The sequence below is a fragment of the Cyclobacterium plantarum genome (assembly GCF_011290685.1).
In the GTDB taxonomy this organism is placed as follows: Bacteria; Bacteroidota; Bacteroidia; order Cytophagales; family Cyclobacteriaceae; genus Cyclobacterium; species Cyclobacterium plantarum.
The window spans coordinates 57672-288357 of record NZ_JAANYN010000006.1; the positions used below are offsets into that span (position 1 = coordinate 57672).

Consider the following 230686-nt stretch of genomic DNA (forward strand, 5'->3'; position numbering starts at 1 on the left):
AATCGTCTCGTACCTCCATAGCATTAAATTTTTCTTAAAAATAAGCATTTTTTCTTGTGATACAAGAATTTTTGTTATTTTCTTGATCAACATATGCTAAAGAGTAAATCTTACTCCCCTGTCAGAACAGTTTTCAGCAACTCAAAATCCCCATCAATATCCTTCGGTGCGGTCAAACCCAAAATTGAACAAAGTAAGGGATAAACATGAATGTTCTGAAAAGGAGGAATGGTAAAGCCTTTCTTTATCGCCGGGCCATTGGCATAAAAAATACCATGCAGGTCCTGAAATTCCGGGCTGTACCCATGTTCTCCAAAACATCCGTCTGAAACATGGCAGGACGGTTTTGGTAAGTGACCATGCCCTTGGTAGTAGCCAGGTAATAGCCAAGTTCGGGCATGATCAGGATATCCCCTTTCCGGTTTTTGAATTTCTCCGGATCTTTATAATAAGTTTGTTCCTGTACCTTCACCGCCGAGAAAGGTCCTTCCTGTGCGTTTATTTTTTGAAACACAGCATCGATTTCCGAAGGTTTTTCCAGATATAGATGTGCCAGGGCACCGTTATTTACCAGCCTGGCATTGATACCTTCTGTGATATGGTCCAGGTTCAATAAGTTTTCCTGCGGCACATTGGTCATTCCATGGTCGGAAACAATGACTATATTAATATCCAAATCAAAACTTTTTAATCCCTCAAACAGGGCTCCCAATTGATGGTCCAGCCGATCAATCCTTTCTTTTAATTTTTCATCATTATCGGGGCCATACCGGTGACCCACATCATCCATGTCTGAAAAATACAGGGTAATCAGTCTGGGCCGTTCTGCTTCCGGAAGCTGTAGCCAGTCAAAAACCTTGGAAATCCGGGTAAGATTAGGAACACTTGCATCAAAGGCATAATAATAACTGGGCCTGATTCCCTTAACCGGAGCTTCGGAGCCCACAAAGAAATAGCTGGCTGCCTTTATCCCATTTTGTTCTGCCAACACCCAGATAGGCGTACCCCCATACCAATAACCGTCCCCTACGATATCTCGGTTTACCATACTGTAAACCTGGTCTTTTTCGGGTTCATAAAAAGAATTGTCCACCAAACCGTGGTTTTCGGGAAGCATACCAGTGGCAATGGTGTAATGGTTGGGAAAAGTCTTGGTGGGAAAGGAAGGAATCATGGCATCTGCGGCAGTCCCCGCCTCGATGAATTGGGTCAGGTTTTTCGGCTTAAAGCGATCGGTGTAATCGTACCGGTAGCCGTCAAGGGAAATTAATATCAGATAGGGTTCCTTTTCCTGAGCAAAAAGCCAGTTAGTAGAAAATACCAGCAATAGGCAAATACAGCAGCCGGAAAATAATGGTTTCATGCTTCGTAAAATTCAATCGGCAAGCCATCGGGGTCAGCAATATGGTGGACTTTGTTGATTTTGATCATGGATTCATACCCTTGTCCATCTTCTGAATAATTTGTCTTAACAAGTCGTTTTGTTCTCTTTTGAGGGTAAAGTACCTGTTGACCCAGGTAAAAATAAAGTAAATCCCTGTGGCAATTACAGCCAGGTAAAATATGCCGTAAGCAATTATTGGGAAAATCATATTGAACAGTTTAATGAAGCATCAATTAACAATGGCAAAATAAAGAATTTTTATTTAACTAAAGACTTTTCATTTGGCAAAAATCTGCTTAGGGTCCTGAAAAGCTTTAAATTCCAGGGCATTGCCACTGGGATCCAGAAAAAACATAGTAGCCTGCTCGCCTACTTCCCCTTTGAACCGGATATAAGGCTCAATAATAAATTTGACTTGGTGATTTTTTAGCCTGGCTGCCAGATCGTGCCAATCTTCCCATTCCAAAACCACGCCAAAATGCCGAACCGGGACCTTTTGTCCATCCACCTGGTTGGCTTCGGCAAGGGCCAATTCTTCCAGTTTCACATGGGCGGATAGCTGGTGTCCGAAAAAGTTAAAATCTATCCACTTTTCGGAGCTTCTACCTATTTCACATCCAAGCAAATCCTGGTAGAACGTTCTGGTTTCCTCAATGTCCCTGATCGGAAAAGCAAGGTGAAAAGGTTGCATGGCCTGCATATATTTCAAGATTCAAAATTATATCAAATTAAAGCAAAAAGCATGAAGACCTGAGGCCTTCATGCTATATTTTTATCCAATCTCAATCAATATCCCGGATTCTGTACCAGATTTGGGTTGATATCGATTTCAGATTGTGGAAAGGGAAACAAATAATGCTTGGATGGATCAAATTGCCGCTGTATACCAGACCCCGGTTCCACCAGGGTGGGAATGTACTCCTCGGCATACCTCCACCTTTTGATATCCCTGTACCGCATGCCCTCAAAGGCGAATTCCACCCTTCTTTCGTTTCGGATCCGCTCCCGCATTTCATCCTGGGACAAGCCTTCAGGTAGGGATGGCATTGCCACCCCCGGACGGGTTCTGATGGCATTCACCGCATCATAAACTGCCTGAGTAGGTCCATTCAATTCATTGGTGGCTTCGGCAAAATTCAATAGAACCTCTGCATAGCGGATCAAAACCCAATCCTGTTCACTCTTGGTGGAGTAATCAATAGGCAGAGTTTCCACATTGCCTCCCTTGGCCGGCATCAATCCGGTCATGGAAACTCCATTGTAAGCAAATTCCACCACTTCACCTGACTCTTTGACCGCAGGATCATTAAAATCCCGCATTGTCTTGCCCAAACGTGGATCCCTGTTTTCTTTCCAGTTATCCGGATCATACAAGGGCGATTCAGAAATGGGTAAACCATCGATGCATTCAAAAGCATCTCTCAATTCGGCCCTGGGGTTCCAAATGCCATGCCAGAGAATCCTGATATCCTGATTACTAAAATTATCGGGATTTAAATACTTTGTGGAAAACATAATTTCCGGATTGTTACTCTGCCCTTCAGCCAAAAACATGTTTTGCCAATCTTCTGTATAAAGGCCAAACTGCCCGTCTGACATTACCTGGGAAGCCGCTTGTGCAGCAGCAGTCCAATCGGATTCAAATAGGTGTACACGGCTCTTCAGGGCCATGGCAGAACCTCTTACAGCGTGCCCGCTGGAGCTGTAATCAGTATTGGGTAGGCTGGCGATGGCCACATCTAAATCTGCCAACACCTGATCGATCACCTGATCCCTGGAGCTTTGGGCCACCTTTGCCTCATCAGCAGATACAGTGGAAGTATAAAGCGGCACTCCTCCGTAAAAATCCGCCAGGGTAAAATAGAAGAAAGCACGTAAAAAGAGCACTTCCCCTTTGTATCGGGTAATTCTTTCCGCGGGCATGTCTACCCTGTCAATGTTCTCCAAGAAATAATTACAGGTAGCTATTCCCTGGTAACAATGGTTGTAAACATTGGCGAGAAGCCCTCCTGAAACCGCTTCCATAATACCCATAGCAAAGGTTCCGGTAGAGGCTGCACCCAAGCTCTGCCCTCCTTCATTCGCATCACCCGCCATGATGGCCAGGGAATAGACCCCTTCATGGTTAAAGGTATTGGTATTTAGCCTGGAATATACTCCCGCCAGGGCCAGATCAGCATCCTTCTGTGAGGTCCAGAAGGTAGGGCCTGAAATTTGGGTTGTAGGGTTTCTTTCCAGGAAATCCGTACAGGATACTGCCGACAAGACCAGCAATCCTATTAGCATATGGTGAATATATGATACTTTTAAATATTTCATCTTGGTAACTGTTTAATGATTTAAAGAGAAACTTTCAGGCCCAAAGTGTAACTGGTAATCTGTGGATAAGCCTGAAACCAGTTGGTATTGGCTCTTTCGGGATCTGATCCCGGCCAGTCCGTGATGGTGAATAAATTGTCGCCAGACATATAAACCCTGGAAAACCTGAGCCCTAATTTTTCATTTAAACGATCAGGCAAATTGTATCCTATCGCCAGGTTTTTCAACCTCAGATAAGATGCATCCAGTAACCAATAGGAGTTTCGGGTACCTGTCACAGGGGCATAGCCGGAAATATACATGGCGGGGTGTTCATTGGTAGACCCCTCCCCGGTCCACATGTTTTCGATAAAATCCAACGGAGGAGGAGAGCCTTGAATGTATGGCACCAGGCCCCATGACAAACCCTGGGTGCTTTGTTTGTAGCCTTCCAGGCCTTGAAAAAAGGCATTTACATCAAAATTCCTCCAGGAAAGGTTGATTGTACTTCCATAGTGAAACCGGGGATAGGCCCCATCCATTACTACCCGGTCATCAGCATTGATCATATTGTCTCCATTTTGATCCACAAATTTCAAGTCGCCGGGTTTGGGGTTAAATTGGTGCTGAGGACTATTCGCGATTTCTTCCTCATTTTGGAAAATACCATCCCATTCAACCATAAAATGAGAATTAAAAGGAAGCCCCTCCTGAATGGTGAAATTGCCGTAAACCGGGGAAAGGATCCGCAAAACTTCATTTCTGAAGGTGGAGAAATTGACGCTGACATTATAGCCAAATTCCCCAAATCGTTTCATGGATCCCAATTCCAGCTCGATACCGGTGTTTCTCATCTTGCCATAATTCACAGTGGGCGGGGAAAGTCCCACACTGGCCGGAATTGGTACATTGTACAGGATATCATCCGTCACCTTATCAAACCAATCGAAGGTAACATTGATCAAGCCCTCTTTCAAAGAAAGATCGAACCCAATGTCAGCCATGGTGGTGGTTTCCCATCTCAAATTTGGATCTACCAGGCGGTTTACAAGTGCCCCGGGTTGGGCCGTATTAAATGGATAAGAAGTGGTGGTCAAAACTTCCTGAAAAGGATATAAGCCAACATTCTGATTGCCCAATTGCCCCCAGGATCCCCTGATTTTAAACTCATCTATCCAAGAATTTAGTTGCAAAAATTGCTCTTGAGAGACCCTCCATCCCGCAGAGACCGAAGGAAATACTCCCCAACGGTTATCCGGAGAAATCCTGGAGGTTCCATCGTAACGAATATTGGCCTCTACCAGGTATTTCTCCTTATAATCGTACATGGCGCGTCCAAACAAGGACATGATGGCCCATTCCTGCAAATATCCCCCGGTGGTTTGGTCCAGCGGTGCTCCCGCATCCAATTCCATCAATGTATTGGTAGGGAAATGTACCCTGGAACCCCTAAGCTGCCGGTTGGAACTGTATTCCTGATTGTAGCCGGCCAAAATATTGACATTGTGGGTTTCATTGAAAAGCCTTCGGTAATTCAAAGTGGAATAAAAGGTGGTCCATAAACCGGTATTCCAGGTTTCCCTGACGCCCAATTGCCAGGTAGAATTATTGTGGGCATAGGAGCCATCCTTGAAAAAATAATTGTCCACCGGGGTTTCATGGTTTTTCAGTGCCCGGTTGTCATAAGACACTGCTCCTTTGGTATACCAGGTGAGGTGTTCCGTTGGTTTGATCTCCACATAAAACTGAGGCAATACATTGTAATTGATATCTGTTTGAATGCCACTGGCATCCTGCGCATCCGGGTTCCTAACGGTCCATTCGCCGATATTTGAACTGTACCTTGCCACGTAACCGGTAGATCCGTCGGGCAGGGTCATGGTAGGAGTATAATTGGGACCTGCTCCATAAATGGCCAGAATCTGGTAATCTATATCGCCATTGTCCCAATTACTTCTTTGTATGTCTTTATTAACCAGTTGAATATCACCGCCTACCGTTATCCAATCGTTAATTTTGGAATCGACGGTTAACCTTGCATTGTATTTTTTGAATTCATACAAGCTGGTCAGACCCGGTTGATCAAAATAGCCCAGGGACAGCCCAATGCTCGTTTTCTCCGTACCACCACTTACCCGTATTGATTGCATATTGGCCACCGCTGTGTTGAAAGAATGATCTATCCAGTCAAAATTGGGATAATTAATGGGATCATTTGGGTTATTTCTGAAAGCATCAATCTCCTCCTGGCTGAAATAGGGTGCCTGGCCTCCGGCTCTTTGTCTTCCCTGATTCCAGTACATCATGTAATCGGCAGAATTGCTGAGTAACCTGGGTAAGCGTGTTGGCTGATGCACCTGCACATTACTGTGTATATCAATGGTAAGAGCTCCTTCACTACCCCTCTTGGTAGTAATCAGGATGACTCCATTGGCAGCCCTGGCACCATAGATAGCACTTGATGCTGCATCTTTCAAAACAGAGACCGATTCCACATCATTGGGATCCAAATTGGTCATGTCACCGGCAATACCATTGATTAGCACAAGTGGTTCACTTCCGGCAGAGCTAAAAGTACCTAAACCTCTGATTCGTAAGGTATTATTTTCACTACCGGGTTTTCCGGAATGAGAGGAAACCTGCAATCCAGCTACTTTTCCTTGCAGAAGTCCGGCCACATTGGTCAATGGTCGTTTGATGATTTCATCCGCACCAACCGTAGCCACAGAACCCGTCATATTGGCCTTCTTCTGGGTACCGTAGCCTACCACGACCACTTCGTCCAGGGAAGCCATGTCTTCTTCCAATACCACATTGATGGTACTTTGGTTGCCTACCTGTATCGTTTGGGAAGTAAAACCAATAAAGGAAAATACCAGATTGGCATTATCCGGGACGGTTAGGGAATACTTGCCATCCAGGTTGGTGACAGTTCCCCTATTGGTGCCCAGCACCGTAACGGTAACCCCCGGCAAGGGTACCTCATTGGTATCAGTGACAGTGCCTGAAACTGCAATGTCCATATTCACATCTATTTCCGAAGGAATTGCCGCATGGGCACTCAAGCATCCAATAAAAAATAATTGGAGCAGCAGTACCAAAGGCAGCGTTTTTAACAAGTTATCAAATCGCCTGAATACAATTGTTTCCATGATTTTTGTGGGTTTAGGTTGATGTTAATTTTTGAAATGCAAACGAATGCCCCAAGGGCTGACTTAAACTGAAAACACCGAAGAAAATACCACAGGCATCCTTCCTTTCAATCGAAAGTCATCTGATTTTTTTGGAACAATAAAGCGGGCAGTGGGAATACGAAGCTGTTGGTCTTTTATAAATCCCAGCTAAATAGGCTTGATCAGCATTAATTTAATTTCGTCCAATCAATATAAAAAATATTTAACACAATGTATAATCAATAATTTAATTATTTATAATGAACTTAAACTATAATACAGAATTAAATATGTTACTTTGTGCCTAATAAAAAATAACATATTTAATTATTAATATTATTTTGTTATTTTAAATATAAAATACCAAAAATTATATATTAACCGTTTATAAAAATATTTTTTTACCTGATAAAAGAATGTACTGTATATAATTTTTTACTACCAATTGTTTCCTGACATTGGCTTGTGCCACAGCCTGCGCATTAATTAATCAGATAGTTTTAATCAACCCATACCGGACCCCTCAACATTGCACTTTAAAAAAAAGCTTCCTTACCCATAAAAATCTTTTTTTAATGTTTATATTATTAACCTATTAATGTTAATTAAATAAACAAAATGCACCTCAACTGCCACAGTCATTACAGTTTCAAGTATGGTACCCTCTCCGTGGAAGCCCTTGTAGCGGAAGCGATAAAGCACAAACTCGATGCCCTGGCCCTGACCGACATCAACAGCACTTCCGGGGTCTTCCCCTTTATCCGGGAAGCTCAAAAAAACGGGATCCACCCCGTAATCGGCATCGACTTCCGCAATGGCGTCAAACAGCAGTACATCGGGCTGGCACAAAATCAGGAAGGCTTCTATGAGCTGAACCTCCACCTCTCCCATCACCTGGTTCACAAACAACCTTTTCCCGACAGGTCCCCGGCCATGAACCATTCCTTCATCATTTACCCCTTTTCAGAAGTGCTTTTTTCCCTCCGTGAAAACGAGTACATCGGGTTGCACCCCTCTCAGCTGAAGCGGCTGCCCTACAGCCCCTGGGCAAAGCAAAAAGATCGGCTGGTCCTTTTGCAGCCGGCTACCTTTGCCGGAAAAACCGACTTCAACGCCCACCGCCTGCTTCGCTGCATGGATAGCAATACCCTGCTGAGCAAATTACCGCTTTCAGAACAGGGAGCCCCATCTGATCGGTTTTACGGCTATACCGAAATGGTGGCCCGCAGCGAGGGCCACAGCTACCTGATCTACAATACCCAAAAACTGCTGGAACAATGCCAGTTTTCCTTCTATTTCCAGGCCGTAAAAAACAGGCGGGATATCCTGGGCTCAGACTGGGAGGACTTTGACTACCTGCGGCAGGAAACTTTTAAGGGTGCCCTGTTGCGCTATGGCAGCCTGGACGAAACCAAAGAAAAGCGCATCCTGAAGGAACTGGAAATGATCCAGCAAAAAGGCTTTGTCTCCTACTTCCTGATCAACTATGACATTGTCAACTACGCCCGAAAAAAAAACTTCTTCTATGTGGGCCGGGGCAGCGGGGCCAACAGCATCGTGGCCTACAGCCTGTGCATCACGGATGTGGACCCCATCGAGCTGGACCTGTATTTTGAGCGTTTTATCAACCTGTACCGGGAAAATCCCCCAGACTTCGACCTGGACTTCTCCTGGAAAGACCGGGATGAAATGACCGGCTATATTTTTAAAAAATACAACCGCCCCGAAAGTGAGCATGTCTGCCTGCTGGCCACTTTCAATACCTTTCAGTACAATTCTGTCCTTCGGGAATTGGGAAAAGTCTTTGGCCTGCCCAAATCTGAAATCGAATCGTTGATTTACCATGGAGACAAGCTAGGGAGCAGCAACTATAGACCTGATCAGTACGGAAAGCTGATCTACCGCTACAGTCAGGTGATCCGGGACATGCCCTCTCACCTCAGCATCCATGCCGGAGGGGTGCTGATCGCCCACAAACCCATCCATTATTATACAGCAACAGCACTGCCACCTAAAGGCTTCCCCATTTCCCATTTCGACATGCATGTGGCGGAAGACATAGGCCTGCACAAGCTTGATATTCTCAGCCAAAGGGGCCTGGGGCATATCAAAAGTACCCTGGAAATCATCCATCAAAACCAGGGCAAGGAAGTGGATATCCGCCAGATAGCCACTTTCAAAAAAGATCCCAAAATCAAACAACACCTGCGTGAGGGACGTACCGTTGGTGCCTTCTATGTGGAATCACCGGCCATGCGCATGTTGCTGGCCAAAATGAAAGCCGACGAATACCTGGAACTGGTAGCTGCCAGTTCCATCATCCGCCCCGGTGTGGCCCGCTCCGGCATGATGCGGGAGTACATCCTGCGGCATGTAAATCCTGCCAGAAGGGAAATGGCCCATCCCGTACTCCGGGACATCATGCCAGAAACCTATGGCATCATGGTATACCAGGAGGATGTGATCAAGGTGGCCCATTACTTTGCCGGTCTTTCCCTGAGCGAGGCCGATGTGTTGCGGCGGGGCATGAGCGGCAAGTCCCGATCCAAAGATGAATTCCAACGGGTAAAGGACAGCTTCTTTGCCAACTGCCGGGAAAAGGGCCGTGACCCAAAGGTTACGGGAGAGGTCTGGCACCAGATCGAGAGCTTTGCCGGCTATTCCTTTGCCAAGGGCCATTCCGCTTCCTTTGCCGTAGAAAGCTACCAAAGCCTGTACCTCAAAGCCCATTATCCCCTGGAATTTATGGTGGGCGTTATCAATAATTTCGGTGGCTTTTACCACACCGAATTCTATATTCACGAACTCCGCATGAACGGTGCCGAGATACAGGCCCCGCACATCAATGAAAGCGAAAACCTCAGCTGTATCCGGGGCAAAACTGTGTACCTGGGCTTTGTGCACATGAAGTTCCTGCAAAAAGAAAGTGTGGTCAAAATCCTGCAGGAACGGCAACAGAGAGGGCTGTATACCAGCCTGTTGGACTTTGTCTCCAGGGTGGACATTAGTCTGGAACAATTGCTGATCCTGGTGCGGATAGGCTGCTTCCGCTTCACCGGCAAAAGCAAGCAGGAAACCCTCTGGGAGGCCCATTTTATCCTGCACCGCAAAAAGACTCCTGCGGTCGGCAGCCAGCGGCTGTTTGCACAAGCCGGATTCCGGGAGCTAAAGCCACCTGTGCTGGAGGCTGCGGATATAAGGCAGGAAATCATCGACCAGCTGGAGATCCTGGAATTCCCCCTGAACTCCCCTTTTCTATTGGTAAAGGAACAGCAGGTCTGTGGCATTGCAGCAAGGGAAATGGCGCAATTTCTGGGCAGGCGGGTGCAGCTGGTCGGCTACCTGGTCACCGTCAAATACACCCGGACGGTAAAGGGGGAAGTGATGAACTTTGGCACCTTTATCGACCGGGAGGGCCACTGGATTGATACGGTGCATTTCCCTCCGGTGGTCAAAAAAACACCTTTCAAGGGCCGCGGCATCTACCTGATCAAGGGAAAGGTAACGGAGGAATTTGGCTTCTACAGCCTGGAAGTCAGCAGCTGTGAGCGGATGGCCTACTGGAATGCGGATGATTGATTTTGTGGGACATAAATCACAAACCTTTCCTCTATCCATCTTTCGGTAGGATCGAAACTTCCCTGAAACAAATCAATCCTGCTTAAATTGGTGTAAAACGAATTTATTAATAAATTGGTGGTTATATTGTCTGATTATGAAAAAACCGTTTGTGGGCCAGGCAAAATGTTAACCTGTTAGATCAGGAGCCTGAATTTTTCACCATCTATCAGGTAGCGTTGGTCTCTCAGTAAATATCATTACCTGGCAGTATATTAGACGATGATTGATAGTTAGGGTGAAATCTCAATACTTATAACCGGGATTCAACCCTATACCTTATTTAACTATTCTCAAATATTGCTAACTGTCAAGTTCGCGTCGCTAACTCTTGCGCCTGCACCCATTACCAAACCAATGTTACCTTACCTTTAAACCGGAATTTTATATCCCGTCTCTGTCCAGCTGAATTGATCTCTTTGTTACATGATATCAATTCCACAAAAAGTACTTACTTTTAGAGGAACCATTTGAGTTTGATATGAAATATTATCCATTCTTTTTCATTTTTTCAGTGATGCACGCTCCATGGCCCGGTTTGGCCTGATGATACTGGCAAAGGGAATGTGGGGAAGCGAGGAAATCGTCAGCGATAAGGCCTACCTTCAAGCCATGCTGACACCATCTCAGGAGCTGAACGAAAGCTACGGCTACCTTTGGTGGCTCAACGGAATGGATAGTTTTATGGTCCCCGGGATTCAATCTCCCTTTCCGGGAAGTTTTATCCCCAATGGTCCATCTGACATGGTTTGTGGAATGGGTAGGGATGGTCAATATGTATGTGTAGTGCCTTCCCAAAACCTGGTTTTGGTCCGCATGGGAGAGAACCCTGAACAAAGCCTCATCGCTTTCCGGTTTTTAGACAGCATCTGGGAGACAATCACTACTAGTACTCCCTAAAGTTTATCAGGCAGATAATTTGGCCAGCATTCCACCCAATGGATAAATCCAAAAAATTGACTAACTTTTAGTCATGAAAATTTATCCCTTAATCTGCCTTTCACTTTTATGCCTCCTTGCCTGCAAAAATGAAATACATGAGGAAACCGCATTCACTGCCTTTTCAGGTGCCAGAATCATCGATGGCAGCGGTGCTACCCCAATCGAAGATGGGGTTATTTTGGTTCAGGAGGATCATATTATAGCCATCGGGTCCAGGGAAGAAGTAGAAATTCCTGAGCATTCCCATGTGATTGATCTCACGGGCAAAACCATTATCCCGGGGCTGATCAATGGCCATGGTCATGTGGGCGATGTAAAGGGGATATCTGGAGGCCATTATTCCGCTGAAAACCTCGCTGAAAATTTATCCATATATGCAACCTACGGCATCACAACTGTCGTCAGCCTCGGCGGGGATCAGGAAGAGGCGGTTTCTTTCCGACACCTCAACGATAAAAACCCCCAGAATAGATCAAGGTTATTCATAGCAGGCGCAGTCATCACGGGAGATACCCCGGCCGAAGCCGAAAAAATGATTGAAGAAAATCATGAAATGGGAGTAGATTTCATGAAGATACGGGTGGATGACAACCTGGGCAATGCTACAAAAATGCCTGAAGAAGTGTACCGGGCGGTGATCGGCAGGTCCCATGAACTTGGCTATAAAATTGCTACTCATTCCTATTATCTGGAAGACAGCAGAAAGTTATTGGAAGCCGGATCGGATCTGCTCGCCCATAGTGTAAGGGACTTACCTGTGGACGAGTCCTTTGTCCAGCTGATCAAAGAAAAAAACGTAGGATACTGCCCTACCCTTACCAGAGAGCTTTCCACCTATGTTTATGAAGATACGGCTGCTTTTTTTTCTGATCCCTTTTTTCAAAAGGTTTATGATAAGGAAACCATTCAACCCTTACTGGATCCGGAAAGGCAGGCGAATGTAGCCGCTAACAGCAATGCCCAAACCTATAAAAAACAGTTACCGGTCGCCTACGCCAACCTGAAATCCCTCAATGATGCCGGTGTTCCCATTGTATTTGGCACAGACAGCGGGGTACCTACCCGGTTTATGGGATATTTTGAACACCTGGAAATGGAGATGATGGCCGAAGCAGGCATGTCTCCCATGGAAATCCTTGTCTCTGCTACCAAAAATGTGGCCGAATACCTGGAACTGGAAGGTTTGGGAACGCTGGCTCCCGGACATTATGCCGATTTCATTATTTTGGATGCCAATCCTCTTGAAGATATCCGAAACACCCGGGAAATCAACGAAATATATATTGGAGGAAACAAAGTGGTGGAAAGGGATAAATGATGGCATTGATTTTTCTTTAAACAATTGCCAAATAGCTGCAAATCTCAGCCTGAAAAAAAAAGCGGGACATTTATATCCCGCTTGATGTTTAAATTAAAGGCGATAACCTGGTCTGTAAGCCCTGTGCAGGTGTTTTTCCGCCTCCGGATCATCCTCAAACTGTTCCTTCGCCGGATTCCACTTTAATGGCCTGCCCAGTTCATAGGCAATATTTCCCAGATTACAGGTAACACAGGTGCTATGTCCGATCTCCACCGGGGCAATGGGATCTTTTCTCCTTTTGACAGATTCCATAAAATCGATGTGGTGAGCCCTGCCGCCACCGCCCTGCAGGCTTTCTCCCTCATCCAGAACCGGATATAGAGACGGGTCTGATGCTTCATAGTGAGAGCGGGAAACTTCTATCCAACCATCTTTTCCAAAAAACTTACAGCCCCTGCTTTCCTTGTCATCAAAAGGCTGTTCGGTGACGGTCACACCGTTTGCGTATTTAAAAGTTAGGTATTCTGTATCCTGGTATCCCGCAGGAATAATTTCAATAGGCCCGCTTCTGTCCATTCCTATAGCCCATTGAGCTATGTCAAACATGTGGGCTCCCCAATCTGTGGTCAGTCCACCGCCGGTTTCCTTGTACCAGCGCCATCCTCCCCAGATTTTTTCATTTTCGGGAGGATTCAGTGAAATCGGAGGATTGAGTTCATTATTAAAATGAATGGGAGCATTCAAAGGCCCCATCCAAAGGTCCCAGTTAAGCCCTTCCGGAATATCTTCTTTAGGCAAATCAAATGGCTTTGGAGGCCCTCCAACACAGGCATACACCTTGCTTACCTGGCCAATTCTTCCCTTTTGAACCATCCTGACAGCCTGCTGAAAATTAGCGTAGGACCTTTGCATGCTCCCCGTTGCCAAAACGATGTTATTATCCCGAACAGCCTTGACCAATTCCTGCCCTTCCTTAATGGTAAAAGTGAGTGGTTTTTCCAGATAAATATCCTTTCCCGCTTTGCAGGCATCAATGGCCATCAAGGCATGCCAGTGATCAGGTGTGGCTATGACCAAAGCGTCTACATCCTTTCTGGATAATAGGTCATGGTAATTTTCATAGACCTCCACTTTTATTTCCCGCTTGTTCTCCTTGTAATAGGCTTGAGTTTTATTCAGAAACCGCTGCCTTTTGGCTGCATATACATCACATCCTGCTACTACTTCCACATTGGAAAGGGATATAAAACTGTTTAACAGTCCATTGCCCTGTCTCCCCAGCCCAATAAAGCCCAAACGAAAAGTTTCATCCCTAATTATTTCATTATGTACTCCCTTACCTACGCTGACATGTGGCAACACCCCCATCCCTGCTGCTCCAAGCAGACCGGTTCCCATAAATTTTCTGCGAGATAGCAGGCTCTTTTTTTCCTTATTCATTGTTTACAGGTTTATTGTTTGATTGCATAAAATTAATAGTATAAAATAAAACCCCACTTATAAAATCCAATAAATGGATGTTTCAGGTTTCCAGTTAAATACGGTAAAAGGCCATCCCGGGCTATCCCTTCCCTCAGTTCTGCACTGAATTAACCATCTTCTTCCTTCTTTTCGAGGTTTTAGGGGCTTGAAAGGCGGTCAACCAGAGCATTAAATTTCCTGATATACTCTTGGGTTCCTGCCATGGATCTCCGTGGCTCACCTATGCTTCCAGAAGCAGCGTCATTCCCGGCTAGTGACACTTATATATCTGTTCCCCAAACTGGAGATGAAAAAATGAGCAACAAAAAACAAGTAAACTCAAACGAGAAATTGGCATAAAGTTGTTTTAATAATATTCGATAAAATAAATCTATACATATTACTCCCTACAGCCAAATATTTGAAGTGGAAATTCCGTATGAAAAAAAATCATCAAAAAAGGATTCTTCAATCTACATGACTGATTGAAGCACATTTTTTTTCCTGGTAATCACGAAATACAAAAATAATACAACAAAATACTATTTTATATTTACAAAAATTTTATCTAAAAAACAAGTTATTTTTACTTAAATATGTAATAAAGTTTTATTAATTTTGAATTATAATACATTTCTTCTGATTGAAAGAAGCAATTAAGTTAAACTAAATCTATTGGTAAAAAGCCTTTTTTTTAAAATTAACAGATCATGGAAACTTACACCTTTTTGTTTGTGGCATTAGGCATCAGCTTGGGACTTCTCTACACTATTAAAGCCATCAGAGATGCTAAAGATGACCCTGAAACTTTCGAAGATTTCAAAAAAGAAGGCAAATACCGAAAGCCTGCAAACTGGAAAGTGGGACAAATGCCGGAAGACATCAAAAAAAAAAGCAGGATGAGCAATCCTCGGATAGATTACAAGCTTGACTATCATATGATTAGTAAAAATTAATTTGGAACCGACTTGAAAGCAGTGCCTTTGCGCACTGCATTTTTATTAAAATATTTTTTAAAATGCCTCTCCGATAAAAAAGTAAAAACCAGTACCTTCCTGAGTAAAAGCCACATCCAGCCGGGTGTAAATATCTTTTTTAGGAAAAATCAAAAAACGCAGCCCGCCTCCGGCAGACCATACCATTTTATTCCAATCAAAAGCTGCCAGGCTGGGAAATACCTGCCCTGCTCCGGCAAAGACTGCTCCACCCAACCTTTCGGTAAAGCCAAGAGGAAAAGGTAAAAATCGCATCTCAATTTGTCCCGCCACTTGGTTTTGGTCCCTATACCTACCGGTATAATAGCCCCGCATTAAACTCTCTCCACCCATAAGGGACAATTGATTAAAAGGAACGTCTCCCGAATTGAATTGGCCAAATAATTGGGCCGCCAACACATTATTTTCCCCAACCGGCTGGTAATACCGGGTATCGGAAAGCACGGTGGTGAAGTTAAATGCACTGCTCCAAAATGGATTGTACCGCATTAATGCCAATTCCGAAAACAAACCATCCCTCACGTTCAGGACATTGTGACGGTCATCATAAACCAAACCTAGCCCAAGCCCCAGGTTTGAGCTTCCCTGAAACCCCAAAGGCAGCTGATAAGAAGGGTTTGACTCCGCGGGCAAAAACTCCACCTGGCTAAGCCTTTGCCAATCCATTTCCAATCCAAAAAACAAGTTGCCTTTGATTTTTCTCAATACCCTTTCTTTGATCAAAATCTGGTTGGCATCTACCCTTGCCAGGTAATCGGCCGAACTGCTATTTCCGATTCCGTAATACAAGAGAGGAAAACTTTGCAGCCTGATGCGACCTAAAAAAAACCAACGGTCACCTGGAGAATAGTTGGCATGATCAAACCATAAACCATACTGGTTTTCCAGGGTAAAAAACGTAAAGCCATTGATCTCACTCAACCTGTTGACTGTGTCTCTTTCAGCGTAGTATACATACAAGGTGCTGAAGCCTATCTCCCAACTGGTTTCGGGGGCATAGGCCAGGGTAGGGTACATCAGGAATTGCGGTTCGGAAATATCGCTGGTATCATTTACAATGGAGTTGAGATAACGTTTGACAAATCCCTGGGAATTAGCTTCCATCCCGGAACAAAGTACTAAAAGCAAAAGGAACGAAACCCTTAAATAATTTTTCATAAATAGTAAACTCCTTCAAAAAGACCGGATAAACGGATCAGGCTTCAGTTACAACTTTTTTTAACTTTTCCATCATCCCTTCATGGTCCGGCAGCTGGATTAGAAAAACTTCCTCCAACAGTGCTTTATACTCCTTGATGTCGGTTAAGGTTTGCTTTATACTTTCTTCATTTTTACGATGCGTGGTGAATTGATTGTTAAGCAAAGCATATCTCCCCCATGGCATGCAGCGAGCTGCCATTAATGAAGTAACAAACATGGACGCGGGATGATGACCAAGATACCAGTTGACCACCTCATAATCCGGGAGTAATTGTGGTTCCAGGCTGAAACGGTAAAGTAGTCTCCATTCCTCCCGGATCATTATTTCTAAATAGAAAAATTCATCTACTTTATTGATCCTGTATTTTTCGTGGGGAGTGAGCTGTTCCTCCATCTGATCCAGAGACAAAGGAGCTGTAAATGATGATCCGCCAAAACCCACATCCGCAATATATTTCCTGCCACCGACCTGCACCAGCAACAACATGTGATCCCTGGGTTTTACCTCTCCTTCCGGCACTTCCCAGAAAACCCTGGCAGAAAGCCCTTTTACCAAAAACCCCATGGTTCTCAATACATGGCCAAACAAAATATTCTGTTCAAAACAATAGCCTCCCCTTCCTTCCAAAACCATTTTCTTTACCAAATCAGACAACTGTAGCCTCACTGGGATACCCAAAAACGGATTCAGATTTTCAAATGGAATTGCCTGAGGATGCAGGTAATGCAGCAGTTCTAGCGTGGAATAGGTAGCCTCCTTTTCTCCGGAATAGCCTACCCGGTTAAAATAAGCCTGTAGTGTTTTATCCTCTAAATGTTCATTAAAAAGTGACAGCTCAACTTGATTCGTAAACATCCTTTTTCTGTTTATTTTTAAAATAAAAATAAGGTTTCCAAATCATTTGAATCAAATACCAACAATTCCGAAAACCAACCCCGATTTATAAGTGGTACAAGATAAGCAAACTTGTAATTTTTCCCAGTTTGAATAAGGGGCAAAATTTCAATTATTGCTGCGGATTACGGCAATGGCCGTAGCTATCAGATTATCTTCCCCTCTGCTCGCGGCCAGTTCAGATAGGTCAACCCTTAGGTCTGTCAGCACTCCGTCCTCCAATTGTCTTTCCTCAAGATCAATGGTCTGGGTAGCTGAAAAACGATAAGTCCAGCCATTGGTCAATTCTCCGAAAACAGGAGTGCCTCCTCCCCCTCCGGTTTGGTCTCCCAGTGTAATGGCATTGGGAAGCACCTTCATCATCTGTGCAAAAAAAGTGGTGGCGCTGTAAGACCTGCGGTTTGTCAATACCACCACCGGCCCAAGATAGGTCCCATCTTCCCGGGGGCTGATTTTCATGTCCTCCCAAGAGCCAAAATCACCTGTTCCAGGTCCCGATTTAATTCTCTGTCTGGCGTACACCATTTCTTCTTCAGCAAAAGCCGAAGCCAAAAGGGATGCATTGCTCAAATTACCCCCTCCGTTATTTCTTACATCAATGATCACCCCCCTGCTTCTTCTGGCTCTTTCCACCACAACCTGGAGATTGGATTCGGAAATACTTTGGGCAAAAGACCGGTAATTGACATATAAAACATCATCCAGCATTTGGTGCTGTAAAGGACCACTAATCCAGTAATCCCTTCCCAGATAGGACTCTTCTATCAGATTTTCATCATAGTTGACCGGAAATTCCTGATACCATTCCCAGTTCCTGCTTCGGTTAAACCCAGTACTCAGGTTGACATGCCCATCCCTGAGTTCAAACAACATGTCAGCCAAAAGTTCGTACAGCTCGAGCTGGCCCATTTCCGCATTGACTTCCGGCCTGTACTGCTCCCGGATCTGCTCCCAGTCCAGATTTTTATGATCGAAGAATGAATACCTTGCATACACATCCTCCCACAGTTGATCAAACACCTCCAGGGCACCTGACCCAGGATCCTGGGGCATGACCCACTGCTCACAGGAGGAAAAAACGAAAAGAAAAAGAAAGAACAACCTGGTTTGCTTTACCATAATTTAACCTTTAAAACCAACAACAAAGCATTCCCAAAGCTTGCTACAGGCTGGATCCCCTGCAGGCCTGAAATATCCAACCTGTAGTTTAAACCAAGCTTATTTTCCGACGGAAGTTCCCAATAAAAAGACGAAGTCAACCCGAAGTTCCAGTCTTTCCCAATAATAAAAGGCTCCATGCTCTCGAAAAAATTTCCCATGATAGTATTTTCTCCGGAATAGCCATCGGGGTTGGCACCAATATACCCGGATTTGATTTGAAACCCCACAACCTGCAGGTGGGACAAGGTATGCCATTCGAAATGCTGTCCCTTCCATTGGAGAGGCATTATGTACCGTACTGATGGACCTAAGGATGAAAAGTAATCGTATCGCAGGCTATAATTTGAAAAACCATTGTGACTTCTGATATTGAAAAGATTCTGGTTGGACCATCCCCAATGGAGGCTTTTCACCTCAGGTTTGTTTTTATGGTAATAGGTATAGGTCAAAAATCCAATGGTCATTGCATTCATTGAATTGCCTATCCTGTTTTTCAACGGACCATAGGCAAAATCAAATTGAAACAACTCGGTTTTTTGTGGTTTGTGAAGCTGGAAGGTGGCAGTGCTCATGCTCCGGATACCGGAGTATTTCTGGTGCGAAAAACCCTGATCCCTGCCCGTAAAATCTTGTATTCCGGTAGACAAAAACAGGGAACCAGTGGATTGCGAATAGGCTTGCATGGAAACGAGGCTACTTAAAAAGCAAACTACAGCAAGCCATTGTATTTTATTCAACATTGTAGCAAAAGTCATTCAAAACCAAAAGCAAGTTCAAGTGAGATCAAATTACGCTATTTTTTCTTCAAAATTTATCACTAATTCCCCTAAAATAATTATTTTTGTAAAATTTTTGACATCTGTAAAAGCTTTCAATCAGCAGTAAAACATGAAAAAAGCGGCACTCATTTACTTTTTATTTATCACAATGTTACCCGTGCTGGGTCAACAGGGATTTTATGGAATTCAAAACAGCCAGCGCAAGGGTATGGTCAATGCTTTGATGAATCCGGCGGAATTAAACAACCTTTCAAAAAAAGTGGAAGTGACTTTTTTCTCTGCTGATGCGTCTTTAAGCAACAACGTTCTATCCTATCAGGATATTTTGGATGATCCCGACCAATGGGAAACCATCTTTCAAAATATCTCAGAACCAGTTAACCTAAGAACGGATTTTTCAATTATGGGTCCATCTGTTGGCCTTCGGATAGACAAATGGTCGTTTGGATTCACTTCTCAGTTAAAAGGTAAGGCAGATATCATTGATTTCAACCCCGATCTGGGCGATGCAATAGTGACAGAGAGTATTTCGGGAAACAACAGCCAAACCGTACTGAATATACCATATAACCAACGCCTCAATACAATAGGATGGATGGAGTTGGGATTAATGGTAGGAACCAGCCTGATAGACAATGATTTACACGCACTATCGATTGGGGGTCACTTTAAAGCCCTGTTTCCCGGCACCTACGCCAATTTGGGATTGGATGAAATCCAGGCCACTCTGGTGAGTGAATCCGACCAAATCAGTCTGACGAATGCCACTGGAGCCCTAAATTTGTCTTATGACGAAAGGTGGGACAGCAACAATGGCAATGCCTTTGATCAAAACCTATGGCAGGGCCTTTCGCCAAACGGTTTTGCCATGGATCTGGGGGTAAATTACCAGTTAAGAACATTTGGGAGAACTTTTCTCAATACGGGGCTATCCATAAAAAACCTCGGAAGCATGACCGCCCCACAGGATCAAATAACACGCAATTATTCCATGAACATTCCCCAGAATGAATTCTTTAGAATTGATAATTTAGAGGGAGATGTGGCTGACATTGAACAGCAATTGATTGACAGCGGGTATTTTACCATTGACAGGGAGAGCTCTCTTACCAAGATCAACTTACCCCAACTTCTGGCAGCCTATGTAGAATTTAGCCCTGTAAAGCAATTTCAGGTATCTCTTTATGCGCAAAAAAGAATGGCAAATGAAAATGGGAACCAGCAATTAAGCGGTCCTGATCTGCTTGTATTGACCCCAAGATTGATATTGGGCAAACTGGAAATATATTCCCCCTGGATGCAACATCAGGTTGCGGGCCTGACTGGAGGGTTTGGTTTGCAATATGGTGGCTTTTTTGTGGGTAGCCATTCCTTGGTTACAGGCTTAATTGCCGACAGTAACCGGGCAGATGTTCATGCTGGATTATCCTGGGGCTTTGGCCGCAATGATTGACACTTTTTGGAGCAATATTTCACCTGTTCCCAGTCTTTTTTCCACTTTTTTCTCCAGGTAAAAGGCCGGCCACAAACCAGGCAGGATTTTTCGGGTTTTGGTTTTTTGTTGGTACTCATATGAGAATCTTAGCTCCTTCTCCTAGTATTATTTTCTATAATCTTTAACCTTTCCTCTCAATCGTTCTGTCATTTTTCAAAGATATCACGGCAGGCTCAGGTTTTTTCACCCTGCAGATACAGGTCAGAAAAATAGATCCTACAGCTACTCAAAATCAAATGCAGTTAAAAATGTTTATCTTTTCTTGTTTTTATCTGAATTAAGCTGGTATAAATGACCAAAATAGAGGTTTATTAAGTACCAAATTAGTTGCCCTGAGAGATTTTATCCTCAATATATTGGGCCTTTGACGAATGGATTTGCTATATTGGAAAGTCATTAAAACCTTTAATACATTTTTCAATCCATGTTAACCAAAGATCAAAAGCAACAAATCGAGAAACAAGGCATGCCCCTGGAAGTAGTGGAAGAGCAAATTAACAACTTTGAATCCGGCTTCCCCTTTCTGGACATCCAAAAAGCTGCTCAAATAGGTGATGGCATCATCGAACTAAATGAGACAAGCCTGCAAAAAGCCATGGATGATTACCAGGCCAAATCCGGTGAGATGGTAATTGTTAAATTTGTCCCGGCCAGCGGGGCGGCCAGCAGAATGTTTAAAAACCTTTTTTCCTTTCTGGAAAAAAAGGATACATCCCTGGATAAGGATGATTTTGTTAAAAAATTCATCTCTGAAATCAAATCATTCGCCTTTTATGAGGATTTGGATCAAAGCCTGAAGAACGCCGGCAGCAGCCTGAAGGAAGCCCTGGGAAACAAGGAATATTCCACCATCATTGCACATCTGCTGGAGGACAAAGGTCTGGGTTATGGTAATTTACCCAAAGGTTTACTAAAGTTTCACAACTATCCAGATGGAAGCCGGACACCAGTAGAAGAACATTTTGTGGAAGGAGCACAATATGGTATAGGTAAAGGCAAAACCGTTCGACTTCACTTCACTGTTTCTCCCGAGCACCAAAAGAAATTTGAGGAAAAAGTAGCGACAGTAAAGTCCGCAATGGAAAGTAAATTTGGTGTCCATTTTCACATCAGCTTTTCTCAACAAAAGAAGTCTACGGACACCATTGCCGTGGATTTGGAGAACAAGCCTTTTATGGAAGAAGATGGATCGATCCTCTTCAGACCAGCCGGCCATGGTGCCTTATTGGAAAACCTCAATGACATAGATGCGGATTTGGTTTTTATCAAGAATATAGACAATGTTGTTCCAGATCGGCTAAAAGACACCACCACTACCTATAAAAAAGCGATTGGAGGCATACTCTTGCATGCCCAGGAAAAGGCCTTCAAAGCACTCAAAGACCTGGATTTGGCCGTAGACGAAGTTACCGTTGAAAGGGCTTCCAAAGTATTCACCGGGGTAATTGGCGGCAAACTCTCCCCCTCCTTCGCTTCAAAAACACTGCAGGAAAGAGCAGCGCATTTAAGAAAAAAACTCAATCGTCCTATCAGGGTTTGTGGAATGGTAGAAAATACGGGAGAGCCAGGTGGAGGGCCTTTTTGGGTAAAAGAAGCAGACGGGTCCTTTTCCCTGCAAATCGCTGAAACCGCGCAGCTTGACCTCAACAATGCCGCACAGGAGAAAATTTTCAAATCCTCTACCCACTTTAACCCTACCGATTTGGTCTGTGGCATTAAAGACTATAAGGGAAATGCATTTAATCTGATGGATTTCAGGGATCCAAAAACCGGATTTATCACACAAAAATCAAAAAGTGGAAGGGACTTAAAAGCCCAGGAATTACCGGGCCTTTGGAATGGTTCTATGGCCAATTGGAATTCCATATTTGTGGAAGTGCCTCTGATTACCTTTAATCCTGTTAAAACAATCAATGACTTGTTAAGGGATGTGCATCAATAATTTATGCATTCCTACTTTTCCCATAGTATTATTCAAAAAGCTACCATGACTTATATGATCAAATCTTTTCCCCTGCTTTTGTTGGCGGTGTTAATCAACTTGCCTTCCTGGGCCCAAATCGGAGTGGGTGCGGAAGCCCCAAAAGGTGCTGACCAGCTCTTTAACGGTAAAAAGCGGTCCCTTCATAAAAACTGGACCTATTGGGAAGGACCCAGGTTGGCCGCAGAACTCCCCATCAAATGGGAAATTGTCCCGGATCCAGTGGACAAAGGCACTGCTGTGAGTTCCAATGATCCCGCAGGTGCAGGTGGTAAATATGGAGCGGCAGATATCGTTTCCAAGCAGAAATTCACTGATTTCAGGCTTCATGTGGAGTTCTTGATCAAAGAGGAAGGGGGAAATAGTGGCGTATACCTGCAAAACCGTTATGAAATTCAGATTCTGGATGGTGACAGTACAGACCACGGAATGGCCGCCATTATCAATGAAAAAGCAGCCCCCTACAGGGTTTATAACGGCGTCGGAAAATGGAATGCTTACGATATTCGCTTTCGGGCCGCCCGGTTTGATGATAGCGGAAATCTATCTGAAAAGGCCATGACCACCATTTACTTCAATGGAGAAAAAATCCATGAAAACGAATCTATCTCACAAGTATGGGGAGGAGCCAATTCCGGTCTGGACGGGGGTAGGGATGGTGGAAAAGGCATTACCAACCGCCCTGGTGGAATAAAGCTGCAGGCAGAGGGACATGAAGTCTTATTCCGGAATATCTGGGTTCAAAGGTTAAATCTGGAAGAACCGGATACTGATTTTTAGTAGGTGCCGATATGGGTACAGTGGCAAGTTGCACAGTTTTATTGTATGTCAAGTTTGATATGTAAACAAAAAGGTTTGCGCCCATCTACCAGGTGGACTTTGGGATATCGGAAACATTGGCAGTATTTTTGAGAATTAAGTTTTAAAAAATTATTATGAATTTTAAACGCATATTTGGACCCTTATTGACCATACTGGGATTAGGCGCATTGGTTTACGGGTCCTACCTTTTTTTAGTACCTGAAGGTGCTGACTGGAAAACCATTTTGGTCCTCTTCGTTTTGGGCTTTGTATTTTTTAGTTCAGGATTAGGCCTTTTAAAAACAACAAAAGACAGGAGTTAGCGACAACTAAAGCAGGAAAAAGTTTATTTTTCTTTACCAATAATAAAAAGGAAATACCGGTTAGTTGTATGTTTGAGGAATAAAGCTTATGTTGAAAGGATTATTACCTTTTTCTCAGCATTGCAAAATGAAAACCCAAAAATTACCTATAATAGGATTGCTGTTGGTACTATATGCCTGCCAGCAACCCAAACCAGCCCCGTCAACTGTGGAACTTCCCCGGGAACAGGCTTCTACCTATGTAGAAGAAAGTCCGGATCCCATATATGCCGAGCATGTCAGGACCACAGAATTCCAAAGTCCCGAGGAGGAGAAAGCTGATTTCATCCTTCCTCCTGGCTTTGAAGTTACCCTATTTGCTTCTGAGCCTGACATCAGTAAACCCATTAATATGGCTTTTGACGAGAAAGGCAGGCTTTGGGTAAGTCAGTCATCGGAATATCCCATCAAAGCAGGGGAAGGAGAGGGAAGCGACCGAATAAGCATTTTGGAAGACAGCAACGGGGATGGAAAAGCGGACAAGATCACTCATTTCGCTGATGACCTGAATATTCCCATCGGAGTCCAGCCAATAAAAGGAGGGGCAATCGGATTCAGTATACCCAACATTTACCGGTTCTATGATTTGGATGGGGATGACCGTGCAGATAAAAGGGAGGTCCTGCTGGGTCCTTTCGAAACCAAAGATACCCATGGCATGGTCAATAACCTTTTCAGGGGCCTGGATGGTTGGATACATGCCTCTCATGGCTTCAGCAATGTTTCTACCGTTGCCGGCAATGATGGAGATTCCATCCGAATGGTATCGGGGAATACCTTCCGGTTTACAGCAGATGGTAGCCGGGTAGAAAAAACCAGCGATGGTAGAATCAATCCCTTCGGGTCTGATCTGGACGAATTGGGCTACCATTATTCTGCAGATTGCCATACCCTGCCTATTTATCAGCTGATCAGGGATGGGAATTATACCCAATGGGGCAAAAAGGAACCAAACCTGGGATTTGCCCCCACCATGATGGACTACGGACTCAATTCCACCGCTCTGTCAGGTCTTGTTTATTATACTGACAATCAATTTCCGGAAGCCTACCAAAACAGCTTTTACTCTGGTGATGTAGTCACTTGCAGGATCAGTAGATCTACCATGAGTTTTAACGGGTCCAGTCCAAAAGCTACCAGACAAGCTGATTTTTTGGTCAGCAAGGACCCCTGGTTCCGGCCTGTGGATATTAAGGTAGGTCCTGACGGAGCACTTTACATCGCTGATTTTTACAACAGCATCATCGGCCATTATGAGGTGCCACTGGATCATCCCGAAAGAGACCGAAACAGCGGAAGAATTTGGAAAATTACCTATAATGGACAGGAAAAAGAAGTCATCGACTGGTCTCAGGCAAGCATGGCAAGATTAATCGAAGCTTTGAAAGACAGGGTATTACACACAAGAATGGTGGCTACAGATGAGCTGGTGGACAGGTACGGAAAGGAAGCCCTGCCTGCCATTCAGAAAGTTGTCAATCATAAGAAAACACCATCGAGACAATTGGTTCAGGGATTATGGGCACTTCACCGGTTAGAGGAACTGGATGGAGAGAACCTGGAAAAAGCCCTGCAACACCCGGATTTATTGGTGAGGATTCATGCACACCGAATTCTTGGCGACCGCCGGGAGTTCAGTCCCCAACATTTTGAATGGACCCGAAACGGATTGGAAGATAATCAGGCACATATCAGAAGGGTGGCAGCCGAAAACCTGATCATACACCATGACCCGGCCATGGTCCGGCCCATAATGAGCAGCCTGCTCCAAACCAACGATCAGGACAGTCACTTAAAGTATGCGCTAAAACATGCCCTGTTCAGACATGCCCAGCAGCCGGAGATCGCCACAGTGCTGGCTGGTGAATCATGGACCGAACAGGAAGCAGATATGATAGCACTGGTTTTTTCAGATGTGCAATCCCGAATAGCAGGGGAGTATTTGTTGCGCTACCTGCAAAACCAAACCCCTGCTGAAAAGCGGGTTCTGCCCTACCTCACAGCCATTGCAGGTAATCTTCCAGCCTCGAGAATGGAAATGGTCGTTCATCTGGCCCAAAAATTAAATGGTGATGGCATATTCGACTACCAGAAAGCAAAAGCCCTGAACCAGGGTTTAACCCTTCAGGGGATGGATTGGCCTGAACCCATCAAAAACTGGAATCTAACCCTAAGCGATAAAATACTCCGTGATTTAACGGACAAATCCAACAACTGGTCTGAATCAGAAATTGATCAATTGAATTTCGCCACTGAAATTTCCAGGCAGCTGCGAATAAAATCCCACATTCCTCACCTTCAATCACTGGTCGATAAAAATTATCTGGACGAAAATGTCCGCATTGCCGCCGCCAGAGCCTTGATGGAAACCGAACCCGACAGCCAGGCCAGCTTTCTGCAGAAAAGCCTGTACAATATTGAAAACACCTTGAGTTTTCGCCAAAAAATAGCCGCAGCCCTGAGTATTGATCAAAGCCAACAAACCAGGGAATTGCTGGGCGAGGGAATGAACAATGCTCCTCAGGAATTACAGGAAACCATCGCCGCCCTACTTGCTAGCAACAGGGAAGGGAAAAGTGAATTGATAGCCATTATAAGAGCGGGAAAAGCCCCTGCCAGGATCTTAAAACAAAGAACGGTAGAAGAAAATTACCTGGCCAATGCCTCGGAGGAGCAAATTGAAGCCTACCAACTACTTACGGAAAATTTATTGCCGGTCAGCGAAGAAAGGCAAGGACTGATTGCAGAACGTGTTGAAAATTTTGAGGCAGATGAGCAGCAGGTACTCTCCGGAAGGGCATTGTACGAGCAGCATTGCAGCATGTGCCACCGGATTGAAGAAGGCGGAGCCATGATCGGACCCCAGCTAGACGGTATTGGCAACTGGGGACTGACCGCCCTGGCGACCAAAGTATTGGATCCCAACCGAAACATTTCCGAGAACTTCCGGACTTATACCTTGAAACTCAAAAATGGGCAAACTCGCTCCGGTCTCTTCAGACGGGAGGAAGGGCAGGTAATCGTGATGGCAGACCAGAGCGGGCAGGAATTTTCCGTTGCTAAAAACGACATTGCCGAACAAACCGCTTCTACCATTACCCTGATGCCCGATTATTTCAGCAGCACATTGAATCAGGAGCAGTTCAACGATTTAATGAATTACCTACTTAGCCTTAGATAAGATGTTGTACCAAATCTCCTTTAATGCCAAATTTCCGACTGCTTTCATCATCCTGATGGGAAGCCTCTGGTCATGCCCCTGCCTTGCGCAGCAAACCCTATCCGGTGCGCCTGCCGCTTCTATTTCATTTAAAAAGCATACCCTTAGCACTACCTTCCTGGCAGAAGGAGCAGCCATAGGAGATGTCAATCAGGATGGATTGATGGATGTAATGGCCGGGGCCTATTGGTTTGAGGCACCGGATTGGACCGCACACGAACTGGAAGAGCCACAGGAATTCCAGTACGACAAAGGTTACAGCAATGCCTTTATCAGTTATGGCATGGATGTCAATCAGGACGGATGGGTTGATTTTGTCCGCATTGGCTTTCCCGGAAAAGAGGTACAATGGTTTGAAAATCCAAAAAACAAACCCGGGCACTGGCCGGTACACCTGATCTCTGAATCCCTTGGCAACGAGTCGGCCGGCTTTTTCGATATGGACAAGGATGGCGTCAAAGATCTTGTAGGCAGCATTCCGGAGACGGGAGAAATGGTCTGGTTTAAGGCCCCGACCCGCCCGGATGATCTGGAATGGAAAAAATACCCGATCAGTGAAAAGGAAAGTCCGGGAACTGCCCAATTTTCCCACGGTCTCGGGATGGGAGATATCAATGGGGATGGGAGAAAGGACCTGATCATCACCGGGGGCTGGTGGGAAGCTCCCGCAGATCCTTCCAAAGGTCCCTGGGAATTTCATGCTGCTAATCTGGGGGAGCCTGCAGCACAAATGTACGTGCACGATTTTAACGAAAACGGCCTTCCGGATGTGGTCTCTTCATCTGCCCATAAATTGGGTATCTGGTGGCATGAACAGAAAAAATCCGGACAATGGGAAACCCACCTGATTGACGATGCTTTTACCCAAACGCATGGCCTGGAACTGGTCGATATCAATGGCGACGGGTATCCGGACCTGGTTACCGGCAAGCGATACTTTGCCCATATGGGCAATGATCCCGGCGAATACGACACGCCCTATTTATCCTGGTACGAATTTGTTCCGGGACCTAAACCCCAATGGACCCAACATGTAATCGATAAAGACTCAGGTGTTGGGGTACATGTGATTACAGAAGATTTTAATGGCAATGGCCTTATCGATATTGTTGTGGCCAATAAGAAAGGGGTATTTGTATTTGAACAAATCAGGGAGTGAACGGAAGGAGCGCATAAAAGCTGACAGGCTTCAAATTAATCTTTCAGAGGTTGCTTCTGAAGGGCCGCTCATCAAACTGGAACACGATTTCTGTAAAGTGTCCTTGAAAGGCTGACAATTTTTTATTTATTTTTACTTATTGGTGATTATAGTCAATTTTGTAACTTTTGACGATTTTTCAATGTTTCTAAAAGTATGGATATCGAAATGCAAAAAAATAAGGAATATGAAAGTAATAGTCGAAATCCCCGATGACCAGGCAGCTTTTGGAATGAAGGTCCTAAAAAGCCTTGACTTCATAAAAAAGGCAAAACCCATGTCGATTGCCGCCGCCGAGCTTTGGGAAGACCTCAGGGAGTCTGCCGAACAGGTGCGCCTACATAAGCAGGGAAAACTTGAACTGAAATCAGCCCAGGACCTTTTGGATGAGTTATAATATTATCCCCACCCATCGATTTGAGAAAGAACTGAAGAGGCTGGCCAAAAAATTCCCCTCGCTGAAAAGTGAATTTGCTGGAATGATAGCTGACATTTCCCAAAATCCCGAAAGGGGTACTTTTATCGGAAATGGTTGCTATAAAATTCCCCTGGCTATTTCTTCCAAAGGTAAAGGTAAAAGAGGCGGCGCAAGAGTGGTTACTCATTTGTACATAGCTACCGAAACGGTTTACCTCCTTACCATTTACGACAAAGGCGAAAAAGCTGACCTAAAACCCAATGAACTAAAAGAGATGATTGAAAGTTTGGAACTAGATTAGTAAAATGCCAGAGCTTGTGAGACTTTTCTTTTAAATTATAGCTCTAACTTTTAGGATGTCAACCATACAATCAGCTCCCTAGCTACCGTTATAAATCCTCCTACTATTAGAGCATAAATAAACAGGTTTCTACTAACCTTATAACCGGCATTAAATTTATGGACACCTACTTCATCTCTCCGGATAATCCGAAAGTAGAGATATATGCCCAAAATGAAAATCAATAACCCTATAAAAATCATCATCAATTTTTAACCGCAGTGATGTCTTATTTGGTAAGCCTCTCCCATCGCTGAAAATAGTTTATCAAAATCGAAAATTCAAATGAAAAATGACCAAGCGAGATACGATGAAGAAGTCAAATTAGATACTTTTTTAATCAGTCAAACACGATTTAACACGTTGATCATCTGTATAGTAAGATGTTCTTTATTCAGCCATTACAAATGGCTTATATTGGAGTTCTACTTTAAACGAGGTCAGGAATATATGGGTGTAGAAAATTCTACACCCAGTAAATTTTACACCCAATGAACCAAATATCTTAATTTTGACCGACTATCAGTTCCAGCTGCGATTTAAGCTGTTCTACCACCCGTGGATAATCGGTATACCGGTTCTCTTTTTCATAAGGATCTACTTCTATTCGGTATAACTGTCCGCTGGGACCAGCCTTCTCAGGATCCAGTCTGCCTGGATAGGTAAAGCCTCCCGATCCCAGTCCGTCGATAAATTTCCATTCCTGCGTCCGAATGGCAAACATACCCGAAGAGGAGTGGTGTACCATTTCGGTACGGGATACGAAACCCGTATCTCCCTGCAATACCGGTAAAAAACTGTAGCTGTCTATGGCTGCACTTTCGGGCAATTCATGATCCAGCAGGTCGCCAAAAGTGGCGAAAAGATCGGTCAGACTGACCAGGCCCGGGTAAGTTGCTTTTTCCTTTATGCCTTTCGGCCAGGATATCAGTAGCGGAACCCGGTGGCCTCCATCCCAGACATCGCCTTTCTGGCCCCGGACTCCCCTATTAGAATCGTGCCCATACAATAAAATTTCTTCTTCCGGCCAATAGGCTCCGTTGTCACTGGAAAAAATCAACAGGGTGTTTTCCAGCAATCCCTGGCCTTGGAGCTGCTCCTTTACTTTGGCTACCACCTGATCGATATCCATGACAAAATCTCCGTACAGGCCAGCTCCCGATTTACCCTTATGCTCCTCTGAGGGAAGCCAGGGAGTATGGGGTCCGGTCAACGGCAAATACAAAAAAAACGGGCTGTCTGCCGATTGGCGTTGGATAAAGGCCAAACCCTGTGCGGTAATTTCATTCAGGCAATCTTCCACCCGAAACGAGGGCGCCATCTCCCCCTGACGCCACCACACGCCTTTTTCCCAGTATACGGCCTGATCGTTACTATGCTTTTTGTCCCAGGAAAATTCTGTGTTTTCCTTTCGGATAGGATACACTTCTGTAGTCAGGATCACTTCCGGATCCAGTATCCGGTGATTTTCCAGAAAAACATAGGGGGGAATATCCAGTGATGCCGGGTGGATGTAGGAATAATCAAAGCCAAAATCATTCGGTCCGGCACTAACGGGCTGGCTATAATCCACGTTGGAATGGCCACTTTCAGCATCCAATACGGCGGGCTTACCATCCTTTGTGACCCAATCCAGCCCCAGGTGCCACTTCCCTACAATACCGGTGCGATAACCCGCATTTTTAAGGAATCTGGCCATTGTATGGCGGTTTTCCTGCATCACCAGAGGAGCAAATCCGCTGATGCCCTGTGCCGCTTTGGGTGTCCGGAATGCGTATTCTCCCGTAAGTAAGCCAAACCTGGAAGGTGTACACACTGAGGCACTGGCATGGGCATTGGAAAAGGAAATGCCCTCAGCGACCAGTTGATCCAGGGCAGGCGTTTCAATTTTGGATAGTGGATTCAGGGCCTTGATATCCCCGTACCCCATATCATCGGCAAAAATGATTACAATGTTTGGGGGATCCAATTGCGGATCGAAACCCTGGCCCAACAAATCCGATCCTCGGAAAAGAATCAGCAAAATGAATAGACTTACTCTAAACCAATTTTTCATACTATTTAATTTTAAGGCAGGAAGGTGGACAGTGCAATCAACCTGGCCCTGTCCCCAACTGCATTGTAAAAATGATAGGTAACTCCCCCCAACGAATTACCCATGGTTTATGGATATATCCTTTATCACATGGGTCTGAAGGGGCCACCAGGTCCTACCCCTTCCCAATCCAGCAGTTTTTTGCTTTTGGCCAGCCAGGTTTCGTACCGCTTTCCATCAAAGACGATAGAGGTCATGTACCAATCACCTTCGTACCGGAAAATAGTGGGACTATCCACCATTTTGGTGGTATCCCGGTGCTGAAACACAACTCCGTATTTATAGGGAGTTTTCACCAGTTCGTATACCTACTGCATGGTTTCGGCCGAAACCTCGACGGGAAACTGAGGGGAAGGCTTGCAGCAAACCATTCCCCAGCAGAAAAGCGCAAACAGCAGGGATTGCTGAAAACGATTCATCTGCAAGCCAATTATAGCTTATAATACTCCTCCCATCCTTTTCTTGGAGGAACGCCAGCTAAAAGTTCATTAGCAAGGGCATGGTTGGTTATTTGTTTGGACTCCCTGTCAAACTTCAAATGTGCCTTTAGGCGCTGTGAAAGGACTCCTAGGGTGAATACCTGGCTCAGCGGTCCCGCAATATCAAAGGAAGACCTGCACTTTTCCTCGCCTTTACAAGCTTTCAGGAAATTGGCAAAGTGGTTGGAAGGGCTTTCCATGACTTCGGGAAGCTGAGAGGCCATGTCTTTGGCCTTTTCTTCCGGTATGATGGATAGTGTGCTGCCATGCGATCCGCCCTTAAAGGTGAGGTCTTTCCCATAAATGATTTTTCCCGGATTGAGCTTTGCCGGCTGTAGTTGCCCGTCGCTTGGCGGTGGAATGTTCGGGTCCAATTCGGATACTCCGTATCCTTCCGGTACCGGCGGGATGTTGTTTTGCCCGTCATACCAGGTAATGGTCATCGCCGGCATATCAGCTCTTTTGGGAAATTTGAACTCCAGGGTAGTTTCCATGGGAAAAAAGAAGGTATTGTGACCATCCAATCTGGTAGGAATGATTTCTTCTGGAAGCCCCAAATCGAGAAATTCATGGGCAGTATCCATAATATGCGCCCCCCAATCGCCCAGAGCCCCCATTCCAAAGTCGTACCAACACCTCCATTGCCCATTCACCAGATCCTCATTGTAAGCATGCTCATGTGCCGTGGTGTGCCAGGTATCCCAATCCATCGTATCTGGTATGGGCTGCTTATCCGGAAAAGAAATGATATTGGTATCCCAGCCATGCCATCTTCTCCGGCCATTCATATGGGCCGTCATTTTAGTGACATCCTTAATTATTCCTGCATCTTTCCAGGCCTTAAATTGAAAATAATTGGCTTCGGAATGTCCCTGATTTCCCATTTGGGTTGCCACCTTGTATTTTTTTGCCCCATCCATCATCAACTGCACCTCTTGAAAAGTTCGGGCCATGGGCTTTTCTACATATACATGCTTTCCGAGTGACATGGCCAGCATGGTAATGGGAAAGTGAGAAAAATCAGGTGTGCCGACGCTTATTGCTTCTATATCCTTCCCCATCTTGTCAAACATTTCTCTGAAATATTTGAATCTTGGTACATTGGGAAACATTTTCATGACCTCTTCTGTATGTGGTGCTCCCATATCCACATCACATAGGGCAACAATATTGGCCAGACCAGTATCATGCAGGGATTTGGTGATACTACCACCCCTATGACCTATGCCACAACAGGCAAGGTTAACTTTATCACTAGGTGCCACATATCCCAATGGTTTGCCCATGACAAATGAGGGAATAAGAGAAACACCTGCAGCCCCTAACGCACTGGTTTTTAAGAATTTTCTACGCTTATTATTCATCTTTTATTTATATGGTTATTTCGAAAGCTATTGTTTGAAATCGATTAAAGTTGTTATCATTTTTCCCAATGCAGGAATATCCGGAGTAATCTTTCAGTCATGAATTTAGAAGAAATAAGGAGATTTATAGCAAAAAATTATGCATTACTTTTTATAAAAAGTTTGAATTGGCTATAAATTGCGCTTAAATTTCGGAATGTTTTGTTCCTATAAATTTTTTCCGGTACTGTTTTACGTGGTTTTAGCGGTTGCCTGCGGACCTCGAGTCAGAGACAATGACCTCGCATTCCAACTGATCGTGCAAGACACCCTTTCCATTGATTTTGAGGGAGAAATCCATGCGGGAGATTTTCGGGAAAACCAGGGAATCATCTACAATTACAGGTCTGGAGAATACCTTAAGTTTGACAGTACCGGTAGGGAATTGACCAGAAATTCCTTACCAGCGGAAGGAGAAAATGGATTGTTTTATGTCAATTCAATTAAAATAGTAGACAGTGGCGAGGTTTTAGCCCAGTCAATTAAAGGCGAAATTGGACTTTTGGATAGAGAACTCCGGCTAAAGGAAAAAATGTTTATGCCCTTTCCCAATGGTGCCATGGATTTGAAGAGAAACGTGAGCACTATAGAAAAATGGAACAACAATCTCCTGCTTTTTTATCCTGGCAGGGGCAATAAAAGTCCCTATACTTTGGGGTATTACCGTGACAATTATCTGCTGGAAAAATTGGATCTGAATACCGGTCAAAGCAGCCCATTTCTAAAATTATCCCCCGAAAGCCAATACCAAAAAGACCTTCATTTCGAGCCCCCTACCGCATTGATCAGCGCTTTGGGGGATCAGTTGTATTTTGCTTTCAATAAAGAACCCCTCATCCACCGTTATAACCTGAGAAATGGTGGTGAATGGGAGGCATCCATACCTTTGGATCCGGATCAATTTATCCAAATAAAAGGGCAAAAAATACCTCTGGGAAATGATGGTACCGTTTTGGCGGAGGGGGAGATTACCGGGTTATATGCATTGAAAAATGGCTTTGCCGTGACTTACTTTGAGGGCCTGGAAAATATACCCAATCAGCAATTAACCAAAGCTCCAGCGCAGAGACTAAAGATTTACAGCAATAAAACGGGCTGGGCTTCTCCTGTAGCTTTACCGGCTGAATTGCTGTTTATGCTAAATTTTGAAGGACCCGACCGCCCATTTTACGCCATCGTTAACCCCATCTATACTGGTCAATTAAAAAACCAGATTAAAATCCTTAAATTACATTTACAATAACCAATAGCATTATGGATAAAAGGAATCATTTTCAATCAATAATTTGTATCCTAATAAGTAGCCTTTTGATGGCTTGCTCGCCTGGCACCGAAAAGCAGGAACAGGAAATAGACATCAAGAATGGCTGGAGAAGCCTTTTCAATGGGAAAGACATGGAAAACTGGCGGATAAAAATTTCCAAACATGAACTGGATGAAAACTATGCCAATACTTTCCGTGTGGAAGATGGTTTACTTAAGGTCAGGTACGATGGGTATGAAGCATTTGACCGGCAGTATGGTCATATATTTTATGATGAGTCTTTTTCTCATTACCTCTACAGGGTAGAATACCGCTTTGTAGGAGAACAGGCACCGGAGGGTGAAGGATGGGCATTGCGAAACTCTGGCGTCATGTTACACGGACAGGATCCGGAAACAATGACCAAAGATCAGGATTTCCCCATTTCAATAGAGGGGCAGTTGCTTGGGGGAGATGGTGAAAACCCGAGAACGACCAGTAACCTCTGCACACCTGGCACAAATGTGGTAATGGATAACGAACTTTTTACTCCACATTGCGTCAACTCATCATCCAAAACCTACCATGGTGAGCAATGGGTAGTGGCTGATTTCCTTGTTTTGGGAGATTCGGTCATTCACCATATTCTGGAAAAGGACACGGTACTTACCTATTACCAACCGCAAATGGGTGGAGGAAATGTCAGTAACCATAACCCTGAAGTGAAAAAAGACGGTCAATTGATTTCAGAAGGTTATATTTCACTCCAAAGTGAAAGTCACCCCATTGACTTCAAAAGAGTGGAAATTTTTGACCTTTCTCCTTACCGGGATGATCCAGCCAAACTGGAGGAGGTATTGGAACTATTAAAAGTTGAAGAATAAAAAAAGAGCGGCCTTAAATTTGATTGAGGCCGCTCTTTTTATGTTTTTGACAAAAGATTTTTTTGAAGGAATACATTGACAAATTTTCCTGAAGGATCCATTTCCTTCATCAGGCCTACAAAATCATCCATCCGCTCATATTGCTCATTCAGGTACTTTTGGTCTAGGGTGAACAACTTGCCCCAATGAGGCCTTACCTGAAATGGTTTTAATTGTGCTTCAATTTTCGGCAACAATTTGCGGACATTTTCCCAGTCCGGCTTCCAGGTAAAATGAATGGCTATACTATCCCTGCCATAAGCAGGACTCAACCACAGTTCATCCTTCTTTATAGAACGGATTTCTGAGATCAGCAGAAAAGGATAAATCTCATTCCCCATGGAATAGATGGCATTTATGGCTGCAACAGCCTGACTTCTGGGAACAAAATACTCCGATTGAAGCTCCTCCCCACTACTGGGTGTAAAGTCCATTTTAAAATGGGGAAGCCGCTCGTGCCAGGCTCCCGCAAGCCCCATTTGCGCTGTGCAATTGATAGGAGAAATTTCTTTTATCGGGTGCAGGTGGTCTTGGGCCAAAGAGGCTCCAAGAAAGTTTTCGGGCATGGCATCTTCCTGTCCTATACCCTGCCCCTTCTTCTTGATCCACAATTGATTTACTTTTTCCCCCTCCCAGTCGGTAAATAAACTCACACTGTAGCCGGAAGAAAAAACCGTATCAAACTGTGCATTAAGTTGTTGCAGGGGAAGGTTTTCATAAACAAATTGTCTGACAGTATAGGTTGGTTGAATGCGCAAACGCATCCTGGTCACCACACCCAGAGCACCAAGGTGAACCACCGATGCTTTCAGTTCCTCAGGATTTGAATCCTCACTAAAAAGCCGAATTTCTCCATTGGATTTAATCATTTCCATGGCTGTCACCGCAGTAGACAAATTTCCATTTTGATCACCCGAACCATGGGTTCCTGTGGCACAGGCACCGGCAACTGAAATATGCGGCAATGAGGCCAGGTTATGAAGGGCAAACCCTTGCTGCTGAAGTATTTTGGCCAATACCCCATATTGTACAGCCCCGTTAACCGAGACCGTTTTCCCATCTGCTGAAAGCTGAATGTTTGGATCCAACTTTTCAAGAGAAAGCTGTCTCAGCTGACTGTCTGCAATGCCATTAAAGGAATGTCTGGTCCCCAAAACTTTAATCTTTTCCTGCTGCTTAACAGCTGAAAGTAGCACCCCCTCCTGTTCTGGTTCCTCCAATCTTTGGGTACTGTAGGTAACATTCCCTGCCCAATTGGTCCTCACCGGACCCTGTTGTTTTTTATAAGGTGAATCGCAAGAGATCATAGGAAGTACCCAATTGGCCCCAACAAGAAATGAGGAATTTTTCAGAAACTGTCTTTTTTTCATGGCAGGGTATTCTCTTAAGGAAAAATTCCGAGGTCCATGTAAGAAATGGCTATCCTTTCCAGGGCTACAATAAAGCCAGCGGTTCTAAGATCTTTTATACCCTTTTCTTTTTTCACACCATTCATGTGATGATAGGCTGTAACCATGGTTTCTTCCAGACCAGAGTTCACCAAATCTCTCTCACTTGCACCCCTAACGATCAAATCCTTTTGTTCATCACTAAAAGAATCGCCGGTGGCTTTTTCTATACTTTCTAAAAGGGCTTCATACTTTTTCATGTCATAGCGCTTCTCCAGTTTCCCAAAAGAAACCCTTGAAAGATTCTTCAGCCATTCAAAATAAGATACCGTCACCCCCCCTGCATTCAGGTACATATCTGGTATAATCATGATTCCTTTTTCCAAAAGAATTTTATTGGCATCCTGGGTAACAGGACCGTTTGCAGCTTCTCCAATAATTTTGGCTTGAACTTTATCCGCATTTTCCAGTGTAATCTGGTTCTCCAGAGCTGCAGGTATCAATATGTCACAGGGATAGGTAAGTAAAGAATTACTATCTTCTATAAAGGTGCCTTTAGCATACCCCTTAAACCCTTTGTTTGCAATTTGATAAGCCTTAATCGCATCTACATCGATCCCCTCTTCATTCCAGATTCCTCCATTGTATTCCGCAATTCCAATAATTTTGGCGCCTGCTTCCTCCAGAAATTTGGCAGAATAATAACCCACGTTACCTAGCCCCTGAACGATGATTTTTTTACCTCTGAGACCCACGGTCAAACCCAAAGCATCCATATCTTCTTTTACACTGACCGCTTCACGAATACCGATGAACACACCCATACCGGTAGCCTCCGTTCTTCCATCTATACCATGCTGGGAAAGGGGCTTTCCTGTTACACAACCCTTCGCATTGATAACTTCGGGATTAAAGGCTTCAAATGTATCCACAATCCAGGCCATTTCCCGGCTACCTGTACCATAGTCAGGAGCAGGAACATCAATGGCAGGACCGATGAATTTCTTTTTGATCAACTCTGAAGTATACCTTCGGGTAATTTTTTCCAATTGATCAACATTGTATTTGGTGGGATCAATGGCAACCCCTCCTTTGGCACCTCCATAAGGAATATTGACCAGGGCACATTTATATGTCATCAAAGCCGCAAGCCCTTTAACCTCCTCTTCATTTACAAAGCTGCTGTATCGAATCCCTCCTTTTACGGGCAATTTATGGGTAGAATGCTGCACCCGATAGCCTTCAATAACCTGGTAGCTTCCATCACCATTCCTTAAAGGGAAGTTAAACTTGTAAATACTATTGCATTGCTTGATTTGGTCCAAAAGTCCCGGATGGATATCCATATGACTGGCCGCATGGTCTACTACCTTGCAAACATCCTCAAAAAGACTGTATTCATGCTTTTCTACCATAAAATTATTTTGGTTTAAAATTCCTAAAATCAACAAGCCGAAAAGGCTCAATTCCTGTGCCTAAATCCCCAATATAAGGATTTATTAAGAGATTAACTGTCTTGCGAAGCCAGTCTGCCGGGGGACCGGCGATTTTTCCCTTCCTTATCATTCAAGGCATCTCCCATGTCTTCCCTGGCTTTATCTGCCAATTGCATCATTTCTTTGACAATATCTGGGTTTTCATGGATCAGGTTTGTCTTTTCCGAGACATCATTTTCCAGGTCAAACAAGGCCATCTCCTCCAGTTCAATCATTTCATATTTACCAGGGATTCCATCTGTCGGGGCAACAAAATCATCCGGAAGAGACCGGTACCTGTGTGGAAAAACCAGTTTCCATCTCCCCATAATAACAGCCTGCAATTCGTTTTGGTTGTAATAAATATAGTAGGCATCCTGGGGGGAGCTCGCGTTTTCTTCCACCTTAATTAGGGGCAAAATATTTTTACCATCAATTTTCTTTTCAGGGAGGGCTGCACCTGTAATATGTGCTATGGTGGGCAAAATATCTATGGTCATTGCCACCTGATCCTGTACCTTTCCTTCAGGGATAATACCCGGCCATTTCATGATCGTAGGTACTCGGACACCCCCTTCCCAGGAAGTCCCCTTGCCTTCTCTCAACTCCCCGGGGCTACCTGAATGCCTGCCGTAGGAAAGCCAGGGCCCATTGTCAGAAGTGAAAATCACCAAGGTATTTTCTGCCAGCCCATGGGTTCTCAAAGCTTCCATCACCTGCCCTACAGACCAATCAATTTCCATGATAACATCTCCATAGATCCCATTTTCAGACTTTCCCTTAAATTTTTCTGAAACAAAGAGCGGTACATGCGGCATATTGTGGGCCAGGTATAAAAAGAAAGGTTCATCCTTTTTTCGCTGAATAAAATCTACGGCCTTCTCTGTATACCAGGTTGTCAACTGGCTTTGGTCTACCAAAGTATCAATAACCTTTGTGTTTTCATACAAAGGAAGAGGAGGATAAAAATCGGGTCTTTCCGGATGGTAAGGCCACATATCATTGGAATAAGGTAGCCCGAAAAACTCGTCAAATCCTTGCTCGGTGGGTAAAAATGGATCCATATGTCCCAAATGCCATTTCCCAATGATACTGGTGGCATAGCCCTGGGGTTTCAATATCTCTGCAATGGTTTCCTCGTCCGGATTCAGTCCATGCTGGCTTTGATGGGACAAAGCACCATAAATACCTAATCGATTGGAATAACAACCCGTCAACAGGGAAGCCCTTGAGGCAGAACATACCGCATTGGCCACATGAAAATTGGTAAAAACAGTACCTTCAGCGGCCATTTTATCCAGGTTAGGCGTTTGATAACCCCTGGCCCCAAACACCCCTACGTCAGCATATCCCTGGTCATCGGTAAAAATGAGGACAATGTTTGGTTTGGAGTTATTCTCCTCATCCTGGTTCTGAATTGAACCTTCATTGCAAGCAAAGAATAAAAGGCTGAGCAAACAAACTAAAATACTCCGGTTGGATAATCTTGGCACCATTGGATTGAACGGGTTTACTGGTAAAATTTAATGTTTAAAATTTAGCAATCCAATAGAACTAAACCAAATATGAAGACCACTAAGCAGTAATAAATTCAAAAAAATCAACCAATAATAAACAGAAGCCAGAATTTTCAAGGTTTATCCCATTTGTCTCCATTCTGGAAATTCCGGGCTCAATTAGGCAAACTAACAATGCGCATCCAAAATTGTTCGATGGAGGCAATGGCCTCCAGAAAATCGGATACTTCTACAGGTTTGGTGATAAAACAATTGGCATGATGCTCATAAGAAAGCTCAATGTCTCTTCTGGAAGAAGAAGTAGTTAGCATGATCACCGGAATTTTTCTAAAAATTTGGTGTGATTTCAACTCCTGCAGCACCTCATGTCCACTCTTTTTGGGAAGATTAACATCCAACAAAATTAAATTCGGCGTTGTCTTGCCCTCAAACCCTTTTGTTTTAAAAATAAAATCCAAGGCCTCCTGACCATCTTTTGCCACACTTATTTCACTAATGAATTTGCTATCCTCAAGAGCTTCTGTTGTCAAAAAAACATCTCCTTCATTATCTTCTACCAATAAGATGTGTATTGATTTCATGGGTGATTGGGAATCCAGGTATAGGTCGATTTCTTAAAAGTCTTTCAAATAATTTTTCCAGACAAATTGGAAACATCATCTCGTATTTTGACTGCAAATAAAGAGCATTTATTTTGATTTCACAATAAACAACTAGACTTATATTAATAAGCAATATCATTTAATGGAGCAATTTACCGCAATCAATAATCTTTAATCCTGAATTTGTATCAGGGTTTGTAGAAATAATATTATAGGAGAAAACAAGCATGGTAGGGATTATATCCTACCATGCCTGCAATTTTCAGGCGTTTTCCCAAAGATCTGATTGCTCATAGGGGCTTCCTGGTACCTCGGTAAAAAAAGTCCCGTCGATAAACCTGTGACTTGTTTTTAGCTTGGAGATGGTCTCCATATCGGTTTCATCCAATATAAGGTCTGCCGATTCCAGATTTTGTTTGATTCTATCCTTGTTTACCGACTTTGGAATAACGGCCACATCCCGATGCAATGACCAGGCAATTAATACCTGAGCAACGGTTTTACCATGTTTGGCTGCAATATTATGAAGAACTTTTTCCTCCATCAGGACCGGATCATCGGCTTGCTTTCTCGCACTGGGTCTGTCTGCCGAGCCAAGTGGAGAATAAGCAGTGACATTGATTTGATGGCTAAAGCAAAAGTCAACCAATTCCTGCTGGGGCAAATAGGGATGCAGTTCGATCTGATTCATTTCTGGTTTAATCTGGCAAGAGGCCAAAATTTCTTCAATTTTCCGCCGGTTAAAATTTGAAACGCCAATATGCCTTACTTTGCCATCACTTTTCAAGGCCTCCATGCCTGCCCAGGTTTCTGATAGTGGTGCGTTCGTATAATCCAGAAAATCCTCCCCCTTCTCGGGAAACATCACATGGCTTTTCAAAGCTATAGGCCAATGGATCAAATACAGGTCCAGGTATTCCAATTGCAAGTCTGCCAGACTTTGGCTAAAACCTACCTGAACCTGGTCCTTTTCATGGGCATTGTTCCACAACTTTGAGGTAACAAAAACTTCCTCTCTTTTGACCAGGCCATCCGCAAATGCCTTTTTCAAGGCATCTCCGACTTCCTTCTCATTTTTATACACCGCGGCACAGTCGATGTGCCGGTATCCTGCCTCTAATGCCCATAACACGGCCTGGAACACTTCTCCAGGAGCCGATTTCCAGGTACCTAAACCTAACATGGGTAATTTATCTCCGTTGTCGAATGTGATATATTTCATGTGTTTATAATTTGTTCTTTAATGGCCACATGCCCGACCGGCTGACGCCAGTCGGACGGGGAATCTCGCATGGTTGTTATTCATTCCAGTGTGTGACGCCTACGTCATGCTCGATTTCATGTGTTTATAATTGTTTCTTAATTGTCAAATAGCCTGTCCCTTCCCGATAGCTAAAGAGATCAGGAAAATCTTGCATGTCCCCCCGATAGTATCGGGGCATCCTTCCATGTGTCGCTTGCGACATGCCCGTCTGCCTCAGGCAGGTTCGATTTTAGGATGCTATCGTTTATTTTTGTTTTGTTTAATCATTAAATATTTTCCTCCCAAAGATCGCTGTAGCTGTAAGGACTTCCATTCTCCACCCATGCCGGCCCGGGTGTATAACGAAATGGCCCTTTAAGGTTTTGAATGACTTCCATATCTGCCTCATCCAGACTGATCTGCAAGGCACCGAAATTTTCTGTTATTCTCTGGGGATTAGTGGATTTTGGAACGACGGAAGTACCCCTCTGCATGCCCCATGCCAGGACCACCTGGGCTACAGTGGCCTGATGTTTTTGGGCTACCTTTTTTAAATCCCCATCTTCCAGTAATATAGGATGATCTACCTCGTCATTGGCAACCCTGTATGCTGCTCCCAGAGGCCCATACCCCGTCAGCCAAATCGCATGTTTGTCACAATAGGCTTTCAATTTCTCTTGCGGAAGATAGGGATGGAGTTCCACCTGGTTAACCTCAGGTTGAACCCTGGCATCTTTCCGGATCTCGTCCAGCTTTAGGGTATTGAAATTGGACAGCCCAATGTGTCTGGCAAGTTTTTTATCCCACAATGTTTCCATGGCCATCCATGTTTCAGAAAGCGGCGCCTCCTGGTAAGTAAGGAAATCTCCTGGGCCGGAGGGGAAATCCACTCCCTTTTTGATGGCTACCGGCCAGTGAACCAAATACAAGTCCAGGTAATCCAGTTGCAGGTTTTTAAGCGTGGTCTCCATAGCGGGTAGCACATCAGCTTTCAAATGGGAATCATTCCAGAGTTTAGACGTAATCCAAAGCTCTTCCCGCTTAACCCATCCTTCGGAAATTGCCCTGTTCAAGGCATCCCCAATTTCCTTTTCATTTTTATAAACGTGGGCACAATCGATGTGCCGGTATCCTGTTTTGATGGCATGCAATACGGCTTCATACACTTCATTGGGTTTAGATCTCCAGGTTCCCAAACCCAATGCAGGCATGGTATCCCCATTGGCAAATTTTAGTCTTTTCATCTATGTGGTTGATTATCTAAAAATTAAATTTAAAAGGGCTCACGGATTTAAAAATGGGACATTTTCTCAATAATCCCAAATTTTAAAATTATTCCTTACAGGGAATCCCGCAAAATCAATGCCCTAAAAGGAAAATAAAGGAACGAAGGTTCAGGCCAGAATATCCTTTATCACTTTTCCGGAAACATCTGTGAGGCGGAATTTCCTTCCCAAATGTCTGTAGATCAATTTTTCATGATCCAGGCCCAGCTGGTGTAAAACTGTAGCTTGAAAATCGTGGACATGTACAGGGTTTGAGGTAATATTATAACCCAATTCATCTGTGGACCCATATACCATCCCAGGTTTAACACCACCGCCTGCCATCCAAATGCTAAAGCAGCGGGGATGGTGATCTCTTCCATAATTATCCTGAGTGAGTTTTCCCTGGGAATAATTGGTCCTTCCAAATTCTCCTCCCCAAATCACTAAGGTTTCTTCTAACAATCCTCGCTGCTTCAGGTCCTTGATCAGTGCTGCGGAAGCCTGGTCCACATCTTTGGCTTGCGCAGCCATTTCTGAAGGAAGGTTTCCATGCTGATCCCAGCCCTGGTGATATAACTGAACAAAACGAACGCCACTTTCGGAGAGTTTTCTTGCCAAAAGACAATTGGCGGCAAAAGTTCCGGGTTTACGGCTATCTTCTCCGTACATCTCAAAAATACTATCGGGCTCTTTGGACAAATCCGTGGCCTCCGGAACGGCTGTTTGCATGCGGAAGGCCATTTCATATTGTGCTACCCTGGTCTGAATTTCGGGATCACCTACTTTTTGAAAAGAATGTTCATTGAGTGCTGCGAGGTGATCGAGCATTTTTCTTCTTTCTTCCTTTCGCATTCCTTCCGGATTGTTCAGGAAGAGAACAGGGTCTTCACCATTGCTGAATTGAACCCCTTGATGGGTGGCAGGTAAAAATCCGTTGCTCCAAAGTTTGGAATAAACTCCCTGCCCGTTTCCTTCTCCTTTGGAAAGCAAAACGGTAAATGCAGGAAGGTTGCTGTTTTCACTTCCCAGCCCATAACTCAGCCAGGACCCCATGCTCGGGCGGTTACCCTGCTGTGCGCCCGTTTGGAAAAATGTCAGCGCCGGATCATGGTTGATGGATTCAGTATGCATGGATTTGATGATGCAAATGTCGTCAACGATCTTTGCGGTATGCGGGAAAAGCTCACTGATCCATGCCCTGGCTTGTCCATATTGTTGAAAATCATAGATCGAACCCACCATCGGAAATGAACTTTGGCTTGCAGTCATGCCAGTAAGTCTTTGACCTTGACGTATGGATTCCGGAAGTTCCTCTCCCCACATATCCCTGAGCTTTGGTTTAAAATCAAAGGATTCCAATTGGGAAGGAGCACCATTTTGAAAAAGATAGATTACTCTTTTGGCCTTTGGGGCAAAATGCGGTACACCTAAGGCAGTTTCTTCATCAATTCCAGGCTTTCCAGAGCCAAATAAATCCGGTATCAGTAAAGACCCCAAAGCTGCACTTCCCAGGCCAATGCTCATTTTAGACAAAAAATGCCTTCTGTTTATATGCAATCCATGATTCAACAATTCCTTTTCCATGACTCAGGATTTAGTATTTGTTTCTTCTAAATTATACATCAGGGAAATAACCTGCATCATAGCGGCCTTCCCGGCCGGGTGCAATGAATCATCGGAAGGGTATTCTCCAACGTCCAAAACCTGAACAGCACTTTCCTGATCTTTGTTATATACTTCCAGAAAATCACCATGGGTAGCGACTAATATGTCCATTTCTTCCTCATCTGGCGGCCTACCCACTATATGGTAAAATGCGGAATGAATTTTTTCCTGCAAGGTCGTTTTTTCCACCAATAATCTTTCGGCCATCACCCTTGAAGCTTCAAGAATGTACGGGGCATTCATCATGGCAAGAGCTTGTAGTGGAGTACTTGTTTTTACCCGCTCCACCTCACAGGCATCCCTGTTACTTGCATCAAACAGGATCATTTGAGGAGGGGGGACAGTCCTTTTAATAAAAGTGTACAGACCCCTGCGGTACAGGTATTTTCCTGTATCTTGCTGGTAAGCTGAAAGATTCCCCCTTCCTGAAGTGGCTGCTTCCCAAAGTCCTTCGGGTTGGTAGGGCTTTACACTAGGTCCACCTATTTCTCTGTTGAGCAATCCACTGCTCGCCAAAACAAGGTCCCTTATTTCTTCCGCTTTCAGCCTTTGCCTGGGAAACCGGGACAAATACCTGTTGTCCGGGTCAATTTCAATTTTTTCAGGAGTTACTAAAGCCGATTGCTGGTAGGTAGAGGACATTAATATTTTTTTTAACAGGAGTTGTATATCCCATCCATTTTCCATAAAATCGACTGCAAGCCAATCCAGCAAAGGTTGATTAATGGGAAGACTTCCCTGCATTCCAAAGTCCCCCGGAGTATCTACTAATCCAACCCCGAAAATTTCCTGCCATATACGGTTGACAAAAACCCTGGCTGTCAAAGGATGCTCTGGGTTGAAAAGCCAACGGGCTAAGCCAAGCCTGTTTTTGGGCAATTCTTCCGGAAACTCCAAAAGAGCAGCAGGAGTTCCTTCATTGACCGGTTCGGTAGGTGCATCATAAGCCCCTCTATCCAGAATATAAGTGGTCCTTCCACTGTCCAGGTCTCCCATCACCGAGACTTTCAAAATATCTGCCTCGGCCAAAAGTGAATTGTAATTGGTACCTTTTCCCATATTTGCAAGCAAGGTTTGCACCCTGCGCGCACTGTCTGGCATATTGATGAATTCAAGGATTTCATGGGTATCTTCATCGGTAATTTCCATAAGGGGAAATTTTGCTGGGCTTTTCCTGGAAAACCCCGGACTGGCCTCCTCTATTCCCTTTTCTGCCACGTTGTTGAAAAAAGCATACATCTGGAAGTATTCTTTCTGAGAGATCGGATCATATTTGTGGTCGTGGCACTGGGCACATTCCAGCGTGATTCCCAGCATGGCTTTTCCTAATGTATTGGTCCTGTCTATGGCATACATCACCCGATACTCTTCATCAATGGCACCTGATTCTTCTGTAATTTTATGGTTCCTGTTAAAGCCTGTAGCCAGGATTTGTTCTTTTGTGGCATTGGGAAGCAGGTCCCCGGCTAGCTGCCAGGTAACAAACTGGTCATATGGCATGTTTTGGTTGAAAGCATGGATCACCCAATCTCGCCAGGGCCATTGGGTGCGGTAATAATCGTCCTGATATCCATGTGAATCGGCATATCGTGCCACATCCATCCAGGACACAGCCATTTTCTCCCCATAGGCAGGGTCTGACAGCAATGTGTCAATAATGGATTCAATGGACCGATCCTCTTTTTCAATTTTTCTCAACTCCTCAGGCTTTGGCGGCAATCCGGTCAAATCAAAATAAATTCTCCGAACAAGGGTCTGCTTTTCGGCCCTTTGGTTTGGCTGCAGTCCTTTTCCTTTCATGGTTGAAAAAGTAAAGTGGTCTACCTCGTTTTGCATCCAATCCGATGCATTTGCTTCTGGTAATGGTGATTTTTCGGGAGGGACGAAGGCCCAGTGAGGCTCGTAGACAGCTCCCTGTCGGATCCACTCTTCAATGAGTTGTATTTGATGACTGGAAAGGGTAAGGTTAGATGAGGGGGGAGGCATGAGCTCTGTTGCATCATCAGTGGTGATCCTGGCAAAAATTTCTGATTGGTGAGGTTTCCCTGGTATAATGGCCTTTCGGTCAGGATGCTCCTTTAATGCAGAAAAAGCATCTTCTTCCCTATCCAGGCGAAGACCTGCCTCTCTCTTATTCCCGTCAGGACCATGACAGGCAAAACAATTTTCAGACAGGATCGGGCGGATATGAAGGTTATAGCTTACAGACTCGGGAAAAAAATTTTCCGTATCCCCATTTTGATTTTCGCAGGACAGAACGAAAACCACTGCCAGAAGCGAAGGTCCCAGAAGCCAGGCATTGAAAACATGTAACTTTGCTTTCCAAATCATGTTCATAATTTAGGCAAATACTGGCTAATTCCAAAAATACTGAAGGACAGAAGGTTTTGGCTATTTGTAAACGGACATTAAAAGTCAATCAAAGCCCTCCTCCCTCCTAAAAAAGGGTTAAAAGAGGGTCATGGGAAATACCTGTATGACTCAGATTTGGTATTTCTCCAATGACTAGAAAAAATTGCTTGCCTAAGCATCAGAAAGCCAGCAGGAAAGTAAGGTAAAGCAGGTATAAAATCACAAAGACAATCCCCTCCCATCTCTCCACCATTCTGCCTTTACCTGAGAAAACAAATAAAAACAGCAACAATGCTGCAACAATATTAACTACAATATCAAAAAATGTTTCCTGATGGACTTCTACAGGGAAGATGGTGGAGGAAAGTCCTAATATTAAGAAAATATTAAAAATATTTGAGCCTACTACATTGCCGATGGCAATATCTACTTTTTTCTTTTTTACAGCGGCCAACGAAGTGGCCAATTCGGGCAAAGAAGTTCCGATGGAGACAATTGTCAAGCCGATGACCCTTTCAGATAAACCAAAACTCTGAGCAATAAAGACAGCATTGGTGACGATCAAGTGACCACCCAGTACCAAACCTCCCAATCCCAATACAAGCCACATCACAGCTGACTTTACCGACATCTGACCAACAGAAACCTCTTCAGCTGCGGCCCCCGGATTTTTGGATACCATGATATTGTAGACCAAAAAAACTGCAAAAAACAGGATCAATACCAAGCCTTCACTTCTGCTGACCACATCGGCTGCCATCCCGTCAAGCCATTGGTCATTGGCAAGGATTCCCAGGGCAATGGCTGCCAACAAACACAAGGGTATCTCAATCCAGGTTGTATTGGATTTAACCGTAAGCGGAAAAATAATCGAACAGAGACCCAAAATCACGAAGATGTTGAAAATATTACTACCCAACACATTGGCCATGACCATGGATCCTGAACCATTCAAGGCGGCAATAATATTGACTGCCAGTTCTGGTGCAGATGTTCCGAAAGCCACCACCGTTAACCCTATCACAATGTTGGGAATGGAGAGTCTAACGGCTATACTCGAAGCGGCTTCTACAAGTTTATCGGCGCCATATACCAAAAAAAGGAAACCCAGAAGAAGCAAAACTAAGGATAGGAACATTAGATCTAAATAAAATTTGCCCAAAATTATGCCTATTTTATGATGAAAAAAAAAGGAAACCATTAAATTTTACAAGGTAAATAAATCAAGGAAAGGGCATGTTTAGTTGATTTTGATTTGTGATCAGAGACCTTAATCCTTTTATAATTAATTTCGTTTAAAGAATTCGAAAAATCATCCATACCAATTTGGTCGTTTTTTTTAAATTTTGGGTTCCCGGAATTTTTGTGCCTGAAAAAAAGGTAAACTATAAAAAGATGTGTAACTATGCTTTATATAAAACTTATCCATGAAGTTTCTAACGTCTCAAATTAGTTTTTTGCTTAAAAACAAACCTCAGCGAAGGAATTTTAAATTGTTATTTAGGTTTTTATTGATTTTGTTGGTGATGATTCTTGTTTTCACCCTTGCTTTTCACCTGATCATGTTGAGTGAAGGCAGGTATTTTTCCTGGGTGACGGGATTGTATTGGACTTTTACGGTCATGACCACACTTGGCTTTGGAGACATAACTTTTGAAAGCGACTGGGGTAGGGTATATACCATGGTTGTCTTACTTTCCGGAATGTTATTCCTCCTGGTCCTTTTTCCTTTTACCTTTATCAATTTCTTTTATTCACCATGGATGAAAGCACAGGAGCAGGCTAGGGTACCTAAGCAAATAGAAGAAAAAGTAAAAGGACATGTAATTCTCACCCACTTTGATCCTGTGTCCGATGCTTTGATCAAAAAACTCAAAAGGATTCAGATTCCCTATGTAATGCTCGTTCAGGACTTTTCTGATGGATTAAAACTCAGAGAGATGGATATAAATGTGATGCTTGGCGATCTGGACGATCCTGAAACTTACCGGAATGCACGTGTTGAAGCAGCAAATCTTGTTGCTACCACCTCCGTGGATGTGGTCAATACGAGTGTGGCATTTACAATCAGGGAAGTTAACGATACCATACCCATTATTGCTACCTGTAATGCAGAAGCTTCAAGCGACATCCTGAGTTTGGCAGGGTGTAACCATGTTTTGAGTCTGGGGGAAATGATGGGCTTATTTCTGTCAAGAAGGGCCAGCGGAGGTGATGCATCCGCCCTTACCATTGGGCAGTTTGAAGAATTGAGTATTGCAGAGGCCACTGTTGGGGGATCAACATTGGTGGGGCAAACGCTTCGGAAAACAAAACTAAGGGAACAGGTTGGTGTAAGCGTGTTGGGTTTTTGGGTCAGGGGCAAGTACCAGGTCGCTCATCCAGATACGGAGATAGCTGAAAATTCAGTATTGGTACTAGCCGGGACAGCAACACAAATAGCTGCTTACAATTCTCTTTTTTGTATTCAAAAACAGGAAACGGAACCCTTGATTATCATTGGAGGCGGAAGGGTTGGCCGATCCACAGGAAGGGCATTGGAAAAAAGAAACCTGAATTTTAAAATCATAGAAAAACTTCCTGATCGGATAAAAGACAATGACAATTACATTTATGGAGATGCAGCAAATCTGGACATTTTGTTACAGGCAGGTATTTTAAAGGCACCAAGTGTGATCATTACAACGCATGAAGACGACATCAATGCTTACCTTACTATTTACTGTAGAAAATTAAGGCCTGATATTCAAATCATTACCCGTTCCACTTTGGAAAGAAACCTGGACACCATGCACAGAGCTGGTGCTGATTTCGTCATGTCCTATGCCTCCATGGGTGCAAATGCCATTTATAATCTTCTAAAAAAGAGTGATATCCTCATGGTAGCAGAAGGCCTTGACCTGATAAAAATTAAAGCACCCGGACAACTTACTGGCAAATCAATAGCTTCTTCCTGTATCAGACAGGAAACCGGCTGTTCGATTATTGCCATTAAGAAAAAACAATCCATGATTGTTAATCCAAATCCTGAAACCGTCATTGATTCAGAAGATGAAATTATTTTAATTGGGACCGCAGAAGCAGAAAATAAATTTTTTAAAAAATTTGACTAGTTCAACTCAATGAATTACAACTCATTACCGTAAATAATTAATCATTAAATTTGAATTATTAATGTTTTTTTTTGTATTTTGTGAACTAAATAGAACAGTTGTTTCAAAATCCGACCCTGTTTTGACTGCATCTGTAAATATTTTTAGACCAAAAAAACTTTCACCATGACCAATATTAAAAATTCATTGGCGTTAGCGTTTTTGCCTGGATACCTGTTTTCTTGTCAATATGAACAACAAATCAATGATAATGACAGCGAGGGAAAATCTCCGGTAACCGCAAACCCAAAAGAGTGCAGTGATCAAAAATTAATTCGTAGGTATCTGGAAGGGTTGCAGTTGGAAAGCTATGATTATATCAAAGAAATAATACATCCGGATTTTAAATGTATCAATACCAATACTGATTCCATAAGAGATTGTTTGGAAGAGTTGGCCCATTGGAAATCACAGCATCAAAAACTGAAGCATTTGTCCTTTAGTGATCCTGTATTGAAAAGCGTACGTGTAAACCGGGGAATACTTAAAGGAGACTGGACATTGGTTTGGACCACTTTTTCGGCCCTGGATGGAGAAACGTTAAAATCCATTAAATATGAATACCATATGGCCATCAAAACAGCCGGGGATAAAATTATGGAAATCCAAACATGGCACCAGGTAGAAAATGAGTCATCAGACCTTCACTAATACTTCATCCATTCGGAATTTCATTTTTCTTTTCTGAGATAGGTCGTTTTTGATTTTTTGCGTATATTTTTACATTACGATCACCTTTAGAAACAACTTTTTTTTAATCCAAAATAATATCAAATGCACAACTATGTATTGGGAGTAGATTTCGGAACAGACTCGGTGAGGGCTTTGCTGGTCAATTCACAAAATGGAGAAACTGTCAGCAGTGAAGTATTTGCATACCCGCGGTGGAAAAACGGGAAATATTGCGATCCCTCAAAAAACCAATTCCGCCAACATCCCAAGGATCATTTGGAAGGTTTGGCATTTACGGTAAATGCAGTAATCAAAAACAGTGGTATTCCAAAGGAGCAAATCAAGGGGATTTGTGTGGATACCACAGGTTCCTCTCCCCTGCCTGTTGATAGGGAAGGCCGGCCACTGGCCCTGTCTGCCCCATTTGCCGACAATCCAAATGCACAAATGATTTTATGGAAAGACCACACCGCAGTGGCAGAGGCAGAGGAAATTAACCAATTGGCGAGAACATGGGGGGGAATAGATTTCACCAAATTTGAAGGCGGAATTTATTCCTCGGAATGGTTTTGGGCCAAAATCCTGCACATTGTCAGGAAAGATCCTGAGGTAGCTGCGGCAGCGTTTTCCTGGATGGAACATTGCGATTATATGACTTTCGAATTGACGGGAGGAAAAGATTTATTAAACTTTAAAAGAAGTCGCTGCGCCGCAGGACACAAAGCACTCTGGCATGAAAGCTGGGGAGGCTTACCCGATGCCAGGTTTTTGGAAAAACTGGATCCAAGATTGGCTACCTTGAAAAGCCAATTATACAAAGACACCTTTACCTCAGACATACCTGCAGGTTCACTTTCCAGAGAATGGGCAGATAAATTGGGACTGGTGCCTGGAATGACCGTTGCTGTTGGCACTTTCGATGCACATGCCGGGGCTGTGGGAGGAGAAGTTTCAGATGGCACCCTGGTCAAGGTAATGGGGACATCTACCTGTGACATCATGGTTAGTTCTTATGCTTCTCTGAAGGACAAAACAGTCAGGGGTATCTGTGGACAGGTGGATGGTTCGGTGCTACCAGGTAAAATAGGTCTTGAAGCAGGCCAGTCGGGGTTTGGAGATGTGTTGGCCTGGTTTGTTGAACTGATCCAAAAACCGGTAATGGAAACCCTTTCTGAGGCTTCCCTGAGTTCCGGCGACCTTACAGAAATCCGCCATATTCTGGAGGAAAAATTAATCCTGACTCTTTCCAAACAGGCTGAGAAAATTTCCCCTGAACAGACCCGGGTATTGGCCCTTGACTGGATCAATGGCAGGCGAACCCCCGATGCCAACCAAAACCTGAAAGGGGCGCTTTCAGGCTTGGACATGGGAACTGATGCTGCCAGGGTTTACAAAGCATTGGTGGAATCCATATGTTATGGTTCCAAAAGAATCATTGAAAGATTTAGAGAGGAAGGGGTACAGATAGACCAGGTCATAGGCCTGGGAGGGGTGGCAAAAAAATCAACCCTTGTCATGCAGACCATGGCAGATGTGCTAAATATGCCAATAAAAATAGCCAAATCAGAGCAGGCTCCGGCACTTGGAGCCGCCATTTACGCAGCTACAGCCGCAGGTATCCATCACAATGTAGCTGACGCTATTTTAAAAATGGGTAATGGCTTTGATCAGGTATATAAACCCTCTCCGGACAATGTGGAAATATACCGAAGAAAATACCAGGAATATATAAAACTCGGGGATTTTATAGAATCCAAAACAGGTCCTTCTGACTGATCAATCCCCTACACTCGTTTACGGTATCCAACAACTGGCAATCAATTTTGATTGCCTTTTTTATTTAAACTAATGGATGAGTACTTCAATTTCCTTATTCCACTTATCCTCAATAAGATAAGTTTTTTCATTTCCAGGCAATTTACTTGGAAATCCTTTTGAAATTCACTAACATTAATCCATTATTATCCGCATGAATGCAAACAAAAATTTATTATGAAGGTTAAATAGTAGTTGACAAACAAATATTTTTATTGACGATTTTATTTTGTGTTGTTAACTCAAAATTCGTTTATATCACCAACACTAACAAAACAAATCTGTATGAAAATTATCAATTACTTCATCTTTGTTTTGCTGATCGTAAATTCAGCTTGCCTATCCCAAAGAGACTTCGTTGCCGAATACGACTACAACTATAAAGGTGCTTTCAAGAAGTACAAAACCTTTGGCTTTGTGGAAGAAGAGGGAAAGGATGAGGCTGATTTTACAGGCATTATAGAAAAATCCATCACTTCAAGACTTGGATCACAGGGTTTTAGGCAGAAAGAAAATAACCCTGATTTGCTCATCATTCACAAACTATACATGAGTGAAGTTCGGTACAGAGGCTACAATCAACCCAATTTCGATTATTGGCTCAAAAAGCAGGGCATAGAATTGGTTGAAGAATCGGTATTGGATAGTCTGGAAAGACAAAAGAAAGGTGAAAATTACAATGCTGTAAAATATACTCAAAACGATGGTATGCTTGTTGTTTTGGTAATTGATCACAAGAAAGGCAATACCATCTGGCAGGGTTATACATCCGCCTATTTTGACTATGCTTCTCCAAACATTCACATTGATCTCACCAGAGCAACTTACAAGGTTATGGACCAATTTAAAATCCTTACCAGAAATTAAAAACTCTCATCATTCCATAAACGCGTTCATCAAATGAAGTTGATGGACGCGTTTTTTTTTATTCATCCAATGAATTGAGCAGGGCAGACCAATGATCTCCTGTACAATATGTACCTTTGTGGAATGAATACACCTTCAAACCCCAATTTTGAGTCCTTCCTTGACAAGCTGCCTTTTGATACCTTTAATGCCATGCAGTTGGATTTTATGGAAAAATCCCTGGGCAATAAGCCCTTAATGCTGCTCGCACCTACAGGATCCGGCAAGACATTGGCTTACCTTATCCCCCTTGCCCGTCATCTACAGGAGCATTATCCCCATTCCCGGGGATTGATTATCGTACCTTCCAGGGAGTTGGCCTTGCAAATTGAGCAGGTATTCAAATCACTGAAAACAGGCTTAAATGCATGCACCTGTTATGGTGGACATGCATTTAAAACTGAAGCAAACAGGTTAAAAGAAAATCCTGCATTGGTCATCGGTACTCCCGGACGACTATCCGAGCATGTACAGATTGGAAATTTGGCCATCCCAGATTTAAAAATTGTTGTGTTGGATGAGTTTGACAAATCTTTACAATTTGGTTTTCATGAACAGTTGAAGGTTATTTTCGGTGCCCTGGACGGAAAACAAAAATACCAACTTACCTCAGCAACAAAGTTGGAAAGCCTTCCTGATTTTTTACCCTTTAGCGAATGTGAAACCCTGGATTATTTAAAAGAAAACGCTGGAAGCAAGCTGGATCTTAAATTAGTAAGAACATCCAGCGTAGAAAAAGTAGAGACCCTCATGCGCCTGCTGGCTGGTTTTGAACAGGAAAGCAGCCTGGTTTTCTGTAACCACAGGGAGGCGGTAAACAGGATCAGCACCCTTTTGACAGCGTACCATTTCCCCCATGGTATTCTTCATGGGGGAATGGAGCAAATAGACAGAGAAAAAAACCTCTTTCAATTCAGAAGTGGCACGCAAAAACTACTGATCGCCACCGATCTGGCCTCAAGAGGCCTGGATATACCGGAGATCAAACATGTGGTACATTACCAACTGCCCCCTCAAAAAAATGCTTTCATTCACAGAAATGGCCGAACTGCCAGAATGTTTGCTACAGGACAAAGTTATCTGATATTGGCCCATGATGAATCTCTTCCTGATTACCTGGAAAAAGAACTCCCTGAACATCAGGTACCTGATGCATTCAAAGTCCCTGAAACCTCTTCATTGGCATGTCTGTATATCAGTGCGGGCAAAAAAGACAAAATCAGTAAGGGAGATGTGGTAGGATTTTTCACAAAAAAAGGGGGCTTGGATGGAAGTGATATTGGTTTGATCAGCATTCTGGATTCAGCTACCTATGTGGCCATTCCAAAAGACAAGGTCCAGGAACTTCTCAAACTAACATCAAAAGAAAAATTGAAGAAAATTAAGGTTAAAGTAGCCCTTGCCAATTAATTCAGGAGAGAAAAAATGGCTATTATGGTATCATCTCAGATCCAACCTGCCAATGCAGTAAATCCATATCTCAAGTTTTGTTCTTCACCTCGACATCTTCTTCCCAACCAGTTTGTTTCAATGCAGGGTCATTTTCCTTTTTAAGGAAATCCGCCTGAGAGAGGGGCGCAGCATCCCAGTTTAAAATGGCATCATCAGGAACCATTTCTATGGGTTTTTTCCATGCGGTAGAAGTTTCGTTATAGGCTATATTCGATTGGGAATTGAAACAAGAAATAATAGACCACCTGGGTGCATCGGACAGGTTGGCTGCTGAACGGTGGAGTAAATTGGGATGAAAAAACAAAGCATCCCCCGGATCAATCTCGCAATAAACCAGGTCCATTGTTTTTAAGGCATTGTCGACCATCACCATATCGGCACCTACCTGCTCACCGGCAAACCCATGGTTTACCCTTCCGATCTTATGGGAGCCTTTGATCACCTGCAAGCATCCGTTCTCCTTGTTGGCCGGTGTCAGGGCCACCATTACACTAAGCAGTTGGTCCGGGTACATAAACTGATTTTTATACCAATAGCCATAATCCTGGTGCCATTCCCAGGCTCCACCTACCTTGGGTTCCTTCTGCATTAACTTGGAATGAAAATGACAAACCGGAGCATCACTGTCCAATAGCTGCCCTACACAGTTAACCATTTTTTCGCTTCTGGTAAGGTAACCGAACACATCATTTCCCGGGTTAAACCAAAGAGATAACCTTGTTTTCTTTCCGGATTGGTCATTGAGGTCCATGGCATTTTTCTGCATGGCATCATCTTGAACAGCCACCCGGTACATCCTTTCGGTTTCTGCCTCACTGCAAAACCCCCTGACCAATACATAACCATCCTTATGGTATTGTTTGAGTTGATTTGTATTTAATTTCATCACAGGTTTAAGGTAAGGGGAAAAAATGAAAATAAAAAGCAGGGAGATTAGAATACACAATCAAATTTTCTCCTGAAACCCATGAATTTTTTTGGTAATCCAACCCTTATCAGCTATTTTTTCCTTAGTTTAAAGCAGTAATTATTCCAAATTAACCAAAAGTAAACCTACTGCCGAAACAAACTGTTTTGTGATCAGCAAAAATTCTTTTATAACCAGGCCTTTATTATGGTATCCGATTCGACAAAAAACTACATATACCTTGCTTTAATGCTGATAGCCAGCTTTTGCTGTCGGCCGGTTTCCGGACAGCAAACCCGGCAAGCAAACAATATCCTCTACTATTTGCATGGTGAAGCTGCAGCAATCACCAATAATTTCTCCCCTGAGGATATTTCTCCCGATGAATGGAAAAAACTAAGGCCGGAGTATTACCATCAGTTCATTGAAATGATGGGCTTCTCTATGGATAAAATAAGAACCCCTCCAACAGTAACCCTCACAGGTACCGTGCAGGAAGATGGCTATAAAATAGAGAAATTTTATTACGCTTCTTCCCCCGGTCTGTATGTGCCGGGCAACTTGTATATTCCAGACGGCATCCAAAGCCCACGGCCAGCTGTCCTTTATCTTTGTGGCCATGCACACGGACAAAAAGCCCACTACCAGGCACATGCCAGGCGACTTGCCGAACTGGGCTTTGTAGTTTTGATTTTTGACACCCTGCAGTTTGGGGAGGTTTGGGGCCACCATTGGGGGCCATACAATCAGGGCTGGTTTCACTGGTATTCCAGAGGATATAATCCTGCCGCTGTGGAACTGTGGAATGCCATCAGGGGCCTGGACTATCTCTCCACTAGAAAAGAGGTGGATATGGATAATATTGGCGTAACGGGCATTTCTGGTGGGGGCTCGCAAAGTTGGTACATGGCCGCAGCAGATCCCAGGATCAAAGCCGCTGCACCGGTTTGTGGAGCAGGCACCCTTGATTCTCAGGTAGGAGAAAGAAGGATTGACGGACATTGTGATTGTATGATGCCTAACAATGGCTTTCAAATTGGTTTTCAGGAAATTGGTGCTCTGATCGCACCCAGGGCACTTTTGATTGCACAATCGGATCAGGACGAACTTTACGGGATGGCCTCTACCCGGGATTTTTACCAAAAACTTTCCGATTTTTATACCCAATTTGAAGCTGGGGATAACGTTTCTCTGGTGGCCACACCGGGAGGGCATTCCTATCATGAGACATCGAGAAAAGCAATATTTTCATTTTTTTTACATCACCTGATGGGGAAAAACATACCTCCCCAGCAATTGGAGGATATTGAATCAAATCCATCAAAATTACTTCCCGAAGAGCGGCTTAAGGTGTACGGCGAATCCCCTCCTGATGGGGACCTTACCCCAGTCATTCAGGATCACTTCATTGAAATGCCTTCTCCTCCGACGATTACTGATGAAGAAGACCTGAAAAAATTACGGCGTAAAGTAAAAGATTACCTGCTTACAAGAACTTTCGGTGCCTTTCCAAAGGAACCCACAGCCTTGGACGGCAAAAAAATCTATCAAACTGCGGACCTGGCCCCCTTTGGCAACAGCACTTTTTCTTTTACCAGCGAAAAAGGCTGGCGGCTGAAGCTAAACGTATTTTACCGAAAGCCTCCTGAGGAAAAGCATCCCCTGGTAATCATCCTCAGAAGCCCCGGTGAAGAACGCTGGGATAGTGAAGGCTTTGCTCAGAAAGTGGCCAAGGGCCAAAATGTGGCTTACCTCGAAGTAAGAGGAACGGGAGAGGTTGGTTGGGCTCCGGAATTGAACTGGCATGTGAGGAGAGCGGCAGCATGGACAGGAAGGACAATTGCTTCCATGCAAGTGTATGATGCGTTCAGAGCACTTACTTTTGCCAGAACTCTTCCCGGAGTGGACCCTGAGAAAATCAGTATTGCAGCCAGAGATGGAATGACTGCAATAGCTCTATATGCCGCATTTTTGGATGAGCAATGTGAGGAGGTTATTCTTCAAAATCCACCTGGTACACATGATCAGCCCAGCCCTAAAAGCGGACGTGATTTTCCACTTGAAATGTTAAATGTATTGCGCATCACTGATTTGTATCAGCTTCCTGCCCTTATATCCCCGACCAGGGTAGTATTTGAAGGAGAGGTTCCCGAAGCATTCAATTGGTCCAGGGAAATACTTGAAAAAACAGGAAGACCACCTTTTACCATGCCTGGTTAAAGCCTTTCAAGCTTTTTAGGCACCATTTTTTATCTTGATTTCAATCCTTTTTCAGAAAAAAATCGATTTTCGAAAAGGCACAAATCAGGAGGACAATAGTGCTTTTCAGCCTATGGAATCACATTCATTCAAATAAAATCATAAATTGCAAAAAGAAAAATTTTTCGATCGATCCTTGTGCCTTACAGTTTTCTATTTGTGTGACCGAAACCTGTTTGGAACTGCTTATTATTCCTAAAAACTTTCTGCCTCCGTTGGATTGAACTCAGGGTGTTTATGGTATAGGAAATGATATTGGAGCATTTAAAAGCCCAGGTTGGCCGGGTCAATCAACTCAACATTCCTTTTCATTTTTTTCTGAATGATTTTAAAATGGTGTTCATCCTCCTCAGAAATCAGGGAAATGGCCTCTCCCGAGGAACCAGCCCTGCCAGTTCGACCAATCCGATGGATATAGTCCTTCGGGGATCTGGGAAGTTCATAATTCACTACATGGGGCAAAAATTGGATATCAATACCACGAGCCGCCAAATCCGTGGCCACCAAAACCCTGAGCCTTCCTTCCTTGAACAGGTTTAAGGCTCCTGTCCTAGCTCCCTGGCTTTTGTCACCATGAAAAGACTGTGCCTGAATACCGTGTTTTTTTAATTTTGCGGCCAGGTTATCTGCCGCCCTTTTTGAGGCTGTAAATACCAGCACTTGTTGCCAATTCCCTTCCTGAATCAAAAACCTCAATAAAGGCCCTTTATTTTCCCTTGCCACCCTATAAGCAGACTGGGTGATCAGTTCCGGGGTTATTTTATCCTGTTCTATTTCTATTCTAACCGGCTGGTGTAGCATCCTGGCCATCAACATTTCCACAGGCTCTTCCATGGTAGCAGAGAAGAGGATATTTTGCCTTTTCGCGGGTAAGGTGGAAAGGATTTCATTCACTTCCTCTTTAAACCCAAGGTTGAGCATCTTATCGGCCTCATCCAATACCAATATTTTCAATTCCGAGAGATCCACTGCATTTTTTGACAAGAGGTCCAGCAATCGTCCCGGGGTGCCAATCAAAACCTCTGTACCATATATGTCCATCATCTGAGGATTAATGGAAACACCACCATACACAGCGAGTGTTTTTACTTTTCTGGGTAAAAATTCACTGAAGCCCCTCATCGTTTCCTCCACCTGGCTGGCGAGTTCCCGGGTGGGGACAAGTACCAATACCGGCATGATCCGGCTTTTTACAAAGGGCCAATTCTGGAACATTTCCAAAAGAGGAAGCACATAAGCTGCTGTTTTGCCTGAACCCGTCGGCGCCAGGGCCATTACATCTTTCTTTTTTAAGATTGCAGGTATGGCTTTGACCTGAACGGGGTAGGCCTCCAGGTATTTGGCATTGTTAACCGCCTCCAGGATTTTTGATGAAAGTCCAAGATCAGAAAAGTTCATAACCTTATTTTTTGATCAAAGGTAATGTTTTTTGACTTCTCTCAACGCTGCCAAAGAATATAAGAAGACTCTAAAGGCAGGGCCAATTCCTTAAAAAAGGGAATCACCCTAATGGTAAAATGAGAAAGGGGCCGGTTGGCAGGCACTTTTCCCGTGTAAACCTGATGCCTATGGTCATCCATGTTTTCTACTCTTTCCATTTTGATCTTTTCTGGCATTCCCCCATTACCATTTTCTGCGAAAATCTCCACCGAAACCCATTCGGGATGAATTTCCTCCAACACCAGAGATACCCGAAAAACATGAAATTCTCCTTTGGTTTCTGTCTGAATATCACCAAAACTTATCTTGTCCCAATGTTGCCGGATTTGTTGTTGTATTTCAAAAATCTCCCTTCCCTTTCCTGTAATACCGGCACTTCGCTCCAGATACTGTTGAGCTGCAGGTAAATAATAATTGTCGGTATATTCCCTTACCGTCCTGTTGGCCGAAAAAACCGGCGCAAGCCTGGACATACTTTTCCTGATTCTTTCGAGCCACCTGAGTGGCAGGCCGTCTGGTTTACGCTCATAAAATTCAGGAATCACCTGATATTCCAGCATGTCATAAAGCAATTCTGCCTCTCTCTCCTCAGAAAGCCCATTATCTTTTGTATCTGCTGCATTTCCAATGGCCCAGCCTACTTCCGGTGAAAAAGCTTCGGCCCACCAACCATCAAGGGTGGAAAGATTAAGCCCACCGTTGACAAGTACTTTCATACCACTGGTGCCACAGGCTTCCCAAGGCCTTTTTGGTGTATTCATCCAAACATCCACCCCACTCACCAATTGTTCGGTGATGCCCATATCATAATCGCTAAGGAAAACCACCTTTTGGTGCAAACTGTTTTCTTCAATGAATTGGATCCATTCCTTGATCAGGGCTTTACCCGTCTCATCCCCTGGCCCGGCTTTTCCGGCAAGTACCAACTGAAGGGGAAAGGATTTATGATTGAGCAAGTGCATTAGTCTTTTCTTATCCCATAGAAGCAAATTTGGTCTTTTGTAGGAAACAAACCGCCGGGCGAATCCCAAAGTTAAAACATGAGGATCAAAAATATCCTCTATTTTCAGGTTTAAGTGATTTCTTCTTCCTCCAAGTCTGGATTGTCGTTCAAAGCGGCTCCTGATAAAATGAACCAGGTTTTCCCTGCAAATACTTCTCAGATCCCATAATGCTTCATCTGACAATTGACACATGGCTGGTTCCATATCGGCCAGATCACCTCTCCACCTATCCTTTCCGCAGGCATTTGTCCAAATTTTATCAGAAAATTCATTGTCCCAGGTGGGCATATGTACTCCATTCGTAACGTGCCCAATAGGGATTTCATTTAAGGGCCAGCGAGGAAACAGGCAACTGAAGAGTTCCCTGCTCACAATACCATGCAATTGGCTAACCCCATTTACTGCCCCGCATCCCCGCAGGGCTAAGAAAGCCATATTGAAATACTCTTCGGAATTGCCAGGATTTTGCCTTCCAAGTGCCATCAATCTTTCCAAACCAATTCCCAAAACATCTCTGGCATACTGTCCCAGCATATTTTCCATAAGGTGGGGGTGAAAATGATCAAATCCCGCTGGAACGGCCGTATGGGTGGTAAACAGGTTCCCGGGTCGGGATATGAAAAGAGCCTCTTCAAATGAGCACCTTTTTTCTTTCATGATTTCCGCTGCCCTGGCCAATACCACAAATCCTGAATGACCTTCATTTAAATGACAGACCTCAGGTTTTAAGTCCATCTCAGCTAGTAATTTCCAGCCTCCAATCCCCAGAATAATTTCCTGCTTAATCCGAAGTTCCGGCCCGCCTCCGTACAATTCGTTGGTAATACCCCGGTGAACCGGCAAATTGGCCGGGTCATTGCTATCCAATAGGAAAAGCTTTACCCTACCCGCCTGGACTTCCCAGGTACGGAGCCAAAGGCTAAAACCTCCCAGCTGAACGGTTATCCTTAACCATTCCCCATCAGGTTTTCTCAAGGGAATGATGGGTACTTGTCCCGGATCATTAAAGGCATGAATGGCTTTTTGGTTCCCATCATGATCAATCTCCTGACGAAAATATCCCTGCTGATAGAACAATCCAATTCCGGTTACGGGGACTCCCAAATCACTGGCTGATTTTAACTGATCGCCGGCAACATTACCAAGCCCACCAACATAAATTGGGAGTGCTTCATTCAGCATGAATTCCATGCTGAAATAAGCCAAATGGGTCAAACCAGATTGAGGGTATTTTTCCTGAAACCAGGCAGAGCTGTTGGTTGCTTTTTCTCTTTTTTCAAGTAATGCATCCAATTTTTCCTTAAATAATGGATCCTTAAGCAGTTGCTCGACCCTATTTCTTGATACAGTCTGCAGTACCAACCAGGGGTTTTGGGTTTGGTCCCAAAGCTCTGGATCCAATTGTCTCCACAGTTTATCGGTGGCGTGATTCCAAGACCAACGCATATCAAGGGCCAGGGTCGCCAATTTTCCCACCTCTTTGTTTTCGGAAGGTAAAAATCCGTAAAGTTGTTGGGTATTGAAATATTTGTCCTCCTCCATCCTCAAATTTCCTGTTTATTATTCAATTTTACTAATCCACCTTATTCTGGATAAACAACTTATTTTGAGTGGGTTTATGAAAAAACCAATCCCGATTAGTGATAGCAAGGCTTCTTTTACTAACCCTTCGAATGTACTTTTCAGGGTGGTTGGAGATTGACTGGCTTAGCTGGTTTTTGAATAGATACTGCCTTCCGGGCGGTTTCTGAAATGGAGAGACACTTCCTATTAAAATCTCCAACAAAACCAGCAGACAGGTCTTAGGAAACATTTCTCACACCTGGAATAATTAAGGCCTTTATCAGTCGGGCAGAAAACTACATTGGTAACCTTCTCCTTCAGCTGCTGGTAAGTAAGCGGATTTTTGCCAGGTGCGGAACTTTGAAAAAAGAACAACGATGAATGATATGGATAGCAGTTAATTAAAGAAATGTTTTTGAAATGGACTGTTTCATTTTATTATTTGGATTCAGAGTTGTCAAACAGGGATAAGCCCCCCTTTTAAGTCTGAATTAATTTGGATTTTATTTCTTTAATTCTTTCCCTTATAGACATCTCGGCAACATTTACATCTTCTGAAACCGCTAGTAAAAAAGATTTTACTGCTCCTTTGTGGTCTGTGGACCGACCTTCTTTAATGTCGACATAGCGCATTGTTGTCCACATAAGGGTTTTCAACTCCTCCTTATTATCATCCGTCATGTAATATTCCACAACCAAAGAATGGTGGTCGTGCCAAATAACCCTGCTCATAATGCGTACCCACTCCCCAACCTTTGCTGGTCTTATATAAGAAATGTTATGGTTGTAAACCACCCAGGCCGCATTGTATTTCCTGATAAAATCAATCATCTCTACCCCGTAGAGTTTGGGTACCTGATCTTCTCTTGCATTGAAAAAGTAATCAAAATACTTGGCGTTGTTGAGGTGCTGCAAGGGATCACAATCCTGAAAACGGATCACTACCCGGCTTTCCGTTTCCTTGGGGTAATGCTTTTCTTTGTCAAATTCAAACATATCTTAAAGGGTTACTTTTGATCTTCCTACAAATATATATGATTTAAATCATTGTGCGGATTAGATTTAATTTCGCTAAATTAAAGTCCTAAAGATATCCACCATGAAAATTCTCGTTCCTACTGATTTATCCGAAAATGCTGAAAATGCCCTGGCATTTGCAAAAGCTTATGCCCTGCAACAAGATGCCAGCATCACCCTTTTGTATTCTTATTATGCTGTATATGATTTTGCTGCCCAGGCCACGGAAATCATACAGACTATTGAAAATGATGCCAAAGTAGCGATGAAAAAATCCATTAAAACTTATGGAGATGGTATACAAATGAATTATAAGATAATTCAAGGCACGGTTTCCACTGCCATTTTTGCGACTGTAGCCAATGGAGACTATGACCTGGTGATCATGGGAACCCAAGGAGCAAGCGGGATCAAAAAGAAATTAATCGGATCCAATACCGCTACCGTGATCAAAGAAAGTGAAGTACCTGTCATTGCAGTGCCTTTTGGTGCATCCTTTGATGCTGTACAAGAGATTGATGTTGCGCTGGAATTGGAAAATGAAAATGAAGGCATGTTTAAAAAATTAATCTCGCTGACCGAAACATGGAATTTGCCTTATCGCATCATCCATGTAATTACCAAACCAGATTTCAATAAGAAAATACTTTTCAAAGGCATGGAATCCTACGTGAATGAAAATTTCCCTGACAGTGAATTCAGTTTTGAAAAGCTGGAGGAAGCAGATGCTGGCAAAGGTTTGGATAATTTCCTTAAAGATAAACCAAAATGCATGTTGGTCATGTTTTCAAAGGACAGGGGATTTTTTGATGTAATATTCAGACCAAGCCACAGTGTGGAAATGGCCTATCACACCCATGTGCCCTTATTGGTCATCAAATAAGCAACCATGAAATCGAGCCTGCCTACCGCAGGCAGGCATGACGAAAACGTCACACAGAGGGATGATTATCATTGCGAGATTCCATCTGACCATTAAAAATCAAATTATAAACAGATGAAATGAAGCATAAGGAGAACATCACACAGCGGGATGATTATTGTTTCGAGATTCTCCTTAACGTCAGGACAGGCTAACCCAACCTTCGGTACAGGGTAAGTTTTGACCTAATAAAAACAAATCATAAACACATGAAAGCAGTAGTAATATCTGAGCCGGGCGATCCCGAAGTATTACAGGTTAAAGAAAGAATTAAGCCGGAGCCAGGAGAAAATGAGGTATTGATCAAAGTCAGGGCTGCGGGAGTAAACCGGCCGGATCTGGCCCAACGAATGGGTAAATACCCGGCTCCGGATGGAGTACCTTCAGATATACCTGGCCTGGAAATTTCGGGAACTGTGGAGCAATTGGGAAAAACAGTGAAAACCTGGGAAATAGGCGACCAGGTTTGTGCCCTGATTGCAGGTGGTGGCTATGCAGAATATGTGGTGGCTCCGGCAAGCCAATGCTTAACCATTCCTGAAGGTATCAGCCTGGAAGAAGCGGCCTCCCTTCCCGAAACCTTTTTTACGGTTTGGAACAATGTCTTCGAAAAGGGGAAATTCCGTTCCACCGATAAGGTTCTCGTTCACGGTGGCAGCAGCGGCATAGGGGTAGCTACCATACAGATGGTCAACGCATTGGGAGGCAGGGTGTTTACCACAGCCGGAACCGATGAAAAATGCCAGGCATGTATCGCCTTGGGAGCTGAAATGGCTATCAATTACCAGCTAGACGATTTTGAGGACAAAATTAAAACCCATTTTGATGGTGCCGCAATAGATATCATTCTGGACATGGTCGGTGGAGATTATACATTAAAAAATATCAGGCTATTGGCCCCTAAGGGCAGGCTCATTATGATCAATGCCATGAAAAACAAAATTGGTGAAGTCGACCTGATAAGGATCATGAAAAATGAACTGGTACTTACCGGGTCTACCTTAAGACCCCAATCTGTAGCCTACAAAGGTCATATTGCCACCCAGTTGATGGCCCAAATTTGGCCTCTTTTTCCGGACAAGATTAAACCCATAATTCATACAGCATTCCCATTGACAGATGCCCAACATGCGCACCAATTGATGGAAAGTTCCACACATATAGGGAAAATTTTACTATTGGTTTAAGCTGTAAACCCAGTTTGGTTAAACCTTAAAACACAAGATTATGAGAAATTTGATGCACTTAATCACTGTCCTGATAGTGAGTTTCTCCTGTGGGCCAAAGACCCAGCAATATAACCTAAGTGAAACCTCCACTGTATTTGAAAATGCAAATGTCATTGATGTCCGTACGGGTGAAATAGAAAAATGCCATGTGGTCATTGATGGACAGGTAATCGATCAGGTTATTCCAGCCGGAAACCCGGCCGAATGGGGGCAGGCAAATGTCATTGATGCTGCCAACCATTATCTTTTACCCGGTCTCGCGGAAATGCATGCCCATATTCCCGCTGGGGAATGGAATGAGCCCCTGGTGCAAGAGACATTATTCTTGTATCTTTCAAATGGAATTACCACCATCAGAGGGATGTTGGGCAATCCGGTCCATCTTCCACTCAGGGAAAAAGCAGCCAATCAGGAAATCCTTTCTCCACGAATCTTTACCTCAAGCCCTTCTTTAAACGGCAATACCGTGCGGACTCCTGAAGAGGCCCGTGAAAAGGTGAGTACCTATGCAAGGGAAGGTTATGATTTTCTAAAACTTCACCCGGGCATCCGAAAGCATGTATTTGACACCCTTGTCAAAACTGCTCAGGAAGTGGGAATCCCCTATGCCGGACACGTGTCCAATTTGGTAGGAATCAGACATGCTTTAAAAAACGGTTACCAAACGGTGGACCATGTAGATGGCTTTCTGGAAGGTTTGGTTCCTGAAGACGCAGGGGTTAATCCAACAGAAAATGGATTTTTCGGGTACAATTTCACCGACCTGGCCAAAATGGAAAGCATTCCGGAACTGGTAGCGCTGAGTAAAAAAAATAAGGTTTGGGTGGTGCCTACCCAGGCCCTTTTCGACCGTTGGTTTTCTCCCATACCGGCAGAGGAATTGGTCAACCAGCCTGAAATGAAATACATGTCTCCTGAAACACGAAACAACTGGATTGAAAGCAAAAATAACCTGACTGAAGGAGATTCCTATGAAAAGGAAAAATGGCAACAATTCCAGGAAATCAGGTACCAACTGATACAATCCTTACATGAAGACGGACAAGGCCTACTCCTTGGTTCAGATGCGCCCCAGGTTTTCAATGTCCCCGGATTTTCCATACATCATGAATTGCAGGGCATGCTTGATGCTGGCCTGAGTCCTCTGGAAGCCATTCAAATTGGAACCATCAACCCTGCTTTATTCTTCGGCGGGAATTTTGGAGAAATTAAAAAAGGAATGGAAGCGGATTTAATTTTGGTCAATGACAATCCCCTGGACAACCTGGAAAATCTGAGGAATCCGATTGGGGTAATGGCCAGGGGACAATGGATAGACCAAAATACCATTCAAAAAAGGCTGGAGCAAATCGCCAAACAATATGAATAACCCATGGGATAATTTCTGAATTATTCAAAATCCGACCAGGTCTGGTGTGTTTTATTTACGGATAGCAGTACTTTATCCGGTAGGATAAAATAGGATTGGCCATTCCTATGGATCAATCCAAGCCCAGAACTCCTCAATCATTCAGGCAGGATATGTCAGGAATGCTATTAATACTTTTACGGTAAAATTTTTCCAGTTATCTGGCGGGGTTCCATTTAGAAAAGGGCTACAGACAGCGGTAGGTTGTAATTCCTTGCTTCGTCTGCATTGGAAGCCATTTAAATAAAGTCATTGCCCATAGAAGAAGGAATTTTTGAAAAAATATGGTTTATTTACATTTTAGGAACGGAGACCAGATAAATTAACAAACCAAGATCATGAGACCCTATATTTTGGCTGAAACCAATTGGAAAGCACTGAAAAAAGAAAAAATTGAGTTGGCGGTACTCCCCTGGGCAGCCACCGAAGCCCATAACTACCACCTGCCCTATGGTACCGATATTTACGAAGCAGACGCTGTCGCGGCAGCATCCGGGAAAATCGCCTGGGAAAAGGGAGCAAAAGTAATGATATTACCCACCATTCCCTTTGGTGTGAATACGGGGCAAGCCGATATTTACCTGGACATGAACCTCAACCCCAGCACCCAACTGGCCATTATCAAAGACCTGACCAGCGTTTTACACCGGCAGGGAATTCCAAAATTGTTGATTTTGAACAGTCATGGAGGAAATGATTTCAAAACCATCCTGAGAGAAATTGGACTTCAATTTCCCGACATGTTTTTCAGCACCTGCAATTGGTTCCAGGCCCTGGATAAAACACAATATTTTGACCACATGGGGGACCATGCCGATGAAATGGAAACAAGCCTGATCATGCACCTTCATTCCCACCTGGTGGGTCCCCTGGCAGAAACAGGTGATGGAGCAGAAAAAAAATCAAAAGTCAAAGCCCTGAGGGAAGGCTGGGCCTGGGCAGAGAGAAAATGGTCCATGGTCACCGAAGATACAGGCATTGGGAACCCCAAAGCTTCCAGTAAGGAAAAAGGCGAGCGGTTTTTTAAGGATGTCACAGAAAAAGTGGCTCAACTTATGATTGATTTGGAAAAACTTGATATCACAGACCGTTACGAATAATTGCTCCCCAACTTATGAAATTATCACTTGATTTTACGTCTACATATATTTTTGCTCTTTTTCTATGCCTTATTTTTTCCCTCCCAATAACCCATGCCCAACAAGTGGGTATTCCCTATACCAGACAAGACAGCCTTAGAGGAAGCATCACCCCTGAAAGGGAATGGTGGGATTTGGTATTCTACCACCTTGATATTGAGGTGGATCCAAGAAAAAAAACCATTGAAGGAACAAATACCGTACATTATAAAGTGCTCAGGGAAGGACAATTGCTTCAAATTGATCTGCAGGAGCCGATGAGAATAAGGAGCTTCCGGCAGGATGAAAAAGAACTGGCTTACAAAAGAGAAGGAAATGCTTATTTCGTACGACTTCCTTCTCCACAAAAACCGGGAAGCGTTCACAATCTTGAAATCTCCTATGAAGGTAATCCTAGAATCAGTCCCAACCCTCCCTGGAGTGGTGGCCTTACCTGGAAGAAAGACGCAAAAGGAAAACCTTTTATTGCCAATTCAAACCAGGGAGATGGGGCCAGTCTTTGGTGGCCCTGTAAAGACCATATGTATGATGAACCTGATAGCATGCTGATCAGTGTGAATGTTCCTGATCCATTAATGAACATATCGAATGGGAGGCTTAGAAAGACAGAAAAACATGAGGATGGTACTAGCACCTACCATTGGTTTGTGTCCAATCCCATTAACAATTATGGCGTAAACATCAGCATTGCCGATTATGCCCATTTTTCTGAGGATTATCAGGGAGAGAAGGGCCCTTTGACGCTGGATTACTATGTACTCAAAGAAAACCTGGATAAAGCCAGGGTCCAGTTTAAAGATGTGCCGCGGCTGATGCGTGCTTTTGAGTATTGGTTTGGCCCATATCCTTTCTATGAGGATGGGTTTAAACTGATTGAAGTGCCTTACCTGGGGATGGAGCATCAATCTGCCGTAACCTACGGGAATGGCTACCAGCAGGGCTATAAGGGGAAAGATTTTAGTGAAACTGGTTGGGGAATGACCTTTGATTATATCATTATACATGAAGCCGGGCACGAATGGTTTGCCAATAACATTACCTACCGGGATATTGCCGATATGTGGATCCATGAAAGCTTCACTACCTATTCCGAAAGCCTGTTTCTGGATTATCACTACGGGATAAATGCCGGCAATGCCTACCTGCAGGGTGCCCGGCAGGTGATAAAAAACGACATCCCCATTATTGGTGACTATGAGGTTAATCAGCGGGGGTCGGGCGACATGTATTTCAAAGGAGCCAATATCTTGCACACCCTGAGGCAATGGATAGCTGATGATGAAAAGTGGAGGAATATCCTTCGGGAAATGAACGAAACCTTTTATCACCAGACGGTAACAACTAATGATATAGAAACATTTCTAGCCAAAAGGACCGGATTGCCCCTTCAATCCTTTTTTGATCAGTACCTGAGAACCGCCGATGTTCCCCTGTTCCAGTTTTACTGGAAGGACGACCAGCTTTTTTTCCGTTGGAAAGAAGTGGTAGATGACTTTGCCATGCCTTTGAAAATCAGCCAAAATGGTAAAACAAATTGGTTAAAACCTACATCGGAATGGCAAAGCACAACCGATTTGATAGAAAAAGAAATGATAGAAGCAGATCCCAATTTTTACATTTACACCCAGCAAATTCAACCGGGATCAGAATAAATTAAATGAATTTATCCACAAATATTGATTAATTTTAACACTGAATTTTAATTTAAAGGACCAGAAATGGACAAAAACACGAAGATTGCCATCATTGGCTGTGGGAACCTGGGCTTATCTATTGTAAACGGATTATTGTCCAGTTCGGGTTTTGATGGAAAAAACCTGACGGTTACCAAAAGACACCCTGAAAGCCTGTTTTACCTGCAATCTCAGGGAGTTACCGTTTTAGCGGATAATAAGGAGGCTGTAAAAGACGCAGATTTTGTCATTTTGGGAGTTAAGCCTTACAACATCAAACCTGTCTTGCAGGAGATCAAACCGTTTTTATACAAGAAAAAGCAGGTAATTGCTTCTTTGGCCGCAGGAGTTACCATTGAGCGCATAAAGCAGGAATTGGAGCCAGGCACCACTGTTTTCAGGGTAATGCCCAATATTGCAGCAGATATTAAAGAGTCCATTACCTGCATTTGCGGCGAGAATTTCACGCCTGAATCAGAAGATGTAGTCAAATCCATATTTAACAGTGTGGGTATATCCATCACTATAGAAGAACACCTGATGGAAGCCGCTACAGTATTGGGAGCCTGCGGGACGGCATTTGTACTCCGGTTTATGCGGGCCATGACCCAGGGAGGTATACAGATAGGTTTTGATGCGAAAACTGCTAATAAGATAGTCAATCAAACTGTAAAGGGAGCAGCAGAACTTATTATTCAAAAAGGGATTCACCCGGAAGCAGCCATTGATAAAGTCACCACTCCCAAGGGCTCAACCATAAAAGGCCTAAATGAAATGGAACACCATGGTTTTAGTTCTGCTATGGTAAGAGGTGTAGTCGCCTCCTATGAGGACATCAAAAAGTAAGTACATGAAATCGAGCCTGCCTACCGCAGGCAGGCATGACGAAAACGTCACCCAGTTGGATGATTATTAATCATGCGAAGATTCCCCGTCCGACTGGCGTCATCCGGGCGGGAATGTGACCTTTGAAAAGCAAATTATAGACACATGAAATCGAGAATGACACAGGCGACACAACGAGACATGATCATAATTGAGTAATTTATAGGTCATGAATGTTACTTGTCAGACGGTTCTAGACCGTCTGACAAGGGTTCCGGTTGCAAGACAATAATAAACGTATGAAAAGAATCATCCCCTGGCTAATGGGTTTAGCCATCTTACTGGTAATCGCTTACATGTTGGGACCCAGAGAAAGTATACAGGACCTGTCGGGAACCTATCCTGAAGTCCCAACTGATCTTGCAGAACTGGAAGCTTTTATCAAGGCCAAAGAGGATACGGTTAAGGGCTTAAAAGTCAATAACCAGGCCAGAATCCTGTGGGCTGACAGCACAAAAAAGGAAAAAACACCTTTTAGTATCCTTTATGTTCATGGTTTTGGCGCCAGTCAAATGGAAGGAGATCCTGTCCACAAGAAAATTGCCGAGCACTTTGGCGCTAATCTATTCCTCAGCCGCTTACCTGAACATGGCATCGACAGGCCTAATGCTTTTGAATACCTGGATGCACAACAATTGGTTCAGGGAGCCAGAGAGGCTTTTATGATCAGTAAGCAACTGGGAGAAAAAGTCATTGTTATCGGTACTTCTATGGGTGGAGCCTTATCATTGGTTTTGGCGGAGGAACGACCTGATATCCATGCTTTGCTTTTGTATTCCCCTTGTGTAGCCATCTATGGAGATAAATTAGATCCTCTTTTTCAACCCTGGATGAAACAACTGATGCAGATTACCATGACGGAAAATGGGGTAATGGTAGTTCCAAGAGAAGAGGAGGAAGGGAAATACTGGGCCAACAGGCTTCATATCAATGCATATACCAGCCTTGGCATTTTGGTAAAAAGTGAAATGAATAAGGAGACCTTCGAAAAAGTAAAGCAGCCTCTTTTTCTGGGATATTATTATAAGGATGAGGAAAATCAGGACAGGGTGGTATCCGTACCTGCCATGCTCCAAATGTTTGAGCAGATCAACACTCCTGCTCAACTGAAAAGGAAAACCAGCTTTCCGGAAGCTGGAGACCATGTCATTGCCTCGGATATTAAAACCGACCAATGGAAAGCAGTTTTAGAAGAATCGATCAACTTTTTAGAAACGGTAGTCCACGTTCCTGTACCAGAACTCCCCCAACCTTTATAGTATAAGCCGATTGAGAAAGCAGGAAGCCAACCGATTAGGTGGCTTCCTGTTTTTATTAAAAGCCGTTTAAGGCCCCCGCAATTAAGCTTATCGCCAATAAGATCAGGAACAAATAAAAGATTATTTTGGCAATGGAAGCCAATCCGGAAGCAAGCCCGGAAAAACCCAATACAGCAGCAATCAATGCTACTACTAAAAACACAATTACCCAGGTTAACATTTTTCTTTGGTTTGGTTGATGAATATTTACTCCTATCAAGTTACAAGAAATAAGCCAATTTCCAAACTAACCGCATTGTTTTACATACAAATGCAATTTTTTCAGGTATAAATATATCAGCCAACCCAATTATTCAATCAGCACTCCTATTTCGGCAAAACTAGCTGGCTGATCATCCAGTTTACTCAATGCTTTTAATCGAATAAAGCGGGCCTCCACTGTAGGGAAAATTACCCGTTGTTCGATTGGACTGTTGGCAATGTTACCAAATTCCCCCTTGCTGACTTCCGTCCAGCTTTCCCCGTCCTTACTTACCAGAAAGGAAAATGATTGGATCAAACCTGACAAATACCTGTTCTGCATGGGGAAATAAGTAAAACCTTTTAGTGAATATGTGGCACCAAGGTCAATAGTCACCCTATCCTGATTACTGAAATAATTGGTACTGGCATTATCATCAATTACCTGTGTGGCGTTTTCTCCAGGCTCCATCACTTCCCAGTCTTTCTTTGCCAGCTGAAATTCCTTTTGTACAGGTTCACTGAACTTTTCCGCCTGTGGATCCCTGGAAATGGCATGGATGGAGGTGGGCTCCAAAACTTGAAATGGCCCGGCATACAATTGTCCATTTTTAGCAGGATCAGACCCATCCAGGGTATAATACATTTCCAGCCCTTCTTCGGAGGCTTCCATACTCACCATACCGGATTTTTCCCTGCTGATTTTAGGTGGAAGCAGCAAACTGGGGGCCTTAAAAAAGGCCAGGTGGCTGACCGTCGGACTGTCCTTTGAATTATTAATGGTAAACCTGATAGATCTGGCCTCAGTATCCGGCAATCGTAATATTCTTTTAAATCCAATGGTGGTACCTGAAGCAATCTTCTTCCAGGAATTATCTGCCTGCTGCACTTCCAGGTCAAAGGATTTGACCCTTTGACCCAGAGCGATGTTTTCCTGAACAAGAAACCGGTTAAAAACAACCGGACCGGGGAAGTCTATAGTGATAGAAGCTGAGGTTTGTCCATCTTCAGCAGCCCAGAAGTTACCCAGTTTCTCGTTTAAAATTTGCTGAACCTCAAAACCCTTTCCCCTACTGGAGCTGGCCGATAAATTATCTGCATCCATGGGTAAAGGAGATGCAAAATCTTCTTTAATTTTATTTACCAGTTTCATGAGTTGGCTGACATCATTTTCATGGATTTTCCCCCTTTTATCAATAGGAAAGTTCAATAAAAGAGAACTGTTTCTGCCAATGCTATTGTAATAGATTTCCAAAAGTTGTGGAAGGGATTTGACTTTATGGTCTTCATATTCATGGTAATACCAACCCGGCCGGATGGAAACATCTGCTTCTGCAGGCACCCAATGGGTCCCATTTTCCTGTCCGGATGCATATTTTTCCGCATATTCAGGCATACCCCCATAGATCGAATCCCGCATCAGATTGGACCAGGTAGTCTCGTAGGCAAATCCATGTTCATTACCCACCCACCTGACATCAGGGCCTGCATCACCAAATATCACCGCATTGGGTTGGAGTTCTCTAATGATGGCATAAGTGTTTTGCCAATCATAGTAGTTTTTTTTATCTACCCTTCTCTCTTCGTTGGCCCCGCCATAGTATCCTGTACCTCCATTTGCCCCATCAAACCAAACTTCAAATATCTCTCCATAATTGGTTAGCAATTCTCTTAATTGCTGCCTGAATACCTCAATATATTCCGGCTTTCCATAGTCCGGATGGTTTCTGTCCCAGGGTGAAAGGTAAATCCCGAATTTAAGTCCTTCCTTCCGGAATGCTTCAGCTACCTCTTTGATGATATCACCTTTTCCATCCTTCCAGGTAGCATTTTTTACAGAATGTGGAGTGGTAGCTGTGGGCCACAGGCAAAAGCCGTCGTGGTGTTTGGCCGTAATAATAATACCTTTCATTCCAGCCTCTTTACAGACCTTTGCCCATTGTGCCGGGTCAAAATCTGTAGGGTTAAATAAAGCGGGGTCTTCATTTCCCATTCCCCATTCCATATTGGTAAAGGTATTCATGTTAAAATGGGCAAAAGCATAAAACTCCAACTCCTGCCATTCAAGCTGTCTTGTATGGGGAACCGGATTTACTGGTTCCGGTGGATCAGCCTGGGGTGCTGCACATGAGGCCAGAACACAGGATATAAAAAGTAAGCAGTAAAGATTATTCATTTTCATTATTTTTTTGAAATTGGGATGGAAGTTTACCATAGTTGGCTTTAAAGTGTTTTGAAAAATATTTGGCATTGTTGTAACCTACCTTATACGCTACCTCTGAAACGGTATACTGGTTCATTTCCAAAAGCTGCGCTGCCCTTTGCAAACGGATAGACCGGATAAATTCCAGCGGATTTTGACCCGTAAGGGAGTTGATTTTTTTATACAGGTGAACCCGGCTCATACCCAAAGATTTGCTCAATATTTCAACAGAAAAATCCGGGTTTTCGATTTCTTTTTCTACCAATGCAACTGCCTTTTGGATCAATTTGTCATCCAGGGACTCCATTTCAGCATCACTGGTTTGGACCGAAATAATTTTGCGGTAATGTTTTTGTAACCGTGATCTTTCTTCCAAAAGGTTTTTGAGCGCCGAAAGTAGTATTTCCAGGCTAAAGGGTTTTTCGAGGTATAAATTGCATCCCGAGTCAAGTCCCAACAAATGATCCTCCTCTGCTGTCTTTGCGGTAAGCAGAACTACCGGAACATGCGAAGTTTTAATATTTGATTTGATCGCAGAACACAAGGCGATACCATCCATTTCAGGCATTAGTATATCCGACAAGATTAGGTCCGGTATTTTACTTAATGCCTTCTCCAATGCCTCTTTACCATCACCTGCCTGATCCACAATGTAGGTTTCTTTCAGTACCTCTGCCAAGTAATGCCTTAATTCATGATTATCCTCCACCAGCAGCAAAGTAGGCCTATCGGCTATAATAGGGGATTGACCTGAAGCAATCAACTCTTCCCTTCCTGTATCCATAAAAAATTCCTCCCAGGTAAGGTAGCCCTCCCTTATGGAAAGCGGCAGGGAAATTACGAACAAGGTGCCTCGCCCTGGCTGGCTTTCCACTTCAATTAATCCACCGTGAAGTTTTGTATACTCTTGTGCCAGAGACAATCCAATACCTGTACCTTGATTTCCTGCTGTATTCAGCGTGAAATACCTGTCGAAGATCCGGTTCAAGGTTTCCTTACCCATTCCTGCTCCAGAGTCCTGAACCTTGATCTTCAATAAGCCATTGCGGAGACCCTGCTGTTGAAATTCCAAGCCAACATTTACCTCACCTCCTTTTGGGGTAAATTTGAAAGCATTGGACAACAGGTTATAAATGATCTTGCTCATTTTATCCGGATCAAAAGAAGTAGGTATGCTTCTTACATTTGATCCAAAGGTCAATCCGATTTGATTATTGACCGATAAACTTTGAAATGCACGTACATTCTCCTCAATGAATGCAACTATCTCCCCTTCTGAAGTTTCCAATTTCAGGGAATCACTTTCCATATTCCTCACTTCCAATAATTGGTTGACCATAAGCAGGAGCTTTTTGGCATTCTTTTGAATGGTAGTGAATTGAAATATTTCAGGACTTTCAGGTCTATCCATTATTATCTTATCTATCGGTGCCAAAATCAACGTAAGCGGGGTTTTGAATTCATGGCTCACATTGTTGAAAAACCGGCTTTTCATTTGATCCAATTCAGCCAACCTTTGGTTTTCCTTTATTTCCTCCAGGCGCTGGAGCCTTTGGCGTTCCTGATTAACAAACCACCTCCAGGCCAGTAAAAAAATGGATAAGAATAGTATAACATACAAAAAATAGGCAAATGGGGTTAGCCAAAAAGGGGAGAGAATTTCAATAGAAAGAGAAGCCGCTTCCTCCCCCCAAATGCCATCTGCATTGGTCGCTTTAACCATTAAAGTATAATTCCCCGGATCCAGATTAGTAAAGGAAACCTTAAAAGGAGGTTTGGATAATTTAACCCACTCTTTATTGAAGCCTTCCAAACGGTACAAAAACCTACTCTTTTCCGGGTTGAGGTAGTTTAATGAAGAGAATGAAACTGAAAAAATGTTTTCATGATGTTTCAATTGAATGGATCTCTTTTTATCCAAATTGGAAGATAATATTGCCCTGCCATTTATGCGTTGATTTACAGAAATGGCTTGGTTAAACAATTGAAATTCTGTAAATACAATTTCTGGTTCTTTTTCAATAAATGGAAAATTAACGGGGTTTACGAAATTAACTCCATCGGAACCTCCAATAAAGACTTCTCCCCTATCAGATAAAAAAGCAGCATTTTTATTGAAGTAATTACCTTGAAGTCCATCTCCGGTATTAAAAAAACGAAATTCCAATAGGAGTTCCTTATTGCTGCGGTTTACTTTTGCCTGGGTGAGTCCTTCCTGTGAACTTAACCATAAATCCCCCGACTGGTCTGCAATCAAACTGACCAGGAAATGGTTTTCAAGACCATTGGACTGATCAAAGCCATGAAATATTCCTGCCTCTTCGTCATAATAAAACAACCCCCCACTAGACCCAACCCAAATTATGCCATATGGATCCCGGATGATTTCTGAAATATTGTGATTTTTCAATCCTGATTGGTCGTTTTCATTTCCTGAAAAATACCGCTGATATCCTTTTTCCGGATGAAAAACATCAATCCCCCTGCTTCCACCAACCCAAATATTTCCAAAGGAATCCTCATTGATTCCAGTGATATATTTATTGTTTAAGGAAACCCCGTTTACTCCGGCGGCAAATGGCAAAAAAGTGTCATTTTTCCGGTCCATTAAAAATAACCCTTCCCTTAAGGTACCTATCCATAATCTGCCCTTACTATCTTCAAAAATTTTCCAAACGTTGTTATCCCTGAGGGCACCCTCCTTTTCTGTAGAGGCAGCATAATGTTTGAATGTCTTTCCGTCAAAAGCATACAAGCCTTTTTGATAGGTTCCTATCCAAAGTGTTCCAAAGCTATCTGTAAACAGGTCAACCACCACAAGGTCCGGTGGCGGAATATCACCTTCCAAACCTGTTTTGTCAATAAGGTCCAGGCATACCCCTGATGAATGATCGTATTGCCATAAACCACCACCATTTGACCCCATAATGATCTGCCCTGCGGTCATTTCTTCCACGGCATTTACATCATTCTTTGGAATAGGGTTATTGGGGTCAATTTCCCTCCTTACCATGCCAAAGCGACTAAAATGAGGATGATACAAATCAATCCCTCTTTTGTGGGTCCCTACCCAAACAATTCCATCTTGATCCAAATACAAGGCATATACAGCATTGTGGGATAATGATTGCGGATTTTCAGGCTTATTGACCAAATACCGGACTTTGCCTTTTCCTTTATCGATAATATTGATCCCACCATGGTCTGTTCCCAACCATACCTGCTCCTTTGAAAAGGCCATAACGGATTTAACCAAAGCATTATTCAATCTCAGGCCTGGTGATTTTTCATGGATGTTTTGGATGGAATAATCATCAGCACTGATATGAAATACGCCCAGCGCATAATCAGGACAAAATGCCCAGGCATCACCTGAATCATCCATCACCAGTTCAAAATTATATATCAGGTTTTCATCTGCATTGCGGAGCACCTGAACTTTCTTGATAACTTTCAAGCTTTCACCGGAAAGTATATCAATCCAACCATTGTCATAAATAACCCAGAAATTGCCTTTTATGTCCTCCTGAATATCGGTAACTGAATTGTAGCTCAGGCTTCCCTCTAAAGAAGCTTTATGAAAAAAATAACTTGATTTATTGATGTCACTTTTATAATGGGTTATTCCTTCGTAAGGATGCAGAAACCAAAAATCGCCCTTCGAATCCTCAAAAACTTTACTAATATCCTTGCTTCTCAAATTATACCGAAAGGCTATTTTCTCCATATCACTTTCGAATATACCCTTGTCCTTCCTGTAGATATTAAAAACTCTTTCAAAATCCTTTAACCAAATATCTCCATCCGGACCCTGAAATATCTTATAAATAGAACTGCTACTTACGGTACTTGAATCACCTTCGTCACTATAATACACATTAAGCGTGGACCCATCGTAGCGATTAAGTCCATTATTGGTGCCAAACCAAAGGTACCCATCCCTATCCTGAAAAATTGCCTGAATATTTCCACTGGAGAGGTTTTGCCCGGTTTTTAGCTTTCTGAACGAAATTTCCGGATCGTTTTCTCCCTTGAGTTCTGCAAACAGCAAAAGACTCCATAATAGCAATATGAAAGCACTTGTTCTTTTCATAAAATCGATCCAGGGGATACCTATCGTCTATTCAAAACTAAAAAAATGAACTGATAATGAAGTAAATTATTTCAACCAAAATAATTTTTTATGGCCAAAGCCTCCAAAACAAAAATAATTGTTTCTATCTATTGATCAACTCTTCGAAATCATCTCTTATATAGATCACATTTCTACCCAGTTCAATCCACTTTTTGTTCTCCAATTGCTTTAATAATCTTGAAATAACCTCCCTGGAAGTGCCCAATTCAGTTGCAATTTCCTGGTGGGTAATGTGGAGTTCATTGGCCTTTGCCTGTTTCATTTTAGTGACAATGTACCGCATCAACCTTTCGTCCATACGCTTGAAAGCTACTGCATCCAGGGTTTTGAGCATTTCCTGAAATCTAGATTGATAGGTGCTCGAAACATAATCTTTCCACTGTTTGAATTCATCAGACCATTGCTCATGTTTGAGGACGGGAATAGCCAAAAGGGTGGTCTTCTCTTCTGCCACAGCTTTTATTTCGCTTGGCTTTGATGCCGTACAGCAAGTCAGGGATAAGGCGCAGGTCTCGCCCGGCTCCAGGTAATACAAAAACAATTCTTTCCCTTCTTCATCCATGCGAAGCACCTTGATACTTCCCTCAAGGACAATGGGAACCATCTTAATAAATTGACCGGGCTCCATAATGGATTTTCCCTTATCGATTTCTATTATTTTTGCTTCCTTGCCCATTGCTTGAAGTAAACGGGAATCTGTAATGAAAGGCAAATGGAATTTTAAATCATCTATGTCGATCATGTTAAATTATTTTTTTGAAAAAATGCTGTCCAATGCCCATGCATTTTTATCATTAAACTCATAAACAAAAATAAAAAACAATAAGTGAATCATCTGTGAGGGTAAGGCACCCCAGTTCTCTATCATAGCAGTGCCGAACATCAGAAAAAGCATCAAAACTCCACCCAAAATACCTGCCATGCGGGTATGCCAACCCAAAAGCAACATTAATCCCAGTAGAAATTCCAGGAAAGGCAGTACCAAACTAAAAGGAACAATAATAAATTCAGGTAAATACGATCCATTGAAACTATCGACCATTCCACTACTGAAATTGCTTATTTTTGGAATCCTGACCAGACCATGACCAAGCATACTGATCCCAACTCCCAACCGGATAAAAATAAAGGATAAAGATTTCATGCGTTTGATTTATTTGGTTAAAATTAACCTTTACCAGCTTGTGCAACAAATCTTTTTTACCCAATCTGTCTTCAACTTACTTATTTTCCGCTTTTTGGATATTTTTAATACCTCCAATCAAGGCATCGGCATTGAATGATATGCTGTCAATGCCCTGATCGACCAAAAACCCTGCGAATTCAGGATAATCACTGGGTGCCTGACCACAAAGCCCGATCGTTTTTCCTTTTCTTTTGACATCCCGAATAACCTTGGCAAGCATTTCTTTTACTGCCGGATTGTTTTCATCAAAAAGGCCGCTAACCAGTGCAGAATCTCTGTCCACACCTAAAATTAATTGTGTCAAATCGTTGGAACCGATAGAAAATCCATCAAACAAGTCTGCAAAGGATTCAGCCAATATGACATTGCTGGGTATCTCAACCATCATATAAATTTCCAGATTCTTTTTTCCACGCTCCAAACCAAAAGATTTCATGCATTTGAGCACCTGTTTACCTTCTTCCGGCATTCGGCAAAAAGGAACCATCAACTTCACATTGTCCAATCCCATTTCCTCACGCACCCTTTTCATGGCGCGGCATTCAAGTCCAAATCCCTCCCTATACAATTCATGATAATACCTGGACGCTCCGCGAAAACCCAGCATAGGATTTTCCTCTTCAGGTTCAAAGTATTTTCCTCCAATCAGTTCCCTGTACTCATTGGATTTGAAGTCACTCATGCGTACTATTACCTCCTTTGGGTGAAATGCGGCTGCGACCATACCTATCGAAGCGGCCAATTTTTCCACAAAATATAGTTCTTTGTTCTCATAAGCTGAAGTTAGAGCATGAATGGCCCTTTTTTCATGGCTTTCTACCATTTCCCCATACTTCACCAATGCCATAGGATGGATCCTGATGGCTGTGGATATAATAAATTCCATTCGCAACAATCCTACCCCTTGTTGTGGATACATGGCCATTTGGAAAGCCCTGTCAGGATCTGCCAGGATCAACATTGCACGTGTTTTGGTTTCATTTAAATCCCCCAGATGAACTTCCCTTTCCTCCCAATCCAACTTTCCATCAAAAACTTTCCCTTCATCACCCTCCGCACAAGATACGGTCACAACCTGACCGTCTTTAAGCTTTTCTGTCGCGTTCCCGCAACCTACCACGGCATGGATACCTAGTTCTCTGGCCACAATCGAAGCATGGCTGGTCCTTCCACCTTTATTGGTTACAATACAAATGGCCCTTCTTAACAAGGCATTCCAGTCGGGATTGGTAATATCAGCCACTATAATATCCCCTTTTTCCACTTTTGAAGCATCGGAAAGTGAGTTAACAATAACCACCTTTCCACTGGCTATGGCCTTACCTACTGCCTTTCCTACGCATAGGGGATCTGGCCTATTTGGCATGTGGTACGTTTTCAGTGTCAAGGCTTTTTTCCTATGTACGGTCTCGGGACGGGCCTGGACAATACTTAATTCTCCAGATTTTCCATCCTTGGCCCACTCAATATCCATTGGTGTATCGTAAAGCTTTTCTATTTCAAGACACCATTTTCCCAATTGAATCAAGTCAGATTCTTCGAGAGAAAACTCCGTCTTTTCCCCTGCAGTGGTTGGGACTATTTTCAAAGGCTTTTTTCCATCTTTAGCAAAAACCATTTTGTGTTCTTTGGCACCTGGCTTTTTCTGTAGGATGGGATAAGGTAAGGCTTTGGCCAAGGAGGGTTTGAAAAGATAAAATTCATCAGGGTTTACTGCCCCCTGCACCACCATTTCTCCCAGTCCCCAGGCAGAAGTAAGGTATACCACATTGTCAAATCCGGATTCGGGATCCAGGGTGAAGGCTACACCTGCACTGCCCTTATCAGAGCGAACCATATGCTGCACACCCACCGAAAGTCCTACATCCATATGATCAAACCCATTATCCAGTCGGTATTTTATGGCCCTGTCATTATATAGAGAGGCATAGCAATTCCTCACTGCCTCTAACAAGGCCTTTGGACCTTTTATATTCAGAAAACTATCATGCTGCCCGGCAAAACTTGCGGAAGGAAGATCTTCTGCAGTGGCACTACTTCTTACTGCCACCGATTTGTTTTTACCCAATTTCAAATAAAACGCTTGGATTTCAGCTTGTATTTGATCCGGTATGGCTGTGGAATGAATCATTCTCCGGCATTTTCGCCCCACTTCTGGTAAATTGCTAAGCGTATCCTTATCCAATGAATCCAAACTATTTTTAAGTGGGGCCTCCAGTTCAGCCTCCCTCAAAAAAGCCCGGAAAGCCGCCACGGTCACCGCGAACCCCATTGGCACCCGAATTCCTAGAGGTGTCATTTTTCTTATCATTTCTCCCAGGGAGGCATTTTTACCTCCTACACTTGCAAGATCTGTATGGCGGATCTCACTGAATGAAATACAATATTTTGTCATTGGGGCTTTCTTTTGGCTATAGAAAAGCAAATTAGGTATTTTAAGAAAAGAATAGCCTGATGAAAATCATATTCGCACTAAAAAACAAATTAACATCTCCGATTCCTTCTGAAAACCGAAAAAACTTTCTGACAGGCTGTCCTACATTGTGCCATTCCCATGTACAGTAATCCGGGAAAATCCATTATGGCTCAAAAAAAAAAGCCCGGACAAATGGCCCGGGCTTAAAAATATTACGTATCCTTTTGCAATTCACTAATACCTGTAATAATCAGGTTTGAAGGGACCTACTTGTTTCACGCCTATATATTCAGCCTGATCGGGAGTCAATTCATCCAATTCAACCCCGAGCTTTTTAAGATGCAGGGCAGCTACTTTTTCATCCAAATGCTTGGGAAGCATGTAAACACCCGGTTCATATTGATCGGTGTTGTTCCAAAGTTCCATTTGGGCCAGGGTTTGATTGGTAAATGAGTTGGACATTACAAATGAAGGGTGCCCTGTTGCACATCCCAAATTTACCAATCTGCCTTCTGCCAATAAGATAATATCCTTTCCATCCACATTGTATAGATCTACCTGAGGTTTGATTTCATCCTTGGTATTTCCAAAATTTCCATTTAACCAGGCCATATCAATTTCATTGTCGAAATGGCCAATATTACAAACAATGGCTTTGTCTTTCATAGATCTGAAATGCACTTCACCTATGATATCTTTGTTTCCGGTTGCGGTGACCACAATGTCTGCTTCCTTTACCGCATCTACCATTTTCTTTACCTCAAAACCATCCATCGCTGCTTGCAGGGCACAAATAGGATCAATCTCCGAAACGATCACCCTCGCACCAGCTCCTCTTAAAGAGGCCGCAGATCCTTTTCCTACATCACCATAGCCGGCTACTGCAGCAACTTTTCCAGCCATCATGATATCCGTTGCTCTTCTAATAGCATCTACCAGAGATTCCTTACAACCATATTTGTTGTCAAATTTCGATTTTGTAACCGAGTCGTTGACATTAATTGCAGGAATTGGCAACGTGCCGTTTTTCATGCGTTCATACAGCCTGTGAACACCAGTGGTCGTTTCCTCGGAAAGCCCTTTGATTCCTGAAACCAGTTCTGGATATTTATCCAAAACCATATTGGTGAGGTCACCTCCATCGTCAAGAATCATATTCAAAGGCTTTCTTTCTTCACCAAAAAACAAGGTTTGCTCTATGCACCAGTCAAATTCTTCGGCATTTAGTCCTTTCCATGCATAAACACTGATACCCGCTTCAGCTACTGCAGCAGCAGCATGGTCCTGGGTAGAAAAAATATTGCAGGAAGACCATGTTACTTCCGCACCCAGGGCAACCAGCGTTTCAATGAGTACCGCGGTTTGGATGGTCATGTGCAGACATCCTGCTATTCTGGCACCTTTCAGCGGCTGAGCATCCCCATATTCCTCCCTTAAGGACATGAGCCCTGGCATCTCACTTTCTGCTAACCTGATTTCTTTTCTTCCGTATGCGGCCAGGGAAATGTCTTTCACCTTATAGGCAGTGTATTTTTGTGATTTAATTGTTGACATTATATATAGTTTAATTAAAATTGAAACAAATTTAGGTATTCGTTGACACAAATGAAAATCCATGCCATTAAATGAATTTTATCTGTTTGAAATCATAACTTTGGATTTTTCCATTTTGTTTCATAATACTAAGATGACCATAAGGACCCACACCCAGGATTTTCCCGATAAAAGGTTCTCCGTCATCATAGCTGGCCCATACTCCCATTCGGAATAAATGATCCATATACGAGTCTTTAATGGACTGATGAGACCCATTTTTGAGCAACAGGTATTGTTTTTCGATAGAAACCAATAGTTGTTCCAATAGCCATTCCAGGTCGAAAGTTTTTCCGGTAATACCTGCCAGGGAAATCGCGTTTTCAACAGGAAATTCCATCTGGTTGACATTTATCCCGATTCCTACTATTGAAGTATCGAACAAATTACCGGAAATGGTGTTTTCTATGAGCATTCCACCCAATTTGTTTCCATTAACATCGAGAAAGTCATTGGGCCACTTTATTTGGATTTTAGGGTGTATGTTTTGCAAAACTTCAAGTACCCCAAAGGCCATTGCCATATTTAAATCAAATTGTTGATCTACATGAAGGTAGTTTGGTTTAAAAATAATTGAAAATGTAAGGTTCAATCCAGGTGCCGCATGCCATGAATTGTTCCGCTGCCCTCTGCCTTTGGTCTGAACTTCAGCAACTATCACCGTACCCTCACTGAATTGGCCGGATTTTATCATAGAAGCGGCAAAACTATTGGTGGAATGACACTCTGTCAGGTTTACCAAATCTTTTCCCAGAAAAATGGTATTGGCAAGGATTTTATGCATTTTATATTAGTTATTTTATCCCATAATCAGGATATTTAAAAACCAAAGTGAAATTTAAGCATTAAAAGGATTTAAATTAAATCAGCAGAAAAAAATATATGACGGCAGAGGAGCTGAGCAATGTAATAGTAAAAGGGATGGAAGATAAAAAAGCTTCCGATATTGTGGTAATGGACTTAAGAGATATCAATAGTACGATGACTGATTTTTTTGTGATTTGTTCAGGTACATCAGACACACAAATAGAAGGTATATCCAATGCTGTAGAAGAAGAAGTCTTTAAAACCAACAATGAAAAGCCCTGGAAAAGCGAAGGAAAAAATAACCGGCAGTGGGTTTTAATGGACTATGTCAATGTAGTGGTTCATATTTTCTTAAAAGAAAAGAGGGAATTTTACCAACTGGAGGATCTCTGGGGTGATGCTAAAGTAACCAAAATAAACAATCACTAATCGCCATGTATTTAAACCTTCATTTTTTAATTTCGTTCTACAAAAAGTTTATAGCAATAAAAAAATCAAGATGAGTGATAAAAATAAATCAAAAAAATTTGTTCCTAAACCACCTCAAAAACCAAATCTTCAGCTTTGGTTAATCATTACTGCGGTCATTGTTTTGATAGGGGTAACCTGGTTTAATCAAAATTCGGCAACAGTAGAGATAACCATGAAACGATTTGAAGACATGGTGCTAAGCAGCGATGTCAAAAAAGTAACGGTGATCTACAACCAAAACTATGTCGAAGTCACGCTGAGGGAAGAGGCATTGGAGAATCAAAGGTACAAGGACGAATTGGAAGCTCAAAACCGCTTTTACAACCCTGCAGGGCCCCATTATAAAATCAATATTGCTTCCGTTGATAATTTTATTGAAAATTATACCCAACTTGAAGAGCAGCTTCCGGAAGGAGAAAGGATCGGCTACTCTGCAAAAGAAGAAGAAAGTTGGGGCAATTGGATTTCGAGCTTCGGATTCCTGATTTTGATATTTTTCCTTTTCTGGATGATGATGAGAAGGATGTCAGGTCCAAGTGGTCCTGGTGGTCAGATTTTCAATGTAGGGAAATCCAAGGCCCAGTTATTTGATGCTGAAAATAAAGTCAAAATCACTTTTGACAATGTGGCAGGCCTGGATGAGGCAAAGGAAGAGGTAGAGGAAATTGTCGAATTTCTAAAAACCCCATCCAAATTCACCAAATTGGGAGGCAAAATTCCAAAGGGTGCCTTGCTGATAGGCCCTCCCGGCACAGGTAAAACCTTATTGGCCAAAGCGGTGGCAGGAGAAGCAGGTGTACCTTTTTTCACCCTCTCAGGATCAGATTTTGTAGAAATGTTTGTTGGCGTGGGAGCAGCAAGGGTAAGAGACCTTTTCAAACAGGCGAAAGAAAAAGCACCCTGTATTATCTTTATTGATGAAATTGATGCCATCGGCCGTTCAAGGGGAAAAGGCCAAATGCCAGGCTCAAACGATGAACGTGAAAATACCCTCAATTCCCTTCTGGTGGAAATGGATGGATTTGGTACAGATTCCGGCGTCATCGTTCTTGCGGCAACTAACCGTCCTGATGTTTTGGATAGTGCTTTGTTAAGAGCAGGTAGATTTGACAGGCAAATCAGCATTGATAAACCGGATATTGTAGGCAGGGAAGCCATATTCAAAGTTCATTTGGAACCCATAAAAACTTCGGACGATGTGGAGCCCAAAAAACTTGCTGCCCAAACACCTGGTTTTGCAGGAGCTGAAATCGCCAACGTCTGCAATGAAGCAGCCCTTATCGCCGCCAGGAGAAACAAAGATGCTGTAGACATGCAGGATTTTCAGGATGCTGTAGACAGGGTTATCGGTGGTCTTGAAAAGAAAAACAAGATTATTTCTCCTGAGGAAAAGCAAATAGTTGCTTATCATGAAGCCGGCCATGCTGTGGCGGGATGGTTTTTAGAGCATGCGGACCCATTGGTTAAGGTCAGTATAGTGCCCCGGGGGATTGCTGCGCTTGGTTACGCACAATACTTGCCCAAGGAACAGTTTCTCTATCAAACAGAGCAACTAATCGATGAAATGTGCATGGCTCTTGGAGGAAGAGCTGCGGAAGAAATCATTTTTGGTAAAATTTCAACAGGTGCATTGAGTGATCTGGAGAGGATCACCAAAATGGCTTATTCCATGGTATCCATCTATGGCATGAATGAAAAAATCGGTAATGTGTCTTTCTATGACAGTAAGGGGAGCGAATTCAAAATGGACAAACCCTATTCTGAGAACACGGCCCAGACAATTGATGAGGAAGTGCGTAAGTTAATTGAATTTGCTTACAGCAAAACCGTCACGCTATTAAGGGAAAGAAAGACTGAATTGGAAAAAATTGCCAAGGAATTATTGGAGAAAGAGATTTTATTTCAATCCGATTTGGAAAATTTAATAGGTAAACGACCTTTTGACAAGGAGACAACCTATGAAAAATTTACCCGGTTGAAGAATGAAAAAAAACCAAATTCTGAAAGCACAACCGTTGATAAAGAGAAATCAAATAATCCGGAAGAGACAAAGGAAGATGTGATTGAAAATAAGGACTGATTTTATGGCATGGCCTTATTAATTGAATACTAAAAAGGAGGGCAAGCCCTCCTTTTTATCGTTGGTGCATATCATCCACTTTCCTTAGAATCCTTTATCAGAAAATGGCATTTCGTGGAGATTTACCTGCATATCGCTACAACATGAAGATTAAACTGACCAAGCAACAAAAAGTATATTTTGTTTCCGATTTCCATTTAGGAACCCCTGACCCAGAGACAAGCAAAAAACGAGAAGATAAAATTGTGAAATGGCTCGGTGAAGTAGAAAACAGTGCGGCAGCCATTTTTTTTGTTGGCGATATTTTTGATTTTTGGTTCGAATATGACAAAGTGATTCCTAAAGGGTTTCTACGGTTTTTATCTAAGATCACCCAATTGAGAACTAAGGGCATTCCGCTTTTCTTCTTCACCGGGAATCATGATTTATGGATGAAAGATTACTTTACAAAAGAATTGGATATTCCTGTATATCACAATCCCTTGAGCATGGAAATCAACGATAAAAGATTCCTCGTTGGGCATGGGGATGGTTTGGGACCCGGAGATAGAAAATATAAATTGTTGAAAAAATTTTTTTCCAGCAAATCCTGTCAATGGCTATTCAAATGGATACATCCGGATATCGGCATTTCCATTGCACAAGCCTGGTCGAAAAACAGTCGCCTAAGCAACGACCTGAAAAACGAAGATGAATTTAAAGGGAAGGAAAAAGAATGGCTTTATCAATACTGCCTGGAAATAGAGAGTAAGCTGCACTTTGATTATTATATTTTTGGCCATCGCCACCTACCACTCAACCTTCCCCTAAACGATAATGCTACCTATTTTAACCTGGGTGAATGGGTGAACCAATGTTACTATGGGGAATTTGACGGTGAAGTTTTTCATCTCAGACAGTACAATGGATATGCGCTCAAGTCAAATTAAAACAGGACTTTGTGTTCTCCTGCCCTTTTATTGCCTGATGGCTTTTGCACAGGAAGAACCGGTTCTCGATGCCATTTGGCAGCTGAAAATAGATGGTATTGACAAAATTGATGTGGACGGAAGAGGCAATATCTTTTTCAGCACCCAAAACGGCCACATCAATCAATACAATGAATCCGGTGATTCGCTTAATTTCTATGCACCTCCTTTCAGTTCAGGTATTAGCAGACTTGATGCGCATTGGACAGTTTCCATTTTTCTTTTTTATGAAAGCCAACAGCGGTATGAGATCCTGGACCGCTTTCTTAACCCTTTGAGCCATCAATCCATGGCGGATTTAGGCCTGACAGGTTTATTTAGTCAGGCTACTCCGGGCAACAACAATAGCCTTTGGTTATATGACGAAACAGATTTACGTCTGAAAAAAATCAATTATAACAACCAGCAGGTTCTCCAGGAACAGGCATTGAACGTATTGATCCCGGAAAGTAGTTTGCAGGTGATGCAAATGATGGAAAGAAAAAACTTGTTGTTTGTGCAAGTATCCAATGAGGGGGTTTATATTTTTGACAATCAGGCCAATTTTATAAAGTCAATACCGATTGCCAATAATTCCCCTGTTTTCATCGAAAATGAAAGCATCTATTTTCTCAGGAAGAACCAGCTCCTGAAAAAAAACTTCATTAACGGTAACACCTCCATGGTTTTACTTCCGGATAACCATAGATTTACAGGCTTAGCAGTAACAAATTCAAAGTTAATATTGACGCACCTGCATGGTTTGATGGCATTCACCAGACCCGAAAATTTTTAATCCCCTCGATTTTACCACTTACATAAAACAGCCGAAATATTATTTCAATTAAGTTAAAAAATTAATTTATAAATTATAATTTTGTTAAATTATATTAATTAAAGGTGAATTATTAAAATTATCTGGTTCAGTATTTGCACTTTGCAGCGTAATGTATGAAGAAAAAATTACTTTGAAACTTACTTTTCCCATCATACTCTTGGCCCTGATTCTTTTGACCGGATTGTTTTCGGTATTAGCACAAAATGTAATAAGGCCCATAGAGACGGAAATTTCCTTCCCGAAAGACTTAAATTCCCCAGATGTCAATTTCGACCTTCAATCTTTGGGCAATAAAAAATTTAAATTGGTTTTGGAAAAACCCAATCAAACCTTAACCAATGTGAAGATATATGATATTTTAGGCAACCTGATTCTTCACGACAAATTAAAACCCACAGATGGAATCCAAAAAAACTATGATTTCACCCATTTGAACAGCAAACTATTCGTGGTTGAGGTAGGAAATGCCAAATACAATAAAACCAAAAGTATCTATGCCAACCCCCAGGGTAGCATTGACCGGAGTGTAACTACTACTACTACTGACGAATAAAAAAGGGGCTGTTTACAAAAAATGCAAACAGCCCCTTTCTACAGCTATCAAATTGAAAATTAATTAACTTCTACCAATTTGATGTCAAATATAAGATCTTCACCGGCCAATGGATGATTGGCATCAAGCGTGATTTTTGCCTCGTCTACATGAACAACCTTAACAGGAGTAGGTTGGCCTTGCTGATTTTGTATGGATAAGTCCATGCCCACCTCAGGTTTGATTTCTGCGGGGACTTGCTCAATCGGAACATCCAGCACCATGTCTTCTCTCTTCTGACCATAGGCCTCATCGGCTGGAATAGTGACACTCTTGTCGGCTCCTACTTCCATTCCCTGAACGGCTACATCAAATCCCTTTATCATTTTTCCATCACCTAATTGAAACTCCAAAGGCTCTCTGTCCTGAGAAGAGTCAAATATAGTTCCGTCTTTTAGTTTTCCTGTGTAGTGTACCTTAACGGTATTTCCTTTAGTTGCTACAGACATATTTTTAATGTTTTGATTAATAGGCAAAGGTAACAATTTTATCAGGCTATAAAAAATCAATGGGGGATGAATTCCAGGATGTACAAAAACGATCTAAATATGTTCATAAACGGACATATTTAGATGCGAAATTGGTTTTTTATCACTAAATTGGCCAAAAAAAACATGGCATCATTTCAGCACTGAAATTTCAAAAACAATGGAAGAGAAAAGCCTGGGAAGAATATTGATTGTAGATGACAACGAAGACCTTTTGTTTGCAGCAAAAATGTTGTTGAAAAAGCATGCAAAAGAGGTAACCATAGAAAAGGATCCAAGAAGAATACCCTTTTTGGTCAATAACAACAGCTATGATGTGATCCTTTTGGACATGAATTTTACCGAAGACACCACTTCCGGAAAAGAAGGGTTTCACTGGCTCAAACAGATTAAGGAAATCGATCCAAAGTCGGTAGTCATTCTGATCACAGCATTCGGAGATGTGGAAATGGCCGTCCAGGCCTTAAAAGAAGGCGCTACTGATTTTATCCTTAAACCCTGGCAAAACGAAAAGTTGCTGGCCACGCTTTCTGCAGCCATCAAACTCCGGGAAAGTTATGAGCAGGTGGACAAGCTTTCCACCAAACAGAAACAATTGCAAGCGGATCTGAAAAAACCCTTTGAAGATATCATTGGGCAAAGTGCCTCCATGAAAAATGTGTTTTCCATTATAGAAAAGGTGGCAAAAACAGATGCCAATATACTGATTCTTGGGGAAAACGGGACAGGAAAAGAACTCATAGCCAGGGCAATACATGACCGTTCAGAAAGGAAAGATGAGATATTTGTGGGAGTGGATATGGGTGCCATTACCGAAAGCCTTTTTGAAAGTGAACTCTTCGGTCATAAGAGAGGAGCTTATACAGATGCAAAAGAAGACCGGGCAGGACGATTTGAAGTGGCCGATAATGGCACCTTGTTTCTGGATGAAATCGGCAACCTCAGCATGCCCCTGCAATCAAAACTCCTAACCGTGTTACAAAGAAGGGAAGTTACCCGGATAGGGACCAACAAAGCCATCCCGGTAGACATTCGCTTGATTTGCGCCACCAATATGCCGGTACATGACATGATCATGGAAAATGGCTTCAGGCAAGATCTGCTGTACCGCATCAATACTGTGGAGATTTTTCTTCCACCTCTCCGTGAAAGGCAGGATGATATACCCGTACTTGCCGAACATTTTCTGAAGATTTACTCTGGAAAATACCGCAAAAAATTTAAAGGACTTAAACAAAATGCCCTACAATTGTTGCAAAGATACAGCTGGCCTGGAAATATAAGGGAATTACAACATGCCATCGAAAGAGCCATTATCATGGCTGAAGGAGATGAACTGGACAGCAGGGATTTTTTCTTTCTTTCTGCCAAACCTTCCAATGAGAAAGTCAGCAACAATACCTATAATCTCGATGAGGTCGAAAAAAACCTTATTCAGAAGGCCATAGACAAAAACGGAGGAAATATATCCAAGGCAGCAAAAGAATTGGGCTTGACAAGGGCTTCCCTTTACAGGAGATTGGAAAAGTATGGATTATAAAATCGGATTATTGGGAAGGGTTTTTGTTTTGGCCATTTCCCTATTTTTGCTTGCTTACATCATCACCAATGATTCGGGGGTATTTGCCATATCCCTTTTCATCATACTGACCTTTGTGCAATTGATCTTGTTGATCAGGTATGCAGAGAGCAGTTTCAAAAAAGTCAGGCAGTTTTTAGACAATATCAAACAGAGCAATTATTCAACCGTATACCCTGTTAAGTTTGATGGTACAGAGACCGATGATCTGCACATAGAATTCAATGCCATACTGGCCAAACTAAAAGAAGACCAGCTGGAGAAAGAGGCTAACTTTCAGTATTTCCGCACGGTATTCCAACATCTCAGTATTGGATTGATCACTTTTGAGGCTGACGGAAGCGTCCAAATACTCAATACCGCCGCCAAACGCATGTTGAACATTGACAAATTAAACCATATAGGGGAAATTGCCAAGGTCAATAAAGAGCTCCATCATGCCATAGAAAACCTAAGAACCGGGGGCAGTGAATTGATAAAAATCGCCCATCCTGATGGTATCATGCAACTCTCAGTCTATGCCATAGAACTTGTGCTAAGAGATGTCAAGTTCAAGTTAGTTTCTTTGCAAAATATTCAAAGTGAACTTGAAGAAAAGGAGATGGAAGCCTGGCAAAACCTGATCCGGGTGCTGACGCATGAAATCATGAATTCCATCGCTCCTATTTCTTCCCTTGCAGCCACAATCAGTACAGATATCAAACATAAAATTGATAAAAACGAAGCTGTAGCCGAAAGTGACCTGGAAGATTATCAAATGGGTATTTCCACCATTGAAAAGAGAAGTGAAGGACTGATCAATTTTGTCAGTGATTTCAGGAGTCTTGCCCATATCCCCTTACCTAAATTTACGGCCATCAAAATCCGGGACTTGTTTGACCAAATGGACATTTTACTGCAAAATCAATTAGAAACCTTCCAGGTGGCATTGCATAAGGACATTACTCCTGAAGATTTGCTATTGTTTGCAGATTGTTCACAAATCGAGCAAGTATTGATCAACCTAACCCAAAATTCTATCCATGCAGTGGAAAATGAGGCGGAAAAAAACATCTACCTAAGGGCTTTCATTGATGATAATGGGAAAATTATTATAGAAATAGAAGATTCCGGAAAGGGAATAGAGGAAGAGGCCTTAAATAAGATTTTCATTCCTTTTTTCACTACCAAAAAGAAAGGATCGGGTATAGGCCTCAGCCTTTCCAAGCAAATCATGCGCCGCCATAAAGGTAATATTCAGGTGAGATCCACTCTAGGCAAAGGAACGGTGTTTAAATTGATTTTTAATGCATGATTTTTCTGACATGACTTTTTTAATCCCGGGATAACAATTCGTTCACAATTTAAGGCCGTTGGATACCTTTAATAGCATTTTGGTAAACCAGGCTTCACGTCCAGTTTATTTCCCTTTCCTACCTTGCCACCAAAACAAAAACGTTTTGGAAACAAACTTTAAAACCATCGTCCTTTCGGACATCCACCTGGGGACAACAGGCTCCAAAGCAAAGGAGGTGGTCCGATTCCTGAAGCAGTTTCAATGCGAAAACCTGATCCTCAACGGAGATATCATTGATGGCTGGCAACTTAAAAAATCAGGGCGCTGGAAAAGAAAACACACCCGGGTTTTTAACCGGGTCCTGAAAATGATCGATTGCGACCGGACAAAAGTAGTCTATCTAAGAGGGAACCACGACGACTTTCTGGACCAGGTCCTCCCGCTTGAAATCGGCAACCTATCTATCCGGAAAGACATGATCTATGAAAGTCAGGGAAAAAAATACTTCATTACCCACGGAGATGTTTTTGACAATATCACAACTAATTTACGTTGGATCGCCTACCTGGGAGATGTAGGATATACTTTCCTGCTCTGGTTAAATGCCAGGGTCAATTTCTACCGGAGAAAAAAGGGATTGGCCTACTTTTCCCTTTCCCAATATGTAAAATCCAGGGTCAAATCTGCCGTTGCCTATATTGATGATTTTGAAAGGGAGCTTTGTAAGGTCGCCCGGTCCAAAGGTTGCGATGGGATCATCTGCGGCCATATTCATAAAGCCGAAATCAGAAATATTGATGGGATCGATTACTACAATTCAGGAGACTGGGTAGAATCCTTAAGTGCATTGGCTGAAGATCATGATGGAAATTGGCAACTGATCTACTTTAACCAATTGGATTTTGGAAAACAGGACAAGAATGCCGGAAAGGTGGTTCCCATAAAGGATACAGAATTTTCAAAATTAAATACCTTTTATCAATAATCGACATGAAGTTTCTTTTTATCGTTCAGGGAGAAGGAAGAGGTCACATGACCCAAGCCATGGTCATGGAAGGAATCCTTCGGAAAGAGGGCCATGAGGTAGCGGCGGTAATTGTAGGAGCCAGTAGCAGGCGGGAAACACCAAACTATTTTATTCGGGCTTTCAATTGTGAGGTACACAGGATCCAGAGTCCAAACTTCGTTACAGATAAAGCCAATAAAGCCATTAGGATCGGGGCTACCTTACTGGAGAATTTGAAAAAGATCCGCACCTTTTCCAATAGTCTGCGAGAAATCAATAGGCTTGTCCAGACACATCAGCCTGACTGTATCATCAATTTTTATGATATGCTGGGGGGAATTTATAACTTTTGTTATCAACCCTCGGCCAAATGCATTGTGGTCGGCCACCAGTATTTGTCCGAACATCAGGAATTTATATTTGCCAAACCAGCAGGCATGCAGAAACTGCTATTCAGGATCAATACAAAAATTACCGCCATGGGTGCCTTTAAGTCCATTGCCCTTTCACTTTGGGAGCCCCGGCAAGCCTTTTCGAAAACCAATCTGCTCGTATGGCCTCCCCTAATCAAATCTGTCGTGAAATCCGCTTGCCCTATTCCCGGAGATTTTTTCTTGATTTACATCGTCAATTCCGGTTATGCAAAAGAAATTTTTGAGATGGCCAGAAATTTTCCCGAGTTAAAAATAGAGGCATTTTGGGATGATAAAGAGATGCCCGAAAAATACCAACCTTTGCCTAACCTGCTTTTTCACCAGGTCAACGACCTGCTTTTTATAGAAAAATTAAGTCAATGTAAAGCCTATCTGACCACTGCCGGATTTGAATCTATAGCAGAGGCAATGTATTTGAACAAAAAGGTATTGATGGTGCCTGTAAAGGGCCAATATGAACAAAAATGCAATGCATTGGATGCCGAAAGAACCGGTGCAGGAATCGCTGCTGATACATTCGACCCTTTACTCTTGGAGCACTATCTGCACGGCAAGTCCCCGGATAAAGCTTCAACCGTGAAGTTTAAACAATGGGAACAAACCCTCGAATTTCAATGTACCAAACTGATGGAATCCCTTATGGAAGTGGATAATCAGGAATTAAAAAAGAGTTTTAGTCTCCTATCTCCCAAATTAAAGAACCCCATTTCTGCCTACAGTAAATAAAATTCAATTTTTTTCATTTTCGGAATCCCCAATCTTTTCCATTAAATCATTTTAAAGGCAATTCAGGGAATTTTTCTAACCCGGCCCCATAAAAATTATAAAATACATCTGACATTATTTGACAATTAGAAAGGGAAATACTTTAAATTCGCTCTTTATTAAGCTGGTCATACTTACCCATGAATATAGAGTTAGAACGATTAAAGGAAAACAGGGAGAAAAAACGTCATTGGAAAAAATGGGGACCCTATCTCACGGATAGACAATGGGGGACTGTTAGGGAGGATTACAGTCCTGATGGATCGGCCTGGGAAAACGTTACCCATGATGACGCCAGAAGCAAAGCCTACCGCTGGGGAGAAGAAGGTATTGGTGGTATCAGTGACCACAAACAAAAACTTTGCCTGGCCTGGGCATTTTGGAATGGCAAGGATCCCCTGATCAAAGAAAGGTTATATGGACTTACCGGAAACGAAGGTAACCATGGAGAGGATGTGAAAGAACTGTATTATTATCTGGACTCCTCCCCCACTCACAGCTACATGAAAATGCTCTATAAATATCCCCAGCGGGCATTTCCTTATGAGCAAATTTTGGATGAGAACCAAAAAAGGGGAAAGAATGAGAAAGAATTTGAGCTATTGGACACAGGTGTTTTTGATGATGATGCCTATTTTGATATATACTTAGAGTATGCCAAGGCCGATGTAGAGGATATTTTTTCTAAAGCGACCATCTTTAACCGAGGTTCCGAAGAAGCAAGTATATGGGTAATGCCCACCATTTGGTTTAGAAAAACCTGGTTTACCGGTGATGAGCCTTTTATGCCTTCTTTGCGAAAAACCGGCCCCAATAAAATCCGGGCTTTTTCCCCAAAATCAGGCAATTACAGTTTTACCTTTCAGGGGGAGCCCGAATTACAGTTTTGTGACAACGAGACCAATAGAGAACGGTTATACCATATTGGAAATCAAAAGAAATTTCTGAAGGACGCCATCAATGATTATGTCATACAGGGGGACAAAAAACACCTTAATCCTAAGTTTACCGGTACAAAGGCTGCTGCTATTTATAAAATAGACATTCCTGCAGGTGGAAAAGCGGAGGTAGTCTTTCGAATGCAGCGGGAAGAGACTGAGGCAGCACTGGATAAAGCAGGCGAAATATTCCAGGAAAGGATCAATGATGCCAATGCTTTTTATGGAGACCTACAGGAGCGGGTAAAAGATGATGAAATGAGGATGATCCAAAGGCAGGCTTTTGCAGGTATGCTCTGGTCCAAACAGTTTTATTATTACAATGTAGAGCGTTGGCTTGAAGGGGACCCTGGCAGGTACCAGCCTCCACAGGAGAGGAAGTCAGGAAGAAACAGCAATTGGCGGCACCTGCAAAATTATGACATCATTTCGATGCCAGATAAATGGGAATATCCCTGGTACGCAGCCTGGGATCTTGCCTTCCATTGTATACCCCTGGCCAGGCTTGATCCTGACTTCGCCAAGGAACAATTGTTGGTTTTGCTCAATGATTGGTACATGCACCCTAACGGACAAATGCCCGCATACGAGTGGAATTTCAACGACGTAAACCCTCCGGTACATGCCTATGCGGTTCAGCGAATATACCAGATTGATAAAAAATTCAATGGTCGAAATGTGGGAGACCAGGAGTTTTTGGAAAGGGCCTTTCACAAGCTCCTGCTCAATTTTACCTGGTGGGTCAATCAAAAAGACGAAGAAGGGAAAAATATCTTCGAAGGAGGCTTTTTGGGCTTGGACAATATCAGCGTATTTGACAGAAGCCATGTAGACAAGCTTTTTGGAAAACTGGAGCAGGCTGATGCTACTTCCTGGATGGCCATGTTCTGTCTGAACATGTTGCGTATCTCGCTGGATTTATGCGAGTTTAATAAGGTATACCAACACACGGCTACCAAATTCCTGGAACACTTCCTTTATATTGCCGGGGCCATGAACAATATTTCCAAAGAAAATATCAGCTTGTGGGACGATGAGGATAATTTCTTTTTTGATGTACTTCACCTTTCAGGAAAAGAACCCGAATTGATGAAAGTCAAATCCATTGTTGGAATCATTCCGATGTTTGCGGTAGAGCCCATCCGCGAAGAATTGTTTGATGACTTACCGGAATTCAAAAACAGGTTGAATTTTTTCTTTAAGGAAAAACCGAAATTGGCTGCATTGGTATCCAACTGGATTCACCCTGGACATGAGAAGAGAAGACTTTTTTCCCTATTGAGAGGTCACAGGATGAAAAGTATCCTTCATAAAATGCTGGATGAAAAGGAGTTTTTGTCGACTTATGGCATTCGTTCACTTTCTAAAGACCACCTCAAGAACCCTTATTCCTTACAGATCAATGGCAGCAGGTTTTCGGTAAGTTATGCCCCGGGAGAATCGGAAACTACCATGTTTGGCGGAAACAGCAATTGGAGAGGTCCCATTTGGTTTCCCATCAACTACCTGATCATAGAATCATTGAAAAAGTTTGACTTTTACTACGGAGGAACCTTCTCCATAGAATACCCCACAGGTTCGGGAAAGTTTATCACGCTGGATTTGATCGCCAAGGAACTTTCCCTTCGGCTCATCAATATATTCCGAAAAGATAAGGATGGCAACCGTCCCATTTATGCCGATAACGCAAAAATGCAGAAAGACCCACATTTTCAGGATTTAATCTTGTTTTATGAGTATTTTCACGGAGAAAATGGAAGGGGATTGGGTGCCTCCCATCAGACAGGATGGACTGGTTTGGTGGCTGAACTAATCCACAAGTATTATAAAGAAAAAGAATTTTACCCCAATGCTGCTACCCTATTTAAAAGCTGATAGAATTGAAGCAGGATGCGATGAAGTAGGCAGGGGCTGTCTTTGTGGCCCCGTGGTGGCCGCTGCTGTAATCCTTCCGCCGGCATATGCCAATGAATGGATCAATGATTCAAAAAAAATTGCCAAAAACAAAAGGTCCTTCCTTACAGATGAAATAAAAAAACAGGCTGTGGCATGGGGCATAGGCCTTGCTGAGGTAGCGGAAATTGACCAGATGAATATTTTGAATGCCTCATTTTTGGCCATGCACCGTGCCATTGATGATTTGAAAGTTAAACCCGAACATCTCCTCATCGATGGCAACAGGTTCCGATCAAAACATGCGATTCCATTTGACTGTATCATTAAAGGGGATGGAAAGTATGCCAGCATAGCAGCTGCCTCCATTCTGGCCAAAACATACCGGGATCAGTTGATGGTCAGCCTTGCCAGGGATTACCCCGGATATGGCTGGGAGAAAAATGTTGGATACCCCACCAAAAAACACCGGGAAGGCATCCGGAAATTGGGAGCAAGTCCCCTGCACAGAAAATCGTTTCGTCTGCTACCAGATCAGTTAAATACAGACTTGTGATTTGGAAGGGAACGATTCAGAAAAAGGTGAAGTTAATAGAGAAAATAAAAGAAGCTTATGAAATCCAAAACTATATTTAGTTTAGTGCTGATTTTTCTATTTCCCCTTTTCATAATTGCCCAGGAAAATATTCAAAAAGCCCAACCCATTTTAGGCGAAGTCCCTCAAAAAACAGAAGATGTTTTCTTACCTGAGGTTCCGGGTGTTAAGGTTGAAGTCTGGGTGGACAGCCTGACCATCCCCTGGTCCTTGCGTTTTCTCCCTAATGGAGATGCCCTGGTTGCCCAGCGGACTGGTGATATTGTAAGGATTCCCGCTGGACAACGGGAGCAGGAAAAATACTTTGATGTACCCGGAGCTGTACATGAAGTAGATGCAGGTTTGATGGGTTTGGCCATACATCCGGATTTTGAAAACAACAACTGGATATACATCATGCATGCCTTCCGCAATCAGAAGGATGAACTTCTAAGTAAGGTCGTTCGTCTGGAGCACCGGGGCAACACTGCCGTATTGGATAAGGTAATCATGGAGAATATACCTGCTTATGCCATTCACCTGGGAGGTAGAATTGCCTTTGGACCAGACGGCTTGCTATACATCGGAACCGGAGACATGTCCCAACCATTCCTGGCCCAGGATGTCAACCACCTGGCTTCAAAAATTCTTAGGATCACTGATGAAGGGGAGATTCCTTCAGACAATCCCTTTGAAAATTCACCGGTATATTCCTACGGGCACCGGGTGGTACAAGGCTTTGCCTGGGATCCGGAAACGGGGGCATTTTTCAATTCCGAACACGGGCCTTCCGGAGCGGAGGTGGAAGGAAGTGTGCGCTACCGCGATGAAATCAACAAGGTGGAGAAGGCTGGTAACCATGGCTGGCCGGTGGTCGTAGGCGCACCCGGAATGAGCGCTTATGTAGATCCCAAAGCTATTTGGAACAAGGCTGCAGTGCCTCCTGCCGGGATGACTTTTTACAGGGGAGACCTTTATGTAGCCTCTTTAGGAGGACAAGCCCTGATAAGGCTGGTTTTTGATAAAGAAAATGATTATGAAGTCAAAAAGGTAGAAAGATGGTTCTCCTATGCCCCATCCAAGGGGATTTATGGCAGAATGAGGGATGTAACCATTGGGCCTGACGGAAATTTATATGTTACCACTAGCAATACCGATGGAAGGGCAGCAGTAAGGATTCATGATGATAAAATTTTAAAATTAACGTTCGAATAAAACTCAGTCAATCCCAAAATGGCGGAAACTTTCCGGGATTTTGGCTATGATATCTGAGGCAATTGTCCCTCTCTTCATGGATTCCCCAGCCAATTCTCCTGCATGCCCATGGTGGAAAACACCACATATGGCGGCCCGTTCTATACTATAACCCTGACCCAAAAAAGAGGTAAGCATTCCTGTCAATACATCTCCGGAACCACCCGTAGCCATGTAAACGGATCCTGAATTATTAAAAACCTGTTTTCCATCAGGGAAAGAAATCAAAGTAAAAGCCCCTTTTAATACCAATACACAACCATATTTTTTGGAAAAGTCACGGGCCAAGTCCATTCTTTCAAAATGGTTTTTGCAGGCAATGCCTGTGATGCGTTCAAACTCTTTGATATGTGGCGTCAGGATTACCTTGGGATGCAAAAAATTTAACCAATCAGGATGCTCCCCTAAAATATTGATGGCATCCGCATCAATTACCGTAGGCCCCTGATATTCGCTTAATACCTGATGTACCAACCTGCTGGCATTTTCGCCTTTACCAAGCCCGGGACCCATGCCCAGGGCATCTATACCTGAAGAATCCAATTGAGCGGCAACTTCCTTTTCTTCCCCAGCTGGCATTACCATAGCTTCGGGAATGCCGGCCTGGATGATTTCCACTCCACAGGCAGGAACATGACAAAAAACCAATCCACTTCCGGTCCGCAGGGCTGCCCTGGTAGCCAAACCTATGGATCCCATCTTCCCATAACTCCCTCCGGCCAACAGCACCCGGCCAAAATCTCCCTTATGGCTGAAGGCGTGGAATTGCTTGTGGTATTCATCAAGCTTTTCTCCTGAATAAAAAAACCGCATGGATTCAAAAGAGTCAAAATATTTTTGGTCTATTCCAATGCTTTTGACGATCAAATTCCCCGTATAAATGGCATTTTCAGGAATCAATAAAGCGATTTTGGGAAATTGAAAGCTTATGGTGTAATCGGCCCTGAAAGCTTCACCATCCGCTGGTGAATCGGAAGGAAGACCCGATGGCACGTCTACACTAATTTTTGCTGAAGCTGCTTCATTCAGCCTTTGGATCAATTCCAGGTATTCTCCTTCCAGCGGCCGGTTGATCCCCACCCCAAAAACGGCATCAATGATCACCCCACCTTCCACAACCTGACCCCAGGGTTCAACAATTACAAATTCAGGCATTACGTTCAGGTTTTGTCTGAAATCCACTGAACCAGATTCCGGATTACCAATCAGCCCAACCTTCACTTCATACCCTTTCAGGTGCAAAATCCTCGCTATAGCAAGTCCATCTCCCCCATTGTTACCTGTACCACAAAAAACAGAAACGGTGATTTTTTCCGAAAAGCGGGAGATAAACCAGTCACAAAATGTGTGGGCGGCTCTTTCCATGAGCTGATAGGAACTGATACCTTCCCCGGACACATACTTTTCGTCCAAAGATTTTACCTGATTGCCTGTAAGCACTTTTTGCATGGTGAATGGGTTTTTGGTGGGCAGATATTGAAAACAGATTGGATGATTCATCGGTAAGCAACATTATGCCCCGACATGAATTTCCATACCCTTCTTCCCTTATTCATGCCGTAAAACCTATCTGTTTCTGAGGCTTTCCAGTTCTTGGGTAGAGGATTCCAGGGGATCTCCCAATAAGGATGAGCCATCCCTGGTGATCAGAAAATCATCTTCAATCCGTATGCCACCAAAGTTCCGAAAATTTGCCAGTTTTCCATAATTTATGTAGTCCTTATGTACATTATTGGCTTCCCATTGGTCCATGAGCTGGGGAATAAAATACAAACCTGGCTCAACAGTAAGCACATGACCTTGTTCCAGCTCTTTACCCAATCTGAGAGATTTTAAACCAAACTGATCACTTTTCTTTAATGAGGGCGTATATCCCACATATTCCTCCCCCAGATCCTCCATATCATGTACATCCAGACCCATCATGTGCCCCAGACCGCATTGAAAAAAAAGGGCATGCGCACCTTGATGCACAGCATCATCAATATCCCCCTTCATCAAACCCATATCTCTTAGACCCTCCGCTAATTTTTTACAGGCCAACAGGTGAATATCCAAAAAGCGAACACCAGGTTTCAAGGCCTGAATGGCTGAAACATGGGCAAAATAAACCAGGTCGTAAACTTCTTTTTGTACAACAGAAAATTTCTTCCCTACCGGAATAGTACGGGTAATGTCACCTGCGTAATGCATATCTGATTCGGCCCCAAAATCTCCCAAAAGCATTTTCCCTTCGGTGAGGGTATTGGAATAATTGTGGTTGTGCAGTATTTGCCCATCAACGGTAATTATGGGTAGAAAAGAAGGGTTGCCACCTGCTGCTACAGCCTCCGCAGTAACCATACCCAATAATTCATATTCCTTCATTCCGGGTTTGGCTTGCATCATTACTTTTCGGTGCATGTTTACGCTAGTATTCACCGCCCTGCTGATCTCAGCTATCTCTTCATCAGACTTGATAGACCTCAATGCCACCACTGCTTTGATTAACTCCTCAGAGGCTTCAGCGGGGATGCGAGGTCCACTGATGTTTAGCCAATGAATCAATTTTTGTGTGTTTTCAGGCCTGTATGGAGGCAGAAAATGTATTTCCCGCTGCTTTCCATTTTTGAGGTAGTTCCCAATATCTTTCATGGGGCGCGTCTGACTTATGCCAACCTGAACTGCCAAATCCCTAAGTTTGGGTTTTTCTCCATGCCAGATCAATTCTTCTGTGGTCAACTCATCTCCAAAAATAATTTCCACATCCAGATCCAGATCTACTACTGCCACTAAACCAGGTAAATTCAATCCAAAAAAATAAAGAAAAGAACTGTCCTGCCTGAAGGGATACCAGTTGTCTTTAAAATTACTGCTACTTTCTTCATTGCCCAAAAACAGCAACAGTCCTCCGGAAAAGGACTTTTTTAATTTATTTCTTCTCTCCTGATAAGTCTCTTTGGAAAATAATTTCATTTTGTATACGATATGCGTAATGAGTCAGCCCCCGATGATCGGGTTGGTATAATCCTTTAAATTCATCAAAATTCCAAATATTAAACAAGTCTTCAAAGGGAAATTTTCTCCCATGTGGGCAAAGCAGGCCTTTCTGCCAGGGCATCTTCAATTATTTTTATCACCCTATGCCGCTCTTCTCCGGTAAGCATCAATCTGGGAGCACGTACGTATTCAGTACCCAGACCGGTGGCTGCCTCCGCCAATTTGATATACTGTACCAATTTGGGATGAATGTCCAATTCCAAAAGTGGAAAAAACCAGCGATAAATTTCCAGGGCTTCTTCCATTCTGCCCTCCTGAACCAGCCTGTAGATCGCAACCGTCTCATAAGGGAAAGCACAAACTAGTCCTGCTACCCAGCCATGTGCCCCAAGTGTCAGGCTTTCCAGTGCCAGGGGATCTACTCCTCCCAGTATCTTAAACCGGTCTCCAAATCGATTGATCATTTTGGTGACTACGGTTAGGTCCCTTGAAGACTCTTTTACTGCGTTGATATTGCTACAGGTTTCCAATTCTTCAAACATATCCAGGGTAACCAATATCCTGTAATCTATGGGATTATTATAGATCATAATGGGAAGGTCAGTGGCTCCGGCAATGGTTTTGAAAAAAGTAACGGTCTCCTTGTCATCGGCCTTATACCTCATGGGTGGAAGGACCATAAGCCCCTTGATACCAGTGTCATTGGCAGCTTCTGCTACTTCGATGGCTTTTCGGGTAGATTGTTCGGCAATGGTCAAAACCACGGGAATGTTACCCTGCACCTCCTCAACAGTAGATTTTACCAATGTTTCCTTTTCCGCATCCGTTAAGGTGCTGGCTTCTCCAAGACTTCCACCTATGACAATTCCGTCTATTCCGGCTTTCATTTGAACCTTGATATTGGCATGAAAAGCTTTTAAATCCAGCTGGTCATCGGAAGTAAATTTAGTGGTAATGGCTGGAAATACTCCTTTCCAATTTATCATAGCTATTTTATTTAGTGTAAACAATATTTTAATTTAAGATTATGCATTGTTGTATGATTTTTTTTTAAAACGCAACTGGTAAAAACTACCGGCCACCAGGTTCTAAATTCCCCAACCAGAATTTTTCCATGGTTTTTCTCAGGTGCAGGGAGGTGTTTTTCCGCTCATTTATTCCGTGAGCCCGCATGGGATAAGACATCATAGAAAACAATTTGTCGTGAGCGATCAATTTATCCACCAACATTTCAAAACTCTGGTAATGCACATTATCGTCCGCCGTACCATGCATGATCAGAAGCTTACCTTCAAGATTTTCGGCATGATTGATTGGGGAGCCCTCAAAATATCCCGCTTTATTGTCTTCGAGTAAACCCATGTACCTTTCCTGGTAAGTGGCATCATAAAGCCTTTGGTCAGAAACAAAGGAAACTGCAATGCCTGTCTGGTACAACTCAGGATATCTGAACATACAATTCAGGGTCATCTGCCCTCCTCCACTCCAGCCCCAAATCCCTACCCGGGAAGGATCAATGAAATCGTAGGTGGAAAGGATTTTTTCTGCGGCCGCATGCTGGTCTTCAGATGCCAGAATACCTATTTGGCCGTAGATGGATTTCCTCCAATCCCTTCCCCGGGGCGTTTTGGTTCCCCGGTTGTCAATACTGATGACAACATATCCCAATTGGGCAAGGTATTGATGCCAAAGATCCCCGCCCATCCAGCTATCCTGCACAGTGGACCCCGCAGGTTCACCATAAACATAGAAAATAAGCGGATATTTTTTAGAGGCATCAAAATCGGCAGGTTTTATCATAGACCCATCCAAAACTACCTCCCCAATATCCACCTTAAAGAATTCTTTGGGTCTGAGTCCCAGTCTATCATATTTCTCTTTCAATTCCTGATTATCTTCCAAAACCCTCAGGGTATTGTGACCGGGAAGATCCACCAACGAAATGACCGGCGGAATGCTTGCATTCTGAAAGGTGTGAATGGCATACTTTGAATCCAGGGAAAGTTGATAAGCATGTTGTCCCGGTGATCCCATAGGTGTAATCCTTTCTGCTTTGCCTGTTTGAAAAATCGGACTACGATACAAATACCTCTGGGTGAAGTTGTCAGGTGAAGCAATATAGTACACATAACCAGCTACCGGATCTATATGGCTGATCCTTTCCACATCAAAATCTCCCTGGGTAAGCAAGGTAGTGGATTGGCCATCCCGGGAAACCTTGTAAAGGTGCCGCCAGCCATCTCTTTCACTGGTCCAGGTGAAAAACTCCTGATCCTCCAACCATATCAGGTTATCGTGAATATCCAGAAAGGTTTCTTCTTTTTCCTCCAGAATCCTGGTGAGCGACATGTCTTTGCTGTCGCCGATCCAAACGGTATTGGTATTCTGTCGCCGGTTTAATTGTTGTATCAGTAACTCCTCCGAACCGGGTATAAAGTCCATTCTTGCCAGATAATTGTTTTGGGGATCACCGGGAATATCAAACCATTGCGTTTCCCCTCCATGCGCAGCAACCACACCAACTTTAACCGCAGAAAGTTTTTCACCTACTTTCGGATAGGGAAGCGGAATAGGCTTGGAATAGATAGAATCAATATTATTGATCAAATAAAAGGTTCCTATGTCTTTGGTATTGGAACGCCAATAAGCAATTTTTTCTCCGTCAGGACTCCACCTGAATCCATCCCTGCAACCCAACTCTTCTTCATATACCCAATCAAAAGTGCCATTGATAATGTCTCCTCCCCCATCAGTCGTGATTTGCCGGATCTCTCCTGTGGTCAGGGATTCCACAAAAATATTGTATTCGCTTACGTAGGCCACTTTTGAGGCGTCCGGTGAAAATTTCGCAAACATCAGACTGCTGCTCGGAATACCTTTCCCAAGTTTTCTCAATTGCTTGCTTTCCTGGTCCAATACCCAATAATCACCCCTTGTATGATACCGCCACACTTTCTTAGTATTGGTGAAAATAAGCAGTTTACTATTGTCTGCTGACCATTGATAATCTGCGACCTTCAAAGGATCGGTCCCTCCTTCCGGAATTAGTTCTTCAGAGGAAACAAGCATTTTTCTGGCCCCTGTTGCTGCCTCGTAACGGACAATGTCCTCTCCACCTGTTTCCTCGTTTTTCTCAATGCTGGAATAGCCTTCTGAATCCTTCATCCACCTGATGGGTCCAAATCTTTTTTGTGTGAAAGTTTCTTCGGCAAAAATTTGCGATAAGCTCAAGTTTGATTGAGAAAACACTGTGCCAGCAAAGATGAAAAAGCAAAAGCCAAGTAAAATAATCCTTTTCATTCAGTTTTTTATTATTGTGGGCTCAGGTACAAAGCAAGCCCAATGGTTTAAAACAGGCCACAAACTATACCCATAAAGATATGGTATTTGGACACATTATCTATTCCACCATTTTAGCCAAAGGATATGTTATTTTAGCGATGAGAAAGAAATCAAAAAAGAATGTCAATTTTAAGATGTAAAAAATCACACTAGAATTATAGTCCTGTCACTATTCTGAACATCCCATTTTTAGGATTGACAGCATCACTGCACTGAAGTCTTTTTAAGAATGTTATTTCTATATTCCAAAGGTGTCATCCCGGTTACACTCTTGAAATGCTTGTGGAAATTGGACAGGTTATTATAGCCTGAACTGTAACAACATTCTGAGGTATTGAAATCATCCTGATACAATAGCCTGCAGGCATTGGCGATCCTCACTTCTATTAAGAATCTGGAAAACGTTTTTTGGCTTTTGTATTTGAAATACCTGCAAAAGGCAGTTGGGGACATGTTTACCATCTCTGAGACCTGCTTAAGCGTGATTCTTTCGCTGAAATGGTTCCTGATGTACTCAAAAACCAAATTAATCTTAGGTAAATTCTCCTGTACGGAATGAATCGGAACTCCAAGAGATGAAATAAAATTCAGATTATTGTCCCTGGAAATGCACTGAAGGATATCCAGTAATCCCAAAAAACGCTCAAAAGAATTCTTTTCCGGTAGCGCCCTGAGTTTTATGCTCATCTCCTCTTCTATTTTATCAGAAATTTTTACCCCATAAATGGCAAAATCAATCAATCTTTTGATGGAATAGGCCTCAGGTATTTCATTAAGTGAATTTTTCAGGACATCCTGATTAAAAAATACGGATACAGCTTTCGATTTTTTATGACCTGCCCCTCCAAAGTTTACGTGCTTATTTCTGAAAACGTGAGGCAGGTTTTTCCCCAATAAGAAAATCTCATTTTTCTTAAAGGGAACCACACTTTCTGCCACAAATAGAGATCCTTCCCCCTCCAGAATCAAGCTGATCTGGAATTCCTCGTGATAATGTATGGGTTCAAAAAAATTGTCTAAATCCCAACACTCCACCCTAATGGTTTCTTCTTCTAATTTCGGTACTTTAAAGTGTAAAGGTTGCATTTGTTGGTTCAGGTGAATTATTTAACGAAATATTGTTATTAATTTAAAATAAAAGAAAATAGAATGCAAAAAAGCACACAAAGAAAAGTTAGAATGTTAAGATAGTACACACAATAGCTAATATTTGAAAATACATCTGCATCTTTTAGTGCTATATTTAATATTGAACAAATAAAATGAGAAATGAACTTACCTAGTATATTTAATGACGTAGTGGGACCAGTAATGAGAGGTCCTTCAAGTTCTCATTGTGCGGCATCCTTACGCATAGGAAGGATCTGCCATGACCTGATGGAAGGGAGCATTTCTACCATAGAAATCGAATTTGACCCTGCGGGTTCCCTGGCTACCACGCACAAGGAGCAGGGATCGGATATGGGATTGTTTGGCGGTTTTTTGGGCTGGGAGGCCCATGATGAACGGCTGGTGAATTCGGAACAGCATATGGGTGCTGCCGGTATTCAGGTAAAAATAAACATCAAAGACATTCAGGCGGATCATCCCAATACTTATAAGATCACATTGACCAATCCCTGGGAAACACATCAGGTAGTTGCCATTTCCACCGGTGGCGGAATGATTGAAGTGCTGGAAATCGATGGAGCGAAGGTTTCATATGCCGGTGATTGCTTTATGACACTTATTTATACCACGGATCCTGACAGCATACAAAATTACCTAAAACACAAACAAGACTTTGATAGCCTGGAATTACGTACTGGTGATCAGGATTTTCTGGAACTCAAATCCCAACATTTTCCTGAAGATTTGCAGGATTTAAAGGAGATGGATGCTGTTAATCGTGTGAAACAGATCAGACCCGTATTGCCGGTGCTCACCAAGAAAGATCAGACCGTTCCTTTTATTACCTGTGACGAAATGATGGCTTATAACCAGGATAAAAATCTTAGCCTATGGGAACTGGCTGTCAGGTATGAGAGCATCAGGGGGAATATTTCGGAAGAAGAGGTGCTTGCCAAAATGGATGACATCCGCATAATTCTAAAAGATGCAGTCGGCACCGGCCTTCGGGGAACAAGCTATGAAGACCGCATTCTGGGCCCCCAATCGGTAAAATTCAAATCCCAGATGGAAAGTAAAAAATTGGTAGATGCGGATGTCTTGAACAAAATCATCATGTACGTATCCGCCATCATGGAAGTCAAAAGTTCAATGGGAGTAATCGTCGCTGCACCCACTGCGGGATCCTGTGGTGCCATGCCCGGTGCTGTGCTGGCCGTGTCGGATGCCCTTGGACTATCAGATGAAGATACCGTAAAAGCATTGATGATCGCTGGATTGATCGGCGTATTTATTGCGGCACATTCCACCTTTGCCGCTGAGGTGGGTGGCTGTCAGGCCGAATGCGGTTCCGGCTCTTCCATGGCAGCGGCAGCCATCGTCCACCTTGCCGGGGGAAATCTAAACCAGAGTATTTCCGCAGCCTCAATGGCCCTGCAAAGTTCTTTGGGGATGATTTGCGATCCCATTGGCAACCGGGTTGAAGCCCCCTGTCTGAATAAAAATGTCATGGCTGCCTCCAATGCCCTTTCATGTGCCAATATGGCATTGGCCGATTATGATCACCTGATCCCAATGGACGAGGTGATAGAGACCATGTATGAAGTAGGCAAAAGTATACCCAATACACTAAGGTGTACCAACCTTGGAGGACTTTCCATCACCAAAACGGCAAAGGAAATCGAAAAAAAATTGGGTAAGGGGCAATTTTATAAAAGCTGTTGATCCTATTCCCAGGGCCCAGACTATAGCGCTGTCATTTGGGACCCCCACAAGCAATCAATCGTAAACAAAACCCCCTTTCTAAACGGGAACTATGGGAAATTCTCTTTCTAAAACATTATTAGTTGGCTTCCTTTAACTCAACCCTACTGATGATATCAAGGGTCAAATGCAACAAAACAGCAGCTACCAATGCCATGCCAATGCTTGTACCCAACATGGCATAAACAAACTGTCCGGATACCACAAAGGCCGTAGTGCCCAACGCAAGGGATGGCAAAATGCCGAACACCAATACTCCGCCTATGATTAGCGGCTTCACCAGTTTACGGTCCCAACCTTCTTCAAACCCCACCTGAGCGGTCAGGCTAATTGCAAATCCGCTGATGTAAAAAGCAAGAAGGCAAAAGGGAAAAAACAGGACCAGGCCCCAACTCAATTGGGCGATAGCTACTGTAGGGACTATCAAAACCAAAGCAAATACAAGGGTTTGGTACATGTCCAACTTTATCATGTTCCAGAACTTGGCCGACCATTTGGCAGGTATCAGGATAAAATAAGGCTTTTTAAGGTCGCCAACTGAGGTTTTGGTTATTCCTGCTATGAAATAAAAAGCCAGAAGAGTGAGCAAGTAGCCGTTGATCCACTTATGGGACAGCCAGCCCGAAAATGACAAACAGGCCATTATGATGGCAATACCCGCAATACCAAATCCGTAAACGCCTATAAGCGGATGAAAATCCTGCCTGCTGCTGTGGACATAATTCCGCCAGTAAAGGGCGGAGGCACCTGTTCCAAAGTTTTTTAATTCCAGTTTCTTATTTTTGTTAAGGCTCATGGTAGATTCCGAAGCCTCCCTTTTCCCTTTGGCCTTTTCCTTGGTTTCTTCATTGGATTGTGTGGCCTCCAGCACATCTTCATAATAATGACCGGAATGTAAGATGACCAGCTTTACGACGCCAAATGAAGCCAATGCATAAACCCCCACAAAACCAAGGGACAATAGGGTATTTTCATGACCGGGATAGCTGATCAGATTCCTGCTCCAGCCAACCATGGGAAAAACGTCAAACCAGGGCGAGCTGATCCACAAAAACATGCCTTGCCAAAATTTTTCGGCCAGAAATCCGGGGATTATGATCAAAAGTGAAATCAGTACTGCAAGCACCATTACCCCGTTTTGAATATAAGCCAGAATACCGTACCGGGTATGAAGGGTATAAACCAAAAACCGGATGCCCGAAAGCAAAAAGAAAAAGAAGGTCAGCCCCAAAATCATCAGACTAAGGCTGCCAAAATGAAAATCAAACGCTTCATTCAACTGCGCGGTACTGTAAAGGATAAACACAATGCTTCCGCCCAGGGCTGGAACAAAGGAACGGAGCAGATAATACAACAAAATATTTGCAGGCGAGACTGGGGAAGGGAATAAATGGTTTACATCTGCCATGGTAAAAAAACTGGTGTTTTTCTTTGTTGCCCTGAACAATTGAAATACCAGAAATCCTAAAGCCAGAAGTGTGATAATGCCCAGGAAGTTCTGAAAGGCAAAATTGATACTATCTGCCTGATCAGCTAGGTCCTGCACATCCCCGAAGCCCTCCTTGCTGTCATCCATAGACTGCCTGCCCCTTCGGAAATAGAAAAAGCTGAAATAGCCCACCACAAAAAGATAAGGAAAAAGCCTCAATGGGTTTTTGAGAATTAGTTTAATATTGTTCACCAGGACAAAAATGTCCTTTCTGATCAAAAGGCCAAATTCATGCATCTTTGGTAAGTTCTAAAAACAGGTCCTCAAGACTGGAAAGGTCCCCATCTGCGAAGGTGGCTTTAAGATTGGAAAGGGTGTCGTTACCTATGATCTTGCCTGCTTTCATAATCATGATGCGGTCGGCAATGGTCTCTACGCTGTCCACTAAATGCGTACTCACCAAAATGGTTTTGCCATTATCTTTCAGGGTCTGGAAAATTTTTTTGGTGTTTTTAATGGCCTTTGGGTCCAACCCGATCATGGGTTCATCGAAAAACAAAATCTGGGGATCGGGTAGAAGGGCACAACAAATGGAAACTTTTTGCCTCATGCCTTTGGAAAGGTCTCTCCCAAGCTTATCCGCTTTATCGGTAAGGTCATAGGTATCCATCAAGCTTTCTGCCTTCTCTTTCCAATTTTTCACATCATATGCCTGTGCGATAAATTGCAGGTGCTCTTTTACAGACAAAAGGTCATACACATATGGTGTTTCCGGAATGTAGGAGAAAAGTTTTTTCGCGGCAATGTTCAGGTGATCATGGCCTCCTATTTTAATATCTCCGGCTGTTTTTCTCAACAAACCCACAATACACTTCATCGTAGTACTTTTGCCTGCACCGTTGGGACCCAAAAGCCCTACCAGCTCTCCACCTTCCAAAGTGAAGCTAATATTGTCCACGGCCCTATCTTTACCGTATTTCTTGATCAATCCTTCTACTGCTAACATATTTCAAGAAGTTTAGGCCATAAAACTAATGAGGATTACCTGTAGCTCAAATGCTTTCTTCATTATTTCCCTAAACTTATAAAAACAAATTAAAGTTTTGAGAAAACGGTCAACATCCACTAACTGCTTGAGATAACCTGTACCCATACTTAATCGTTCGCATCAACAAATGGATAAGGATTCGATCCGAAGATTGTCGGTCTGGACAGGATATTAACCAAAAGGTTTGCTGTTGATGCTTTTGATAGAATCCAGCCTCTACAGGTATCATTTGGGACCGCTCACGCTTTATCAATCCTGAACAAAATCCCCCTTTCCAAAGGGGGACACAGGGGGATTTTCTTTCGAAAACATAGTAGTAGATCCTATTGATTCGACCCGGCCTACCAAAATTTAGTGCAAAAACGATTAAATAAGGATTTTGGGTTGATTGTATGCTTTCCCGCTGAAATTATACCTTAAATAGCAGCAGCCTCCCCCAACTGGTGAATGGTATTCTGGACCAGGCCTTCCACTTCATCTCCTTTTTCACTTTTTAGCTGGTAATTGATTTCCATCACCCAGGTGGGTTCGATATCAGGCATTTTTAATTTAACGGATTTACCGTCTGCTCCCAGTTCGGCAGCAGTAATGGTCAATTTCTTTTCGTTGTAATGCTTGGACCCATATTTTCTGGAACGCAACAAATCCCAGGTGGCCACAGAATAATTGGCCAACTCCCGCACACTGCTCTCATCCATTTTTTCCGAAAAAGTCAACAAAATCCCATCCTGCTGCGCCTGAATGCCTACCGGTATATGCACAGGCTTTTCGGTCATCCGGATGCGGTAAAGTCCCCCCAACTGGGGTTGGGTAGATCCCCAGGCGGATAAGCCGCAGAGGTAAAGGTGCCCGTCATCCTGATTGAAGCGCCCGCGCATTACACCCGTGGCAAATCGCGGCAAAGGTAACTCGACAATACCCCCCTGAACCTGTCCGCCCACTTTTTCAAAAGGCACCAGATAAACCTTGCCATAGCCATAGGAAAAACTCAATAATTTACCGTTCAGAGGCCCCCATTTTTCGCTGTCCACCCATAGCAGTTCTGAAGGAGAACGGTCTCTTTCCCTTTCCACCCATACCAGGGGCTGCTCCATTCCGGAATCGGTACTGTCGGCAGGTGGGTCAAAGCCAAACATGTTTCCGTAAAATCCCCCTTCTTCTACCCAGTTGATCCTATTCATGGGGTTCCAGTGTCCTTCCTGATCTGTAACGATAAAGGATCCGTCGGGATTAAGGCATACTCCGTTGGCTGCCCTGAATCCGGTAGCGATAATTTCCGTATGCTCACCGTCCGGGCTAACTTTGATCAGGGTGCCATGCTGCGGAACCAATGCTTCCCTGGCATGCCGGGCACTTTTGGCATAATAGAGGTTGCCCTCCGCATCGGCCTGAAGTCCCATGGCAAATTCATGAAAGTGGTCGGTTACCTGATGGTCATTGTTGAAACTTTCGTAAAAATCTGCTTCTCCATCCCCATTGTAATCATGCAAACGAACGATCTGATCCCGGCAGGTAACGAAAATTTCTTCCTCAATCACCTTGATTCCCAATGGCTGAAACAAACCTGAAGCAATCCTTTGCCAGGTCAGGGTTTGCTTGTTCTCCGTAAAGCCTTCCACCAGCCATACATCTCCGTCCGTTGCGCATACCACTGCTTTATTTCGATCCCTGAAAAAGTCCAGTCCACTCAGACGTAGTTGGTTTTTCCAGGGACTATTGAAAGGCGGGTTGAGGATATCCACCTGAAAGGCACCCTCCTGCTCTCCCTGCAGAATATTGGTTTCCAATAGTTGCGGAAAGCGAGCCGGACCTCCCTTGGTGAATTGCTCCAGGGAAGCTGGAGGATCCGAGGATTGGGCCCATTCTTCCAGGCCGGAAACGCCTGAAGCGGCCATGAATATTTTAATCTTTACAGGTTCGGAAGCAGTTATATTTACAACCTGGAAACCATTTTCTTCAGCCAATGCTGCTCCCTTTCCGGTCAATGCCACTGCAGTGCCCAGAGGAGCTACCCGCATTTTCAAGAGGCCTTCCGCAGGCTCGATGTTCAATGTACGGGAAAAAACCGGCTGATGCTCCAGTGAATCCAGTCCAAATGTCTCCAAAACCCGGGCTTCACCAACCGTATACCACATGATAAGGCGGTTTTCGTAAGGATAAAGCCCTTCAAAATGTGTCCATTCTTTGGGAAGCGGCCCAAATCTCCTTCCATCCCTGGCCAAAAACCGGGGATCGACAAAAGTACCGGTCTCCGGATGCGCCCAGCCCGGACCTGTCTCATTTTCCACATGCAGCTTGCCGATTGTCCTCGGTGAAATATTGTGCTTTTCGTTGAACAATATGGCTTCCCAATCGATAAACCCATCACCTGTCCATGCTCCGGCTACACGCATCAGGTCATGATCAAACATCATCCAGGCTTTGCCTGCGGCTACCCCACCTGGGCCATTGTCCAGCCGGACAGCTATTCCTTTATAGGCAAAATTAGCATCCCCAAAGTCTTCATCGGGAAGGGGTTGTACCGGACCGGTGGAGCGTTCCCGGGGAGGAGCATTTTCATCTACCAGTTCATAGGTGTTGATTAAAAAATTTCCGTAATCCATCTCTTCCCAGGGTTTATATTCCCTGGGCTCGGGCCCTCTACTTGTACCTTCCGGCAAACTGGCCAGATAATCCTCATCGATGTTAAAATACTGTGCGGGATTTTCTTTTGAAACAAAGGTTTCTCTAATATAATGAATGACATCATATTTTTCCACTGGTGTCAGATTGACCTGAGGAGGCATAGCACCATGCCCACGGGTCAGGGTTTGGTAAATGGCATAAGGATCCTCACCCACTTTAAAGGTGTCGGCCCAAAATTTAAATGCGGTGGGAAGTGAGCCTTCCTGCTCCGGATTTCCGTGACAGGTAATGCAGGTGTTGGTATAGATATGCTCTCCGGTACGCATGGACTCTCCATGCCGATCTCCCAATGCCTGAAGCAAACCCTTGTGGTCGATGTTTTTTTCGTAATCCGGCAAATCCGATTCCTGGAGAATAAAACCAGAGCGAGCAGCATCTGATATGGATACCTTATCTGTACGCTTTTGGCAGGCCAGGAACAACAATACAATTATAGGGATATACCAGGCAGTAAATTTTACATTCATAAGATTAAGAGGTATTCTATTTTCAAAATATAATTCAAATCCGACTAATAAAAAACATTTTTTATTCGATTAATTGGGAATTCTGCCCCACCAGGGACCTTCGTCCCTGATATCCAGCCACAGCTGCTGCATTTGAGGAATCAATTCCAAACAGGTGGCGTATTCCTGTTGGGCAATATCAGTGGTTTGGCCAGGATCATTTTTAATGTCGTACAACTCAAAAGTATCCGGAACCGCTGTTTTTAGCCAATCCACTGCAGGAAAATTTCCTTCTTTGGGGATAAGATTAAAATTTTCCCGTCTCGGGGCCAGCCTACCCACCAGTACATAATCCTCGTAACGCATGGCCATCTGCGCCATGCCCGGCATGTGGGATGAATTCAATAGAAAAAACCAAATCGGCAAAACCTCTCTTTCATAGTCCTTTCCCAGAAAAGCATTAAATGCATCCGTCCCGTCTATGGTTCTGTCTTCCGGAACAGCCGCACCTGTCAGTTTACAAATGGTAGGTAAAAAATCGGTACCATTAAATAATTGATGGCTTACCGTTCCGGCAGGAATGTGCCCCGGCCATCGTATCAATCCTGGTACCCGATGCCCTCCTTCATAGGGGAAACGCTTCATTCCCCGCAAAATTCCCGGGGAGCCAAAGCATTTGTCCCGTATGGGGTCCTCCCATTCTCCATGAGATTCCTCAAGGGTAACGGGGTATTCAGGACCATTGTCACTGGTAAAAACAACCAGGGTGGAATCCCTCAGGCCCTGCTTGTCAATAAACTGCATCAAGGCACCAAAGCTATCATCAACCTGAGATACAGTACCATAGTATTCCTTAGCGTATTGAAAAATATCCTTTTCCGGCCGTTTCACACCCCCATAGGAGATCTGTTGGGTCAAGCTTCTCAGCTCTTCCGTATCATACAGGCTGGCAAAATCTTTGGGAGGATCTATTGGGGTGTGCGGCTCGTTGGTAGAAATGATGATAAAAAAGGGTTTGTCTTTATCTCTTTTCCCGGAGATCCAATCTGCGGCTTCCCGGGAAACGATGTCTACGTACCAACCATCCATTGGCCCTTCCGGAACACCATTCCTTATGAATTTCTCCGGATTCCTGGGTCCTGTCCCAAAAGCATTGACGGAAGTGGCCAGGGAGTAGTCAAAACCCATTTCGTTTACTGAAACTTCCTTCGGAGATTCCAATTTGGACAAATGCCATTTGCCAAAAAATGCGGTTTCATAACCTTCTTCCTGCAGCAATTCAGGCAGGGTGATTTCATTGCTGTCCAGTGTGGTCCCAAAAAAACCGGCAATATTGTAGAATCCGCTGCGGTACCCGTTTCTTCCGGTAAGGATTGCAGCCCGGGAAGGGGAGCAAACCGTTGCAGCCGAATGCATATCCGTCATCCTTACCCCCTCTTTGGCAAATTGGTCCAAATGGGGTGTTTTGATAAATGGATGACCGTAGCTACCCAGATCACCATAGCCCAGGTCATCGGTGAGAAAAATGATAATGTTGGGACGAGGAGGAGCATCAATTTGGGAATGGACGGAAATGACAGCAAAATTCCAAAGAACCAAATACATCAATAACCATTTTTTATTCCTTATCATAATCCTCATCTTGTCAGGTGTATGTGTCAGGGTAAAGCCCAATAAATTGCCGGGACAGCGGGTTAAACAAAACCCAAAAGCTACCGGCATCTTTTGGGTATTTGTTGGTGATTATAGTGACTAAAAAGATGGGTGATTAAGCAACTTTTAGTCAGCCGGTAGTATGTTTTTTAAATATTTGCCCTATAAATCAGCCAATCGAGGCAATTTTGACCCATTGGAAGCAGTCATTTTCCTTTCCTGGCGAACGACAATGGGCACATAGCCCACTTCCATGCCTGCCGGGGGTGTCAGTATAAGTACAGGATCAATGGCTACCAGTTCTCCAGCTGTAGGAGGAGCCATATAAGTTTTGTCAATGGTCCAGCTTTTATGAATTTTTTCTACAATGGCCTGTAAGGCTTCCTTTTCCTCCCTGCTCCAGTCAAATTGCTGAAAAGAAGGCTGATCTATAAAGCGGTACCATTTGTAGGTTACTGTAGAGCCATCTTTTAAATCAACCGAAAATGCGGCTGAGGCCGGACCTGGATTGGCCCAGGCACCAGTTTCGGGGGAAGTGTAGGCGAGGTCTTTGTCAATCCTGAAATTTCCCGGAACGATTTCATTACCATCTCTCCAATTGATGTATTGTTCCTCGGTTTCGGCAGGAGCAAAAGTACTGGCTTTTAGTTCAGCCGGAACTTCCTCTTCCGGAATGGGTATGCGCTGATCTCCCTCCTGCTTGAAATATTGCGGGAAAAGGCCTTTGGCACCAAAGGGATTTTCCTGCCATTGCAAACCAAATGCATTGGTCTCATTGACGATGGTTTCTACCACATTTTCCAATTTTCCCAAGTGCGTACCACCGGCATTTAATTGGGCTCCCTGATCCAGCGAAATTTTCCTGGGGCTAATATCAGGTTTCCAGGAATGGGCTTCACTAAATGCTCCGGACACGGCTTTTCCACCCTTTTTCCATTCCTTTACCGGATTGAACAAGGCATCTTTGGAGTAGTAAGTAACATCCTGTACGAGGACTGATCGGCCATTTTCGTCCACCGGAAACTGCAACTGGGGAATTTTGATAAACAAGTCACCCTCTTCTGTCTTCATTTCGAAGGAAGGAACGGTATTGATTTCCATGGCTCCACCACCACCCATTGTCCCTTCTCGTGCATCTAGTCCCATACCTTCTATGGCCGGATAATCTTTGGATAACCTGCTCCACATTTCTGGGATATAATAGGCTACAGGACCCTTGAAATTCGCTGCATTAAGAAACAAGGTCCAGCTTTGGTCTCCGGTAGGTGGCGGGCCGTCCCTTTTCTCCGTAAGCGGGAGCATCATGTGTGTGTAACCCAAAAACTTACCTTCCAGATCCTCCACAAAGGTAATCCCATCCGGAGGCACCACTATCCGGTTGCTCAATTGGGCAATACCCAGTTCATCCTCCGGTAGGGCTTCCGCCCGGTAGAAGAAAGGCCAGCCAGGAGATGCAATTTCCGAATTGTAACAATTAGGTACACCGTTCATGCTGAATTTGGGTGGACCATAATGGTAACGATTTCCGCGCCAATAACCCAAACCGCCCTCCTGGGTTTGGAAAACACTGGCCCATGTGGGGCCTCTGGGCTCCCAGGTACGGGCTATGGTACCCTCAGGGCAGCAGGGAATATCCTTGTTGTCCGGATTGTCCGGAATAATCCAGTTTCCCGGCAAACCGATCTGGAAGCCCGCCAGTGGCTTTTCCACCAAAGGCCAAACGGCAGTATAAAAGCCGATCCCTGCTCCAAAACCATCCGGCCGCCTGGGCGAACTGTAGCCAATGTACCCGTGAAGTCCATTTGCTCTTTGCGAAATCTCATACCTGACACTTGTTGATTTTTTGCTTATGGGCCCGGATAAATGAACGATCATTCCACTGATTCCCAATAACAATGCACTTACTAAAATTCGTATATACATATTGTTTTATAAGATTTATTGCATTCCTATTCCACGCCTGTCCGGGTATCCCACCAGAGCTGTATGCCATAAAAGATGTCTACTTCATTAATGTCCGAAGGAAAACTTTGGTTATGGGCAATTTCATTTGCTGGATAAGACATGCGGAAAGGTGGTCGGTTATGGCTGCTGGCATAGTCGTTGGAAACTTTGTCCAGCAATGGTACATCTGTTCTTCTTACCTCGGCCCATGCTTCCACACTTTGCTTGTATAGGGCAATCCAATTCTGCAACCGGATTTTTTCAAGATTAGTTGAAGAGCCGGAATCCCAGGCCACACCTGAATTTTGCAAGTAAGCATTGATCATTTCTGGTGCGACACCATTTTCTTCCAGGGATACTTCAATGCCTTTCTCATAGGCTTCCTGGCTACTACCTCCGGAAACCAGCCCCCTTTCATAAGCCTCCGCCTTAATAAACCAAACCTGAGATGCATTCATAAAGGGGGAAAAACCCATATCATCATAACCAAAGCGATCCCCTATATGGGACACATTGGCATTGGAGTTCATCGGGTCGCTGGTCTGCCCTATGCCCATTTTGTAACCGTTAAAAACCCCATTCTGATTCCTGTCCGCATAAACCGGAAGGCGGGGATCGTCCAGGTTTTCCAGGAGATTTATCAAATCAAAATTGGTCCTGTATTGGTCGTTTTTATTGGTGGGGGTTCCCAATCTTTGCCTCCAGGGCTCTATGTTGGAGCTTACTCCCGGCCAGTTTAAATAAGCATTGTCCGTGTGGTTCTCAAATACCGGATAGGTAGCGGGATTCCCCAAAATTTCACCAATCACCGCTGCGGCATCCTGAGGAGCGACAGAAGACATGCGCATGGCTACTCGCAGCCTAATGGAATTGGCAAACTTTTTCCATTTCATGATGTCCCCTCCATAAATAAAATCCCCTACTCCAAGTGCCATACCATTGGGGTCCAGCATGGTATTTGCTGCTGCCAATTCTGAAAGAATCTTATCATATACCACTTCCTGAGAATCAAATTCAGGGCTCAAAATCCCCTCTTTATCTAAAAGAAATGCTTGCGTATAAGGGATATCTCCCCACATATCCGTTACCTGATGGGCCGTATAGGCTTTCATGATCAGGGATACAGCCTCCAGGTTTTGATTTCCCTCTTCCCTGGCGATGTTACCAGCATCCACAAAATACGCCATGGCCCTATACAGGTTATCCCATTGTCCGTTATTGATATCTACCCGAAACTCGTAATCTCCGGCGCCAATAGCAGCCAGCTGACCAGACCAGGTTCCCGCATAATAGATTCCTATCCGCTCGCCAAACAACTGACCGGCCACTACTGTCATGCCCGCACCAAGTACATTACTGGCGGGCACCTCTGATGGCTGGTTCGGGTTGATGTTCATTTCATTCCAATCTTCAGTACATGCAGTACAAAGCAGCACAGCAAGCAAAACCAAACCGGTGAATTTAGATGTTATTATATGTTTCATTTTAAGAACATTTAGCAAATTATCAATTTTTCCCTTTTTGCAGGCAACCCTTAAAGGGATATCCGCAAGTTAAATCCATAGGAGCGGTTTGTGGGGGGCATAAAGTTTTCAAACCCGGTACCCGCTTCTCCTCCGCCCATCTGAGATGCGGATTCTGGATCAAGCCCAAGTTCCCGGGCTCTTGCGCTTCGGTGCAGAATGGCCAGGTTTCGTCCAAAAACAGAGACGTTTACATTTTGCAATTTCCAGATATTGAAACGATAGCCAAAGGTCAATTCCCGAAGCTTGATATAGGAGCCATCTACAATAGAGTATTCATGGTTGTTCCATACCCAGGAACCGTTGTAATAATCCTGAGCAGAAATGCGGATATCATTTGGGGAGCCATCTCCTTTTACACCATCCACAATAATTCCTTCTTCCCGGACATTATTTTGAACGGTGTTTTCAAAAGCCCCGGTAGGATAGGAATGCCACATTGTCGTACTAAAGAAATCACCGCCCATTCGGAAGTCAAACAAACCGCCAAAGGTAAAATTGCGGTACCTGAAGCTATTTTGAATACCGCCAATCCAATCCGGGGTAACATTTCCCAAAATCACCTGTTGATTGGTGGTCATGGGGGTTCCGTTGGGACTGATCATGATATTGCCATTTTCATCCCGTACATAGGGCAGACCGCTCAGGTCACCCCAGGGCTGTCCGGGAGTTCCCACAAGGCGCACTCCGCCAAAACCGGAACTGATGGTGATATTTTCCAAGCCCTGATACAATGAAACCACTGTGCTGGTATTTTTTGCCCAGTTTACCGTGGCATCCCAGGAAAAGTCCCCTCTTTGCATCATTCTGGCCCGTAAAATCAATTCTATACCCTTGTTTTCGATCTCAGCCGCATTGATCAGTTGAGATGCATAGCCGGTAGATCTGGCCGTTGGAACCTGGAGAATCATGTTCTCCGTTACCTGTCTGTAATAGGTTGCATCCAGAGAAAGCTTGTCATCAAAAAACCGTAAATCAGCTCCCAGCTCAAATGAAGTTGTCATTTCGGGTAAAAGGTTGGTTGGTGGTTTTACCGCAGTGGGGGTGAATAAGGAAATATTGTTAAAAGAAGTCGTTCCATAGGTACCCATAAGCTGGTACGGATCGGTATCAGAACCCACCTGAGCCAAACTGGCCCGCACCTGTGCATGGCTGAAGATTGACGAATTAAAATCCAGGGCATCCGAAAGCGTAAGGGCCATGTTTACCGAAGGATAAAAATAAGAACGGTTTTCTACAGGTAAGGTAGAACTCCAGTCATTTCTTCCCGTAGCACCCAAGAACAAATAGCCTTTATAGCCCAGTGTTGCAGAGGAATAGATACTGTAGGTTTCCCGAAGGCTTTCAAACATACCTGTACCCGGTGTACCCCTTACATTGGAAATATTGAAAAGGTCCGGAACGGCCAGGTCGGGAGCACTTAGGGAAATGGAGTTGAATTTGTTCTGCCTGAAATTACCCCCTACCAAAGCTACCAGTGAGAAATCATTGGCAAATTGCTTGTTGATGTTCAGCCTGATATCGCTGTTAAACTCCTGTCTGCTTTGATCTGAAAGTGAAAACTGCCCGCCTCTGTTATTGTTAATGTTGGCCCTGGTTCTGGAGAGGGTAATGGATTCCCGTTCTTCATTGTAATAATCCATACCGGTAACCCAATTGGCCGAAAGCCAATCATTGAGCTGGTAATCTATATTTACATTTCCAAAAAACCGCTGCCGGTTCATGCTGTTGGTGTTTTCCAGCTCATAATAGAAATTATTGGCATTCAAATTATACCCACTGCCCATTTCATTGCCATGCTCTTCATAAACTTTTTTAACCTCGTCCAGGGGAATATTCCGGAAAGCTCCCCAAGCCAGTTTGGTCATGGAACCATAAGAAACCACTGGGATATTATCACTGAAACGGTTGACATAATTGAAGTCTGTACTCACCTTCAGTTTGTCGGTTGGCAGCAAAGTTAGACTGGCATTAAACGTGTTAACAGTTTGGTCGGTATTGAAAAAGGTACCATTCATCTGCCGGTTGGAAAAGGCGACCCGACCATAGGCTTGCTGGCCCTTTGCAGTTACCGCCACCTGATTGACAAAGTTTCTTCCAGTCTGAAAGTAGTGATCATGGATATTATTGGGCATGGATTCCCAGGGGCTGTTAGGGCCTTTTACCCATTGGTCCAACAGCAGTCCGGCATCAAAGCGAGGCCCCCATGAAGTGGCATTTTCATTGATCCCGCCACCTATGCCGTCTACATAGTTGTAACTGTTTTGCTTGGCATATTCGTTGTAACTCAGGTTAGAGCCGGGGTTGTTTTCCAAATATTGCTGCCAATCATATTCTCCGCCCCTTTGTCCGGGTCCGTATTCGTTTTGGAAATTCATAAAAAAACTGGGTACATCAAAAACCATAGAAGAGTTCAGTTCCACTCCCAGACCCATTTTTCCTTGCTTCCCTTTTTTGGTTTCAATTAAAATGACACCGTGTGTGGCCCTGTTACCATAAAGGGCGGCTGCATTGGCTCCTTTCAACACAGTAAGGGAAGCAATGTTTTCCGGATCGATATCTGCCGCTGTATTCCCATAATCCAGTCCACCTGCTCCTCCCAGATTGCTGCTGCTGTTATCGATCGGAATCCCATCTACCACAAAAAGCGGTTGATTTCCCGAAAAAGAAGCATTTCCCCTGATGACTATTCTGGAAGACGCTCCTACCTGCGAGCCACTGTTGGTCACTTGTACCCCGGCGATTTTTCCGCTCAGGGAGTTAACCAGGTTAAAATCATTCGCTGAAGTCAGGTCTTCCGGTTTCAATGCCTGGACAGTATACCCCAATTCTTTTCTTTCACGCTGAACACCGAAAGCGGTAACAACCACTTCGCCCAGGGCCTGGGAATCTTCCCGCAACACCACATCAAGGGTACTGCGCCCATTGATGTCCAGGGTTTGTGATTCAAAACCTATAAAGGAGAAGGCCAGGCGCTGGGAACCTTCGGGAACACTGAGATCGTACTTTCCCTCGACATCCGAAACCGTACCTGTGGTGGTACCCACCACCAATACGCTTACACCTGGCAAGGCATCGCCGGATTCGTTTTGTACTGTGCCGCTCACCCGGTTCTGTCCATAAGCACCGGTGAACAAAAGCAAGAGCCCCAGGCACAAGGAAGCCTTGTGGGCCAGGGCATGTAGGGTAAATTTTTTCATATGGTTAACATTTGTTTTTTTAGCGTTCACATGGAATCTCGCAACGTTAATCATCCCTCTATTTTTCGATAACATCATGCTTGATTTCATATGCGTTGGTTAAGTGAAAAGGGATAAGCTAAGTTAGATTGTAGTCTGCTATTTTGTATCCTACATCTTAACCAAAAAATATGGTATCTTAACCGAAATGGCTTGGCAAGGTTAAAAAGGAAGCCGTAGGGACCCGAATTGCTGACAATGCTTTTGAAGAAAATCAGCTTACGGATATTGACGAGGATTTTAGAATTGACGAAGAAAGTAAAACAATAAGCGTTCGTTCAGGCGCCCAATACCTATTTGTAGGTAATGCAAATAGTAAGCCATCGGATAATTCTGAATCAAGCCAGGGCTTTCGGGTTGAATTAAGCCATTAGCCTGGCAGGCTGCTGGTACCTTGGGATTTTTCAGGAAAGGTCTGGATAAGTTAACAGTCAGGACAGCGTGAATTATGAAAAAATGAAGAACTGGTAAAGTCTCAAAAACCTGATGGATATTCTTTGACATTATTACCCAAAATCATATGGTATAGAAAGCCTTTCAATAAGGATAACCCCATATAATCCAAAATTAATTCCAATGGATTACACAAAATTTAAAAAGAGCTGGGTTCTTGTATTGATTTTTACAGAAAAAGTTGTTCATTTCGCTTCAGTTCGTTATTAACATGGGTAAAAAAATAGGTTTCCCTCTCCTCTCCCTCTTTCTGGCCTTTCGGTCTTATGAGATGGTCAAAGGATTATTGCAGGTCAGCAGCAATGGTTTGACTGTTTTTCAATCGGTCATTCTGGCTTTCCTTATACCCGCTTTTCTAACCGGCGTTTTTGCCTTTCCGGGTTTTGTCTTTGCTACCAGTAGGCTTCTACCGGATGCTTACTATCAGATCCGGAACCCGAAATTACTAAAAAGGGTGTATGGGCTATTGGGAGTAGAATTTTTCAAAAGGATGCTGCTTTTTGCCTTTTGGGGTAAGGAAAAGTACCGGAAAAAATACTTTGATGGTAGGCAGTCCGGTATAATGCAATTGGATTTTCAAACCAGGCAATCCGAATTCGGGCATTTGGGAGCCTTTATTCTCATTGCATTTGTTTCTTTTCTCTTATTGGAAAAGGGGCATACCCTAATTTTTCTCATGATTTCTGTGGTCAATATTATCGGAAACTTCTATCCGATTTTATTACAAAGGGTCCACCGCATACGAATCCAAAGGATAACAGATACAATTTCATTGCAAATACCATGAAAACGAATCTACTTCAAAAATTTTTACGGATATTACTGGGTAGTTTGATGACCCTTGCGGGCATTGGCCATTTGACCTTTCAAAGACAGGAATTTCAGGCCCAGGTGCCCAGGTGGCTCCCGGATGATCCTGCCTTTATGGATTTTGTGGTCCTATCCTCAGGGATAGTGGAGATCTGTCTTGGTCTGGCCATGATTTTTCTCTGGAAGCAGCAAATTAAGGTAGGCATTACCCTGGCGGTATTTTACATTTTGATATTCCCGGGAAATATCTCACAGTATACCAATGGTATCAATGCATTTGGCCTGGATACGGATCAAAAAAGACTTATCCGTCTTTTCTTTCAACCTGTTTTAATCTTATGGGCACTCTGGTCTACAGGGGCATTGGGATACTTCTTGAAAAGCCAAAAATGAAAGCGGGATTCACCCTTTTGCATTAGGAAAACCAGCTATTTTTTCCCTTAAACAGGTATCCTGGCTTGCGACTAAATAACCAAATGCACAAACAACTTAACAAAATTCAAAAATAATAGAAAAAATCAATCTAGATTAAGTCTAAATTACTTTTACATTTCGTCTCAATGTATCAATTTTGCCATTGTTTAAAATCAATCTAAATAAAAGCAAAATGATGAAACATATACTCTTGCTATTATCTCTCTTTATTTTCCTTACAAACCATACCCTACTGGCACAAACAGGAACGCTCACCGGAGTAGTGACAGATTACTCCGGCAAGCCTGTTGAATACGCAACGGTAGTTTTGGAAGGGACCACACAGGGGGACATCACCGATGCAGCTGGGAGTTTTACCATAGAAAACCTGAAGCCACACAGCTATACCCTGGTTTTTTCATCCCTCGGCTACGAAAAGCAAAAAATGGTGGTTTCGGTGTCGGCCGGCCGTACTACTAGCCTGGAAGTAGTCCTCAAAGAAAGCCTTTTTGGACTACAGACCGTGGAAATCACCGGGAGAAGAGAAATCAGCTATGACAATAAGGAGACCTTCTCTGCAACTAAAACTGCATCTTTGATTAAAGATGTCCCGGCTTCCATCAATTTTGTCACCAAAGAACTGATGCTAGACCAGGTCGCTTTCACAGTGAATGATGTGGTTAAAAACGTAGCTGGAGTGAATCAGTTTAGTTTTTACAATGACATTACCATTCGGGGATTCAGGGTGCAGGGCCAAAGGAATTTTGGCACCCTATTGAATGGCATGCGGACTTTTACCAGCTTTTGGAAACCCCAACTGATTCCACATATTGAGCGGGTGGAAGTGATAAAGGGACCTGCATCGGCACTTTTTGGCAATGCTTCTCCAGGTGGATCCATTAACCGGGTGACCAAAAAGCCGCTGGCAGAATCCCGAAAATCCATTTCCACTACAGTGGGAAGCTTCAATACGCTCAGAACCCTGGCAGATTTCACCGGAACCATGACGGAAGATCAGAAATTGCTTTACCGGCTTAATTTGGGGTTTGAAAACTCGGACGGCTTCAGGGATTTACAATTCAGCCGAAACCTGGTGATTGCTCCCTCCTTTGCCTTTTTGCCCACGGATAATACCAGCCTGAATTTTGACATCGTCTACCAGGATTCAAAGGGCAGACTTGACAGGGGACAGGCGGCTTTCGGTAACAGGGACCTTTTCTCCACTCCTATTACAACCTCATTAAGTGCGATTAATGACTATTTGGATGAAACCACAATAAATGCCACCCTTTCTTTAAGGCATCAATTTTCGGAGCGGGTAAGCTTTAACAGTACCTACCAGTTGTCCAGTTACAACGAGGATTTGTTAGAACACCGGACTTCCAATCGCTTTGCTTCACTTGGGGACGGCACCTTTGACGAAACCAAGGTAGCCATGCGGGTTTTTATCCGAAAAAGGTCCTGGAACAACAACTCCATAAACAATTACCTGAATGTGGATTATGATGCAGGATCGGTAAAAAACACCCTGCTTGCAGGACACGATTACTTCAGGCAGGAACAGCTGCCGGGTGGCTCACAATTGGAAGCCCGCTCCTACCTGCTACAAAATGGCACCGCAACCAATGTTTACAACCCTTCCAATGCATCCAACTATGTATTAGATGCAGCGGGAAACCCGGTAACAAATGTTGCCCATTTTGACCTTACCTCCCCGATTGCCAATGGCATACGGGACATGAGCAAATACATCTACAATCAGGTGACTTACAACCAGTTTATGCAAGAATCGCATGGGCTTTACCTTCAAAATCAATCGGAAATTGGTCCATTAAAGGTTTTGCTGGGCTTACGTCAGGAGTATTTCACCGATTACCTGAATTACAGCAGTCCGGCTGAGCAGGTGGTGGATCAGCAGGCCCTGCTTCCCAGAGTTGGTTTGGTTTACAGCCTACATCCCAGCACCAACTTCTATGGTACCTGGGTGCAAGGGTACCAGCCACAATCTGCTGCTGCATTCGTAAACCCGGAAGCAGGCGGGCCCTTTGATCCCCTTACCAGCGAAATGATGGAAATCGGGACCAAATCAGAATGGTTCAACAAGCGTTTGAGTGCCACCTTGTCCCTATACCAAATTGTGGAACGAGGCGGATTATACAATGCGAATGATCCCAATAATCCTGAAAGACTGGAACAAATCGGGGAAGAGCTTTCCCGGGGAATTGAATTGAATGTGAGCGGGAATATCCTTCCCAACTGGTCTATCGTCGCAGGATATGCTTTTAATGATGCCAAAATCACAGAAGCAGACATTGAAGGAGTGATTGGAAGGCAAAAACCAAACGCCCCCCGAAATACGGCAAATCTCTGGACCAAATACATCATTGAGACAGGGTCCATTAAAAATCTCGGAATAGGTTTTGGCTATAACTACGTATCCGAGCGGTTTGGCTCCATTGTTTCGGCTTCGCAACCCGATATATTTCCTGCTTATGGAATCTTTGACACTGCCTTATATTACAAATTTGATAAGGTTCAGTTCCAGATCAATGTCAATAACCTGTTTAATGAAACCCACTGGGTAGGAGGGTATGATGTCATCCGTGCCTTTCCGGGAAGTCCCAGAAACATCATGACTACCGTCTCTTACACCTTTTGATTAATGCCGTTTATCAGTGAAATTCAATAAAAGAAAGCTTTTTCAGGTCCATAGCTGGATAGGTATCAAGTTAAGCATACTATTTTTTATAGTATGCTTTTCCGGTACCCTGGCAACGCTGAGCAATGAGATGGACTGGCTTTTTTATCCGGCCATACGTGCTTCAGGAGCCGGAGAAAGGGTACCGTATAATAAAATGGTAGATGAAGTCCGGAAAAACTATCCGGATGGTTCAATCACTTACTGGGTAATGCCCAAAGAACCCTATTTAAATGACATCGTCTATGTGGATAGGGAAGGACAGCGACATTATGTATTTGTTGACCCGCATACCGGTGAAGTCAAAGGCGATACCACTGTTACCTTTCAGCGTTTTTTCCGGGATTTTCATTACTACCTATTCATGCCATTTTACCAGATTGGCTATTTCATGGTCCTTGTATTTGCTTTTTTTCTGGCCATCTCTATGGCTACTGCACTCATGTTCTATAAAAAATGGTGGAAAAAATTATTTGAATTGAAGTCCGGGAATGGGAAATTGATGTTCTTTCGAAGCCTGCACCGACTGGTTGGACTTTGGTCAGTACCTTTTGTCATCCTGTTTTCCCTTACGGGTATTTGGTATTTTGTGGAAAGAACCAATCTGGGTAAGGTATCTGAAATCGCCAATCCCATACCGCCAAAATTGGAAAATGAAAAATTTAAACACACAGGTTCCTTGGCTTTTTCCTATCAACTGGATTACGACAAGGCAGCAAAGATAGCTCAAGAGTTCATTCCCGGCTTACAAATCAGGGGCATTGTGCCTACCAATGAGGCCAGCAAACCCGTTTATTTCAGGGGAACCAGTCATGTGCCTTTGGTCAGAAACAGGTCCAACCGGGTCTACCTGGATCCACTTTCCTACCAGCCGGTAATGGTCCAGAAAGCAGAAGAAATCCCCACAGTGATGTACCTGAATGACATTGCCGACCCCCTTCATTTTGGCAATTGGGGAGGCTTGGCCACCAAAATCATCTGGTTTTTTGCCGGTCTTTCCATTTCCGGACTCGTATTGACAGGTATCTGGATTGCCTTAAAGCGGCAAATCAAAAAGACAGGTTCCAAACCTATGGGCAGCTGGAAATACGTCAATTGGGGACTGGCGCTTATCGTGATCGGTTTTATGTATTCCTTTATGATTCTGCGGTATTCACTCTCCTGGCAATCAATAGTTGTTGTCAGCTTCATACTTGGAGCAATCATTTGGCTTAGCTGGTATGTGTTCGTCTTCCGACTGCAAAAAGCATTTCAGGAGTAGTATATAATTTAAAAGAATAATTTAATTTGGTTTAATTATAAACTACACACTTATATGGTTTACAGGAAACAATTCCATATAGTTGTAGTATATACAGTATAACCAAAAAGAAAAAATCATGAAAAATGTATGTTCAAATTGCAATTACTGGGAACCTAAGGCGCCTGTTGTTGCCAACAAAGAAAATTATGGTGAATGCAACAAATTGAGCCACCTGGAATCAAAGATGGATCCTGATTATATCATCCCGGTATTAAATGACGGTAAACCTGTAAGTCAGGACACCAAATCAATAGAATTTATTACTGGTGCGGGATTTGGATGTAATCAATTCGCTAGTGCCTAAATAAAGAAAACTCTATGGTTATATATCTGACTATAGAGTTTATTTTTGTATATGTATTTAGATTTGATCTATATATAATGTAATATGATTTACTTTATAAACGGCTTTATTCTGTATAAATACATATTGGTGAAAATCATCAAATATCATTTTCTTTCTACAAAAAAGATTGATTCCATTCACTTTTTCTGAGCATATATACTTTCTCTTAAATCATACTTTACTTTTATCCACAATCTTCGAATACAGTACTTAGTATTCTCCTGAGTATATCCTGTTTTATTGATGGGCTGCCTTTTCCTGGAGCTGGCTTTTTTTTGGGGGGGGGGGAAATGAAAAAAAAAGTCTGGATCTGACAGCCTACTACCTCTATCGGGCTGAGGACAGGAAATATGGCCGGCACATTTTTTCACCAGCCCGGTACCTCTCCCCTCTTTGATCCATACTTTTTTTATCCTATATTCAGTATTCCATACGGCCTTTCGTATCCTTGTATGGATTTGATGAAAATGGAAAATTTAAATGACTTGTTACAAGTTGACCCGAGTGCTACCTCCAGGCAATTACCGAAAGGTCACATACTTCAGCATCCGGGGGATGTCAAAGCCAGAAAATTTTATGTGAAAAAGGGCTTGGTCAGGAGCTATATCATAGACAGCAAAGGAAAAGAGCATATTTTTATGTTTGCTCCGGAAGGCTGGATCATTGCCGATATAGAATCTTTGGAGTATCAGAAGCCCAGCACCTTATTTATCGATTGCCTGGAAGATTCAGAACTAATAGTGTTTGCCAAGGATATCTTATCCCAAAAGAACGTCTCCAAAGAAATGGTTATCCGATATACAGATCGCTTATACCGGAGAATGGGGGCTTTGCAGCGGCGGGTGTTGATGATGATGAGTGCGCCTGCAATAGATCGGTACAACTATTTTTTGGAAACATACCCTGAGTTGCCTGAGCGTATTCCCCAACGGATGATAGCTACTTATTTGGGAATTACCCCTCAGGCGCTAAGCACCCTGAGAACGAAAATGGCTCAATCCAAATTATCTTGATTTATTCATCTGGATGAATGCATGGCGAAAAATAATTGTAGAAATTTGATACTAAACTTAAAAAAATATGAAAAACTATTCAAACGGTGAAATCACCATCCACTGGCAGCCCAAGTTATGCCAGCATGCTGGTATTTGTGTAAAAACATTGCCTAAAGTTTATAACCCAAAGGCTTCTCCATGGATTGCCATAGAAAATGCTTCTACAGAAGCACTGAAAGCCCAGGTAAATTCCTGCCCCTCAGGGGTATTGAGCTTTTCTCTTAATGAGAAAGTTTAAAAAATGAAATAAAAACGGATCAATCGGTAATTATTTCCTTAGGAACTTGTCCAGAAGATGCAAAAACTAAGAAGTCCTACAGGAGATGAAAAAGGAAAAAAATGGAATCAAAAGACACATCGCTACCCTGGCCCGTATTGAATTTCGGGGAATTACAAGATACAATTGAAACCCTCCATCAATGGTTACAGATTGTAGGTAAAATACGACTGCGGACCATGCCCTGGCAAAATCATTCCTGGCATACCACCCTTTACCTGAGCCCCCATGGATTCACTACCCAGGGTATACCCCACCAGGGCGGGTTTTTCCAGATTGATTTTGATTTTATGCAACATCAACTGATCATCTCCTGTGCCCATGGGGCAAGCCAGCGTATGGATCTCCGCCCCATGACCGTGGCAGATTTTTATAGGGAGCTTTTCGAGAAACTTTCGAAACTGGGAATCATTGTGAACATCCATGGAAGTCCAAATGAACTGGAAACCGCCATCCCTTTCAAAGAAAATACGATTAACAAATCCTATGATCCCAATGCCGCCCACACCCTTTGGCAAGCCATGGCTAAGGTCCAGGCTGTATTTAGCCGGTTCAGAAGTGAGTTTATTGGTAAATGCAGCCCGGTACATTTGTTTTGGGGTGCTTTTGACCTTGCTGTCACCCGCTTTTCCGGGAGACCTGCACCCCTTCACCCTGGTGGAGCTCCGAACATGCCCCTGGAAGTGATGCAGGAAGCTTACTCCAAAGAAGTTAGCAGTGCAGGTTTTTGGCCGGGATCTAAAGACTTTCCCTCACCCATCTTTTATGCTTACGCCTATCCCGCTGACCCGCTATTTGGCGAACAAAAAGTCCTTCCCAAGGAAGCGTTTTACAGTGCTGAAATGGGGGAATATGTCCTAAAATACGAAGACGTACAAGAATCAAAGGATCCCGAAGGCATGCTTTGGGATTTTTTACAGAGCACCTACAAAGCAGCTGCTATCACTTCAAAATGGAACAGGAGCGATTTAGAACGAAACATCGATTAAAGCGAAGCAAAAGAAAAAACCTCTGATTTTCCGGATCACCTTCTTTTTACTTTTATTCCTGATAAAAAATGGATTGAGAAAATTCATTTTAAATACCACCCATTTGTGATGGATGTCACCACCGGGCAAAAGGCATAAGGCTACTTTTGCTTTTATAAAAAAGTAAAAAATTCTTCGTTTATATACCATTTACTTTACTTTTCGATTTTAACCGAAAGCAATGTCAAGCAAACATCAAAAAGAAAAGAACCATAGAAAATGCCCTGCTTCAGGTATATTAGTGGTGATGCTTTTTGTAGTTTTCTTTTCATTCCATAGTCTCCAGCTACCAGGTACTTTTTTGGATGAAGGGTATGCTTCCATCTCTCCACCACAGGTCTCCCAAACTCAGCCCCAACAGGTCCCTGAAAAAATGGCTGGTTATTTTCGGGAGAAAATCAAAGAAAAAGAGGAGGAGAATAGGGAAGAAAAATCACCCAGCCAAAGCCAAAATATGGCAAGTATATCCGGTGGATTCCGAGGGCAGCAATCCATCCTGAAGTCCTACCTGTTTTTTAATCCTTCATTCATCTTTTATCACAGGGTATCTTTGTACCTACTCTTTAAAAATCTTCGTTTAGACCTGGATTAAGAGCAGGGAGAAAACTGAGTTTTTCAGTCATTGCGATTTATTAGTCTACCTTAAATAATCTAAATTATGACGCAGGACGTGTCATCTGACCTGGATCAAGTTATCAGGAAATTAGCGCATTACCTACCTGCACAGTCCCCACTAAAGGATTTTGTGCATCACAATACATTGCATGCTTTCCAGTACTTACCTTTCCACCAGGCCCTGCAGGAAGCTGCAGAAAACTTTGGTTACAAGGTTTATTGGAATATTGAAAACTTCAGAAAACGCTATCAGGAAAAGAAAATCAACGCGGAAATTCTGGAACGGGTGATTCTCAACCACAAAGGAGCAGATGAACTGACACATTGGATAAACTTGTTGCTTCACCAGCCGGTAATGACGTATCCGGAGCCGAGGGTGGGACAAATCCGAAAACTCTGGAGAGAAGCATACCATCTCAATCTGGACAAGGAGGTCCATCAGGTATTATTTAGGTTGGTAAGTTCCTATTTGGATCAGGGAATTGCTCTCTGGAGGTTCCCGGCAAAAACCAAAGGATTTTTAACCGCAATAAGGGAATTGGAAAAAAACAGTTTCAGCACCTTTATCAAAAGTAAGCGGGCAAGAAAACTTCTCCTGGACCCCCATACTCAATTGGAGGATTTGCTGAAGTTACTGGTAGGAAATGAGAGATACCATGGGCAGTATCTTTTCGACCAGCAATTTGCCCACCCGGGTTGGTCGGGTATGGTAGCAGTATTGGAGCAAAATGATAGCGGTCTGCTGGACAAAAGGAAAATCAGCCTCAAAGATCTGATTTTTCTGGAGTGTCTGCTGGAAATTGATGCACTGGACAGAAGAAGGGGGAAGAGTTGGGCCGCTTTGGCAGCATGGATTCCATCTGATCTACCCCTGATATTCGATAAAATAAGTTATTCGGAATTTTTCGACATTCATAAATTATGGCAAGAAACCTTGGAATGGACCTATTATGACCAGGTCATCAAGGGACTCCAGTTAAGCCACGAGGCAGATTTTAAAAAAGCGGCGACTTTTCAGGCGATGTTCTGCATAGATGACAGGTGTTGTTCTATCCGACGCTACGTGGAACGGTTTGAACCGGAGGCGCAAACCTTTGGCACTGCGGGCTTCTTTAACCTCCCTTTCTACTTTCAGCCCGAACATGGAAAGTTCATGACTAAAGTATGTCCGGCGCCAATCACTCCAACACATCTGATTAAAGAAACCGAATCCAAAATCAGACATGAAAAGGATGTACATTTCAGCAAGCATACCAAGGGAATTTTTGGAGGATGGGCAATAAGTCAAACGGTTGGTTTTTGGTCCGCATTGAAATTGGCCAAAAGCATCTTTTTCCCCTCGGAAACACCTGCCATGGTATCGTCTTTCAAGCATATGGATCCCAAAGGAAAACTTAGTATCAGTGCTCAAAATCACAAACACCTGCATCAGGGTCTGCAGGTAGGTTTCACTTTAGAAGAAATGGCTAATGCAGTAGAAGGATTGTTGAAAAGCATAGGGCTCGTGAAGAATTTTGCACCGTTGGTCTATGTCATCGGCCATGGGGCGAGTTCGGTAAACAATACGCATTATGCTGGATACGATTGTGGGGCCTGTAGCGGACGGTCCGGATCGGTCAATGCCCGGGTAGCTGCTGCTATTGGCAACATGTCGGAAGTGAGAGAGATTCTGACCAAAAGAGGCATCCTTATTCCGGAAACTACACAGTTTGTCGGCGGGCTGCATGACACCACAAGAGACGAAATGGAATTTTACGATGAGGAGATTCTGATCAGTGCCAACAGACTCTTGCACGAAAGAAACAAACAAACCTTCGACACTGCTTTGGATTACAATGCAAAGGAAAGATCCAGAAGGTTTCATACCGTCAACTCCAGTCAGGTGGCCAGGAAGGTCCATGAAAAGGTAAAAAAAAGAGCCATGTCACTTTTTGTAACCAGACCGGAATGGAACCACGCAACGAATGCACTCTGTGTCATTGGAAAGCGGGAGAATAACCGCCACTTATTTTTAGATAAACGTGCCTTCCTAAACTCATACGATCACCGAATTGATCCGGAAGGAAGCTACCTGTTGGGCATACTCAAGGCGGTAGCACCGGTATGCGGTGGAATCAATTTAGAATACTATTTTTCTAAAGTAGATAACGACCGGTTAGGAGCTGGAAGTAAGCTACCCCACAATGTAATGGGCCTGATAGGTGTGGCCAATGGGATGGACGGGGATTTGCGTACAGGATTGCCTCTGCAAATGGTCAATATTCATGACCCAGTCCGGATTTTAATTACCGTCGAGCATTTCCCCGACATCGTTTTGAAAATCATCCAAATCCAAAAGCAAACCTATGAATGGTTTGCCAACGATTGGGTGAAGTTGGTTTGTATCCATCCGGAAAGTAAACGGGCCTATGTTTTCAAAAAAGGCGCATTTATGGAATACCAAACAGTTACAAAGGGAATAGACACCGTTCAAAACCTCGACGAACTCCTGGCTTCTACCTCCGAAAACTTGCCCGTATTCTTAATTTCCTAACGCCATGGTAAATCATCTGATGATCAGTTTATTCGTCTTAATGCCACTGGCAGCATTTTTAATTTCATTACTTATTCCAAGAGGTCGTGAAAATAGCTTTTCCAGGTTGGCTTTTGTATCAGTGAGCTTGCAACTAGTGGGAATTTCGGGATACATTTGCTATTGGGTAAGTATGGGAATGCATCCCATCAACATCGGAGACTGGGAACTTTACAACAACGGAGACTACCGGTTTTTACTGGATTTCTATTTTGATACCCTTACGGCGGCTTTTCTATGGGTGGGTGCATTTATTACTTTTCTGATAACCAGATACAGCCGGTTTTACCTGCATCTTGAGGAGGGATACAAGCGGTTCTTTAATACGCTGCTCTTTTTCTATCTTGCCTACATTGTTACCGTGGTAGCTGGAAATTTCGAAACCTTATTTTTGGGATGGGAAATGCTGGGAATCGCTTCCTTCCTGTTGATCGCTTTTTACCGGGATCGCTATTTGCCGGTAAGGAATGCCGTAAAGGCTTTCTCCATCTACCGGATTGGAGATATTGGTATCATTCTAGCTATGTGGGCCAGCCACCATCTATGGCAAGAAAACATCAGCTTTATCAAATTATTGGATAAAGATCTTGTTTCCGAACAAATGGGCATGCACGGTGGAATTGGGCTATTTATCGCGATTTGCTTGTGGATCGCTGCCGCTGCCAAATCCGCGCAATTTCCTTTTTCCTCCTGGTTACCTCGGGCCATGGAAGGACCGACGCCCTCCTCTGCCATATTTTATGGCTCCCTGTCCGTGCATTTTGGGGTTTTTCTCCTGCTTCGAACCTTCCCCTTTTGGGAGCATCAACTGACGGCCAGAATACTAATTGGGGGGTTAGGCTTGCTGACAGCATTGCTTGCCTATCCAATTGCAAGGGTGCAGACGACTATTAAAACCCAAATTGCCTACGCATCCATTGCACAGATCGGGATCATGTTTATCGAAATAGCCTTGGGTCTGCAAATGCTGGTATTGATTCATTTTGCAGGTAATGCCTTCCTCAGAACTTACCAGCTATTGGTCTCTCCTTCGGTAGTTGCCTATATGATCAGGGATCAGTTTTACCATTTCATACCCAAACCAATTCCACTGAAGCATACTTTCTCCAAAAGATTGGCTTACAGTCTTTATATCCTATCTCTGAAAGAATGGCATTTGGATACCTTGTTGAACCTGCTGGTTTTCAAACCCATCAAAAAGTTGGGAAGAAAACTTGATTTCCTAACACCCAAAAACCTGTTTCGGTATTTTTTACCCCTCTTTCTACTCGGTTTATTGTTGTATTTCAATCAGGATTTTGCTTCTGAAATAAGCCGATACTACTTACCCGGGCTTTTTGGTTTTTTGGGTTTGATGATGGTATTCAAAGCCTTTTCGGAAAGAAAACACCCCAGACTGGCTTTGATGTTGGTGATGGCCAACCATTTCTGCATAGCCCTGGCAGTGGCCTTTAATGAAACGTTCGATTATAAGCAAACGCTGATATACCTCAGCGGGGTGGTGGTATCGGGAGTCATAGGATATTGGGTCCTGGAACGCTTAAGGAATAAAGAAAAAGATTACTTTGACCTCAATCAATATTATGGGCATGTGTATGAGCATCCCAGGCTTGCCTTGGTTTTTTTACTGGCAGCATTGGCCCTAATGGGCTTTCCCATCAGCCCTACCTTCATAGGGGTAGATTTGTTATTCAGCCATATCCACGAAGACCAGTACATATTGGCAGCTTTCAATGCCATCAGTTTCATTTTCGGGGGAATTGCCCTTATCCGAATCTACGCAAGGTTGTTCCTTGGTCCTCACATTAAGAACTACCATACCACCGCTTTAAAATCTTCTTGATTCAGGCACCATGAAACCGAGCTTGATGGGGCTACACATAGCTATCGATTAACTGCATGGAATTGCAGATGACAAAAAATGAAACGCAAAATATCCCCAAAAACTTGGGGCTATTTTACCATTTTTTATAGACGCCTTTCAAAGGAACAACCATGCTCACTTTTATTCGGTTACCTTCATAATCCCCTGCATCACGTACGCATGTCCCGGAAAGGTACACACATAGGTATAATCACCGGCAACCGTGGGAGCCTCAAAATAGATGGTTTCTGAACTTTCAGGTGAAAGGATATTGGTATGAAAAAGCACATCCTCAGAATTGGGTATATAGTTTTTCTGAGAACCTTCCAAGCCCATTTCTAAAGCCTCCTCTCCCACCTCGATGGCAGTGTTTGGCATGACGATCACCAGGTTGTGAAGCATGTCATCGTTATTATTGAAAGTGATTTGTACTTTGCTTCCAGCTTTTACTTCGAAAAAATCTTTATCATATTTCAATCCCGGCCTTGTGCCCATCGTAATGCGTTCGTCGGGTCCATTGGTCCAGGATCCAGGCATTTCCGTCAAGTGTTTACTTTGATTTGAAGTAGCCTTATCCGGGGTTGGTTCATTGGAGTCCGCAACGGCTACGTTTTGGTGCGCTGCATGGGGCTTGGCAGCTGTTTCCCTGATTTCAGAAAGATCCACTTTTTCCCCGGTCGGAATTTGATTCAGGGTATAATAACCTACAGCATGCAATAAACCCATGCCTTCCTTTGACCTGATTCCTTCAGCATTAATTTCATGGATATAGCCCTCCTTCATTCCATCCACTACCAATCTTACTTTTAGTCCATCCTCAGAAACCAGGGCTGCTTTTAGCAGCAGGTCTTCCAGTTCGATTACCGGGCTGCCGTAATTGTGGTGGTACTTGTAATTGAAACTGGATAGTTGATACGCCTCAATATTTTGGGCTACGGACGCATCTACAGGCTTGGTAAACTCCAATTCAAACCCGTCTGGTCGGGCTTTTGCCGTTTTTATTTCAAAGGGTACTTTGCCTGTCCAAACCAATCTTTGTAAGCCAAAAGGCTCCTTGCCTGTAGAACTCCAGCCCCTGCTGGTCATGCCCACAAAGAGCGATGCATCTTTTCCCCATACCATCCGCAATATTCCGGAAGAAAAACCCTCTCTGAAAGGGAAAGCTACTCCTTGATAAACACCGTTTACTTTTTCCAGGTAGACGCGTACAATCTTGCTGTGTCCCTGATCACCAACGAAAAGTTGATCCGTAAAAGGCCCAAAAGCTCCACCGGAATTGTCCAACAGTATATCAGAGGTAGAAATGCCCATCAGCCCATGTGGCAGCCATACCGCAGGGGTCTTGAATCCGGGAATATCCGCAGCAACTTTTGACATGGGTTCCCCTGTATCTGGTATGTCCTCTGGTTTTAACGTAACAGGAGATTCGTCCAAATGAGTCCATACAAGGCCTTCGGGATTACCCACGAAGTCGCCGGTTTCCACATGGGTAATCCTGCCCGAACCAACCCAATCCCCTTGGTTTTCAGCATAGAACACCTCTCCTTCTGCATTATATCCCATACCTGCAGGTGACCTCATTCCGGTAGCTACTGGTTTCATGTCTCCATCGGGAGAGACCTTCATCATCCAGCCCCGCCATTTGGCCAGGCTGGCGCCGTGTCCTATCCAACCCAAATTCAGGTTAACGAGCATGTCTCCTTCCGGGGTGAATAAGGGACCATAGGAGTATTCGTGGTAATTCCCGGAAAGAGGCCAGGAAACGATAGTCTCATATGTATCCGCTCTCCCATCTCCGTTTCTATCTGTTAATTTGGTTAGTTCCGACCTTTGACTGGCAAATAAACTACCCTCATGGTAGGCCAGACCCAGAGGTTCGTGCAAGCCTTCAGCAAATCGGGTAAATCGGGGAATACGCGTACCAGTCATATAAGGATTCTCTACCAACCAGACCTCCCCCCTTCGGGTGGCCACACCCAAACTTCCATCCGGAGTTACAGCCAAACCACCCACTTCCAGTTCTATCCCATCAGGAATGGGAACAGTTAAAATAGAATAATAATCCTGCTCCTTTGGTGCACCAGGATCCGATTGGGCAGGCTCCTGAGCTTGTAAGTCGAGTGACAGCTGCAGTAAGAAGGCAACCATAGACAAGCTGAAAAATTTACAGAAGGTAAATTTTTTACGGTAAGAAACCAAAGTACAAGTCCGGGTAAATAGGCTATTATTATCAATTTTCATACGCTAATCTTCCAATAATATTGGTTATATAAATTACTTCATGCTTTTGTTATCACTACCAGATAAGACTGTATTTAATTTGACCTTCCTCTCCCAATTCGGATAATGGGACTATAAGTTCCTGCCCTGAATCAGTATCCCTAATCACCGTATTTAGAAGAATGGCTTCAGGTAGTTTTACATAAAATTGACCCTGATTGACCCTGTATACACCATCACCGAAAGACTCAATTTTCTCAGCCGCAAGCATTCTGGCCCATATATCAGTAGTTTTTTGAGGATTACTATAGCTGATCGTGCGGGTCAAAGCTTTGCCATCCATCTCAGGTTCAAAGAAATCCCTCACTTTGATTTGGCCAAATTCATAGCTGAAAGTGGGGCGCCTGTCCCGATTTAACGCATAACCCTGTATCTGGAACAACTCACTGCTGAGGGAGTCCGGCCAGGGACTGCTATTTTGGTCAAGCCTGGCAATGGCAGGTCCTCCGGGAAGTTCAATCAAGGCTCCATTTGGAATCATCAATTGGGATTGCCCTCTTTGCCGCCACATGGGGGAAGTATCCAGAAATCCTCCCCTCCAAAAACTAAGCAATGAACCTTGCTGTAAATCATAAGCAAAATTTGGACCCTCTGGCTCCCCAACACTGACAGTGTGGGTTTTTACTTTGTTCCCATGCTCAAGAAATCCTCTAAACACTATGGGTTCATTAGAGGGTTCTAAATAGAAAGGTTTTTGCACCACATGTTCAATGAAAGAGTTGGGATCATGTAAGGGGCTTTGTTTGATTCCCGGTCCTGAAATAAAAAAACCGAGTTGTGGCCTTCTACCAGGATAATTGTTTTTATAGAATATCAATTTAAATGGGACAGATCCCTGCGACAGCGCTACCGAATTACTTCTGGGAGTATTTCCGGGGAATTGTACTTCATCGCTCAGGATATTTTCTCCATTGACATAAAGACTGGTTTTGCCAAATGCATTCAGGGAAAAGGTATAGGTGCCGGATTTGGGAATTTCCAGCTTCCCCGAATAAACATACGCAAAATCAAGGATTCCATGGCCCAGATCCCAGGTAATTTGGTTCAAGCTGCCTTTCTGATTCGGGGTTTTATCCTGGAATTCCTCAGGAGATTGGAACTTCCCCTTGAAATAGGCATATTCGAGATCGATGATTGGAGGTACCGGATTATCAAATAGCTTATAAGTGATATTTCTGATCGCCACAGGACCATGGTCTCCCTGAATCATAATGGGCCCCCTGGGCTCTTCATCTTCAAAGATGGCAGATCGGGTGGGGCCTGTCACTTCCACGTTTTCATGGACCAAAACACCATTCAAATACACCTGATTGAATTTAGCGTTTTTTATCTTATTACCTGCAGCATCAAATTCGGGAGCTTCAAAATTGATCTTTAAATGCTGCCACAAACCCGGAGCCTTACTTGCATTGGTTCTGGGAGCCTTGCCTTCAAATCCCTGTTGATTTTCTTCGTCATACCGCTGGTATATCCCTCCGGCATCTCCAAAATTGGGATGACTTTTACCCCAGCTATCCAGTATCTGAATTTCATAACGTCCCTGAAGATAAATGCCGGAATTGGAACCTTTGGGAACCATAAACTCCAGTTCCAATTCCATATCTCCATGCTCAAAACCGGACAGCAGGTGTTCCCTGTTTTTGGCTGTGGGCTCGTTTACCAGGATTTCGGTTCCCTCAAAGGTGGAAAGAAAGGCCTCGTGCTTCCAGTCGGCTCCAACCCCTCCGACAAGGCTCCAGTTTTTCGGAAGTTTTCCAAACTTTTTCAGGTCTTCAAATGAGCTAACTTCCTGGGCACTCAGTGCATGCGCAAAAATCCAGCTGAAAAGTAATACCAAAGTAGCGTTTTTTCTATTGATCATCGATCGTATTTTTTTTTGGTTTTAATACTGGTTTGTGATACATCCATAACTTGGTCAAGAAGGTCGCTTGTAGTATGGGTCATTTGTCTCTTAACCATTTGTCGGGATGTACAGCCTGATAAGCAGAGGGATTATCAAAAACTGCCGGTCCAATATAATGGATTTTAACGTAGTTTGCACCATACTTTTTGTCTCCACTAAACCATGCTTTTAGGGCAGTTTCTCCAGGTTTCAATTGAACGGTAAATGTGGAAGAAGTCATCGCATCGGTAACTGCTACCTCCTTCTCTAAATTCCCAATAGCCAGATGCGCTTTATTTATCTGCGCATCTTCCCTCCTTTCGCCGTCTTCAATGCGAAACCTGTTGGTATAAATGGTTGAAGTTGGAGGCATGTTGTGGCGAAAAGTAGCCCCTTCACTTTCCACAATTCTTCTTGCTGATTCCAAAGGCCAGCGATAAATGGCAAATTCGTACAAACCTTCTTTTTCCACATCTATAGCCCAGACCAATCCTTCATCATTCCTCAATGCATCGTGGGCATAGATAAGGGAAGGGTTTTCCCTTTCATTTCCAATGATAATGTTATTGTAAAGATCAAAATCAACTGAAATATCCTGCCACCAATCCTCATATTTTTTAGTCAGCAAATCAACCACATCCTTGTGTTTATTGGCAACATCATTTTTTTGCCCTGGATCCTTTTTTATATTATAAAGTTCCTTTTTTTCACGTCCTTCCAATCTCCATTGCTCGGTCAGGACCTGAAAATCCTTGTATTTTACAGGGTATTGCAAACGCTGATTATGGACAAAGAGGGTTCGATCAGGCCAATCATCCTTGGGGTTATGGAGTAATGGTTGCAGGCTCATGCCATCAAATTCAACATTTTCAGGTGCTTCAAGGCCCGCCAGGTCAATTAGCGTTGGCAGGATATCAAAATGAGCGGCAAGTTTATCAACATCCTTACCCCCTCCAACACCTCCAGATGGCCAGCGGATAAAAAACGGCACCCGGTGCGCGCCTTCATATCCCCTTATTTTGCCTCCCCGCATGCCTGCATTATAGCCCTCCTTCACAAAAAGATCATCATCAAGTATAATCCCCCCAAACCAGGGGCCAGGACCATTATCTGACATGAATATCAGAATGGTGTTTTCCGTTAGATTTACCCTGTCAAGTTCTTTGAGAAATTTTCCCAGATCCTCATCAAATTTCGCCACCATGCCATAGTAATTGGCAATCCGTTCTGACAAGTCAGCCGTGTATGGCTCAGCGTATTTTTTTTCTACCAATAAGGGAGCGTGGGGAATGTTGGAAGAAATATAGGCAAAAAACGGTTTATCCTGATTTTCTCTAATGAATTTTGAAGCTTCATCAAACCATACGGAATTACTATATCCTTCGTATCTTTTAAAAACGCCATTATTCTTGTATATGTCATCAAAATAATCATTTCCCCAATAATCGGGATGAACTGCTGATGCCCCTCCCCCATGCACAAGGGTTTCCGTAAAGCCCCTGTCCATAGGACGATAAGGATAATTTTCACCTAAGTGCCATTTACCAAAATACCCGGTTTCATATCCCGAATCCCTGAATATTTCAGCCATGGTAATTTTATCTTTTTGCAAAAGGGACCTTCCTCCTATGGTGTGCCAGACTCCGGACCGCGATGAATACTGACCGGTAAGGATCGCCGCGCGACTGGGCGTGCAGCTGGGGTCCACATGGAAGTTTGTAAACCGGACACTTTCTCCATGCAGGCGATCAAGGTGAGGGGTCTTCAGGTAGGGATTGCCGTGAGCCTGTATATCACCATAGCCTAAATCATCCAACATTATCAGAATTACATTTGGCTGATTTGCGGAAACGGTATTTTCTTTGGGTATATTAGAGAATAATGCATAAGATAAAGCTACAAGCAGGATAACCGTAGAGAGTATATATAAATGTCTAATTTTCATTGTTTAAAAGCCAGGTATATATTGTTTCGATTGGGTCCTTTCCGTCCTTATTGATTAGATATCCTTTTGCTTTATTCTCAGGAATCAATCTTTCCATACTTTCAATTTTTTCAGGGTATAATTCATACTGATTTATTCCTTGCCCGGGATCTTCGTTCAGATTAAACAACAATCCGGGCGAATCAAAATCCTGATATCCCCTGAGTTGAAGAAAGGAATCGGGCATATTTGTATGTTGGCCTGTGCTGTCATTGCTTCGCTACCCTTTGTAGCATTAATTCATGGATAATGGAATCACATTTACTGGAATAGTAGGCTACCTTATCTGCATATTTTTCATCTGAAGCCAGGTTGTTGACCTCATTAAAATCAGTTTTGTGATGGTATAACTCTATCAAATCACTGTCATCATACCGGATAAACTTAAATTCATCATCCCGGTAACCCTCTGTTTTTAGCAGCTTTTCATTATTTTCCAGCCGATGCTCCAAAAACACACCTGACCGCCAATCGGCTGGTGCCCCCTTATAAAATGCTGTCAGACTACTTCCATGGTAACTTCCAGGAACCTCCACTCCTGCCAGGGACAGAATGGTTGCCGATACATCCAGATTTGTTATCAGCTGAGAATGGATCTTTTTCCGGTTTTTTTCCGGTTGCCGCGGATCGAAAATCATCAGGGGTACCCGGATGGAATGTTCGTGCAACAGCCATTTTCCTGCATAGCCCCTTTCTCCCAGAAAATACCCGTTATCCCCCATAAAGATGATGACGGTATTATCGGCAATACCCTCCTCTTCCAAAGAGACCCTGATTCTTGAAAGGACGCTATCCACGGTACTGATCATCCGGTAATATCCTTTCACCATTTGCTGGTGCTTTTCAGGCGTATCATAGCGCCAATACCATCTTTCCCGGTTCAAGGTGTTTTGCAAGAAATCAGGCAAACTGTCATAAAAAGAAGGATCGGCTGTGGCAGGCACCGGTATTTCCACATCACGATACAAATGATCCGTATAGTCCGCCCAAAAATACTGCTCTTCTGCACCATCATCAGCATGGGGCGACCAAAAGGAAAGGGAGAGGCAAAAGGGCTGATTTCCTGAGTTCCTGATAAAATCTATGGCCAAATCCCCATTGGTATCCGCCAGGTGAATTTCCTTTCCCTCCACTTCTTTCAAATATGGCCAAAATGTTTTCTTCGTCTGGCTAAAAATGGTATCTTCTAAACCCGGAGACACCTTTACCCCAAACTTCCCAATGAAACCAGTCCGGTAACCGGAATCCTTAAGAAGCTTTGGGTAACTATTGGCCATGTATGCATCCTGTAATGGTGGCTTGCCAAAAGTAAAATTGTGGGTTCGTTCATACAATCCAGTAAATAGGGAAGCCCGGCTGGCCGCACAGATAGGTGTGGTGACAAAAGCATTTTCAAAATACAAGCCCTCACTGGCCAACTGATCCATATGGGGTGTATGGATGATCTCATTTCCGGCAAAACCCAGCGCATCCCATCGCTGATCATCGGTAAGAATAAAGATGATATTCGGCTTTTCAGTTTTAGCAGCAGCATTTTTATCGGGAGGTTGACAGCTCAGGCATGCTAATCCCAAAAAAACTGCAACCCAGGTGCAGGATTCAGAAATTATTGATTTACCTTTTTTGATAAGTTCCATCAGCAAAGGATTAATTTTTTGATAAACTCCGGTCAATATATTGCTGATTCAGTGCATCGGAATCCCCATACTGCTCCCGTAATTCTTCCAGGCGGGTATGTAGCATTTCCTGTATTTCGGCATATTCCGGATCCCCATAGATACTGTTCATTTCACCCGGATCATTTTCCAGGTCATACATTTCCCATTCGTCAATGTCATAGTAGAAATGAATCAGTTTATACCTGTCTGTCCGTACCCCATAATGCCGTTTGACGCTGTGGGGTCCGGGATATTCATAATAGTGGTAATAAATGGCGTCCCTCCATGGAGAATCCTCTCCTGCCGCAATGGCACGCCAGGATTCTCCCTGCATGTCACCTGGTTTTTCAATGCCTGCATAATCCAGGATAGTAGGCGCATGGTCCAGGTTCATCACCATGTCTTCTACTACTGAGCCGGCTTTAATTTCTTTTGGGTATCTCACCAACAACGGGGTACTTAGGGATGGTTCATACATAAAGCGTTTGTCATACCAGCCGTGTTCTCCTAAATAAAAACCCTGATCTGAGGTATAAATCACTATGGTATTGTCCAGAATCCCCTGAGTGTCCAGGTAGTCCAGTACTTTACCTATACCATCATCTACAGATTTCACCACCTTCAGGTAATCCCTGAGGTACCTGTGAAACATAAATTTGGCAAGTGCTACACTGTCGGGAAGCGCAGTAATGCGTTCATCCCCCGGGGCAAATTCTTTTAGGAATTGTTCATTTGCCGGCCCATATACTTCATTCCAAGCCTCCATCTGCTCTTCCGTCATGCGGGCAAAAGGAGCTGCCAGCCGACTGGGCTCTCCGGTGAAGGGGTTTTCTTCAAACTTCATGTCCCATCCCCAGTACATGTTGTCTACGATTTCCATTTCCTGTTCCCTTGCGGCAGTGCCTCTTCCCTCATATCCGTCAAAGAAATTTTCAGGAAATTCAAATTCCTTATTCTCCAGGTAGGAAAGGTATTTTTCTTCCGGCATCCAGTTACGATGCGGTGCTTTGGGATGGTAGTTGATGGCAAAAGGCTTGCTCTTGTCCCAATCGTTTTCCAGCCAGTCCACCACAAACTGAGGGATCAAGGCCTCACAATGTCCCTGAAACTTCAGTTCTTCTTCTCCGTTTTTGATAAATTCCGGATTATAATAATTCCCCTGACCGGGTAAAGTGAGGGAATAATCGTAACCCTGGGGTTTACCTCCCAGGTGGATTTTTCCGACCAGAGCGGTAGCATAACCACCTTCCTGCAACAGTTTGGGGTATATCATCTGATCCCAGTTAAAGGGCCCCACATTATCCACCTTACCATTCAGATGACTGTATTTACCCGTAAGCAGGACGGCCCGGCTTGGCGCGCAAATAGAATTGGTAACAAAACTGTTTTTAAACAAAGCTCCTTCTTTGGCCAGGCGGTCCATATTGGGGAAATAAACACTATCCAACAAACCCTTTTCATAAGCGTGAATAGCCTGTTGGGTATGGTCATCAGTCATGATAAAAAGGATATTGGGTTTTTGGGCTACTTCCTCTTTCTGGCAGGAAACGAACAGCCAGCTTAAGACAAGTACAGGTACAAGAAATTTTTTCATGTGTTTATAATTTATTTTTAAGAGGCCACATGGAATCTTTGACGATTAAAATAATCATTGCCCTGTATGCTTAATAATTATTTTAATCGTGTCGATTTCATGGATTAATCTTTTTTTTCAATTCAATCAATTTAGCAAAGGATTTTTCCCCTGCCTACTTTTTGATATAAAAAGTACCTCAGGAAGTACCATTGGTCAGTCTGGGAGATTGTGGGTTTTCCTGATCTTTGCCATCATTGCTGTAGGGAATACTTCCGTGCGATGCCGGCTTAAGGTTCCACCTGTCGATGTACCATTGGGCAGGTTTAAAATCATCCCCAAACTTGTTTAGCAATTTCCAGAGTTGTTTGTCCATTTCTCCGACCAGCTTTTTATGTGAAGGATTCTCTGCAAGATTGTTCATCTGTAAGGGATCATTGATGTCATCAAACAACAACCATGGCCCGTCAAGGGAGCGAACATAGGTATGGCGGGAGGTTTTGATGGCCCTGTATTCCCTGTCATAACTACCGCCAACTCCCCAGGGAGCAAGTTTCATGTAGAGCACAGCATGGTTTTTAATTTCCTTATTACCGGTAAGTACTTCAGAGAGATCGTCCCCTTCATAAGTAGCTGGAATGGGTAGATCCAGCATGCCAAACAGGGTAGGAAAAATATCCGGAGTGGTGATAGGAGTTTCTATGGTCCTTCCTGCATTCCCATTCAGCTCAGGATACCGTATCAGAAAGGGCACCCTGGCTGCTTCCGCCAGTGCCACTTGCTTGGCCTTTGCCCTGACCCCGTGGGCCCCCATCATTTCTCCATGATCTGAAGTAAATACGATGACCGTATTTTCACTGATCCCCAATTCCTCCAGACTCGATAGTAAATTTCCGATACTGATATCCAAAGCCTCGCAGTGGGCATAATAACCCTGCGCTTCTATTTTTAACCCATCAACCATGGATTCAGGTACATTTTCAGGTAAGACAATGTCTTCCAGGGGGTAATGCTGTTTCAACTCTTCAGGGGCCGTGTGATGAGGAAAATGGGGTGTACCAAAGGACAAAAATAAGGCAAAGGGTTTTTCTTTTCCTACCTGATCTGCCATATATTGTTGGGCATCTCTGGTTTGGGCATAGGTATCATAACCCTCCCAGTAAAGCTTTTCGTCGGAATCTCCTGTATAATAATGGGAGTGATTGTAATTGTGATCGCATTCAGCCACCTTCCAATACTCAAATCCCCTGCGTCTGTCGGGAGGAATAAATGAATGCCTGCCATGCCCATCCAGGTGCCATTTACCAATATACGCCGTGGTATAACCACGATCTGCCAGCACATCGCCCAGCCCATATTCCGATAAGGGTAGGTGAAGATCATTTAAAAACATTCCGGTAGTGGTGGGGTATTTGCCAGTCATTAGCGCAGCCCTGTAGGGCGTACAAACCGGCATCACAGAAACGGCATTTTTAAAGTTAAAACTTTTTTGGGCGAGCTGGTCCAGGTTTGGGGTATTGGCATTGGGGTCTCCGGCATAGCCCAGGGCCGATGCCCGCAACTGATCCGCTATAATATATATGATATTGGGCTTTTTATTTTGTGCGAGGGCATTACAGCAAAAAGCAATGCAAATAAGAATGCTACACCACATTTTCCGGTACATAAAGCATTTCATAGGCCTGTCATTTATTGATAAACTTGATCTGTGATTTACCCATCAAGCCTGAAGGCAATAATGGGGAATCTTCGTTGAATTTTATATTGGCATTGGTACGGGTATAGGAAATTTTATCCGGATTCCTGACATCCCCTACAATACGGTTGTTCCAGGTATTGACCACCTTAACGGTGATTGTATTTGCTCCCGCTTTCAGAAAGGGGGTAATACGGGTGGTATAGGGTGGAAGCCAGACGATGCCACAATCATTACCATTGACAAAAACCCGGGCCATTTCCTGAATATCTTCGAAAGTGATAAAAGCCTCTTTCTGGGGGGACACCATTTCTTCATCAAGGGTAAATTCCCTGGAATAGGATGCCGTTCCGGAATAAAATTGTACCCCTTCACTTTCTGACTCCGTCCAGCTGGCAAGTGAATCTGTTTGAATCGACTCAGGTCCACCCCATTCCGGATTGAAAGCAATCGTCCATTGGGTGGAAATATCCATTGCCTCAACCGAATCATCTGCCTCCGGTTCTTCCTGAAAACCAAATTGTAAGTCGGTGTGCAAGGAAGCGTCATTTATACCACTTGTATTCTCCCTGAAAACTACAAACCTGGAAGCCAGAGGATCCATGATCATTTCCAGCATTATACCATCTTTCTTCTTTGAGAAACTAACCTTGCGTTGAATCAAACCCGAAACCGGATCCCATATTTCCGGTATCCTGCTTTCATCTACCCGGAAATTAATGGAGATTTTCTCCTGCCTTTCACTGCTATTGGATATAAAGTAGATGTCTTCACTTGTGGTTTGCCGGTGAACAAAATCTATATGCAGGTCATGGTTATCAATGCCCATTACCTCCATGTCTGGTAGAATAGAAAGCTCATCCAGCACCTCCCTGACCGATTTCCTCCAATAAATGGTACCCCTCCCGTATTTATTTGAAAACACCTTTTCTCCATCACTATTACCCCATATTTGATCGGCAATTTTTTTTACTTCTTTGTCTGATTCCGGATACCCCTTCAGGGAAGAGGCTCTTTCCGGCTTTCTGCCAAGGACTATTGCTCCATTGAAAATCAGTTGCTCAAGACGCTGCAATACTTCCAGAGATATGTCCATGCGGTCCGGAAGCACCAGTATTTTGTAGGCCTGACCTTCTGGCAATACCAATGCACCGTTTTCTGTTTTCAACCTGCTGGTGATCACATCCTCGTTGATGTAATCGTATTCATAGCCAGGCAATTTTCCAGGATTGACAGGCCTGGGCCTTCCACAATGGGGACACTTGGATTCATCGTAAAAATAATCCGGAAACAGTCCAGGCATATCGGGTGTATAATTCGGATCCAACCGTTTGGGAGGCACCAGGTTAGGGGCATCATCACCATAATACAGCAGGACGTCTGCCACATAATTTCCCTGCCGCAACATGTAGGAGCTTCTTGCAATATAATCCATAAATGGGCGGGCCATTTCCCACCAGGTAGCATTGACATTGATATGCTCTCCAGCGTGGTAAACAAAGCCGGGTTTGCCGGCAATTTCAGGATTGTGAGAAAAGGTATGGAACACCACCTGGTTCAGTCCTTCACAAAAAGCAATGTCAATCAACTGTTTAAAGTCCGTCGGGCCATGTTGCCAGTGATTCCAACCGGTTAGCGATTCGGCGGCCACTACTTTTTTTCCATAAATGTGGGCTGCACTGGCTGCTTCTTTGGTTACCCAATGCCGCTGCCGGTTCCAGAACTCGCCCATCGGAATATGGGAATGTCCCAGTGCTTTCAAAGGTTCCACCCTGGGATGTCCTCCATGCCCGGCCTCGGTGATCATTTGCATGCCCCTCTGCTCAGCAATTTCAACTGTTTGGGCATAATGATTTTCGATCAGTAAATCACTTACCAGGCGCCTGTAGTCAGATTCAAACCTTACCTGTATCAGAGAATCTGAATGATCAAACCCTTGTAAGAGAGGAATATAGGGTCTGGGATCATAAGCATATCGGTTTTCGAATTCCGCCAGAAAATTTGGTGTCCAGTCCATCATTTGCCATACCTCATAGCTATCAATAAAAATGAACTTAAATTGTTTTTCAGGGGTGCTGGCCTGATCTATTCTGGAAAGCAATGCTTCAAAATGATTTTCAGTAGCCTGTTGGCTCAAATGATCAATGATCAAGCCTGTTGAATTTGGACTCGGGACCACCAAATGTTGCATGGTATTGCAACTAAAAATGGACAGCAGTTCCCAGGATCCGGCAGGTAGCTGAATTTCCGCTAATTTTCCATCCTTTTCACCTGCCGGGAAAACTATGACTTCTTCTGGCGAATAAATTTTATCAGGGTTTTGGGGAATAGCCATCACAAAAAGCTTTTTGCAATTTTCTGCCTTTCCCCTGGCTGATTCCGGATTTTCAGTAGCTGGCTTGATCGCAGCAGGCCCTGTTACCTGTTCGGTAGTACTTAACAACTCTTTACTCCCGTCAGCAATGTCCACCCACTCACCTCCGGAATTCCAGCTACTGGCCGAGCTAATGCCCAGGTCCAGGCCCAATGAATGACTTTTGTCCAAAGCCAAAGACAAGTAATTGAGCGATTCAGGTCCAAGAAAGGCCGGACCATCCGGGATCATATCCTCGGGATCCATGAGAGCACCAATATCCCAGATAATTGCTCCCCTAAAGCCTTTATCTTTCATTTCCTCCAATTCATAAAGTAGTTTTACTGTATCGATATGCCCGTTCATCCATGTCCACAGGGCAAGAGGTCTGCTTTCGTTAGGCGGATTTAGGAAGCCCTCTTCCATCAGAAGGGAATCCGGTTTTTCTTCGGTCGGTGAACAGGCGGAAAATGAAAAATTGATAGATAATACCAACAATAATGACAGTATTACATCCATTTTCCTGCCGGTTAATTCAATTTTGCACAACTTTGAAATTTTAGAAACCAAGGGATTGAAGTGAATGATGTGAGGGAGGTAAAAGTAAGCTGAAGTACCTGATTAATCTTCCACCATCTTAGCAGATAAGCATGGTATTTTAACACCTTTCCAGGACTAAAATCAAATAAAAGAATTTAACCATTGAGCTTATACCAAAGCACAAATGCCTATTGCGGGATGTTCATAATGTACCCATAGGATTAGAATAAAGGCAGAACGCCATCGAAAGGTGGCTGAGCGGAGTCGAAGCCATCTTCCCCCAAAATAATAATTACAATTTACCTGGTGGGTTTCAATCTGATAGGATAAGGCTAATCAAATTAATTCCTGAAAGTAATAATGAACCGCGTGCCATTATTGGGTTCACTTTCAATATCAATTTTCCCACCCAGGGAGGTGACATGGTTGTGTACCAAATATAAGCCTATTCCTTTGCTGTCTGCATTATTATGGAAGGTTTCCCTAAAACCGAAAACCTTATCACCTACGCGCTTCATGTCAAACCCGATGCCATTATCCTCAAAAACCAACTGCGTGGAACCATTGCTGGTTCTGGTAGAAACCAAGATAATGGCATGGCTTCCAGGCTTGGCATACTTAATGGAGTTGGTAAACATATTTAAAAAAATACTTTCCAAATACGCCCTATTGAATTTCACCTGATCCGTTGCAGAAAAATCAGCCACTATTTTGGTGTTGGAGATTTCAATCAGTGATTTTATGGAGTTTTTCACCTTGTCCATGACTTCATTGATATCAAGCTGTTCAACCAGTACCGTCAGTACGTCCTTCTGACTCAGGTTGTCCACATAGGTGTCCAGGGTGTTTTTCAGGCCCTCAGTCGAATGCTTCATCAATTCAATAAACTCAAGTATTTCAGAAGGCTCCATCGTTGATTCTTCTAAAATACTGAAAATGGAAAGCAGGTTATTAACCGGTGACCGCAAATCATGGGAGGTGGTAAAGGTAAGCTCTTTTAATTTTTCATTGGACTGGGTGAGTTTGGTAATCAGCGCATTTCTATCCGCCTCCAATTTCTTCTTATGCGTAATGTTTTTGGCTACCGCATAGATAAGGCCTTCTTCCTTGGCCGGTACGGAAGTCCAGGACAGCCAAATGATGTCACCGGAATGGGTAATATACCTGTTTTCAAAATTAAGCAGGGGAGTACCATCTGATATGATATAATTCCGGGTTTCCACCGTAGCCTCCAGATCCTCCTGATGAACAAAGGAATTGATGGGCCTGCCGTATAAAATTTCATCCGGATACCCCAGTACTTTTTTTAGTGCCGGATTGATGCGCTTAAAATAACCATCAAAACCTGCCACACCAAATAAGTCCAGTGACAATTCAAAAAACAACTCCATATTAAACGAAGTCGTTTCATAGATATTCCCGTTTTTTGAGTGACAATCCATAGCTGATTAAAAATTGAACCGGTAAAAAATCTTTTGAAATTATTGGTAAAAGACTTTTTGTTTCAAATACATGCTGTTTCCGGCAATAAAAATATCAAATAATTTAAGCAATCTGTTATATTACGTATTAAATTTGATAAAAGGCCATTATAAAAGATCAACTTTTTTAAAATAAAAAACCACTTGTTACATATTTATGTGGTATAATTCAATTTTTTAGGTTTAAAATGAATTTTTTACCCTATCAATTATTAACTAAAAGACTATGTTTTAACCATGCCCAATATTAAAATTAAAACCAATTCTTTTTCATATACCTGCTCCGAATTCCCAATTGCTTTTTTAATTTTCAACTAATGAGATCTGACCAGCTGATGGATGATTTACATTAAACCATTACTTGTGTGTATCAATGGCCATTCCACAGTTGATCTGTGTTTGGTCCAGGGCCATACCAATAAACATGGGATAACTCCAGCTCTTGTACCGGCCCCAAATATCACCAGCATATTTGGGAAATACTTCATCTTGAATCACTGACATTAGTGGCGCAGCTTTTTCTCCAAGCTGCCGTACGCTGATGGCCGCCTGCAAGACCTGAACTTCATCAGTTAGCTTCAACATCCTTTCCAAAACGGTAAAAGCATAGGGATCATCTCCCCGCTTTGCCATGATTTCAGCGGCTTTGATCGCTACAGCAGGCACCTCGTCCAGCATCAATTCTTTCAATTCCGGCATCAGGGCTGTTATATCCTCCTCATAGGCATCCAATGCTACTAATGCCCAAAATCTTTGAGACGGGTCACTGGCTTCAAAATAAGGCTGAAGTGATTCTAAATCCGACACTTTGCCTGCCATCTTGGCCACTTCCAATATTCCCTGATACTTTTCCCAGCTGTAGGACCGGGCGACTTCATAAATGCTACTATTTTTGTCCCTTGCCTCCTGCATCATAATTCCTTCCGTAATCAGACCAGTATCTCTGTGCCGGACCATCCATTTGTCCAATGCATTGGAAAGCTGTAGGATCAATTCATTGAACTCAGGTTCATTAATCAGGTTGGTTTGTTCCAGGGGATCATTTGCCAGGTCATAAAGCAGTTCCACCTCCTTTGCTTCATACATTCTTCTGGCTGGCTCCGGCAACAACCCCAAATCCCTAAGCCGGTTGATCTCCTCGTAACTCCCTCCCTTGTTGAATATCAATGCATTTTGAAAGTAAGGCAACTGCGGCATAAAATGTCTCACGTATAAATACCTGCCATCATATACGGAACGGGATACTTCATAACAATCATCCGCCCTATCCCTGTAACCAAACACATAGGGTTTTTCTTCCGGATTTTTTCCCAAAAAAGACTTCCCTTCCATTAATTCAGGTACTTTCGTTCCAGCTAAGCTGATAACCGTAGGTGCAAAGTCTACAAATCCCACCTTCATCTCCGTTTCAGTGCCCTGAATATGGTTGACCAGGTGCTTGTATTTTTCCGGAACATGCAAAATGAAAGGAATCTGGAGTCCTGCATTATTCAGCCAGCGTTTGTGACCCGGAAGCCCGTGGCCATGATCAGAAAAAACAAAAACGATGGTTTCGTCCAGTAAGCCATCTTCTTCCAGCTGCGCCAGCAATGCTGCCACTTCCTGATCAAAAACCGCCAGTAGGTCATACATGTGGGCCCATATCTTTCTCATCTTAGGGCTGTCTGGCAAATAAGGAGGGAGAATTACCTGCTCAGGATCGGTATATTCGGACAAGGATTCGATGTCTGAATCCCTCAGGGCATTGGTAGGGCCTTCATGGGTGATCATATAGTTAAAAACGCTGAAAAAAGGTTTTCCCTCTGGCCGGTTTCGCCAATGCGCAGTATTGCTGCTTTCGTCCCACCTGCCCTGGTGACTGAAATTATAATCCGTTTTTACATTATTGCTGGTATAATAACCTGCCTCCCGCAGTACCTCGGGCAAAATTTTCATGGACTCGGGTACCGGGGTTTCAGACCTCAGGTGTTGTGATCCCAAAGAAATGGCATACATGCCGGTAATCAGGGTGGATCTGGCCGGTGCACAAATGGGTGCATTGGAAAAGGCCTGATTGAATTTGATACTGCTCTTTGCCAGCTGGTCTATATTTGGGGTCCTGGCCAGGCTATCCCCATAGCATCCATAAATAGGACTCAGATCTTCATGAGAAATCCATAAAATATTGGGGCGGTTCTGCAAGGCGTAGACCCTTCCCCCATCCAATGAGGCAATAATAAATACCAGTAAAAAAATATTGAAGTAGCCGATCTTACCATACCTATTCATACTGTTTAATTTTTTGCTGATTATGGAGTTTCCCATTCTTATGGGTGTGCCTTTATTCTTTTACTACTAAAGCCAAGCTGCCGCTGCTCGCCGGGCTGCTTAGCTGAATGGTGTCCCCACCTGAAATTTTTGAGGTTTCCAGCCATTCCGCATCCACTATGGAAAGCCACTGAAGGGATGCATTGCCCTCCAATGAGCTTAGATCCAAGCTCACCTCTCCACCTTGAGGAAAGTAAACCAGGTATCTTTCACCTTCTTTTGCGGCGCAATAGGCCTCGTTTGCCTCCCTTCCGGACAGCAAATCCATGCGTGGGTCAATTTCCCAAAACTTTATTTTTTCTTCCAATTTCCTTACAGACATCAAAGCATGTATAGATGGGTCGCTCATACCCAAACCTGCAGGTGGTCGGTGAAACCTGCTGGAGGCAAAACCACCAATGATGTTGCGAAAAAAGGTTTCTACAGCATGCCTGTCATCGATTCCCCGATTGGTCCATGGGCTCGTTTTACTCCCATAAATCTTGGTGCTGTTAACAGGTCTGGGATTGGAATGGATATAATTAAAAATAAAACGGGCATTGTCCCCGTTGAGCTGACCGGTATTGTGGCTGTTTTGGGACATGTCTATGTAGTCATAGCGTTCAGGATGATCCAGGGTCCGTTTGTGCATGTCGGATTTGATATCCCAATCATCCCACATTTGGGTAAGCATGATTTCTTTATCTCCTGCTTCCTTTTTAATAAATTCAGCCCAGTACACGGCCCATTCATCTTCCCCCTTGGTCTCATTATCGATGCAATACAACACATGATCATATTCAAGGGCATGGCTCAGTAGTTTGCGTACAAAGGATTGCTGGTAGTCCAATAAGAGGGAGTTGTCATCCAGAGCCGGAACCGTGTAGAAAAAGGGTTGCTCGTTTGCCCCGGGATGATTGGGATATAGGCTATCCAGGCCAGCTTCTTCATAACTGTAATTGATATTGTTGGCAGGATGATAAGGATCCGATAGCCACTCCTTTCTGGAATGATCAAATCGATCCCATATTTCAATTTGCACGATGATGTCTCTTTGAGCTGTCCATTGCAACAAACTGTCGAACTGATTCCAGTAAGCCTCATTCCAAAGGTTCAAGTCATACATCCCATTATCATCGGTAGCATAGGCCCTGAGGTCTCCGGGATCCCGGTCGCTCATGGTATTTCGGATATAATTTCCACCTATGGCCTTAAGACTATCCAAATGAGATTTGAGGTTGGGCTGTTGAAATAAATTGTCATTATCAGTAGCACCCAATAGCAATAGGGGTTCTCCCTTGAATTCCCAATAAGCCGGGTTTTCGGACCAGGGTCTGATACTGTCATCCAATTTTCCTTCCTGTACTTTAATTCCTTTCTGTTGGCAGGCAATAGCCGAAACGAGAATACCAATGCAAGTAAAATAAAAGAATAACTTCATGGGTTTGGGTTTAATATGATGCGTTTGTAACTGCTCATTGTCGGCAGCCCACTGTCCTTCACTTCCACTATCAGGTGTATGGATTGCCCTGATGCAACTACCGGCATTTCAAAAGATACAGCGCCCCCCCGGTCTTCCACATGCAAGTGCAATTGTTTGGCAGGTCGGTAAATTTCTTCATACACCCACCAAAAAAAATCCAGTTGTTGCCCATCAGGATCTGTACTGTCACCGGCATCCAAACGTATCTGGTCTCCTGGCTTCGCTGAAATATACAAGGGATCTGGGCCCAGATGACCATTTACAACAGCCACAGGATTGTGGTTTGCTTCTGCATAAGGCAGATGAGCCCACTTTACCCGCGCCATAAAGTCCGACTGGAAGGCTGTTCTCCAGCGGGCCACCGAATGCCGCTCATTGAGTGTACCCTGCAGATAATCAGGAGCGTCTATCAATAGCTTTCCTTTCAGCAGGCGGTACCTGCCGCCCCAGCCACCCCATTCAGGTCGTTCGGGAACGTTCAATCCATTCCGAATCAAACCAAGAAATGACGGGGAATCCCCTTCCTTCATACCATTGGTTCCATGGCCATGCAGTTGGTACCGCTCACTTAAGGGACCATTGCCGTGGATATTGGCTCTGATCCAGTCTCCATTTTGCATGTGCTGCTGTCCGGTCATGTACATGCCCCTGAAGGCGGACAATTCCCTTACCCCGGTAAACCCTTGCCAGGCGAAACCATTGGCGATAAAATTCAATTGCTTGAATTCTCTGAGCAGGTATTCCCTATGCCCATCCTGGTCCCCGATGGCATGCACCTGAATCTTCCGGCAAAAATCATCCACTTCCTCTGCTGATCGGGTTTGACTAATCCTCCACAGGGCTTGTGCCAATTCCCTTAAACCTCCCCAAACGGGAATGTGTACCAAATCATCTGTAGCATCCACTACCTGAATAATGGCTTCTGAGGCTTCGGTATCAAACCCTTCACCAAAATCATCTGAATTCCCCTGCCCCTTTCTGACGACCGACAAAAGACTATCGGGATGTGGAAATTCCTGCGAATGGGCGAGGAGGTTGGGATAAATTTCACGATATGCCATCAGGTGCCCCCGGATGAGTTCCGGCATAATATCCTGCCCGTGACCCAGCCGGCTGCTAGCACACAATGCCTTGATGTCGAAGTGATCTGCATAGTAGAGGAAACGCACCAGACTCTGTTCATCATCTGTATCCCCTCCAATATCGGTCAGCAACACCACTTTTGGCTTTTGCCGGGCGACTGCGCTACTTAAGTATAGGCAACCGAGCAATAGTCCATAAAACAGGTTTTTGGTAATTCTCATTTGTCTTTTACTTTTCCCGGAAAAAGTATTCTGCTTGACAGCCAATGAATGCAATTTACTGCTATTCTATTATTTTAATTCAAGTGCTTCCGTATTGACAAAATCCTCCCCTCTAATGGCAATAAAGTCCGCCAGCATGGATTTTAATTTCTCCGGATTTTCTTCTGCCAGATTTTGCTGCTGCCCCAGGTCCCGGCTCAGGTCATACAGTTGAAAGCCCGTATCATTTCCCAATTCAATATTCACATTTTGATTGACGGCAGGACCCTTATAAGGAGGAATGAGTACCCAATTTCCCTTCCGAAAAGCTGTCCGTGTAGTAGCTTCCAGTACCAGGGATTCCCTGCCCTTATCAGCCTTTCCCAGCAATGTAGCAGATAAATCCTGCCCGTCTGAACTTTTCTCCCCACTACCTGTCATTGAGGCCAGGGAATTCAAAAGATCTATCTGACTAATCATGGCATCAGATTCACCGGGCTCAATGGTACCCTTCCAATAGCTGATGAAAGGTACCCTTGTTCCTGCTTCGTACAGACTGTATTTGCCTCCCCTCAGAGGTCCCCAGGGCGTATGCTCACCGAGTTTTTCCACCGCCTCATCATAATAGCCATCGTTAAGCACCGGTCCATTGTCACTGGAAAATATGACCAGGGTATTCTCCAGCAAGCCCTCTTCCTCAAGGGTATTCATAAATTCCCCTAAGCACCAATCGGCTTCGAGAATCACATCTCCCCTCGGTCCCATACCGGATTTTCCTTCAAAACGTGGATGGGGTGTACGGGGTACATGGGGCTGTTGCATGGCATAGTAAAGAAAAAATGGCTCATTCCTTTCTTCCTGCACAAAGGCTTTCGCTTTATCCAGAAAATGGTCCGCCATATCCTCATCCACCCATTTGGCCTTTTCCCCTCCTTTCATAAATCCGATACGGGGAATCCCATTGACAATACTGTTGTTGTGCCCATGGTGCCATTTCAAAGTCAGCAATTCCGGATTATCTTTCCCTGTGGGTTCACCTTCAAAATTTTCCTGGTAACTAACTGCTATGGGATCATCTGGCTCGAGGCCCTGTACCAGACCATTTTCCAGATAGACCGTAGGCACCCGGTCCTGGGTGGCTGCCATGATATAGGAATAATCAAAACCTACTTCATTTGGTCCGGGACTTACCCGTTCATTCCAATCTACCTGTCCATCTCCCAATCCCATATGCCATTTACCAACTACTGCAGTGGCATAGCCCTGCCTCTTCAGCATTTTAGGAATGGTCAGTTCATCCGTTCCTATCAATAATGGGGCAGTTCCCGCCAAAATTTTGGCGTCTTTGTTCCTCCAGGGATAGGTACCGGTCATTAGGGCATACCGGCTGGGGGAACAGGTAGCGGAAGAAGCATAACCCTTGGTGAATTTCATTCCCCCATTTGCCAAAAAATCCATGTTGGGAGTCTCCAGCCTGCCAGCTTCATAAGCACTGACATCCCCATATCCCAAATCATCCATATAGATAATGACGATGTTGGGTTTTTGGATATCCGTAGTTTCTTTGTTTTCTGCTGTACCACAGCCAAAAGAAACAAATAAGAGGAGAGCGATAAACAGCGTAAATACAGGGTAAAGGCGAGCCATAGATGGGTTATTGTTGATAATCAGTAAAATGAAAAAACAAGATATAAAAATTTTATGTAATCCTTCCGTATCCTATTCTTCTTTTCAGGTTAAGAAACATTTAAACCCGGATTATCAGAATTCGTGACAGCCAGTCGGAACAAAAAAAATGAGCTTAAAATTCATGAAACCCGGTTTCTCAACTGCTTGAAAATTAGACCCTATCGTGAATCAGGAAAGGGAAGGGAGTTGGCTGATTTAAAAGAATATAATGGGCGCAACAGAAATTCTAACGGCTGTTACAAATTTATGCCTGGTGCGGACAAAAAAAGAGGGCACCCGGTGGGTACCCTCTTGACTTGTTATAGCCTATTCTAATCAATTGTCCCAAAACAATGTTCTGGTAAGGTTATCATTAGGCTGTACCTGCTGATAGTTTTGGGTATTATAGGTTTGTTCCGAACCCGGGTAAATCCACCTGTTGGGAGGTAGGCTTTGCTGGTTGGACTGATCTACCCAGAACTCCAGATCCGGCATTTCGATCCTTCTCAACTCTGCCCAGTTTTCATTGGGTTGCACTACGTTGAAATGAAGCCATTTTTGTTCGGCGATCAGCCTCATCTTCTCCATATCTCCGTCAGCCGCATCCCAACTGATATCTTCATCGGCCAAATAGCTGTCGATGCCTTCTTCTGTTATCGGCATTGGCTCGGGAGAGATCAAGTTATTACTCATGTTTCGCAGCATTTCGTAATAATGGATGGATTCCCTCACTCCACTTTCATAATGTTCTTTAGCCTGAGCATCCTGTCCTTCTTTTAGGTAATATTCGGCAACCATAAAGTGAATCTGGCTGGCGTTTATTAACATTCCAGGAAAATACTGGTTTCGGCTTAACGTAGTCCGATTGTAGATGGTCATGGTATTTGATCCGATCAGCTCAGTCTGAACAGACGAACTTAAAAGGGGATCCAGTGTGAGAAACTCTCCTTCGGCTTCTTCGCCCGGTTCAAACACATAGGTGAGACGCGGATCATCGTTATTCAACATATGGTCCACTATGGCTTTACCAGCGATATTGCCTTCCCAGTCTTCCAGTCCAGTTTGAAAACTATTTGAAGTGATTAAGGTTCCCAATTCATGGATGCGGAAGGTAATATTCTCATCGTTGGTGGTTACGATGGGGTAATTGCCAGGATTGGACAAAATCGCATTGATTTCCGAAGCTGCACGATCTGAGAATGACGGAATGCCGCTCACCCGAGTAAGCATACGGATACGTAAGGAATTGATGTATTTTAACCACATGTCAATGTCACCGCGGTTGATCAAATCCTGAGATTCAAATCCAATTAATATGCCTGGATTGATATCCAAGGTTCTCAACTCATCCGCAAAGCCAGCCAGATCATCCAGCATTTTGGTATAAATGGCCTCAGGCTCGTCATAGGCAGGATAAGATTCCGAATAGTCTCCACCATTGGTACTGAGCATCCCTGCCTCCGAAAACGGAATGGCCCCGTGCAAATCCACAATTTTTTGGGTATGATCGTACAAATAGGTGGTTGCCGTGATCATAAAAACCCGGTTATCCTCCTTGTTCTGATCACTCAAGCCCGCATACACTTTCTCTAATTCCCGGTATTGGGCCAGAAACTGGTAATAATCATTCCAACGCCCGCTGACAGCAGCCGATCCGGGAACGTACTGGTTCTCTTCATTGACCCAGCCTGTAGCCTGGGTGTAGCGGTTTAATGTAATCCTCAAATTAACAAAGTAATTTGTATAACTGGGGAGTACGTAATTCCGGTTGGCAATAATAAAACCGGTAAATTGCTTTTCTACGGAAGTTTCTGAAACCTTGGAAGGATCGGTGTAATTCTCCTCAAACTCGGAGTACTCACAACTTGCCAGGCTGGTAAGGGCTACCAAGGTCAGTAATATTATTTTATTTTTCATGATACTTTGATTTAATAGTAGAAACACCACTTAGAAGCTAGCCCTAAGCATTAAACCTACGGTTCTAGTAGCCGGATTGGTACCTGCATTGGTCAGGGTCTGCGCCCATCGGGAACCACCGGTCATCACCTCCGGATCCAGGTCCTTGATATTTCGATAGAAGAAGAATAAATTTCTTCCAAAGGCAGAAACATTGATGCTGTTGGCACCCAATCGCTCTGCGAAGGTAGAAGGTACATCATACCCTAGAGAAAGTTCCCTCAGTTTCAAATAGGTGTTGTCCTTAATGTATAACTCGTATCTGGCCTGGCTGTATTGCGGACCTCCCCAGTTATACGTGCGCTGGTAGTACAAGGCCTGCGAAATCACATTGGTATTTGGATTTCCATCTGCTGTAACGCCATCCATCAACATACCGTCGTCATACACCGGTTCTCCATTGGGGCCTTGTGCGCTGGTCGTTTGTACCCCTTGGCCGTCTTCGTTAACGTAGTAAGACAATCCACCTCGTTCGGTATTCATATAGTTCAAGCTTTCCTCCGTCAAGCCCCTACTGATCATCCAGTTGACACCGGTAGGCATCACACTACCACCGATCTGGAAATCCGCTAATACCTGCAAAGAGAAATTCTTGTAGTTCAGGTTATTGAAAATACCCCCTACTGCATCCGGCATGGCATTACCTGCCAGGATCCATTCGTTGGGATCAATTTTATACATTCCATTTGGCTGAACGATTTTCTCACCATTGGCATTGGTTTCTACCGGACGAGCGAAGAAATCACCCATAGGACGACCTACTACAGATCTTAGTTGAGCAGCATTCCCATCATAGTCAGCATGTAGTAACTCGGTCGCATTATTGGCCAATTTCTCTACCACATTTCTGTTTCGGGCAAAATTGATGCCTGCTAACCAGTTCAAACCTCGGCTCTGATAAATCGTCCCGCTCAAAGCAATCTCGATCCCTTTGTTTCTCAGGGTACCAATATTGGCAAGGACAGATGTGGCACCGGAGGTGGCGGGAAGTGTCAACGGCAAGATCTGATCCCGGATCTGGGCATTGTAGTAGGAAAATTCAAACGACAACCTGCCGTTAAAGAATTGGCTATCTGTTCCAAACTCGAATTCATGCTTCTGCTCCGGTCGGATACCGTCGTTTCCAAAGCTGCTGGAAATATTGGTATACAGTACCGGTGCCCCACCAGGCTGTTGAACTCCCAGCGTATTTTGATTGTAGGCAATATTGGCTCGGTATACATCCGGGTAATTTCCTACGATACCCCAGGAACCTCTTAATTTGGAAGCACTGATCCATGAAGGCAAGTCGATCGCATCTGAAAGGATGAAACTGGTATTGGCAGAAGGGTAGATAAAGGAATTATTGTTCGGATTCATGGTGGAGGTGCGGTCCCTTCTTACCGTTCCTTCCACATAAAGGTACCCTTTGTAATTTAGGTTTAAAGTACCAAGGGCGGCATCAATGACTCTTGATGTTCTGCTGGAATTGTTATTGGGCAGGTTGACCGAAGCCACTACGTCAAATAAATTCTCCGTACTCAGACCTCCGTTTGTTCCCCTGGATATAGAAGAAATATTCTCCTTATCAGCTGTATAGCCTGCGGTGGCACTCAGGGTTACTTCATCGGTTAACTTTTTGTCGTAATACAAGAACACGTCCCCATACAATATACTGAATATCTCGTTGGACATGCTGAATCCTCCTGAAGGGCCGAAGGCTAAAGGACGGGTAGTAGAACTCTCATTCTCATTTTCTCTATACGTGAAATCAGTAGAGATCCTGGTTCTTAAGCTAAGTTCATCTGTAAATTGGAACGTATTGGTAATGCTACCAATCACGCGATTACTTAGCTCGGAAGCTCTTTGCTCATTGACACGCCATACATAATCTGCTATATCCCCTTGAAAACCATTTCGGGTAATGTTCTCATCGGGAGTCAGGCTTTGCCCGTTTCCGGTTACAAATCGATAGCCTCGACTGGTCTTGTACTTATCCAGGTACCAGGCACCATTATCAAAACGGGTCATCATCCCGGTAAAATTATTGATCATTCGATCGATAGAATAAGGTCGGTTTCCGGTATACTGATTGATGTAGTTAATAAACACATCGGTTTTAATCTTATCGGTAACCCGGAAGGTAGCATTTAGATTTGCAATGTTTTTACTGTTTTTGGAATTCAAACTCAGCGCCTCATTGTCCTGACGGGTCAGTGAAAAACGGAAATCAGCCACATCGGTGGAGTTGGAGATCGCCACGTTTACCTGTGAACTAATAGGATCATTGAACAAGGCGGCATAGTTGTCTTCCTGTGCCCTATAGGGCCTTACCTGGTCATCCCAAGCCATGACAGGCCTGCCATCGAATGGTGCACCAAAATTTAGATTGGTAGCTGGCATTCCTGTAGAACCGTCGGGATAGGTGATAAAACCCTCTTCATTTTGACCAAAGTCAAAAACATGACTTGGAGCACCTGGTCCTCTCACATTTTGATAGCGAGGAAGATAGGCGATTCTATCCATGGCATAGTTGGCATTGAAATCCACTTTAAAACCCTTGGTAGTTCCTTTTTTAGTCGTAATCAAAACGACTCCATTTACTGCCTCGGATCCATACAAAGCAGCAGCCGAGGCTCCTTTCAAGATGGAAATATCGGCGATGTCTTCCGGGTTAATGTCCAACAGACCATTACCCCTCAGGCGTTGATCTCCCCAATAATTGTTGTTGTTTACTTCCTCATTCCGGATAGGAATACCATCCAAAATGATCAGAGGCTGGTTCCTACCGGTGATGGAGTTGATTCCCCGGATAGTAATGTTTACTGCGGAAGTAGCCCCACCAGCACCTGCCTGAATCCGAACGCCCGGTGCCTTTCCATAAAGTGCCGTCGCCAAATTGGGGGTCCCCACTTTGACCAGCTCATCTGATTTAATGTTAGAGGTCGCATAACCCAAGGCTCTTCGATCTCTTTCCTGACCAAAAGCAGTCACCACCACTTCATCCAGGCCTGCCACATCCTCGCGCATGGTGACATTAATGCTACTTTTGTTTCCTACCGGAATGCTCTGGGTCTCAAATCCGATAAAAGAAAACACCAGGGTAGCATTTTCCGGAGCGTCCAAGGTGAACTCCCCATTGATATCGGTGACAGTTCCTATTGATTCTCCCTGAACCGTGATGGTTACCCCTGGAATGGGCTCACCGTTTTCGTCGGTGACAGTTCCCGTCACCTGAGCCTCCATGGCATTTGATTCGGCTGCAAAATCAGCGCCCGGACTATTATTTGCCAGGGCATGGCTTGCCAACATACATGTCAGCACCATACCATGGAATAAAAAGAATAGCGCCCTTTTTATTCCATGATTTTTTACTAGTAGATTTTTTTCATTCTTCATTTTGTTGATTGAGTCAGGTTTAGCAAGGGTTTTACCCTTAGTAAACATTTAGAATAAAACTTGAATAATTTTTTGATTAATTCAGCTTTTATAGCTGTTTCTAACTTGAATTTTTACATAGGCAGGATTTGTTATTTTAATTTGTATGAATTAGGTAAGCATTAAATAACTGCTAATTTTATAATATTTTTTATTAAAAACCAGAAGTTAACAAAAAAATTTATTTTATTAAGGCAATATTTTAATTTTCAAAATGAAAGTTTGTAAACGGTTAATAATCGAAAGTTTTAATCAATTATACCGTCTATGCAATATGCGGCAATGGATGGGCCTGCTATTAAAAGATTAATAAATAATTAACTTTCTATGCTAAGCATTATCATGGTAACTGCTTTGAAAAAATCCGAATGATTGAAACGCCTATTAATCCCCAAGTCGGGCTATTTTGAAAAATCCATGTTTTATTGCTGGCTTAACAATTAGAATAACCTACCCATTTATAATGGTCCGATTGAAAGGCATTAAAGTATTAAAGTTAACTTAACAAATGATGATGCACAGTTTAATGATCTCACTTTTTATCCTGTGGAATCAGGTTTTCATTCCCACTGAGACAAATACCATTGATTCCCTGCCCCCCAATATCATCGTCATCCTGGCAGATGATCTGGGTTACGGGGATTTGGGAGGTTTTTATGGGGGAAAGGCCCATACCCCACACCTGAACCGCCTGGCGGATGAGGGCATACTTTTTACTGACTTTCACAGTAACGGAGCCATGTGTTCGCCCACCCGGACGGCATTGCTGACCGGAAGGTACCAACAAAGACTCGGTATTGAGGATCCCCTGCCGGGAGATTGGCAGCAAAAAGGGGTAGGTGCCATCAAAGGTATTGCAGGAGAAGGGCTGTATGCCCCACCGACGATAGCCGATTACCTGAAAAAAGCCGGTTATGCTACTGCCTTTTTTGGCAAGTGGCACCTGGGCAACCATCCAGATGCCAATCCCAGGAATTTTGGATTTGATGCGTTCCGGGGTCTGACCTCAGGTGATGGCGACTATTTTTCAAAACTGGATCGTCATGGCTTTCCGGATTGGTGGCACAACGAAAAGCTATCCTTTCAGGAAGGCTATACCACAGATGTGATCACCGACAATGGCATTCAGTTTATAGCAGCAAACAAAGAACAACCTTTTTTCCTTTACCTGGCGCACCTGGGTGTACATTTTCCCTGGCAATCCCCTGGGGACGGACATTTGGAAATCCGGAAAGAGGGCACCGACTATACCTCCAGCCTACCCGGTCCTGCCAGCAAGCTGGGACCCCATGCGCCTGAAGAGATACCGGGTACCCTCATAGAAATGATTGAATCCCTTGACCGGAATGTGGGAAAATTGATCGCTTATCTCAAAGCAGAAGGCCTGGATAAAAACACATTGTTGTTTTTTACTTCAGATAACGGGCAATACCTGAATTATCAGGGTGACACCTGGCCTCATGTAGGTTCCAATGGCATGCTGAGAGGAGAAAAGTCCGACCTCTTTGAGGGAGGACACCGGGTACCCGCCATTGCCTGGTGGCCCGGGAAGATAGATGCGGGAAGCAGGTCTTCCGAAACGCTGGCCTCTTTTGATCTTTTACCTACCTTTCTGGAGTTGACCGGACAGGCTTTGCCTGACCCGAAAGGAGAGGATCGCCTGGATGGGCAAAGCTTGCTGCCGGTCCTGACCGGCAGAGGAAAAATGCCCGACAGGACCCTCTTCTGGAGGACTCCGGAAGCCATTGCGGTCCGAAAAGGTCCATGGAAATTACTGGAAGACCGGGAGAAAGATTCCCTTGCGCTTTATAACCTTGAACAAGACCTGTCCGAAAGCCAGGACCGGAAAGCAGATTTTCCGGAAATCGTACAAGAACTTAAACGCTTACGAGATCGCTGGGAGCAGGAAATGGACAAATGACAGGTAAATGATTTTTCCGGAGGAGATCGCTAACCGTCAAGGTATCAAAGGTTGCTGACCTTTGGGGTTTTCCCAACCCCGAAGGTCTCTTCTCGGACGTGCACGTGCAAAACCGTCGAGGTCTCAAAGACCTCAACGGTTTTAAAAGAATCCTGACCTTTGGGGTTTTCCCAACCCCGAAGGTCTCTTCCGGAACGTGCACGTGCAAAACCGTCGAGGTCTCAAAGACCTCAACGGTTATAAAAGAATCCTGACCTTTGGGGTTTCCATAACCCCGAAGGTCTCTTCCGGAACGTGCACGAGGAAAACCGTCGAGGTCTCAAAGACCTCAACGGTTGCCGACCTTTGGGGTTTTCCCAACACCGACGGTCTTTTTCGATATGTAGAAAGAGGAATTGCGAGTTCCCTACACATGCTGATCCACCAGAATGGTATTGCCATCGGGGTCCATCACCACAAAGCTGCCCGGCCCGGAACTGCTTTCATCTGCTTCGGTTACCAGGGAAATCCCTTCCTCCTTCAGCTTCTTTTGTATGCTTCGGATATCGTCAAATTGCTTTAGCTTTTGGGCATTTTCATCCCAGCCCGGATTGAAGGTAAGGAGGTTGTTTTCAAACATGCCCTGAAAGAGACCGACCAGCGCATTGCCGTTTTTCATGATCAGGTAATTTTTTTTCAGGTCACCTCCGAATTCGGAAAATCCCAGCTTTTCATAAAAATCCCGGGAGGTTTTAAGGTCTTTTACATTCAAACTGATAGAGAAAGCACCTAAATTCATGGTATTGGTGTTTAAGTTGAGAGGTTTAAAATTTCTACTTGCTTTATCAATTTAATGAATTATTACTTTTTAAAAGAAATAATGGGGTGAATTTTATAAAGCCCTGGAGCGCCTATAAACCTCTAAAACCGATTCTGCATTGACCTTTGGTCAAACATTAATTTAAGAAGGAAGCCAATAAGGAACTTTCACATCAGGCAGCCTTTTCCTTCACCCCGGCAATCCACCGCTTTATTTCTTCTTCCAATATATCCAAAGGCAGGGCTCCTCCACCGAGCACGGTATCGTGAAAGCTGCGTAGGTCAAATTGATCTCCAAGTTCATCTTCTGCCATGGCCCGGAGTTCCTGGATTTTAAGCATTCCGATCTTGTAGCCGGTGGCTTGCCCTGGCATTACCATATATCGCCTGACCTCAGCTTTGATGGCCCCCTGGGAAATGGAGGAATTGTCTGAAAAGTATTGGATAGCCTCTTCTTCTGTCCAACCCTTGGCATGCAGTCCGGTATCTACCACCAAACGTATGGCCCTCCAGATTTCATTGACCAGCCTGCCAAAATCATAATATGGATTTTCATAGCCGCCCATTTCTTTGGCCAGAATTTCTGAATAAAGTGCCCAACCTTCCACATAGGCATTGAATCCCAATTGGGTACGGAATTTTGGGAGCTCTTCCAGCTCCTGAGCAATAGAAATCTGCATGTGGTGGCCCGGGTTCCCCTCATGGTAGGCCACACCTTCCATAGTGGATTTGGGCATGGCGTTCATATCAGAGAGGTGCGCATAGTAGGTACCCTTCCTGGAACCATCGGGAGTGCCTTTGGAATAATGCTGGGGTGCGCCATCCTGTTCCCGGAAAGCTTCCACTCTTCTGACCTGCAATTCCGCTTTGGGCAGCAGTCCAAAATAGTTGGGTAATTGGGCAGTAATGGCATCAAGAAAGGCCTTAGAATCATCCAGGTAAGCCTGTCGGCCCTCATCCGTGTTGGGGTAAAAAAACTGCTCATCGGTATTGATAAACTCAAAAAATGCTTCCAAATTACCCTCAAAACCGACTTTTTCCTTGATGGCCAGCATTTCCTGTTTGATGCGGTCCACTTCGGCAAGACCGATCTGGTGGATTTCTTCAGCAGTCAGGTCCGTGGTCGTAGACGCTTTCAGGCGGTGTTGGTAAAAAGCATCCCCATCCGGATGCCGGCTGACACCCGTAGGTTTTTCTTCCAACCCAGGTAATTCTGCTTCCAGCCAGGTAATCAGCTCCTCATAGGCAGGTTTAAATCGCTCTTTCAAAGCTTGTGCTGTAGCATCCCGGTAAGCTGTTGCCTGATTTTCATCGATTTTCCCTTTTGCTTTCAAACTATCTATTTTGGCAATGGCATCGTTCCAGAGTGGGGAACCTTCCTCTCCTTCATCGAAAGGTTGACCCTTAATGAGTGCCTCCGCCTGGGGGATTACCATTTCATAGGCAAATCGTGGGGGTTTGATACCAGCCTCTGCCTGTTTTTTTGCCCGCTCCAATAGTTGCCGGATTGCCCTGCCCGTTTCGCCCATTCTACTGATCAGGGCATCCATGTCCGATGGTTCATCCACTTTATGGTAATTGATCAGTGTATTGGGCAGCCCTGTGTGAACACCCATCATCTGGTTGAATATGTAGGGGTATAGTCTGAATTCAGCTTCCTCCCTGGCCATCTCGTATTGGTATTGCCAAAGGTCGAATGAAACCCTGGCTTCAGGATTAAGGCGGTCTTTGTCAAACTTTTCCTGCATCTCTTTTACGCTGTTTTGTCTCCATGCGAGCTTTTTGTCAGCGCCCTCCTCACTAAAGTCATCCAGCTGATCGTATAAATCCTTGCGGCCCTGTGCGGTAAGTTGTAGCGGATTTTGTTGAAGCCATTCCTCATATTGCACATCTAACCATTTATTGAATTCGGTACTTTGGTCTTCTTGTTTAACTGGTCCGGAAGTACACTGAAAAAATAAAATCGCAATGAAGATTAGCAGAAGGTTAGGGCTTTTGGACATGGCTTTTATTGGTTAAGGTGATTGGTGGACAAATTCAAAGCTAAAATACTATTTTTTCTTCAGCTTTCATCCTATAGAAAAGCCGGTTGCCCAAGCCGGGTAAATTTTTGAAGATAATGGCCTGCTTAATTTTTTGTCCTAAGACAAGTCCACTTTCCGCCCGAAAAGCTTAAATTTATACTTGTTCCATTTATTCAACATAAAATCCAGGCACCATGACTAAAGTCAACACCTACCTTACCTTCAATGGCAATTGCCGAAAGGCCTTTGAATTTTACCGCTCCATATTTGGAGGCGAATTTTCCTCTATCAGTACATTCGGTGAAATGCCAACCCAGGAAGGCTACAAAATGTCAAAAAATGACACTCACAAAATCATGCATGTGGCACTTCCCATCAGCAAGGAAACGGCCTTGATGGGTTCTGATACCAGTGAACATTATGAAAAAGCCACCTTTGGTGATAATTTTTCCATTTCGATCCATACAGATACAAAGGAGGAGGCAGACAGGTTATTTAAAGCACTTTCAGAAAACGGAGAAAAGACCATGCCCATGGACAACACTTTCTGGGGTTCTTATTTTGGCATGCTGAAGGACCAATTCGGCATCAATTGGATGGTCAGTTTTGAAACAGGGACACAATAAACGGATTTTTCAAAGATATAGACCACCATTTAGTTGTTTGTTTGATCCTGTGCCAGAACTAACAGCAAAATATAATAAGATTATAAAAAATTTACAGAGGTTAATTTATCAGTTAAAGTAGAACTAAACCAAAAAAAATACAAGCTATTGAGCAAAAAAAAATAGTAGAATTATGTATCTTTACATAATTGTATAGGATAAAACAATAATTTTTTAAAGCATTATATTTATAAATAACATTTTCACAAAATATTTAAAATTTATGAAAAAAAAGAGATTTTTAATAATTTTTGGTATTTTTTTTGTATTATTTCTTTCGTTATTCTATTTATTAAAAACTAAAAGAAGCGAGATCTTTGATTATGACATTTCTGAAAATTATCATTACAAGTTCAATACAAGAAATACCACAAAATTAAACCTGATTGAAAACAAGTTACTGATTCCAGATAATTTAGGAAAAGGGACAACTGCTTTCATAAAAGTCAATATTAAATCTACCTTTTTAGGGAAAATTTTTTCACCGAATATAGAACTGATATCAAAAAGTGCTAAAGTAATTGATTATTTCGAATTTGGAGGTTCCGGAGACCGATATTTAAATATCAGTTCATTGTTACAGGAGGAGGCCAAACAAATTGAGCTTAAAAGTAATTTTCTGGAAATCCAGAATGCAACAGTTGAATTGATTCATTTTTCGAAATCGATACCAACCGAATCGAAAATTCTGATTATTTCTCCCCATCCGGATGATGCAGAAATTGCAGCTTTTGGACTTTATAGTAAGTTTCCTAATTCCTTTATACTAACCATTACTGCCGGGGAAAATGGACTCATGCATTATAATGAAATATTTCCCGATAGTATTCAGCATTACCTTAAAAAAGGCCAGATAAGAACGATCAATAGTATTTCTATTCCCTTAATGGCAGGATTAAAACACGATCACATTCTTAATCTTGGCTATTTTGATGGTACCCTTAAAGAAATGTTTGATAGGGATCCGCACCCTGTTTTTTCCCAAATATTAAAAACTGACTCAATAGGTATATTTAGAAATTTGAATTTTTCCTCATTAAAAGACAGTTTGACTGGTAGGTCAAACTGGAGTTCATTGGTTCAAAATATTCAGTTAGTTCTGGATTTTTTCCAGCCTGATATCATTGTTTCACCTCACCCTCAAATGGATAGCCACCCCGACCACCAGTTTTCTACTTTGGCAACAATTGAGGCAATAAGAAATGCAGGATTAAATAAAGGGGAATTGTTTTTATATTCAAATCATCATGTTAAAACAGAATTCTTTCCTTTCGGTAAAACAGGGGGTACCCTTTCTTTGCCGCCTAATTACGATGATGATTATCATTTTCATTCGGTTTATTCACATGCCTTATCCGAAGAAGATCAAATGGAAAAAGTGTTGGCATTGGACGCAATGAATGATTTAAGACCAAACACCCAATGGCGGTATTGGCATAAGTTACTTCATTGGACTTACCAAAACATCAAAGTATCCATCAAAGGACAACAGAATACCTATTTCAGAAGGGCCATAAGAAGCAATGAATTGTTTTTTGTAGTTCCTATCCAAGAATTGAACGATGAAACCCCTTTTGAGAAAACCCTAACTCCTAATAGGGTAATTTTAGAATAATTTTTTTGGCAAAGGCTATTTTTTGGTCCCAGGAAAACCTTCCAGTAGAATTACCCCCAAAACAAATGGCAACTTCATGAAAAAACTATTTTTTTGAAAATTCAGGGACGAAAACAACTACTCCGTCCCGGAGAACTTGCAAATCAAAATCAGAAAAAAAGGCAAAAATAGTAAAACTGATATACTCAAAATATTGAGACGGCAAACTGGTGAAACTAGCTGATAATTTTCGGGAAAAAAGTTTTGAATAAACCATTTTTATAAATAAAATAATATTTAAATAATCTTGTATTATTATCTATTAATTTTTAAATTAACCAAATATTAAAATATTATTCTAGTTAATGCAATATTTATAAAATTAAATCTATTTTTTGAGGCAGGAATATCTCATTTCCGGTTTCATGGAGTAAAGGCATAAGCAAATGCCCTTATTCTTAACCGCTATTTTTTTGGGGATTGATGAAATACTAATTTAAAATCCTTAATATAAAAAACATGAAGCCGAATAATTTGCGAAAATCCATCAGGATGCAATTCAAAGGAAATGACACCGTAAATTACTTATCGTTGGCTTTTCTTCTCCTACTTTCCCTGGGCTGTTCATTTAAAAGGGTAAACAGGGAATTAACACAAGTAGAAGAAATAAAATCAAACAGCCAGAATAATGAGTATCTCAAAGTTCATATGAAAAATGGTGATGTTTACCTATTTCATTCCTGGAAAGTAGACAAATCCAACGAAATTATTTTCGGTTTTGGAAATCATCTGGATTACAACCGAAATTTAATTGAAACCAGAGATGGAACTGGTTCAAGTCCTTCGGAGCCCAAACGTATTCCTACCCAATTTTTGATTCCTTTTGATGAAATTGTCATTCTGGAAACCAATCAACAGGGAAACAACCCAGGTGTGGCAGCAATGGTTTTGGTAGGCATCACAACAGGAGTCTTTTCCCTTTACTGTAGTATCAACCCCAAAGCCTGTTTTGGATCCTGCCCCACATTCTATGTTTACGGATTAGATGTACAAAACCTGGTCGGAGAGGGTTTTTCATCCAGTATCTCCAAATCTTTAGAAGACACAGACATAGATTTGATAGATTTAAACATGGAAGAGGGTGCTCCTTTGCAACTTATCGTGAAAAATGAAGCCTTGGAAACACACTTAATTAATAAAGTCAATTTGCTCTCGCTGAATAAAAATGACGAAAACAGGGTTTTTCAATCCTCAAATGGTGATTTCCATGAAGTAAAAGACATAGAAAATCCTCTAAAAGCAACCTATCATTCTCAATTGATAACGGATTTTGTTGCGGCGAAAGATGAAAAAGAATGGTTTAGTCTTGCAGACACTTTTAATTTGTTAAAGAAGGAAACTTTATTTTTGGAATTCAGCAATCCAGGGGTCAGTTCGGGATTAATTATTGAAAAGCGACAAACCTTAATGACTACCTTTCTATTTTATCATTTTCTTTCTCTTATGGGCAATGCCAGCAGTCATTACCTGGCAGAAATGGAAACTTCAGAACCAGGACTTTCCAAAAAAGTAAGGGCTTTTCAGGAATTACTGGGCGGGATAGAAGTTTTTTATTTGAATGATAATGGAAAATGGATTTTACTCGATGAAATTTCTGAAGACGGTCCAATTGTAACGGATTCCCACCTTGTTATCCTTCCATTGTTAAAAATGCCAGTATTAAACATAAAACTTGAACTAAACCAGGGATTATGGAGGATCAACACATTAAATCTGGCCGTTTTGGCAGGAAAGGTAGAGCCTGAAGTACATTTTCCGCTACAGGTAAAAAACAATGCAACAAATGAGACAGATACGATTGCATTGGATAAACTTTTGAGTGATGGATACCTGGTTACTTTTCCAGGAGAAGCCTATACCCTTGATTACGGTATTAATTACCAAAAGGATAAGGAGTATTTCGTGGAAAGTAAGGGATATTATATTGAATGGATGCGAGAGGAGTGGTTGGAAGACCAAAATCTTCAAGGAGCCAGGCGGGCAATGCTTCATCCTGAGAAATTTTTGAAGGAGATGGCATTGCCATTTAAGGCTATAGAGCCTAAAATAGAAGAAATATTTTGGAACACCAGAATTTCAGGCAATGGTACACATGGTAATGATTATTAAAAAAATTGGTATTGCGCTGGTATTTTCCCTGGCAGCATGTAAAATCAACTCCGTGCCTGTTCCGGATGGAATGGAGGTGGATCGCATTAGTTTGTCCAGCCATCCCTATGGTAGTTATATATCGGGAATGGATACCAACAATAATTATTTTACCGGTGAATTGATTGGGATCAGAAATGACACCATGGTAGTACTTTCTCAGACCTTACATCTTATTACAAAAACTGAAGTATCCCATGCCCGGGTAATCATCTATAAACCAAAAAATTACAATGCAGGTTTTCTTATGTTGGCCCCGAACCTAATAATGATGGCGGTAGGCATCCCATATGGAGGGTCCGCCGCATTGGTCCTTGGCTTTTTATTTTCAGCAGGTGATGTTGCAGGAATAATGGCTGCCAAAAGTTGGGAAAAAATAGGTTTCAACTATGTCGACTGGAGTGATAACCCCAATAAGCTACTGATTTACAGCAGGTTTCCTGCTGGTATTCCAGCCCAAATTAACCTGACCGCCTTACAAGCAGAAAACAACTATTAAGGCCTGTTTGATCAATTTCAAAACAAGGTTCATGGTAGCAAGCCTTAAGCCTCTATTTGGTTGGAAAGCCATTTGCATTTACCTGAAAATTACTTTTTAAATATATAGTAGCAAATGGATCTTGCATTTTAATACATACCGTATTGGGTGTAGATTGTATCTACATCCCTTTTATCTTCTGATTTACGAGAACGTGGCATTTGTAATGCGGGATTTCATGTAAGTACGTAAATGGATTTCCGATTTTGAATAACGAGTTAGTTCAGCCATTGCAAATGGCTTTTTGCCAAGTCTTATCTGATTATAAACCTGAAGATATAAGGGTGAAGTTGCAAACTCACCCAGTAAACCTACTTCACCGAGCACCATATTTCTCCTGGCATAAACTGAACAAAATTTCATCAAATAATCAGCCTATTAACAAATCAGATCCTTTAACCATCAGATAATAAGACCATCACCTCACAGGTACCCACAACACCGCATCGGCTACCACTGCCCCATCTGCATCCTTATTGGAAACTTCAACAAATGGGGAAGTATTGGGTTCCAAATCAAAATCTCCCAAATGTACCCATTCCCCGGAAGTCTGCCCCTCTACCCGGATATCCTCCTCTTTTACCAGCATTTCATGCTCTTCAAATCCATCGCCCAGCAGGATATGGGTTTGGGAGGTGGCCTCTTGGGTTCTGGAGAAGTAGACATAAACATTATATTTTCCGGCATCCTGCACTGCCGCAGTGAATCGAACGGATTTTTCACTACTACCCCCAGATTCATCCCTTAGAAAACTCGGGCCGTAACCTCCCCTGCTCACCTGTTCCCAGTCACCGGCCACCGTCACCATACCTTCATCATCATTGTCCACCAGGATATCTGCCGTACTCCCATCTGCCAGGGGATTGGTTTTCAGCTCCTCCTGCAGGGCTGGCACGTCTACTTCCTGTACGGTCTGTCCCCCATCAATGGCCATACAGGCCGCTACCGCAGCAGACTGTCCCAAAACCATAAAAACCGGTTCCATACGGATGGAACCAAAGGCGATGTGGCTGGCCGACATGGCTGCGGGAACAAAGAGGTTTTTGGCTTCTTCAGCCTTAGGGATAATGGAGCGGTATGCTATGGGGTAGGGCCCAAAACCACCGATTTCCACATTTCCTTCATTTTTGACCATCTTTTTACCCTCCTTTTCGATCACAATCCGCTGGATATTGTGGGAGTCCATGGTATAGGCGGCCATGCCAATGCCATCCTCCACCACCTCATCTCCTACACAATTGGCTTGTGTCATGACATATTCCCCGATCATTCTCCTCACTTCCCTTACATAAAGCTGCGGGGTCCAGTTTCCGTTGTCCACATATTCGTCCTTGGGGTACCCCCATTCCTGCATCTGCTCCTGGATTTCCGCTGGCACCCGGGGATCAGTTTTGTAGAAATAAAGCAAGGATTTGGTATAGTGGGTATGCGCATCGATGATTTCCTGTCTGCGCTCGTAATCGGCTTCTGGGTATTCATGGTTCATGCCGATCATGTCTGTAGAAAAACCACCCCGATTGTTAATGTCCGTTTTGTTATTCGGCATGTGGCTCCAGATAAAATAGTTATTTAGACTTTTTCTGTCCGGTTGTGCCTCAAAAAGCCGGACCAGCAGATCAAACATGCTCGGGTCGTACCCCTCCGGTTCAGTGATTTCGATGCGGTTTTCCGGGTCATTGGTCAGGCAGATCCGGTAATTGTAGGCCTGTATTTTATCGTCTCCGGTTCCATCCGGTTCCAGGTCTTCTTCACTGATACCCCATAGCAGTCCGCTGGAGGGCTCACCCGGAGTCTTATATGGATCTATCCCATCCGGAAACTGATGACCGTTCATTAGCTGTACGCCGTTATAGGTCTCTCCATAAACCTCATTGGCTTCCCTGCCGATAGCATAACTAACACCCGACATGGCCATCAGGTCCCCCTCATAAGTGGCATCAATAAACATTTTTCCAGATACAGTTCGGTGATCCTGGGAAGGATCACTGGATTTTTCCAGTTGAATTTCCTTGATAAAACCATCTTCTTTAATGGCCTCGATAACACGGTAATCGTATTGCACTTCAATCCCTGCCCTGTCCAGGTATTCCTGAAAGGTTTTTTTGGCCACACTGGGTTCAAATATCCACTGTTCAAACTTGCCATAATGATCTCCCAGTCTCCGGTAAAAATCCCTTGATAATCCTGTCACCGCATATTTGTTACCAATATCGGTATAGCCCAATCCCCCCGTGGTCAAACCACCCAAATGAAGGCTGGGTTCGATTAATAAGACCGATTTTCCCATGGTTTTTGCCGTATAGGCAGCAATGATACCGGCAGAATTGGCTCCATAAACCACTACATCATAGTTTTCTACTTCAGATTCCTTATTCGTAGAACAGGACATGGTAAGGAAAGTGAAGGCAAAACAAAACGATACAATTAAGTTTTTCATGATATTGGATTTTTGTTAATTGATTCTTTTAAACAGCAATAGCCGGAGATCCATGACCTGGTCACCCGGGATCTCCAGGGCCTTCAGTACCAATTTGGATCTTCCCTTTTCCAATTTGATCCTACCCATGGGCATGGGTTTAAAGTCTTTCACGTAGGACTCCATTCTTTCCACACGATCGTTTTCCATCCCCCTGAGAGGAGGGTCATGCGCCTTCTTTACCTTCGCCTGCACCTGATCTCCACCAACAGAAAGTTGGATTCTGGAACCCAGATTCTTTTCACTGCAGGTGTAATACACTTCAACGGAAAATTCACCTGCTTCGATGACCTCCACATCCCAGGTGATGCTATCCTGCGTGCTGCTCCAGTTGGTAAAAAAGGAGTCATTGGGGAATCGGTTGCTGCGCTTAATATTTCCATGAGGCTCGGCATCTCTTGCTGGCATTTGGGTATAGGTAGCTTCCGGGTAGCCAAGAGTAAACGGTCTGGCATTTCCATCAAACTCAGCCGCCATTTCCTCATCCCAATCTGTTTTCGCCAGGCCAAGTTGCCTGGCAATTTCCGGATACTCAGCGGCAATATCAGAAGATTGCCCGGGATCGGCCTCCATATCATAAAGTCTACCCTCACTGTCCAGACGATACCGCTGGGTCCGAACACTGGTATTTCCATTCCAATGGCTAAAAATCATCCTGTCCTCCCAAAGGGGATTGTCCTCTAGCATGAGGGGTACCAGGCTTTTCCCATCCAATGGCCTGTTTACCGATGCATTAATGCCCGTCAAGTCCATTAAAGTAGGCAGCAAATCAATTGCTCCTGCAATCTGAGGGATGCTTTTTCCAGCCGGAAGCCTGCCCGGCCATTGCATAAAAAAGGGACTGCGGACCCCACCTTCGTCAGTGGAACCCTTCCTGCCTTTCATGCCTCCATTCCAGCGTAAGCTGTTGGGGCCATTATCGCTGAGGTAGATCACAATTGTATTTTCTTCCAATCCCAATTCTTCCAGTTTCCCCATGACCCTGCCCACATTCCAGTCTATGTTTTCACACATGGCCAGGGCTGCTTTGGTAAATTGCAGGTCTTCATTTTGCTCCTCTGGCAATACCATTTCCAATTCCTTAGCTTCAAATTTATCCCACCATTGGTCTGGTACCTGCATGGGAGAGTGGGGAGTATTGTACGGAAGGTATACCAGAAATGGGGCTTCCCGTTGGTCTTCAATAAATTCAAGGGCCTTGTTGGTCAGGTCATCCACAAGATATCCTTCCCCTTTTACCAGCTTGCCGTTTTCCTCCAGGGGAGGACTAAAATAATCGCCCCAATGTCCGGAACAAAAACCATAAAAATAGTCAAACCCCCGTGCATTGGGATGATAGGGGTGCTGCATCCCATTGTGCCACTTTCCGAAAGCTGCTGTGGCATAGCCTGCTTCCTGAAACAGCTCTACAAAAGTGGTTTCATCCAAGTCCAATCGCTCCTCTCCTGCTGAGGTACCACTCACTCCTCCCCTCAGGTGGTACCTTCCGGTTAGTAACTCGGCCCTTGTAGGTGAACAGACAGGTTCTACATAAAAGCGTTCGAAACTCAATCCATTTTGTGCCAGTCGGTCAATATTTGGGGTATGCAGGTTGGTATTGCCACTGTGGCTCAGGTCCCCCCAACCCTGGTCATCGGATAAAAAGATGACCACATTCGGAGGGTTTGAGGCTTGTTGCTGCACAGGCTGATCACAGCCCATGCAGCAAAAAAGGCTCAGGATAAAAATTAATAGGGGTTCTCGGTGGAGGAGCATGAAAGCTAATTGGAAGCGATTCTGTCGGCTAAAGTAAGGACTTGTCCATCCTGCAGCAATTGTTCCTTCAAAGCTGCATAGGAAAGATCCTGCACTGCGATATCCTGCTCCATGGCCATTACAGCCGCTGTGGCAGCCGATTGTCCCAAAATCATAAATACCGGTTCCATCCGGATGGAACCAAAGGCAATATGACTGGCAGATACCGCTACCGGAACAACGAGATTTTGGATCTCTTCTTTCTTAGGCACAAGTGAACCAAAAGCAATTTCATAAGGCTGAGGCAAAGAAACCCCGATATCGCCTTCATTGTGCACATGCCCATTTTCGTCCACATACCGCTGAATATTGTGTGAATCAATGGTATAAGAACCCATCCCTACAGATTCAGGGGTAGGTTTCTTTTGCAACAACTCATTTTCAGTCATCACGTATTTCCCGATCATGCGCCTTGCCTCCCTGACATAAATCTGATGGGGCCAGTTGCCGTTATCGGTAAACTCATCTTTGGCCAATCCCCATTTCTGAAATTCCTCCTGGGTTTCTTTAGGCACCCTGGGGTCATTCGCTACAAAATACAGAAGGCCCTTTTGGTAATCCTCATGCTCTTTGATGATTTCTTTTCTGCGTTCATAACTAGCTTCCGGGTAATCGTAATTCATTCCGATATTATCCGAGCTGAAAGGTCCGTGGTTATTGGTGTCGGTTTTCCGGTTAGGGATCATGTCGAATTTCCCGAACCATTCCCTCCAGCCTGCATCAAATATCCGGACAAGTAATTCATATTGGGTAGAATCGTAATTCGCCGGCCTGGGGAAGGGTACGCGGTTATCGGGGTGGTTGGACATACAGGTTCGAAAGCAGTACGCCTGTACCTTATTGTCTCCTTCACCTTTTACGCCAGGATCTTCATCACTGATTCTGGGTAGTAGTCCGGAAGAAGGATCGCCAGGTACCCAATAAGGATCTATGGGCTGGTCCAGCACTTTGAAGTGGTGCCTGTGGTGATAAACACCGGTCTGTACACCGTTCCATTCCTCACCATACACACTATTGGCCTCCCGACCTACATGGTAAGATACGCCGGCAGCTGCCATCAGGTCGCCTTCATAGGTGGCATCGATAAACATTTTGCCTTTGAATTCCTTTCCGCTGAGGGTCCGGATAGCTGTGATTTTTCCATTTTCTACGGTAACTCCGTTTTCCCTGTCCAGCCATTCGTCGCGCAAAACTTCAATATCCAACTCTTCTACCCACTCATCATATACTTCCTCAGCCACATGGGGCTCAAATATCCACATGGTACGAAACTCACCGTCAATGGCAGGAGTTCCCTGGCCCTGATTGCCAAAATCTGCCCGATCTTCCCATTTCCAGGCATCTTCCTCCTGGTATTTGTTGTAGACCCGTTGGTAAAACTCTCTCGACAGGCCACCGATGACTTCCTTCTTGCCGGTGTCGGTCCAGCCCAGGCCACCGGCAGTCAAGCCTCCCAGATGCGTATCCGGAGAGATTACGATTACGGATTTCCCCATTTTTTTGGCCTGAATGGCCGCAGTAATCGCTCCGGAGGTACCTCCGTAGATGATTACGTCTGTAATTTCTTCCTGCTCTTCCGCCGGACCACAGGCAATAAAAACAAATAGCAAAGAAAGGGCCAGCAGGGCACTTTTAAATGTTTGTAAATGTATCATAAGATTAAAATTTAAAGAGCTTGTAGATTTTCGGGTATTATATTTTCGGGTTTAATTCCATTTTCTCAGGATTCCAGCCCATTATTTTCTTTTCAAAATAACTGATATTTCCTGCTTCTGTGGGTCCGGAGGCCCTAAGGCCGAATACCGCATCTTCCACGACTGGTTTTCCCGTCCGGATGGAGTCAAAGAAATTGACAAAGTGTTCGTATCGATCACCTTTATAATCGGATGGAACCTTAAACTCAAACTCCGAAGGGCCTACCAGGGAAGCTTTGGGCGGGTATTTTTTGTAGTGATCTGCCTTTATAGCCTCCTGCATGGCTTCAGGAAAGCTGTTGAGCGACATTCCCGGATCTTTGGGAAAAGGCGTTTTACGCAAGGTTAATCCAGAAAACCCTATTGAAATATCCCCTTCAGACCCTACGATCCGAAAGAGAAAATTATCCCCTCCGCCACTGACCAGATTGGTTCGTAATGCCAGATTGAAGGCAGGATGTTCTGGAGAATCCGGGTAATCAAATAAACCCAAATGAAGGTCAGGAACGTCCCTGCCGTCTTTCCAATACCGCAGTCCACCTGTGGCCATTACGCGGTTTGGCCCCTTCGATCCCGTCACAAAGTGCAGCATGGAAAGCATGTGTACATAAAGATCCCCGGCTACCCCCGTACCATAATCCCGGTAATTTCTCCACCGAAAAAACCGGAGTGGATCCCAGGGCCGGTCAGGTGCCTGCCCCAGATAAGTATCCCAATCTACCGTTTCAGGCGAGGCATCTAAAGGAACCGTATACTGCCAGGCTCCCCTGGCACTGTGCCGGTCTATTTGAGCCTCTGCAAAATTTATTTCACCGATTTCCCCGGCATCAATCAGCTCCTTTGCTTTGGCATGAATGATGGAACTTACGTATTGACTGCCTACCTGAAATACTTTACCGGTCTTTTGCTGCATTTGTATAATCGCATGCCCGTCTTCAGATTTTTGGACCATGGGTTTTTCGCAATAGACATGTTTGCCTTTTTCCATAGCATCCAGACATATTTTCTGGTGCCAATGGTCTGTCGTGGCATTGATTACGGCATCTACATCAGCTCTCTCCAGGATTTCCCGGTAATCCTTGGTGGTAAACAAGTCCTTTCCCCAAAGCTCTTTGGCCCGTACAAGTCGGCCGTCATACAGGTCACAGGCAGCTACCACTTCAACGCCCTCCACCATCAGGGCTGTATTGACATCACCTATACCCATGCCACCGGTTCCGATGACGGCAATGCGGATGTTGTCATTAGCAGCCGGTATTTTTCCTTGTTGGCTTGGATTCAGGTATTGCACCGAGGCGGATGAGCGCATGCCTGCGGCCATGGCTGAAGGTACGCCTGCGGCCAGGGCAGCTGAAGTACTGAGTCTTTTTAGAAATGACCTGCGGGTTTTATTTGGCTTCATGTGTTTAAAATTTTCTTTTATTTGTCAGATGCCTGCCTGTCGGCAAACAAGGAATCCTTGACAATTAAAACTATTATTCCTGTCTGAATCGAACTATAGGACTGAAAGGTTTACCTGCGTTCGAGGATTTGCTGATCTTCTTTGAGCTTTGCAGCCAGTAGTTGGTAATCCAGATCCTGGACAGCTACATTTTGGTCTATGGCCAAAGATGCGGCCGTAGCAGCAGACTGTCCCAATACCATAAAAACGGGCTCCATCCGGATCGACCCGAAGGCTACATGCGTTGAACTCACACATACCGGAACCAATAAATTAGCTGACTCTCCTTTTTTAGGTACAATGGCGCGGTAAGGAATGGGGTAAGGTTCCGGTACATGGGCTTCAAAGTTGCCTTCATTCTGCACGTAGCCATTGTGGTCCACATAACGCTGCACCATATGGGAGTCCATGCCATAAGCCGCCAGTCCCACCACGTCTTCTACCGGTGGCTCCAGACCTTCACAATCCCTTTGGGTCACCACATAATCACTGTGCATCCTTCGTGCCTCCCGGATGTAAAGCTGTGGTGTCCAACCCTCTCTTTCCTCAAATTCATCCTTTGCCATGCCCCATTTGGAGACCACATCCCGCACTTTCTGAGGAATGCGTGGATGATAAGCCAGTGTCCACATCAGTCCTTGCTGGTATTCCAGGTGCCGCTGGGCAATGGCCTCCCGCTCTTCATAGCTGGCCTCTGGAAAATTGTGGTTTTGTCCTACAAAGTCCGTAGAGAAACCTTTTTGGTTGTTGGTATCCGTCTTTCTGTTGGGCATGGGGGTATTGATCCAGGGAACCAGTGGATCACCATAGTGGTACATTTCTTCCAGAGGCCCGGTGGCCGCCTCGTAATTTCTAAACAAAAGCTCGTATTCGATTTCCTTATAATTATCCGGCTTTTCAAAGGGAATCCGGTTATCCGGATGATTGGTAAGTGTCATTCTATAGCAATATGCCTGAAGCTTATCATCCGCCGTACCATCTATACCAGGACCACCCTCAATGATGAAGGGCAGTAAACCACTGGATGGATTCCCCTTTTCCACATATGGATCCACTCCGGGAACGAAGTTATGGTGGATGGCGTTTCGGGAAACATTGTTCTTCAATGTCCTATTGTAATAATTTGCTTGCACCCCGTTTAAGGTTTCCCCAAATTCACTATTGGCTTCTCTACCTACCATATAACTCACCCCTGCTGCTGCCATCAGGTCTCCTTCATAGGTGGCGTCCATAAACATTTTGCCCTGGTAGGTTTCCCCGCTTTCCATGGTAATGGCAGTAATGCGGTTGTTTTGTGATTCCACCCCATTGGCCCTGTCCAGGCGCTTTCCGGTCACCAACCTGATGTCCTCGGCAGCCATCATTTGTTCGTATACTGCTTTGGCCGCAGAGGGTTCAAAAGTCCACATGGCATCTTCCCCCTCTTTGGACCTGCCCTGATCGGGCCGGGTAAAATAGTCGGACCGGTCCTGCCAGGTCCAGTTGTCCGGGTTGTCGTAATAACTTTTGATCCCCTGGTAAAACTCTCGGGAGATCCCCCCTATGGCCTGTTTATTGCCAATATCAGTGGCCCCCAGGCCTCCGGTGGTCAGTCCTCCTACATGGTTGGAGGGTTCGATCAGGATCACGGATTTGCCCATGCGGGAACTTTGAATGGCAGCGGCTACTCCAGCGGAGGTGCCACCGTAGATAACGATATCAAAAGACTGGTCTTGTGCCTGGCCCGGGTGTACGGCCAGGAATGAAAAAAAGAGAAATAATGCAAGCAATAAATTTTTCATGATATTTTTTAAGTTAATGTATGGAAACTACCTGTTTAACATTACTTCAAACGTTGATTTTGGGCCAATAGGGCTGCTTTTAATGGTTCGTAGGACAGATCCTGAACGGCAATACCTTGGTCAATGGAAAGGGCTGCAGCGATAGCCGCAGATTGGCCCAAAACCATAAATACCGGCTCCATCCGTATCGATCCAAAGCCAATGTGAGTGGCACTCAGACAGACCGGAACAAATAAATTACCGACTTCTTCTTTTTTTGGCACGATGGATTTATAGCTGATCGGATACGGACCCTGCACGGATGCCTGCACGTTTCCTTCATTCTGAACATAGCCGTTGTGGTCCACATACCTTTGGATATTGTGGGAATCCATCCCGTATGCGGCCAAACCCACTGCATCCTCAGCAACTTCAAGGCCTTCACAATGGTGTTGTGTCATTACATAATCACTTACCATCCGTCTGGCCTCTCTTATATACAGTTGGTTTTGCCAGCCATCTTCCCGTTCAAACTCATCCTTGCAGGTACCCCATTTGGAAATCACATTCCGGATTTTTTCTGGCATTCTGGGATGATAGGCCAGGCTCCACATCAGACCCTTTTGGTAATTTCTATGGGCTTCCACGATTTTTTCCCTTTCCTGGTAGGAAGCTTCCGGGTATGCGTGGTTCTGCCCTGTAAAATCCGTGGAAAATCCATGGTTGTTATTGGTGTCCGACTTCCGGTTGGGCATGGCAGAATTGATCCAGGGAAGCCTGGTTTCCCCTGCTTCATAATTTCTGAAAAGCAATTCATAATTGAGCGGGTCGTATCCCGGAGGCTTTTCGAAAGGTATTCTGTTATCCGGATGGTCTGTAAGACACATGCGAAAGCCATAAGCCTGGACTTTGTCGTCTCCTCGTCCATCAATGCCGGGTCCGCCTTCAATGATATAGGGTAACAAACCGCTTTCAGGGTTACCTTTTTCCACATAAGGATCCACTCCTGGCACAAAATTATGGTTGGCAGCATTTTTGGAAAGCGTTCCCTTCAGGGTAATGCTCCAATGATTGGCCTGCACCCCATTGACCGTTTCCCCATATGCTTCATTGCTTTCCCGACCTACGGTATAACTTACTCCTGCGGTGGCCATCAGATCTCCCTCATAAGTGGCGTCCATAAACATTTTGCCCTGGTAGGTTTCCCCGCTTTCCATGGTGATGGATTGGATCCTGCCCCCGGATTTGCTCACACCTCTGTCTGAGCGGTCCAACCTTTCATTATAAACGATGTCAATGTTTTCGGCATCAATCATCTGCTCATACACCTGCAGTGCTGCTGAAGGCTCAAAGGTCCACATGGCATCCTCTCCCGCTGAAGTACGGGTCTGACCTCCATCCTGGTACTCCTCCTGGGATTGCCATTTCCAGTTTTCCGGCTGCTCATAGTGCTTCCGGATATTTTGGTAAAATTCCCTGGCTATTCCTCCGATGGCCTGCTTGTTGCCGATATCTGTTTGGCCAAGCCCTCCTGTAGTCAATCCTCCCAATCGGGAAGAAGGTTCGATCAGGACTACCGATTGGTCCATACGGGAAGCCTGAATGGCTGCTGCAACGCCCGCCGAAGTACCACCGTAAATGACCAGATCATAGGATTCTGTCTGGGCCATTATTGGGTGTGAATTTCCTGTTATCAACAGGAATAATAAAGGTAAAATCAAATAGTGCATGTTAGTTTGGGTTCATTCATTTGTTACATTCCGGTAGTTACTCCAATCTCTGCCGGTAGGTAATTAATTCATTTCTTAACAGTCCGTAAGGGACATCCTGCACACTGCTATTGGCATCTATGGCCAGGGAAGCTGCCATACCTGCCGATTGCCCAAGTACCATAAAAACCGGCTCCATCCGAATGGAACCAAAGGCAATGTGTGAGGCACTAAGACAAACAGGAACCAAAAGATTCTTCGCTTCACTCTTTTTAGGAACAATGGATCGGTAACTTATGGGATAAGGTCCAGGCACGCTGCCTTCCACATTGCCCTCGTTTTTTACAAATCCATTCGCATCTACGTATCGCTGTACATGATGAGAATCCATTCCATAGGCGGCCAGAGCTATAGGGTCCTCAGCTACTTCCAATCCTTCACAATGGTGTTGGGTTATGACGTAGTCACTCACCATCCTGCGGGCTTCCCGAATATACAGTTGCTCCGGCCAACCATCCACCCGACTGAATTCATCCTTACAGGTTCCCCATTTTGACACTTCATTACGGACTATTTCAGGTATTCTTGGATGGTAAGCCAGGGTCCACATCAAGCCCTTTTGGTATTCCCGGTGTGCTTCCCTGATTTTTTCCCTTTCTTCATAGGTCCCTTCAGGATATGCATAATTTTGCCCGATAAAATCGGTCGAAAATCCATGCTTGTTATTGGTATCAGTTTTCTGGTTGGGCATGGCCGAATTGGCCCAGGGAAGGTATGGAACTCCGTAATCATACATTTTTTCCACATCTTCTGCCGCTTCGTAATTCCTGAATAACAATTCATAGTTTGCCTCATCATAAGATATGGGCTTTTCAAAAGGAATCCTGTTTTCAGGATGGTCTGTAAGAGTCATCCGAAAACAATAGGCTTGAATTTTTGAATCCCCGCTACCATCAATTCCCGGACCGGAGGCAGAAATGGTTGGTAGTAGACCGGAATCCGGTTTCCCCGGGACAATGTAGGGATCCACTCCCTCTACCAAATTATGATTTCTTCCGTTCTTAGCCGGTTTTCCTCGTAGGGTAACACCATACACATTTGCCTGAACGCCATTGAGGGTTTCCCCATATTTACGATTTGCTTCTCTGCCAATAGTATAGCTTACATCGGCAGCGGCCATAAGATCTCCTTCATAGCTGGCATCAATATACATCTTTCCAATAAACCGTTTGCCGGTTTCCATCTCCACGGCTGTAATGACTTGATCCTCCATGATTACTCCTGATTCTTGTTTAAGCCTTTCACCATACATGATTTCGATAGAATTCTCTTTTCCGATCATTTCCTTAAAAACATGCAAAGCCGCGGAAGGCTCAAAGGTCCACATGGTCTCTTCTCCATCCTCAGAACGGGAATAGTCCACTCCTTTGTAGTTTTTCTTTTCCTGCCAATGCCAATTTTCCGGCTGATCGTAGTACTGCTTGATATTTCGGTAAAATTCCCGGGCTATTCCTCCGATCGCTTGTTTGTTTCCGATATCGGTTTGTCCCAGACCTCCGGTGGTTAGCCCTCCCAACCTGTCTCCGGGTTCAATCAACGCTACTTGTTTTCCCATTCTGGCTGCCTGTATTGCGGCAGTGACCCCAGCGGATGTCCCTCCATAAACCACCAAATCATACTGGCTATGCTGAGAGAAAACCTTAGCGGTGGGACAAATGCAAAGAATGGTACAAAGGATGATCGGGAGGAAAAAGAAAATACATTTCTTTGCCCCTTTTCCCTGTGCATAATTTATTGCCAATGCAAGGTACTCCTGCCCCAACTGTTTGGAGCAGGAATCCTTGAAACAATCATCTTTTAACATCAGCTCCAGTATCAATAACCCGGATTCTGGGTCAAGGCCGTATTCGTTTCCAATTCAATACGGGGTATGGGCCACAGGTAATCCCTGTTGGGATTAAAATCACGGGTCTCTACTACCACCATTTCATCGGCATTGCTGATATGGTCATAGCTAGGCGTACCAATGGGATCAATCATTGGCGGCTCGTTAAGCCAGCCGCCTTCACCGTAGCGATTTACCCTGCCCCGGTAAGGTCCTGGAATCACATCCTCGGCAATGCCCCACCTGCGGATATCGAAGTATCGGAAACCTTCTATACCCAATTCATGCCTTCTTTCCTTGCGAACCAGGTTCCTCATTTCCTCCTGGGACTTTCCAGGTTCAATGGCTGGCATTTGTACGGATTCTCTTTGCCGCAAAGCATTGATGGCATCGTATACACTTTCGTCAATTTGATTCAATTCCACCTTGGCTTCGGCATAATTCAACAAAACCTCACCCAGCCGGAATATCGTCAGGTTCTGATCAGTAGACCCTACATCAGTTGGATAATTGGCCACATCCACATGTTTGCGGTACAGGTAGCCGGTAAAGGAGGCATAAGCATGCTGTGCCTCAATATTTGGTACCCGCACACTATCCTCTCCCTGAAATTCCCAGGTCATGGTACTGTCACTATGAGTTTCATAGATCCAGTTAACCAATCTGGAACCAGGTACCACCAAGGTGTAGTCCAATCTGGGGTCCCGATTTTCAAAGGGACTTTGTGGGTCATAAAGTGGCGATTCATCAATCGGTAATCCATCTATGCAATCGTAGGTATCAACAAAATCCTGTGGCGGCTTCTTGTTGGAGTGGCCGAGGGCCATCCTGGACCAGAAATTTCGGGGCATATTGTGGGTTTGCACACCTCTCAGGTATTGGATCCTGGTAATAACTTCGGGTGAATTGTCACCTTCGAAAGTAAACATGCCTTCATAATCCGGATCAACGGAATATGTACCTGAATCCATAAGCTCTTTGGCTGCGGATGCAGCTTCCTCCCATCGCTCGTTCCATAGGGCAACACGGGACATCATTGCCAAAACGGTCCCCTGCGTAATCCGGCCCTTTTCCGTAGCTTCCATGGGCAGGTAGGCTTTTATTTCATTTAGCTCGGCCATCACAAAATCGATCACTTCAGATTTTGGGGTTCTTGGCGTTTGGGATTCTTCCAGTGTCAGTGTAGTTGTTACCAGAGGCACGTCTCCGTACAATTCGGCCAGGTAGGCGTAGAAATAGGCGCGGATAAATCTGGCTTCTCCTACGAGCCGGTCATATTTGGCCGGATCCATTTCATCCCGCAGGTGGCTGCCTCTGGAGGTAATGAAGTTGGTGCGGTTAATGGCCCGGTAAAAATGGGACCAGAAACCATTCGTAAACCCATTGTCGGCATTTTGCTCTCCCCTACCCAGGGCCTGAAGGGTACTCCCGTTTCGATCCCAGCCATCATCAGAGGCAAAATCGAAAGACAAAAACCAGGCAATTCCTGCAGGCCAATACCAAAGACGGTTATAAACCCCTGTTACTGCCATTTCCAGTTCTGTTTCATTTTCAAAATAGGTCTCACTGGAAGGAGAATCCAGTGGCATCCGCTCCAGAAATTCATCTTCGCAAGCAGCGGAGAAGAACAGAACGGGTATCAGTACGATATATTTGATTAAGTTTTTCATTGGTTCCTGCTGTTTAGAAGTTAACATTCAAGCCCATGGTATAAGTAGTCATTTGCGGATACCAACCACCATTGCTGACGGGGGCTTCCGGATCATACCCTTCGTAAAAATCAGTAATGGTAAACAGGTTTCTACCGCTCAGATAAATGCGTGCCCGCTGAATATTCAGCCTGTCAAGGACATTTTGAGGTAGGGAATAACCAAACTGTACATTTTGCCCTCTCAGATAAGCCGCATTGCGCATCCAAAAGCTGGAATTCTGTTCGTTATTGGTTCGGTTCCAGGCCAGTCTGGGAAAGGATGCATCCGGATTGTCCGGTGTCCAGCGATCCTTGTGCTGCTCCTGTACTGTACCACCCAGGTAGAAAGGCATAATGCCCTGTCCAAACAGGTAGCCATCTGCTTTCCCTACTCCCTGTAAAAATAAAGAGAAGTCGAAGCCCTTGTAATCGGCATTCAGCCGAAGCCCGAAGGTATGTCTGGGAATGGGACTACCAATCACGGCCAGGTCCCGGTCATTGATCATCCCGTCTCCGTCTACATCCCGGTATTTGATATCTCCCGGGGCAATATCTCCAAATTGTTCGGCATGGTTATTAACCTCTTCCTGACTTTGAAACAAACCCTCTGAGATATAGCCAAAAAACGAGCCGATGGGATGTCCCTCTCGGTTTACGGTCAGTCCGGTTTGTTCAATTCCCCGCATGTCGATAACTTCATTCCTTACATCGGAATAGTTGACCATGATGCTGTAGTTCAGGTCTCCTATCTTGTTTCTGTAATTGACCATCAGTTCATAACCGTTGTTTTTTACTTCTCCAGCATTTTGATATGGTTCGGTCAACCCGATGGTTTGAGGAATGTTCAAGGGAAGGAGAATGTCTTTTGTTCTTCTCAAGTAATAGTCCATCGCCACATCCAGCTTACCCCAAAGGTTAAAATCCAAACCGATGTCCGTGGTTTCGGTCAGCTCCCATTGAATAGAGGAATTGGCCATGCTATTCAGGGCGGCACCTGGTGCATTGGCACCATCAAATACGTAGTCCTGGGATCCTCCTCCCAACGACATGAAGGCAGCAAAGGGATATAAACCAATGTTTTGGTTACCCAACTGCCCCCAGCTGGCTCTTAACTTCAACTGGTCAATGATGCCGGAGTTGGCCTGCATGAAATTTTCTTCCGAAATTCGCCATCCGGCAGAAAAAGATGGAAATACACCTACACGGTTGCCTTCGGCAAAACGGGAAGAAGCATCCCTTCGAATGTTCCCTTCCAGCAGGTATCGTTCATCGTAATTGTAAGTTACCCGGCCAAAGACAGATTGCAAGGCCCAGTGGGACGCGGCACCTCCGGTTTGTTCATTGGCCCGGTTACCGGCATTGATCTGCTGGTATTGAGGCAGTGGAAATACCTCCCGGTAGGCAGAAATCCACTTGTTGGTTTGGTCCTCCTGCTGATAACCGGCCGTGATACCCAGGGTGTGTATATCATTGAAGGTCTTGTCCATTCTGATAATCGCCCGGATATTATTGTACCATTCTCGGTCGTACCTTTCCGTGAGGGAATTTCGCTGGGGCACAAAATGGGTAGGTGTTTCCCCATCCCTGGCATAGGTTTGGGTAATATTGGCAAAACTTTTGGTATGTGGATTCCAGAATTTGGGTGCATACATTAATTCTGCAGACAACCAATCCGTGATTTTATAATCGAGGCGAAAGTTTAGAATGGCGTCCAGGCTTTCTTCGGTTCTAAGACCTCCATCCTTTGCTCTGGCCAGGGGATGATCTCCATTCCAACCTTCGCCGTAACGACCGTTGGAAAGCACTCCTACTTCATTAGCCGGAATCCGGCGCATCCAGTGAAAAACATATCCGGTTCCAAAGGAAGGTTCCCGCTGGTAGGCCCTGCGTAAAAATATATCTGTAGATAAGGTGAGCCTGTCCGAGACATTGACATCAGAGTTGAGCCTGAGGTTAAACCGGCTAAAATCTGTATTGGGGATAATACCATCCTGGTCCAGGTAACTGATAGAACCAAAAACCCTGGCTTTTTCACTACCGGCATTGATGCTCACATTGTGGTTTTGCATAAAAGCCGTATTCTTTAAAGTCAGGGCCTGCCAGTCCGTATTTGGGTATTGATCGGACGGCATGCCTGCCCGATAATCAGCAAGGAATTCTTCGGTATACTGCGGATCGTTGCCCACATTGGTAAAGGCCTCGTTGGCCAGTTCCATGTGATCCAGGGCACCTACAATTTCAGGCATTCGGGTGGGTACCTGAAAACCCGCATACATGTTATAATTTACCCGTACACCCTCCACACCTCTCTTGGTAGTGATCAACACGACACCATTTGCGGCACGTGCACCATAAATGGCCGCCGAGGAGGCATCCTTCAATATGGAAATGCTTTCAATTTCATTGGGGTCTACATTGTTCAGGTTGGTCTCTACTCCGTCCACCATGATCAGGGGATTGGAGTTCCCCAGTGTACCTACCCCCCGTATCCTGATGGCTCCCCCATCTGATCCGGGCTGACCGCTTCTTTGGGTGATGGTAACCCCTGGTGCTATACCTTGCAGGGCCATTGAGGTCTGACCAACAGGTTGGTTAACAATGTCCTCAGAGGTCACGGTACTCACCGCACCTGTAAGATTCACCTTTTTCTGGGTACCATATCCCACCACCACGATTTCATCCAAAGAGGACAGGTCCTCCTCCATGGTTACGGTGATTTCGCTTTGATTGCCCAGCTCGATTCGCTGGGATTCGTAGCCGATGAAGGAAATCACCAGAACAGCATCATCAGGCACTTCCAGGTTAAAATTACCGTCGATATCTGTAGCTGTGCCTATGTTGGTTCCTTCCACCAGCACGGTTGCACCGGGAATGCCCTCTCCATTGGGATCCAGTACCCGGCCACTAACAGGGCGTTCATCTATTAAAATTTCTATTGGGGAATCGGGGGCCTGGTTTCCCGGGGCAACATAAATGGAATTGTCTACTTGCTTGAATTTCAAATTGGCACCCAGGGCGATATCCAATAGCAGCTCATTTACTGTTTGTCGTTTACTTTTCAGGTTCAATTGTGTCTCATTGTTCAGAATTTCCTCTCCCAGAACGAAGGAATAGTCTGTTTTTTCTTCCACTTCCTGAAAGATTTCCTCTAAACCCCATTCTGCTTTGTTTAGCCGGATATGGGATTCGTCAATGGGCTTGATCTGGGCACTGATCTCATGTGCCATCAATGTAGTCATAAACAAACATTGAATAACCAAACCATACAATAGGTTTTTAGATACCATTTTGATTAGGTACAGTAATTTTCTTTTCATAATTTTAAAGGATTTTGAGTTTTACACTTTAAAGTCAGCAGGGCAAAGCAATTCATTTGGCGATGGAGGTTTTGTCCTGCATTTTTTGTTTCATAGGCGATTCTTTTTGATGATGACTTCTTTATGGTTGATATTGAATTCGAAGCCCATAGAAAAACCCAATCCAGTTAGTACATCTGTCAGGTTTTTGTTTCGGAAAGCTCCAATCACTCTTCGGTTCAGATTTAGTCGGGGATCTATATTCATTTCCACCCCATACCATCTTTCCAAATCCTCCAGAATAAGTTTCAGGGGCTTTTTATCAAAAACCAGCCTTCCTTCTTTCCAGCCGGTAATTTTTTCCGCATCAAATTTTTCCACCCTTAGCCCGGAAATAGCTTTTGCCTTATCCATTCTGGCCAATTGCCCGGGTTCCAATTCCATTTTTGATTGAGGGCCATCCACAGCTACCCTTCCTTCAGTCAGGGCCACTGAAACCTGTCCGGAGCGAGCAAAAACATTGAAAGCGGTACCCAAAGCTGTGGTAACAATTCCATCTGTTTCCACCCGGAAAGGCCGCAATGAATCTTTGGCTATTTCAAAAAATGCTTCCCCTGATAAACGAACTATCCTTTCCTTAACTCCATATAAGGAAGAAAAATATACGGTAGAATTGGCATTCAAGGTGATCTTGCTGTCATCGGGGAGGGTAAGCCGGAGTTTTTCCCCTTCACCTGTACTTTTCTCAATAATCCTTTCTGAAAGTACAGGGTCTTGTTTCTTGTAATCCACCGCCTGTTTTATAAAAAAAGCACTTGCCAGAAATAAAAAGAGGCTAACGGCAATTTTACAATACCTTCCCCATGGCCAAAGCGGCCTGATTTTGGTTTCGGGAAAGATTTTTGAATGAATTTTCTCCAATAACAGTGGGTAATCCGTATTGTCTGCTGAATTTGATTCCACGTTTTTCCAGTGTTCACGGAGGAAACGATCAAAATTCTCCTTTGAATCATCCTGTTCCAGCCATTCCATTACCTGCCTGCGTTCCGCAGCATTGGCTGTTCCATTTAAAAATTTGATGAGTAATTCTTTTTCCACTGGGTTTATTGCGCTTTGGAAGTATAAAACACAAGTCTACCCATTTACTTAATGAAGGGTGTAAAATAATTAAATAAAATTTAAAAAATTATTATTGCCGAAAATTCAATATTAAATTTTATTATATAACCTTAATTCAATATTAAAAAAAATAAACACCTGTAAATATCAGCAAAGAAAAGGAGGGGTGATGCAATAATCCCTTTTTAAGGGATTTGGAGGCCAGGTAAAGGTGATGTTCTATGGTCCTTTTTGAAAGGTTCATCTGCAGTGCGATCTGATCACTGTTCAAACCTTTTAGTTTGTTCAATGTAAAGACTTCCTGTTGCACTTTCGGTAACCTGCCAATCATCTCCAGAGCCAACTCCTCCAATTCCTGATAGGCCAGGGTTGCCTCCGGGTCCTGGTCCACCAATATTTGTTCCGTTGTGGCGGTTTCCAGACAACACTCTTTTTTCCTGTCCCTGATATGGTTGTACATATAGAATTTTACGGATTGAAAAAGGTAACTTTTAAAGGATTTTGATGCATCCAGTTTCTTCCTCCTCTCCCAAATTCTTACAAAAATCTCCTGCACGGCTTCCTCCGCAAGGTGCTGGTCGGTAAAAAAAGTTAAAGAGAAGGACATGAGCTTTTTGGCATACCTGTGGTACAATTCGTCGAATGCCTTAACATCCCCCTGCCTGAGGCTGATAAGTAATGTTTCGTCCGTATATTTTTCCAGCAATCCCATGATCAAGAGCTATTTGGGTTTGATTAGGCAGTGGTTAAGCGGAGCAATTTGTAAAGATTTGTCTTCACAATATACCTTTTATTGTAATAAATAAAAAAATACCTTTCTCAAGTAGTAAACATACAAAGGTTTACTTTTCTGTTTTTTCTGTGATCCAACGGATAGCATAATACTCACAATTGCCCTTGCCAGCATTCCGGATTCCATGAGGGTCAAATGCAGCCAGATAAATCACAGAGCCAGCACCCAGTCTGTATGGAGTACCATTAATCATTTCCTCTACCTCCCCCTGCAAGACCAGTATGATCTCTTCATCAGCATGTACATGTGGGTCATGGCTTTTTTCCCCTTCTTTCAGGGTAGTAATGTGCATTTCAAGTTCTTTAAGGGTTTGGGTCGGTGCCTGCATGACAGCTCTCCTCCCACCTCTGGAATTTTCCCTATATTCCATTTCAGAATAATCAAAAAGCACTGGATTCGTACCTATAGGCGTCAACTCCTCATCAACTAATTCCGATTCCCATTCAATGATAAAAAATGAAGCCTTATTGTCATTCCCAACAGCTATCCTGAGGGGCATATGTGCAGGAATCCAGCCCACACTTCTTTGGCCCAGGGCAGTTTCTTCTTCAGCCATTTTTAACGAAAGGGCTCCATCACTGACCAGGACTAAACGCTCTTCGCCTGAATGCAGGTCCATGGTTTCCGAGCCCTGCAAAGAATAATGGATGATGCGGAAATTGTCGAGGGTTTCGGTGGGCCAATCCATCAGTTTCCTCTCTTCTACTGCTCCGTTTATGGATACAGGAAGCATTTCCCATTCAAATACCGCCGATGGATGTGGAAGATGCTGGGCATATCCCGCGTTTAATACCAATATAAAAATACAAAAGAATAATTTTTTCACAGTGGGTTCCGGGTTTATTTGGTCAATTGAAAGATTTGGGAAATTTAAAACTATTCGGGCTTTAAAACAATTTTATCTTCAACGCAGTAAATTTAGATTTTTCCTGGAATAAAATACAGAACGGGAATTGAAGCCTAATCAGGAGGCTTAAAGACTAACCTTTAAAATCCATACTATTTTAAAACCGGAGTTCGAGGGAATTTAGTAAAGAACCGTCATCGGTAGACCTAACATTTTAAAAAACGCAGAAATCGGGATGGGGAATTGGTTTGGCTATATCCTAGTGCCGATTAGGATCAAAACCTGATGGTTTTGTGAGATTATGGCAGAAAAGCAACAAAAAGGCTTGATCAGCTTTGCCTTCGTTTCGCTTTTTCCCAGGTACTTTTTTGAGCGCCCCTCAAAAACCGGATCAGCCCGGCAATTACAGCATAGTTCATGAGACAAAAATAAAAAGGAATAAAAAGCACCTTGACCTTGATTTTTTTATTCTCCAGAAGGTAACCCAAAAACGCTGCAAGATAAAACAAAACCTGCCCTGTCATCAACAACTGATAAACCCATCCCTGAGGCCAAAGCAGAAGGTTTAGGAAAAAAATCAGGACCAATAAAAAAGGCGTTATGGTCCATCTCAAAACCCTGTGAGATAGATATTGAAAAAACAATATGGGGTTCTTGAAGGGGGTAATCTTAAAGAGGAGTCTTTGCATGGACTGCCACCCACCAGCACTGATCCTTACTTTTCTTTTTAACTCCTCATTAATGGAGTCAGAGGCTGTCTCCATGGCATAGGCCTCAGGTTCATAAACGATTTTGTATCCTTTGGACGCAATCAACAAAGACTGCATGAAATCATCAAGGATGGTATCTTCAGGCAAAGGTTCATACAGGGAAGACCTGAAAGCTACCAATTCCCCGGCAGCTCCTACCGCAGAGTACAGTTGGGAATCCAGTTTTTTTAAAAAGGATTCGTACTTCCAGTACATGCCCTCACCTGCAGCGCTTGCTTCTTCCATCGCTTCCATCAGTACCCGTTTTTCGCCTGAGACACAGCCAACATTTTCGAATTGAAAATGTCTGACAATATTCCTGATTGCTATGGGATTCAGCAGGGTATTGGCATCTGTAAAAATCACAATGGGGGTTTCAATGATTTCCATGGACCTGTTTTCCGCGGCTGTTTTCCCTGCTCTACGGTCTTTATGCAATAATTTCACCTGGGGATAATCAGACAACACCTCCCTGAAAGTATCGGTAGATCCATCTGTAATAAAAAAAATTTCAAGCTTCTCGCGGGGATAATCCAGTGATAGAGAATTTTCAACTTTTGTCCTGATAATATCCGATTCATTAAAACAAGGAACGACCAGGCTTACATGTGGAAAAAAGTTTGGGTTTTCGGCCTCCTCAGAGGGAAGAAACAACTTTTTCAGTTTCACCAGGAGGTATAAAATTAACCCGTATCCAAAAAAAGTATAGGCAACAATGATGATTGCCAGCCAAAATACAATAACAGTCATATGATTAATTAGGTTACAAATTTGAATTTATAATTAAATTATCGAATTTGTAAACAAAAGTGGAATGCTTAGAAAGAAAATTTCGATTGTTTCAAGATTTTGGTTTTTTAAAAGCAATATTCATAATTAATTTACCGTCATATTTAAACATTTTGATCATTCCTTTTACAGGATGTTTGAAACAGGCTAATTTCGCACAAGAATCCATATGGGTAGTGAAAACTCTTTAAAAGCATGAAAAAATCTAATCAGATTGCTGATTTTTATCTAGGTCGGGGTTTACAAAACGAGAACTTTGAAAAAACAATACTTTTGGCGGAAAGATTGACCGGCTGTGAGCAGGTTTTTTTAGGTTTTTTTGACAAAGAAGGCATATGGATAAAATCATTTTCTGAGGGGATAAGAGAAACATACATTTCTGAAAAAGACACTTTGTATAATTTTTTAAATAGCAGCAAAGGTTTTCAGGAAATAAGGGATCTCCAAACCAACAAAGCATTGGCTCAAAGTGATTTTCTGGCAAAAGTCTCCCCGGCTACCTACCTGGCTTCAAAGCCGATAACCAGTGAAAAAGAAAATATTTTAGGGTTTTTGGTTGTAATGGGGTCAAAAGCACCTGAATCCGCTGACCTTCTGTCAGAAAACTTAGGTCTTTTGAACCTGCAAATCCGTGAGTACATAAATGCAAAAACTGAAAATTTTGAGGACCGGCTTTTAAGCAAAGCCCTGGGCATTTCCCTGGATTTGATTACGGTCATCAGGTTTGATGGAAAGTTTATTAAAGTCAATAAAGCATTCAAAACCTTGCTGGGCTATGGTGAGGAAGAGCTTTCGGAGAAGGCCATGTCAGATTACATACATCCCAAGGATGTGGAAGGCACTATGGTGGAGATCAACAAACTGATCAAAGGAGAAGCGACCACAAGTTTCAGGCACCGGTTAAAAACCCACAAAGGTGGCTATAAAACTTTTGCCTGGACGGCTACAGGTGACTTAAAAAACAAATGGATTTTCGCTATCGGCAGGGATATCAGTGAAGAACAGGAAAAAGAAGAAAAGCTACTTTCCAGCGAAGAAAAATTCCGGTCTTTTTTTGAAAACAGCCAGGGTTTGATGCTGACTCATGATCTCAAGGGGAATTTTTTGAGCTTTAATAACTATGGAGCAAGGTTGTTGGGGTACAGTGTCGAGGAGATGCTGTCGAAAAAATTATGGGACATTATCCCAAAAAGGTACCATCCCGAAATTGACAGCTACTTCAAAGAACTGCTTCAAGATGGAAAAGCCCAGGGCCTGATGACCACCAGGCAGACCAATGGAAGCTTGAAGGTCTGGTTGTACAGCAACACCCTTGAAAAAGATTATCAGGGTAATAGTTACGTTATCGGAAATTCCATAGATATTACCGAAAGACTCAGGTTGGAAAGAAGCATACAGAATGCCAAAGAATTGCTCAGCCAAACTCATAGGATGGCAAAAATTGGGGGTTGGAAATACGACACCGACAAAAACTTTTTAAGTTGGACAGATATAACCAAAACCATTTTTGAGGTTGATGCAGATTTTAATCCAAAACTGGAAGATGCGTTTGGGTTTTACAAGGAAGGTTTTTACCGGGATAGAATGCAAGAACTTTTTGGGCTTGCAAAGGATTATGGAAAAGCCTGGGATGAAAAATTAAAAATCATCACCGCAAAAGGCAAAGAATTATGGGTGAGGACCATCGGTGAAGCCCACATAGAAGAAGGTAAATGCCTCTACCTTTTTGGAACAATTCAGGACATTCATGACACGGTGAACAGGGAAAACCAGTTGATCCAAAAAGAACAGATGCTTTTGGCGATCTCCAGAGCCACTGATGAGTTGCTTTCGAATAGAAATTTATATGAAGCCATTTCCAATAGTCTGGAATTGATCGGAAAAGCTGCGGATGTAGACAGGGTCTATTATTGGGAAAACAGCTTTGCTGAAGACGGCTCAGTGCTCACCTCCCAAAGATTTGAGTGGAGTTCTGATGAAGTGCAGCCCCAAATCAATAACCCAGACTTACAAAACGTGCCCATCAATTTTTTCGGGGAATTTGTCGCACCCATGGAGAACAATGAAATTTTCTTTGCCATTTTATCCAAAATGCCGGAAGATTCCTCCACCCGTGAATTTCTGGCAAATCAGAATATCAAATCCATACTTTCCATACCCATATTTACCAAAGACGGATTTTGGGGTTTCATCGGATATGACGATTGCAAGTTGGAAAGGGAATGGTCGCAAGCTGAAATTTCTTTATTAAAAAGTTTTGCCAACAGCATCTCCAATGCAATCGACAGAAACATTCTTGAAAAAAACCTTATAGAATCGAAGGAAATGGCTGAAAAAGCCAGTCTCGCAAAATCAGAGTTTTTGGCCAACATGAGTCATGAGATCAGGACTCCGCTTAATGGCATCATTGGATTTACAGACCTTTTGTTGAAAACAGACCTGACTGAGGTTCAAAACCAATACATTGATATCGTTAACCAATCTGCCAATACTTTGTTGAATATCATCAATGACATCCTGGACTTCTCTAAAATTGAGGCGGGAAAACTGGAATTGGATATCAACAAAGCAGACATTTTCGTATTGGCGGGGCAGGCAACTGATGTTGTTTCTTACCAGGCCCAGAATAAGGGTGTCGAAATGTTGCTTAATCTGGAAAAAGACCTGCCCAGATTTATATTTATAGATGATGTACGGCTAAAACAAATTCTTATCAACCTACTTGGGAATGCCGTAAAATTCACCAATGAGGGAGAAATCGAATTAAAAATACAAACCATTTCCGTTCAAAATGAAAAAGAGCGACTGGTAAGATTTGAAGTCAGGGATACGGGTATAGGGATATCTGAGGAAAACCAAAAAAGGATTTTTGAAGCATTTGCACAAGAAGACGGATCTACCACTAAAAAATATGGTGGTACCGGTTTGGGCCTGACCATTTCCAATAAACTTTTGGCCATGATGGGTTCAGAATTAAAACTGGAAAGTAAATTGGATGAGGGCAGTAAATTCTATTTTGACATCAACCTCAAAACAGAAAATGGAAGTAATCTTAAAAAATCAGATACCAGTTTTATCCAAAAAGTTTTAGTGGTAGATGACAATGAAAATAACCGATTGATCCTGAAGGAAATGTTTTCTCTGAAAAAAATTCATATGGAGGAAGCAGTGAATGGTTTTGACGCACTTCAAAAAATAGAGAACAATGGTGATTTTGATGCGGTATTAATGGATCTTAACATGCCTTATATGGATGGTTTGGAAACGACAAAAAAAATAAGGGAAAATTTCCCGGAAAACAAGGCTGCCACTCCCGTTATGCTCTTACACAGTTCGGCTGATGACGATTACATCTATACAAAATGTAAAGCACTTGGTATCGATATCAAACTATCCAAACCTATAAAAATAAATGCGCTTTACGAAGCGCTGGCTCAACTCAACCCTAGAAAAAAGACTTTCACTAAAGATTCATCTCCCGCCCATCAGGAAAAGCCCTTAAACAGCAAACTGACAGTACTTATTGCAGAAGACAACGCCATCAACATGTTTTTGGCCAAAACCATTGTACTTAAAGTGTCTCCCAATACTAAAATCTTAGAAGCCATTGATGGAAAAACAGCAGTTGAAATGGCCCAATCCTTCCTGCCTGATATCATCTTAATGGACATCCAAATGCCGGTCATGAGTGGGCATGAAGCAACCAAAAAAATCAAAGCTTCACCAGAACTTAGTCACATACCCATTGTCGCCATCACCGCAGGGAATATTAAGGGAGAAAGGGAAAAATGTATGGAATCGGGAATGGTCGATTTTGTAGCCAAACCCATTGTGGAAAAAAACATTATCCAGATATTTGAAAAATGGTTAAATCCTGTTCATTCGTTACAGGCACCTGACAATAAATCCGCTGCTAAGGCTGAACAAAAAAATACATCAACAACGACTAAAAACCCAAAAAATCATTTTAATGTTGAAAAAGTCATCGAATACCTTGGAGACGAGCCCTTGGTTATCAAAGACGTGTTGAAATTGACACTAAAGGAGCTGGACCATTCAAAAAATTTATTGATCAAACACTTTAATGACCAAAACTTACCGGGATTAAACAGCGAAGGACACAAATTGAAGGGATCGGCCCTGACAGCAGGATTAAATCAATTGTATGAAATGGCAGTAACCTTCGAAGAGCTGGATTCTTTTGAATCCGGCGGATTAAAGAAGTTGTTCGAGGATTTTTCGAAAGAAATTGAAACGGTAAAAGAATTGATCAATCAGTACATCAAGGATTAGATAAGGGGAATTAAAAATTACAGGAAATTAACGCTGTTTTTTAGTTGTTCTTTATATTTGGCACCGATTGGGATGATTTTGCCGTCCACCACAGCCGTATCGCTATCAAAATCAGTTAAATAATGCAGGTTGATTACGTAGGAGCGGTGCACTTGTACAAATTCCGGATTACCAGATAACTTGTCCAGGAAGTTGGAAATGGTAGATTTGATGGTATAGGTTTGTGATTTACACTTCAGGCTGATATAATCCCCTTTTCCCTCGCAGAAGCTTATTTCTGCAAAAAGAATTTTTTTATACAACCGATCATCCTTTACAAAAATAAAGTCTTTTGAATAGGCATTGGGGTCTATCCTCGCCTCTGCTTCCTTACATTTATCTATACCTTTAAGAAATTGGGCATAGGCAAAAGGCTTTTGTAAATAGAAACAGGCATTGGTTTCAAAAGCGGATATGGCATTCTCATGATTTGCCGATATTACGATCAAAGCACCATCATATTGACTGTGCTTAAGAATCTCAAAACCATTCATTTCAGGCATTTCAATATCCAGAAAAATCAGATCAATATTGCCTTTGTTTTCCACAAGAAAATTCAACCCCTCAATAGAGTCCGTAAACTTCGCCTGAAGATCCAAAGATTTGGTCTTGGATATATAATGAGAAAGCACCTCGATGCTGGCAGCATCATCATCTATGATTACACAACGGATCATTTCATATTCAGGTTTAATGGTTCAATTAAGTGATTCAATCAGTCAGAATGGTTTGATTTTGATGTAATTTCCGGATCACTTTAGCAGGGACTCCCCCGACCAAGGTGTGAGGAGCGACATCTTTGGTTACTACTGCCCCTGCAGCAACTGTTGATCCTTTACCTATCCGCACTCCTTTCAGCACCATAGACCTGGTTGCCAGCCACACATCGTCTTCAATGACAATAGCTGCAGACTTGCCTTCGGCAGACCTGTCATCTACCCCATGAAAATCTCCGTCCATGATAATCACCTGATTGGCTATCTGACAATTTTTCCCAATAGTAATATGTTTGCTTGCTGAAACAATACAGGCAGTATTTACAAATGTGCCCTCCCCAATTTCAAGCAAGGCACCACTATCCGCAAATAACTGGGTAGTCCCCATATGTGACCAAAGTTTGCAATAATTTCCAATCCTGATTTTGCCAGCGCCTTCCACTCTCAAACCTCCTCTGACAGTTACCCATTTGCCCACTTTCTCACAGTTCCGAAGCCTGAATTTGGCATTCAGAAGTCTCCACAAACCTTGTAATAAGTCCTTTGCAAGCAGGCTGTAAAGGTTAAGTATTTCGCCAAAACCTCTGGCTTCCCTGCCAAAAACCGATTGGCTTTTTTGATTCAATTTTCCTGCAACAGTATGCTTAATCATCAACCTTCTAAATAATTAATGAATATATAAGCTGAAAATTTAAATTCAAAAAAAAAGGATAAATTAAAAATTTTGTTACTTTTATTTTAAAAATAGAGCTAAAACAGTAAATTATTTTACATGAACCTATTTTTGTCATTGATATATAAATAAATGAAATTTGTGCTGAAAAAATCAACATTCTACTCCCGCCTGATATTCGTTTTGGTCGTAATGATTTTTTTAACTGATAAAAATGTTCGGGCGCAAGAAGAAGTCAATACCCTTGAAGGCATCGAATTGAATAGTCCGCTGGAAAATCAACTTTATAGTTTAGACAGCCTTATCGGTATAGCCATATCCAATCACCCAACCATCAAACTAAATGAAGCACTTATTGGGTCGGCGGAAGAAAGGGTGAAACTGGCGCAAAAATCATGGACGGATTTATTCCGTGTTTATATCGACTATGGATATGGCAATCAGGCCATCCTGACGACCGGATCGCAGGGAGGGGACTTGACCAACATCGCAAACGGATACAGGGCAGGGGCCAATCTTAGTATTCCCTTGTCCGAAATTTTCAATAGGGGAAACCGGATCAAACTTCAACAAAATGAAATGGAGGCCACTTTTTTCAAAACCCGAGAGATGGAATTGGTCATTGCCGAACAGGTCGTGGAAGAATACAACAATCTGCTACTGGCACACCGACTGATGCAAATCAGGTATCAAATGCAGGAAAAAGCCAGGACCAACCTGCAACAGATGGAGATGGAGTTTAATTCGGGAAATCTGGATGCCTCCAGCTACATGAGAAATGCAGAAATCCATACCGTTGCACAATCTGAATACGAAAATGCAAGGAGGGATTTTTTTGTCGCCACCAAAAAACTCGAAATATTAATCGGACTCCCCTTAGCTAATATCATCCTTAGAAATGACAATTAAACAATTCATTCTTTTAACTTGGAAAAACAAATTCTTTATTGTGTTGCCACCTATTCTTGCAGCAGTGGGGATCTTCCTTTTGACCAGCAATATGCCCAGAGAATATGAAAGCAAAACAATCGTGTTTACCAACCCAAGTTCCAATCAGGGTGCCACAGATGGTGGGGTGGTAAGGATGGATTTTTACACTTCAAACAATTTATTTGACAACCTTACACTTTTGGTCAAGTCGAGGCAAACTGTAGAAGAAGCCTCCCTTCGGCTGATGGCCCAACACCTTTCCCTTTCGGGTCCGGAGGAATCGATTATCAGTAGGGGTCCCTATTCCGAACTAAAATCTCATTTCTCCGAAAGAATGTGGGAGGATTTAGCAGTACCTGGTGATGAAAAGGAAACATACGCAAATGTAAAAAATCATTATTTAAGTTTCGAAGATTCACCCATTGAATACCTGTTGAGGGAACACGACCATTACGCCATCAGCAAAATCATTGAGCGCTTGTATGTAAGCAGAAAATCCTCCAGCGACATGATGGAAATCGCATACAGAACCAATGATCCCGGTATTTGTTACCATACGCTCCGGCTAGTGACCGATGCTTTTACGAGCAGGTATTCGGACATGAAAGAAATGGAAAACATCAATTCCATCACCTACTTTCAAAATCAACTGGTGATTGCGCAGAACAAATTGAGAGCGGCGGAGGAAAACCTCAAATCCTTCATGACCCAAAACCGGATATTGAATTATTATGAACAGGGCAAATACCTGGATATCGCCAAATTAGAGCATGAGCAAGACGAAGAAAGATCCAAACGTCTGCTTTCAGGCACTGAGGCCAATCTGAATGAAATCGAAAATATGTTTGAGAATTTCGAAAAAAGGCAGGTAATCATTCAACGGATAGGTACCCTTCAGGATCGCATTGTTTCTAAAAACATGGAGATTCAGGGTCTTGCAGCCCAGAATGCAGGATCCCCCCGAATAGATATGCTGGAAGAAGAAATCGAAAACCTAAAAAACCAAATCGATGAAGCCTCCTCCGAATTGTTTCAAAATAGCAATACCCAAAACGGACTACAGCGGGAGACCATCCTTGAAGAATGGCTTCGGTTAAAGATTTTATTTGAGGAGCAGAAACAAGCCCTGGATGTCATGCAAAACAGGAAATTATACCTGTCCGAAAAGATTGAGGAATTTGCACCGCTGGGAGCGGAATTGAAGAAATTGGAAAGAGAGGTCAGTGTAAACGAGGAGCAGTATCTATCCATTCTTCACGGGCTGAATATGGCCTATTTAAAAAAATATGACCTGGAAATGTCCTCCTCTCAAAGGTTGATCGATGAACCATTTTTCCCAAAAACCCCCCTGCCTTCAAAAAGAGCATTATTGACGCTGGGTGGGGGAATGGCCACTGGTTTTATCATGTTCTCCCTGGTTTTGCTTACTTTTTTTCTGGACAATACCATAAAATCTGGTCCAAATGCAGAAAAAATGACTGGATTAAAGGTGGCCGGCGCCTGGCTCGACGAAAACCGAATAGAAAATACAGTCGACCAACACAAATTGGCCCAAAAAGAAATCATTCAATTTCACAATAACCTGAACAAATACCTTCCCAAAACGGGAAAAAAAATCATTTTGTTTTACAGTTTAAAACCCGCAGAAGGCAAAACGTATTTGATTAAAAAGTTGGTGCAGGACCTTGAGAAGCAAAACAGGGAGGTGATGTATTGGGGCATGAAAGAGGATACCGGGAAGATGCCCTGTGCCAGCATGGCTTACCCGGGTTTAACGAGCATTCAGGGCAATTTTGAGCAGTATTGGTCAAACAAAATTTCCCAAACTGAGGAGGAGTTCATATTATGGGAATTGCCCAATATTTCAGAAGCACCCCTCAACTACTCCCTGATCAATCAGGCGAATGCCCTGGTGATGGTATTGGATGCCGAGCGCAAATGGAATCAGGCAGATCTTCATTTACTCAATAATTTAAAGGAAATGGTAGAAGTACCCCACCTGATCTGGCTCAATAAAATGAAAAGTGATGAATTGGAAGACATTATCGGAGAAATACCCAAGAAAAGATCATTCATACGCTCAAAAGTAAAAAAACTGCTTTCCTGATAAACTCAAGGATCATTACATGGATTATTCCCGTTACCCTATAGGCATACCCCTCACAGGACTCGTCCTTGCCCTGCTGATCAGCCTTATTGTGGCCTATACAGGGATTTTGGGAGTTGGTGCACTGACCATACTGCCTTTTGCAGCCCTGCTGTTTCTTTTCATGTTGAGTCACCCCAACAAAGCTCTTATCGTTGCCCTGGTATTTGCTTTTGTTTCCATTGGAGCCAGCCGGTATATACCCAGCCTGCCTTTGGGCCTTTCGGTGGATTTTGCGTTGGTAGCCGTAATATTAAGTGCCTTGTTTCATACAAAAGTAAAAACAGACTTTCGCTACCTGAAAAACAGCCTTTTTGGCGTCACGCTGCTGTGGATGATGTATAACATAGCGGAGCTTTTCAACCCTGAGGCCAGAAGTGTTACTGCCTGGGTCTATGCTGTACGGGGAACGGCTTTGTACATGTTGCTTACAGTCCCCCTCACACTACTTTATGCGCATAAAAGAAAAGACCTGGACCGGCTGATCAAAATCATACTATTGTTTTCCATACTCGCTTCATTCTGGGGCCTCAGACAATACTACATAGGTTTGGATGGAGCAGAAAATCGCTGGCTGGATGCAGGTTCAAGATCCACCCATGTCCTTTTTGGGAACCTCAGGGTTTTTAGTTTCTTTTCGGACGCAGGCCAGTTCGGTGCAGGCATTGCTCATTCGGGAATGATTGCCCTTGTTTTGGCACTGGGACCTTTTACGCTGAAAAAGCGCATTTTCTTTGCCCTTTGTGCGCTGTTGTTTTTTTATCTAATGATCATGAGTGGCACCAGAGGAGCTTTAATGGTCCCGGTGGCAGGTACGCTGGCTTACCTTTTTGCATCAAAAAACTTTAAGTTAATGACCCTTGGTCTGGCTAGCCTCGCAATAGTCTTTGTATTTTTAAAATTCACTTCCATAGGTAATGATGTTTACCAAATAAGGAGATTAAGGTCTGCTTTGGACCCAAATGATGCTTCACTCAATGTAAGATTAGCCAACAAGGCGAAATTTTCCGAATACCTGAAAACCAGGCCATTTGGAGGTGGAATAGGTACTTCTGGTTTTTGGGGGCAAAGATTCAGTCCTGGTACTTTTCTGGCAGAAACCCCCAATGACAGCTGGTTCATTAAAATCTGGGCAGAAATGGGAGTCGTTGGGCTTTCACTACATGTATCCATACTCGCATTCATCGCATTAATGGCTTTATTTAAAATCTGGAAGGTTGAAAACCCCCAACTCAAACAAAAATTGCTGGGATTGTTTGCCGGCTATGTGGGGATTGCAGCTGCATCTATCGGAAATCCTTTACTGGGACAAATGCCTACCGGTTTGATACTTTACATGTCCTGGGCCTATTTTTTCCTGGCAGAGGATCTTGATAAGGAAAACAACAAAGAAATAATGAATAATGAATAAACCGTTAATTTCTGTCATCACCATTAACTTCAATGGCCTGGTACACACCCTGGATTTTTTGGCTTCATTTCAAAAAGTGAGCTATCCCAATGTAGAAATCATAGTGGTGGACAATGCTTCAACTGAAGATCCTGAGGAAATACATACAAAATTCCCAAATACCATTCTGGTAAAAAACCCAGTTAACGAGGGATTCGCCGGAGGAAATAACCGGGGAATGGAGAATGCAAAAGGAGACTATTTCTTTCTGATTAACAATGACACTGAGGTCGCCCCGGACATCCTGGATGTGCTTTTACAACGTATTCAGCAAGAAGAAAATGCCGGATTGGTCTGTCCTAAAATCCTTTATCATGACGCCCCGGACACCATTCAATATGCCGGTTTCTCTGCCATAAACCCCATTACAGGGCGTGGCAAGGGCAAGGGTTACCAGGAAAAAGATACAGGGCAATACCAAAAAGCGGAAATCACCCAGCTGGCTCATGGAGCAGCCATGTTTATCCCTAAAAGGGTGGTACTTGACATAGGCATGATGGCCGAACTCTATTTTCTTTATTACGAAGAAATGGACTATTGTGAGCGCATAAAAAATGCCGGGTATGAGATTTGGTACGAACCCGGGAGTTTTATTTTGCACAAGGAATCCATGAGCGTGGGTAAAAACTCCTTGCTAAAAACTTACTACATGAGTCGGAACAGGTGGTTGTTTTTGAGAAGAAATGTAAACTGGCCCTTGTTTTTTTTTACAGCAGCTTATTACCTGCTGGTTGCCCTGCCAAAAAACCTGCTGGTTTTTGCCCTGCAGGCAGAGTGGTCTCATTTTAAAAAATATTTCAAAGGTTTTTCAGACGGGTTGTTCATGAAGCATATCCGGGAAGACCCCGCACTTAAGCATCAGTCATGAGAATAGGTATAGAAGCACAACGGATTTTCAGAAAAAAAAGGCATGGGATGGACATGGTAGCCATTGCACTCATTCGAAATCTGCAAAAAATGGATACCAGCAACCAATACTTTATTTTTGTCAATGAAGTGGAGGATACTTCCCCGATCAGTCCCACGGAAAATTTCACCATAGTACCCCTTACACCTTCTCCCTACCCTGTCTGGGAACAATATCATTTGGCAAGAGCAGTGAAAACCTATCAGCTGGACCTTCTCCATTGTACCAGCAACACTGCACCTATTTCCTGCAAGGCTAAACTGGTCATCACTTTACATGATATCATCTATCTCGAAAAATTGAATTTTAGAGAAGGTTCCTGGTACCAAAGAATGGGCAACCTTTACCGCCGCTGGAACGTGCCAAAAGTCGTGAAAAAAGCCTCTTGCTTGTTTACTGTTTCACGCTACGAACAAGAGCGGATCGTAAGGCAATTTGGCATGCAGCCAGAAAAGGTCAAAGTGGTATACAACGGAGTGGCCGGACATTTCAAAAGAGAAAGCCCCGAAAAAAGAAAGGTAATCCAAAAGAAGTATGGATTGCCGGATACATTTATGTTGTTCCTGGGCAATACAGATCCCAAAAAAAACCTCAAAGGAGTATTGAAAAGCCTCGCCTTGCTGGAGGAAAAAAAAGTTGATTTTCCTGATTTGGTCATGCCTGATTTTGGAAAAGATGTTTTGATATTGATGCTAAAGGCCATAAACTCCCCTCAGCTGATCCATAAAATCCACCTGACGGGCTATATACCCAATGAAGATCTTCCTTCCATTTATAGCCAGGCGTTGCTCTTCTTATACCCTTCCCTCAGGGAAAGTTTTGGCTTGCCCATACTGGAAGCCATGGCTTGTGGCTGTCCGGTCATCACTTCCAACACCTCCTCTATGCCTGAAGTAGCCGGAGAGGCCGCTTTGCTGATTGATCCCTTTGATCCGGAAAGTTTGAGCAAAGGAATAGCATCCCTGCTTGAAAACCGGGAAAAAAGGCAAAAACTTATAGAAAGGGGATATAAGAGACCACAATTATTTGACTACCAAAAGGGTGCGAAAGAAACCCTGCTCAGCTATACCCAAATCCTGAAACAGGAATGAAGGATAAAAAATATTGGCTCAGCAGTGGATTTTATACCATGATGCACAGGGGCGTGGATTTTTTGCTTGGCTTCATTGGTTTCATGTTATTGGTTAGGATCATTTCTCCGGAAGATTTCGGGGTTTGGGTTTTGCTTACCACCATTGTATCCATCATTGATATGGCCAGGAACGGCTTTATTCAAAATGGTTTGATCAAATATTTTGTTGGAAAAAACCCAGGCGTTCAGGCCAAAATCCAAACAGCAGCCATTTGGTTGAATACCTCACTTAGCATATTGATTTTTTTAATTATCTGGCTGCTTGCTTCCCCTTTGGCAAAGCTATTGAATGCTCCGGATTTGGCAGAAATCCTTATCATTTATTCCTGGGTGATTCCCGTATTGGTATTTCACACCCATAACCTGGTGCTGATGCAGGCCAGTTATGATTTCAAAGCTTACTTCTTTGCAGGAATCAGCAAAAGTTTGCCCTTTTTTCTGGTAATTCTATTGGCTTACATGAACTTCTTTGAACTAAGCCTCAAGTCTCTGGCCTGGTACCAAAATGGAGCCTTTTTACTGGCCTCTCTGATGTCTGCCTATCAGGTACGAAAATATTTCAGCCTCCGGTCGAAGGTCCGTCCCTATTGGCTGATCAAGTTATTTCACTTCGGGAAATACGTTTTTGGTACCAACCTCGTTTCCATGCTTACCAACAGCCTGGATAAATTTTTGCTCGGAGCCCTTCTTTCTCCTGTTCAGGTGGCCATGGCCAATACGGCTGGCCGGGTGATGAACATGGTTGAAATCCCCGTGAATTCCATTGCCTCCATCAGCTATCCCAAAGCGGCAGAAGCTCACGACAAAAAGGATTCGGAGGAGGTTGGTCGGCTCTATGAAAAAACTTTAGGGATGATGTTGGCCCTTACGGTACCATTTTGGCTATTTTGTCTTGTATTTGCGCATTATATCATATTATTTATCGCAGGGGAATCCTATTTGAACGCAGTCCCATTTTTAAGGATCATGGTATTCCTGGCCCTGATCAAACCCTTCGACAGGCAGTCCGGAGTATTTCTGGACGCCATAGGCAAGCCCTTCTACAATATGATCATGGTTTTTGGTACCTTCGTTTACGGGGTAGGTTTAAGCTGGTTATTTATCCAATGGACCGGCTTGCAGGGAGCAGCATATGGATTGGTAATCTCCATTTTTATCACTGTTTTAATCAAAAACTTCATACTTTCAAGATACATCGATATCCATATTTGGGCTTGCTGGGCACAGGCTGCAAAAAATTATCTCAGGGCATTTGAAGAGGCGAAGAAAAGGATCGGTAAAAAGCTGCATTAATATCATTCCCATCTCTTTTTAAGGTGATGAAACTCACCTTTGCGCTTGGCCCATAAAGGCTCAATATCAATGACCTCGTTATGCGAAGTAGCCATAAAATCTTTATTAGCCTTCCGGATATGCAGCATTCCGGACAATTGTCCCCATACAAACAAGGGAATTTTTGGAATGGCTTTCAAAACTTTTCCAGGGGTCCTGTTAAAAGTCAGGATTGTTAAAAAGCCCAAAACAAATAAAAACAAACTGCCTGTAACAAGAAAAAAGTAGGGCCATTTCAACCATAAGGCAAAAATCGCCAGCACAAGACCAGCCCCAACCAGCATGACCATTGGAGGCATGGAGACCATCAGGGCAAAATATAGCAAATTCCAATCCCACTTGGTGATTCCCTTCAGTAAAAGCCTCAATGATACCGGAACCTGAGCAAAATAGCTATTGAGCCAGCGCCCCCTTTGCCTACCAATCTGTTGGGCAGCTGTGACCTTTTCATCAAAAATAATGGCGGCTGCCGCATAGGCTATTCTATGGCCATTATCTACCAATTGAAGTTGCAGTGATTTGTCCTCTGCCACTACTACTCCCTTCTCTTTCAATACCTGCAACTCACGGGATATATTGTCCCGGTAAACTTCCCTCTCCAGAGACATGCCGGAGCCGGCAATGGTGGAAGAAGAACCGAGTAAATAGGGTACATTTCTAACTGCAAAATCGTAATAATACTCGCCCAATGCATCCAGTGCGGCATAGGTTCCCTTAATATTTTTGGCAATTCTCTTTCCCTGAACCGCCTTAAACCCCATGGCATGATACTGGTTGATCACACTTAAAAAATGAGCAGGAACCAGGTTATCCGGATCGAAGACCACTACATGGGTATGATTTGCCTTCATTGAATTCAGGGCCAGGTCCAAAGAAGCCACCTTGCTGTGTAAAAAAATTTCGGGTTGCAGGATGCTTAATCTTTCATCTGAAACAGGAACCTCCAATGGATCCATGATCCCATCGGCTACCAGATAAATGTGAAAATCAGGGTAATCCTGTTTCAACAGGGAACGGACCAGGGGCCAGGCGATTTCACCCTCTTTGTATAGGGTTATCACACAAGCAAAATTTGCGGAAAAACCGGGGTCAGGATCCATCTTTTCTTTCCTGAAAACTGCCGCCATGGCACTGATCAGGGGAAACAGGAGATAAAAACAGCATATCCAGGTAATTATTTCAAACAGCACCAAAGCATCAAAAATTAATGGTTATTTTTATCCTAAATTTAAGGTTTCCAATGTGGAATCCTTTTAAAAATCTAAGAAAAAACAGCTTGAATGAATAATTTTTCAATTTCCAGTCTAAAACAACTCCCTATAGTAATGACCAGTATGTCCAGGTGGGACGGTGATTTTTCTTCTGCCTCCTGGTCGCTGGCCAAAACCTTCTCCCGGGACCAGGTGGTATTGTATGTTGATTATCCTTTTACCCTTTTGGATTATTTCAGGGAAAGAAAAAAGAAGGCGATAAGACTTAGAAAACCAGCTTTACTTTGGGGCAAAAATAATTTAAAACCTTTACCGGAATATGGCACCTATCTATATGCGCTAACCCCGCCATTGATGCTGCCTATCAATTGGCTGCCCGAGGGGATGATTTATGGTTTTCTGGCAAGGTGGAATGACAGGCGACTGGCCAAAAGCATAAAAAAAGGCTTGAAAAGGTTAAAATTAGAAGATTTCATATTTTTCAACTCCTTTAATCCACTTTACCTGAGCCAACTGCCCAAAAATTTCAAGCCCAGGGTGATTGTATACCAATCAAGAGACAATATCCGGGCTTTGGAACCTTATTTGAGAAAGCATGGGGCAGGAAATGAAATTAAGGCCATCCGTAATGCGGATATCAGCCTGGCCACTTCCCGGCAATTACAGGAAGACCTGCAGATTCTTTCCAAAAAAAATGTGGCTTATTTTCCCAATGCTGCAGATTTCAACCTGTTTAAATCCGCTTATGAAACAAAGCTTTCTTTACCAGACGACCTTCAAAATATTCCTTCCCCTATCATTGGATATACCGGCAACATCTGCCACAGGCAGGATTATGATCTGATAGCCTATATCTGTGCTTCAAATCCAGAAATCAGCCTGGTATTGGTCGGACCCAGGAACCATCAGGGGCATACCCATATTGACCTTGATAAGATTCCGAACCTGTACTTTACCGGACCAAAAGGAATCGAGCAATTACCCCAATACCTGGCTCATTTTGACCTTTTGATTTTACCCTTTTTATGCAATGAAGTGACCAGGAGCATCTACCCACTTAAAATAAATGAATACCTGGCCTCCGGCAAACCTATCGTAGCTACACCTTTTTCTGAGGATATACGTTCCTTCTATCCCCTGATCAGACTTGAAAATGACCCGGAAAGCTTTGCCCTGGCCATTAAGCAGGAACTTGAATCCGACAATCCTGATAAAGCCGAAAAAAGATATGTGGAGGCTTCCAAAAACACCTGGGAAGGAAGGGTAGCTCTTTTTTGGAAATTACTGGATCAGACATTTTCGCTCTGAAAAAGAGCCGGAATAGTACGCAGCAAAATCTTCAAATCAAACCAAAGGGAGAAATTTTTAACGTAATCATTATCCAGACTAAGCCTTTCTTCTTCCGACATTTCCCCTCGTCCCCTTTTTTCAACCTGCCAGAGGCCTGTAATTCCTGCCGGCCCCAAAAAACGGAGGGCATATTTATCCGTGGTTATTTTTTCAGCTTCATACAAAGGGAGGGGGCGATTTCCTACCAGTGACATATCACCTTTAAGTACATTCCAAAGCTGTGGTAACTCATCGATGCTGGTATTTCGAATGAATTTCCCAATCCTGGTAACACGGGGATCATCTTTTATTTTGATAAAGGCGGAATCTTGATTGCTGTTCTTTTTGGCCAAAATGATTTTTTCACATACCATTTGGTTATCGTCATAAAGGGGTTGCAAGCATCCCCCTCCCGCTTGTTCACATAATTCACAAAGTTCTTTAACCGCTGTGGTTTCTGTTGCTGGTATGCTTTCTTCGTCTGCCGATTTCTCCGGATGGTTGTATTGGTTAAGGTGCTTGAGTTGTTGAAGTTTGGCATCGGCATCGGGATCCATGGACCGGAATTTGTAGAATTTAAAAATCGTATAGCCCGTACCTACCCGGTAAGAATAATAAAATACCGGACCTCTTGATTCCAGTTTGATTAAAATAGAAACGATTAAAAACAAGGGGCTCAATGCAAATAAAATCAACCCTGAAACAAAAACATCAAACAATCTCTTCAACCAGGGAATACTGTAGGGCTCAACCCGGGTGATTTCTGTATCTTTCAGCCTTTTGATCGGATGGTTGATTTGGAATTCCAGCCTGGTCTTTAACTTTTTTTTATTGATAGGCTTGGTAAAAATATCCGCAACACCTTTACCGATGGCTTTGAGGATTTCTTCCCTGTTGACTTTTTCCATAATGAGGAAAAAAGGCAGGTATCCAAACCCCAGTTTTTCCATGGTTTTTTTTAAAGAAAGGCCATGAACATCCTGCAAGGCAGCATCACTCAGCACCAGACAAAATTCTTTTGGAGATTGGGCAAGATGGTTATAAAAAACGATCCCATTGGAAAAGCTGACTATCTCAAATTTATCCTCCACTGCCTGAATCACCGATTCAATTAACTGCTTACTTTCGGAAATCAGCGCAATTTTAAGAAAATGATCAGCCATTGATAGATTCCATTGCAAGTTTTCCCGACCTCCTTAAAATGGAATTGATCCTTGCCTCAAGCTCTTTTGGATTAAAAGGTTTCACCATGAAATCGTCTGCTCCCAGATTCAAAATGTCAATCTTTTTTTCAGATGACTCAGTAGCGGATAGGACGATCAATGGTATCTCGGCAAAAAAGCCACTGGAACGAATAAACTCAACAAATTCAGACCCGTTGATATCGGGCATATTCAAATCACAAATGATAATATCGGGCAGGTTACCTTCATGCATGACGGCGATAGCGTCTGCCGGTTTACTAAAAACCTTTACGTCAAATTTTTCCTTGAAATAATGTTGAATGATAAGCAAAACTGAAGGCTCATCATCAATGGCAAATAATCTATACCCGCTTTTCATAGCTACAAGTACTTTTAGGTGATTTATAATTGTCACTAAAGGTAAATATCTACAAGCAAATAAAAAAAGGTTTATTCAATTTTCTTTTAATTAAAATAAAATATTTTGAATTTTTATTTATCTAAAATATGGATTTTTAATAAAATACAAAATTTAATATTTAAAAAACTAAATAGTGGGTTTAAAAAAGAAATCACTTTTATTGATAAAAAAAGGCATTGCCCCCGATTGGAAACAATGCCTGTGTAAATCCTGCAAATAGGATCAATACCCTCCTTCTTTCAATACCTGGTCGAAGTACCTGATCGTTTCTTTCAAACCTTCTTTCAATTGAATTTTAGGTTCCCAACCCAGTTCTTTTTTGGCCAGATCAATATTGGGTTTTCGCTGCATGGGGTCATCCTGAGGTAAGGGTAGGAATTTCAGCTTACTTTTTGATCCGGTAAGTTCCAAAACGTTTTCAGCCAGCTCCAACATGGTAAATTCCACGGGGTTACCAATGTTTACCGGGCCTATAAAACCTTCACGGCTGTTCATTAATTTGTGCATGCCGGAAATCAAATCACTCACGTAGCCAAAACTTCTGGTCTGTTTACCATCTCCAAAAATGGTAATGTCCTCTCCTTTCAGTGCCTGTACAATAAAATTGCTCACTACCCTTCCGTCGGAAGGGTGCATTCTGGGGCCATAGGTATTAAAAATACGCATCACCTTGATACTTAACTTTTGCTGCCGGTGGTAGTCAAAAAACAAGGTCTCAGCACACCTCTTGCCTTCGTCATAACAGGCTCGGGGTCCGGTCACACTTACACTGCCCTTATAGGATTCCGGCTGAGGATGGATTTCCGGATCGCCATACACTTCACTGGTGCTGGCCTGCAAAATCCTTACTTTCAATCTCTTAGCCAGACCCAACATGTTGATGGCACCCAATACGCTGGTCTTGGTCGTTTGAACGGGGTCAAACTGATAGTGGACCGGGCTGGCGGGACATGCAAGGTTGTATATTTGATCCACCTCAACATACAATGGAAGAGTAACATCATGCCTTAGAAATTCAAAATTTTTATTGTCCAGCAGATGGTGAATATTTCTTCTTCTTCCGGTAAAAAGGTTGTCCGCACACAAAACTTCATTCCCTTCACTTAAGAGTTTGTCACAAAGGTGGCTGCCCAAAAAACCAGCTCCACCGGTTACTAAAATCCTCTTCATTTTTTCTTAAAATAATTGATTTAAAAACAAGCCTTTAGCATGCTAAAGTATAAAAATCAAAAATAACAATATATTTCCCATTGGTATAATATTTTTTTAAAGTAATTCAATTTTACTTACTTTTGGTCAAAATATTATTCTTGATATCAGGTACCAAACCTAAATTACAATCAACATGAACCAAAATAAACTTATTATTGCCTCTTTGGTCACTCTTTTTACTTTTTCTTTGAGCTATATTACTCTCGCACAGGATGGTAAAAGGGACTTGTATGCGCTTAAAATATACCATATAGCTAATAGCGATCAGGAGAAAATGATAGATCAATACCTGAAATCCGCTTTTATTCCTGCCGCACACAAAGCCGGTGTAAGTAATGTTGGCGTCTTCAAACCTCTTCCTTCAGAGGAGGATGCCGGTGAGAAAATTTATGTCTTTCTCCCATTTAAAAATTCCAAAGCATACTTCGAATTTCAAAATAAGCTGGAAAAAGACCAAACTTATCAAAATTCCGGAAAGGATTATATCTATGCTGCTCACGACAATCCTCCTTACACAAGGTTGGAAACCCGTTTACTGCAAGCTTTTACCGGAAACCCCAGAATGAGTACCCCGGAGCTTTCTTCACCTAAAAATGAGAGGGTGTACGAATTGAGAAGTTATGAGGCTGCAACGGAAAGGCTGTACCGACAAAAGGTAAAGATGTTTAACAGCGGTGAAATTGATATTTTTGATAAATTGGACTTCAATCCGGTTTTTTATGCAGAAACCCTTGCAGGTGCCACCATGCCCAATCTCATGTATCTGACAACATTTGAGAACATGAAAGAACGCAATGCCCATTGGGATGCATTCAGAGTGGACCCTGACTGGGAGGCCATGAAAGACCTGGAAGAATACCGCAACACCGTATCTAAAAATGTCACCCGCCTTTTGAGGCCTACCGATTATTCAGATTTTTAATTTTGTTTGATACAAAGTTAAAAGGACCAGCTGTTAAAATAGCTGGTCTTTTTCGGCTTAACCTATTTCAGCAACCACAAAACTTTCGGGATTTAATTTTTTATTTATCAGTTTAAGATCTTCCAGAATTTCCATGGTCTTTAGCAGGTGATGTGCTGCCACTTTTTTATGGGTTGACCATGTTGTCTGGGAAATCCATTCCCTGACATCTGCCTGTTCGAGTTGATACTTTTCACTAATCTGCTTTACCGACGCCACTTTATCTTTCATGATGGATAAGTTAATTTCATAAAGGGCATCCCTGATCTGAAAAGCAAGAGGCCCATTATCCTGCAGCATTTTTTCCGAAGCTACTATTACAAAACAGGGCCAGGGCGTTGGTATTTCCCCTACTCTTCTGAACAATCCTTTGTCCACCAACGGTTTGGTCGTGTATTTTTCCCATAAAAAAGCTTTGGGACTACCTTTCTTAAACGATTGGATGGCACCGTCCAGATTACCAATGATTTCAAAATCTATTTCACTGGTCTCCCATCCCTCCTTTTGGGCCAATAAATAAGTCATTAAATGTGAACCTGAGCCCATTCTGCTGACCAGAAATGGTACATTCTTCAGATCTGTAACCTTTTCTAAATCTGTTTTTGCAGGCACATGTATCCCCCAGACCAAGGGAGAGTCCACATGAAAGCCAATAATTTTACCAGGATTACCCTCAATTTTGTCCTTAACAAAACTTTCGGTAAGCACAATGGCCAGGTCAGTATTTCCCTCCCTTAAGGCCCTGTTCATGGCTCCGGAACCTCTGGATTCATTTTCCCAAACCAGCTGTACATCACTGTCCAAAAAAGGTTGATTTTCCACAAGCTTCTGCCAGGGGAAATTAAAATGTTCTGGTACACCTGTTATGTTGATTTTTTCCATAAACAAAGATATAAAGGAAATTTTATAGTTTCTAACAGATAATATGAAGCCTGTTATACTAGCTTTCTTTGGTCAAATGGTTTTTTTCAGCCTAATAATAAGGCATTTGTTCAATGGTATTCCTATCTTTGAATTATAGTTTCCATTCAAAAGCATTTGAACAGGGATCAACATTTAATTTAAACATAAATCATTCAATATGAAATTTAAACCTGGAGTAAAATATGGTGAAGAACTGAAAGATCTGATCGCATATGCTAAGGAAAGCGAATTTGCGATGCCGGCCGTTAACTGTATCAACAGCAATACGGTCAATGCCGTACTGGAAACGGCCAAAAAAGTGAACTCACCTGTAATGATTCAATTTTCCAATGGGGGAGCCCAATTTTTTGCAGGAAAAGGTCTGCCCAACGACAAACAACAGGCTTCCATAGCAGGTGGTGTATCCGGTGCCATGCACGTTCAAAAAATGGCAGAGGTATATGGGGTTCCTGTCATCCTGCACACCGATCACGCAGCAAAAAAACTACTCCCATGGATTGACGGTCTGCTTGAAGAAGGCAAAGCCTACTATAAAGCTTTCAAGAAACCCCTGTTCAGTTCACATATGTTGGATCTTTCAGAAGAACCTTTGGAGGAAAATATTGAAATCTCCGTAAACTACTTCAAAGAGTTTGCCAAGTTGAAAATGGCCATCGAAATAGAACTTGGTGTTACAGGTGGTGAGGAAGATGGAGTGGACAATACCGATGTGGACAGCTCCAAACTCTATACCCAACCAGAGGAAGTTGCTTATGCTTATGAAGAATTGAAAAAAGTAGATGACATGTTTACCGTGGCAGCAGCCTTTGGGAATGTTCATGGGGTGTACAAACCGGGAAATGTATCCCTTAAACCAGAAATTCTTAAAAATTCTCAGGATTATATCAATGAAAAATTTGGTACGGTAGGCAAACCCGTCAACTTTGTTTTCCATGGAGGATCCGGTTCCAGTGTAGAAGAGATCAGAGAGGCCAATAGCTACGGTTCAGTCAAAATGAACATTGACACTGATCTTCAATGGGCTTTCTGGGAGGGTGTGTTGAACTATTATCATGAGAAAGAAGGCTATCTTCAAACGCAACTCGGTAATCCGGAAGGTGCAGATAACCCGAATAAAAAGTCTTATGACCCAAGGGTCTGGCTCAGGAAGGGTGAAGAAAATTTTGGAAAAAGGTTAGAGTTGGCCTTTGACATGCTCAATGCCATCAACAGAAATTAAATTTTCAAACAGCAAAAAAAAGCTACCCGGATTGGGTAGCTTTTTTTTGTATCAGGGATTCAGCCATTTTCGTAAATACGCTTTTCTCTCACCGGGATCAGTCACCTGTATGGTTTCCACCTGGCTTTCCCGAAAGCTTTCTGACCAGTTGGGAAGGGAGCCTGGATCCATTTCGTTTTTTTCTATTACAAGGGGTTTTCTATTGGATAGATTTTCCAAAAGATCTGGCAGATCATAAGCTGGCAGGGCTCCGGCAACCGTATAGGCAATATTGGCAGGGTCGTAATTTTCCTGCGCCACCAGAGACCTATAAGAAAGCATGGGGTCTATGAGCGCAATTGAAGCAATATCAGGATTGTAATTGGCTGCATGAAGCAATACTGCTGCCATCTGACCTTTGGCCAAACTTTTTATTTCATCTGCTCCCTGAGACTCTTGCAATACTTTAACCAAACGGTTGACATCTCCAGCATGAAGGCCCACAATACTTCTACCGATCAGGATACTACCAAACCACAAGTTATAAGACTCCCCCTGAAAGTTTGAATCTCCCGTAAATCCACCATTGCCCATTTCTCCGGTGTTTAACAAATCCGGAGCCAAAACCATCTGGCCTTCCTGTACCAATGCTTCCATGGTTCCCCCTACAGCTGCATCAATGCCCTTTCCCTCAGGATCCAAATAAATTACAGCTTTGGAAGTCATTTTATCCGGTCTCATCAATAGGTAGGGAACCCAATAGTCTCCTTCTCCCTTCATTAAATACTTTTCAACCACGTACCCATCTCTTTGAAACCTTCCCGTCATCATGGTTTCTATATCCGAAGAAGGCTCCCGATACCCAGAAAGCTTCCTTGAACGGCTTACACGTTCGGCCAGGGAGCCGTTTAGCTGCTTTGGCAAATGGGCCTGATTGAGTTCCTGAATGGTCTTACCTGGATAACTGCTAAGGACCTGTCCAGTCGGGGTAACCTGCAGTTCCTCACGACTCAGGGTATCTATGTTCTGGTCTATTGAAGAGCCTGGCCAGTCCAGGTGTTTTTGAAAAAAAGCATACATGACCTCTCTGTTCCTGAGGGTTGAAGCATGCCCGGCGTCATCCTCCACCATCTCAAATCTATCTGAGAGACCATATGCATCATAAATCCTTTGAACCTGATCCCTGGTTTCCCTGGCTCCTTCAATGTTGAAAATATCCCTGGTTGTGGTGATCATCAGGTTGGGCTTGGGAGCCCTTACCAACAAAAGATCCGGCTGGTCCAGGCCGGCAGCAATGCCCCTGAAAAAGTTTTGTTCTGCATCCTGAGGTCCATGGGTGAGCAGCAAACGCCTGAAATTGGTTATGTAATTTTCCGGAGCTGAGGCATAAATGCGCGAATCAAATGCTGCAATATATGCCGCCTGGGTTCCTCCTCCCGATCTGCCGGTAATGCCGATTCTAACTGGATCCACCTCAGGGCGGCTAATCAGGTAATCCATTGCCCGGATACCATCCCATATCATGTATTTGGCCTGGGAAGTACCGGCTACAAATGCCTGCGCACCGGGATAGGAATGCTGTTTGGTGGGACCTCCAATGGTAGGTTTGTTGGTGGAAGGATCAAAATATTCCAGGCGCTCACCTTGCCCCACCGGATCAAATGCCAATACGATAAAACCTTTTTTAACCAGGTTTAATATCACATGTTGATAGGTAAAGCTCCTGTATGATTCCAGGGCATGACCGGAACAATAAATAATGGCCGGTGCCTTTCCGGCCAACTCATCCGGTAGAAACAGGGTAGCGCTCACATAAAACCCTGGCTGCGATTGAAATACCACATGCTCCATACGGAAACCTTCCCGCTGCACCGTACGGGTAATTGCTGCTTTTAAGGGGGTTTTCTCTGGGAAAGGCCCAACTACCTGCATTAATTTTTCCTTGATTCCAGCTTGCCAATCCTGCCATTCTGCTTTTGATTGGATGTTTTCCAAGGCTTTTTCCCTTTCATCCAGTAAGTCAAAAGCCTGCCGGGTCTGGTGTCTGTATAAAGCATTAGGACCATCCGTAAAACTGACCCAATGGGATTGGATAACCTTTAAATCCTCCTGAGCATGGGCAGGCAAAAACCCGCAGGCAAGTATTAACAAAGTCAGAAAAAAGGTCTTCAACATGTTTTAGGTATTTAGAAATAAAAGGGGTAAACATAAGACTTACCCCCCTTGAACAACAAAAGTAGAATAAGCCTTATTTATATTTTAATTCAAAAGGAATTCATATAGCAATTACACCTGCTCAGGAACCACATATGGAGGCCTGCTGGGCCTGGTCAGCATGGTATCTGCTTCGGTATCGTTGGCGAATTTCTCATAATCTCCCATAAACTTTAATCCCCTTTCCAATCGATAGGAAATATTGGCAATTAATGGAAGTGCAGAAGAATAATATCCTTCCATGATATCACAATTCAGACTTTCCTTTTTGCCATCCCTTATAGCATCCAGGAAGTTGGCATAATGTTCAGCTCCTCCTGGTGCTGCCAGTACATTGGAACCTGGTTCTTGTGGAGCTGCTTCCTGAGAGCTTGCAAAGGGCTCCTTTTCATCTTGTCTGAAGGCTTTCCAGGTGCTGCCATTAAGCTCCAGATAGCCGTCGGTTCCATAAAACATGTTTCCGATTTTGATATCAAGACTGGACTCTCCGTGGGTATACCTGCCCCGTGTTTCAAATTCCAAAATTTTTCCATCATCATATTTGAAAATAGACGTTTGGGTATTTGGTGTCTCCTGAGAACATTGCTGTGGTGTCATCCCATAAATATCCCCAGATGAATAAACGGAAACAGGATGTTCGTTCTTGTTCAATCCCCATCTGGCCACATCAAACTGGTGTGGTCCCTGGTTACCTGTGTCGCCATTTCCAGTATCCCAGTGCCAATGCCAGTTGTAATGCCCTTTTTTCTCATTATATGCCCTGTAAGGAGCAGGACCTAACCACAGATCATAATGCAAACCTTCCGGAGGAGTACTGTCTCTGCTGATGCCAAATGAATTTCTGGGCTTGTAGCAAAGCCCTTTGGCCATGTACACTTCCCCTATATTGCCATCATGTAAAAACTTCATGGCGTCCATGACATTTTTAATGGATCGATTTTGGAAGCCCACTTGCACGATACTGTCATATTTTCTGGCCGCCTCGATCATTTTTCTACCTTCAAATACGTTGTGACTAGCTGGCTTTTCTACATATACATGTTTGCCTGCCTGGCAGGCCCAAATGGTTCCCAAAGCATGCCAATGATTGGGTGTGGCAAAGGATAAAGCATCCACTTCCGGATCTTCAAAAACCCTTCTCATGTCATATGCTGTACCCGGTTTATCCCCTACCCTGTCATTCACCAGTTTCACCTTTTCAGCCCAGGTATTTTCATCCACATCGCATAAGGTTTTGATCACCACGTTGCGGCTCTCTTTTAATTTACAGAATTGATTGATGTGATTGGTACCCTGCCCCCTGATACCTATTACCGCCAGGTGCATCCTGTCGTTGGCTCCCATGATTTTTCCATAGGACTTGGCACTCATGCTCATGCCAGCTAATGCTACTCCGGCACTACCCATCAAGCTTTTCCTGATAAATTCTCTTCTTTCGGTCATTATTCTTTTGTTTTTTTAGGACTGACTGCTATAAACTGGAAATATAATTTTCGAACATTTGCTTTTGAGCCACCATGGAAGCCACTTTATCCGCCGGATTGCTGTGTGCTTCCAGCAAAATCCAGCCCTGATAATTGGCCTGGTCCAATAAGCGAAAAAGATCCTGATAAGGATAATCATTTTCATCAAAAGCCCTTACATGGGTGGTGTCTCCCAACCACTTTTTCACCATATTGAAATTCGCCTCCAATCCTGGTTCCATCAGGTCAGTATCGTTGCTGTTCCAACATATCTTTACATTGGAAGAGGTAACCTGATCAAATATCGCCTTCATCACGGGAAGTTGCTGGGTGATCCTGCCATGAACTTCCACACGGACCAACTGCCCATGGTCAGCCCCAAATTCCCCCACCTCACTAAGGGATTTAGCGATCTGTGCGATGGTCTTCTCTCTTGAAACACCTTCAGGAAGGGTATTTGGTTTTACTTTAATGCCTGTTGCTCCTATATCGTCACAAAGTTGAATGTAGGCCTTGGTTTGCCTGATGTTTTCCACCACCAAAGCCGGGTCAGTGCTGTGATATTCAAAATTGCTTCCATAACCCACGCAGCTAACCGGACTATCTTCAAACCTGCTCCGAATCTCCTTTCTTTCAGCCTTGCTAAGGTGCGCTTCCACCCCATGGGCATGTTCTGTCCTTAACTCTACCCCTTCATACCCGGTTTTCTCACAATTACTGATCAATTCTGCCAGGGACCAGTCTTTTCCCCAAAGGTAGGTTACCAGGCCAAAATTCATTTTTGATACTTTCATACCGGCCGTAGCTGGCAAAGACCAGGAACCCAAAGTACCCATTGCAAGGCCGGAAAGCATGCTTTTTTTCAGGAAATTTCTCCTGTTATTTTGATTGTTCTTCATACAAATTACCATTTAACATCGAATATGGAAGTGATGGCTGTTTCAGGAAAAGGGGATTTTTCATTAAACGGGTACAAATCTTCCTGGGCTTCCAGTTCAACATTATCCTCATTTAACCTTCCATCCTTATGCATGGCCTTGGAAAGATCCAATCCCAGATGTTCGGCTAAAAAGGGATAAACTGCTTGACGTTTTTTGTCATCATATCCATGATTATCGGCTGGAATATGGATGTTTTGAACCATTTCCTTTTTACCTTTCAATCCATAAATGTATTGCAGGTGGGGGTATTCCACCTGAGGTGTATTTTTGGTCCAATCTCCTCCTACAGATACCAGCAAAAGAGGTTTTGGAGCGACCAGAGCCGCAATTTCTACATTGTTGGTTTGGAAATTTTTATTCTTATGAATGGGCATCCCGCTTTCACATACACAGCCCCCGAAAAAATGGGCGGATACCATGACTACAGGTGCTACCACATCGATCCGATCATCCACAGCAGCCAAAAGAAAGGATTGGGTAGCCCCCCCTGAAGCTCCTGTCACGGCCAACCGCTCAGGGTCTGCGCCCATTGACAGAATAAAATCCACTCCCCGTATACTGTTCCATAGTTGGAGTTTTAGCACTTCCCCGTCTTCTCTGTGGTCCCAGCCGAGCTCTTTTTGCTGTCCATAGCCCACGGCATCATAGGCCCAGACCATGGCCCCCATCCTTGCCATAGAGGCAAATCTTTTTTGTGCATCTGGCCGGTAACGGCCCACCTCTCCTTCCTTATCCCAATGGCCATGAGGACTGAGAATTCCTGGTGCTTTACCCGTGAATTCCGCTGGCATGTACAGGCTTCCAGTGACAAATACTCCGGGTAAGCTTTCGAAAGCTACATTCCGGACACTATAACCATCATATTCCCTAATCTCGCCCATGATGGGGTTCATGGGACCCTTTTCAGGCATTTTGTCCAAGCCCGTTCCCTTTAAAATTTGCTTGCGAATGGTTTTGGCCCTTTTGTCCCAGGCTTTTTCGCTGGTATATTCAGTCTGCATCATTTGCAGGAAACCGGCTCCTTCTTCTTCTGTCCAATGAGCACCTACGCAAAGCATATCATCCGATGCTGAAGATTGAGCTTTGGAACCCCATATGGGGAAGAGCAATAACAAAGAGAAAAAGAACGAGAAGTTTAATGGGTAATGGATTATTTTCATTTTCATAAAGGTTTGTGTCAAGCTTTTAACCATTTGTCCCACCAGGAAAAGGCTTCCTGCTGCATGTCCGCATCAAATTTATGGGGACCGGGATAATAGGAGGCCTTGTAATTGTCGCTGAATCCAGCCTTTTCATAGATGTCTGCCAGAATTTTATCTGCTTTTTCCATCTCTGGCAAGGTATACAATTGATCTTCCTTATCGTTTAATACCAAGGTCGGCAATGGGACCCTTAACCCCAGTATTTCAGGAAAATCAAGTTCTTCAGGCAACCTGGGAACATATGTCATCCAGGTATGGGTATAGGACTTATTCAAAATGAAATCTGTCCAGGTACTCATAAAACCCACACAAACGGCACATTTGATCCTGTGGTCTAACCCGGCCATCATAACCGTTCGTAAGCCCCCACCGGACAGGCCTCCACAGCCCACCCTTGCTTCATCCACATCAGGTCTGGCCAAAAGCAGGTCAAGAGCAACCTTATCCTCGGCAAAGAAGACCCCCGGCCAGGTAGTGCCACCACAAAACAGGGATTTTGCCATAATATGTTCGTGGTTACCCGCCCAGTCATTATAGGCAGCAATATTTCCGGCATTTTCCGAATTCTTGTCCGTCAGACCGGAACGCAGGTGATCAGGGACATCCTCCATCATTACCCGTCTGCTGGCAAATGTAAAAGCATCTGAAACCATCACCACATATCCTCTTTTGGCGATCTCATTGGCCCATGCCTTACCTTCATAGTAATGGTCCTGATGTTCAACCATCAACTCATGTTGGCCTTTTCCTGTTCTGGTGATTTTTCTTAATCCAAAATACTTGTTACCTCCATGGTCATGAAAAGCCAGAATAGCAGGTAGTTTACCTTTGGCACCTGCAGGCTTTAGCACCAGTGCTTGTGTAGGCCGGCCATAGGGAAGCTGCCAGGATATGGATTCGATCTCCAAGCCATCATGCACATGACTATCATGCCGTGTGACAACAGGAAGCGGGCCTGTATCTGGAATACCCATGCGCTCCCTGGTTCTATCGAGGGCCAATGCCTTCCATTGCTCCAAATTGGTGAATGAAGGGTTTCTGTAGGAAAATTTGGGCAAGGAATCTTTAATCAGGCCATCCACCCATGGTCCATATGGACCGATAATGCTTTGACCATTTACTGCCATCTTGTTGGTGTTTTTTGTAAAAACTGATGCATGAGATACTGGCATGTGAATGCCGGCGGCAAATCCGAAGCCTGCCAATCCTGCCTGCTTGATAAATGATCTTCTTGGTTTTTCCATAATAAAATTCGGCTATGCAACGGGCAGAATTATTGTGCCATTTCCAATGCTTTTGTGGTGACATAATATTTGGCAAGCATATTGGGCACCTCCCATTCGGGTAATTTACCTGCTGTCAGGTATTCTATATATCGCTCTGTTACCTCCCTGAAATGGTCCTCGTGGCTGGTTCTGAAAGCCTGAGGGATTTCTATGCGCCAGGCATCTTTGTCAGCTACCTTTACCACACCCAGGCCCTCGTATTTCTCTGTTAAATTTTCGACCTGCTCTTTAAGAGTTTCTTCAAAATCGGCCAGGTCTACCCCCTCAACCGGTTCTATGTACAATTCAGTAATGTATTTTTCTTCGGCATCCTGACGAATCACCAGATTGGACTTGCTGCCCCGCATGATAGAATAATGGGTATCAGCAGACCCTTCAGGTGCTACATAGTTCCAAATCACAGAGACCTTGGCATGAACATCATTGATGGTGTAATTGATCTCTCCATTGCCGTAAACTTTTAAAATACCATCTTCCACTACCCCACCCAGGTAATCCGGGTACGACGGTAAACCCGTGGAGCGGGTAAATTGATCCAGGGTCAGGTCAGTGGTCCATCTCCTGGCATTGATCATTTCGATGTCATTTTCATAATCGATGATCTCTTCCGGAAAACTTTCCCATTGCACCAAATCTACCAGGTGAGTGGTCACATCAACGATTCCATTTCCTTGCTGGCTCACATCATAAAACCAGGCCGGCCTGATCAAAGGACTGCCGGATACCTGTTTGTAAAAATGGTGAACGCTTTCCTTCGTAATGGCGGGATCTTCCAGGCTTCCTTTTTCCAATTCACCAAATACTTCCGGTATCATGGAAAACTCCCTTTGAAGAATGGTAGATATTTCAAACCTTTCTGTCATGATATCGAAAAGCAGCACATTGTTTTCTTTGGCCAACTCAAAGGATTCTTTGAGCATTTCGAATCCGGCAACATCAATGGCCATCGGTTTATCTGCCAATACATGGAGACCGGCCGCAACGGTAGCCTTGATATTTGCGGTTTTTTCTTTGTTATTTCCTGCGGTAACCATTACGTTACCTTTTTTCTCACTAAGCATTTTTTCTAAATAATCATCCCCTGTATACACTTCCATCTCCCAACTGGTAGGATCTTCAGGACGCGTATTATAACGCTCAATTGCCTGCAGGTAGGCCTTTAGTTCAGGACCATCTGGCGCATACACATGAACCTTGGGGTCCACCTGATCATACATGGACTTCTTAACCAGGTGGGCATGAAAATGTCCGGGGTCCAGGGTAAGCAACTTGATTTCGTTCTTTTCTCCGGTAAAGGTTGTTTTCACTTCTTCTTCCTCCATTTTTTCGTTGGAACATGACACAGCTAAAAGTAAAATTGATGCCGCCACAGGTGACCAAAATTTACTATTGATTTTCATAATTTTTATTTTATATTTTAGATGATAATTGGTTAAATTTTACAAAAAAGATATTTTACATTTAAATATCTGAAATACCCCCTCTACTGTTTCCAATTTTTCGGGTTAATGGGACAATAAGGAATTAAATATAAAGAATAAAGCAAAAGAATAAAACATATATTAGCGCAATCGATTGCATTTGCTGGATTATTTCCTTATCATTCATTTTAATTGGCTTTAAGGCTGCTATGCCCCATATTCTGCGTCCAGTAAAAATAAATGAGAAAGAAAGAAAAAATCACCATCCATGACATTGCTTTGGAAGTTGGTGTTACCGCCTCCACGGTTTCCAGAGCCTTGAATAACCACCCCAGAATTAGCGCAACAACAAAAAAAATGGTCCTGGATGCCGCAAAGGCCATCAACTACAAACCCAATAGAATTGCCGCTGCCCTTCGCCATGGAAAGAGTAAACTGATTGGTATTATTGTGCCTACCATTAACAGGAATTTCTTCTCCTCCATTGTTCGCGGAATTGAGGAACATGCCAATGCATTGGATTATAAAGTCATGATCAGCCAATCCTATGATGACTACAAAAAAGAAGTCGCAACCATCGAGGCCTTGCTGGATGCCAGAGTGGATGGGATAATGGTCTCTTTGGGAAAAAACACGCATAATTTCAACCATTTTGAATCTGTACTTCAAAAAGGCATCCCCCTGGTTTTTTTTGATCGGACCACGGATAAATTGAATGTAAATCAAGTCATCATCAATGATTATCTATCTGCCTATCAGGCCACAAACCATTTGATTGAGCAAGGTTACCGGCATATTGCCCATTTTACCAGCCACATGAAAATCAGGATTTATCAGGAAAGATTAAGAGGTTACGAACAAGCACTTTTGGACAATGGTATTAATTTTGATCCAAGATTAGTGGTAGAAAGCAATATGCAATTGGACGGGGGACAAAAGAGTACCCATCGACTATTAGATAATAATTTGGGGTTTGATGCCATTTTTTCTGCCAGTGATTATGCTATTGTTGGGGCTTTACAGGAATTGAAACGCATCAATGTGAAAATCCCTCAAGAAGTTGGTTTGGTAGGATTCAGTAATGAGCCTTTTACTGCTTTCACAGAGCCCACTCTCAGCACGGTGGATCAAAAAGCCATTGATATGGGACAAAGTGCGGCTGCATTGTTTTTCGAAATGGTCAATGCCGACCAGAGAAATAAGCCTAAAGTAAAAAAGGTCCTTGATGCCAATCTGATCATCAGGGCCTCTTCCAAAAGATTGCAATGATTAAATTTAAACCCTAATTAAATCCTATAAAATGAAACCTTTAAACAGACAAAACACAGGAAAAACCTCTCCAAGACCCTTGAAAATCGTTCAATTCGGAACTGGTAATTTTTTGAGAGGTTTTGCCGATTGGATGGTACAAGTGCTCAACGATCAGGCTGAATTTAACGGTGATATACAAATGGTGCAGGTGCACAGCAGAAAACCTGCCAGGATAATCAATGAACAGGAAGGTCTTTATCATGTGATCGTCAGGGGTTTTCAAAAAGGTGAAACCGTGGAAGAAAATCAGCTCATCGATTGTGTAAGAGGGGCCATTAATCCATACATCGATTACAAAGGGTTTTTGGAATTGGCCAATTCTCCTGAACTTGCCTTTATCTTTTCCAATACCACGGAGGCAGGAATTTATTTTGAAGAGAAGGACAGGGATTGGACCATTACGCCGGAATCCTTTCCGGGTAAATTAACCGCATTGCTCTTCCAGCGGTTCAGGCACTTTGAAGGTGATCCGGACAAGGGACTGCTTATCCTGCCTTGTGAATTGATAGCGGACAACGGCCAGAAACTTAAAGAAAATGTCCTTAGGTATGTGGATCTATGGAACCTTCCCGGCACTTTTGAAGACTGGCTGGTCAAATACAATACTTTCTGCAATACGCTTGTAGACAGAATCGTACCCGGATTCCCAATTGACGCCGCTGAAAAAATACAAGAAAATCTGGGGTACAGGGATGATCAAATGGTGATGGCAGAGCCATTTCACTTTTGGGCCATAGACGGGCCGGATGAGCTGAAAGAGAAATTTCCGGCAGACAAGCAGGGGCTTAACGTAAAATTCGTTGCTGATCTCACTCCTTTCAGAACCCGCAAAGTCCGGATTTTGAATGGGGCCCATACCAGCTTGGTTCCCGTTGCCTACCTAAAAGGAATAAGGTTGGTAAAAGAGGCCATGGATGATTCGGGTACAAGTGATTTTATCGAGCAAACCATTTTTAAAGAAATCATCCCTTCCATGGATTTGCCGGAAGATATCCTGAAACCTTTTGCCGAAGCGGTCCTGGACCGTTTCAGAAATCCATTTATCAAACATAAATTAAGTGATATTGCGCTAAACTCCATTTCCAAATGGAAAGTAAGGGTACTCCCATCACTACTGGATTTTATCAGAAAAGAAAACCGGTTGCCACAGCATCTTTGCGAAGCCTTTGCGGCCTTGATTGTTTTTTACAGGGGGCATTATAAGGGAGAAAAGATACCTTTAAAGGACAAAGAGGAAATACTGCATTATTTCGACCAAATTTGGAAGATCAAATCAAGCGAAGAGGTAGTAGCTGGTGTACTGTCAAAAATTGAATTTTGGGACCAGGACCTCAATCTTATCCCAGGCCTGAGTCAAGCCTTGATCCGGGAAGTGGATTTACTATTGGAAAAAGAATAAAGGCAATAAAAAAAGGCTTTGAGTTTCAAAGCCTTTTTTTATTGCAAGGGTATCAAATATATTGATTAAGAATGTTTTCATACATCTCCTGTTTGCCACTGCTCATTTCGGGCTCGCCTATTTCAATGGCATGTTCTCTCAAGGCCTCTAAACTTAGTTTGCCCGTTTCAAAATCCTTGCCTTTCCCACTATCGAAAGAGCTGTACCTTCTTTTTCTAAGCAGCTGGTAATCGGATTTTTCCATAATGTCATTCGCAATGATCAGACTTCTGGCAAAGGCATCCATACTGCCTACATGTGCATGAAACAAGTCCTCCAGATCCGTGGAATTCCTTCGGAGTTTTGCATCAAAATTTACCCCCCCTGTAGTAAATCCCTGACCTTGAAGAAGTACCAGCATGGACTCCGTCAATTCCTGTAAATTGATGGCAAACTGATCGGTGTCCCAGCCATTTTGGTAATCCCCCCGATTTGCATCAATGCTGCCTAGCAATCCGGCATCCTGTGCCACCTGCAGTTCGTGTTGGAAAGTGTGCCCCGCCAGAGTGGCGTGATTGACTTCCAGGTTAAGTTTGAAATCCTTGTCCAAACCAAAATGTCTCAAAAAGCCGATTACCGTAGCTGCATCATAGTCATATTGATGCTTCGTGGGCTCCATAGGTTTAGGTTCAATCAGGAAGGTACCTTTAAACCCCTGTTTCCTTCCATAATCCCTGGCCATGCTGAGAAACTGTGCCAAATGCTCCGTTTCCCGTTTCATGTCTGTATTCAACAAAGACATGTATCCTTCTCTTCCTCCCCAGAAAACGTAATTCTCTCCTCCAAGTGCGATGGTCGCGTCAATGGCATTTTTTACCTGGGTGGCCGCACGGCTTACCACATTGAAATCCGGATTGGTAGCAGCCCCATTCATGTACCTGGGATGACTGAACACATTGGCCGTACCCCATAATAATTTGATGCCGGTTTCTTTTTGCTTCTGTTTGGCATAATCCACGATAGCTTGCATGTGCTTTTCATAGGTAGCCAGGTCTTCTCCTTCATCGATCAGATCCACATCATGAAAACAATAGAATGGGGCTCCAATTTTACCTATAAATTCAAAGGCTGCATCCATTTTATCCTTTGCCCGTTGTATTGGATCCGGGTTCTTATCCCATTCCCGAACCAATGTACCCGGGCCAAAGGGGTCATTTCCGGTGCCACAGAAGCTATGCCAGTAAGCAATGGCAAAGCGAAAGTGATCTTTCATGCTTTTTCCACCGATCATTCGGTTTTCGTCATAAAACCTGAATGCCAGGGGATTTTTCGAATCCCTGCCTTCAAATTTAATTTTGTCGATATTAGGGAAAAATGATTTTGACATGTTGTTCTGTTATTTAGGTATTTAAATTAATTTTTGGTTTCCTTCATTTTACTTTCAGCAGGCTATGCTCCCAGGTCCCGTACACCGCCTTGTATGCCTCCTGCTTTTGTTTTTCAGGCTCTAGTACCTGAATTTTTTCAAGCCCCTGGAAAGCCTCTCTTGCTCCGGCATAAATTCCCAGACCTACTCCTGCGCCCCTGGCAGCACCCTGGGCCCCATCTGTATCATACAATTCCAGAGCAACATCATTCATATTGACAAAGGCCTCCCTAAACAAGGGACTTAAAAACATATTGGCTTTGCCTGCTTTTACAATCTTAAGGTTAAGCCCCATCTGCTTCATGATATTAAAACCATAGGTAAGGGCAGAAACGATCCCTTCCTGTCCGGCTCTGAGCACATGCCTTTTGTCGTGTTTGAGTAAATTTAATCCAGACAAATGGGCTCCCACCTGTTTGTTTTCCATGATTCTTTCGGCACCATTGCCAAAAGGTATAAAACTCAGCCCCTCAGATCCAAGCGGAACTTCGGCTGCCCATTGATTCATTTGTTCATAATCCATGATTTGCGGACCCAAGAGCTTCTTAAGCCAACTGTTCAGTATGCCTGTACCATTGACACAAAGTAACACTCCATACCGGGGATCTGCTATTGTATGGTTAACATGGACAAAAGTATTGACTCTGGATTTGGGATCATATACCGGTTTGGTACTGACCCCATATACTGTACCGGAGGTTCCTGCTGTGGTAGCCAGCTCCCCTTCGTCCAAAACATTTAACGAAAAGGCGTTATTGGGTTGATCCCCGGAACGATATGTCACGGGAATACCGGACTCCAATCCCAATTCCTTTGCAATTTCAGGCAATATACCTCCCTGATGTCCAAAAGAAGGTACGGCCTGCGGCAAAATGGATGCATCCAGCCCATAGTATTCCAGAAGTTTATCTGCCAATCCGTTTTTCTGGAAATCCCAAAAAACTCCTTCGGAAAGCCCCGTTTCAGAGGTA

162 protein-coding genes (2 of these 162 only partly in view) are annotated in these 230686 nt (G+C 43.5%); 68 read left to right on the top strand and 94 right to left on the bottom strand.

Annotated elements, in window-relative coordinates; translation table 11 throughout:
- The 6 genes from parS to G9Q97_RS14885 all read right to left on the bottom strand — a co-directional run.
- A protein-coding gene (parS, locus tag G9Q97_RS14860) for a type II RES/Xre toxin-antitoxin system antitoxin (protein ID WP_166148174.1) crosses the window boundary here: on the bottom strand, positions 1-19 show its beginning. 365 nt of this gene lie to the left of the window's left edge; only the first 19 of its 384 coding nucleotides appear in the window; the start codon lies at positions 17-19; the stop codon falls past the left edge of the window.
- A 225-nt stretch (positions 20-244) separates the two neighbouring features.
- The gene (locus G9Q97_RS14865; RefSeq protein WP_246255701.1) at positions 245-1363 is read right to left on the bottom strand and encodes an alkaline phosphatase family protein; all 1119 of its coding nucleotides are present in this window, start codon (positions 1361-1363) and stop codon (positions 245-247) included.
- A gap of 64 nt (positions 1364-1427) precedes the next feature.
- Positions 1428-1592, bottom strand: a complete 165-nt coding sequence (locus G9Q97_RS14870; protein WP_166148176.1) for a hypothetical protein — start codon at positions 1590-1592, stop codon at positions 1428-1430.
- A 69-nt stretch (positions 1593-1661) separates the two neighbouring features.
- Entirely contained in the window at positions 1662-2084 is a 423-nt protein-coding gene (locus tag G9Q97_RS14875; protein WP_166148610.1) for a VOC family protein, read from the bottom strand.
- Positions 2085-2170: 86 nt separating this feature from the next.
- Entirely contained in the window at positions 2171-3703 is a 1533-nt protein-coding gene (locus tag G9Q97_RS14880; RefSeq protein WP_166148178.1) for a RagB/SusD family nutrient uptake outer membrane protein, read from the bottom strand.
- Positions 3704-3723: 20 nt separating this feature from the next.
- Complete coding sequence (locus G9Q97_RS14885; RefSeq protein WP_166148180.1) at positions 3724-6834, bottom strand: SusC/RagA family TonB-linked outer membrane protein; 3111 nt, start codon at positions 6832-6834, stop codon at positions 3724-3726.
- A 639-nt stretch (positions 6835-7473) separates the two neighbouring features.
- Between G9Q97_RS14885 and G9Q97_RS14890 the strand changes: the two genes are divergently transcribed.
- From G9Q97_RS14890 to G9Q97_RS14900, 3 genes are all read left to right on the top strand, one after another.
- Positions 7474-10434 (top strand): DNA polymerase III subunit alpha, encoded by a 2961-nt coding sequence (locus G9Q97_RS14890; RefSeq protein ID WP_166148182.1) that lies wholly within the window; start codon positions 7474-7476, stop codon positions 10432-10434.
- Positions 10435-11001: 567 nt separating this feature from the next.
- Positions 11002-11373 carry a serine hydrolase domain-containing protein gene (locus G9Q97_RS14895; RefSeq protein WP_166148184.1) on the top strand — a complete coding sequence of 124 codons (372 nt, stop codon included), beginning with the start codon at positions 11002-11004 and terminating at the stop codon, positions 11371-11373.
- Between the two features lie 73 nt (positions 11374-11446).
- Entirely contained in the window at positions 11447-12733 is a 1287-nt protein-coding gene (locus tag G9Q97_RS14900; protein ID WP_166148185.1) for an amidohydrolase family protein, read from the top strand.
- Positions 12734-12826: 93 nt separating this feature from the next.
- On the opposite strand, the gene G9Q97_RS14905 is transcribed toward G9Q97_RS14900, so the two are convergent.
- Complete coding sequence (locus G9Q97_RS14905; protein ID WP_166148187.1) at positions 12827-14155, bottom strand: Gfo/Idh/MocA family protein; 1329 nt, start codon at positions 14153-14155, stop codon at positions 12827-12829.
- A 731-nt stretch (positions 14156-14886) separates the two neighbouring features.
- Here G9Q97_RS14905 and G9Q97_RS14910 point away from each other — a divergent pair.
- Positions 14887-15132: a hypothetical protein gene (locus G9Q97_RS14910; RefSeq protein WP_166148189.1), complete on the top strand. Its 246-nt coding sequence runs from the start codon at positions 14887-14889 to the stop codon at positions 15130-15132.
- Between the two features lie 57 nt (positions 15133-15189).
- Here G9Q97_RS14910 and G9Q97_RS14915 read toward each other — a convergent pair whose 3' ends face one another.
- The 4 genes from G9Q97_RS14915 to G9Q97_RS14930 form a co-directional block, all read right to left on the bottom strand.
- Entirely contained in the window at positions 15190-16329 is a 1140-nt protein-coding gene (locus tag G9Q97_RS14915) for a BamA/TamA family outer membrane protein (RefSeq protein ID WP_166148191.1), read from the bottom strand.
- A 37-nt stretch (positions 16330-16366) separates the two neighbouring features.
- Entirely contained in the window at positions 16367-17227 is an 861-nt protein-coding gene (locus G9Q97_RS14920; protein WP_166148193.1) for an arylamine N-acetyltransferase family protein, read from the bottom strand.
- A 147-nt stretch (positions 17228-17374) separates the two neighbouring features.
- A complete protein-coding gene (locus tag G9Q97_RS14925; protein ID WP_166148195.1) occupies positions 17375-18385 on the bottom strand; it encodes a S41 family peptidase in 1011 nt (336 codons plus the stop codon).
- On the bottom strand, positions 18379-19167 hold the full coding sequence (locus G9Q97_RS14930) for a hypothetical protein (RefSeq protein WP_166148196.1): 789 nt from the start codon (positions 19165-19167) through the stop codon (positions 18379-18381). The genes G9Q97_RS14925 and G9Q97_RS14930 overlap by 7 nt, the downstream gene beginning before the upstream one ends.
- A 148-nt stretch (positions 19168-19315) precedes the next feature.
- On the opposite strand from G9Q97_RS14930, the gene G9Q97_RS14935 reads away from it, so the two are divergent.
- The gene (locus G9Q97_RS14935; protein WP_166148198.1) at positions 19316-20659 is read left to right on the top strand and encodes a DUF5723 family protein; all 1344 of its coding nucleotides are present in this window, start codon (positions 19316-19318) and stop codon (positions 20657-20659) included.
- On the opposite strand, the gene G9Q97_RS25395 is transcribed toward G9Q97_RS14935, so the two are convergent.
- The gene (locus tag G9Q97_RS25395) at positions 20620-20778 is read right to left on the bottom strand and encodes a DUF2256 domain-containing protein (RefSeq protein WP_166148200.1); all 159 of its coding nucleotides are present in this window, start codon (positions 20776-20778) and stop codon (positions 20620-20622) included. The two genes, G9Q97_RS14935 and G9Q97_RS25395, sit on opposite strands and share 40 nt — an antisense overlap.
- 347 nt (positions 20779-21125) lie before the next feature.
- Between G9Q97_RS25395 and G9Q97_RS14945 the strand changes: the two genes are divergently transcribed.
- The 7 genes from G9Q97_RS14945 (at position 21126) to G9Q97_RS14975 (ending at position 28982) form a co-directional block, all read left to right on the top strand.
- Positions 21126-22643, top strand: a complete 1518-nt coding sequence (locus tag G9Q97_RS14945; RefSeq protein ID WP_166148202.1) for a DUF4301 family protein — start codon at positions 21126-21128, stop codon at positions 22641-22643.
- Positions 22644-22697: 54 nt separating this feature from the next.
- A complete protein-coding gene (locus tag G9Q97_RS14950) occupies positions 22698-23462 on the top strand; it encodes a 3-keto-disaccharide hydrolase (RefSeq protein ID WP_246255728.1) in 765 nt (254 codons plus the stop codon).
- A 155-nt stretch (positions 23463-23617) separates the two neighbouring features.
- Positions 23618-23806 (top strand): hypothetical protein, encoded by a 189-nt coding sequence (locus G9Q97_RS24800; protein WP_166148204.1) that lies wholly within the window; start codon positions 23618-23620, stop codon positions 23804-23806.
- A 127-nt stretch (positions 23807-23933) separates the two neighbouring features.
- A complete protein-coding gene (locus G9Q97_RS14960) occupies positions 23934-27026 on the top strand; it encodes a PVC-type heme-binding CxxCH protein (RefSeq protein WP_166148206.1) in 3093 nt (1030 codons plus the stop codon).
- A 1-nt stretch (position 27027) separates the two neighbouring features.
- Positions 27028-28224 carry an FG-GAP repeat domain-containing protein gene (locus G9Q97_RS14965; RefSeq protein WP_246255703.1) on the top strand — a complete coding sequence of 399 codons (1197 nt, stop codon included), beginning with the start codon at positions 27028-27030 and terminating at the stop codon, positions 28222-28224.
- A 226-nt stretch (positions 28225-28450) separates the two neighbouring features.
- Entirely contained in the window at positions 28451-28660 is a 210-nt protein-coding gene (locus G9Q97_RS14970) for a hypothetical protein (RefSeq protein WP_166148208.1), read from the top strand.
- Positions 28650-28982 (top strand): type II toxin-antitoxin system RelE family toxin, encoded by a 333-nt coding sequence (locus G9Q97_RS14975; protein WP_166148210.1) that lies wholly within the window; start codon positions 28650-28652, stop codon positions 28980-28982. The genes G9Q97_RS14970 and G9Q97_RS14975 overlap by 11 nt, the downstream gene beginning before the upstream one ends.
- A gap of 544 nt (positions 28983-29526) precedes the next feature.
- On the opposite strand, the gene G9Q97_RS14980 is transcribed toward G9Q97_RS14975, so the two are convergent.
- The 3 genes from G9Q97_RS14980 to G9Q97_RS14990 all read right to left on the bottom strand — a co-directional run bounded on the left by G9Q97_RS14980 (position 29527) and on the right by G9Q97_RS14990 (position 32959).
- Complete coding sequence (locus G9Q97_RS14980) at positions 29527-31077, bottom strand: sulfatase family protein (protein WP_166148212.1); 1551 nt, start codon at positions 31075-31077, stop codon at positions 29527-29529.
- 125 nt (positions 31078-31202) lie between these two features.
- Positions 31203-31412, bottom strand: a complete 210-nt coding sequence (locus tag G9Q97_RS14985; protein WP_187357727.1) for a hypothetical protein — start codon at positions 31410-31412, stop codon at positions 31203-31205.
- A gap of 134 nt (positions 31413-31546) precedes the next feature.
- Positions 31547-32959, bottom strand: coding sequence for a Gfo/Idh/MocA family protein (locus G9Q97_RS14990; RefSeq protein WP_166148213.1), 1413 nt, complete (start codon positions 32957-32959; stop codon positions 31547-31549).
- A gap of 196 nt (positions 32960-33155) precedes the next feature.
- On the opposite strand from G9Q97_RS14990, the gene G9Q97_RS14995 reads away from it, so the two are divergent.
- Both G9Q97_RS14995 and G9Q97_RS15000 read left to right on the top strand, forming a co-directional pair.
- Positions 33156-34241 (top strand): hypothetical protein, encoded by a 1086-nt coding sequence (locus G9Q97_RS14995; protein WP_166148215.1) that lies wholly within the window; start codon positions 33156-33158, stop codon positions 34239-34241.
- Positions 34242-34309: 68 nt separating this feature from the next.
- Entirely contained in the window at positions 34310-35125 is an 816-nt protein-coding gene (locus tag G9Q97_RS15000; RefSeq protein ID WP_166148216.1) for a 3-keto-disaccharide hydrolase, read from the top strand.
- A 38-nt stretch (positions 35126-35163) separates the two neighbouring features.
- On the opposite strand, the gene G9Q97_RS15005 is transcribed toward G9Q97_RS15000, so the two are convergent.
- The 9 genes from G9Q97_RS15005 to G9Q97_RS15045 form a co-directional block, all read right to left on the bottom strand.
- Positions 35164-36534: a D-arabinono-1,4-lactone oxidase gene (locus tag G9Q97_RS15005; RefSeq protein ID WP_166148218.1), complete on the bottom strand. Its 1371-nt coding sequence runs from the start codon at positions 36532-36534 to the stop codon at positions 35164-35166.
- Between the two features lie 14 nt (positions 36535-36548).
- The gene (locus G9Q97_RS15010; protein ID WP_166148219.1) at positions 36549-37967 is read right to left on the bottom strand and encodes a Glu/Leu/Phe/Val family dehydrogenase; all 1419 of its coding nucleotides are present in this window, start codon (positions 37965-37967) and stop codon (positions 36549-36551) included.
- A gap of 92 nt (positions 37968-38059) precedes the next feature.
- Entirely contained in the window at positions 38060-39523 is a 1464-nt protein-coding gene (locus G9Q97_RS15015; protein WP_166148221.1) for a sulfatase family protein, read from the bottom strand.
- Between the two features lie 176 nt (positions 39524-39699).
- Positions 39700-40125 (bottom strand): response regulator, encoded by a 426-nt coding sequence (locus tag G9Q97_RS15020; RefSeq protein ID WP_166148222.1) that lies wholly within the window; start codon positions 40123-40125, stop codon positions 39700-39702.
- A 283-nt stretch (positions 40126-40408) separates the two neighbouring features.
- Positions 40409-41368 (bottom strand): aldo/keto reductase, encoded by a 960-nt coding sequence (locus tag G9Q97_RS15025; protein ID WP_166148224.1) that lies wholly within the window; start codon positions 41366-41368, stop codon positions 40409-40411.
- A 308-nt stretch (positions 41369-41676) separates the two neighbouring features.
- The gene (locus tag G9Q97_RS15030; RefSeq protein WP_166148225.1) at positions 41677-42633 is read right to left on the bottom strand and encodes an aldo/keto reductase; all 957 of its coding nucleotides are present in this window, start codon (positions 42631-42633) and stop codon (positions 41677-41679) included.
- Between the two features lie 150 nt (positions 42634-42783).
- Positions 42784-44241, bottom strand: coding sequence for a DUF1501 domain-containing protein (locus tag G9Q97_RS15035; protein ID WP_166148227.1), 1458 nt, complete (start codon positions 44239-44241; stop codon positions 42784-42786).
- Positions 44242-44244: 3 nt separating this feature from the next.
- Positions 44245-46659, bottom strand: coding sequence for a PSD1 and planctomycete cytochrome C domain-containing protein (locus G9Q97_RS15040; protein WP_394352994.1), 2415 nt, complete (start codon positions 46657-46659; stop codon positions 44245-44247).
- A 193-nt stretch (positions 46660-46852) separates the two neighbouring features.
- Entirely contained in the window at positions 46853-47812 is a 960-nt protein-coding gene (locus G9Q97_RS15045) for a calcium/sodium antiporter (protein ID WP_166148231.1), read from the bottom strand.
- A gap of 289 nt (positions 47813-48101) precedes the next feature.
- Between G9Q97_RS15045 and G9Q97_RS15050 the strand changes: the two genes are divergently transcribed.
- The 5 genes from G9Q97_RS15050 to G9Q97_RS15070 all read left to right on the top strand — a co-directional run bounded on the left by G9Q97_RS15050 (position 48102) and on the right by G9Q97_RS15070 (position 54629).
- Positions 48102-49787: a potassium channel family protein gene (locus G9Q97_RS15050; RefSeq protein ID WP_166148233.1), complete on the top strand. Its 1686-nt coding sequence runs from the start codon at positions 48102-48104 to the stop codon at positions 49785-49787.
- A gap of 165 nt (positions 49788-49952) precedes the next feature.
- On the top strand, positions 49953-50477 hold the full coding sequence (locus G9Q97_RS15055; protein WP_166148235.1) for a hypothetical protein: 525 nt from the start codon (positions 49953-49955) through the stop codon (positions 50475-50477).
- Positions 50478-50600: 123 nt separating this feature from the next.
- Entirely contained in the window at positions 50601-52274 is a 1674-nt protein-coding gene (locus tag G9Q97_RS15060) for a ribulokinase (RefSeq protein WP_166148237.1), read from the top strand.
- Between the two features lie 324 nt (positions 52275-52598).
- Positions 52599-53180: a DUF4136 domain-containing protein gene (locus G9Q97_RS15065; RefSeq protein ID WP_166148239.1), complete on the top strand. Its 582-nt coding sequence runs from the start codon at positions 52599-52601 to the stop codon at positions 53178-53180.
- 123 nt (positions 53181-53303) lie between these two features.
- Entirely contained in the window at positions 53304-54629 is a 1326-nt protein-coding gene (locus G9Q97_RS15070) for a DEAD/DEAH box helicase (RefSeq protein ID WP_166148241.1), read from the top strand.
- A gap of 70 nt (positions 54630-54699) precedes the next feature.
- Here the strand turns inward: G9Q97_RS15070 and G9Q97_RS15075 are convergent, their stop codons facing one another.
- On the bottom strand, positions 54700-55557 hold the full coding sequence (locus G9Q97_RS15075) for a phytanoyl-CoA dioxygenase family protein (RefSeq protein WP_166148243.1): 858 nt from the start codon (positions 55555-55557) through the stop codon (positions 54700-54702).
- Between the two features lie 270 nt (positions 55558-55827).
- Here G9Q97_RS15075 and G9Q97_RS15080 point away from each other — a divergent pair, with 270 nt between their 5' ends.
- The gene (locus G9Q97_RS15080; RefSeq protein WP_166148245.1) at positions 55828-57798 is read left to right on the top strand and encodes an acetylxylan esterase; all 1971 of its coding nucleotides are present in this window, start codon (positions 55828-55830) and stop codon (positions 57796-57798) included.
- Between the two features lie 303 nt (positions 57799-58101).
- On the opposite strand, the gene G9Q97_RS15085 is transcribed toward G9Q97_RS15080, so the two are convergent.
- From G9Q97_RS15085 to G9Q97_RS15095, 3 genes are all read right to left on the bottom strand, one after another.
- On the bottom strand, positions 58102-59235 hold the full coding sequence (locus G9Q97_RS15085; protein ID WP_166148247.1) for a DEAD/DEAH box helicase: 1134 nt from the start codon (positions 59233-59235) through the stop codon (positions 58102-58104).
- Between the two features lie 41 nt (positions 59236-59276).
- The gene (gene glgP, locus G9Q97_RS15090; RefSeq protein ID WP_166148249.1) at positions 59277-61823 is read right to left on the bottom strand and encodes an alpha-glucan family phosphorylase; all 2547 of its coding nucleotides are present in this window, start codon (positions 61821-61823) and stop codon (positions 59277-59279) included.
- Positions 61824-62324: 501 nt separating this feature from the next.
- The gene (locus G9Q97_RS15095) at positions 62325-62840 is read right to left on the bottom strand and encodes an acyl-CoA thioesterase (RefSeq protein ID WP_166148250.1); all 516 of its coding nucleotides are present in this window, start codon (positions 62838-62840) and stop codon (positions 62325-62327) included.
- Positions 62841-62943: 103 nt separating this feature from the next.
- Between G9Q97_RS15095 and G9Q97_RS15100 the strand changes: the two genes are divergently transcribed.
- The 7 genes from G9Q97_RS15100 (at position 62944) to G9Q97_RS15130 (ending at position 71376) form a co-directional block, all read left to right on the top strand.
- Entirely contained in the window at positions 62944-63744 is an 801-nt protein-coding gene (locus G9Q97_RS15100) for a universal stress protein (protein WP_166148252.1), read from the top strand.
- 248 nt (positions 63745-63992) lie between these two features.
- The gene (locus G9Q97_RS15105; RefSeq protein WP_166148254.1) at positions 63993-64970 is read left to right on the top strand and encodes an NAD(P)H-quinone oxidoreductase; all 978 of its coding nucleotides are present in this window, start codon (positions 63993-63995) and stop codon (positions 64968-64970) included.
- Positions 64971-65010: 40 nt separating this feature from the next.
- Positions 65011-66381, top strand: a complete 1371-nt coding sequence (locus G9Q97_RS15110; protein ID WP_166148255.1) for an amidohydrolase family protein — start codon at positions 65011-65013, stop codon at positions 66379-66381.
- Positions 66382-66758: 377 nt separating this feature from the next.
- Positions 66759-67520, top strand: a complete 762-nt coding sequence (locus tag G9Q97_RS15115) for a creatininase family protein (RefSeq protein WP_166148257.1) — start codon at positions 66759-66761, stop codon at positions 67518-67520.
- A gap of 14 nt (positions 67521-67534) precedes the next feature.
- The gene (locus G9Q97_RS15120; protein ID WP_166148259.1) at positions 67535-69211 is read left to right on the top strand and encodes a M1 family metallopeptidase; all 1677 of its coding nucleotides are present in this window, start codon (positions 67535-67537) and stop codon (positions 69209-69211) included.
- Positions 69212-69277: 66 nt separating this feature from the next.
- Positions 69278-70078, top strand: coding sequence for a pyrroline-5-carboxylate reductase (gene proC, locus G9Q97_RS15125; protein ID WP_166148261.1), 801 nt, complete (start codon positions 69278-69280; stop codon positions 70076-70078).
- Positions 70079-70356: 278 nt separating this feature from the next.
- A complete protein-coding gene (locus G9Q97_RS15130; protein WP_166148262.1) occupies positions 70357-71376 on the top strand; it encodes an alpha/beta hydrolase in 1020 nt (339 codons plus the stop codon).
- 55 nt (positions 71377-71431) lie between these two features.
- On the opposite strand, the gene G9Q97_RS15135 is transcribed toward G9Q97_RS15130, so the two are convergent.
- From G9Q97_RS15135 to G9Q97_RS15170, 8 genes are all read right to left on the bottom strand, one after another.
- Complete coding sequence (locus G9Q97_RS15135) at positions 71432-71596, bottom strand: DUF1328 domain-containing protein (protein ID WP_166148263.1); 165 nt, start codon at positions 71594-71596, stop codon at positions 71432-71434.
- 129 nt (positions 71597-71725) lie between these two features.
- Positions 71726-73792, bottom strand: coding sequence for an alpha-L-fucosidase (locus G9Q97_RS15140; protein ID WP_166148264.1), 2067 nt, complete (start codon positions 73790-73792; stop codon positions 71726-71728).
- The gene (locus G9Q97_RS15145; protein WP_166148266.1) at positions 73785-77912 is read right to left on the bottom strand and encodes a hybrid sensor histidine kinase/response regulator transcription factor; all 4128 of its coding nucleotides are present in this window, start codon (positions 77910-77912) and stop codon (positions 73785-73787) included. The genes G9Q97_RS15140 and G9Q97_RS15145 overlap by 8 nt, the downstream gene beginning before the upstream one ends.
- A gap of 124 nt (positions 77913-78036) precedes the next feature.
- Positions 78037-78693, bottom strand: coding sequence for a Crp/Fnr family transcriptional regulator (locus G9Q97_RS15150; protein ID WP_166148615.1), 657 nt, complete (start codon positions 78691-78693; stop codon positions 78037-78039).
- A 9-nt stretch (positions 78694-78702) separates the two neighbouring features.
- Positions 78703-79098, bottom strand: a complete 396-nt coding sequence (locus tag G9Q97_RS15155) for a DoxX family membrane protein (RefSeq protein WP_166148268.1) — start codon at positions 79096-79098, stop codon at positions 78703-78705.
- Positions 79099-79174: 76 nt separating this feature from the next.
- Positions 79175-81535, bottom strand: coding sequence for a phosphoenolpyruvate synthase (ppsA, locus tag G9Q97_RS15160; protein WP_166148270.1), 2361 nt, complete (start codon positions 81533-81535; stop codon positions 79175-79177).
- Positions 81536-81790: 255 nt separating this feature from the next.
- The gene (ahcY, locus tag G9Q97_RS15165; protein WP_166148271.1) at positions 81791-83110 is read right to left on the bottom strand and encodes an adenosylhomocysteinase; all 1320 of its coding nucleotides are present in this window, start codon (positions 83108-83110) and stop codon (positions 81791-81793) included.
- A 67-nt stretch (positions 83111-83177) separates the two neighbouring features.
- On the bottom strand, positions 83178-83933 hold the full coding sequence (locus G9Q97_RS15170) for a biotin--[acetyl-CoA-carboxylase] ligase (RefSeq protein ID WP_166148273.1): 756 nt from the start codon (positions 83931-83933) through the stop codon (positions 83178-83180).
- 98 nt (positions 83934-84031) lie between these two features.
- On the opposite strand from G9Q97_RS15170, the gene rsfS reads away from it, so the two are divergent.
- From rsfS to G9Q97_RS15195, 5 genes are all read left to right on the top strand, one after another.
- Positions 84032-84385: a ribosome silencing factor gene (gene rsfS / locus G9Q97_RS15175; RefSeq protein WP_166148275.1), complete on the top strand. Its 354-nt coding sequence runs from the start codon at positions 84032-84034 to the stop codon at positions 84383-84385.
- Positions 84386-84455: 70 nt separating this feature from the next.
- Positions 84456-86507, top strand: coding sequence for an ATP-dependent zinc metalloprotease FtsH (ftsH, locus tag G9Q97_RS15180; protein ID WP_166148277.1), 2052 nt, complete (start codon positions 84456-84458; stop codon positions 86505-86507).
- Between the two features lie 143 nt (positions 86508-86650).
- Positions 86651-87436 (top strand): UDP-2,3-diacylglucosamine diphosphatase, encoded by a 786-nt coding sequence (locus tag G9Q97_RS15185; RefSeq protein WP_166148279.1) that lies wholly within the window; start codon positions 86651-86653, stop codon positions 87434-87436.
- Complete coding sequence (locus G9Q97_RS15190; protein WP_222852003.1) at positions 87417-88250, top strand: hypothetical protein; 834 nt, start codon at positions 87417-87419, stop codon at positions 88248-88250. The genes G9Q97_RS15185 and G9Q97_RS15190 overlap by 20 nt, the downstream gene beginning before the upstream one ends.
- A 151-nt stretch (positions 88251-88401) precedes the next feature.
- Positions 88402-88845 (top strand): hypothetical protein, encoded by a 444-nt coding sequence (locus G9Q97_RS15195; RefSeq protein ID WP_166148283.1) that lies wholly within the window; start codon positions 88402-88404, stop codon positions 88843-88845.
- 59 nt (positions 88846-88904) lie between these two features.
- On the opposite strand, the gene G9Q97_RS15200 is transcribed toward G9Q97_RS15195, so the two are convergent.
- The gene (locus tag G9Q97_RS15200; RefSeq protein WP_166148284.1) at positions 88905-89333 is read right to left on the bottom strand and encodes an FKBP-type peptidyl-prolyl cis-trans isomerase; all 429 of its coding nucleotides are present in this window, start codon (positions 89331-89333) and stop codon (positions 88905-88907) included.
- A 199-nt stretch (positions 89334-89532) separates the two neighbouring features.
- Here G9Q97_RS15200 and G9Q97_RS15205 point away from each other — a divergent pair, with 199 nt between their 5' ends.
- The 7 genes from G9Q97_RS15205 (at position 89533) to G9Q97_RS15235 (ending at position 99052) form a co-directional block, all read left to right on the top strand.
- Positions 89533-90912: a sigma-54-dependent transcriptional regulator gene (locus G9Q97_RS15205; RefSeq protein WP_166148286.1), complete on the top strand. Its 1380-nt coding sequence runs from the start codon at positions 89533-89535 to the stop codon at positions 90910-90912.
- Entirely contained in the window at positions 90902-92245 is a 1344-nt protein-coding gene (locus G9Q97_RS15210) for a sensor histidine kinase (RefSeq protein ID WP_166148288.1), read from the top strand. Before G9Q97_RS15205 ends, G9Q97_RS15210 begins: the two co-directional genes overlap by 11 nt.
- A gap of 145 nt (positions 92246-92390) precedes the next feature.
- Positions 92391-93212: a UDP-2,3-diacylglucosamine diphosphatase gene (locus tag G9Q97_RS15215; protein ID WP_166148289.1), complete on the top strand. Its 822-nt coding sequence runs from the start codon at positions 92391-92393 to the stop codon at positions 93210-93212.
- Positions 93213-93217: 5 nt separating this feature from the next.
- A complete protein-coding gene (locus tag G9Q97_RS15220; RefSeq protein ID WP_166148291.1) occupies positions 93218-94393 on the top strand; it encodes a glycosyltransferase family protein in 1176 nt (391 codons plus the stop codon).
- A 179-nt stretch (positions 94394-94572) separates the two neighbouring features.
- Entirely contained in the window at positions 94573-97245 is a 2673-nt protein-coding gene (locus tag G9Q97_RS15225; protein ID WP_166148293.1) for an MGH1-like glycoside hydrolase domain-containing protein, read from the top strand.
- Entirely contained in the window at positions 97220-97819 is a 600-nt protein-coding gene (locus G9Q97_RS15230; RefSeq protein ID WP_166148295.1) for a ribonuclease HII, read from the top strand. The genes G9Q97_RS15225 and G9Q97_RS15230 overlap by 26 nt, the downstream gene beginning before the upstream one ends.
- A 57-nt stretch (positions 97820-97876) precedes the next feature.
- Positions 97877-99052 (top strand): PQQ-dependent sugar dehydrogenase, encoded by a 1176-nt coding sequence (locus G9Q97_RS15235; protein WP_222852004.1) that lies wholly within the window; start codon positions 97877-97879, stop codon positions 99050-99052.
- Between the two features lie 3 nt (positions 99053-99055).
- Here G9Q97_RS15235 and G9Q97_RS15240 read toward each other — a convergent pair whose 3' ends face one another.
- From G9Q97_RS15240 to G9Q97_RS15260, 5 genes are all read right to left on the bottom strand, one after another.
- Positions 99056-100540 carry an NAD(P)H-hydrate dehydratase gene (locus tag G9Q97_RS15240; RefSeq protein WP_166148297.1) on the bottom strand — a complete coding sequence of 495 codons (1485 nt, stop codon included), beginning with the start codon at positions 100538-100540 and terminating at the stop codon, positions 99056-99058.
- Between the two features lie 117 nt (positions 100541-100657).
- Positions 100658-102046 (bottom strand): aminopeptidase P family protein, encoded by a 1389-nt coding sequence (locus G9Q97_RS15245; protein ID WP_166148298.1) that lies wholly within the window; start codon positions 102044-102046, stop codon positions 100658-100660.
- A gap of 92 nt (positions 102047-102138) precedes the next feature.
- Positions 102139-103056 carry a dihydrodipicolinate synthase family protein gene (locus tag G9Q97_RS15250; RefSeq protein WP_166148300.1) on the bottom strand — a complete coding sequence of 306 codons (918 nt, stop codon included), beginning with the start codon at positions 103054-103056 and terminating at the stop codon, positions 102139-102141.
- An 85-nt stretch (positions 103057-103141) separates the two neighbouring features.
- Positions 103142-105301 carry a S9 family peptidase gene (locus tag G9Q97_RS15255; protein WP_246255707.1) on the bottom strand — a complete coding sequence of 720 codons (2160 nt, stop codon included), beginning with the start codon at positions 105299-105301 and terminating at the stop codon, positions 103142-103144.
- Between the two features lie 315 nt (positions 105302-105616).
- Positions 105617-106498, bottom strand: a complete 882-nt coding sequence (locus G9Q97_RS15260) for an AraC family transcriptional regulator (protein ID WP_166148304.1) — start codon at positions 106496-106498, stop codon at positions 105617-105619.
- Between the two features lie 183 nt (positions 106499-106681).
- On the opposite strand from G9Q97_RS15260, the gene G9Q97_RS15265 reads away from it, so the two are divergent.
- A complete protein-coding gene (locus tag G9Q97_RS15265) occupies positions 106682-108244 on the top strand; it encodes an L-serine ammonia-lyase, iron-sulfur-dependent, subunit alpha (protein ID WP_166148306.1) in 1563 nt (520 codons plus the stop codon).
- Positions 108245-108362: 118 nt separating this feature from the next.
- Here G9Q97_RS15265 and G9Q97_RS15270 read toward each other — a convergent pair whose 3' ends face one another.
- The 7 genes from G9Q97_RS15270 to G9Q97_RS15300 all read right to left on the bottom strand — a co-directional run bounded on the left by G9Q97_RS15270 (position 108363) and on the right by G9Q97_RS15300 (position 122211).
- On the bottom strand, positions 108363-110009 hold the full coding sequence (locus G9Q97_RS15270; protein ID WP_166148308.1) for a putative ABC exporter domain-containing protein: 1647 nt from the start codon (positions 110007-110009) through the stop codon (positions 108363-108365).
- Positions 110002-110718, bottom strand: a complete 717-nt coding sequence (locus tag G9Q97_RS15275) for an ABC transporter ATP-binding protein (RefSeq protein WP_166148310.1) — start codon at positions 110716-110718, stop codon at positions 110002-110004. Before G9Q97_RS15275 ends, G9Q97_RS15270 begins: the two co-directional genes overlap by 8 nt.
- Positions 110719-111176: 458 nt before the next feature.
- On the bottom strand, positions 111177-113912 hold the full coding sequence (locus tag G9Q97_RS15280) for a DUF6797 domain-containing protein (RefSeq protein ID WP_166148311.1): 2736 nt from the start codon (positions 113910-113912) through the stop codon (positions 111177-111179).
- A 69-nt stretch (positions 113913-113981) separates the two neighbouring features.
- On the bottom strand, positions 113982-115496 hold the full coding sequence (locus G9Q97_RS15285) for a sulfatase family protein (RefSeq protein ID WP_166148313.1): 1515 nt from the start codon (positions 115494-115496) through the stop codon (positions 113982-113984).
- A 210-nt stretch (positions 115497-115706) separates the two neighbouring features.
- A complete protein-coding gene (locus tag G9Q97_RS15290; protein ID WP_246255709.1) occupies positions 115707-117467 on the bottom strand; it encodes a hypothetical protein in 1761 nt (586 codons plus the stop codon).
- Between the two features lie 26 nt (positions 117468-117493).
- Complete coding sequence (locus G9Q97_RS15295) at positions 117494-118972, bottom strand: SusD/RagB family nutrient-binding outer membrane lipoprotein (protein ID WP_166148315.1); 1479 nt, start codon at positions 118970-118972, stop codon at positions 117494-117496.
- A gap of 50 nt (positions 118973-119022) precedes the next feature.
- Positions 119023-122211, bottom strand: coding sequence for a SusC/RagA family TonB-linked outer membrane protein (locus G9Q97_RS15300; RefSeq protein WP_166148317.1), 3189 nt, complete (start codon positions 122209-122211; stop codon positions 119023-119025).
- A gap of 703 nt (positions 122212-122914) precedes the next feature.
- Between G9Q97_RS15300 and G9Q97_RS15305 the strand changes: the two genes are divergently transcribed.
- The 11 genes from G9Q97_RS15305 (at position 122915) to G9Q97_RS15355 (ending at position 135664) form a co-directional block, all read left to right on the top strand.
- A complete protein-coding gene (locus G9Q97_RS15305; RefSeq protein ID WP_166148319.1) occupies positions 122915-123490 on the top strand; it encodes a glycosyl-4,4'-diaponeurosporenoate acyltransferase CrtO family protein in 576 nt (191 codons plus the stop codon).
- A complete protein-coding gene (locus tag G9Q97_RS15310; protein ID WP_166148321.1) occupies positions 123487-123906 on the top strand; it encodes a DoxX family protein in 420 nt (139 codons plus the stop codon). The genes G9Q97_RS15305 and G9Q97_RS15310 overlap by 4 nt, the downstream gene beginning before the upstream one ends.
- A gap of 214 nt (positions 123907-124120) precedes the next feature.
- Positions 124121-126586 (top strand): TonB-dependent receptor, encoded by a 2466-nt coding sequence (locus G9Q97_RS15315; RefSeq protein WP_246255714.1) that lies wholly within the window; start codon positions 124121-124123, stop codon positions 126584-126586.
- Between the two features lie 16 nt (positions 126587-126602).
- Positions 126603-127886 (top strand): PepSY-associated TM helix domain-containing protein, encoded by a 1284-nt coding sequence (locus G9Q97_RS15320; protein WP_166148323.1) that lies wholly within the window; start codon positions 126603-126605, stop codon positions 127884-127886.
- A 118-nt stretch (positions 127887-128004) separates the two neighbouring features.
- Complete coding sequence (locus G9Q97_RS15325) at positions 128005-128232, top strand: hypothetical protein (protein ID WP_166148324.1); 228 nt, start codon at positions 128005-128007, stop codon at positions 128230-128232.
- A gap of 509 nt (positions 128233-128741) precedes the next feature.
- Positions 128742-129287: a Crp/Fnr family transcriptional regulator gene (locus tag G9Q97_RS15330; protein ID WP_166148326.1), complete on the top strand. Its 546-nt coding sequence runs from the start codon at positions 128742-128744 to the stop codon at positions 129285-129287.
- Positions 129288-129354: 67 nt separating this feature from the next.
- Complete coding sequence (locus G9Q97_RS15335; RefSeq protein WP_166148327.1) at positions 129355-129567, top strand: (4Fe-4S)-binding protein; 213 nt, start codon at positions 129355-129357, stop codon at positions 129565-129567.
- A 101-nt stretch (positions 129568-129668) separates the two neighbouring features.
- The gene (locus tag G9Q97_RS15340) at positions 129669-130595 is read left to right on the top strand and encodes a DUF5996 family protein (RefSeq protein WP_166148329.1); all 927 of its coding nucleotides are present in this window, start codon (positions 129669-129671) and stop codon (positions 130593-130595) included.
- A 220-nt stretch (positions 130596-130815) separates the two neighbouring features.
- Positions 130816-131226, top strand: a complete 411-nt coding sequence (locus G9Q97_RS15345; RefSeq protein WP_166148331.1) for a hypothetical protein — start codon at positions 130816-130818, stop codon at positions 131224-131226.
- Between the two features lie 66 nt (positions 131227-131292).
- Positions 131293-133782: a YbcC family protein gene (locus G9Q97_RS15350; RefSeq protein WP_166148333.1), complete on the top strand. Its 2490-nt coding sequence runs from the start codon at positions 131293-131295 to the stop codon at positions 133780-133782.
- 4 nt (positions 133783-133786) lie between these two features.
- Positions 133787-135664 (top strand): proton-conducting transporter transmembrane domain-containing protein, encoded by a 1878-nt coding sequence (locus G9Q97_RS15355; RefSeq protein ID WP_166148335.1) that lies wholly within the window; start codon positions 133787-133789, stop codon positions 135662-135664.
- A 162-nt stretch (positions 135665-135826) separates the two neighbouring features.
- Here G9Q97_RS15355 and G9Q97_RS15360 read toward each other — a convergent pair whose 3' ends face one another.
- The 15 genes from G9Q97_RS15360 to G9Q97_RS15430 all read right to left on the bottom strand — a co-directional run bounded on the left by G9Q97_RS15360 (position 135827) and on the right by G9Q97_RS15430 (position 163033).
- Positions 135827-137833 carry a plastocyanin/azurin family copper-binding protein gene (locus tag G9Q97_RS15360; RefSeq protein ID WP_166148336.1) on the bottom strand — a complete coding sequence of 669 codons (2007 nt, stop codon included), beginning with the start codon at positions 137831-137833 and terminating at the stop codon, positions 135827-135829.
- A gap of 148 nt (positions 137834-137981) precedes the next feature.
- Entirely contained in the window at positions 137982-139826 is a 1845-nt protein-coding gene (locus tag G9Q97_RS15365; protein ID WP_166148338.1) for a family 16 glycoside hydrolase, read from the bottom strand.
- A 79-nt stretch (positions 139827-139905) separates the two neighbouring features.
- A complete protein-coding gene (locus G9Q97_RS15370) occupies positions 139906-141792 on the bottom strand; it encodes an arylsulfatase (RefSeq protein WP_166148340.1) in 1887 nt (628 codons plus the stop codon).
- Positions 141782-142018 carry a hypothetical protein gene (locus G9Q97_RS15375; RefSeq protein WP_166148342.1) on the bottom strand — a complete coding sequence of 79 codons (237 nt, stop codon included), beginning with the start codon at positions 142016-142018 and terminating at the stop codon, positions 141782-141784. Before G9Q97_RS15375 ends, G9Q97_RS15370 begins: the two co-directional genes overlap by 11 nt.
- Before the next feature lie 22 nt (positions 142019-142040).
- Positions 142041-143468, bottom strand: coding sequence for a sulfatase family protein (locus tag G9Q97_RS15380; RefSeq protein ID WP_166148344.1), 1428 nt, complete (start codon positions 143466-143468; stop codon positions 142041-142043).
- Positions 143469-143478: 10 nt separating this feature from the next.
- Positions 143479-145083, bottom strand: coding sequence for a sulfatase family protein (locus tag G9Q97_RS15385; protein ID WP_166148346.1), 1605 nt, complete (start codon positions 145081-145083; stop codon positions 143479-143481).
- A gap of 178 nt (positions 145084-145261) precedes the next feature.
- Positions 145262-146740 carry a sulfatase family protein gene (locus G9Q97_RS15390; protein WP_166148348.1) on the bottom strand — a complete coding sequence of 493 codons (1479 nt, stop codon included), beginning with the start codon at positions 146738-146740 and terminating at the stop codon, positions 145262-145264.
- Positions 146741-146747: 7 nt separating this feature from the next.
- Entirely contained in the window at positions 146748-149630 is a 2883-nt protein-coding gene (locus G9Q97_RS15395; protein ID WP_166148350.1) for a glycosyl hydrolase, read from the bottom strand.
- A 362-nt stretch (positions 149631-149992) separates the two neighbouring features.
- Positions 149993-151093, bottom strand: a complete 1101-nt coding sequence (locus G9Q97_RS15400) for a PAS domain-containing sensor histidine kinase (protein WP_166148352.1) — start codon at positions 151091-151093, stop codon at positions 149993-149995.
- A gap of 396 nt (positions 151094-151489) precedes the next feature.
- Positions 151490-153400, bottom strand: a complete 1911-nt coding sequence (locus G9Q97_RS15405) for a sulfatase family protein (protein WP_166148354.1) — start codon at positions 153398-153400, stop codon at positions 151490-151492.
- Between the two features lie 52 nt (positions 153401-153452).
- Complete coding sequence (locus tag G9Q97_RS15410; protein WP_166148356.1) at positions 153453-154859, bottom strand: putative collagen-binding domain-containing protein; 1407 nt, start codon at positions 154857-154859, stop codon at positions 153453-153455.
- Entirely contained in the window at positions 154856-156205 is a 1350-nt protein-coding gene (locus G9Q97_RS15415; protein WP_166148358.1) for a nucleoside hydrolase-like domain-containing protein, read from the bottom strand. The genes G9Q97_RS15410 and G9Q97_RS15415 overlap by 4 nt, the downstream gene beginning before the upstream one ends.
- 69 nt (positions 156206-156274) lie before the next feature.
- Positions 156275-157831: a sulfatase family protein gene (locus G9Q97_RS15420; RefSeq protein WP_166148360.1), complete on the bottom strand. Its 1557-nt coding sequence runs from the start codon at positions 157829-157831 to the stop codon at positions 156275-156277.
- 357 nt (positions 157832-158188) lie between these two features.
- Positions 158189-159769, bottom strand: a complete 1581-nt coding sequence (locus tag G9Q97_RS15425; RefSeq protein ID WP_166148362.1) for a SusD/RagB family nutrient-binding outer membrane lipoprotein — start codon at positions 159767-159769, stop codon at positions 158189-158191.
- A gap of 30 nt (positions 159770-159799) precedes the next feature.
- Positions 159800-163033, bottom strand: a complete 3234-nt coding sequence (locus G9Q97_RS15430; RefSeq protein WP_394352998.1) for a SusC/RagA family TonB-linked outer membrane protein — start codon at positions 163031-163033, stop codon at positions 159800-159802.
- A gap of 700 nt (positions 163034-163733) precedes the next feature.
- On the opposite strand from G9Q97_RS15430, the gene G9Q97_RS15435 reads away from it, so the two are divergent.
- On the top strand, positions 163734-165146 hold the full coding sequence (locus tag G9Q97_RS15435; RefSeq protein ID WP_166148366.1) for a sulfatase-like hydrolase/transferase: 1413 nt from the start codon (positions 163734-163736) through the stop codon (positions 165144-165146).
- 406 nt (positions 165147-165552) lie between these two features.
- On the opposite strand, the gene G9Q97_RS15440 is transcribed toward G9Q97_RS15435, so the two are convergent.
- Both G9Q97_RS15440 and G9Q97_RS15445 read right to left on the bottom strand, forming a co-directional pair.
- Positions 165553-165924, bottom strand: coding sequence for a VOC family protein (locus G9Q97_RS15440; RefSeq protein WP_166148368.1), 372 nt, complete (start codon positions 165922-165924; stop codon positions 165553-165555).
- Between the two features lie 193 nt (positions 165925-166117).
- A complete protein-coding gene (locus G9Q97_RS15445; RefSeq protein ID WP_166148370.1) occupies positions 166118-167947 on the bottom strand; it encodes a DUF885 domain-containing protein in 1830 nt (609 codons plus the stop codon).
- A gap of 215 nt (positions 167948-168162) precedes the next feature.
- On the opposite strand from G9Q97_RS15445, the gene G9Q97_RS15450 reads away from it, so the two are divergent.
- The 4 genes from G9Q97_RS15450 (at position 168163) to G9Q97_RS15465 (ending at position 172934) form a co-directional block, all read left to right on the top strand.
- Entirely contained in the window at positions 168163-168594 is a 432-nt protein-coding gene (locus G9Q97_RS15450; RefSeq protein WP_166148372.1) for a VOC family protein, read from the top strand.
- A gap of 262 nt (positions 168595-168856) precedes the next feature.
- Entirely contained in the window at positions 168857-170248 is a 1392-nt protein-coding gene (locus G9Q97_RS15455; protein WP_166148374.1) for a PIG-L family deacetylase, read from the top strand.
- 498 nt (positions 170249-170746) lie between these two features.
- Entirely contained in the window at positions 170747-172396 is a 1650-nt protein-coding gene (locus G9Q97_RS15460) for a hypothetical protein (protein ID WP_166148376.1), read from the top strand.
- Positions 172386-172934, top strand: a complete 549-nt coding sequence (locus G9Q97_RS15465; protein ID WP_166148378.1) for a hypothetical protein — start codon at positions 172386-172388, stop codon at positions 172932-172934. Before G9Q97_RS15460 ends, G9Q97_RS15465 begins: the two co-directional genes overlap by 11 nt.
- 457 nt (positions 172935-173391) lie before the next feature.
- Here G9Q97_RS15465 and G9Q97_RS15470 read toward each other — a convergent pair whose 3' ends face one another.
- From G9Q97_RS15470 to G9Q97_RS15530, 13 genes are all read right to left on the bottom strand, one after another.
- Positions 173392-175410 carry an FAD-dependent oxidoreductase gene (locus G9Q97_RS15470; RefSeq protein ID WP_166148380.1) on the bottom strand — a complete coding sequence of 673 codons (2019 nt, stop codon included), beginning with the start codon at positions 175408-175410 and terminating at the stop codon, positions 173392-173394.
- A gap of 15 nt (positions 175411-175425) precedes the next feature.
- Complete coding sequence (locus tag G9Q97_RS15475) at positions 175426-177204, bottom strand: arylsulfatase (RefSeq protein ID WP_166148381.1); 1779 nt, start codon at positions 177202-177204, stop codon at positions 175426-175428.
- Between the two features lie 5 nt (positions 177205-177209).
- Complete coding sequence (locus G9Q97_RS15480) at positions 177210-178898, bottom strand: FAD-dependent oxidoreductase (protein ID WP_166148383.1); 1689 nt, start codon at positions 178896-178898, stop codon at positions 177210-177212.
- Between the two features lie 37 nt (positions 178899-178935).
- A complete protein-coding gene (locus G9Q97_RS15485) occupies positions 178936-180339 on the bottom strand; it encodes a Gfo/Idh/MocA family protein (protein WP_166148385.1) in 1404 nt (467 codons plus the stop codon).
- 110 nt (positions 180340-180449) lie between these two features.
- Positions 180450-182159 (bottom strand): FAD-dependent oxidoreductase, encoded by a 1710-nt coding sequence (locus G9Q97_RS15490; protein WP_166148387.1) that lies wholly within the window; start codon positions 182157-182159, stop codon positions 180450-180452.
- A 41-nt stretch (positions 182160-182200) separates the two neighbouring features.
- Positions 182201-183808, bottom strand: a complete 1608-nt coding sequence (locus G9Q97_RS15495; RefSeq protein ID WP_246255716.1) for an FAD-dependent oxidoreductase — start codon at positions 183806-183808, stop codon at positions 182201-182203.
- A 97-nt stretch (positions 183809-183905) separates the two neighbouring features.
- On the bottom strand, positions 183906-185711 hold the full coding sequence (locus G9Q97_RS15500; protein WP_166148391.1) for an FAD-dependent oxidoreductase: 1806 nt from the start codon (positions 185709-185711) through the stop codon (positions 183906-183908).
- An 11-nt stretch (positions 185712-185722) separates the two neighbouring features.
- Positions 185723-187402 carry a RagB/SusD family nutrient uptake outer membrane protein gene (locus tag G9Q97_RS15505; RefSeq protein ID WP_166148392.1) on the bottom strand — a complete coding sequence of 560 codons (1680 nt, stop codon included), beginning with the start codon at positions 187400-187402 and terminating at the stop codon, positions 185723-185725.
- 13 nt (positions 187403-187415) lie between these two features.
- Positions 187416-190739, bottom strand: coding sequence for a SusC/RagA family TonB-linked outer membrane protein (locus tag G9Q97_RS15510; protein WP_166148394.1), 3324 nt, complete (start codon positions 190737-190739; stop codon positions 187416-187418).
- 90 nt (positions 190740-190829) lie between these two features.
- A complete protein-coding gene (locus G9Q97_RS15515) occupies positions 190830-191816 on the bottom strand; it encodes a FecR family protein (RefSeq protein WP_166148396.1) in 987 nt (328 codons plus the stop codon).
- A 142-nt stretch (positions 191817-191958) separates the two neighbouring features.
- Complete coding sequence (locus G9Q97_RS15520; protein WP_166148398.1) at positions 191959-192549, bottom strand: RNA polymerase sigma factor; 591 nt, start codon at positions 192547-192549, stop codon at positions 191959-191961.
- Positions 192550-192679: 130 nt separating this feature from the next.
- A complete protein-coding gene (locus G9Q97_RS25295; RefSeq protein WP_166148400.1) occupies positions 192680-193456 on the bottom strand; it encodes a cupin domain-containing protein in 777 nt (258 codons plus the stop codon).
- Between the two features lie 350 nt (positions 193457-193806).
- A complete protein-coding gene (locus tag G9Q97_RS15530) occupies positions 193807-194976 on the bottom strand; it encodes a glycosyltransferase family 2 protein (RefSeq protein WP_166148402.1) in 1170 nt (389 codons plus the stop codon).
- Positions 194977-195210: 234 nt separating this feature from the next.
- On the opposite strand from G9Q97_RS15530, the gene G9Q97_RS15535 reads away from it, so the two are divergent.
- Entirely contained in the window at positions 195211-199308 is a 4098-nt protein-coding gene (locus G9Q97_RS15535) for a response regulator (protein WP_166148404.1), read from the top strand.
- Positions 199309-199325: 17 nt separating this feature from the next.
- Here G9Q97_RS15535 and G9Q97_RS15540 read toward each other — a convergent pair whose 3' ends face one another.
- Complete coding sequence (locus G9Q97_RS15540) at positions 199326-200024, bottom strand: LytR/AlgR family response regulator transcription factor (protein WP_166148405.1); 699 nt, start codon at positions 200022-200024, stop codon at positions 199326-199328.
- 34 nt (positions 200025-200058) lie between these two features.
- The gene (locus G9Q97_RS15545; protein WP_166148407.1) at positions 200059-200715 is read right to left on the bottom strand and encodes an acyltransferase; all 657 of its coding nucleotides are present in this window, start codon (positions 200713-200715) and stop codon (positions 200059-200061) included.
- Positions 200716-200868: 153 nt separating this feature from the next.
- On the opposite strand from G9Q97_RS15545, the gene G9Q97_RS15550 reads away from it, so the two are divergent.
- The 6 genes from G9Q97_RS15550 to G9Q97_RS15575 are packed head-to-tail and all read left to right on the top strand — an operon-like array spanning position 200869 to position 208594.
- On the top strand, positions 200869-201645 hold the full coding sequence (locus G9Q97_RS15550; protein ID WP_166148409.1) for a TolC family protein: 777 nt from the start codon (positions 200869-200871) through the stop codon (positions 201643-201645).
- Between the two features lie 40 nt (positions 201646-201685).
- Complete coding sequence (locus G9Q97_RS15555; protein WP_317168767.1) at positions 201686-203773, top strand: GumC family protein; 2088 nt, start codon at positions 201686-201688, stop codon at positions 203771-203773.
- Between the two features lie 19 nt (positions 203774-203792).
- Entirely contained in the window at positions 203793-205223 is a 1431-nt protein-coding gene (locus G9Q97_RS15560) for an O-antigen ligase family protein (RefSeq protein ID WP_166148412.1), read from the top strand.
- Positions 205216-206130 (top strand): glycosyltransferase family 2 protein, encoded by a 915-nt coding sequence (locus G9Q97_RS15565; protein WP_166148414.1) that lies wholly within the window; start codon positions 205216-205218, stop codon positions 206128-206130. Before G9Q97_RS15560 ends, G9Q97_RS15565 begins: the two co-directional genes overlap by 8 nt.
- On the top strand, positions 206127-207260 hold the full coding sequence (locus G9Q97_RS15570) for a glycosyltransferase family 4 protein (protein ID WP_166148415.1): 1134 nt from the start codon (positions 206127-206129) through the stop codon (positions 207258-207260). The genes G9Q97_RS15565 and G9Q97_RS15570 overlap by 4 nt, the downstream gene beginning before the upstream one ends.
- A complete protein-coding gene (locus G9Q97_RS15575; RefSeq protein WP_166148417.1) occupies positions 207257-208594 on the top strand; it encodes an oligosaccharide flippase family protein in 1338 nt (445 codons plus the stop codon). Before G9Q97_RS15570 ends, G9Q97_RS15575 begins: the two co-directional genes overlap by 4 nt.
- A gap of 2 nt (positions 208595-208596) precedes the next feature.
- On the opposite strand, the gene G9Q97_RS15580 is transcribed toward G9Q97_RS15575, so the two are convergent.
- Complete coding sequence (locus tag G9Q97_RS15580; RefSeq protein ID WP_317168768.1) at positions 208597-209823, bottom strand: glycosyltransferase; 1227 nt, start codon at positions 209821-209823, stop codon at positions 208597-208599.
- A 90-nt stretch (positions 209824-209913) separates the two neighbouring features.
- Here G9Q97_RS15580 and G9Q97_RS15585 point away from each other — a divergent pair, with 90 nt between their 5' ends.
- The gene (locus G9Q97_RS15585; RefSeq protein ID WP_166148421.1) at positions 209914-211152 is read left to right on the top strand and encodes a glycosyltransferase; all 1239 of its coding nucleotides are present in this window, start codon (positions 209914-209916) and stop codon (positions 211150-211152) included.
- Here the strand turns inward: G9Q97_RS15585 and G9Q97_RS15590 are convergent.
- The 3 genes from G9Q97_RS15590 to G9Q97_RS15600 all read right to left on the bottom strand — a co-directional run bounded on the left by G9Q97_RS15590 (position 211134) and on the right by G9Q97_RS15600 (position 213948).
- A complete protein-coding gene (locus G9Q97_RS15590; protein ID WP_166148423.1) occupies positions 211134-212336 on the bottom strand; it encodes a sugar transferase in 1203 nt (400 codons plus the stop codon). The two genes, G9Q97_RS15585 and G9Q97_RS15590, sit on opposite strands and share 19 nt — an antisense overlap.
- The gene (locus G9Q97_RS15595) at positions 212329-212736 is read right to left on the bottom strand and encodes a response regulator transcription factor (protein WP_166148424.1); all 408 of its coding nucleotides are present in this window, start codon (positions 212734-212736) and stop codon (positions 212329-212331) included. The genes G9Q97_RS15590 and G9Q97_RS15595 overlap by 8 nt, the downstream gene beginning before the upstream one ends.
- Before the next feature lie 264 nt (positions 212737-213000).
- A complete protein-coding gene (locus G9Q97_RS15600; protein ID WP_166148426.1) occupies positions 213001-213948 on the bottom strand; it encodes a UDP-glucuronic acid decarboxylase family protein in 948 nt (315 codons plus the stop codon).
- Between the two features lie 175 nt (positions 213949-214123).
- Between G9Q97_RS15600 and G9Q97_RS15605 the strand changes: the two genes are divergently transcribed.
- Positions 214124-214912 (top strand): NIPSNAP family protein, encoded by a 789-nt coding sequence (locus tag G9Q97_RS15605; protein WP_166148427.1) that lies wholly within the window; start codon positions 214124-214126, stop codon positions 214910-214912.
- A gap of 57 nt (positions 214913-214969) precedes the next feature.
- Here the strand turns inward: G9Q97_RS15605 and G9Q97_RS15610 are convergent, their stop codons facing one another.
- On the bottom strand, positions 214970-215833 hold the full coding sequence (locus G9Q97_RS15610) for a type 2 periplasmic-binding domain-containing protein (protein ID WP_166148429.1): 864 nt from the start codon (positions 215831-215833) through the stop codon (positions 214970-214972).
- 199 nt (positions 215834-216032) lie between these two features.
- Between G9Q97_RS15610 and fbaA the strand changes: the two genes are divergently transcribed.
- Positions 216033-217094 (top strand): class II fructose-bisphosphate aldolase, encoded by a 1062-nt coding sequence (gene fbaA, locus G9Q97_RS15615; RefSeq protein ID WP_166148431.1) that lies wholly within the window; start codon positions 216033-216035, stop codon positions 217092-217094.
- Between the two features lie 51 nt (positions 217095-217145).
- Here fbaA and G9Q97_RS15620 read toward each other — a convergent pair whose 3' ends face one another.
- The 6 genes from G9Q97_RS15620 to G9Q97_RS15645 all read right to left on the bottom strand — a co-directional run bounded on the left by G9Q97_RS15620 (position 217146) and on the right by G9Q97_RS15645 (position 225579).
- Positions 217146-219248, bottom strand: coding sequence for an alpha/beta hydrolase family protein (locus tag G9Q97_RS15620; RefSeq protein WP_166148433.1), 2103 nt, complete (start codon positions 219246-219248; stop codon positions 217146-217148).
- A 111-nt stretch (positions 219249-219359) separates the two neighbouring features.
- Positions 219360-220730 (bottom strand): Gfo/Idh/MocA family protein, encoded by a 1371-nt coding sequence (locus G9Q97_RS15625; protein WP_166148434.1) that lies wholly within the window; start codon positions 220728-220730, stop codon positions 219360-219362.
- Between the two features lie 28 nt (positions 220731-220758).
- Positions 220759-221649: a TIM barrel protein gene (locus G9Q97_RS15630; protein WP_166148436.1), complete on the bottom strand. Its 891-nt coding sequence runs from the start codon at positions 221647-221649 to the stop codon at positions 220759-220761.
- Between the two features lie 5 nt (positions 221650-221654).
- Positions 221655-222851, bottom strand: a complete 1197-nt coding sequence (locus tag G9Q97_RS15635) for an alpha/beta hydrolase family protein (protein WP_246255718.1) — start codon at positions 222849-222851, stop codon at positions 221655-221657.
- Between the two features lie 17 nt (positions 222852-222868).
- Positions 222869-224137, bottom strand: a complete 1269-nt coding sequence (locus tag G9Q97_RS15640; RefSeq protein WP_187357728.1) for a dienelactone hydrolase family protein — start codon at positions 224135-224137, stop codon at positions 222869-222871.
- A 29-nt stretch (positions 224138-224166) separates the two neighbouring features.
- Entirely contained in the window at positions 224167-225579 is a 1413-nt protein-coding gene (locus G9Q97_RS15645; protein ID WP_166148438.1) for a putative oxidoreductase C-terminal domain-containing protein, read from the bottom strand.
- Between the two features lie 261 nt (positions 225580-225840).
- Here G9Q97_RS15645 and G9Q97_RS15650 point away from each other — a divergent pair, with 261 nt between their 5' ends.
- Both G9Q97_RS15650 and G9Q97_RS15655 read left to right on the top strand, forming a co-directional pair.
- A complete protein-coding gene (locus G9Q97_RS15650; RefSeq protein ID WP_166148440.1) occupies positions 225841-226869 on the top strand; it encodes a LacI family DNA-binding transcriptional regulator in 1029 nt (342 codons plus the stop codon).
- A 31-nt stretch (positions 226870-226900) separates the two neighbouring features.
- The gene (locus tag G9Q97_RS15655) at positions 226901-228310 is read left to right on the top strand and encodes a tagaturonate reductase (RefSeq protein WP_166148442.1); all 1410 of its coding nucleotides are present in this window, start codon (positions 226901-226903) and stop codon (positions 228308-228310) included.
- Between the two features lie 52 nt (positions 228311-228362).
- Here the strand turns inward: G9Q97_RS15655 and xylA are convergent, their stop codons facing one another.
- Positions 228363-229676, bottom strand: a complete 1314-nt coding sequence (gene xylA / locus G9Q97_RS15660; RefSeq protein WP_166148443.1) for a xylose isomerase — start codon at positions 229674-229676, stop codon at positions 228363-228365.
- Between the two features lie 43 nt (positions 229677-229719).
- On the bottom strand, positions 229720-230686 hold the 3' portion of the coding sequence (locus tag G9Q97_RS15665; protein ID WP_166148445.1) for a xylulokinase. The gene runs 524 nt beyond the window's last position; the window shows 967 of its 1491 coding nt (coding positions 525-1491); its start codon lies beyond the right edge, outside the window; its stop codon occupies positions 229720-229722.

Coding starts and splice junctions, on each gene's coding strand:
- G9Q97_RS15505 (WP_166148392.1), bottom strand. CDS start 187,402: ATGAAAAACTTAATCAAATATATCGTACTGATACCCGTTCTGTTCTTC.
- G9Q97_RS15470 (WP_166148380.1), bottom strand. CDS start 175,410: ATGAAAAACTTAATTGTATCGTTTTGTTTTGCCTTCACTTTCCTTACC.
- G9Q97_RS15405 (WP_166148354.1), bottom strand. CDS start 153,400: ATGAATAGGTATGGTAAGATCGGCTACTTCAATATTTTTTTACTGGTA.
- G9Q97_RS15040 (WP_394352994.1), bottom strand. CDS start 46,659: ATGAACATGATTTGGAAAGCAAAGTTACATGTTTTCAATGCCTGGCTT.
- G9Q97_RS15115 (WP_166148257.1), top strand. CDS start 66,759: ATGAGACCCTATATTTTGGCTGAAACCAATTGGAAAGCACTGAAAAAA.
- G9Q97_RS15105 (WP_166148254.1), top strand. CDS start 63,993: ATGAAAGCAGTAGTAATATCTGAGCCGGGCGATCCCGAAGTATTACAG.
- G9Q97_RS14870 (WP_166148176.1), bottom strand. CDS start 1,592: ATGATTTTCCCAATAATTGCTTACGGCATATTTTACCTGGCTGTAATT.
- G9Q97_RS15475 (WP_166148381.1), bottom strand. CDS start 177,204: ATGCTCCTCCACCGAGAACCCCTATTAATTTTTATCCTGAGCCTTTTT.
- G9Q97_RS15050 (WP_166148233.1), top strand. CDS start 48,102: ATGAAGTTTCTAACGTCTCAAATTAGTTTTTTGCTTAAAAACAAACCT.
- G9Q97_RS15380 (WP_166148344.1), bottom strand. CDS start 143,468: ATGGAACTTATCAAAAAAGGTAAATCAATAATTTCTGAATCCTGCACC.
- G9Q97_RS15170 (WP_166148273.1), bottom strand. CDS start 83,933: ATGCATAAAATCCTTGCCAATACCATTTTTCTGGGAAAAGATTTGGTA.
- G9Q97_RS15495 (WP_246255716.1), bottom strand. CDS start 183,808: ATGGCCCAGACAGAATCCTATGATCTGGTCATTTACGGTGGTACTTCG.
- G9Q97_RS14960 (WP_166148206.1), top strand. CDS start 23,934: ATGAAAACCCAAAAATTACCTATAATAGGATTGCTGTTGGTACTATAT.
- G9Q97_RS15365 (WP_166148338.1), bottom strand. CDS start 139,826: ATGATCAATAGAAAAAACGCTACTTTGGTATTACTTTTCAGCTGGATT.
- G9Q97_RS15205 (WP_166148286.1), top strand. CDS start 89,533: ATGGAAGAGAAAAGCCTGGGAAGAATATTGATTGTAGATGACAACGAA.
- G9Q97_RS15235 (WP_222852004.1), top strand. CDS start 97,877: ATGAAATCCAAAACTATATTTAGTTTAGTGCTGATTTTTCTATTTCCC.
- G9Q97_RS15385 (WP_166148346.1), bottom strand. CDS start 145,083: ATGAAAAAATTTCTTGTACCTGTACTTGTCTTAAGCTGGCTGTTCGTT.
- G9Q97_RS14900 (WP_166148185.1), top strand. CDS start 11,447: ATGAAAATTTATCCCTTAATCTGCCTTTCACTTTTATGCCTCCTTGCC.
- G9Q97_RS15435 (WP_166148366.1), top strand. CDS start 163,734: ATGATGATGCACAGTTTAATGATCTCACTTTTTATCCTGTGGAATCAG.
- G9Q97_RS15625 (WP_166148434.1), bottom strand. CDS start 220,730: ATGACCGAAAGAAGAGAATTTATCAGGAAAAGCTTGATGGGTAGTGCC.
- G9Q97_RS15335 (WP_166148327.1), top strand. CDS start 129,355: ATGAAAAACTATTCAAACGGTGAAATCACCATCCACTGGCAGCCCAAG.
- G9Q97_RS15640 (WP_187357728.1), bottom strand. CDS start 224,137: ATGGAAAAACCAAGAAGATCATTTATCAAGCAGGCAGGATTGGCAGGC.
- G9Q97_RS25395 (WP_166148200.1), bottom strand. CDS start 20,778: ATGAGTACCAACAAAAAACCAAAACCCGAAAAATCCTGCCTGGTTTGT.
- G9Q97_RS15300 (WP_166148317.1), bottom strand. CDS start 122,211: ATGAAAAAATTTACCCTACATGCCCTGGCCCACAAGGCTTCCTTGTGC.
- G9Q97_RS15510 (WP_166148394.1), bottom strand. CDS start 190,739: ATGAAAAGAAAATTACTGTACCTAATCAAAATGGTATCTAAAAACCTA.
- G9Q97_RS15390 (WP_166148348.1), bottom strand. CDS start 146,740: ATGAAATGCTTTATGTACCGGAAAATGTGGTGTAGCATTCTTATTTGC.
- G9Q97_RS15630 (WP_166148436.1), bottom strand. CDS start 221,649: ATGAAGAACAATCAAAATAACAGGAGAAATTTCCTGAAAAAAAGCATG.
- G9Q97_RS14995 (WP_166148215.1), top strand. CDS start 33,156: ATGTTTTGTTCCTATAAATTTTTTCCGGTACTGTTTTACGTGGTTTTA.
- G9Q97_RS15025 (WP_166148224.1), bottom strand. CDS start 41,368: ATGAAATATATCACATTCGACAACGGAGATAAATTACCCATGTTAGGT.
- G9Q97_RS15100 (WP_166148252.1), top strand. CDS start 62,944: ATGAAAATTCTCGTTCCTACTGATTTATCCGAAAATGCTGAAAATGCC.
- G9Q97_RS15430 (WP_394352998.1), bottom strand. CDS start 163,033: ATGGAGGCTCAGGTGACGGGAACTGTCACCGACGAAAACGGTGAGCCC.
- G9Q97_RS15550 (WP_166148409.1), top strand. CDS start 200,869: ATGAAATTTGTGCTGAAAAAATCAACATTCTACTCCCGCCTGATATTC.
- G9Q97_RS14965 (WP_246255703.1), top strand. CDS start 27,028: ATGTTGTACCAAATCTCCTTTAATGCCAAATTTCCGACTGCTTTCATC.
- G9Q97_RS15075 (WP_166148243.1), bottom strand. CDS start 55,557: ATGAAATTAAATACAAATCAACTCAAACAATACCATAAGGATGGTTAT.
- G9Q97_RS15420 (WP_166148360.1), bottom strand. CDS start 157,831: ATGGCTCGCCTTTACCCTGTATTTACGCTGTTTATCGCTCTCCTCTTA.
- G9Q97_RS14915 (WP_166148191.1), bottom strand. CDS start 16,329: ATGAAAAATTATTTAAGGGTTTCGTTCCTTTTGCTTTTAGTACTTTGT.
- G9Q97_RS15130 (WP_166148262.1), top strand. CDS start 70,357: ATGAAAAGAATCATCCCCTGGCTAATGGGTTTAGCCATCTTACTGGTA.
- G9Q97_RS15325 (WP_166148324.1), top strand. CDS start 128,005: ATGAAAAATGTATGTTCAAATTGCAATTACTGGGAACCTAAGGCGCCT.
- G9Q97_RS14975 (WP_166148210.1), top strand. CDS start 28,650: ATGAGTTATAATATTATCCCCACCCATCGATTTGAGAAAGAACTGAAG.
- G9Q97_RS14895 (WP_166148184.1), top strand. CDS start 11,002: ATGGCCCGGTTTGGCCTGATGATACTGGCAAAGGGAATGTGGGGAAGC.
- G9Q97_RS15285 (WP_166148313.1), bottom strand. CDS start 115,496: ATGTATTTGGTTCTTTGGAATTTTGCTGTCATTTCCGTCCATTCCCAA.
- G9Q97_RS24800 (WP_166148204.1), top strand. CDS start 23,618: ATGAATTTTAAACGCATATTTGGACCCTTATTGACCATACTGGGATTA.
- G9Q97_RS15595 (WP_166148424.1), bottom strand. CDS start 212,736: ATGAAAAGCGGGTATAGATTATTTGCCATTGATGATGAGCCTTCAGTT.
- G9Q97_RS15650 (WP_166148440.1), top strand. CDS start 225,841: ATGAGAAAGAAAGAAAAAATCACCATCCATGACATTGCTTTGGAAGTT.
- G9Q97_RS15530 (WP_166148402.1), bottom strand. CDS start 194,976: ATGACTGTTATTGTATTTTGGCTGGCAATCATCATTGTTGCCTATACT.
- G9Q97_RS15225 (WP_166148293.1), top strand. CDS start 94,573: ATGAATATAGAGTTAGAACGATTAAAGGAAAACAGGGAGAAAAAACGT.
- G9Q97_RS15305 (WP_166148319.1), top strand. CDS start 122,915: ATGGGTAAAAAAATAGGTTTCCCTCTCCTCTCCCTCTTTCTGGCCTTT.
- proC (WP_166148261.1), top strand. CDS start 69,278: ATGGACAAAAACACGAAGATTGCCATCATTGGCTGTGGGAACCTGGGC.
- G9Q97_RS15200 (WP_166148284.1), bottom strand. CDS start 89,333: ATGTCTGTAGCAACTAAAGGAAATACCGTTAAGGTACACTACACAGGA.
- G9Q97_RS15070 (WP_166148241.1), top strand. CDS start 53,304: ATGAATACACCTTCAAACCCCAATTTTGAGTCCTTCCTTGACAAGCTG.
- G9Q97_RS15085 (WP_166148247.1), bottom strand. CDS start 59,235: ATGAACTTTTCTGATCTTGGACTTTCATCAAAAATCCTGGAGGCGGTT.
- G9Q97_RS15110 (WP_166148255.1), top strand. CDS start 65,011: ATGAGAAATTTGATGCACTTAATCACTGTCCTGATAGTGAGTTTCTCC.
- G9Q97_RS15080 (WP_166148245.1), top strand. CDS start 55,828: ATGCTGATAGCCAGCTTTTGCTGTCGGCCGGTTTCCGGACAGCAAACC.
- G9Q97_RS15330 (WP_166148326.1), top strand. CDS start 128,742: ATGGAAAATTTAAATGACTTGTTACAAGTTGACCCGAGTGCTACCTCC.
- G9Q97_RS15000 (WP_166148216.1), top strand. CDS start 34,310: ATGGCTTGCTCGCCTGGCACCGAAAAGCAGGAACAGGAAATAGACATC.
- G9Q97_RS15295 (WP_166148315.1), bottom strand. CDS start 118,972: ATGAAACATATAATAACATCTAAATTCACCGGTTTGGTTTTGCTTGCT.
- G9Q97_RS15500 (WP_166148391.1), bottom strand. CDS start 185,711: ATGTTAAAAGATGATTGTTTCAAGGATTCCTGCTCCAAACAGTTGGGG.
- G9Q97_RS15655 (WP_166148442.1), top strand. CDS start 226,901: ATGAAACCTTTAAACAGACAAAACACAGGAAAAACCTCTCCAAGACCC.
- G9Q97_RS15425 (WP_166148362.1), bottom strand. CDS start 159,769: ATGAAAAATAAAATAATATTACTGACCTTGGTAGCCCTTACCAGCCTG.
- G9Q97_RS15185 (WP_166148279.1), top strand. CDS start 86,651: ATGAAGATTAAACTGACCAAGCAACAAAAAGTATATTTTGTTTCCGAT.
- ftsH (WP_166148277.1), top strand. CDS start 84,456: ATGAGTGATAAAAATAAATCAAAAAAATTTGTTCCTAAACCACCTCAA.
- G9Q97_RS14920 (WP_166148193.1), bottom strand. CDS start 17,227: ATGTTTACGAATCAAGTTGAGCTGTCACTTTTTAATGAACATTTAGAG.
- rsfS (WP_166148275.1), top strand. CDS start 84,032: ATGACGGCAGAGGAGCTGAGCAATGTAATAGTAAAAGGGATGGAAGAT.
- G9Q97_RS15575 (WP_166148417.1), top strand. CDS start 207,257: ATGAAGGATAAAAAATATTGGCTCAGCAGTGGATTTTATACCATGATG.
- G9Q97_RS15415 (WP_166148358.1), bottom strand. CDS start 156,205: ATGAGAATTACCAAAAACCTGTTTTATGGACTATTGCTCGGTTGCCTA.
- G9Q97_RS15280 (WP_166148311.1), bottom strand. CDS start 113,912: ATGAATGTAAAATTTACTGCCTGGTATATCCCTATAATTGTATTGTTG.
- G9Q97_RS15230 (WP_166148295.1), top strand. CDS start 97,220: ATGCTGCTACCCTATTTAAAAGCTGATAGAATTGAAGCAGGATGCGAT.
- G9Q97_RS15250 (WP_166148300.1), bottom strand. CDS start 103,056: ATGATAAATTGGAAAGGAGTATTTCCAGCCATTACCACTAAATTTACT.
- G9Q97_RS15610 (WP_166148429.1), bottom strand. CDS start 215,833: ATGGAAAAAATCAACATAACAGGTGTACCAGAACATTTTAATTTCCCC.
- G9Q97_RS15265 (WP_166148306.1), top strand. CDS start 106,682: ATGAACTTACCTAGTATATTTAATGACGTAGTGGGACCAGTAATGAGA.
- G9Q97_RS15055 (WP_166148235.1), top strand. CDS start 49,953: ATGACCAATATTAAAAATTCATTGGCGTTAGCGTTTTTGCCTGGATAC.
- G9Q97_RS14885 (WP_166148180.1), bottom strand. CDS start 6,834: ATGGAAACAATTGTATTCAGGCGATTTGATAACTTGTTAAAAACGCTG.
- G9Q97_RS14910 (WP_166148189.1), top strand. CDS start 14,887: ATGGAAACTTACACCTTTTTGTTTGTGGCATTAGGCATCAGCTTGGGA.
- G9Q97_RS15370 (WP_166148340.1), bottom strand. CDS start 141,792: ATGAAAATTAGACATTTATATATACTCTCTACGGTTATCCTGCTTGTA.
- G9Q97_RS15585 (WP_166148421.1), top strand. CDS start 209,914: ATGAATAATTTTTCAATTTCCAGTCTAAAACAACTCCCTATAGTAATG.
- G9Q97_RS15060 (WP_166148237.1), top strand. CDS start 50,601: ATGCACAACTATGTATTGGGAGTAGATTTCGGAACAGACTCGGTGAGG.
- G9Q97_RS15520 (WP_166148398.1), bottom strand. CDS start 192,549: ATGGGATTGCTGGAAAAATATACGGACGAAACATTACTTATCAGCCTC.
- G9Q97_RS15005 (WP_166148218.1), bottom strand. CDS start 36,534: ATGAAAAAAAGACAGTTTCTGAAAAATTCCTCATTTCTTGTTGGGGCC.
- G9Q97_RS14865 (WP_246255701.1), bottom strand. CDS start 1,363: ATGAAACCATTATTTTCCGGCTGCTGTATTTGCCTATTGCTGGTATTT.
- G9Q97_RS15140 (WP_166148264.1), bottom strand. CDS start 73,792: ATGAATAATCTTTACTGCTTACTTTTTATATCCTGTGTTCTGGCCTCA.
- G9Q97_RS15210 (WP_166148288.1), top strand. CDS start 90,902: ATGGATTATAAAATCGGATTATTGGGAAGGGTTTTTGTTTTGGCCATT.
- G9Q97_RS15035 (WP_166148227.1), bottom strand. CDS start 44,241: ATGGAAAAGGAATTGTTGAATCATGGATTGCATATAAACAGAAGGCAT.
- G9Q97_RS15340 (WP_166148329.1), top strand. CDS start 129,669: ATGGAATCAAAAGACACATCGCTACCCTGGCCCGTATTGAATTTCGGG.
- G9Q97_RS15375 (WP_166148342.1), bottom strand. CDS start 142,018: ATGCCCGATTCCTTTCTTCAACTCAGGGGATATCAGGATTTTGATTCG.
- G9Q97_RS15620 (WP_166148433.1), bottom strand. CDS start 219,248: ATGTTGAAGACCTTTTTTCTGACTTTGTTAATACTTGCCTGCGGGTTT.
- G9Q97_RS15275 (WP_166148310.1), bottom strand. CDS start 110,718: ATGTTAGCAGTAGAAGGATTGATCAAGAAATACGGTAAAGATAGGGCC.
- G9Q97_RS14905 (WP_166148187.1), bottom strand. CDS start 14,155: ATGAATAAGGAAAAAAAGAGCCTGCTATCTCGCAGAAAATTTATGGGA.
- G9Q97_RS15145 (WP_166148266.1), bottom strand. CDS start 77,912: ATGAAAAGAACAAGTGCTTTCATATTGCTATTATGGAGTCTTTTGCTG.
- fbaA (WP_166148431.1), top strand. CDS start 216,033: ATGAAATTTAAACCTGGAGTAAAATATGGTGAAGAACTGAAAGATCTG.
- G9Q97_RS14990 (WP_166148213.1), bottom strand. CDS start 32,959: ATGAATAATAAGCGTAGAAAATTCTTAAAAACCAGTGCGTTAGGGGCT.
- G9Q97_RS14945 (WP_166148202.1), top strand. CDS start 21,126: ATGTTAACCAAAGATCAAAAGCAACAAATCGAGAAACAAGGCATGCCC.
- G9Q97_RS15065 (WP_166148239.1), top strand. CDS start 52,599: ATGAAAATTATCAATTACTTCATCTTTGTTTTGCTGATCGTAAATTCA.
- G9Q97_RS15395 (WP_166148350.1), bottom strand. CDS start 149,630: ATGGATGTAATACTGTCATTATTGTTGGTATTATCTATCAATTTTTCA.
- G9Q97_RS15445 (WP_166148370.1), bottom strand. CDS start 167,947: ATGTCCAAAAGCCCTAACCTTCTGCTAATCTTCATTGCGATTTTATTT.
- G9Q97_RS15290 (WP_246255709.1), bottom strand. CDS start 117,467: ATGTATATACGAATTTTAGTAAGTGCATTGTTATTGGGAATCAGTGGA.
- ahcY (WP_166148271.1), bottom strand. CDS start 83,110: ATGTCAACAATTAAATCACAAAAATACACTGCCTATAAGGTGAAAGAC.
- G9Q97_RS15540 (WP_166148405.1), bottom strand. CDS start 200,024: ATGATCCGTTGTGTAATCATAGATGATGATGCTGCCAGCATCGAGGTG.
- G9Q97_RS14980 (WP_166148212.1), bottom strand. CDS start 31,077: ATGAAAAATTGGTTTAGAGTAAGTCTATTCATTTTGCTGATTCTTTTC.
- G9Q97_RS15645 (WP_166148438.1), bottom strand. CDS start 225,579: ATGAAAATCAATAGTAAATTTTGGTCACCTGTGGCGGCATCAATTTTA.
- G9Q97_RS14930 (WP_166148196.1), bottom strand. CDS start 19,167: ATGTTGAATAAAATACAATGGCTTGCTGTAGTTTGCTTTTTAAGTAGC.
- G9Q97_RS15095 (WP_166148250.1), bottom strand. CDS start 62,840: ATGTTTGAATTTGACAAAGAAAAGCATTACCCCAAGGAAACGGAAAGC.
- G9Q97_RS15240 (WP_166148297.1), bottom strand. CDS start 100,540: ATGCAAAAAGTGCTTACAGGCAATCAGGTAAAATCTTTGGACGAAAAG.
- G9Q97_RS15155 (WP_166148268.1), bottom strand. CDS start 79,098: ATGAAATCTTTATCCTTTATTTTTATCCGGTTGGGAGTTGGGATCAGT.
- G9Q97_RS15220 (WP_166148291.1), top strand. CDS start 93,218: ATGAAGTTTCTTTTTATCGTTCAGGGAGAAGGAAGAGGTCACATGACC.
- G9Q97_RS14880 (WP_166148178.1), bottom strand. CDS start 3,703: ATGAAATATTTAAAAGTATCATATATTCACCATATGCTAATAGGATTG.
- G9Q97_RS15195 (WP_166148283.1), top strand. CDS start 88,402: ATGTATGAAGAAAAAATTACTTTGAAACTTACTTTTCCCATCATACTC.
- G9Q97_RS15355 (WP_166148335.1), top strand. CDS start 133,787: ATGGTAAATCATCTGATGATCAGTTTATTCGTCTTAATGCCACTGGCA.
- G9Q97_RS15310 (WP_166148321.1), top strand. CDS start 123,487: ATGAAAACGAATCTACTTCAAAAATTTTTACGGATATTACTGGGTAGT.
- G9Q97_RS14970 (WP_166148208.1), top strand. CDS start 28,451: ATGAAAGTAATAGTCGAAATCCCCGATGACCAGGCAGCTTTTGGAATG.
- G9Q97_RS15360 (WP_166148336.1), bottom strand. CDS start 137,833: ATGGTTGCCTTCTTACTGCAGCTGTCACTCGACTTACAAGCTCAGGAG.
- glgP (WP_166148249.1), bottom strand. CDS start 61,823: ATGGAGGAGGACAAATATTTCAATACCCAACAACTTTACGGATTTTTA.
- G9Q97_RS15590 (WP_166148423.1), bottom strand. CDS start 212,336: ATGGCTGATCATTTTCTTAAAATTGCGCTGATTTCCGAAAGTAAGCAG.
- G9Q97_RS15600 (WP_166148426.1), bottom strand. CDS start 213,948: ATGAAGAGGATTTTAGTAACCGGTGGAGCTGGTTTTTTGGGCAGCCAC.
- G9Q97_RS15245 (WP_166148298.1), bottom strand. CDS start 102,046: ATGAAATTATTTTCCAAAGAGACTTATCAGGAGAGAAGAAATAAATTA.
- G9Q97_RS14890 (WP_166148182.1), top strand. CDS start 7,474: ATGCACCTCAACTGCCACAGTCATTACAGTTTCAAGTATGGTACCCTC.
- G9Q97_RS15490 (WP_166148387.1), bottom strand. CDS start 182,159: ATGAAAAATTTATTGCTTGCATTATTTCTCTTTTTTTCATTCCTGGCC.
- xylA (WP_166148443.1), bottom strand. CDS start 229,676: ATGTCAAAATCATTTTTCCCTAATATCGACAAAATTAAATTTGAAGGC.
- G9Q97_RS15270 (WP_166148308.1), bottom strand. CDS start 110,009: ATGCATGAATTTGGCCTTTTGATCAGAAAGGACATTTTTGTCCTGGTG.
- G9Q97_RS15410 (WP_166148356.1), bottom strand. CDS start 154,859: ATGAAGTTATTCTTTTATTTTACTTGCATTGGTATTCTCGTTTCGGCT.
- G9Q97_RS15345 (WP_166148331.1), top strand. CDS start 130,816: ATGTCAAGCAAACATCAAAAAGAAAAGAACCATAGAAAATGCCCTGCT.
- G9Q97_RS15350 (WP_166148333.1), top strand. CDS start 131,293: ATGACGCAGGACGTGTCATCTGACCTGGATCAAGTTATCAGGAAATTA.
- G9Q97_RS14875 (WP_166148610.1), bottom strand. CDS start 2,084: ATGCAGGCCATGCAACCTTTTCACCTTGCTTTTCCGATCAGGGACATT.
- G9Q97_RS15400 (WP_166148352.1), bottom strand. CDS start 151,093: ATGGATTGTCACTCAAAAAACGGGAATATCTATGAAACGACTTCGTTT.
- G9Q97_RS15460 (WP_166148376.1), top strand. CDS start 170,747: ATGAAGCCGAATAATTTGCGAAAATCCATCAGGATGCAATTCAAAGGA.
- G9Q97_RS15465 (WP_166148378.1), top strand. CDS start 172,386: ATGATTATTAAAAAAATTGGTATTGCGCTGGTATTTTCCCTGGCAGCA.
- G9Q97_RS15015 (WP_166148221.1), bottom strand. CDS start 39,523: ATGGTGCCAAGATTATCCAACCGGAGTATTTTAGTTTGTTTGCTCAGC.
- G9Q97_RS15560 (WP_166148412.1), top strand. CDS start 203,793: ATGGATTATTCCCGTTACCCTATAGGCATACCCCTCACAGGACTCGTC.
- G9Q97_RS15315 (WP_246255714.1), top strand. CDS start 124,121: ATGATGAAACATATACTCTTGCTATTATCTCTCTTTATTTTCCTTACA.
- G9Q97_RS15030 (WP_166148225.1), bottom strand. CDS start 42,633: ATGAAAAGACTAAAATTTGCCAATGGGGATACCATGCCTGCATTGGGT.
- G9Q97_RS15480 (WP_166148383.1), bottom strand. CDS start 178,898: ATGATACATTTACAAACATTTAAAAGTGCCCTGCTGGCCCTTTCTTTG.
- G9Q97_RS15565 (WP_166148414.1), top strand. CDS start 205,216: ATGAATAAACCGTTAATTTCTGTCATCACCATTAACTTCAATGGCCTG.
- G9Q97_RS15010 (WP_166148219.1), bottom strand. CDS start 37,967: ATGGTAGAAAAGCATGAATACAGTCTTTTTGAGGATGTTTGCAAGGTA.
- G9Q97_RS15455 (WP_166148374.1), top strand. CDS start 168,857: ATGAAAAAAAAGAGATTTTTAATAATTTTTGGTATTTTTTTTGTATTA.
- G9Q97_RS15535 (WP_166148404.1), top strand. CDS start 195,211: ATGAAAAAATCTAATCAGATTGCTGATTTTTATCTAGGTCGGGGTTTA.
- ppsA (WP_166148270.1), bottom strand. CDS start 81,535: ATGACAAAATATTGTATTTCATTCAGTGAGATCCGCCATACAGATCTT.
- G9Q97_RS14950 (WP_246255728.1), top strand. CDS start 22,698: ATGATCAAATCTTTTCCCCTGCTTTTGTTGGCGGTGTTAATCAACTTG.
- G9Q97_RS15190 (WP_222852003.1), top strand. CDS start 87,417: ATGCGCTCAAGTCAAATTAAAACAGGACTTTGTGTTCTCCTGCCCTTT.
- G9Q97_RS14925 (WP_166148195.1), bottom strand. CDS start 18,385: ATGGTAAAGCAAACCAGGTTGTTCTTTCTTTTTCTTTTCGTTTTTTCC.
- G9Q97_RS15545 (WP_166148407.1), bottom strand. CDS start 200,715: ATGATTAAGCATACTGTTGCAGGAAAATTGAATCAAAAAAGCCAATCG.
- G9Q97_RS15635 (WP_246255718.1), bottom strand. CDS start 222,851: ATGAAAATAATCCATTACCCATTAAACTTCTCGTTCTTTTTCTCTTTG.
- G9Q97_RS15485 (WP_166148385.1), bottom strand. CDS start 180,339: ATGAAGCCAAATAAAACCCGCAGGTCATTTCTAAAAAGACTCAGTACT.
- G9Q97_RS14935 (WP_166148198.1), top strand. CDS start 19,316: ATGAAAAAAGCGGCACTCATTTACTTTTTATTTATCACAATGTTACCC.
- G9Q97_RS15020 (WP_166148222.1), bottom strand. CDS start 40,125: ATGAAATCAATACACATCTTATTGGTAGAAGATAATGAAGGAGATGTT.
- G9Q97_RS15045 (WP_166148231.1), bottom strand. CDS start 47,812: ATGTTCCTATCCTTAGTTTTGCTTCTTCTGGGTTTCCTTTTTTTGGTA.
- G9Q97_RS15450 (WP_166148372.1), top strand. CDS start 168,163: ATGACTAAAGTCAACACCTACCTTACCTTCAATGGCAATTGCCGAAAG.
- G9Q97_RS15135 (WP_166148263.1), bottom strand. CDS start 71,596: ATGTTAACCTGGGTAATTGTGTTTTTAGTAGTAGCATTGATTGCTGCT.
- G9Q97_RS15440 (WP_166148368.1), bottom strand. CDS start 165,924: ATGAATTTAGGTGCTTTCTCTATCAGTTTGAATGTAAAAGACCTTAAA.
- G9Q97_RS15570 (WP_166148415.1), top strand. CDS start 206,127: ATGAGAATAGGTATAGAAGCACAACGGATTTTCAGAAAAAAAAGGCAT.
- G9Q97_RS15260 (WP_166148304.1), bottom strand. CDS start 106,498: ATGCAACCTTTACACTTTAAAGTACCGAAATTAGAAGAAGAAACCATT.
- G9Q97_RS15120 (WP_166148259.1), top strand. CDS start 67,535: ATGAAATTATCACTTGATTTTACGTCTACATATATTTTTGCTCTTTTT.
- G9Q97_RS15605 (WP_166148427.1), top strand. CDS start 214,124: ATGAACCAAAATAAACTTATTATTGCCTCTTTGGTCACTCTTTTTACT.